Raw genomic sequence first — 217,537 nt, 5'->3', positions numbered from 1 at the left:
TCCTGGGGCTGAAGCCGGTCCCAAGGGTATGGCTGTTCGCCATTTAAAGTGGTACGCGTGCTGGGTTTAGAACGTCGTGAGACAGTTCGGTCCCTATCTGCCGTGGACGTTGGAGATTTGAGGAAAGCTGCTCCTAGTACGAGAGGACCGGAGTGGACGAACCGCTGGTGTTCCAGTTGTCTCGCCAGAGGCATTGCTGGGTAGCTACGTTCGGACAGGATAACCGCTGAAAGCATCTAAGCGGGAAGCCCCTTCCAAGATGAGATCTCCCTGAGGCCTTGAGCCTCCTGAAGAGCCGTTCAAGACCAGGACGTTGATAGGTCGGGTGTGTAAGCGCTGCGAGGCGTTGAGCTAACCGATACTAATTGCTCGTGCGGCTTGACTATATAACACCCAAGACAATTGCGGATTTCGCAACGAAAAAATCAATATTGCTGTTCTTTCTCATCCCCCAGTGATCGACCGTTTTGTCTGACGACCATAGCGGCCTGGTACCACCTGATCCCATCCCGAACTCAGAAGTGAAACAGGCCTGCGCCGATGGTAGTGTGGCATTGCCCATGTGAGAGTAGGTCATCGTCAGACTCTTAATACCAAAAACCCCCTGCGGAACACCGCAGGGGGTTTTTTTTGTCTGAAAATTACGCCTCATGTCCGGGCAACGCTGCTCCCTTATACGTCCCGGTGATATACTGCCGTTATAACGCCAAATTCGATATGGAGCACCTCAATGTCTGGCAACGATCATCTGGTTATATTTGATACGACTCTCCGTGATGGTGAGCAAAGCCCCGGCGCCACTATGAACAAGACGGAGAAGCTTCGGATCGCCAAGGCTCTCGAGAAGTTAAGAGTGGATGTGATCGAAGCTGGTTTTGCTATTGCCAGTCAGGGTGACTTCGAAGCGGTCAAGTCGATCGCAGAGACTATAAAAGAATCAACAGTCTGTAGCCTTGCGCGAGCCCTGGATGTGGATATTGATCGTGCGGCTGAGGCTATTCGCCCCGCAGAGAGAGGGCGAATCCATACGTTTATTGCGACCTCTCCTATTCACATGAAGTACAAGCTGCAAATACAGCCAGATGAGGTGATTGAGCAGGCCGTCCGGGCAGTAAAACGTGCCCGGGGTCATGTCGATGATGTTGAGTTCTCCTGCGAAGATGCTGGCCGCTCGGAACTGGATTTTCTTTGCCGCATCATTGAGGCGGCCATTGATGCCGGCGCTAACACTATCAACATTCCGGACACCGTCGGTTATGCAATTCCTGAGCAATTCGCGGAAACCATTCATCAATTGCTCAATCGCATTCCCAACGCGGACAAGGCGGTTTTTTCAGTGCATTGCCACAATGACCTTGGGCTTGCAGTTGCAAACTCCCTCGCTGCAGTAACCCGGGGAGCCCGACAGGTAGAGTGCACAATCAATGGTCTGGGTGAGCGTGCAGGTAACGCCTCCCTGGAAGAGATCGTTATGGCCGTTCGTACCCGTCAGGATTTTTTCAATCTGGATACCCGGATAAATGCTCAGCATATAGTGCCGGCTTCACGCCTGGTCTCCACTATTACCGGGTTTCCTGTACAGCCAAACAAAGCCATAGTCGGAGCTAACGCATTTGCCCATGAGTCGGGTATTCACCAGGATGGTGTGCTCAAACATCGCGAAACATACGAGATCATGCGGGCAGAGGATGTCGGCTGGCACACCAATAGTCTTGTGCTGGGCAAGCATTCTGGTCGTAACGCATTCCGTACGCGATTGCTGGAGCTTGGCATTCAGTTTGAAACTGAAACAGAGCTTAATGAGGCGTTCACCCGCTTTAAGGCGCTGGCTGATCTGAAGCATGAAATCTTTGACGAAGATCTGCAAGCTATCGCAAGTGATACCAGGCAGAAAGATGAAGACGGCCGTTATGGTTTGGTCTGTCTTCAGGTTTGCTCTGAAACGGGCGTTGTTCCCAAGGCCATTATGACACTGACGATGGACGGAGAAGAGCACCGGGTCGAAGCTGAAGGTAGTGGCCCGGTAGACGCAACATTCAAGGCCATTGAGTCGCTTGTTGACTCTGGTTGTAATCTCCAGCTCTACTCAGTGAATAACATTACCAGCGGCACCGATGCTCAAGGGGAGGTTACTGTCCGCTTGGGGCGTGGTGGCCGGATTGTTAACGGGGTTGGTGCGGATACAGATATTATTATTGCCTCCGCCAAGGCCTATATCGAAGCTCTTAACCTGATCAGTCGTGGTGGTATCAGGCAGCATCCCCAGGTGGCAGATGTTTGAAGTTACGCTATGCCTATTGGTTCATGCAGATTCAGAACATCAGCCGGTTGCTTGAATGACCCCGACAGAAGTTCATAGGCAGTTCTATCTCGGCGCTGCAGGTATCCGTTTGTGGTATGCCCGAGAGCCGTTGCCGGGTGCGGCACCGAGCCTGGAGTTTGAGATCCCTGAACCAGACATGCCTGTCTGGCCTCAGCTCACGGCTCCGGGAAGCTCGCTGAGTAAAGGGTCGGGCACAGCCAATCGCGTGCCCGGCTCTGTTCCTCTTCCGTCCGCCGGGCCTGATCAGCGTGGGGGCCAGCGGATCGCAGGTCTTCAGGCCTTGATGGAGCAAAAGGAAGGTGCAGATGGCAAAGAACCCTCAGCACAAAAAAGTCCGGTAAAAGCGGGTTTGCCGTCAGGTGATGAGCAGGGCGCTGCCGGACCAATGCCAGTGCCTCAGGTTCCTTTAGCTCAAATGCCAAACCTGAATATCCGCGTGTTTTCGGGAGAGGGGCACGTTCTGATAGCGGATATCTCCAAGGACGCGAGCCTTGGTCTGCAGGAGGCTCTTGCAGAAAATATATTGAAGAGTCTTGGAGATGTGCAGTTGGGGTCAGCTAAATGGGTTCAGTGGCCGGTCTTCAATAATCGTCTGGTGGCAGGGCGGGGGCATGCTGATCTGGTATCCATAATTAAGAATATTCTGTCTGATTCCACCAGCAAGAAGTTGATTGTTCTTGGCTCTGGTGTCATGGGAGGCAGTGATGGCTGGTTGGCCGAAGCCCTTGAGCGTGCTCCCGATATTGAGTCTGAGTATTCTCTCGCAGAGCTTGCCAGCAATTCGGGCTTCAAGCGATCCTTGTGGCAAAAGCTGAAATCGGTGGTCAGAGTATGATGCAAGCCATAGGCGATTCATGTTCTGCTGTTTCGGAGCCGGAACTGGAGATACGGCCGCTGGAGTCCGGAGATCTCCCCGAGGTGATGAATATTGAGCTTCAGGGATACTCTCATCCCTGGACTGAAGGGATCTTTCAGGATTGCTTCAAACCGGGCTATCGTTTGTGGGGGGTAGACGAAGATGGGGTGCTGGCCGGATATGCGGTGGTATCCTATGTGCTTGATGAGGTCCATCTCCTGAACCTTTGTGTTCACCCTGGATTTCGTGGGCGGGGAGTCGGGCGGCTTTTGCTGCGCCATCTTGTGAAAGAAGCAAGCCGGGAGGACATGAACCAGATTATTCTGGAAGTCAGACTGAGTAACAACATTGCGAGCAAGCTCTATCGTAGCGAAGGGTTTGAGGAAATCGGCCGTCGCCGCCGCTACTATCCCGCCGCTTCGGGGTGGGAGGACGCCCGGGTAATGGCGCTGTTATTGCAGCCCTGATGGTTGTTGCTTCTGTTCGCGTAATCACTTCTTAGCCCCTATAATGGCTGCCTTTTCCGAACATCTGATGCAGGTTGCTTTTCAACAATGTCTCACCTTTCCCAGGAAGTGGCTAAACGTCGTACCTTTGCGATCATCTCTCACCCGGACGCAGGTAAAACTACGATTACCGAAAAGGTCCTTTTATTCGGACACGCTATACAGAGAGCTGGCACGGTCAAAGGTAAAAAGTCCGGTCAGCATGCGAAATCTGACTGGATGGAGATGGAAAAGGAACGTGGGATCTCTGTAACGACATCCGTGATGCAGTTTCCGTACGGTGGCAAACTTGTGAACCTGCTGGATACCCCGGGTCACGAGGACTTCTCGGAGGATACTTACCGCACCCTCACAGCTGTAGATTCCTGCCTGATGGTAATAGACAGCGCTAAAGGTGTTGAGGAACGTACCATCAAGCTTATGGAGGTAACGCGTCTCCGGGATACGCCGATTTTGACCTTCATGAACAAACTGGATCGTGATACCCGCGATCCGGTTGAGCTTATGGATGAAGTAGAAGATGTTCTGAAGATAGCCTGTGCGCCGATTACCTGGCCCATTGGAATGGGAAAGAATTTCAAGGGTGTATATCACCTTCTTCGTGACGAGGTGATCCTGTATCAAAGTGGACATGGCCATGCGATTCAGGATGTGCGGGTGATCAGCGGGCTGGATAATCCGGAACTCGATACGGCAATTGGCGATTATGCTCGGGATTTGCGGGATGAGGTCGAGCTGGTGAAGGGGGCCTCTCATGAGTTTGATCTGGACGCATTTCTGGCGGGTGAGCTCACTCCGGTGTTTTTTGGTACCGCGTTAGGAAATTTTGGTGTGGATCATATGCTGGATGGACTCGTCGACTGGGCTCCCACGCCTCAGCCCCGGGAGACGGATCAGAGGCTGGTCCAGCCCGATGATGAAGCATTCACAGGTTTTGTCTTCAAGATTCAGGCTAATATGGATCCTCAGCATCGGGACAGGGTCGCATTTATGCGCATTGTATCTGGTCAATACAGCCAGGGTATGAAAGCTCGTCACGTGAGGATTGCTAAAGATGTACGCTTTTCTGATGCTTTGACTTTTATGGCGGGAGATCGTGAGCATGCCGAAGAGGCTTATGCCGGCGATATTATCGGCCTGCATAACCATGGCACGATCCAGCTGGGGGACACCTTTACCGCCGGCGAAGACATGAAGTTTACTGGTATTCCGAATTTCGCACCGGAATTGTTCCGTCGAATTCGCCTGAAGGACCCGCTGAAGGCGAAGCAGCTTCAGAAGGGCTTGATTCAGCTCTCCGAAGAAGGAGCTGTTCAGGTTTTCCGGCCCTTGCGTAACAACGATCTGATCGTCGGTGCAGTTGGTGTACTCCAGTTTGATGTGGTTGTCAGTCGCCTGAAAACAGAATACAAGGTTGAAGCTGTCTATGAGCCGATTAACGTAGCTACCGCACGCTGGGTGACCTGCTCGGACGATCGCAAACTGGATGAATTCCAGCGCAAGAGCAATGACAATCTTGCACTCGATGGTGGGGACCGGTTAGCGTATATCGCTCCTACCATGGTAAACCTGAATCTTGCTCAGGAGCGTTTTCCGGACATTGAGTTCCACAAAACCCGGGAGCACTGACGAGCCTGCGGTGAAATCGATTTTGAAGTTAGTTGACGCTCATTGCCACTTTGATTTTCCACAGTTTGATGGGCGTCGGGCCGAGGAGCTTCGGGCTGCGTCATTGGCTGGTGTTGTCGGGTTGGTTATTCCTGGTGTGCGCCGTCCTGACTGGAGCCGTGTTCGCGGCACGGCCCGGGCTCACGCTGGTCTGTTTTACTGTCTTGGAATCCATCCGTGGTTCGTCAGTGAGCACTCTGCCGAAGATCTTGAGGCGTTGGATGGCCTTCTGGGAGCGAAACCTGACCGATGCGTAGCTGTCGGCGAATGTGGGCTGGACAAACTGCATGGTGATCTGGCAGTGCAGCAACCCTGGTTTGAAGCCCAGGTGGGAATGGCCTCAAAGTTTGATTTTCCGCTGATTATCCATTCGGTTAAAACTCACGATGAGGTTTGCGCCACTCTGAGGCGTCTCAACTGGAGCGGCAAGGCTCTGCTACATGGTTTCTCCGGTAGCTATCAGCAGGCAGTAAAGTTGATTGGCCAAGGATGCTGCATTGGAGTGGGAGGGATAATTACGCATCCTCGATCACACAAAACCCGGGATACAGTTGCCCGCCTGCCTCTGGAATCTCTGGTGCTTGAAACTGATGCGCCGGATATGGCCCCACATGGTGTTGTTGCAGGTGAGAACTCACCTGTTTATCTGCACAGGATTCTGGAGTGTCTTGCCGAAATTCGAGGTGAGCGACCGGAATATCTGGCTTCTGTATTGCTCTCAAATACAGAGGCACTATATGGTAAATCGTTGTGGCAATAGCTGAATTATAAAACAGTGCATTTCAGGGTTGGATTTAAATAATCGTTCGAGTATACTTCGCGCCCTGGCTTTTCAAGGTGATGTCACTATCTCAGCCCCGAATAGTGTCACTGCCGATCAAATTACAGGTACAGAACCTCTTCCGGGTGTAATACACTTTCGGTGGTGGTTTTTAACGTTTCTTTTTATAGCGTTCAAGGCGGAATCAATGAAGACTCTGAGTGCGAAACCAGAAACCGTAAAACGTGACTGGTACGTTGTAGACGCAGCCGGCAAGACGCTGGGTCGTCTGTCAACCGAAATCGCCCGTCGTCTGCGGGGCAAGCATAAGCCTGAGTATACCCCTCATGTAGACACTGGCGATTACATTGTTGTGATCAATGCGGGCCAGGTGCGGGTTACCGGCAAAAAGTCATCTGATAAGATGTACTACAGTCATACCGGCTTTCCGGGTGGAATCAAATCCATCAGCTTCGAGAAGCTGGTCGACAAGGCGCCTGAGCAGGTTATTCAGAAGTCTGTAAAAGGCATGCTTCCGAAGGGCCCGCTTGGTCGTGCCATGTTCAAGAAGCTGAAAATCTATGCAGGCGCTGAGCATCCTCATACAGCCCAGCAGCCCAAAGAACTCGACATTTAACGGAAGGCGGATATGTCTGTAGCACAAAATTACGGTACTGGTCGCCGCAAAACGTCCACGGCTCGGGTGTTTATCAAGCCGGGAAGCGGTAACATTTCTATCAATGGTCGCACTATCGAAGATTTTTTCGGTCGTGAGACTCTGCGTATGATCGTGCGTCAACCTCTGGTTGTAGCAGAATCTGCAGATCGCTTTGATATCAACATCACTGTCAAAGGTGGCGGTATCAGTGGTCAGGCGGGTGCTATTCGCCACGGTCTGACTCGTGCTCTGATGGATTACGATGAAACTCTGCGTCCGGCAATGCGTAAAGCGGGTTATGTAACCCGTGATGCTCGCGAAGTTGAGCGTAAGAAAGTTGGTCTGCGTAAGGCGCGTAAGCGTCCTCAGTACTCCAAGCGTTAAGTCTCGCTGGAGCAGATCTCAGGAAAACCCGGCTATTTTGGTCGGGTTTTTTTGTTTCAGGGTCAATGGTTGTCAAATTGATCTGGAGCAGAGAAGAGGCTCTGTCAGCGGCTTTCTCACTTGTAAGGACATGGTAATTTCATTACCATTTGAGCGCTTATATTTTTGGATTGTGAAGTTCTTTTCGATGCACACTGTCGGCTGTCTTGCGGGCTGTGACATCGCCTGATGGGAGAAAACCATAATGAATAATGGCGACGTGAGCCAAGGTCGGCGCCGATTTCTTATCGGCGCTACGGCTGCGGTAGGTGGAGTCGGCGTCGTCGGTGCGGCAGTCCCTTTCGTGGCATCCTGGAATCCCAGTGCCAAGGCAGAGGCGGCTGGTGCGCCGGTAACCGTCAATATCAGTAAGATTGAACCGGGTCAACAGGTCACCGTTGAGTGGCGGGGTATGCCAGTCTGGCTTATCCGTCGTACAGACGAAATGGTGAGCAACATAGAAAAGCTTGATGGCAAGGTGAAGGATCCTCAGTCTGAATCCCCGCAACAGCCAGAATATATTGGCGGGGTCCTGCGGTCTCTCAAGCCTGAGATGGCAGTTCTTGTCGGTCTTTGTACCCATCTGGGTTGTGTGCCGTCCTATCGTCCGGAGATTGCTCCTGCAGACCTGGGAGATGAGTGGCTTGGAGGATTGTTCTGTCCTTGTCACGGCTCCCGCTATGATCTGGCAGGGCGGGTCTATACGGCTCAGCCTGCACCCCTGAATTTGCAGGTTCCGCCTCATCGGTATGACGATGACGTGACTCTTACGATTGGTCTTGATCCGGAGGCAGCGTAATGCAGAAACTTCTTAATTGGGTAGACGAGCGTCTGCCGGTTGTCGATGCCTGGAATAATCATCTGGCAAAATATTACGCGCCGAAAAACTTCAACTTCTGGTATTTTTTCGGTTCTCTGGCAATGCTGGTGCTGGTCAATCAGTTGGTAACCGGTATCTGGCTTACCATGAGCTACAACCCGACAGGTGAGGGTGCGTTCGCTTCTGTTGAGTACATCATGCGTGATGTCCAGTGGGGATGGCTCTTGCGGTACCTGCACTCCACGGGGGCGTCGGCGTTCTTTATTGTGGTTTATCTCCACATGTTCCGTGGCCTGATGTACGGTTCCTATCAGAAGCCTCGCGAGCTGATCTGGCTGTTTGGTATGCTGATTTATCTGGTCCTGATGGCAGAAGCTTTCATGGGCTATCTGCTGCCTTGGGGGCAGATGTCCTACTGGGGCGCGCAGGTAATTGTAAATCTGTTTGGCGCTATTCCTGTTATCGGTGAAGATCTCTCTTTGTGGATCCGTGGTGATTACCTGATTTCCGGTATTACCCTGAACCGCTTCTTTGCCTTGCATGTGGTGGCGCTGCCGATCGTTCTGCTTGGCCTGGTTGTTCTTCACATTCTTGCTTTGCATGAAGTGGGTTCCAACAACCCCGACGGTATCGATATCAAGAAGAACAAGGATGAAAATGGTATACCCAAAGACGGTATTCCGTTCCATCCCTATTACTCTGTGCACGATCTCGTGGGTGTGGCAGTTTTCTTCTTTATCTTCTTTATCGTAGTGTTCTTCTTCCCGGAGATGGGTGGTCTCTTTATCGAGAAGCCTAACTTTGAACCTGCGAACGCGCTGAAAACGCCTGCGCACATTGCGCCTGTCTGGTACTTCACACCCTTCTACGCCATGTTGCGTGCGGTTACGGTTGATCTGTTCGGCCTGTCTGCGAAATTCTGGGGTGTTGTAGTCATGGGTGGGGCGATTGCGATTCTGTTTGTGCTGCCCTGGCTGGACAGAAGTCCGGTGCGCTCTATCCGTTATAAGGGGTGGCTGAGCAAGATCGCGCTGGCGCTGTTTACAGTAAGCTTCGTTGTTCTGGGTTACCTGGGTCTTGTACCTGCAACTGAAGGTCGTACCACTGTGGCCCAGATTCTGACGGTCGTGTACTTCCTATACTTCATTCTGATGCCGTTCTACACGCGCATGGAGAACACCAAGCCAGTACCAGAGAGGGTGACAGGATAATGAGAAAGCTGATTTTTGGTCTTTTCATCGCAATCCTGCCGGTTCTCGGGCTGGCAGCCGGTGATGGTGTCCCGCTTGATCACATTGAAACGGACCACACCGATAAGGCATCTCTTCAGCGTGGTGCCGCTATGTTCACGAACTATTGCATGGGGTGTCACTCCATGGAATATGCTCGTTACAAGCGGGTTGCCGAAGATCTTGAGATTCCTATCGACTTGTATGAAGAGAATCTCATCTTCACCGGCGCCCAGATTGGCGAGCTGATGAAGAACTCCATGAACAAGGACATGGCTGCCGACTGGTTTGGTGCTCCCCCGCCAGATCTTTCTCTGGAAAGCCGTCTGCGCGGTGAATCCTGGGTCTACTCCTATCTGAGGGGTTTCTATAAAGACGAAACCCGGCCGTTGGGGGTAAACAACGTGGTGTTCGACAAAGTTGGCATGCCCCATGTCCTGGTCGACCTTCAGGGGCTCTGTGCGGTTAAGCCTAATATTGGTCATGCGCCCAGCGTTGAGCCACTGAGTGGTAACATCAAGAATGCAAGTGCTTGCCCTGAGTATGCCATTGAAGGGAGTATGTCTGGAGTAGAGTTCGACCGTGCCATGTACGATCTGACGAACTTCATGTCCTACATGGCGGATCCGATCAAAGTTGAGCGTGAGCGTCTTGGGATTTTCGTTTTAATCTTTGTAGCTATTTTCTTTGTATTCGCCTACCTGCTCAATCGTGAGTACTGGAAGGACGTACACTAAGAAATAGGGTATAATCCTGTTCCCTGAGTTCCAGTGGGCGTTAACCGGCCCGCTGGAATTTTTGCGTTTTTCAGGATCATTTCGGTTTGTTTACTCGTGAGGTAGTTCTATGGGCGTTGTGACTAAGCGGTCATCGATGACGTTTTTCTCGGATCCAGCCAGCCACTATAGCCACAGGGTGCGCATTGTATTGGCGGAGAAGGGTGTTACCGTTGATGTCGTTGATGTTGATCCGGACAATCCGCCAGCCGAACTGGCTGATCTGAATCCGTATAATGCCCTGCCGACTCTGGTGGATCGTGATCTGGTTCTGTATGAGCCTAATATCATGATGGAATACCTTGATGAGCGTTTCCCGCATCCTCCCTTGTTGCCGGTCTATCCGGTTGCCCGTGCCAATAGCCGGTTGATGATCCATCGGATTCAGAAGGACTGGTGTGGTTTGGTGGATCAGATTCTGGGTCAGCCAAATGTCAAAGCTTCGGAAGTTGCCCGTAAAGAGCTTCGTGAAAGCCTTCTTGCCACAGCGCCATTATTCGGTGAAATGCCATTTTTCCTCTCCGAGGAGTTCACCATTGTTGATTGCTGTATTGCTCCTATCCTCTGGCGTTTGCCGTCATTGGGTATAGAGCTTAATGACAAGCAAGCCAAGCCGGTGCATAAATATATGGAGAGCATATTTGGCCGTGAAGGTTTCAAGGCGAGCCTCTCTGATCTTGAAGAAGACATCCGTAGCTGATTTGGCGGGTATCCCGCTATACGGAACAGGAGGCAAGCAGTGTCTGATAACAGGATCACCATGACATCCAGTCGTCCGTATCTGGTGAGGGCATTTAATGAGTGGATACTGGATAACGACTGCACACCCTATATAGTGGTGGACGCAGGGGTTCAGGGTGTTCAGGTGCCCACTGAGCACGTAGCGAACGGACAGATTGTTTTGAATGTCAGTCCTGGCGCTGTGCGTGGATTGGTAGTGGGTAATGGAGCGTTGGAGTTCAGTGCCCGCTTCGGCGGTGTGCCTATGCAAGTATTTATCCCGCTTCAGGCAGTGATGGCTATTTACGCCAAGGAAAACGGTGAAGGTATGGTGTTCGGCAGCGAACCCGGCTCTCCGGATCCTGACGGCACTAATGACAGGGAAGGAGCGGGGCAGTCTGGAGGTCAGGAAGAGCGTCCATCGGGTAGGCCCACTCTGAAGGTTGTTAAGTAGGTAGAGGGCCATAACTGTTTACATAAAAAGCCGGCAAATGCCGGCTTTTTTGTCAGCCTCCGAACAGTTTCCCATCTACCAGTGAGCACAGGGCATTGATCGATAGCAGCAGTAAGGGCGCGGCCTCTGTTGGTGAGAGATCGTTCAGCGCGATTTCATGGTCTTCAGCATGCATAAGTGAGGTGATGTCGGACTTTTCTCTCGCGCTCAGTACCACTACGTTCATTTCCCGGTCGTGAGCAGCCTGTATGGCCTGGATGAGGTTCGCTTTGTGACCGTCGTCAACAATCACGAATAGGAGGTCGCCGGGCTTGCCGATGGCTTTGACCTGGCGTGAAAATGTGTCGTTGAAACGGTTGTCCCGACAAATGGCGGAGTAGGTGGTTGCGTCGGCCCCCAGGTTGATCGCTGGCAGCGCCGGTCGGTCTTGCTCAAAACGATTGAGAAATGCTGTACAGAAATACTGTGCGATTACGTTGGCGTTGCCGTTGGCGCAGGTGATAATTTTCCCGTCATTGAGAAGGGCGCTTACAAAAGCGTCTGCAGCCTGCTCAATAGCAGATCCCACGGTGCTGGCAGCCTGTGCCGTGTGTTCCATATGGCTTGCAAACAATTGGTTGATCAGGTTTCCCGTTTCACTCATCAGAATCTATATGTCCGCCTGGATTGCATTTTTGATCCATTGTACCCGGTATTTTCTAACGGTTCCCGGGCTGATTGCCACTACGTCTATACGGGTCAGGGTATTCCAAAGATTGTGTCTGTGCAGGTAAAAGGCAGCGGCTTTTAGCAGGCGCTGCTGCTTTGGGTAAGAAATTGAGCTTACCGGGTCTACGAGGCTGCCGCTGCCCCGGTAGCGAACTTCAAAAAATACCAGAGTATCCTTGTCCAGCCCTATCAGATCGATTTCGCCACCGCGGTTGTACACGTTGCGTTCCCGGATATCTACGCCGCGAGTCGTGAGGTATCGTGCGGCCACTCCTTCAAAATGGGTCCCGATAGCCTTGCTGCCTTCCATGGCATGACCTGTCCTTTTGTAATGTGGGGTCAGTTTGTCTGGACTTGCTCGTCCACTTCATCAGCGGCATCTGTTTTTTTGAGCAGAAGGTTAGGGGTGCCGCTGCGAATTTGTGCCCAAAGTTGATTTCGATGGATACTACCTTCAGATGTCATGGTGAGTTGCCCTGTCTGGCCATCGACAGTGGCAGTTTGTACCTGGCGTAGCAGGGGCAGACGTTTGCTTAGTTGCCATGCGTCAGCGCCCATCGCAAATAGCCTGCCGAGCTGGCCGCGAGTGCCTGGTAAAACCTTGGCTGCCTCGTCGCGTAATGGATTTTTGCTGTCAAGAATCCATGGGATGTCTGTAAATATCACCTCATTGAGGTCGCGGTCCCGGGCAGGATCTGGTACCCCTTCGTAGATAATGGAAGGTGAGTAAACCGGAAGGTCGCCTCCGAAGTAAAACGCGAAGAGGGGCTTGAGCTGGCGTGCAATCGCAGGTTCAGCCACCATAACGATCGCCTCCGCATCCTGGCGCCGCCTGGGTTCGAATTCTATGTTGAGGCCAATGGTTTGTTCCACTTGAATAGCTCTGTCTCTGGATACCGTAATACCCAGGAGGTCTGCCGTAATTGCGCGCAGGTTATCTTCACGAGAGAATCGTTCGATATCCAGCGCAACTGCGCCATTGAGCTCCATTCGCTTCAGCAAGGCTGTTTCTACCCGATCCCCCCATTCGCCCTGGGGAATGAGTACGAGAACCTGGTTGATATCCTGTTCCTGAAGCCTGTCTGCGATCTGTCGGGCTTCGTCTTCAGCGGAAAGGCCGAACTGGTAGAGCCCTTCCGGTGCCTTTTTGCCTGTAGCCAGGTAGTTGAGGCCGAGAACTGGAACTGGCAGAGTTCTCATGCTTGTAAGGCTCGCCAGCGCTTCTTTCTCAAGAGGGCCTATAATCAGGTCGATACCCTGAGTGGCCAGCTCCTTGTATAACTCATCAAATGGTTGATCCGAGGTATTTATAACACGAATATCGGTCTTGCTGCGGTCTGCGGAATCATCCTGGTAGTAGGCAGCCAGGAAGCCGTCGCGGATGGCCTTGCCGGCGCTGGCCAGGGTTCCCTGGAGGGGCAGGGCCAGTACAATCTTTTCAGGCCGGTTTTCTGCCATGCTTGCAATTAGTTGCAGTTCGGTTGGTAGTATTTGTGCAGCCGGGTGCCCGGGCCAGCTATTCTGCCAGCGACGTATAGCGCGTCCCTGGTCGTCAATGCTCAGTTCGGAGGAGCGTAGGCTGGCAGCGAGTTCAAACCACCCTTCGGTCTCAAAACCGATGGTGTCCTCGCTCCCGGTTACGAGTTTCTGATCCGGAACAGCTTTCAGGAATGCCCAGATCTGGTCGTGAATTTCCTGAGGGTTAACCTTGCCATCTGTTTGTGAAAGAAGCATTAACGTCATGGCGGCGGAAAGACGATCTCCAACCAGCGCATAGGTTTCAGCCTGAAGGCTGGCGGCACGGTTAATAAGGTCTGAGTTGTAACTTTTGAAGTTGTCCGGTGAAAGTGACCTGGTGATTTGGCTGGCCCACTCCCGGTCTTCAAGTGCGACAGCGCTCGCCATGGCAAGTAGCTGCTTTTGTGCCTGCATTGCTGCAACTGGTTGCGCCAGTTGATCGCTCTGCAGTAATGTGCGGGCAGCCTGGTGTTCGCCGCGCTTCTGGAACTGGCTTGCAACCTTCAGCAGGTATTGCTGCGCTGTTTCGGCGTTGCGTTCTTTTGCTGCGAGCTCAAGAGCCTGGGCAGGTGATTGAGCTACGTGCGACTCCAGGTCGACACTGGCGCAACCGGTAAATAACAGGCTTATGGCAAATATTACTGCCAGAGCAGCGTGGCTAATAGGGGTCTTAGTCATGGCAATCTCTATAGATTCCGGAGTTTTGGGCTTGTGGCGCCGATCTGATGGTGGCAAGTTTAACAGCTCCCGGGCCAATTCACATGACGCAGGTGTCATGCTGACGACGTCCCTGCGCGCGAGGCACATATTTTGAAATCTGAATCAGATCAGTTGGCCAGGCAGGCGATAAAAACGGGCGATAATCGAGGCACGCTCTATATCGTCGCGACCCCTATTGGCAATCTTGATGACCTTTCTCCACGTGCTGTCAAAGTGCTTTCGGAGGTAGCTGTCATTGCAGCGGAAGATACCCGTCATAGCGGACGCCTGCTTCAGCACCTTGGTGTTAATAAGCCTTTGCTTGCATTGCATGATCATAATGAGCGCGGAAGGGTTCAGAGTGTGTTGGAGCGGTTGTCTGAAGGGTCGGATGTCGCGTTGATATCAGATGCGGGTACGCCGTTGATCTCAGACCCGGGTTATGTGTTGGTGCGTGAAGCAAGAAGTGAAGGTATCCGGGTGAGCCCGATTCCCGGACCCTGTGCGTTGGTCGCTGCCTTGAGTGCGGCGGGTCTGCCTACCGACCGCTTTCTGTTTGTCGGTTTTTTACCTGCAAAGCGCGCTGGCCGACGTTCAGCGCTGGAAGAACTTCGGAAGGATACGGCAACGCTGGTCTTCTATGAGTCTCCTCACAGGATACTGGATGCAGTGGCGGATATGGCTGAAATCCTGGGGCCGGGCCGCGAAATCGTGCTGGGCCGGGAAATTACAAAAGCTTTCGAGACCTTTTATTCAGGTGAAGCTGCCAAGGTGCTTGTGGAGTTGACAGCGGATCCTCATGGCAGCCGTGGTGAGTTTGTTGTTATGGTTCGTGGCGCCGAAAAGGCCGAAAGCGGTCTGATGGCTGGGGCCCTTGATGTAGAGCGGTTGCTGAGCCTGTTGATGGCGGAAATGCCGCTTAAGAAAGCTGCAAAGATTGCTTCCGAGTTGACCGGTCTGGGTAAAAATGAACTTTACCAGCGGGCGCTTGAGCTCAAGGATAACTGAATCTCTGGAAAGGCGCTTTTTCTTGCATGGGGCTTAGTGCAGGAGTATTGTCTCGCCCGAGCTCGCCAGACAGTCGCCGCCGGTTTATCCGGGGGAGGAAAGTCCGGGCTCCGCAGGGCAAGGTGCCAGGTAACTCCTGGGCGGCGTGAGCCGACGGAAAGTGCAACAGAAAGTAGACCGCCTAAGTGCTCGTGACCAGTTCACGGGTGCCGGTAAGGGTGAAACGGTGCGGTAAGAGCGCACCGCGTGGCTGGCAACAGTCCACGGCGATGGTAAACCCCACCTGGAGCAAGACCAAATAGGAGTCCTATGGCGTGGCCCGCGCTGGACTCGGGTAGGTTGCTTGAGGCCTGTGGTGACGCAGGCCCTAGATGAATGACTGTCCACGACAGAACCCGGCTTATCGGCGAGCTCGCCTTTTTCCTCTTAATTAATGAAGCGTGCCCGCTCTTGTGGCGCGCTTCTTATAGCTAAAAAATCTTAAACCTCTCTTGTCTTCTTCAGACTCTTTTGCAGGTATTTGATTTTCCTTCTTTTCTTTTCCGTAATGTCACCTATTTCTTGCATCAAAGCCCGTAACCTATTGTCATAAAAGGAACTTTTCAAAGAGGGCCGTCGTTTGCGGCGCTTGCATTGTGAATTGCGTGTTTCTATAGTGTGCACAAGTGGAGAAAAGTGGTTTCTAGTGGTTATTTGTGGTTTTCAAGTCTTCAGAGACGGCGTAAATGGGTAATTTTCTCGGCAGTCATGCCATCAATATGGATGCAAAGGGTCGCTTGGCGATCCCCACCAAGGTGCGTGAAAGCCTCGCGCAGGCTTGCGGTGGCCGCATTGTATTGACAGCAAATGCCGATGAAGAGCGGTGTCTGCTGCTTTACCCGGAGCCGGAGTGGGAAATCCTTCGCCCTGAAATCGAGGCTCTCCCCAACATGAATAAAGCTGTGCGGCGACTCCAGAGGCTGCTGCTTGGTAACGCAGCCCCCATGGAAATGGATTCGGCTGGGCGCATTCTTGTGCCGCCTACGTTGCGCAATTATGCCCACCTTGAGAAAAAACTGATGCTGATCGGGCAGGGTAAAAAATTGGAGCTATGGAGTGAGGAGCGTTGGTTTGCGTGGCTTGATGAATCTTCCGGTGATGAGGATATGCCGCCTGAGATGGAGGCGCTTTCTTTATGACCTCTGATCGCAATCAGGAGGCGGGCGCGGAGTTTTCGCATCGCTCGGTTCTTCTGGATTCGGCGGTCGACTATCTGGTCAGCGATTCCGATGGCAAGTATGTGGATGGCACATTCGGTCGTGGTGGCCACAGCCAGCTTATTCTCGGGCGCCTGGGACCGTCAGGTCAGTTGTTGGGTATCGATAAGGATCCTGAAGCGATTCGTGTGGCTGAAGTGTTGGCAGATAACGATTCCCGGTTTGGATATTTCCATGGCTCATTTGCTGAGTTGGGTCGTGCAGTCTCCGACGCTGGCTGGAATGAGGTTGATGGCGTGCTGATGGATTTGGGTGTGTCTTCGCCACAGTTGGATGATGCTTCGAGAGGCTTCAGCTTTATGCGTGAAGGCCCGCTTGATATGCGAATGAATCCGTTGCAGTCGCCAAGTGCGGCCCAGTGGCTGGCGCATGCAGAAGAACGTGAGATTGCTGATGTTATCTGGCGCTACGGGGAGGAGCGGTTTTCCCGCCGTATTGCTCGCCTGATAGTTGAGCGTCGTAAAGAGGCTCCTATCGAAACCACGCTTCAGCTGGCCGCATTGGTGAGCGAGGCGGTAGTGAAAAAAGAGAAGCACAAACACCCGGCAACCCGCACGTTTCAGGCCGTTCGCATTTTTATTAACCGTGAGCTTGAAGATCTGGAGGCTGGGTTGCAGGCGGCGGTAGATAAACTGGCGCCCGGCGGACGGCTGGTTGTTATCAGTTTTCACTCGCTGGAAGACAGGCTGGTAAAGCGCTTTATGCGAGATCTTGCCCGTGGCCCCAGGTTGCCTAAAGGCATACCGGTTACGGCTGAGCAGGAGGCTTCGGACTTCAGGTTGATTGGCAAGGCCAACAAGGCCGGTGCCGGTGAGGTCAGTGAGAACGTTCGTGCCCGTAGCGCTGTTATGCGGGTTCTGGAACGCATCGATAATAGACAGAAATTCCAAGGGAGCGCGTAGTTATGGGCGCGGTAGCCATAGAGCCGGCGGTAAAGCCGGTTAAGCTGAATAAAGAAAAGGTTCGGGAAGGCGTTGTTGCGGCTGTCCGGATTTCGCGGCGTGTTTTCGATGCCACACGGCAGAAAAATGTTTTGGTATCGCTTGTTCTTGCGTTGTTGCTGGTAGGTTCATCTATTGGCGTTGTTGTCAGCGCTCACGAGAATCGTGGGTTGTTTAATACCCTGTCTCAGCTTCAGGCTGAGCGTGATCGTTTTCAGGCGGAATGGAGTCAGTTGCTTCTGGAGCAGAGTGCTTTAGGGGCCCACGGTCGTGTGGAAAAACTTGCGGCAGAGCGTTTCAGTATGGTGGTTCCGGGGCGTCAGGATATTGTCCTGGTGCCTCTGATGTCGCCGTCAGTATCCCGATAATCATGATAACAAACAGTCCCAGGGTGATCTGATTGTCCAATCAGGAGTCGGCAAGAACATTGAGCCATAAAATTGCGGCAGGCCTGAAAGCCTGGCGCTTTGGTTCCGTGCTGGGTTTGTTTCTGATGGTTGTGCTGGCACTTGGGTGGCGTCTGGTTGATTTGCAGGTTGTGGACAATGATTTTCTGCGTAAGCAGGGTGATGTCCGGACGATCCGTGTAGAGGCTATTGATGCTCACCGTGGCGTAGTTACTGACCGCTATGGTGAACCCCTGGCTGTAAGTACTCCGGTGCAGACCCTTTGGGCAAACCCTTCCGAAACCGATCCGGATGAGCCTCGCCTGACAAACCTTGCACGGGTTCTGGATATCAGTGAGGCGAGGCTGCGTGAGCGTCTTGAAACTTACGCTGGCCGCGAATTTATTTATCTTCGCCGAAAGATACAGCCGGCGTTGGCCGCAAAGGCTATGGAGCTGGATATCCCCGGTGTATACACACGCCAGGAGTATCGGCGGTATTATCCGGCGGGCGAAGTCACAGCCCATGTTGTCGGGTTTACCAATATTGATGAACGTGGCCAGGAAGGTTTGGAGCTGGCTTATAACGATTGGCTGTCTGGTGAGCCTGGCCGCAAGCGTGTTTTAAAGGATAATCGCGGGCGGATCATCAAAGACCTGGCGCTCATTCGCGATGCGGCTCCCGGTCACAATCTCGAACTCAGCATAGATCTGCGCCTGCAGTATCTCGCATATCGTGAACTGAAGGCCGTTGTCAGTGCCCATGATGCGCGTGGCGGCACCCTCGTAATGCTTGATGTTGAGACGGGGGAGGTGCTCGCCATGGTCAATCAGGGATCTTATAACCCCAACGATCGCAGCCAGTTCGCATCGGAAAATCTCCGCAACAAAGCTATCACCGATCTTTTTGAGCCTGGCTCAACCATGAAGCCCATATCGATGGCTGCTGCCCTCGAATCCGGGCAGTACTCCGCAAATGAAACGATTGATACGTCACCCGGCTATCGGCGGTTTGGCAGGTTTACAATTCGCGACTATCGGAATTACGGCGTTATCAGTCTTACTGACATTATCGTCAAATCGAGCAACGTAGGCATCAGCAGAATCGCCTCGGAACTGGGTGGTGACACGATTCGCAACCTATACGCGCGTCTCGGTTTTGGTCAGCCAACAGGCATCGGATTTCCCGGGGAAGCTGTGGGTGTATTGCCAGCACCACCGAAATGGCGTCCCTCGGAAGAGGCAACGCTCTCATACGGTTACGGGATGAGTGTGAATGCACTTCAGTTGGCCCAGGCATACATGGTTATTGCCAATGGTGGTGTGCGCTACCCGCTAAGCCTGATGAAACTGAATGAAAAGCCTATTGGCAAGAGGGTGCTTTCGGAGCGGGTAACAAATGATGTGCGGACAATGCTGGGAGAGGTAGTTTCCAGAGGGTCTGGTAAGCGTGCTCAACCCGGCTTCTATAGCGCTGGAGGCAAAACCGGAACCGTTCATCTGGTCGGTGCTCAAGGCTACGAAGACAGTCAGTACAAGGCGATTTTCGCCGGTATGGCTCCCATAGATAACCCAAGAATTGTCACGGTTGTGGCGGTGGATGCACCTCAGTCCGGCGAATACTATGGCGGTGAAGTGGCTGCGCCTGTGTTTTCACGGGTAATGAGCGATGCGCTGCGACTGCTGAATGTTAAGCCGGAACTGGAGGTTGGCACCACAGGCCTGCAGGCAGGAAAAACAGGTAAAACAGGGGAAAGGGGGTGAGCTTATGAGCATGACATCTCTCAGTACCCTGCTGCAGGGCATAGTTTCTGTACCCTCCGTGTTTGACGTTACCATTCACGGTCTGCAAACCGATAGTCGTGAAGTCGGTTCCGGTGATGCATTTGTTGCACTGTCAGGCAAGGGTACGCCGGCAGACCATTATATGGACAAGGCCATTGCCTCCGGTGCGACGGTTGTACTTCTGGAGTCGGACGAAGAAACCGAGTGTTCAGAGCACCATGGAGCACTGATTGTTCCGGTTGCCGGACTCAGAGAGCTGACGGGTAAAATCGCGGCCCGGTTTTATGAGCACCCTTCCCGCAGGCTCCGGTTGATCGGTGTTACCGGCACCAATGGAAAAACTTCTGTAAGTCATTATGTGGCCCAGTTGCTAAGTCAGGCCGGAACGCCGTGTGGTGTTCTGGGAACGCTGGGTTACGGCATGCCCGGGGCTCTGCGGAAGACAACTCATACTACGCCGGATGTTGTTCAGATAAACAGGGCTTTGTCTGGCCTCATTACAAAAGGCGCGCGTGCAGCCGCGATGGAGGTCTCTTCTCACGGGTTGGATCAGGGCCGGGTGGATGGCTTGACCATAACTGCGGCTGTTTTTACCAATCTGACACGGGATCATCTTGACTATCACGGTTCCATGGAAGCCTACGGTGCGACCAAAGCCAGGCTGTTTGAGCGTGAGGATGTGCACTTCTCGGTGATCAACTTTGATGACCCTTTCGGGCGTCAGTTGTACAAAAATCTTGAAGGCAAATGCGACCGGATTCGCTACAGCCTGCACGAATCAGAGACAGAGCTTTGGTTGAAAGAGTTTCACCCGACCGACGATGGCTTTGATGCAGTAGTTGATGGTGAATGGGGAGCTTTCAGCCTTTCGGCACCTCTCATGGGCAGTTTTAATGCCAGTAATGTGCTGGCTGCAGTCGCAACGGTTATGACGTTGGGTGTGTCCGTAGATCAGGTTCAGCAGGCGGTAAGTCAGCTCACCCCACCGCCTGGGCGGCTGGAAGGTTTCTGCAGTGAGGATGGTCTTCGTGTTGTTGTGGATTACGCTCACACCCCGGACGCTTTGGCAAATGCGTTGGCCGCTTTAAGGCCGCACGTAACGGGCAGACTGATTTGTGTGTTTGGTTGCGGCGGAGACAGGGATAGCGGAAAACGTCCGGAAATGGCGAAGGAAGCGGAAAAGTGCGCGGATGTCATTGTTGTAACAGATGATAACCCTCGGACAGAAAGTCCGGAGCGAATTGTGCAGGGTATTCTGGAGGGGTTCTCCGACGCTGAGTCTGTAACGGTCATTCATGACCGGGCTGCGGCAATTCGTTTTGCGCTCAATATGGCTGAACCAGAAGATCTCGTTCTTGTAGCCGGCAAAGGTCATGAGTCCTGGCAGGAGATTGCCGGGCAGAAGATACCATTCAGCGACGTCGCCCAGGTACGTCAGCTTCTGATGCTTGAAGGGGGTGTCGCATGATGCGCCCATTCTCACTGGCTGATGCAGTGCGGTTTGCCGGTGGCGCTTGCTCATCTCACCGGTTGAGTGATGTCTTTTATAAAGACGTGTCTACAGATACGCGCGCTTTGAAACCTGGTGATCTGTTTGTGGCGCTCCGCGGTGACAATTTTGATGGTCACAGGTTTTTGCCGGCTGCGGAAAAGCTCGGGGCTTGCGCAGCAGTTGTCGACACTCTTGATAGCAATGTGGACCTGCCTCAGGTGGTTGTGGATGACACAGTTAAGGCATTGGCAGCGTTAGCAGCCGGCAATCGTGGCGAAAGCAATGCGAAATTGATTGCAGTCACCGGCAGTAGTGGCAAAACCACAGTTAAAGAGCTGAGTGCTGCCATTCTGGGCCGCATGGGCGACACCCTCGCGACCCGCGGCAACCTGAATAATCACATTGGTGTTCCTTTGACCTTATTAGGTCTGGAACCTGTGCAGCGGTATGGCGTTATCGAGTTGGGTGCCAGCGGGATTGGTGAGATCGCACATACGGTGGCGATCACCCGGCCCCAGGTAGTGATTGTCACAAACGCAGGCCAGGCACACCTTGAAGGTTTTGGCAGCTACGAAAATATCGTCCGGGCCAAGGGCGAAATTATCGAAGGTGTTACCGACGGAGGCCTGGTAGTACTGAATCGTGATGACCCTGCATTTGGCCAATGGTATGAGCGTGCAGGGGCGCGTCGGGTCGCAAGTGTCAGTTGCTGTGGTAACCCCGGGGCAGACTACAGCGCCGTCATACAGAAAACGAAAAGCCTTAAGCCGGAAATTGTCGTTACCGGGCCCGACGGTTGGTCTTGCCCGCTTACTTTGCCTTTGGAAGGTGATCACAACGTAACCAATACTCTGCTTGCTATAGCGGCAACCCGCGAATTGGGTGCTACGGATGCGGCCATCATCGAAGGCCTGGCCGGGATGCAGCCGGTGCGCGGGCGACTGCAGGTTATCAACTTGCCGGGAGAGTTGTCGGTTATTGATGACAGTTACAACGCTAATCCGGCTTCCATGAAAGCGGCGCTGCGTGTCCTTGTTAGTCGGGACGGACAGCGCCTTGCCGTATTGGGCGCCATGGGTGAGCTCGGGCCCACCGCCCTTGAACTGCACCGTGAAGTCGGAGCTTTTGCTGCCGAGATTGGAATTGATCGTTTGCTGACAGTCGGGGCCGGCTGTGACGGCTACGCAGACGGGTTTGGCGAAATGACCGAAATGTACCAGACACACAGGGAGGCCGCGCAGACCATCGTTTGCACAAATGCACGGCCGATGACCGTGCTGGTAAAAGGGTCCAGAAGTGCTGCAATGGATATCGTGGTAGAGGAGATCAAAAACAAGGTGAATAGCACATGCTGCTCTGGCTGACAGGGGTTTTATCAGAATATTTTTCGGCACTGACAGTGTTTCAGTACCTGACCCTGCGCGGGATCCTGGGGATACTGACAGCGTTGCTGATCTCACTGTTTATCGGTCCGCTCATGATCCGCAAACTGAGCCAGTATCAGATTGGTCAGGCGATTCGGGATGACGGCCCGCAGACACACCTTAGCAAGGCTGGCACGCCCACCATGGGCGGTGCGCTGATTTTGGTGGCCATTGGAATCAGTACACTATTGTGGGCAGATCTGTCGAATCGCTATGTATGGGTTACCTTGCTGGTCACCATGCTGTTTGGTGCAGTTGGCTGGGTTGACGACTACCGCAAAGTTGTCGAACGTAACCCCCGCGGCCTGCCTGCGCGCTGGAAGTATTTCTGGCAGTCGCTTATTGGTGCTGTCGCCGCCATCGTGCTTTATTTCAGTTCTGTATTACCCCAGGAAACGTCTCTGTATCTGCCGTTCGTCAAGAATGTGTCTCTGACTCTCGGCCCGGTGCTCTTTATTCTGCTGACGTACTTCGTGATCGTTGGCAGCAGTAACGCGGTGAATCTGACGGACGGCCTGGATGGACTGGCTATCATGCCTACGGTGATGGTCGCCGGTGCTCTTGGCATCTTCGCATACGTATCCGGCAATGTTCAGTTTGCAAACTACCTGTTGATCCCATACCTGCCGGGAACCGGAGAACTCATTGTGTTTTGTGGTGCCCTGGTGGGCGCCGGACTCGGTTTTCTCTGGTTTAACACCTACCCGGCTCAGGTCTTTATGGGCGATGTAGGCGCGCTTGCCCTCGGTGCGGCTTTGGGTGTTGTTGCCGTGATCGTGCGCCAGGAAATCATTCTTTTCATCATGGGTGGTGTATTCGTGATGGAAACGGTGTCTGTGATTTTGCAGGTGGCTTCGTTCCGGCTGACAGGTCGTCGGATTTTCCGGATGGCGCCATTGCATCACCATTTCGAACTCAAGGGTTGGCCAGAGCCGCGTGTCATTGTGCGTTTCTGGGTAATCACAGTGGTTCTCGTCCTGATTGGCCTTGCCAGTCTGAAGATACGTTAGGAAACCGGATCGATTATGAGTGTCATCACGTCAGACCGTCGCACATTGGTAGTAGGACTCGGTAAAACCGGGCTCTCCTGCGTGCGTTATCTGTCTGCAAAGGGCCGGGAGATCGCCGTGGCTGATAGTCGCGAAGCACCCCCTGGTCTGGATGAACTGCGTGCCGGGTGGCCGGATATTCCTGTTTACCTTGGGCGGTTCGATAAAGAGCTGTTTGCCGGCTTCAACGAACTGATCGTAAGCCCGGGTATCAGTATCGCTGATCCTGCCATTGCCTGTGCTGCCGAACAGGGAGTGCGTATCCGGGGTGATATTGATTTGTTTGCCGAGGCTGCCGATGCCCCTGTACTTGCCATTACCGGCTCCAATGGCAAAACCACCGTCACTACGTTAGTGGGTGAGATGGCTAAGGCAGCTGGTCGCCGGGTTGAAGTTGGCGGGAATATCGGAACTCCCGCGCTGGATCTTCTGGGCCTTGGTGCCGACCTGTATGTGCTTGAACTTTCCAGCTTTCAGCTGGAAACCACAGCAGAGCTGAATGCTCTGGCAGCGACAATACTGAACGTCAGTGATGACCATCTCGACCGCTATCCGGACAAGATGGCGTATTTTCAGGCAAAGCAAAGAATATATCGTGGTTGCAAGAACGCGATCGTTAATCTGGACGATGCCCTGAGCACGCCCATGGCGCGAGATAACCTGCGGTTTATCTGCTTCGGCTTCCATCGTGTTAATCCGGAAACTTTCAGTACCCGGGAAGATGATCAGGGGCTCTGGGTGACGTTCGGGTTCGATAGTATTCTGAATTCCCGTGAGCTCCAGCTGATGGGTCAGCATAATCTAAGTAATGTGATGGCGGCTCTGGCTCTGGGTTATGCGGCCGGGCTTCCTATGGAGGTCATGCTTGATGTTGCCCGGAATTTCAGTGGTTTGCCTCACAGGTGTGAGTTTGTCCGCCGGCTTTCTGGTGTTGATTACATTAATGATTCAAAGGGGACAAATGTCGGAGCTACCGTCGCAGCCATAAAAAGCCTGGCTCCTGAAGGCGAAGGTAAAATAGTACTGATTACTGGTGGCGAGGGCAAAGGTGCTGAGTTTTCCGATCTGGCAGAACCGGTGAGAACCTGTTGCCGGGCAGTTGTATTGATTGGGCATGACGCCGACCGTATTGCGGCGGTTCTGGGCTCCGGTCTTCCAGTTTTCCGTGCAGAAACTCTGGCGGAGGCAGTAGAAAAATCTTCGGAGCTTGCTCTGGATGGAGATCGTGTTCTGTTTTCGCCCGCTTGCGCGAGCTTTGACATGTTCAGGGATTACATCGACCGCGGTGATCAGTTCAGGACCCTCGTCCAGTCCCGGAAGGAGCTGCTGTGATGCAGGCTGAATTATCTGCAGCACCCGTGAGGACACAGTGGCTGGGCGAAATTCAGCCCCTGTCGGCTCTGATTCTCAGCTCGGTTGCTCTGTTGCTCATAGGGGTTGTGATGATTTCTTCTGCCTCCATGGATATGGCGCTGGAAACTGTGGGCAACAGCTATCACTACGTGATTCGGCAGCTTATGTTTGCTGTCATGGGCTGCATGCTGGCACTGGTGGCTGTGAATGTGCCTGTGGCCTGGTGGGAACGCAGTGGCTGGTTGTTGCTGGGTATAGGTTTGCTGGTCCTGGTTCTTGTTCTCACGCCTTTGGGCCGCACGGTCAACGGTTCAACGCGCTGGATCCCGTTTGGCCTGTTCAACGTTCAGGTCTCAGAGGTGGCAAAGTTATGCCTGATCGCCTATCTGGCGGGATACGTGGTCCGTCGGCGCGATGAACTGCTGAATACCTGGCCGGGATTTCTCAAGCCACTTGGGGTTCTGGGTGTGGCATCTGCATTGTTGGTTATTCAGCCCGACTTCGGGGCAACCGTTGTTTTGGTTACAGCAGCTGCAGGAATGATTTTTCTGAGCGGCGTGCGTCTCAGCCGGTTTGTCCCGCTGATCGCTACTCTGGTGGTCATCGGCGTCGTTTTGATACTGACTCAGCCCTATCGCCTGAAGCGTGTGGTGAGCTATCTCGATCCCTGGAAAGATCAGTTTGATACGGGTTATCAGTTAACCCAGTCGCTGATTGCCTTCGGGCGTGGTGAGTGGAGCGGTGTCGGCCTGGGTAACTCGATACAAAAGCTGTTCTTTTTGCCGGAAGCCCATACAGACTTCATCTTCGCAATAATCGCCGAAGAATTTGGCTTGTTAGGTTCATTGCTTGTGCTTGGGCTGTTTACGGTCCTTGTTGTAACTGGTTTTGTGATAGCCCGTCGTGCCGAGAAGGCTGCCATGCCATTTGGAGCCTGCTTTGCATACGGCATTACCCTGCTGATTGGCCTTCAGGCGGGGATCAATATGGCGGTGAGCACAGGATTATTGCCCACTAAGGGGCTGACATTGCCTTTAGTGAGCTACGGCGGTTCCAGTCTGCTGATTAGCTGTGTCTGTATCGGGATTCTGGCCAGGGTTGAAATGGAAAGGCTGGACAAGGAAAAGCAGGCCACGGAGAAGGTTGGTCCCCGTAAGCAGGGAGGGGCGCGTTATGAGTGAGCCGCGCAGATTTCTGATGATGGCCGGAGGTACCGGAGGACACGTGTTTCCGGCGCTGGCTACTGCCCGGGCGCTGGAAGCCCGAGGGCATGAAGTGCACTGGCTGGGCGCTATTGGCGGAATGGAAGAGCGGTTGATCACCGGCACAGGTATTCCTCTGTCATTAATCCATATCTCCGGGCTCAGGGGAAAAGGCAAGCTGGCGCTGGTTATGGCGCCGTTTCGTCTGATGCGTGCATTAGGTGAAGCTTTCACGATCATGCGTCGTATACGCCCTGATTGTGTGGTGGGTATGGGCGGTTTTGTGACTGGCCCTGGTGGCGTAGCCGCATATCTAACGCGAACGCCGCTGGTTATTCACGAACAGAACGCGATCGCCGGAATGACCAACCGTATTCTTGTACGGATTGCGAAAACAGTACTGGAGGCGTTTCCAGGCAGTTTTGGCGCTGATGTTATTACACGTTGTACCGGTAACCCGGTGCGGGAAGATCTGGCGAACTTGCCGGCCCCGGAGCAGAGATTAGCGGGGCGTTTGACTGATCAGGACGAGCAGGGCCGTCCCCTGCACATTCTGGTGATTGGTGGCAGTCTCGGTGCTCAGGTATTCAATCAGCAGGTACCGGAAGCCCTGGCAATGATGCCCGAAATGAAGAGGCCACTGGTACGTCATCAGTGTGGAGAAAAACATCTTGATGCTGCGCGTGCTGCTTATGAGCAGTACGGAGTTGAGGCTGAGGTTGAACCGTTTATAAAGAACATGGCGGAAGCTTATGGTTGGGCCGACCTTGTGCTGTGCCGGTCGGGTGCCCTGACGGTATCTGAGCTTTGTGCAGCAGGCATAGGTGCAGTGCTGGTGCCATTCCCCCATGCGGTGGATGACCACCAGACGAAAAACGGTCAGCAAATGGTGAATGCCAGGGCGGCGGTACTCATACCTCAGTCGCGGCTCACGCCTGCCGTGCTGGCTGAAACATTAGGCGATCTCGCTGGAGATCGTGCCCGGGTCATGGATATGGCAATGGCTGCACGTACACTGGCTCGCCCCGATGCAACGGAGAGAGTCGTGAATTACTGTCTGGAGGCCGCTAATGGCTGATATAACCAATCCGCCGCTCGTTTTTCAGGTGCCGGAAATGCGCCGGATTCGCCACATCCACTTTGTGGGCATCGGTGGAGCCGGCATGAGCGGCATTGCGGAAGTGCTGAAAAACCAGGGGTATGACATCTCCGGTTCAGACCTGAAAGAAGGTGTGGTTACAGGCCGGCTCAAGGCCATGGGTATTGAGGTTCAGATCGGTCACCGGGAAGAAAACAGTGCCAGGGCTGATGTGGTTGTTGTGTCTTCGGCTGTAGGCGCCGATAACCCTGAAGTGGTTTCGGCACGTAGCCGGCGGGTCCCGATTGTTCCCCGTGCAGAGATGCTGGCGGAAATCATGCGTTACCGTCATGGCATTGCTGTCGCCGGAACTCACGGGAAGACCACCACCACCAGCCTGATTGCCTCCGTATTTGGTGAGGCTGGGCTTGATCCTACCTTTGTCATCGGAGGCAAGCTGAACAGTGCGGGTACCAATGCCAAACTAGGCGGTTCCCGTTATCTGGTGGCAGAAGCTGATGAGAGTGATGCCTCTTTTCTGCATCTGACTCCGGTTATTTCTGTGGTCACGAACATCGAAGCTGACCACATGGATACATACGACGGCGACGTTGAAAAGCTTAAGCGGACCTTTGTGGATTTTCTCCACAACCTGCCGTTCTACGGCGTTGCGGTGATGTGTGCGGATGATGACTATGTTCAGGAAATAATCCCGAGAATATCCCGCGCGATCATTACTTATGGCATCAGTAATCCGGACGCAGATTATCGCGCAGAGAACATCGTAACAGACGGTCTGAAAACCCATTTTCTGGTAAAACGGCCCGGCGGGCGCAGCGACCTGACAGTAGAGCTGAAAATGCCCGGACGCCATAACGTGCTGAATGCGCTTGCAGTGATTGCAGTCGCAACCGACGAGGGTGTTGCGGACGAAGCTATCTGTCGGGGGTTGGCAGCTTTTGCAGGGGTTGGTCGTCGTTTTCAGGTCAATGGTGATTATAAAACCTCCAAGGGTGGCACGGTAACCCTGGTAGACGATTATGGGCACCACCCAACTGAAGTTGAAGCTGTGATCCGCGCGGCCCACGATGCCTGGCCGGGGCGCAGGCTGGTGATGTTGTATCAGCCGCACCGGTTCACAAGGACCCGCGACCTGTACGAAGACTTTGTAAGGGTATTGTCGGAAGTTGATGGCCTGCTGCTGATGGATGTCTATTCCGCTGGCGAGCCAGCCATTCCTGGTGCGGATGGTCGTGCCTTGTGCCGAAGCATTCGGCAGCGCGGCAAAGTGGAGCCGGTATTCGTAGAGGATAACCGGAAAATCGAGAGCTTGCTGGACAGTGTGCTTCAGGACGGTGACCTCCTTATTACACAGGGTGCAGGCGACATTGGTGGCGTGGCGATCCGGTTAGCAGAAGCAGGAGTACTTGCAGGTGAGTGATATACAGCATCCCGGAATACCAGCGTATCAGGTCGAGCCGGAAGTGGTTCGGGCGTTGGGACGTGTGGCTGTGTTTATGGGTGGAAACTCTGCAGAGCGGGATGTCTCTCTGAAGAGTGGTAAGGCTGTTCTTGCAGCCCTGGTCTCTGCGGGAGTGGATGCTTTCGCACTGGATGTTCAGGGCTGTCTGCTGAAAACAGTGGAGAACCCGGAGTTCGACAGGGTTTTCATTGCTTTGCACGGACGCGGAGGGGAAGACGGAACGCTGCAGGCCATTCTGGCGCAAGCGGGTATCCCCTACACAGGTAGTGAAGTGATGGCTTCCGCTTTGGCAATGGACAAGTTGCGGACCAAATACGTATTTGCAGGCTGCGGTCTGCCGACGCCGAAATTCAGAACCATGTCCGCTGCAGATGAAGCGGAGCGGATTGTTCGGGAATTGCGTGCGCCCTTGAGCGTAAAACCTTCTCACGAAGGTTCCAGTATCGGGATTCGCAAAGTGAATACCGCCGCTGAACTGGCACAAGCCTATGAGGCTGCCGCTGCGCTGGACAATCTGGTGTTTGTTGAGGAGTGGATCGAAGGCCCGGAGTTTACGGTGAGTCTGCTGCAGGATAGCGCTCTCCCGGCCATTGGTCTGAGCACAGATCATGTGTTCTACGACTATGACGCGAAGTATCTGGCAGATGACACCCGCTACAGAATCCCCTGCGGCTTGTCACCTGAAGATGAAGTCAGGTTGCAGAATCTTGCACTGGAGGCTTTCCGGGTCGTGGGCTGCCGCACATGGGGGCGGGTAGACATTATGCAGGATAAGGACGGCGAATTCTGGTTGCTGGAAGTCAATACCGTGCCGGGTATGACTGACCATAGCCTGGTGCCTATGTCTGCGAGAGCGGCAGGAATCAGCTTTGAGGAGCTGGTTGTGAGGATTCTTCGCGACACCCTGGAGGATACGAATGCTTGAAGCGCTGCTGATCCGGAGCCGGGCGATTCCGTCCGACCCTCCCCGACGCCGGGGAGCAACCTCCCTCGGCCCGGAAAAGGACCGGTTTGGTGTGTTGAAAGCCGTGCTGGCAGCGGTGCCCTGGCTGCAGGCAGGTTTAGGTATTGTTGTGTTGCTGCTGGCAGGGCTGGTGCCTTGGGGTACGGGGAAGGTTCTGGGTGCTATGGATCAGCAGTTCCTGGCCATTGATGTGAATGGCGATTTTACGGGCGACAGCCGGGTTGCCATTGAGCGTCAGGCAGGAAACTGGATCGGCAAGAGTTATTTCTCGACAGACCTTTCAGAAATCAAGGCTGACCTCGAGAGGCGCCCGTGGATTGAGACAGTAGCGGTGCGCCGGGTTTGGCCAGACCGCCTGGAAATCAACATCAGGGAGAAAAAGCCCTTGGCTTACTGGACAGATGGTCGTCTGGTCAGCCGCACCGGCGAGTTGTTCAAGCCGCCCAATCCAGAAGTAGCTGGGCGGTTGCCGCAGCTTGCCGGTCCGGATGAGCGGGTGCGTGATGTGATCAGCATGGCCCGGAGCATGAGCGACAAGCTGGTAGGTCACGGTCTGGGATTTTCCGGCCTGTCGTTGGAGCCGCGGGGGGCCTGGACTCTTCGCCTCTCAAACGGAATTGAAGTGGTACTTGGTCGGGATCAGGTTGCGAAACGCTTTGAGCGTTTTATCACAGTGTACGAAAACCGGCTGATATCGCGGTCGGACGAAGTCAGCCGGGTAGATGCCCGCTACACAAACGGTGTCGCGGTTCAATGGAAGCCAGCCCAGGCTGCTTCCGGCCCGAAAACATAGAAACAGTAAATTCAGACCTACGGTTTGGTGGAACACATGTCATCGGTTGAAACGGAAAACATGATTGTCGGCCTCGATATCGGAACCTCGAAAGTGGTTGCGATCGTCGGCAAGCGCAAGATGGACGGAACCATTGAGGTTGTGGGTATTGGCTCACATCCGTCCCGGGGACTGAAGCGGGGCGTCGTGGTCAATATCGAAACCACGGTTCTGGCGATCCAGCGTGCGGTTGAGGAAGCCGAGCTGATGGCAGGTTGTCGCATTCACTCCGTGTATGCGGGGATTGCTGGCAGCCACATTAAAAGCCTCAACTCTCACGGGATTGTCGCTATCCGGGACAGGGAAGTAACCCAGGCGGATATTGACCGGGTCATCGATGCAGCCCAGGCCGTTGCCATCCCGGCAGATCAGAAAATCCTGCACATTCTTCCGCAGGAATTTGTGATCGATAGCCAGGAAGGCATCAAAGAGCCCATGGGCATGTCCGGTGTACGTCTTGAAGCGAAGGTGCATCTGGTGACCTGTGCTGTCAATGCAGCGCAGAACATTGAGAAATGTATCCGTCGATGCGGTCTTGAGGCCGACGACATCATTCTGGAACAGCTGGCCTCCAGCCACGCGATTCTCACCGAGGATGAAAAGGAACTCGGTGTCTGTGTAGTGGATATGGGAGGTGGTACCACTGATATCGCAGTGTTTACCGGTGGTGCCATTCGTCATACCGCAGTGATTCCCATTGCCGGCGATCAGGTTACGAATGACATTGCGATGGCGCTCCGCACGCCTACACAGAATGCTGAAGAGATCAAAATCAAATACGCCTGTGCTCTGACGCAGCTGGCGGGTGCTGATGAAACCATTAAAGTGCCCAGCGTTGGTGATCGCGCACCCCGTGATCTTTCGCGTCAGGCGCTGGCAGAAGTTGTTGAGCCGCGTTACGAGGAGTTGTTTACTCTCGTGCAATCCGAACTGCGTCGTTCCGGGTTCGAAGATCTGGTTCCGGCGGGCATAGTGATTACGGGTGGCTCTTCCACCATGGAGGGTGTGGTAGAGCTGGCTGAAGAAATCTTCCATATGCCGGTACGTCTGGCGTGTCCGCACGCAGTGTCCGGTATGACAGAAGTTGTTAATAACCCCATCTACGCCACTGGCGTCGGGTTATTGATTCATGGTTTCCGGCAGATGGATCTTGGCCGGGCACCGGTGCTCAAGGGTGAAGATGCGCCCTCGCTGTTTGAGCGCATGAAAGCCTGGTTTACCGGTCATTTCTGACGGTTCCGGGCAGGCAGTAAACGAAGGTATCTCGAAAATACAATTTTGAATTAACAGCCTGGAACAAGGCTGAAAACAGCACGAAGGAGAAGGGGAATGTTTGAACTTGTCGATAATGTCCAACAAAACGCAGTCATTAAAGTAGTTGGTGTTGGCGGCGGCGGCGGTAACGCTGTGCGCCACATGCTGAACAGTGATATTGAAGGTGTTGAGTTTATCTGTGCCAACACAGATGCTCAGGCACTGACTGATATGGACGCGCGCCAGATCATTCAGCTGGGCGGCAACATCACCAAAGGACTGGGTGCAGGCGCTAACCCTGAGGTAGGGCGTCAGTCAGCTCTGGAAGATCGTGACCGTATTGCTGAAGCTATAAAAGGCGCCGATATGGTGTTTATCACTGCTGGTATGGGGGGCGGTACGGGTACGGGTGCAGCACCCGTAGTTGCCGAAGTTGCCCGGGAGCTGGGCATACTGACCGTTGCCGTGGTGACCAAACCTTTCAATTTCGAAGGTGGCAAGCGGATGAGTATTGCGGAATCGGGGCTCAAGGAGCTGGAGGAGAGTGTTGACTCCCTGATTACGATTCCAAACGAAAAACTGCTCGCTGTTCTGGGAAAGAAAACCAGTCTGCTGGATGCCTTCGCTGCGGCAAACGATGTTCTGCTAGGGGCAGTTCAGGGTATCGCTGATCTGATTACCCGTAACGGTATGATCAACGTCGACTTTGCTGATGTGAAGACGGTCATGTCTGAAATGGGTATGGCAATGATGGGTACAGCTCGCGCCACAGGCGAGAACCGTGCGCGAGAAGCTGCAGAAGCTGCTATCCGCAGTCCTCTGCTGGAAGATGTAAACCTGCAGGGTGCCAAGGGGATTCTGGTCAACATTACCGCTGGCATGGATCTGAACCTGGGCGAATTCTCCGAAGTTGGCGATATTGTGCGTGAGTTCGCATCTGATTCTGCCACGGTTGTTGTTGGTACCGTCATCGATCCGGAAATGACCGACGAACTGAAGGTGACTGTTGTTGCTACAGGGCTTGGCGGTGATCGGGAAAAGCCGACCAAAGTGGTCGATAACACCCGTACTCTGGATGGCACAACGGATTACAATCAGCTGGATCGTCCGGCAATCCTGCGTCGTCGTGCAGTATCTCACGGCAACGTGGCGGTTGATCAGAGTAAGGAAAGCGAAGAGCAGGGAGTCGACTATCTCGATATTCCCGCATTCCTTCGCAGGCAGGCTGACTGATAATATATTGCAAATACAATCCGGTGCGGGTAGGTATATTTAAACCTGGATTACGGAACCGGATACTGAAGTACTCACAACCAATGGCTGTTATTGCATAAATTTCAGGCAATATAAGGTTGGGCAAATAGTAATCAGTCGTGTTTTTTGATACTCTGCGCCCAGATTTTTGCTTTGAATATCGCCATTTTTTACGGAATAACGAACCGATGATCAGACAACGGACACTAAAAAACACGATCCGTGCTACCGGGATCGGGCTGCACTCAGGGGAAAAGGTATACCTTACCCTCAAGCCAGCTCCGGTAGATTCGGGAATCATTTTCCGGCGCACAGATCTTGATCCTGCAGTTGAGATCCTTGCTTGCGCTGAAAATGTGGGTGAGACCATGCTGTCCACGACGCTGGTAAAAGACGGTGTCCGTGTAGCAACAGTTGAGCATCTGCTGTCGGCTATGGCTGGTCTCGGTATCGATAACTGCTATGTTGAACTGAGCGCTCCGGAAGTGCCGATTATGGACGGCTCTGCCGGCCCGTTCGTCTTCCTGCTTCAATCTGCCGGTATTGCCGAGCAGGATGCTGCCAAGCGGTTTATTCGCATCAAGCGTGAAGTAACGCTTGAAGAAGGCGATAAAAAAGCTACGTTCCTGCCGTTCGAAGGCTTCAAAGTGAGCTTTGGTATCGACTTTGATCACCCTGTGTTCAAAGGGCGTGCTCAAACGGCGACTGTTGATTTTTCAAGCACATCTTTTGTGAAAGAAGTGAGTCGTGCACGAACCTTCGGGTTCATGCGTGATATTGAAAAGCTGCGGGCGATGAATCTGGCATTGGGTGGTAGTGTAGACAACGCTATTGTGGTCGACGACTACAAGATTCTGAACGAAGACGGTCTTCGTTACGAGGACGAGTTCGTCAAGCACAAAGTACTGGATGCGATCGGGGATCTGTACCTTCTGGGTAACAGTCTGATTGGCGAATTCCGTGGCATCAAGTCCGGGCACGATCTGAATAATAAGCTGCTGCGCAAGCTCAAGGCGGAAGAGGACGCATGGGAAGTGGTTACCTTCGTTAACGAAGAAACCGCACCTATTTCCTACATGAAGCCTGTGCTGGCGGTTCCTGCTTAAGGCTGGATGCCTTAATCGCGGACGTGGCTTGCGAGTTTTTCGAGAACCTCGCGTAGTTTTTTATCCTTCGTGTGCCCGGCTTCCTCTTTGAGGAGCCGGGCATTTTCTTTGCTCAAAGGTATTTTTTTTGCCGGCGGCTTTTCGTTAAACCGCGGCGGGGCTACTTTCACTTTTAGTTTCCATACAAACCGGAACAACTCGTTCTCACGAAGTTTTTCCATGATCTCATGCTGGCGGAAGCGAATCTGGCTGGCTTTCCCGGCACTATCCGCCGAGATCGTCAATTCCCCGTCAAGGCAACAGATAAACCGGGTACCCGAAACCAGCGTTGGCGGTAAAGACGCCATTACCTGCTCTTCCGCCAGGCGGTGAGTATGGGCCTTTGCCACAAGTTCGCGCAAAACAGGGGTTCCGCGCAGGTTGTCAAAGGTTATTTTTTGTTCACTTTTCCGTTTCATGACGTGTTTTCTTCTCGACGGCTGTGATAACGATTGGTTACACTTCTGTACGTTTTTCGCGTGGAGCCAGCCCTGCTCTTGTTTTACCTTGTTATGAAAGAGTATGTCTACTGGGCGCTGCGATTTGTCAGTACGTAGTTGTTGCTATGGATGGCAGACCCACTCTGAACACTTCAGGCTGCAATACTACAGGACGCAGTTGCAGCTCATCGATGAAACCAGAAGACAATATGAATATCATTCTAGTTGGCAAGAGCCACGGAGCTTCTCGTGTGCTCGCCCTGAACGGCACAGTTGCTTTTTTTCTGGCAGCTTTTGTAGTTGCTCTGCTTATTGCCACAGCCTGGGTTGGGTACAGCGTCGCCCTTGAGCAGGCGGAAGCCAGGGAACCTTCTGATTCCGAGCTGGTAGCTGAATGGCAACGCAGGCTTGGCGAACAGAAAGAAGAACTGGCCGGGCTACAGCAAAATGTACAGTTCCAGGTAGATGCACTGACACTGCGGCTCGGTGAAATTCAGGGCAGGTTGTTGCGTCTTGATGCGCTGGGTCAGCGTTTTGTGGAATCCGGTCTGGTTGCGAGTGACGAATTCGATTTCAATCAGCCGGCCGCTGTTGGTGGCCCAGAGGACGCCCTTTCTGCTGATTCCTTTTCGACACCCGACCTGACCCGGATGATCGATGAGCTTGAGCGCAAAATGCAGGATCGTGAACAGCAGCTGCGGCTTCTGGATCAGGTTTCCTCGCGTCAGAAGCTGGAAGATGAGCTCTATCTCGAAGGCCGCCCTATAACCTGGGGCTGGCTATCTTCACGTTATGGTTACCGTTCCGACCCGTTTACCGGGAAGCGTACATGGCATGCGGGTGTTGATCTTGCGGGCAAGGAAGGCAGTGATATTATTTCTGTAGCCGGTGGGGTTGTATCATACGCAGGTGAACGCCATGGTTATGGTAATCTGGTAGAGGTTGATCATGGTGATGGCCTGGTAACCCGCTACGCTCACTGCAAAATGATCAAGGTGAGCGTTGGGGATGTAATCCAGAAAGGGCAAGTACTGGCTTTAATGGGTAGCACCGGTCGCTCTACAGGGCCTCACGTCCATTTTGAAGTTATTCGTAATGGAAAAAGTGAGAATCCGGAAACCTATATCAAGAGAGCCAGTCGTTAGAATTTCGGGCTTCCCCCGACGTTCACCTTGTTCCCGCCTGCCCATCACGTTTGTCAGTCCGCGGTATTTCATATTGGATAGCCGCATTACCTCTGGCTATGTGAGCCCTGCCTTTTGTACTGTTACAAAATAAGGTTAGAATGCCGGCTTCCTCCGATTAATTAAAGAAGTAGTGGTCTATGTTCTCAAAGTTTGCAACCAAGATGTTCGGCAGTAAAAATGCCCGAGAAATCAAGAGAATGCGCAAGATCGCCATGCGCGTTAACGAGCTTGAAGAGCAGTTTGGCAATCTGACGGACTCCGAGTTGCAGGGCAAAACGGCAGAGTTTCGTCGTCGACTCGATGAAGGTGAAAGCCTTGATGCGTTGCTTCCCGAGGCTTTTGCGACAGTTCGCGAAGCAGGGCGTCGCGTTATGGGCATGCGCCACTACGATGTTCAGTTGATTGGTGGTATTACCCTGCACGAGGGTCGGATTGCGGAGATGAAGACTGGTGAAGGTAAGACGCTGGTCGCTACCGCTGCCGTTTATCTCAATGCCCTGCCGGGTAAAGGCGTTCACGTAGTAACCGTGAATGATTATCTGGCGAGTCGTGATGCGGAGTGGATGGGTAAATTATACCGCTTCCTTGGCATGCAGGTAGGTGTGGTGGTTGCAGGTCAGGCTCCGGAGGAGAAGCGTGCGGCTTATCAGGCGGATATCACCTACGGTACCAACAACGAATTCGGCTTCGATTACCTGCGGGATAATATGGCCTTTAGCACCGCTGACAAGGTGCAGCGCGGTCTAAACTACGCGATCGTTGACGAAGTTGACTCCATTCTGATCGACGAAGCGCGGACGCCTCTGATCATTTCCGGTGCCGCAGAGGACAGCTCAAAGGCATACCTGGCTATTAATGAGCTGATTCCAAATCTGGTACAAGGTGAGGAAAGTGAAGAGGGTGAGCCCTCTGGTGACTTCACCATTGATGAAAAGTCCCGTCAGGTTGAGCTGACGGAGGCTGGCCATGAGCGGGTTGAAGAACTGCTGCTTGGCCGTCAGTTGCTGGAAGAGGGCGAAAGTCTGTATTCCGCTGCCAACCTCAGCTTGCTGCACCATGTACATTCAGCGTTGCGTGCGCACCACCTTTTCCAGAAAGATGTAGACTATATCGTTCAGGGTGGACAGGTTGTCATTGTTGATGAGCACACGGGCCGTACCATGCCGGGGCGGCGCTGGAGTGAAGGTCTGCATCAGGCGATTGAGGCCAAAGAAGGGCTCAAAATTCAGGCCGAGAGCCAGACCCTGGCCTCAACTACTTTCCAGAACTATTTCCGGTTATACGACAAACTTGCCGGCATGACTGGTACTGCTGATACCGAAGCTTTTGAGTTCCGTCAGATTTATGCACTTGACGTGGTGGTGATTCCGCCGAACAAGGCAATTCAGCGCATCGATTACAACGACCTCGTTTACCTGACTCAGGAAGAAAAGTTCCACGCCATCATTGATGAAATCAAGGATGTGACAGGTGAGGGGCGCCCCATTCTGGTGGGCACGGCCTCTATTGAAGCTTCGGAGCTGCTTTCGATGCTGCTGAAAAAGGCGCGTATCGAACACAAGATACTCAACGCCAAGCAGCACGAATCAGAAGCCCAGATTATTGCTCAGGCGGGTCGTCCCGGAGCCGTTACCATTGCCACCAATATGGCTGGCCGGGGTACGGATATCGTGCTGGGCGGTAACTGGGAGCATGAAGTTGCCCTTCTGGAGAATCCTTCAGAGGAAGAGGTCGCTCGCATCAAGGCTGAATGGACGGAGCGCCATAATCAGGTGCTTGAAGCGGGTGGCTTGCATATTGTTGGTACCGAACGCCATGAATCCCGTCGTATAGATAACCAGTTGCGCGGCCGTGCTGGCCGTCAGGGTGATCCGGGTTCTTCCCGTTTCTTCCTGTCGCTGGAAGACAATCTTATGCGCATCTTCGCGCCAGATCGGGTCAAGAGCCTGATGCAGGCCATGGGCATGAAGAAGGGAGAGGCGATTGAGCACCGTATGGTCACCAACGCCATTGAGAAATCCCAGCGCAAGGTTGAAGGTCGCAACTTCGATATGCGTAAAACGCTTCTTGAATACGACGATGTAGCGAATGACCAGCGTACGGTTATCTATGAGCAGCGTAATGAGGTGATGTCATCTGATGATGTCTCGGAGATGGTTGATACCATTCGTGAGGACGTTGTTGATGTACTGATCAGCGAGCATATTCCGCCTCAGAGCATGCCTGAACAGTGGGACGTGGCTGGTCTTGAAGCCCAGTTGCAGTCGGAAATGGGAGTCGACCTGCCAATCCAGGCCTGGCTGGAAGAAGACAAGAAGCTTTTCGAAGACAACCTGCGCCAGAAAATCCTGGACGAAATTGTTACTGCTTACCGTGCCAAGGAAGAAGTGGCTGGCGCAGAATCCATGCGCAAATTTGAGAAGCAGGTGTTTCTGCAGGTTCTGGATACCTTGTGGAAAGAACACCTTTCCAACATGGATCACCTGCGTCGCGGTATCCACCTGCGCGGTTACGCTCAGAAAAACCCCAAACAGGAGTACAAGAGGGAAGCGTTTAACCTGTTTGAGAGCATGCTTGAAAACATGAAACGTGATGTAACTCGTGTGCTTTGCCACGTTCGGGTCCAGAGCCGTGAGGAAATGGAAGAGGTTGAGCGCCGCCGCAAGGAAGAGCTGGAGCTGGAGTTGGCTAAAGCACGCTTGCGCCACGATGAGACCAGTGCTGCAGCACAGGGTGATGCTGAGCGAGGGGGCGCAGGTGACTCCGTGCAGACGACGCCTGACACCTTCGTGCGACAGGAGCGCAAGGTGGGGCGTAACGAGCCCTGCCCATGCGGATCTGGCAAAAAGTACAAGCAGTGTTGTGGAAAGGTGAACTGACCAACTCTCACTGGAAAGACTAAAGTACGGAGCCCGCAATCGACCAGTTGACTGGAAGACTGCGGGTTTTTCGTTTTCAGGCATATTCAATTCAGAGCAAGTTTCAGAAGGAGTCGCAAGATGGCGGTTGGACCAGGAACCTTACCCGAATTCTTTTCGGTAGCAGGTGTCAGGCTGGGTATAGCCAGCGCCGGTATCAAAACTCCCGGGCGCAAAGACATAGTAGTGTTTGAGCTGGCACCGGGAAGTCGCGTATCAGGGCTGTTTACCACTAACCAGTTCTGCGCTGCTCCAGTGACCCTTAGTCGGAAACATATGGCAGAGACGGCGCCGCGTTATTTGCTGATCAATACGGGTAATGCCAATGCAGGCACAGGCGAGCGAGGCATGAGAGATGCACTGGCGTGTTGTGAGGAGTTGGGTCAGCATGCAGGTGTCAGTGCCGCCGAGGTACTGCCGTTTTCGACCGGTGTAATAGGAGAGCCTTTACCGGTCCGGAAAATTCTGGATGCGCTGCCCGGGGCTCTGGCCAGCATGGCAGATAACCGCTGGGCTGAAGCGGCCTCCGGAATAATGACGACCGACACACGCCCTAAGGGCGAGTCGGTTCAGGTTGATCTGGATGGCCATATTGTCACCATTTCCGGTATCAGTAAGGGGGCTGGCATGATCCGCCCTAATATGGCCACTATGCTGGGCTTTATTGCCACCGACGCCCAGATTGCGCAAGACGCATTGCAGGCGCTGGCACTGGAGCTTGGGGAGCAGTCATTCAACCGCATCACTATTGATGGGGACACATCTACTAACGACGCCTGTATGCTGATAGCCAGCGGCCGGTACGGTGGCCCGGAGATTACTCTGGATAGTCCACTGTTGCCGACGCTACGGGATGCGTTGAAGAGGGTCTACCTGAACCTTGCCCATGCCATCGTGCGTGATGGAGAAGGCGCAACCAAATTTGTCACTATTCGCGTGAGCGGCGCTGCCACCGGGAAAGAAGCACTGGATGTAGCCTATACCGTAGCCCATTCACCGCTGGTGAAAACGGCACTGTTTGCTTCGGATCCCAACTGGGGGAGAATTCTGGCGGCTGTTGGGCGGGCAGGGGTTGACGGCCTGGACGTTAATGCGCTGGAAATCTATCTCGGAGACGTATGTCTAGTGAGGGGTGGAGGCCGTGCGGAGGATTACTCTGAAGAGCGGGGGCAGGCAGTTATGGATCAGGAAGAAATCACTATCGCGATCGATCTCAAGCGGGGAGATATCAGCGAGACGGTCTGGACTTGTGATTTCTCTCACGATTATGTCTCCATAAATGCTGACTACCGTAGTTAAGTATGTCAGGTACAGGCACAGCCATCCGTGAAGTTCACGTAGCAGTTGGCGTCATCGCCCGGGCAGGGCGTATATTGATTGCTCGCCGGCCGGACCATGTCCATCAGGGTGGCCTGCTGGAGTTTCCAGGGGGTAAGGTTGAGGCGGGCGAAACGGTACAGGCCGCGCTTGTCCGGGAAATTTTTGAGGAGACCGGATTAAAGATACCGCCGGATACACTCCAGCCTGTGATTGGTATCCGTCATGATTACGGCGATAAGCGTGTTTTTCTTGATGTCTGGAGGACAGACCGGGCTGAGGGTGAGGCCTTTGGCCGTGAGGGGCAGCCTGTGAACTGGATGCGCCCTGAAGACCTGAAAGATCACGACTTTCCAGTGGCTAACCGGCCGATTATCCGTGCATTGAGACTGCCTTCCCTGCTTGCTGTAACCGGAGATATTGATACCGGTGATACTGGAATCCGGCAGCTTCGCAGGGCACTGGGTGAGCCGCTGAAGGGCGCGAGCCCCCGACTGGTATTATTGCGTGCTCCCTGTATGGCGGTGGAAGATTATCGCCTCCTTGCAGGGGCAGCTTCAGACGCTTGTGAGTCTGCTGGTGCCGGCCTCGTTCTGCATGGGTCGCCAGCAGTATTTGATGATAGTTTGGGGGCGGCGGGGCTGCATCTGCCCTGGCGCGAAGCGGAAAAGCTTGACGTCAGGCCCGTGCCCGATGGCGTGTGGCTTGGAGTTTCCTGTCATGATGCCGTTCAGATAGACCATGCGGTTGCTATCGGCGCCGATTATGTGACCCTGGGGCCGGTAAAACCTACAGCAACTCACCCAGGTACACCGGCCATAGGCTGGGCCCGGTTTCGTGAACTGGTTTCCCGTGCGACGATCCCGGTTTTTGGTCTGGGTGGTCTTGATCTGTCGGATCTTGATCAGGCAAGGCAGGCGGGAGGGCAGGGTATCGCCGGAATCCGCTATTGGTGGTCACAAAACTGAGGAGGCCCCGGCCTTGGTTAAGCGTATTTCTGATATGCTCGCCGGCTGAGCTTTCCTTTATATCGCTGGTTATACGGCGATTTATTCAAATCTGTATCCCGGGAGGCGTTGTGAGTAAATTGACCCATCTTGATGACAAAGGTGAGGCCCGTATGGTGGACGTTACGGATAAAGCCGTAACGGAACGTGAAGCCCGCGCCGAAGCAACGATTCACATGGCGGATGAAACGCTGCGAATGATCACCGAAGGGGAACATCCAAAAGGGGATGTGCTGGCTGTCGCACGTATTGCCGGGATTATGGCAGCGAAGAGAACACACGATCTGATTCCACTATGCCATGCTCTGAATCTCACCTCGGTTAAGGTTGAACTCACTCCTGGCGCAGATGGTGCGTCCGTTCACATACTCACCCGCTGCAAGCTGTCAGGCCGGACCGGTGTAGAGATGGAAGCGCTGACCGCTGCCAGCGTGGCAGCATTGACTCTCTATGACATGTGCAAGGCAGTGGATAAAGGAATGGAAATAGGATCAGTACGCCTGCTTGAGAAAAAAGGCGGGCGTAGCGGACACTGGACTGCCGACAGCCGCTGATTTCAGATCCGCGTGCTGGCCTTGCTCGCAAGCTCCGCCGGTTTCAACGCTTTGATCGTATTCAGTGCCATTTTTATTGCGACAGGTACACGGGAATTACGCCTTGTGGTCGCCTCATGGTAGAATGCGCGCCCCGATTTACTGAACCACGAGGAAAGACTGTGGCTGTTCGTTACATCCAGACCTGCCGGTTGCCGACCCCATTTGGGGTTTTCGATATGCACGGTTTTGAAGAGCTGGACACGGGAAAAGAACACATTGCTCTGACTTTGGGTCCTCTGGATGCCGACGGCCCCATGCTGGCCCGCACGCATTCGGAATGCCTTACGGGCGATGCCCTCTACAGTATGCGCTGTGACTGCGGTTACCAGCTTGAAGAGGCTTTGCGCAGCATTGCCCGGGAGGGCCGCGGTATTCTTATGTATCTGCGCCAGGAAGGCAGGGGTATTGGCCTTCTTAACAAGATTCGTGCTTACCACCTTCAGGATCAGGGTGCGGACACCGTGGAGGCGAATGAGCGCCTTGGATTTGCGGCAGACCTGCGCGACTACGGTATGTGCAAGGACATGTTGGAGCACCTGGGTATTAAAAGCCTGCGCCTGATGACCAACAATCCGCGCAAGGTGAAGGCGCTGACCTCTTATGGTATTGAGATTACGGAACGCGTTCCTCTGCAAGTGGGCCGCAACCCCCATAATGAGCATTACCTGAATACTAAACAGAGTAAACTCGGGCACTGGCTGGAAACCCATCAGGATGATGACCCTCAGGTGTAAATACCGCCTGTCTGCCGGATAGGAAGATATGAAAAAGCCCGCAGAAGCGGGCTTTTTACATCAGGGCTGTTTTCAGGTCAGAGCATCGGGGCGTGTTTCTATTTGACTGCTTTGAGCCTCTGATGTTGCAGCCGCTCCATGCGGGCATTTATGGCAGAGAAGATGCCCTGGGCGTCCAGTCCGCAGTCCTTGAGTAATTCTTCGTGTTTACCGTGATCAATAAAGGTGTCTGGTAATCCAAGCTGAAGCACCGGCATGGAAATTTCCTGGCTGTTCAGGAACTCGGTGACAGCGCTTCCTGCGCCGCCGGCGATGGTGTTCTCTTCCAGGGTAACCAGCAGATCATGCTGTTCTGCAAGCTCGAGAATCAATGTCGTGTCCAGGGGTTTTACGAAGCGCATGTCGGCCACCGTCGCCCCCAGTTTTTCTGCAGCCTCCAGAGCTTGTGTGAGCAGTGTGCCAAAGTTGAGAATGGCGATGCTGCTGCCTTCCCGAACCTTGTGCCCCTTGCCGATTTCCAGGGGGGTAAGCTCTTTCCGGATTTCTGCTCCCGGCCCGTTTCCTCTTGGATACCGCACGGCCGCCGGCCCTTCAAACAGCAAGCCGGTATGCAGCAGCTGACGGGTTTCGTTTTCATCGGACGGTGTCATCAGCACCATGTTCGGAATGCAGCGGAGGTAGCTGATATCAAAGGCCCCGGCATGGGTAGGGCCATCCTCGCCAACCAGCCCCGCCCTGTCGATGGCGAACAGCACATCCAGATTCTGTATGGCTACGTCGTGTATCAACTGATCGTATGCCCGTTGCAAAAACGTGGAGTAAATCGCTACTACGGGCTTCGCGCCGTCGCAGGCCATACCCGCCGCAAGCGTTACTGCATGCTGCTCGGCAATGGCCACGTCAAAGTAGCGATCCGGGAAACGCTCTGAGAATGCCAGCAGGTCTGAGCCTTCGCACATAGCGGGCGTAATGCCGTTTACCCGCTCATCCAGCTCTGCGGCATCACAAAGCCATTGTCCGAACACATTGGCGTATTTCTGTCTGGTTGGTGCGGGGTTAAGTGGTTCCGGTTTACTGGGTGGCACCGGCTCAATTTTATTGATGGCGTGGTAGCCGATGGGATCCGCTTCAGCCGGAGCAAAGCCTTTGCCTTTGGTTGTGACGACATGCAAAAACTGTGGGCCTTCCAGCTCGCGGATATTTTCCAGGGTCTCGACCAGCAAGGGCAGGTCATGGCCATCAATGGGACCGATGTAATTGAATCCCAGCTCCTCAAACAGAGTGCCTGGGGCAATCATGCCCTTGAAGTGCTCTTCGGTTTTCTTTGCGAGCGCCATCAGATTGGGTGCGCCCTGAAGTACCTTCTTGCTGCTGTCGCGAACCTGGTTATAGGTGCGGCTTGAAAGCAGCTTGGCGAAATAGTTGGACAGGCCGCCGACATTACGGGATATCGACATGTCGTTATCATTAAGTATCACCAGCATATCTGCGTGCAGGTGGCCGGCGTGGTTGAGTGCTTCAAAGGCCATGCCCGCCGTCATGGCACCATCACCGATCACTGCAATACTTTTGCGGCCCGTGTTCTGCTCACGGGCAGCTACAGCCATGCCCAGCGCTGCACTGATGGAGGTGCTGGAGTGACCTACGCCGAAGGTGTCGTATTCGCTTTCAGCGCGTTTCGGAAAGCCGGCCAGTCCGTTTTTCCGGCGTATACTGCCCATTTGTTCACGGCGGCCAGTGAGAATCTTGTGTGGATAGGCCTGATGGCCAACATCCCACACGAGGCGGTCTTCGGGTGTATTAAAGGTGTAGTGCAGCGCCACAGTAAGTTCCAGCACTCCAAGTCCGGCTCCGAAATGTCCGCCGGTCTGACCGACAGTCCATAACAAAAACGCCCTCAACTCTCTGGCAAGCTGGACAAGCTGGTCAGACGGAAGCTCCCGTAACCGGGCGGGTACGTCAACCCTGTCCAGTAGCGGTGTGTTTGGCCGCTGTGACGGGATTTCCTTGAAAATATAAGTGTCCTGCATCTACTCGAGTCTTTTCCGGGATGTTCGGTAACTGGCCATCATTATAGGGGAACAGGGGTGCCTGTTTCACACATGTCGGGCCATATGTTACGAAATTGTACTTGGCCAGTGTGCGCTTTCGCGGCACCCGGGTTCAATGGTGAACTTAGTGAAAGCGTCAGGTGAAAGCTCAATGAGTTCTTTCTACCACGTAACCTGCCATGGCTCTCAGGGGATCGGCTTCCGGCCCGAAGTCCTGAAGGCTTTCCAGGGCGTTGCTGAGCAGTGAGGCAAGGTGCTCCCTTGCGCCCGCAAGCCCAAGCAGGGCAGGGTAAGTCGGTTTGGAGCGGGCAATATCGGAACCCTGGGGTTTGCCGATGATTTCTGTATCGCCTTCGATGTCGAGGAGGTCATCCTGAACCTGAAACGCCAGTCCGAGGGCTTTGGCATAGCTTGTCAGTGCGTTCAGTGAATGTTCACTGACTCCGGGAGTGGCCAGTGCTCCGATCCGGACGCTGGCTTCAATCAGGGCTCCGGTCTTATGCCTGTGCATGTTTTCGAGCTGGGCGAGGGTCAGGCTTTTGCCAACGGACTCCAGGTCAATCGCCTGGCCGCCCACCATGCCGTGATGTCCACTCGCCCGGGCAAGTTCCTTGATCATTGCAAGCCGGGCGGATGCTTCGATGCCGGGGGCGTCTGCCAGCCATTCAAACGCCAGTGCCTGCAGGGCATCGCCAGCCAGAATTGCGGTAGCTTCATCAAAGGCGATATGTGCTGTTGGCCGGCCCCGGCGCAACTCGTCGTTATCCATAGCCGGGAGGTCGTCATGCACAAGAGAATAAGCGTGGATCAGTTCCACGGCGCAGGCCGGAACCAGTGCGGTATCATCACTCAGCCCCAAAGCATTCGCAGCAGCGAGGCTCAAGGCTGGCCGAATACGTTTGCCGCCACCCAGAACGCTGTAACGCATAGCCTCCTGGAGCCGTTCAGATGCGGAGCTGGATTCAATGCGATGAGACAGTTCCGCGTCCACGCGGGTACGACAGGTTTCCAGGAAATCCACTTTAGGAGAGCTTCCGTTGTGCATCAGTCGGCGTCATCCGGCAAAAATGGGCGGGTTTCCAGGGTTCCGTCGTCGTTCTGCACCAGTTGCTCAACCCGTTGTTCGGCACTTTTCAGCGCCTGCTGGCATGCCCTGGTCAGTTTTACGCCACGTTCGAAGGCTGTCAGCGACTGTTCGAGGGACAAGTCCCCCTGCTCCAGATTACGTACCAGCATTTCCAGCTCATCAAGAGATTTTTCAAAATCGGCAATGGATGTGGTGTCTTGTTGACCAGCCATCGGCTGCCCTCCGATCGGGTGAACGAATTTCGCGGATTATATCAGAGGCTGAGCTCTATCGCTGCCAGTGGAACTCCCGGTATTCTTCAGGGCTGCCTTCGGGAGCCCAGCTCTGTTCAGTAACCCTGACTTCACCTGTGTCCGAGACGCTGACGATCGTTGTTGCACGGGTGCCATATTCGGCTCCGGTGATAAACGGTGATGAAAGAAAGCGTTCGGTATCACGATTTACGCCGGTATCCGGCAGCAGGTGGTCTGGTGCTGGCGTCGTGTCCTGTAGCAGCAGGGCGAGATCTCTGTGCAGATCACCGGAACTGCTTCCTGCCGACTTTACGGTGCGGTCTACAGCTTCTCTGAGGCGCACCAGTTTTGGCCAGGGCGTCTGAAGTAAATGGTTGCTAAGGCCATATATCCCACGATGAATAGCGCGGCCCGGGTGTGCATCGCGATTACTGAAATACCATCCTGCGGTGTCATCCAGGCTGACGAGGTTGAATCCGGCATACCGCGTGGCCGTATTCGTCAGGCTGGTCTGAAGCTGTGCCTCAGGCTCCGTAAGCGCCCGCAGGGGGAGTTCGCCGCGGCTTATCTGACCGGCTTCGGGAGTGCCTTCCCTTACGTTGGTTACGGCAGCAACCCTGCCGTTGGGAGAAACTGCGAGCCAGGTTCCACCGGATTTCAGATCCCTGCCGGAAAGCACCCGGTTCCCGGAGTCTGTTGTCCACCAGTCGAGAGGAGCAGTGGGCCGACGGAAAAACTCATCCCGATTGGCGGCGACGACCAGCGGAAAACGGGCGCTCTGGCCAAGAGAAAATGCGATCAGGCACATGCAGGGCTGTTCTCCCGGGTAAAGGGGTATTTGAAGTTGTTGCTGGTGTGTATCATACCAGCCTTGTTTTCCCGGATGTGTGAGCAGCTATGTCCCTGTTGTCCGTATTTTCTGTTTATCTGGCGCTTGGCGCCTTTGCCGGAACCCTGGCTGGACTGTTTGGTATCGGCGGTGGCCTGATAATTGTTCCGGTGCTGATATTCAGTTTCGGGCTGCAGGGTTTCAGCCCGGAAATAGCGGCTCATATGGCTGTTGGTACGTCGCTGGCAACCATTGTTTTCACCTCCGTAAGCTCTATCCGTTCGCATCATAAACACGGGGCGATACGTTGGGATATTTTTCGTCCGATGATCTTTGGAATTGTCGCTGGCGCTTTTATTGGTGCCTGGACAGCTTCGTTACTTAGTGGGTCAGCACTGGAACTGATCATCGGCATATTTGTCATCCTTGTGGGTTTCAAAATGCTGCTCGATGTAAACCCCTCACCCGGCAGGAAGTTGCCAGGCAAGGCGAGCCTTGGTGCGGCGGGGGCTGGGATAGGCTGGGCCTCGGCTATTTTCGGAATTGGCGGTGGCACTCTCACCGTACCCTACCTGAGCTGGTGCAACGTCCGCATGCAGCAGGCGGTTGGTACTTCTGCTGCGTGTGGGTTACCTATTGCTGTGGCCGGCGCCATGGGTAATGCCTGGACAGGGTGGCACGAGCCTGCATTGCCGGAATACAGTCTTGGCTTTATTTATTTGCCTGCGCTGATCGGGATTATTATGACCAGCGTGGTATTTGCACGAGTAGGGGCGAATCTGGCGCACCGGCTTAATGCCAGGGTGCTGAAGCGTATATTTGCCCTTATGCTTTTATTGATTGGCCTTCGTTTTCTTCTGAGCTGAGAGGTTTTTGATGCTTCAGCATCCACAGATAGACCCGGTAGCTATTGCTATCGGGCCATTAAAGATTCACTGGTATGGACTGACTTACCTGGTGGGTTTTGTTGCTGGCTGGTGGCTGGGCCGCCTGCGCGCCCGCAAACCGGGCTCCCCGATAACAGAAGAACAGATGGGCGATCTTCTTTTCTATCTGGCGCTTGGGGTTATCCTGGGGGGGCGCTTTGGTTACGTTATCTTCTACAACTTTGATGTTTTTCTTGCGGACCCCTTATGGCTCCTGCGTGTATGGGAAGGTGGAATGTCCTTCCATGGCGGGCTGCTTGGCGTCATGTTTGCCATGTGGTTGTACGGCCGCAAAATCGGCACAGGGTTCTGGCGCCTTGCTGATTTTGTTGCGCCACTGGTGCCGGTAGGTCTTGGGGCCGGACGAATTGGTAACTTTATTAACGGAGAGCTTTGGGGCAAGCCCACGGACCTGCCTTGGGGTATGGTGTTCCGGCAGGCTCCGGACGCCTTGGCACGACACCCGTCCCAGCTATATCAATTTGCCCTTGAGGGCGTACTGTTTTTTATTATCCTCTGGTGGTTTTCCTCCAGGCCGCGTCCAAGAATGGCAGTGTCAGGATTGTTCCTGATTTGCTATGGAATCTTCCGTTTTCTGGTGGAGTTTGTGCGCCAACCGGATGCTCAACTGGGCTACCTGGCGTTTGACTGGCTAACCATGGGGCAAGTACTTTCTTTCCCGATGCTTCTGGCCGGAGTTGTTTTGATGTTTATTGCTTACCGGAGAAATGCGGAATGAAGGCCTATCTCGATCTTATGCAGGATGTAGTCGATAACGGATTCGATAAAGGCGACCGCACTGGTGTTGGTACCCGCTCTGTTTTCGGGCGTCAGATCCGCTTTGATCTTCAGAATGGCTTCCCGTTGGTGACCACCAAGAAAGTGCACCTGCGCAGCATTATTTACGAGTTACTCTGGTTTCTGAATGGCTCTACGGATAATAGCTGGCTGAGAGAGCGAAAGGTTTCCATCTGGAATGAGTGGGCATTGGAGAATGGTGACCTGGGGCCTATTTACGGGAAGCAATGGCGTAGCTGGCAGTGCCCGGACGGCCGGGTGGTAGATCAGATCAGCGAGGTTATTGACCAGATTCGCAACAAGCCAAACTCCCGTCGTCTGATTGTCTCTGCCTGGAATCCGGCGGAACTTCCGGACGAATCAGTCGGTCCCCAGGACAACGTTCGTGAAGGGCGTATGGCCCTGGCTCCCTGCCACTGCCTTTTCCAGTTTTATGTACTTGATGGCAGGCTTTCCTGCCAGTTGTACCAGCGTAGTGCCGACCTGTTTCTGGGAGTGCCGTTCAACATTGCATCCTATGCGTTGCTGACCCACATGATCGCCCAGCAGTGTGACCTTGAAGTCGGTGAGTTTGTGCATACCTTTGGCGACTGCCATCTGTATCAGAACCACCTGACAGAGGACATTGTATTTGAACAGTTAAAGCGTGAACCAAAAGCTTTGCCGAAACTGGTTATCCAGCGTAAGCCAGACTCAATATTTGATTACGAACTGGAAGACTTCGAATTCGAGGGCTACGACCCTTATCCAGGCATTAAAGCACCCATAGCAATATAAACCTGGCAAGCTTCGCGCGACGTTTGATCGCAAGCGTACACGGACGTATTCACAGCGGTTTTTGGAGAGCCGTTTTGCATCCTTGCAGCCGCGAAGCCCAAAGCAAAAAGCCCCGAGTCAAAGGAACCAGCATGCGTAAAGCCCTCATAGTAGCCATGTCCCGAAACCGGGTAATCGGCAAAAATAACAAACTGCCCTGGTATCTGCCGGGCGACCTGAAGTACTTCAAACAAGCCACCATGGGCAAGCCCATCATAATGGGCAGGAAAACCTGGGATTCCATTGGCAGGCCACTGCCGGGCCGGATGAACGTGGTGATTTCCCGGGATGCCGGGCGTGAAGCGCCGACAGGAACGGTTACCGCCAAATCTCTGGAAGAGGCGCTGATAAAAGCAGAAGCACAGGCTGAACTGGATGGCGGCGATGAAGTGATGATTATCGGGGGAGGGCAAATCTATACAGAAGCGCTACCCATGGTAGATCGCATTTACATCACGCAGGTGCATGCCGAAGTGGATGGTGATGCGTATTTTCCGGAAGTGAACTGGGATGAGTGGAAAGAAATCGGACGGGAGGATTTCTCCGCGTCCGATAACAATCCTTACGACTACAGCTTCGTCGTATATCAGCGCTTGGCGTCTGACTGACGGGGAGGGCGCTTGCCACCTTTGGCGGGTGGTTTGCCGCGAGCACCGGCGCCGCCAGGGCCACCACGTCCTTTATATCCACCTTTTGGCGGTCCCTTACGGAACTCACCCGGGCGTCCGCCCTTGCGATCACGGCGGGGAGGAGCCGAAGATACTACCGGAAGGGCTTCCGGCTGCTCCAGTGGCAGTGAGCCGGGTTGCATTGCTTCCATCCAGCAGGCAAGAGCACCGGCAACCATGGCAATATCCATTTCGTTGCGTTCGGCGATTTCGTCGAGCAATGCCATGGACTTAGCGAGCTTCTTGTCTTCGGCGTAGCTCAGAAGCTGGGACTCAAACTGCTCTTCACGCATTTTTTTCAGTTCAACCGGTGAAGGCAATTCGTAGGCTACCATGGGCGAGTTGGTAGCGCGCTCAAGGGTGCGCAGCCAGCTTCGCTCACGAGGAGTTACCAGCAGAATGGCTTTTCCTGTTCGCCCGGCTCGACCGGTACGACCAACCCGGTGGATGTAGGCTTCAGTGTCGTAGGGCACATCGTAGTTGATAACGTGTGTAATTCTGGGTACATCCAGACCACGGGCCGCAACGTCGGTCGCAACAATAATGTCTTTCTTGCCGCGCTTCAGATCTTCAACGGTCTGCTCGCGCTGCCGTTGGTTCAGATCTCCATTCAGAGGTGCCACGGCGTGACCGCGGGCGCTGAGCTTCTCGGCCAGCAGAGTGGTTTCTGCCTTGGTGCGCACAAAGATAATCGCGCCTTCGATCGGCTCTACTTCCAGAATGCGGGTCAGTGCGTCCAGTTTGCGCTCTGCATAAACCGGCAGAACAAACTGGGCAATACGGTCAACCGTGCGGGTTTCGCTTTCGATTTTCACTTCAACCGCATCGTTCAGATAGGTTTGAGCTACCTTCTTGATTTGCGGTGGCATGGTGGCAGAGAAGAGTGCACGCTGACAGTTTTCTGGCGTTTTGGAGAGAATGGCTTCTACGTCATCAATAAAGCCCATGCGCAGCATTTCATCAGCTTCGTCCAGTACCAGAGCCTTCAGGTTACCCAGCCTCAGAGTGCCTTTGCGAAGATGGTCGAGCATGCGGCCAGGGGTGCCAACGATAACCTGGGCGCCGCGCTTGAGGCCTTTGATCTGAGGATAAAAGTCCTGGCCGCCATAGATAGGCAAAACATGAAAGTTACGGAATTTCGCAGCATAAGAGGTAAAGGCTTCAGCAACCTGGATAGCCAGCTCTCGCGTGGGTGCCAGAACCAGAATCTGAGGTTCTGTCACAGATGCATCTACCCGGCTTAACAGCGGTAGTGCAAAGGCAGCGGTTTTACCCGTGCCGGTCTGGGCAACGCCCAGTAGATGTTTGCCAGCGAGCAGTGCTGGAATGCACTGGGCCTGGATGGGCGTTGGGGTTTCATAGCCGATAGCAGATACAGCTTCAAGTACGGCTGGATCAAGCCCCAGTTCAGCAAAAGACAATTCAGACATTGATTTACTCGGAATTCGGGAGGTAGAGCATTGCCGGGCAACGCATTATGTGACGATATTATAACCGCTTTTTGTCAGTTTTAATACGTAAAATCGCGCGTAGTTTGTAGGTAGTTGCCGGGGCGCCAATATTGCGTTGCGCTCGTATTTTGGGCAACCTTCTGTTTTCTCCGATAGGTTGCTAACAGGAAAGCGCTATGACCTTTGATGAAATTATTGCCGCCGGTCGCACAGGTAAAGAGTTGGAAATGCCTGCGACCTGGTCTCAGGGGCGCGCAACGTTTGGCGGTCTTGTAACCGGTCTGCTTTTTGATCGTATGGAGCGTATGGTTGCTGAAAACAGGCCTGTGCGTTCCATGCATGTGTCTTTTGTGGGGCCGGTAGAGCCTGGAGTCCCGGCTGTTTTTGATGCAGAGATTCTGCGTGAAGGCAGGTCGGTGAGCCAGGTGGAGGGCAGGATCGTCCAGAACGGAGAGCCCCGGCTCGTTTGTCTGGCGGGTTTTGCCGGTGACAGGGAGTCCGCTGTGCGTATTGACGGAGTGTCTGCTCCTGAGGCGAAATCAGTGGATCAGTGCCAGGGATTGCCCTATATCGAGGGTGTGACTCCGGGGTTTATCAGGTACATCGAGATGCGCCTGGCATACGGTAGCTTGCCGTTCACGGGTGGAAGTGGGCGTGAGATGGGCGGATGGATGCGGTTCCGTGAAGTGCCTGAGGCTATGACCGACGCTCACATCGTGGCATTGATTGATGCATGGCCTGCGCCGGTTCTTCAGCACTTCAAGTCTCGTGTGCCAGCCAGTTCGTTATCCTGGACGCTGGATATCATTCATCCCAGGCCGCCAGTCGAAGCTGGTGACTGGTTGTTGTATAAGGCAAAAATTGATCAGGCCGGTAATGGCTACTGCCATTACGATGCCGAGATCTGGACGCATCGAGGTGAGTTGCTGGCCATCAGTCGCCAGACTGTAACTGTATTCGGGTAGTGGTTTCAGGCAGCGGTTCAGGCTGCCATTTCGGCCCTTAGCGCATCAATTATAATCCGTGCGAAATCTTCGGGAGAATCTTCCTGCAGGAAGTGCCCCCCGCGCAGCGTTATGTGGGGTTGCCCGAGTGCGCCCGGGACGCGGCGCTGCATGTAGCGGTCTCCTCCACGGGTTATGGGGTCGCCGCTGCTGAAGCAGGTAATGAAGGGTTTCCTCCAGGTGTCCAGAACTTTCCATGCAGCCTTGTTGGCGTTACTTGCAGGGTCGCTCGGAGAAATGGGTACAAGCTTGGGGAAGGCGCGTGCGCCTGCTTTGTACTCTGTTGACGGGAAGGGCGCCTCATAGGCCGCAAGTTCATGTTTGTTCAATGTACGTTCGGTTCCGAGCTGCACAATCCGGCTGACCGGAAACCAGGGGCTGTGGGTCGCGAAAGCCTTCCATATAGTGAACGCTGCAGGCGCCCGGGTGTCGCCGGTTGGAAGCATGCCATTGGCAACGATGATGCGCTGGAACCGGTTTGGCAGTTCCGCTGCAAGTCGCAAACCCAGGAGTGAACCCCAATTCTGGCAAACCAGTGTTATGTTTCTGAGATCCAGGGCTTCGAGCCAGTTTTTAAGCCATTCCATGTGACGGCTGTAACTGTAGTCGTTTATCGAAGCGGGCTTGTCTGACTTGCCAAAACCTACAAGGTCTGGCGCCAGTACCCTGTGGCCTGCATCAACCACCAGTGGAATCATGTGGCGGTAGAGGTAAGACCAGGAAGGCTCTCCATGGAGCATAAGCACGGGCGATGCACCTGCTGGACCTTCGTCAACATAATGCATCCGCAGGCCGGGTTCGACCTCCCGGTAGTGAGGGACAAAAGGGTAATCCAAGAGACCCGTAAAGCGGTCCTCATCGGTTCTCAGAATACGCATGCCATCGACTGTCCTGACTGATTGGTTGCGTGATTGTCAGGGTTTCCAGTTTCCGGAACCGCTACAACACTCTTCAGGACAAAAGGATAAATCAGTTGGAGATTTTATGTGTTTGAGTTGCGTAACAGAGCGTTGTGGCTTTGAATCAGACGCCGTCCGGGTCAACATCCGGGCGGCGGTTGGAGCGTTTGTCGTCCCAGTTCAGGCTTTTAGGGTCGTACCAGCCGATAGCATTGAGTACTTTTTCACGCGTGGTAGCTGAAAGAGTTGGCCACAGCTCATGGAAATCGTCCAGCCCCTGATCGCGAAAGCGCTGCTGTTTGCTCTGGAGACGGTTTATAATCCGCGGCAGTTGCAGAGCCTCTCCCAACTGTCCCGGCACCAGAACCTCCTGCCCCAGAATCTTTCGGCGATGAGTTCTTGCGGCCAGCACCCGCCGCAGTTCCGCAGCGGCGTCCAGGGCTGTTTCTGTGGTAAAGGTTTCCAGTTCCAACGCCATGACCTGTTTAATAGCTGATCAACAACCTTTAACTATAACCTGAAGCGTGCGCCAGTGGCCATGTGGGCATGTTAGGCTAATATGCGTCTGAACCATATCTGGGATAAACGGAATTATGTACGAGAAACTTGAGACACGGACTTTTCTTGCCATGCTGGTTGGCGTATCTCTCGCTTTCGTGTTTCTTATGAAACCTTTTGTTGGGCCTATCTTCTGGGCAATCGCGATTGCACTGATTTTTTATCCTTTCCAGGTGTTTCTGGTAAGCCGGCTTGGCGAACGCCCAAATGTAAACGCCTTGATCACTTTAACGGTCTGCATGCTGATCGTGGTGATTCCGGTACTGGTGCTGGTGACATCTCTCGTAGCTGAGGGATTGGGGATATATCAGCAGATTCAGGACGGAGAGATAAGGCCGGGCGAGTATATTGATCAGGTGAACAACTCCTTCCCGGCTATCCAGTCACTATTGGCTCAGTTTGATATCAACTTTAGCGAAATCCGCGACCGGGTCGTCAATCTGTTTGTAGGCGGCAGTCAGTTTCTTGCCAAGCAGGCGTTGGGTGTTGGTCAGAACACCTTCCAGTTCTTCCTTGGGCTGGCTCTTATGGTGTATCTGGCATTCTTCCTGTTGCGCGATGGCAGCAAACTGGTTGATTTGCTGATTCGTGCACTTCCCTTGGGGGATGAGCGTGAACGCCTGTTATTTGCCAAATTTGCTGAAGTAACCCGCGCGACGGTTAAGGGCAACCTGCTGATTGCTATCATTCAGGGGGCTCTGGGGGGCATTATTTTCTGGGTCCTCGGGATTGGCGGGGCGCTCCTGTGGGGCGTGGTTATGGCTATGTTCTCATTATTGCCGGCGGTGGGCGCGGCGCTGGTGTGGGTACCTGCAGCGATCTATCTGGCTGCTGTGGGTGATGTTGTTCAGGCAGTGGTGCTCACTATATTTGGCGTAGTCGTAATAGGGCTTGCTGATAATATTCTGCGACCGATACTGGTTGGCCGGGATACCAAATTACCTGATTACATCGTGCTGCTTTCCACCCTGGGTGGCATCGCAATGTTCGGTATCAACGGTTTTGTAATGGGCCCGCTGGTTGCCGCATTATTTATGGCCTTCTGGGGCATTTTTATCCGGGAGTTCAGCGAAGAGGCTCAAAGATCAGGATGGTAGTGTCGACTAAGGCGACATGAGATGAAAGTGTGCTAGTCTTTTATCTGTTCGCCCTAGCCTGTGGAGATCGGCACCACGCGACAGGAAAAAACGGATATCACTGAGATATCAGGAGTACAACAGGTGAGGATCATGAAAAACACGGTCACCCGTATGGGTTATTTTGCGCTCGCAGCCGGCACGGCAATGGTGTTGGGTTATACGCCTGCAGTGTTCGCCGATGAGACGGTTGCGCTCAAGAATGCTCTGTACGGAGCAGGATATAATATCGTGAATGTGGATTCCGGAATGGATGACGCAACCCGGTCCGAACTATCTCGTTTCCAGAAAGATAATGGTCTTCAGGCAAACGGGATTCTGGATGAGGCAACAAAAAAAGCGCTGGGCATGATTAATGTTCAGGTTGCAGCAGTTGCTCCTTCTCGCCAGCCTGAAAATGTTCAGTCAGCAGCTGGTAAGTCAAAACCTGCCGAGGAAGGCGCGGTTAAGGAAAAAGAGGGTGGTGGCTGGTCGTTATTCTGACCGGCAGCCATGTTTTTAAGGGGTGGATGCCCTGCGATATTCTGAAGTATAAAAAAACCGCGCAGGTGGCCTGCGCGGTTTTTTTTATATAAGAATCCGGATTAATCGAGCTTTTCCAGATCTCTTACAGCTCCTTTGTCAGCACTTGTAGCCAGCAGTGCATAGGCTTTCAGTGCTGCTGATACTGCACGCTTTCTGGGTAGCTCCGGCTTCCAGCCCTTCGCATCCCGCGCTGCACGGCGACGATCAAGCTCCTTCTGGTCCAGCTGAACATTGATAGACCTCTGGGGAATATCGATAAGGATCCGGTCGCCGTTTTCAATCAGCCCGATAGCCCCGCCAGCCGCAGCTTCCGGAGAAGCATGGCCGATGGAAAGTCCTGATGTGCCGCCCGAGAATCGTCCGTCGGTCAGCAGAGCACACTCTTTGCCCAGCCCTTTGGACTTGAGGTAGCTGGTCGGGTATAGCATTTCCTGCATGCCCGGACCGCCTTTAGGACCTTCGTAGCGGATAATGACCACTTCGCCGGATTTGACTTCGTCAGCCAGTATGCCCGCAACGGCGGAGTCCTGGCTCTCAAAGACCCGGGCTACGCCTTCAAATACGTAGATGCTCTCGTCTACACCTGCGGTTTTTACTACGCAGCCGTCAACGGCGATGTTTCCGTACAGAACGGCCAGACCGCCCTCGGAACTGTATGCATGCTCGACGGACCGGATACAGCCTGTCTCACGATCACCGTCCAGGCTTGGCCAGCGGGTGTTCTGGCTAAAGGCCGTCTGGGTTGGAATGCCAGCGGGTCCGGCTTTATAGAACTCAACAACCTCTGGAGGTGGGGTGCGCATGATGTCCCAGGTTTCCAGAGCTTCTTTCATGGTTTTGCTATGAACTGTGGGCAGATCGGTATTGATCAGGCCTCCGCGTTCCAGTTCTCCGATAATCCCCATAATGCCACCGGCCCGGTGCACGTCCTCCATGTGGTATTTGGGGGAGTTCGGTGCCACTTTGCATAACTGAGGCACTCGCCGGGAAAGTTGATCAATCTCATTCAGGGTGAATGGCACCCCGCCTTCCTGTGCGGCAGCCAGCAGGTGCAGAATGGTGTTGGTGGATCCGCCCATGGCGATATCCATAATCATGGCGTTCTCGAATGCTCCCATGGAGGCAATGTTTCTCGGCAGAACGCTGTCATCATCCTGTTCGTAGTAGCGCTTCGCGTTCTCTACAATCTGGCGGCCGGCTTTCAGGAATAGCTGCTCCCGGTCGGCATGGGTGGCCAGCATAGAGCCATTGCCGGGCAGGGCCAGGCCAATGGCTTCGGCCAGGCAGTTCATGGAGTTTGCAGTAAACATGCCCGAGCAAGAGCCGCAAGTGGGGCAGGCGCTGCGCTCATACTCTGCAACTGTTTCATCATCGGCGGTGGGGTCTGCGGCAATAACCATCGCGTCGACCAGGTCCAGTTTGTGCTCGGATAGCTTGGTCTTGCCAGCCTCCATAGGGCCGCCGGAAACGAAGATGGTCGGAATGTTCAGGCGCATGGCGGCCATCAGCATACCCGGTGTTATTTTATCGCAGTTGGAAATGCACACCAGCGCGTCTGCGCAATGGGCATTTACCATATATTCAACAGAGTCAGCGATTATTTCGCGGGATGGCAGGGAATAGAGCATGCCGTCGTGACCCATGGCGATGCCATCATCTACTGCGATGGTGTTGAACTCTTTGGCTACACCACCTGAGGCCTCGATTTCGCGGCACACGAGCTGTCCCAGATCTTTGAGGTGGACGTGTCCAGGCACAAACTGGGTAAAGGAGTTGGCAACGGCAATAATTGGTTTGCCGAAATCGTTATCTTTCATGCCGGTTGCGCGCCAGAGGGCGCGCGCGCCGGCCATGTTGCGACCTGCGGTGGATGTCCGCGAACGATACTGAGGCATGGTGCTCTGATCTCTCTGTATAAATACGTGATGAGGACTGATTAGACCGTAAAGGATACCAGATTAGCTCCCGTGCGCATGGTTGTTTTCCCGCATGCTGGTTACAATAGGTAACAGATATCACAAATTAACGCCCTGCTTTGATCTCATTAAGGAGATTGTTTATGGCGAGCCAGGAAAGCCTGCCGCTACGTCGTCTGAAAGAGTTTCAGCCGCTAAACCGGTTGACCGATGATCAGCTGGTTTTACTGGCGAGTCGCGCTGAACGCAGAACTCATGGCCCTGGTCAACGAGTACTGGAACGCGGCGTGCGGGATGGTCTGGACTATTTTCTGGTAACCGGGAAAGTAGAACTGGAATCTGTAGATGGTCGCAGAACTCTTGTTGAAGCCGAAACCGAGAAGGCCCTGAACCCTATTGCCAGACTGCAACCAAGGATGTACGAAGGTACCGCTGTAACTTCGTGTGAATTTCTTGTTGTAGAGCAGGATGTTCTCAACCAACTGTTGCGGGCTGCTCCAGTTGCCCAGGTTGAGATGGATTCGGGTGAAGGCAGTGATGGCGGAGAAAGTGAAGAACACCATCTTTTGATGGAATTCTACGCGGAGCTTCGGTCCAATCAGCTTAAGCTGCCCAGTGTCCCTGATGTTGCCTGGAAAGTGCGGCGCATGGTGGACAGGGAGGATTCAACAGCAGATCAGGTGGCCACAGCTGTGTCAGCTGACCCCTCCATAGCGGCCAAGCTGGTTCGGGCCTGTAATAGCCCGCTTTACCGTGGGTTCAGTGATGTCCGTAATGTCCGGGAGTCGGTCATTCGCCTGGGAATGAGAACGACGCGACAGCTTGTGACTGTGTTTTCCATGAGGGAGGTGTTCAAGAGTCGCCAGCCATCGCTACAGAAAGAGATGGAAAGGCTTTGGCGGCATTCCCGTGAAGTGGCGGCGCTGTGCTGGGTGCTGGCCGACCATGCTACCCGGCTTAACCCGGAGGAGGCGCTGCTGGCAGGCCTCCTTCATGACATAGGTATAGTGCCGGTTCTGGTACAGGCGGAGCATCATGTAAACCTGTTTGCCGACGACGCAAATCTGCAGAATGCCATCAGTGAGCTTCGGGCAGATGTCGGGACAGCGGTTCTGGAGAGCTGGTCTTTCCCTCGTGCATTTATAGATGCTGTTCGGCATGCGGAAGACTGGGGATATGAAAGCCGGGAGACAGAGCCGCAGTTGGTGGATGTGGTGATCGTTGCGCAGCTCCATGCCATGATTGGTTCGAATCAGAGCAAAGGTCTGCCTCCGTTTGATCAGGTGCCAGCATACCGCAGGCTCGGCGATCTTGAATTGAACGCATCTCGTAGTCTTGAGCTTCTGACTGAAGCGCGGGCAAGGGTTGATGAGGTTCAGCAATTGTTATCCATTCGATGAAAGCCCCGATTTTTCCTCTTGGCTCAATTGTGCTGCCTGGTGGCAGGATTCCATTGCAGCTGTTTGAGCCGCGCTACATTGATATGCTGGCCCGCTGTCTGAAGGATGATCAGGGGTTTGTTATATCTCTGCTGCGTGATGGCGCAGAAACTGGCCGTGTTGCGTCTTTCTGTGAAATTGGCACCTATGTGCGGATTATCGATTTTCAGCAACTGGATAACGGTTTGTTGGGGATTACCGTAGAAGGCGAAGCTAAAGTTGCGATCGCGCAAAGCTGGCAGCAGAGTGATGGGCTAAACCTTGGCGAGGTCGCGCTTCTGCCTGAAGAAGCTTGTGAAAATGTCCCCGCGGCTTTTCATGAACTGCCATCTGTGTTGCGTGCACTTTTTCAGCACCCGGTTATTGATGGGCTGGGTATGCGAGTCGATTATGGGGATGCCCGTGATGTCAGCTGGCGGTTGACCGAGTTGCTGCCGCTGGATATGAAGGAAAAGCAGAGCCTGCTGGAAATGCAGGATCCCCTTGCGCGCCTGGAGCGTCTGCAGGGGCTGCTTGAGGCTCTGGACGAGGGTTAATGGTTTTACAGAGCCGGCGCATATTTCTGGATGGCGTCAGGCCACAATAGCCAGATGTAGCTCCCGCAGAAAATCAGCCAGGCCAGTGCTGCCGAAACAGTCACTACATCCGGAGCGATAGGAACTCTGTCAAACCGGCTGAAACTGGCCCTTGTCGCGCCGGTAATTGCCAGCCCAAGTAATAGCCCCCCCACAATATCGCTGAACCAGTGAACGCCCAGATAGAGCCGGCTCAGGGCTACAGGAATCAGTGGTAACGAGATCAGTATGTAGGTTTGCCAGCGTCTGCGCTTGCGGGTTTCTGCAGCGACGAAGCTGGCCAGCAGCGTAACAAGGACGGTGATGCCAGTAGTATGTCCGCTGGGAAAAGAACCGGATGAAGGCGGGCTTACAACCTGGTCCGGGCGCTCTATGCCGATCGCAGATTTCAGGCCCCAGACGAGCACAGTGGTCATAACTCCGGCTAGCAGGATATGAGCGGCGGCCGCGTAGTGGCCCCGGAACGCCAGTGCCAGGCATACAAGTACTGCCGCTGCCGCAAGAACCGGCGGGTCGCCCATAAGTGTGGCAGCTATGGCGGGTGCATCAAGTAATGGCCTGCGTAAATCACTGAACCATTGCAGGGTCAGTTGATCGAAAGGCTCGATTATGTCTGTCATGACAGTAAGCTGGCTCCAGAAAACAAACAGGGCAAAGGAGCCGAAAGCCAGCATCAGCGAGGCTAGAGGGAACTCTCCCTCATGTGCCGGGCGCTTATTGGTGTAAAGGCGCCAGAAGCGGTGGGTGGCGTCATACTGGGCCATCTTCCGCTGCAGCCAGAGATAAAGCCGGCTATTTTCAGCGAGGCCAAGCTGGAAGCGAAAAAGAATGACGTAGATTGCCGCCAGAGTCGCGAGACTGATGCCGGTAACCAGGTAAAAGTGAGGTGGCGGCTGCACCTCGCTCGCGAGAGCGCTACCCACCAGAAAACCTGGCAAAATGTAAACCGGTGCCCAGCCAATGGCTGACCCAATGTTGAAGGCCAGAAAACGGCGCCAGGGCATCAGAAGGGCACCGGCTATCAGCGGGATCACCGGCCGGATCGGTCCTACAAAGCGCCCGATAATGACACTTTTGCCTCCGTGGCTATGGAAGAAGTGTTCGCCTTTGGCAATCAGTTCAGGATGACGGCTCAGCGGCCACACACTTGCCAGCCGGCCCTGAAAAAGTCTGCCAATCGCAAAGCTTACCGTGTCTCCCGCAATTGCCCCGAGCCCGGCCCAAATCAGTACCGCTATCAGCGGCATGCCAGTCTGGGAAGCCAGAGCGGCAATGGCGAACAGGACTGCAACGCCTGGCACGATAATGCCTGCAACCGCGAGAGATTCAACAAAAGCAGTACTGAACAGCGCGAGCGATAACCATCCCGGGTTGGCACTAAGCCACGCGGCCAGATCCGTAAGCCAGACGCTGTTCATGTACGGAGTGTCTCTCCCGGGCTGAACCAGGCAGAGTCAGCTCCGCGACGGCGGGCTTCAAGCATCGCCTGATACGCGCGGTTTCGAAGTGTGTCGGCGCGGGTGTCACTACTGCTGCGTGTTGTGCAGCCCAGGCTTACCGTAGCTTTCCCGATTAACGGCCAGTGGGTCTCGGAGATGGTGCGCCTTATGCGCTCGGCAATGACGCGTGCGCCTTCTTCTGGAGTAAACGGCAGGATCAGGAAGAACTCTGAGTCGTTCAGGGTGTACAGCGTGTCGCCTGCACGTATTACTCCGAACAGATGCTGGGTCATGTTGTAAAATAACCCCTGCATACCCGGTTTGCCGTGGAGATCGGTCGCCTCGTCAGCGTAGTCTATGGTCAGGTTGATCACTGAAAGACTGTGGCCGGTGGCGATTGCCCTGCTGATTTCTTTTTGCAGTGTTTCGTCGAGAAAGCGGGCGTTGTGGGCGCCTGTAACCGGGTCAGTAATGGCAAGGTCCTCTGCGGACTGTGCCATATGGTCGTAGTTCCAGATGTAAAGTGCCGCGACCGTCAGGACAATGAGCAGGCCGCTGATAGCAGTGAGAGCGTCTGCGGGTGGCTGCTTCACAAAGAGCAGAATGCTCATAGGGGTAAGCAGGAGCAGGGACAGCGCCAGCGCCTGGCGGAGTGGCAGTATCAACAGGTTAAGCACCAGCAGAGGCATGGCCCAGTGGGTAATGCCTGTACTGTTCATTGTCAGCATGGCCGCCAGAAGGCCGCTGTTCAGGCCGGAGAGAATAATCAGGTGGCCGGGGGCAGAGAGTTGATGCCGGCGGCTGATGAACGTATAGGCAACACCCGCAAGCGTAAGGGTAGCCATGCCGGCGGCCAGGTAGAAAAGCTCGTAAAAACCATAGCGAAGGTTTTGCAGTGCCAAAGTGGAAATGAACAGTGTGGCCAGGCCATAGCCAACACTGTGCGTCCAGGTTCTCAGCCGCGTTTCTGTCATGGCGCAGATCCTTCAGCATTTGGTTGGGCTCTGGTGGTGGGAGTCCGGGAGCTATAGGCCTGAGTGCGGTTGCCACCCTGTTGCTGTGCGCGTCTCAGCGCGTTAGCTGCACTCTGATGCAAACTGTTTGCGTCATCTCCGATGTTTAATCCGGCGATACCTGTGCTGACAGTCAGGTTCATACCATGGGCTTCCAGCAGGGAGCCAAGCCCTTTGCGGATTGTTTCAGCCTGAGTGATGGCCTCCTGGGTGGCTATACCTGGCAAAATCACCAGAAACTGCAGATCTGCTGCCCGGTAATAAGTATCGAAATCCCGTATTTGAGAGTGCAGGAAGCGCCCGATCCGTGGAAGAATTGAGCGGATGTCTTCGTCCGGGTCGTTGTCACTGGCATGGGCGTCGAGACCGACCATGATGATGGACATGTCAGTTCCCTCGCGCTCGCTGCGCTGGATTTCCTTATGCAGGTCTGCAGAAAGATATTCGCGGCTGGCAGCCTGGGTGAGCTCGTCTGTACGCCTGAGAGGGGCCAACTGGCGGGTTTTATAGTCCCGCAGGAATATCAGCACGGCAGAAAGCATAATGGTCAGCAGAAACGCACTGATCATTTGGTGGCGGTCAGCAATACCCTCTGCCCAGTGTGCCGCAGCCATTGCAAGGACGACTATGACCACAGTGATCAGGGTTGCGATTCCTCGTGAAACCAGCGCAAAAGCAACCAGCACCAGGCCATAAAGCCAGTGGCTGAGCGCCCATGGGCCTGTCCAGAAGCTTGTCATAAGCAGTAATATCAGTGCCGCAAAAAACAGTTTTTGAATTGTTGGCCACGGGCTGACCTCGCGCCCGGACTGAAAACTGCGCCCGCTGATAATGATGCCGGCTGCAGCAGCGGCACTTGCAGCAGTGAGCAGCTCTCCAAATATTGCGCATAACACGGCCACGACCACGAAAAATGCAAGGCTGGCGTGTGATAACCGGTTCAGCAAAAACTTTTCGGCCGTCTGGGCCATGGTATTCGTCCTTTTTCGGGGTTCCCGTTGTACCGTAGCGGTATAATATCCGTTTGGGGTGCGTACTTGAAACGGGAAAGGTAAAGTTAGGCGCTTATTCATGAATTCTGGCAGCAAACACATAAGGTAAAGGGATGGATATTGCAGCTTATATGACCGAAGTGGGGCAGCGGGCCCGGGCAGCGGCGACGCTTGTTGCCCGTTCAACGACCGAGGTGCGGAATCGTGCGCTTCTGGCCACCGCCGATGCTCTGGACGCCGCCCGTAGTGAGATGGCTGAAGCAAATGCCCGCGATCTTGCGAACGGGAAAGAGAGTGGCCTGGATGCTGCCATGCTTGACCGGCTTGAGCTCACGCCGGCGCGTGTTGATGCCATGATAGAGGGGCTTCGTCAGGTGGCTTCTCTACCCGACCCTATTGGTGCAATTACCGACATGACCTATCGCCCCTCCGGGATTCAGGTCGGGAAAATGCGTGTGCCATTAGGTGTCATCGGTATTATCTATGAGTCCCGTCCCAATGTGACTGTTGAGGCTGCAAGTCTTTGTCTGAAGTCCGGGAATGCCAGTATTTTGCGGGGTGGGTCAGAATCCATTCATTCCAATCAGGCCATTGCCGTGTGCCTGGCCCGGGGGCTTGCTGAGGCCGGGTTGCCGGAATCCGCAGTGCAGGTTATCAAAACTACCGACAGAGCTGCTGTTGGCGAACTCATTACCATGCCTGAGTACGTTGATGTGATTGTGCCCAGAGGTGGGAAGGGGCTGATCGAGCGCATAAGCCGGGATGCACGTGTGCCTGTAATCAAGCACCTCGATGGTGTGTGTCACGTTTACATAGACAGCCATGCTGATCCGGAAAAGGCATTGCGTGTAGCTGTTAATGCAAAAACCCACCGCTATGGTACCTGCAATACCATGGAAACCCTGCTGGTAGACGAGGAAGTCGCTGCCGACATGCTGCCGCTTCTGGGCTCAGCGTTTATTGAAAAGGGTGTTGAGTTGCGAGGGTGTGAGCAGACCCTGGAGATACTTGCAGATATAAAGCCTGCTACAGAAGCCGACTGGGAGGCGGAATATCTGGCTCCGGTGCTCGCCATCCGCGTAGTGGATGGGCTGGATGGAGCCATTGATCACATTAATCGATACAGCTCCCAGCATACCGACAGCATAATCACAGAGAACTACACCCGTGCCCGGCGATTTATCACGGAAGTTGATTCAAGCTCGGTGATGGTCAACGCATCAACGCGTTTTGCCGATGGTTTCGAGTACGGTCTGGGTGCCGAGATTGGTATCTCCACAGACAAAATACACGCCCGCGGCCCTGTTGGTCTGGAGGGTCTGACCTCGCAAAAATACGTTGTGTTTGGCGATGGCCACATCCGGGCCTGATGGCGATGCATGTGATTTACGGCGGTACCTTCGACCCGGTGCATCATGGCCATTTGCGTCTTGCGCTGGAGGTCGGTGAGCGACTTGGCAGCGTGCCTGTCAGTTTTGTGCCCTGTCATATTCCCCCTCACAGGGGAGAAACAGGTGCAACGGCTGCGCAGCGTCTGCAGCTGCTGGAGGTAGCGATAGCTGATGAACCCCTTCTGCGCATTGATGACCGTGAACTGCGCAGAGAAGGTGCGTCCTATACGGCGGATACCCTGCGACAGCTGCGCAGCGAGCTGGGTGCAGATGTGCCACTGGCTATGGTGGTAGGCACGGATGCATTTGCCGGGTTTGACCGGTGGAAAGAGTGGCAGCAGATTATCCGACTGGCCCATATTATTGTGGTGCGGCGTCCCGGTTCAGAACTGGACCCGGCAGGTGAGCCAGCCCGGCTATTGGCAGCACGGGGTGTTGATAGCGCGGGAGCTCTTGAAACCCGGGCGTCGGGTTGTATCCTGGAGATGGATCCACCATGGCTGGATATCTCCGCAACCGGGATCCGTGAACGTATTTGCAGTGGTCGGTCACCCCGTTATCTCTTACCCGATGCGGTTTGGGCAGATATTCAGTGTATGGGGCTTTATGGAGCATGCCCTGTGAAGAAGTTTTAGTGTTACAATCGCAGTTGATTATGACTTTTCGGGAGGCCATTCCGGCCGGCACCCGGACAACAAGGTGATTATGCAGGCAGAGCAACTAAAAGATCTGATAGTGAATGCACTAGAAGATGTAAAAGCAAAGGACATCAGTGTTATTGATGTGCGGGATCGCACCAGCGTTACCGACTTCATGGTTCTGGCATCCGGGACATCCAACCGCCATGTGAGATCCCTTGCGGATTCCGTTGTCGTTGACGCCAAAGAGAAAGGCGTTCGTGTTGGCAGTGTAGAAGGCGGCGGTGGCAGCGACTGGATTCTGGTGGACATGGGGGACGTTGTTGTTCACGTGATGCTACCCGCTACCCGCGAGTTTTATGATCTGGAGCGCTTCTGGCGCGATGCGCCGGATGTCGGTGCTGCGGGCAGCGAGTAGTCATGCGGTTGCGTCTGATCTGTGTGGGGCAGAAGATGCCCGACTGGGTCAGTAAAGGCTACGAAGATTACGCACGTCGTATGCCCCCGGAGTTGCCACTTGAGCTGGTTGAAATTGCCATGCCTCATCGTGGCAAAAACCCTGACATCCCCAGGCTGATGCAGCGCGAGAGCGAGGCAGTGCTTGCGGCAACCGGGCGCAAGGACAGAGTCGTTGCCCTGGAAGTGACAGGGCGTCCCTGGTCTACTGAAAAACTGGCCAGTCAGCTTGAGAGCTGGCAGCAGGACGGCCGGGACGTGAGTTTTCTCGTAGGCGGTCCGGACGGTCTGGCAGAGCCCTGCCGCCAGCGCGCCGATCAGCAGTGGTCTCTCTCTCCTCTCACCTTGCCTCATCCTCTGGTGCGAATTCTGCTGGCAGAACAGCTGTACAGAGCATGGTCGATTACCCGTAACCACCCGTACCACCGGGCCTAGGAAGCATCTATGCCGTGGGGTGAATTCAAGGACACTGCCGCAGAGCGCAGGCTTTTCCAGCGCCGCGCATTCGTCATGCTGTTGATGGTGTTTCTGCTTCTGGCCGGGCTTGTTGCCCGCATGTATCAGCTCCAGATAGTCGAGCACGATATATACACCACTCTCTCCGATAAAAACCGCGTTCAGGTTCAGTCTGTACCGCCTCCGCGTGGGCTCGTTTACGACCGGAACGGGATACTTTTAGCTGAAAATCGCCCGGTATTCAGTGTGACAGTAGTGCCTGAACGGGTTGGTGGCATGGATGCTACACTGGATCAGCTGGTCAGGATTCTTGATATTTCTGATGAGGACCTTGAGCGGTTCCAGCGCCGTCTGCGAGAGCCTCGACGGCCGTTTCAGGAAATTCCTCTGCGTTATGATCTGACTGAAGACGAGATCGCCCGCCTGGCGGTGCACCGGCATGAACTGCCTGGCGTGGAAGTAGAGGCAGAACTGGTTCGGTACTATCCACACAGTGAGCTTACCGCCCATGCACTGGGTTTTGTCGGCCGCATTAACCGTGATGAGTTGCAGCGGATTGATCCGGTCAACTATGCGGGCACCAACTACATAGGTAAATCCGGTGTCGAACGGTTTTATGAAGAGCTTCTTCACGGAAAGGTTGGTTACCAGCATGTGGAAACCAACGCACGGGGCCGTACTTTGCGAGTCCTGGAGCGGGAAAACCCTGTGCCTGGTGAGGATCTGGAGCTCCATATCGACCTCCGGCTGCAGAACCGTGCGCATGAGCTTCTTGACGGCCGCCGGGGCGCCATTGTTGCCATTGAGCCCGCAACCGGCGGGATACTGGCGCTTGCCAGCGTGCCGGGGTTTGATGCAAACAAGTTTGTCACCGGTATCAGTGTGGCGGATTACGGTGAGCTGAGGGACAGCAAGGACAAACCCCTGTTCAACAGGGCCTTGCGCGGGCAATACCCTCCCGGCTCTACGCTCAAACCCATGTTAGCCATTGCGGCTCTTGATAGTGGGGCTGTAACGCGAGATCACACCATTTGGGATCCTGGGTACTTCCAGTTTAATTCTTCGGGCCGTCGTTACAGAGACTGGAAGCGAGGCGGCCACGGCTGGGTTGACCTGACTTATGCAATGGCTCAGTCCTGTGATGTCTATTTCTATGAAGCTGCTGTGGAGATGGGCGTGGACACCATGCACAGCTATCTGTCTCGCTTTGGTTTTGGCGAAGATGCAACTCTTGATGTATCAGGAGCCCTTAGCGGCCTGCTGCCATCAAGGGACTGGAAGAGGGCAATGCGTAATGAACCCTGGTATCCGGGGGACTCTGTCAATCTGGGTATAGGTCAGGGTTTTATGCTTGCTACCCCTTTGCAGCTCGCCACAGCAACAGCGCTGATTGCCAACCGCGGGGAATGGGTTGAGCCGCGGCTGCTCAAGGATATCCAGGGGGACAGATCGGTCGACGAGTTCCTGCCAAGTGAGACCCACGAGCCCCTGAAGCTTAAAGACCCGAGTGACTGGGATTTTATCGCGGATGCTATGGCGGAGGTTATGCATGGCACCAAGGGAACCGCGCGTTCAGCGGCCAGGGGAGCGTCTTACCGGATGGCTGGAAAAACCGGCACGGCGCAGGTATTCAGTCTGGCAGAAGATGAAGAGTACGAGGCTGAAGAGGTTAGGGAGCGGCTGCGTGATCATGCCCTGTTTGTTGGCTTTGCGCCGTTAGATAATCCCCAGATCGCTGTTGCCGTGATTGTTGAGAATGGCGGCGGTGGCAGCAGTACCGCTGCACCTGTTGCCCGAGCCCTGTTCGATGCCTGGTTACTTGAATTTTCTGCGGCCGGTGACGACGCCGCGCTGATCAGCAAAACCGATGCCGAAAGCGGGGTGCATTGATGGCTACGCGGGAAGTGCTTGGCTCAACTGCCAGCAATCCACTTGGGCGCCCCAGAGGGATCTGGTCTGTCCTGCATGTGGATCCGATTCTGCTTTTGTTGCTCATTGCGCTGGTTTCGGGTGGGCTTTTCGTGCTTTACAGCGGAGCAGATCGTAATTTTGAAGTGGTTAAGGCTCAAGGTATACGTTTTGGTATTGCCTTCGCTGTGATGCTGGTGTTTGCCCAGCTTGACCCCTCAGTATTCCGGCGCTGGGCACCCTGGCTCTATGGTCTTGGTCTGATCGGGTTGGTTGCTGTAATTTTTGTGGGTGTCGGAGCTAAAGGCGCACAGCGCTGGCTGGCGCTGCCGGGGCTGCCCAGGTTTCAGCCATCAGAACTGATGAAGCTGGTCGTGCCCATGATGGCAGCCTGGTATTTGTCCCGGCATTTTTTGCCGCCAAAATTATCCCGTATTGGTGTGGGCCTGGTGATTGTGCTGCTACCCATGGTGCTGATCATGAAGCAGCCGGATCTCGGAACCTCGCTTCTCGTCGGTATGGCAGGGTTGTTTGTAGTGTTTTTTGCCGGTATGAGCTGGAAGCTGATCAGTGCCTTTGTGGTGATGGTTTCTGTGGCGGCACCTGTGATGTGGTTTTTTGGAATGCGCGACTATCAGAAGCAGCGCGTACTGACATTGCTCGATCCCCAGAGTGATCCATTGGGGGCTGGCTGGAATATTATCCAGTCCAAAACCGCTATTGGCTCCGGCGGCCTCGATGGTAAAGGATGGCTTCAGGGGACTCAGTCGCACCTTGAATTTCTTCCGGAAAGCCACACTGATTTTATCGTGGCCGTGCTCGCGGAGGAGTTTGGCTTCATCGGGATGCTGATACTGATCAGCGTGTACTTTCTGATTATTCTGCGCTGCCTCTATATATCGGTTACCGCTCAGGATTCTTTCAGCCGCCTGGTTGCGGGTGCTCTGACGATGACCTTTTTTATCTATGTGTTTGTAAATGTTGGCATGGTGAGTGGCCTGCTCCCGGTGGTAGGGGTGCCTCTGCCGCTGGTTTCCTACGGCGGTACCTCCACCGTCACCCTGATGGCTGCGTTTGGTATTCTGATGTCAATACACACTCACCGCAGAATGATAACGGCCTGATGTCAGGCCGGTAATGGTTATACGTGCAGGGAACCCGTTACAATGGTAAGTGCTGCGGCCTGTTGCATATCCGGCGGCACGTATTTCAGAGGATTTCCTGACAGTGATATCAAATCGTTTATGTTTATGGCTGGTGACATCGACAGTGCTGGCACTGGCTGGATGTGCTTCAGCACCCGGGCCAGCACCAGCCGGCACAGATAATTCATCACGCTATACAATCAATCAGGACAGGGCACCTTCCGGAAACTTTGATGTCTCTGGTTTGTCAGACGCTGTGCCTGTATATCAGGCGCCGGTCAACGCCGGAAATAAATCGCCCTATACGGTCTGGGGCAAGCACTATACTGTGATGGATAGCAATAACGGATATGTCGCTCGCGGTACGGCAAGCTGGTATGGCGAAAAGTTTCATGGCCACAAGACGTCCAATGGCGAAACTTTTGACATGTACCAGATGTCAGCAGCCCACAAATCCCTGAGGATTCCGGGTTATGCAAGGGTTACCAATCTGGATAATGGTCGTTCGGTGATCGTCCGGGTTAATGACAGGGGGCCGTTTCACGGAGACCGCCTGATTGATTTGTCATACGCAGCCGCCAAAAAGCTGGGTTACCAGTCACACGGAACCGCCAGGGTAGAAGTGGCAGCTATTACGGTCATGCCGGATGGCAGCATGTTCATTGCCGGTCAGCCTTTCTCCCTGGATGGTCAGTCCATTGCTCAGTCGCCAGCTCCCGCCGGGGGAAATGCGGTAGCGATAAACGAAAGCATGGCTGGCGAAGGGCTGTTTGTTCAGCTTGGTTCGTTCAGTAGCCGTGACCCTGCTGAAAAACTGCAGGTTCGTGCCGAGAGCATACTCGGCGATCCCGTCAGGGTGCGGGCTGTAGACACAGAGTCCGGGCGCTTTCACCGCGTACAGGTCGGCCCTTTCCAGGACGAAGGTAGCGCGAGAAAGACTCAGAGCCTGCTGGAAGCCCGAGGGTTTTCGCAGTCAATTGTACTGACCGATTCTCACTGAGCGTCAGATCACACATAAAACACACTTAACGACGAATGAATGGACCCATGGCACTAAAATCAGTTTTTCGCTCGCTCTCTTTTATCTCTGCGTCACTCGCCTTTGTGTTGATGCTTTCGGTATCAGCCAAAGCCATGTCCCAGACTGTGCTGATTCCGTCTCCGCCACAGATTGCTGGCAGCTCCTACGTTCTTATGGACCCGAAAAGCGGTCGCGTCATTATGGAGCAGAACAGTAATGAGCGGCTGCCGCCGGCCAGCCTGACCAAAATGATGACAGCCTATATTGTTGAGCGTGAACTGGATGAGGGTCGGATCAGTATGTCCGACATGGTTCCTATCAGCGTAAAGGCCTGGAAAACAGAGGGTTCCCGTACCTTTGTTAAAGAAGGCACCAGTGTGTCCGTGGAGGATCTTCTCAAGGGTGTCATCATTCAGTCGGGTAATGATGCTTCTGTTGCGCTGGCGGAATTTATTGCCGGCAGTGAAGGAGCCTTCGTTGATATTATGAATCAGCAGGCTCAGTTGCTGGGAATGAAGGATACGCACTTCCAGAATGCCACAGGCCTGCCGGCTTCTGATCACTTCTCCACCGCGTATGACCTGGCCGTTCTGGCACGTGCCATCATAAACGACTACCCGGAGAACTATCCTATCTACGCGGAGAAGCACTTTACTTATAACAATATCCGGCAGCCTAACCGCAACAGCCTGTTGTGGCGTGATGACAGTGTTGACGGCCTGAAAACCGGCCATACCGAAGAGGCAGGGTATTGCCTTGTTGCTTCTGCCAAGCGCAATGACACCCGCTTCATTGCAACGGTAATGGGTACCAGCAGTTCGCAGGCACGTTCACAGGAAATCCAGAAAATGCTGAATTACGGCTTCCGCTATTATCAGAGCGATCGCTTGTTCAGCGCCGGCCAGGAACTGATTGAAGCCAGGGTATGGGGCGGCCAGTCCGATAAACTCTCCGTGGGAGTGCTTGAAGACGCTTATGTCACCATTCCTCGTGGATCCCGTGACAGTCTTGAGTCGAGCGTGGATCTTGATTCGGTGATCAAGGCGCCGGTCAGTGCTGGCGATGAGCTGGGACGAGTGAAGGTATCGCTCAATGGTGAGGTGCTGATAGATCAGCCGGTACTGGCATTAACAGATGTTCCTGATGGCGGCTTGTTCAAGCGTCTCTGGGATTCCATCAAGTTGTTTTTTATCCAGCTATTTTAGTAAGGGCGAACTGAGCCCGGGAGTACAACGGCATGAGTGAGCCGAAAGCGCCAAAAATTGAGTTTCCCTGTGACTATGCTATCAAGGTGATCGGCGATTCCGCCCCTGACTTTACGGAGTTTGTGGTGGGGGTTGTTGAGCAGCACGCTCCGGGGATCTGTGAGACGGATGTCTTCGTAAAAGACAGTAGCAAAGGGCGGTTCTGCTCAGTTCAGCTGACCATAGTTGCGACGGGAGAGTCGCAACTGTCCGCTTTGTTCAAAGACCTCAAGGCCAGTGGCCGCGTACACATGGTGTTATAAACCCAATGCCTGAGCTGATTGTCAGATCATTGGGCCAGCAGCCTTATCTGGAAACCTGGGAGGCCATGAAAAGCTTCACGGCGGACAGAGGCGATGACACCAAAGATGAGCTCTGGTGTCTTGAACATCCGCGGGTCTATACGCAGGGGCAGGCGGGCAAGGCCGAACACATCCTGGCCCCTGGCGACATCCCGGTTATTCCTGTAGATCGGGGCGGACAGGTTACCTACCACGGTCCGGGTCAGTTGGTGGTCTATCTGATGCTCAACCTGTCTCGTCGAAAGATGGGGGTGAGAGCATTGGTTGATGTTATTGAACAGGCGATTGTGCACACGTTGGGGGAACTGGGTATTACCGCCGAACCACGGCCAGATGCGCCAGGTGTGTATGTTGGTGACGCAAAAATAGCGTCTCTGGGGCTGCGGGTGCGCCGTGGATGTTCGTTTCATGGCCTGGCGCTGAATGTCCGGATGGATATGGAGCCATTCAGGAGAATCAACCCCTGCGGTTATGCCGGGTTGGCCATGTGCCAGGTCAGCGACTTTGTTGCTTCAGTCTCCATTGATGATATTGAAAAGCGGCTGACGGCTCAGTTGGTAAGCGGCCTCGGCGGTCCGGCAGTGGATTATCGTAAGGGCTGGTAAGGTCTGGCCGGCGCCCCTTCTGATACGGGCTCACATCGTAGAGGTTATACATGTCATCCAGGCGCCCAGGTAAATCAGTCTCCCGCATCAAGACAGGCAGCTTCGAACGCCGGCTGAGCCTTACTCGCGCAGGGCTTTTTGCTGGAACACGTATGGCTTCGCATATGGCCACCAACTGGTTCAGTAGCAAGGACAAGCGGGAGGAGCGTCACCGCACCATGTTATCCAGTCAGGCACGTTTTCTGGTAAATGAACTCGGGAAACTGAAGGGTAGTGTGGTCAAAATCGGCCAGGTGATGGCGTTGTACGGCGAACATTTTCTGCCGGAAGAGGTTACCGAAGCGCTGCACACCCTGGAAGACCAGACGACTTCTCTGGAGTGGCCAGCCATAGAGCGTGTACTCAAGGCGGAGCTGGGGGCGGAGCAGCTTGCGGAGCTGGATATAGATCCGGAGCCGATCGGGGCTGCTTCTCTCGGTCAGGTTCACCGGGCGCGCCGACGCAGAGACGGTCTGGAGCTTGTGCTCAAGGTTCAGTACCCCGGCGTCGCAGATGCAGTCGATAGCGATCTGAATGCTGTTGCTCAGATGCTCCGGGTTGCTCGGCTGGTGAATTTCGGGCCTGAGTTTGAAGACTGGCTGGAAGAAGTCCGGCAGATGATGCACCGGGAGGTCGATTACCGGCTGGAGGCCAGCACCACGGAGAAGTTTCGCCAGATACTTGCCGATGACCCGCGCTTTGTTGTCCCCCGGGTATTGCCGGAGTATTCCTCTGCACAGGTAATTGCCTCGACATACGAGCACGGCCATTCAGTGAACTCCGATTCAGTGCGGAACCTGTCGCTTGCGCGCCGTAGTGATCTGGGCAAAGCAGCTCTGGAGCTTTTCTTCCGTGAGTTATTCGTTTGGGGCGAAATTCAGACGGACCCCAATTTCGGAAACTATCGTATTCGCATCGCAGGAGAAGACGGAGAAAGTGCGGAGTTCGATCGCATCGTGCTGCTGGACTTTGGCGCTGTGCAGTCATACTCAAGGGAGTTTCTTGATCCGGTCATCCAGATGATCCAGGCCTCATACGAAGACAACCTTGATGCAGTGATCGACGGCGGCGTCAAACTGAACTTCATGAGCACAGACTGGCCCAGGGAAGTGCTGGAGAAGTTTGGCGAGGTGTGTATGTCGGTTCTGGAACCTTTGTCCAGTGACCACGAAAGCTGGCCGGATGACGCTATTAACAGCAAAGGCCAATACCGCTGGAAACAGAGCGACCTGCCATCGAGAGTCGCCCGGCAGGCGGCACGATCGGCTATAAACCGCTACTTTCGTGTGCCCCCGAGTGAGTTCGTGTTTCTTAACCGCAAACTGATCGGTGTGTATACCTTTATTGCCGTGCTGCACTCAGAGTTCAATGGTGAGCCCTTGTTACGCAAATACCTTTACGGTTGTGGCGAGGATACGCCGGATGCTTCGGCGACCAGCCAGATAACAAAGGCGTAGCGCAGGCCTTTGCCAATACCCACGAGAATAATAAAATTGAGCCAGGGTACGCGCATGATGCCACCGACCAGAGTCAGCGCATCCCCTCCCAGCGGGAGCCAGCCCAGAAGCAGGGACCACTGTCCATAACGATTAAAACTGTTTCTGGCTTTGTGTAACTGTGCTTCGCTCAGAGGAAACCAGCGCTTGTTTTTGAAGCGGTCGACCTGTCTTCCAATGGCGCCGTTAACCACAGATCCCAGAGTGTTGCCAGCTGTAGCCCAGAACCATAGCCACCACATGGAATATCCTTGCACCACCAGCGTTCCTGTCAGTATTTCCGAGTAGGCTGGCAACAATGTGGCTGCAGCGAATGAGGTCAGAAACAGCGTCAGGTAGACCACAGAATTCTCCTTATGATGTAGGGCATACCTCTCCGTTCATCAGGCAAAAGCATTTCAGGTATCATCAGGCACTATCACGGCCATTCAAAGCATCAATTTTTAATTTCCTGTGTTCATGTCATCATGAACTCACGATTTTGCAAAGCCCCGGGGTGATTCCGGGAAAACTGTTCTGGAGGTTTTTTATGGATCAGGTGACTATTTACGGTCGTTCAAGCTGTGGCTTTTGTGTGCGGGCAAAGAGCCTGTGCGAGTCCCGTGATATGCCGTATACCTGGGTCGACATGATTGAGCATGACATGACCAAAGCCGATATCGCTGACAAGATTGGGCACCCTGTTTACACGGTTCCGCAGATTCTTGTGGGTGACCGGTACATCGGTGGTTTTGATCAGTTTGCTGCTTACGTTCGTGAGCTGGAAGCGAATCAGGCCCACTGAGTTACGCATTGACGTTAAGGTGTGGTGAAGAAAAATAACATTGAAAAAAGGCCCTGCAGAATCGCTGCAGGGCCTTTTTTGATAACCCGGTTTAAATGGGGCGGTCAGAGTTGAAAGCTGGTTTTCAGTTTCTTCTCTGCCAGTGTGTTTTTAAGCTTCGCGACGCGGGGTAAACCATTGTCAAATGGAGGGAAACTCTCGCCAGCGATCAGTGGCTCAAGATACTCCCGGCAGTCCCGTGTGATACCAAAACCATCATCAGTGATGTAATGGATTGGCATTTTCTTTTCCTGATTGGCAACTTCGCTGAGCGGAGCCTCTCCAATCTTCCAGATGTACGGTTTTGCCTGCTCCCGCACGATGGTCGGCATAAGGGCCTGTTTACCGTCGAGTGCCATTTCTACTGCTGCCTTGCCTACTGCATAGGCCTGCTCCACATCCGTTGCGGACGCAATATGGCGAGCGCTGCGCTGAAGATAATCGGCGACGGCCCAATGGTATTTGTGCCCCAGCGCCTGCTTGACCATATTCGCCAGTGCCGGTGCTACGCCCCCAAGCTGGGTGTGACCGAAAGCGTCTTTGGCGCCGGCATCTGCGAGAAAACGGCCATCTTCATACTGAGCGCCCTCGGAGGCGACGACTACGCAGTAGCCGTATTCCTTAACGCAGAAATCAACTCGTGCCAGGAAAGCGTCTCGGTTAAACGGAATTTCCGGGAACAGAATAATATGGGGTGGCTCGCCTTCTTCCTGCCCGGCAAGGCCACCAGAGGCCGCAATCCAACCAGCGTGGCGCCCCATCACTTCCAGAATAAATACCTTGGTGGAGGTTTCGCACATGGATTTGATATCCAGGCTGGCTTCCAGGGTTGAAGTGGCTATGTATTTGGCAACAGAACCAAAGCCCGGGCAGCAGTCTGTAAACGGAAGGTCGTTATCGACGGTTTTGGGAACACCGATGCAGGTAATGGGATAACCCATTTTCTCGCCCATCTGCGAGACCTTGTAAGCTGTATCCTGGGAGTCGCCGCCACCATTATAAAAGAAATAGCCGATATCATGGGCGCGGAATACTTCGATAAGACGTTCGTATTCGCGGCGGTTTTCCGAAAAGTTTTTCAGCTTGTGCCGACAGGAACCGAAAGCTCCACCTGGTGTGTGGATAAGCGCCTGAATGGCATCATCACTTTCAAGGCTGGTATCAATCAGTTCTTCGTTCAGCGCACCCAGAATGCCGTTGCGCCCGGCAAAGACTTTGCCGATCTTGTCCGGGTGCTTGCGGGCGGTCTGAATGACCCCGCAGGCGCTGGCATTAATGACGGCGGTAACACCGCCAGACTGAGCGTAGAATGCGTTCTTGATGGCCATCTCGGGGTGGAGCCTCCTGCGGTTTCAATAATGGCGCAGATGATACGCCAAACGCAGACGATTTTCATGGCAAGAAGTGCCGATAGACGCACTCTTGACGGAGTCGGGCGGATACGGGAGGCTTGTCGGGTTTCAATGGAGAGGACAGTCGGCGAATGCATATTCATATTCTGGGAATTTGTGGCACATTTATGGGCAGCCTGGCTGTTCTGGCAAGGGAGCTTGGCCATACAGTGACCGGTTCCGATCAGGGCGTATATCCGCCCATGAGCACCCAGTTAGAGGCGCAGGGTATCAGCCTGATGGAGGGCTTCAGCCCGGAGCACCTTGAGCCAAAGCCAGATCTGGTACTGATAGGCAACGCCATGTCCCGGGGCAACCCCGAGGTGGAGGCGGTACTTAACCGTAATATCGATTATATGTCCGGCCCGGAATGGCTGGCCCGGGAAGTGTTGCGGCATCGCTGGGTTATGGCGGTCGCAGGCACCCACGGCAAAACCACTACCACGGCTATGCTGCTCTGGATTCTGGAGCAGGCAGGGCTAGCGCCCGGTTACCTGGTGGGCGGTGTGCCCAAAGATTTCCCGGTTTCGGCAAGCCTTGGGGGCAGTGATTTTTTTGTTATTGAGGCGGACGAGTATGACAGCGCCTTCTTCGACAAACGCTCCAAATTCGTTCATTACCGCCCCCACACCCTGATACTGAACAACCTTGAATTCGATCATGCAGATATCTTCGACAACGTTGAAGCAATTGAACGTCAGTTCCACCATCTGGTGCGCACGGTTCCGTCCCAGGGGTTGATCGTCCGCCCAAGCCTGGATGTTCACCTGGACAAGGCGCTGGCTATGGGATGCTGGAGCCCGGTGCAGGATATGGCCATCGGCAGCGAGGTTGCAGAGTCTTCGGACTGGCGCGCTGAGCTCTTATCTGAAGATGGCAGCCGGTTTATGGTTATCCACCATGAACAACCGGTTGCTGTAGTGAAGTGGAGCCAGACGGGCACCCATAACGTCCGTAATGCCCTGGCCGCTATCGCGGCCGCCAGGCATGTGGGTGTTACACCAGATCATGCAGTGGCTGCCCTGTGCCGGTTTTCCGGTGTGAAACGCCGTATGGAATTGTTGGCAGATGTTGGCGGAATCAAGGTCTATGACGACTTTGCCCATCACCCGACAGCAATAGCGACTACGCTGGAGGGCCTGCGCAATCAAGTGGGTGATGAGCCGGTGATAGCGCTTATTGAACCTCGCTCCAATACCATGAAACAGGGTGTTCACCAGCATACGTTGCTGCCCAGTGCGGCTTTGGCCGACAGGGTTTATTGGGCGAATCTCAACGACATGGACTGGTTGCCTGAGCTGGTGTCAGCATGGCAAAAGGAGAATCCTGCGTCGGGACAGCACAGTGTCGAGTCGACCGTAGAGGCTCTCATTGAGCGTGTGCTGACAGACCTGCCCACCCCTTGTCAGATTGTCATTATGAGCAACGGCGGTTTTGGTGGTATCCACGGAAAGCTCATAGCGGAACTTGAGCGTATCCATGGCTGATTCGACGCTCGGGGAGCCACTACAATGACAGAAATCATCACCAGAAGTTTTTCTGAAGCACGAACGGTTAATCTGGCGTTCACCGGCGCTTCCGGTGCCCAGTACGGCCTGCGTCTTCTGCAGTGTCTGGCAGCGGCAGGTTGCAGGGTTAATGTAATGGTCAGTAAGGCTGCACAGCTCGTGATTGCTACAGAAACTGATCTTAAGCTGCCTGGAACGCCGTCGGCGGCGCAGAAAGTTCTGTCGGAATACGCCAGCGCCGTCCCTGGTCAGGTGCGGGTGTTTGGCCGTGAGGACTGGTTTGCTCCACCCGCTTCAGGGTCTGGCGAAAAAGCACCTCTGGTAGTTTGCCCCTGCAGCACCGGAACCTTGTCTGCGCTGGCTACCGGTGCCAGCAACAACCTGATTGAACGCGCCGGCGATGTTGCGCTGAAAGAGCGGCGCCAGCTGATTCTGGTGCCCCGGGAGGCGCCTTATTCAGAGGTGCACCTGGAAAATATGCTGAAACTTACGCGCATGGGCGCCGTTATCATGCCGGCCAGTCCGGGGTTTTATCACCAGCCTGCGTCAATACAGGACCTTGTGGACTTCATTGTGGCCCGGATTCTGGACCATCTGGGCCTGCCTCAAGATCTTATGCCCCGCTGGGGAGAGGAGCGTATCAAAGCCGGAACGGAGAGTAGCGATGGTTTTGGCCAGCATGATTGATGGTTTTAATCATTGAGCAAACGCACTGGCCGGCAGAGACTTGGTGAACGCTAATAACAACATTGTTCACTGACTGAGGTTCGCCATGATTCCACGTACGCTCTTCGATGCTGATCTTGATGGCTTTAGGGATTCTGTTCGGAAGTTCCTCGAACAGGAAGCAGCGCCCTACCATGAGCAGTGGGAGAAAGATGGACAGGTCAGCCGCGAGTTGTGGCAGAAAGCCGGTGAGCTGGGTTTTTTATGTCCGACCATGCCAGAGGAGTACGGCGGTGCTGGCGCTGACTTCCGTTACAGCGCCGTTGTTATGGAAGAGGTTTCGCGGGCAGGGCTTTCCGGCATTGGCTGGACTCTTCATTCCGATATTGTTGCGCCTTATATTCTGAACTATGGGTCGGACGAGCAGAAAAAGCATTACCTGCCCAAAATGGCTGCTGGTGAAATAATTACGGCCATCGCCATGAGTGAACCGGGCGCCGGCTCCGACCTGCAAGGTATCAAAACCACAGCGCTGAAAGATGGTGGCCACTATATCCTGAACGGCTCCAAAACGTTTATCACTAACGGCCAGATGGCCGATCTGGTCATTGTGGTTGCAAAAACAGACCCGAAAGAAGGGGCGAAAGGCATCAGCCTGTTGCTGGTTGAAACCGCATGGGAAGGCTTTGAAAAGGGCCAGAACCTGAATAAAGTGGGCATGAAAGCCCAGGATACGTCTGAGCTGTTTTTTCAGGATGTGAAAGTTCCGGTTACCCACTTATTGGGCGCGATGGAAGGGCAGGGCTTCTTTCAGTTGATGCAGGAGCTTCCGGCTGAACGTCTGCAGATCGGGCTCACGGCTATCGCTGCGGCGGAAGCCGCATGGCAGTGGACGCTCGACTACGTTAAAGAGCGCAAGGCCTTTGGAAAGCCGGTTATCAAGTTCCAGAACACCCGCTTCAAAATGGCTGAGATGAAAGCAGAGATCACTGCGGCCCGAGTGTTCACCGACCGTTGCCTGGAGCTCCATCTGGAGAAGAAGCTCGATATACCAACCGCTGCGATGCTGAAACAGTACACGACTGACCTGCAATGCAGGGTGATGGATGAGTGTGTTCAGTTACATGGTGGGTATGGCTATATGTGGGAGTATCCGATTGCCAGGGCCTGGGCAGACTCACGTGTTCAGCGCATCTACGGTGGAACCAATGAAATCATGAAAGAGATTGTTGCGCGGGCATTCTGAGGGCCGGGTCGGCTGACTCGGGTTAAAGCCTGTCAGGAGTCGTCTGGGAATTTCGGGTAATTCATACGACCATTTCCTGGGAGAGGAAATGGTGCCGAGGAGAGGACTTGAACCTCCACGCCCTTGCGAGCACTAGCACCTGAAGCTAGCGTGTCTACCAATTTCACCACCTCGGCAGGTGATTTGCAGATTTGCCTTTAGTTTGTTGAAAACTGGGCACTTCTGCCAAAGATGACTTGTTGCCTCATCTGTTGGCGCGTACTTTAATAATTCCCGCCGGGGCTGTCAAATACTTTTTCAGAAAATGGACTGGAGGTGTTTGTACGTATAATAAGAAGTAGTGGGTTGTTAGGTAGTCGATCCCTACCAACGTATACTATTATTGTAAATGAATGTGAACAGCGCCGCTGTGGCGCAGTATTGAACAAGGATCCGAATGGTTTCCAGGAATAAAAAACACAAAGATCCTCACGCTGGTCGTGAGGCTCAGAATTATGAGAACCCGATTCAGAGTCGGGAATTTATCCTCGCGCATCTTAAAGAGCGGGGGGCTCCGGCGACACACGAAACATTGTGTTCAGAGCTTGGCCAAACCTCTCCGGAAGGCATTGAGGCGCTGAGGCGCCGTTTGATTGCCATGTGCCGGGATGGTCAGCTTGTCTGTAACCGTCGTGACGCTTACCTGCCAATCGAGGAAGCCGACCTGGTAAGTGGTCGGGTTATCGGTCATAAAGATGGTTTCGGCTTTCTGGTGCCGGATGATGGCGGGTCTGACCTGTTTCTCACCGCCCGCCAGATGCGCCAGGTGTTCCACGGCGACCGGGTGGTTGCGCGGGTAGACCGGGTTGATGACCGTGGCCGGCGCGAAGGCGTTATCGTTGATGTTACCGAGCATAATACCCAGCAGACTGTCGGCCGTTTTTTCAAGGAAAGCGGTATTGCTTTTGTCGTGCCGGAGAATGCGCGAATCAACCACGAAGTGCTGATACCTGAAGAGCACGCAGGTGGGGCGCAGCACGGTCAGTATGTTGTTGTGGATATTCTGCGCCAGCCTACCGTCCGTACTCAGCCTACCGGCAAGATCGTCGAGATTCTGGGTGAGCACATGGCTCCCGGGATGGAAATTGATGTGGCTATCCGCTCTTACGACATTCCTCATGAGTGGCCCACGGAAGTAGGCGTTCAGGCTGCGGCGATTCCGGCCGAGGTTGAAGAAAAGGACAAGAAAAACCGGGTGGATATCCGCAATATGCGGCTGGTCACGATTGATGGCGAGACTGCCCGGGATTTCGATGACGCTATTTATTGTGAGCCCCGCGGTCGCGGTGCCTATCGTCTGGTTGTGGCAATAGCCGACGTATCCCATTATGTGCGCGCGGACTCCCCCCTTGATGAAGAGGCGTTGCGTCGCGGCAATTCCGTGTATTTCCCGGATCACGTAGTGCCCATGCTTCCCGAGAAGCTGTCCAATGGCCTCTGTTCCCTGAACCCGGATGTTGATCGCTTGTGCATGGTGGCCGATATGACCATCAGTGCAGCGGGTAATATCAGTGGATACACCTTTTATCAGGCGGTAATGCGTAGCCATGCTCGGCTGACTTACAACAAGGTCAGCGACATGCTGGAACGGCCGGACTCTGAGCCTGGTAGCCCGCTGTCTGCCCAATACGCCGATGTGCTGCCACACCTGCATAATCTGTATGACCTGTACAAACTGTTGCGCAAGGCCCGGACCGAGCGTGGCGCCATTGATTTTGAAACTACCGAAACGCGCATAATCTTCGATGCTGAACGCAAGATAGAAGAAATTGTGCCGGTGCATCGTAATGATGCCCACAAGATTGTTGAAGAAAGCATGTTGTGCGCCAACGTGGCCGCTGCACGTTTCCTCAAAAAACATAAGATACCGGCGCTTTACCGGGTACACGACGGACCCTCTGAAGAGCGGCTCAATTCGGTACGGCTGTTCCTGGGTGAGCTTGGGTTGCAGTTGGGTGGCGGCGACGAGCCGACATCTGCAGACTACCAGGAGCTGTTGTCCCAGATAGCAGACAGACCTGATGCCAATGTAATTCAGACTGTTATGCTGCGCTCGCTGAGTCAGGCTGTGTACAGCCCGGAAGAGAGTGGTCACTTTGGTCTCGGTTTTCCGAGCTATGCCCACTTTACGTCGCCGATTCGCCGTTACCCGGATCTGATTGTGCATCGGGCTATCAAGTCCAGGATTCACGGTCCCGAGGCAGCGAAAGATGTCGTGGCCCCCGCTGTAACCGATCCGGAATTGGCAGTGTATCCCTACGACTATGCCCGGATGCAGAAGTTCGGCGAGCACGTTTCCATGACTGAGCGGCGAGCTGATGACGCTACCCGTGATGTGATGGCATGGCTCAAGTGTGAGTTCCTGAGTGATCATGTCGGGGAAGAGTATGACGGGGTGATTGCCGCGGTTGTGCCCTTCGGGTTCTTTGTAGAGCTGGCTGATGTCTATATTGAAGGCCTGGTCCACATTTCTGCGCTCAGTGGTGATTACTTCCACCACGACTCAGCGAAGCACCGTCTGATTGGCGAGCGAACGGCTGTGAGCTTCCGTTTGGGTGATGAAGTGCGCGTCCGAGTGATGCGGGTTGGCATGGAAGATCGCAAGATAGATCTGGAGCTGATCAGTACGCCTAAACGCCGTCAGGCTGACCGGGATGCACTTGATGTGCCCAAGCGAGAAGGTCGCGGCAAGAATGACAAGCGCGCTGATAAAGGGCGTGGCCGTGGGGGTTCGCCGGGTGGGGACAAGTCCGCAAAAGCGAAGAAGCCTCGCAAGACAGGTAAGCCGGCAAGTGCGAAAGCCCAGCTGGTAGCCGAAGCCGCTCAGGGGGCTGGTAAAAAGCCGAAGAAAAGTCCGGGTAAGCCCGCTGGTGCCAGCAGGCCGCGGAAAGCTCGCAAGACAGACAAATAACAGGAAGTCGAACCAGTGTCCGGAGAATTTGTATTTGGCTGGCATGCGGTTGAGGCCGTTCTCAAGCGTGAGCCCGGAAGGCTGCAGCAGGTCTGGATTCAGACCGGCCGGCAGGACAGGCGAGTAAAAACCATTACAGACACTCTGGATGAGCTTGGAGTCCGGTGGGCTGTTGTTCACCGGCGGGAACTCGATGAGCGTGTTGCCGGGGTCCATCAGGGCGTTGTTGCTGCGGTCAGTGAGAGCCAGGAGTGGACAGAAGATGATCTTCTGAACCATCTTGCGGCGAGCGACAAGCCGCCCTTTCTGTTGGTACTTGATGGTGTAACTGATCCCCATAACCTCGGAGCCTGTATGCGCACCTGCGATGCGGTCGGAGTTCAGGCTGTTATCGCGCCCAAAGACAAGTCGGCTTCGTTGACGGCTGTGGCCCGGAAAGTTGCCTGTGGTGCGGCTGAAACGGTTCCGTTTGTACGCGTGACCAACCTGGCGCGTTTTCTGCGTACCATCAAGGATCAGGGTGTGTGGCTGATTGGTACCGCGGGTGAGGCGGATACGACGCTGTATCAGGCTGATTTCAAAGGCCCGATCGCTCTGGTAATGGGGGCTGAGGGCGCAGGTATGCGCCGGCTGACGCGGGAGCACTGTGATCAGCTCATTAATATTCCTATGCTGGGCGATGTAGACAGTCTTAACGTTTCTGTTGCTACCGGGGTCTGTTTGTACGAAGCCTTGCGGCAGCGCCTTGGTTAACTCTTGCACAGAAGCCTCTGTGCGCCTAGAATACGTCACCCCTTTTGTAGGGGGAGGTTTTGTATTGCCTTTAATCAGGTCAGCAACGCCTCGCTTTTGATTGAGCCTTTCCAGTAAAGCCTTATCAATAGAGCAAAAAAAGCGGCGGCTTTCAGCTGCCACCTCCTTGCTTTCATGCTTCTCGGACAGTCCGGGAAAAAAGGAAGCTGTTTAAACCGTAGGGAGAACTCATGCGTCACTACGAAATCGTATTTATGGTACACCCGGATCAGAGCGAGCAGGTGCCCGCGATGATCGAGCGTTATACCGGCGTCATCACTGAAGATGGCGGCAAGGTACATCGCCTGGAAGATTGGGGCCGTCGTCATATGGCTTACCCGATCAACAAGATTCACAAAGCTCACTATGTGCTGATGAACGTTGAATGTTCACAGGCAGCAATGGACGAGCTGACTCACAACTTCCGGTTCAACGATGCCATCATCCGCGACCTGATTCTGCGTCGCGATGAAGCTGTTGCTGATATCTCTCCGATGAAAGCCGCTGAGTCCCGTGAGGACCGTCGCACTGGCGGAGATGATCGCCCGCGTCGTTCAGCTGAATCTTCTGATGACCGTCAAGACGAACGTCAAGACGACAGCCAGAAAGCTGAAACCCAGGACGAAGAAGAGTAATTAACCGGAGTTGAGGAGTTACGTTATGGCTCGTTTTTTCAGACGTCGTAAGTTCTGTCGTTTCACGGCAGAAGGTGTTAAAGAGATCGATTACAAGGATCTGGACACCCTGAAAGGCTACATCACTGAAACTGGCAAAATCGTGCCCAGCCGTATCACCGGCACTAAAGCACGTTATCAGCGTCAGCTGGCAACCGCTATCAAGCGTGCCCGCTACCTGGCACTGCTGCCGTACTCGGACAGCCACGATAACTAAGTAACAGATATACAGGGTTTGGGACCATGCGTGCACTGGCACAATTTGTAATGCGCGGTCCCCTGCAGGCCAGCGGGGTAGCAGCAGTCACAACTGCCGTACCCTTGTTGTTCTGGATTGGCGCAGCGGTTGTCGGCCTGGTTATTCTCAGGCTCGGCATCAGCCAGGGGCTTGCAGTTGGCCTCTGGGCGTTGCTGCCGGCGCTTGGCTGGGGGGTGTTGGGAGGTGATCCGACAGCCCTCGCGGTGCTGGTGCAGGTGATGCTTATGTCATCACTGCTCAGAACAACGTTGTCCTGGGAAAGGGCCCTTCTTGGAGGGAGCTTTCTGGCGATAGTTACGGGGCTGGTTTTGCCCGTGATTTATCCCGGTTTGCTGGACGAACTCGTTCGCGCCGGGGTCAGTTTTTACGAACAGTACAATGCTGAAGTGGCCCGTTCGCTGGGGGGAGACCTCGAAACGGTTATACGGGACACAATGAACGCCAGTATGGCGGGCAGTTATCTGACAGCAGGCATAGGTATGACAATGCTGGCAAGGTCGTGGCAGGCGGGGTTGTATAACCCCGGCGGATTCCGCTCGGAATTCCACGCTCTGAGGTTGTCACCTGCTATTGCTGTGGTCTTTGCCGCCACAATGGTTGTAGGTCCTTTTCTGGGGCTGAACTCCATGTTGCTGGTATGGGTAGCTGGAACCCCGCTGTTTTTGGCGGGCCTTGCGCTGATTCATGGCATTGTCGGACGTAAAAAACTGAGCGCGCAGTGGCTGGTAATGTTTTACATTGCCCTGGTGCTTCTGGGCCCAAGCCTGATGATTCTGTTAGTGGTTCTGGCTTTTGTTGATAGCTGGCTGGATATCCGGGGGCGAATAAAGCCTGCCGGGCCGGCTGAATAAAGCACGAAGAGGTTAACGAGATGGAAGTTATTCTGCTCGAGAAAGTTGCAAACCTTGGCTCCTTGGGTGACAAGGTAAATGTTAAGTCCGGTTACGGCCGTAATTACCTGCTTCCGTATGGCAAGGCTGCGCCTGCCACCGAAGCAAACGTGAAAGCATTCGAAGAGCGTCGCGCAGAGCTTGAGAAAGCTGCAGCAGAGAAGCTTGCAACAGCTCAGTCCCGCGCTGAGGCTCTGGAAGGTTCGTCCTTCACAGTTACCTCTAAAGCTGGTGACGAAGGCAAGCTGTTCGGCTCTATCGGTGTTCGCGATATCGCAGACGTAATTACGGCTGCCGGTACCGACGTTGAGAAGAGTGAAGTTCGTCTGCCAGAAGGCCCGCTGCGGGCGACTGGTGAGTATGAAATCGAGCTTCACCTGCACACTGATGTTGAAGTGACTGTCAAGCTGGCGGTTGTTGCTGAGTAATCTGCTTTCCCTGAAAGCAGAGCCGGGCGTGCCCGGTTCTCTGTAACGCGCTGGTGGCTTGCGGTGAGCTCCCCGGAATTCACCGCAAGCCAAAACAACAGGCCCGAACCGTTTATACGGCTTTCGGGCCTGTTGCTTTCTGGTATGCTGTCAGCATAAAACCCCCTCCCATTGCTGCGACATTCCACATACACTGTCGTGGTTATGATGCTTAACTGAAGATGTTTTCATGGCCAAGCCTAACCTGAAGCCCGCGAGTACTGATCCCGAAACCAGCCGAATAAAGGTGCCTCCTCATTCCGTTGAAGCGGAACAGGCGGTTCTGGGCGGCCTTATGCTGGATAACCGGCGGTTTGATGAAATCACCGAGATAATCACTTCTGTTGATTTCTATCGCCAGGATCACCGGTTGATTTTCGGTGCTGTTGAGCGTCTGGCCAGTGAGAACGAGCCACTCGACGTAGTCACTCTGGCCGAGTTTCTGGAGCGGGCCGGTGATATCGAAGATGCTGGCGGGTTGTCCTATCTGGCGGAGCTGGCCGAGAAAACGCCAGGTGCAGCCAATATCCGTGCTTATGCAGAGATTGTGCGCGAGCGGTCGATTCTGAGGCAGCTCGTTGAAGTTTCTGGCAAGATTTCAGATTCGGCGTTTAACCCTCTGGGGCGTAACAGCAACGAAATTCTCGACGAAGCCGAACGCAACGTATTCCAGATTGCCGAGTCCAGGGTCAAAGAAGGTTCCGGCCCCCAGTCGATTAATCCTATTCTGACCAAAACCCTGAGCCGTATAGAAGAGCTGTTCGAATCCGGAGAGCAGACAACGGGCCTGACTACAGGGTTCAGGGATCTGGATGAACAGACTTCCGGTATGCAGCCGGCAGATCTCATCATTGTGGCGGGCAGGCCCTCCATGGGTAAAACCACCTTTGCCATGAATATCGTCGAGAATGCGCTTATAAGTACTGGCACACCGGTTCTGGTATTCAGTATGGAAATGCCCGCAGATGCTCTTGCCATGCGTATGCTTTCATCTCTTGGGCGTATCGATCAGAGCAAGGTTCGTGGCGGCAAGCTGGAAGAAGACGACTGGCCCCGACTGACTTCTGCAGTGAGCCTGCTTAAAGACAAGCCCTTGTATATTGATGACACTCCCGGCCTCAGTCCAACGGAATTGCGCTCCCGCGCCCGTCGTATTGCCCGTGAAAATGACGGAAAAATCGGGCTGATCATGGTGGATTACCTGCAGTTGATGCGGGTGCCAGGCAACACAGAAGGCCGGACGGCGGAAATCTCGGAAATCTCCCGTTCATTGAAGGGCATCGCCAAAGAGCTCAGCTGCCCTGTAGTTGCTCTTTCCCAGCTTAACCGGAGTCTGGAGCAGCGTCCCAACAAACGCCCGATCAACTCGGATCTGCGTGAATCTGGAGCGATCGAGCAGGATGCGGATGTCATCATGTTTGTATACCGCGATGAGGTCTATAACGAGGATACCCAGGATAAAGGTATTGCTGAAATCATCATCGGTAAACAGCGTAATGGTCCCATTGGTACGATTCGCCTAGCGTTTATCGGGAAATACACCAAATTTGAAGACCTGGCTCACGGTGATTATGGCGACTATGGTGGTGAGTACTGATGCCACGTAGTACGGCTGCCAGTATTGATCTGGAGGCGCTAAAGCGCAATTACCGTACGGCAGCCGATCGGGCTGGTAGCGCGAAAGCTATGGCTGTTGTAAAGGCTGACGGTTATGGTCACGGTATTGCGCAGGTTGCATCGGCCCTGGCGGATGTTGCGCCCAGGTATGCTGTGGCCTGCATTGAAGAGGCTCTGGCTATCCGTGCCGCAGGGTTGGTGCAGCCAGTGGTACTGCTTCAGGGTGTGCATGCCCGTGGTGATCTTGCCGACTGTGAATGCAGTAACTTTGAGCCAGTACTGCACAACGAGAAGCAGCTGGAGTGGCTGGAACAGGGTGATGACATGCCCTGGTTCTGGCTGAAAGTTAACACGGGTATGAATCGCCTGGGGTTCTGGCCAGATGATCTGCAGGCTGTGATGGCTCGTGTGGAAAAGGCAGGCGCTGGCAGCCGGCTTCTGGGTTTTGTCAGCCATTTTGCCTGCGCTGATGATACCAGCAGTACAATGACCGCCGCTCAGACGGCCGTTTTTGAAACCGCAACGTCGGCCTGGCCTGGAGTGATGAAAAGCCTGGGTAATTCTGCGGCCCACTTTATCTCCGGTCAGCCACTGTTTGACTGGAGTCGCCCGGGGATCATGCTTTATGGTGGATCGCCAGTGGTCGGCAAGACAGGCCCGGAGCTGGGGCTTGAGCCTGTAATGAGCCTTGAGGCGCCTCTCATCACCACAAGGGTGGTCAGAGCCGGTGAAGCCGTGGGTTATGGACGGGCCTGGGTGGCCGAGCGCGATACCCGTATGGGTATGGTGGCTATTGGCTACGCGGATGGCTATCCCCGCCATGCCGGAACCGGTACGCCTGCAGCCATCGACAGCCAGAGAATCCGGCTGATTGGCCGGGTCTCCATGGATATGCTGGCGGTGGATCTGAGTAACGCGCCGGACGCCAGTGAAGGCGATAGAGTTGAACTTTGGGGTAAAACCGTTGGTGTGGATGAGGTTGCTGCCTGTGCAGGTACGATCTCTTATGAGCTGCTGACAGGGATTACCAACAGAGTGCCTCGCATCTATATTTAACGTACGGGAATCCACTGCTCTGAAGGAATCCCGAAGCATCTCATATCAGTAATATCCGGAGGCATTGAACTCTAGTGCATGTACTTGTTGTTCACGATTACGGTCCCTTGGGGAAAATTCTGCTTGAGTTGCTTCGGGAGACTTCCCTGCATGTCAGCCCCTTGCTGATCAGCGATCCTGCAGGTGTCAATCTGAGTGCGCTCGAAAGCTGGATTCCGAAGGACACCGACCTTATCGTCAATGCGCTATGGCTGGCGGACCCCGAAGCTGCTGAGCGCGATCCTGAGGGCACACAAAAAGCAGCTTTTTCGTTACCCCTGGCTATCGCCGAGTTTGCTCGTGACAGGAATATGGCTTTGTTTCAGCTATCTTCCTGTTACGTATTTGATGGCCGCAAACAGAGTGGCTACATATCCTCAAACCCGGGACAGCCGGTTAATCAGCTGGGCAACTGGCAGTGGGAGTGCGAACAGGCATTGCGTACCCTTCTGCCTCGGCACATCATTCTACGTTCCGGCTGGAGCCTGAGTCGTTTTATCCGGAAGGTTAGGGTGAGTACGGCATCTGATGAACCTTTATTGCTGCCGGGGCGCTGTGTGGGCCAGCCGGTTGCGGTGAGAGATCTTGCCAGGGTAATGGCGGCCGTTATACAGCAGCTGGATTGCGGAGCAGAAGCATGGGGAACATTTCAGCATGCGGGCGCTGAGGTCATCAGTATGTATGAGCTGGGGCTTGCGATTGCGGGGTTACCTGGTATTCCCGAGGATCTTCATGTAATCGATGACATGCCGGCATGGGGTGCTCTGGAGCCGCCAAACACTGCGCTGATCTGTACTAAGCTCCGCAATACCTTTGGTATCAAGCAGGTTCCCTGGCGTTCCGGGCTGTTCGATGAACTGGCAATGCTGAGGGACGAGGAAAAGCACATCTCTGCTGTAACACCGGCCGAATAAATCCGGCCGGTTTCAGTAAGGCAGTTTATTGCTGGCAGCCCTGGCGGGAAAACTCCCGGGTTACCATCTGCAGCGCTTCAACATCCAGCAGTTCCACTTCACGGCCCCGTGCCTTGATGATGCCCTGGTTCTGGAAACGTGTGAAAACACGGCTGACGGTTTCAACCGCAAGACCCAGGAAGTTGGCGATGTCGTTCCTGGCCATTGGGAGGCTGAAGTTTGTGGGTGACATGCGCCGACGCTGGAAGCGACTGGACAGGGACAGAAGCAAAGATGCAATGCGTTCCTCGGCCGTATTTTTGCTTAACAGCATCGCGAGCTGGTGACCATTCTGGATCTCCTGACTCATCAGGTGATACATGTGGTGCTGTAATTCCGGCAGTTTTACGGTGAGCTCTTCCAGCTTGTCTACAGGGAACTCGCATACGCTGGTGCGTTCAAGAGCTTTTGCTGTGCAAGCGTAGGATTCACCACTCATGCTGTCCAGCCCAACAAGTTCGCCGGGCATAAAGAACCCCGTGACCTGTTCTTCACCGCTTTCAGTAATAATCGATGTTTTGATGGAACCGCTTTTTACTGCAAAGCAGGAGCGAAAGGGCGTGCTCTGATCAAATATATGTTCACCGCGGTTGTAAATGCGGCCCTGCTGAACGATATCTTCCAGTCTTTCCAGGTCGTTATCTTCAATGGCGAGAGGCAAGCACAGGTTGCTCAGGCTGCATTGGTGGCAGGACGCTTTTAGCGGTGCAGGGACTTGGCGGAAATTAATTGCTCGTGCCATCGCTTATGAACCGTCCAAATTGATGCAAGTCAAGTTGCTACTTTAATACGCGGGAGCCCGTTTGCCAATGACCAAACTTAAGGATATTTCCATATAGCTGAAATAAAAGGCGGGGCCGTGGAACCGGACCCGCCTGGATTGCCTTCAGGCTGGCAGTTTCTCAAATACCAGAGAGGCGTTTGTTCCACCAAAGCCGAAGCTGTTGGACATAACTGTTTCAAGTGCTGCTTCCCGGCCCTGAGGCCCCACCAGAGGCATGTTCCCAATGGCCTCATCTACCGAAGCAAGGTTGGCGGTACCGGCAATAAAACCATGCTGTAGCATCAGCAGGGAGTATATGGCTTCGTGAACGCCAGCGGCCCCGAGAGAGTGGCCGGAGAGGGATTTTGTTGATGAAATGGCGGGAATATCGGCGCCGAAGGTTTTCTGCACGGCGCCCATTTCGGCCAGATCACCTACAGGGGTGCTGGTCCCGTGGGCATTGATGTAATCAATCTTGCCGCGAATGGTAGCCATCGCCTGCTTCATGCAGCGCTGGGCGCCTTCACCCGAGGGCGCTACCATATCGTAACCGTCAGAGGTGGCTCCGTATCCGGTAAGCTCTGCGATAATATTGGCTCCGCGCTTTTGCGCGTGTTCAAGTTCTTCCAGTACCACCATGCCGCCGCCGCCGGCGATCACGAAACCATCGCGCCCGGAATCGAAGGGGCGAGATGCAGTTTCCGGAGCATCGTTGTACTTGGTAGAAAGTGCGCCCATGGCATCAAACATCATTGTGAGGCTCCAGTCTTCTTCCTCACCACCTCCGGCAAATACGATATCCTGCTTGCCGTTCTGAATCTGCTCCATGGCATGGCCGATGCAGTGGGCACTGGTGGCACAGGCAGAAGACATTGAGTAGTTCACTCCGCGAATCTTGTATGCAGTGGCCAGACAGGCAGAAACTGTACTGGTCATGATGCGGGGTACCATGTAGGGCCCGATTCGTTTGACGCCTTTTGCACGCATGATGTCGGTTGCTTCAACCTGGCTTGAGCAGGATGAGCCGCCAGAGCCCGCAATCAGCCCTGTGCGATCGTTGGAAACCTGCTCGTCGCTCAGGCCCGCCTGGGCAATTGCCTGCTCCATGGCGAGATAGCTGTACATGGCCGACGGCCCCATGAAGCGCCGCATTTTGCGGTCAATAACGGTGGTATCAACCATTGGGGATCCGGAAACCAGGCTTCGAAATCCCATCTCTTTGTAGGTTTCATTGAAGCGGATGCCTGAGGTTCCGTTTTTGAGGCTTGCGTAAACCTCATCAAGAGAGTTTCCGAGGCAGGAAACGATGCCCATGCCGGTGACGACGACTCGTCTCATGCTGTTCTCCTTATGAGCGGCGGCCAGAGCGGGATGCTTTGGCCGCGGCTTTCTTTTCTGCAAGTTTAGACTCATTTTCAGCTTCGGCAGCAGCGGCTTCCTGTATTTCCCGCTCTACCATGTCTGGAGTCTCCAGGGAAATTCGCCCGAGAGTGCCTGCGCGGAACTCATTGAGCAGTACTTCAGAGACCTTGTTAAGGTCGGGTACGCCACCACGGCCGAGAAAGCGGCGTTTGGCAGCAATTCCGTCCATTATGGCCAGGCCGTCTGCAGGCAGTTCGTCAAAGCCATAGCGGGCTTTCACCAGCTCCGGATAGGCTTGATGTAAATAATCGGCCTCAAACAGAGCGATATCTTCGAAATCCAGAACCGAACTGCGAATGGCGCCGGTGATTGCCAGCCTGTAGCCGCATGCTTCAGGTGAAAGCTTCGGCCACAGGAAGCCCGGTGTATCGTAAAGCAGAATATTGTCCGGCAACTTAATGGTTTGCTGCGACTTGGTTACCGCTGGCTCATTGCCTGTTTTTGCCGCCGGGCGTCCCGCCAGAGTGTTGATCAGGGTAGATTTTCCCACATTGGGTATCCCCAGAATCATAACCCGCAGAGCACTTTTCTGGCGGTCATGGTTCGGTGTCATTTCGCTGGCAAGGCGCAGTATATCCAGTGCTTCACCACGCTGATTGCGGGTGAGGGTGATGGTTCTTACGCCGCGCTCTTTTTCCAGCCAGGTCTGCCACAGGGAGGTGATTTCCGGATCTGCCAGGTCGCGTTTGTTAAGGACTCTGATCAGAGGTGTTTCGCCACGCAGAGCTGGCACCAGCGGGTTTTCGCTGCTGAAAGGAATGCGCGCGTCCAGTACCTCAATGATGAGATCCATCTGAGGCATGATCTTTTTGATTTCCTTGCGGGCTTTATGCATATGCCCTGGAAACCAGTTAATAGCCATCTTGATACTCTCTTGATACTCGGGCGGTGTTTGAATCGCGTCATTATGAAGGGGAATGACCAAACTTTCACATTTGTTTCAATGCCCATCACTGGCGGGCTCAGAGTGGGCACAGTTCTCAACATGTACAAATTGAAGGGATATCGGGGTGAAAGTCAGGGCCGGGATGCTTTAGGGTGTCACCCCAGTGAATTATCCAAAATCAAATCGTTAACGGAGATTTTTATGAAGCTCGCTAAACTGTTCGGTATAGCTCTTGTTGTATTGAGCCTTGCTGCACCGGCACTGGCTCAGCAAGCAGCGGGAGGTCAGCCGGATCAGATTGCCCAGCTGGCTGAGATGGTAGGGCTTTCGGAGGATCAGCAGAAAGAGATCCGCAGTATTCTTGATTCAATGCAGGGTGAGATTGGTACGCTGCGCGAAGAAGCTCGCGCCTTGCAAGAGCAGATGCAGAAAGAAATCAAAGCAGAATATGACGAAGACGCTATCCGCGGATATGGTGATGATCTGGGTGATGTGACCGGCGAAATCGCCACGCTTTCAGCGTTGATGCAGGCCAGGGTAGACAGTGTGTTCACTCAGGAACAGCGCGACGAGCTGGAGAAGAGAATGCAGAAGATGCGTCAGCAGATGCAGCAACAGAGCCAGTAAATGTATCTGGTGCCCTGATCTTTCTGACGCCGCCTTACAGCAGACCTGTGAGGCGGCACTCCTGACTGAGCCCTGCTAATCGATCGCTTTTACCGGGATCTGCATAGCGTTAGATGTGGGGACATCGGGTACCGAAAGCCCCAGATTGTTTTTGTCGAACACCCTGTCTGCCCGGTAGCTGGAGCGCACCATGGGGCCTGAGGGCACTTCCATAAAGCCTTTCTCAAGGCCAATCTCGCGATACCTGTTGAAGTCTTCCGGAGTTACATATTTCTCTACAGGCAGGTGATTCGGAGTGGGGCGCAGATACTGGCCGAGAGTCAGAATATCCACACCGATTGCGCGAAGGTCGTCCATCGTGGCCAGGATTTCCTCTTCGGTCTCGCCCAGACCCAGCATCAGGCTGGTTTTGGTAAGTACGTCGGGGCGGTATTGTTTGGCATACTCCAGAACGCTGAGAGTCTTCTTATACCCTGCGCGTGGATCACGTACGCGGCGTGTCAGGCGTTCCACGGTTTCCACGTTCTGGGCAAACACCTCAAGGCCAGAATCAAGCACCTTCTCCACATCGGACATAACTGCATCAAAGTCCGGGGTCAGAGCTTCAACAGCGACTTCAGGTGTACGTTGTTTGATTGCTGAGACGCAGGCCGCGTAGTGGGCGGCTCCGCCATCCTCCAGATCATCCCGGTCAACGGAGGTAAGCACGATATAGCGCAGCCCCATGAGCTCGACGGATTTTGCGGTATTTTCTGGCTCATCTTTGTCCAGCCAGCCATTGGGGTTGCCTGTATCCACCGCACAGAACCGACAGGCGCGAGTGCATACGGAACCCATAACCATGATGGTTGCGGTGCCGGCAGCCCAGCACTCACCTATATTGGGACAATGGGACTCCTGGCATACAGTGCTCACCCTGTGCTCGCTGACGTTCTTGCGCACAGCTTCATAGCGCTCGCCGCCGGGCATCCGCGCCCTCAGCCATTTGGGCTTGCGCTCGTCCGACACGGGTTCCTGATTTGCCGAGCGTTTGACGCCATCCTTGATAGCCGAAAAACCATGCTCATTGCGGAATTTGGAACCACTGGTGACGCGGGGCTTTGCGCTTTCGCTCATTGCAGCCAGACTCTCATTAAGAATAAGGGGAACCCTAGAGAATAATCGGCTGGGGAGGCAGTTACAAGGCGGGTAAGGGCAATCACGGGGTATTAACAGGGGGCAGAAAGGATACCGGGTACGACGTTCGTCGTACCCGGTTGAGAACAATCAAGCCTGGGCTTTTTCCAGAGCCTGAGTGATATCGGCCAGTATGTCATCTACGTGTTCAATGCCGATCGATAGCCGTACCAGATCTTCGCTGACGCCCGCGCTCTTGAGCTCTTCCGGGTTCAGTTGGCGGTGAGTTGTGGTTGCCGGGTGGCAGGCGAGGGACTTGGCATCGCCAATGTTCACCAGGCGGTAGATCAGATTCAGCGCATCAATGAATTTGGCGCCGGCCTCAAGGCCACCTTTGATGCCGAAGCTCAGGATGCCGGAGGCTTTGCCTCCACAAATCTTCTCACAGGTGGCCTTGTAAGGGCTGTTCGCCAGGGCTGCGTAGTTCACCCATTCCACTGCCGGGTGGTTCTGCAGGAAGTTGGCAACTTTCTCGGCGTTCTCGCAGTGGCGCTCCATGCGTAACCCCAGAGTTTCCAGGCCTTGCATGATCAGGAATGAATTGAACGGTGAGAGTGCGGCACCGGTGTTGCGCAGCGGCACAACGCGGCAGCGGCCGATAAACGCGGCGGCGCCCAGCGCTTCTGTATAAACCACGCCGTGATAGGACGGGTCCGGCTCATTCATCATAGGGAACCTGGCGCCGTTGGCTTTCCAGTCAAACTTGCCCGAATCAACAATGCAGCCTGCTACGGTGGTGCCGTGGCCGCCGATGTACTTGGTCAGCGAGTGCACGACAATATCTGCACCATGCTCGAAGGGGCGGCACAGGTAGGGTGTAGCGACGGTGTTGTCCACAATCAGCGGGATACCATGCTTATGGGCAATCTCTGCCCAGCGTGCAATATCGACAACATTGCCAGCGGGGTTGCCAATAGACTCGCAGAACAGCGCGCGGGTCTGGTCGTCAATGGCCTTGTCGATAGCATCGAAATCATCGTGGCGAACCATCCTGCACTCAATGCCCTGATTTGGCAGAGAGTGAGCGAACAGGTTGTAGGTGCCGCCATACAACTGGCTGGTGCTGATAATGTTGTTGCCAACCCGACAGATAGCTTGAAGGGCATAGGTAATGGCTGACATGCCCGAGGCAACAGCAAGCGCGCCCACGCCGCCTTCAAGTGCTGCCATGCGCTCTTCGAGCACAGAGTTGGTCGGGTTCATGATTCGGGTATAAATGTTGCCGGCAACCTTCAGATCAAACAGGTCTGCACCATGCTGGGTGTCGTCAAACGTGTAGGATGTGGTCTGGTAGATTGGAGTTGTGGCCGCCTTGGTGGTCGGGTCGCCGTTGAAACCGGCGTGGAGGGCGAGCGTCTCGAATTTCATGTTAACTTCCTTGCGAGTGGAGAGTTGGCGTTATTGGTTTCGGGCATCAGTATGCCATATAGATCTGAAGGGGTTTATAACGGTATGCAATCGACACATACCGGAAAATCATATGCTTTCGGGGAAGGAGACCTGTATCGAAAAGCCTCCCGGCCCCGGTGAATTACTTGGGGGGCTGAGACGCCGGGGATGAACTGTTCGCTGGTTCGTCTGTGTCCGGGAATATAGTGTCGTAACCCCAGGTGAATACGAAGGTGTACGCCAGATAAAACAGCGCAAACGAAACATCGACCAAAAGTGCTTCCAGCAACCCGATATCCATCCACCAGGCAATAATCGGCAGGAAGGCCATTAGCAGGCCCAGCTCAAAGCTGAACGCGTGGAGTAGGCGGTGCTTCAGCGCTTTTCGTGTTGACCCGGTTTGCCGCTTCAGCACGTGATCGAAACCCAGATTGAATATGTAGTTCCATGTAGTGGCTAGCGTGGCCCCTATCAGACCAAGCACGCCTGTTTTTTCAAGAGAGAAGCCGAACGCAAAAGCTGCAAGAGGAACGGAAGTGAGTAATCCGATTACTTCAAAGGAAACTGCTTGCCGGATTCTGTCACCGGTGGATCTCATGAAGCTTCTCCGCATGGGGGCGTTGGGAGAATTCCGTGCCCGAAAATAAAAAAAGGCCGCGACGTGAATCGCGGCCTTTTTCAGATGTTGGTAGCAAGGGGCGGAGTTAAACCGCCGACCCCAGCATTGTGAGACCTGTGTGAGCCGCACACTATTGGTCACAAGTGTTCAATATCAGTTACTTGCGTATTCTATCTGGCCGTTAAAGGCCACAATAGTACACAGCGGTAGACAAAGGGACAACACCCCGTTTCGTGATTGCTGAGCGGTTTGAGTTTTGGCAGTTTCTTGCGGGTGGTGAACCTCTATACAGTGTTATTGGTAGAGCGAAATGTAGACGTCAAGCGAACACATGGAAAGGTTGTCAGTATTGGGCTAAGCTGTTGTTTTATAGGTTTTGGTAAGAGTTTTTTGGGCAGTTGAAGCCAGTAATAACGAAGCTGTCAGAAATTCGCAATACTGCAGACTTCGATCTAACCGCTGTTAAGCATTTAAGGATCAGCATGTCAGAAGATACATACTTACGTAGCATTCTGCAGAAATATGACGTAAATATTTCTGGTGCCGAAGCAGCAGGGAATTCCATTTACCCCGTAATTCAAAGATGGGGTAATAGCTATCTAGTAAAAGCTGAGTTTTCAGGGTCTCTTGCGAAGGGAACCGGCATTAATATTGGTACAGATGCGGACATATTCATATCAGTGTCATCAAATACGCCAGGTACTCTAGCTGATTTGTATGGGACATTATTTGACGCTGTTACTCAGGCGGGATACACAGCAAGAAAACAGAATGTTTCGATTGGCACTACTGTAAATGGCTATAATATTGATTTGGTTCCAGGTAGACGACAGTCACAGTATGGAAATGATCACAGTCTGTATAAAAGTAAATCTGGAAGTTGGACTCAAACCAATATAAATACCCACATTAACCACGTGAAAAACAGCAATAGAATAGAAGAGATTAGATTGTCAAAGATCTGGAGGCAGCTTCACAATCTCGAATTTCCATCATTCTACTTGGAGTTGGCTGTAATAGACTCCCTAAAATACTCAACTGCTGGAAATTTATCTGCTAATTTTTTGAAGGTTCTTGAATTCTTCAGGGATAGTTTGCCGTCTACTCGGTATGTAGACCCAGCGAATACCAACAATATTATTTCAGATGACTTAACTGCGGCACAAAAAATAGCAATATCCAGTCGGGCAAGGCTATCTCGAAATCAGCAGAATTGGGGAGGCATAGTTTGGTGACATGAATAAAGCAAAAGAAAATTCAAAAGTAGATGGAAAGGATTTTCTCCGATCAGCATTCGCTGCAGAGCAGGAAGTATTGAGTGTACAACTAAAGTTGTCATCTGAATCAATTACTCACGATGGGGTCATGGGTGATGTTAATGAGCAGCACTTCATATCCGTGCTTAGAAAGTATCTTCCAAATCGCTATTCAGTGGATAGCGCAATTGTCATTGACTCCAATGGCGGAACTAGCGACCAGATAGATATTGTTATCTATGACCGCCAATATACTCCAACCCTACTTGATCAACACAATCATCGTTTTATTCCTGCAGAGTCCGTGTACGCTGTTTTTGAAGTGAAACCAACCATAAATAAGGGCTATCTTGAGTATGCAGCTAAGAAGGCCGAATCGGTTAGGGCTTTGGAGCGTACTAGCGTCCCTATTACGCATGTTGGTGGTGATCCAGTCATTAAAAATTTATTTCCAATTGTGGCTGGTATCGTCGCCACCACAATAGATTGGGCTGAGGGATTCTCGAGTGGGGCATTTATGCAGAATAACAATGCCTTAGTCGAGTTACAGAGGCTTGATTGCGGGTTGTCTGTGACAGGTGGTTGCTTTGATTTATTTGGCGAAGAACTTAAAGTCGGACCTAACAAAAATTCATTAGCCTATTTTATTTTCCGACTCTTGCAAAAACTAAATAGCCTTGGAACTGTGCCAGCAGTAGATTGGAATAAATACGCAATGGTAATGAGTGAGCAAGATGCCTAACAAGGAGCTTCTGTCGGACAAATTTTCCGCTGTGCTCCAAGTTTGCCGCAGAGCGCGGCGTTGAGGCTGTAGATAAAGGTCAGGAGACTTTCCCGACGCGCAACTGATCAATAAACGAACTAAAAATGGCGCCTATTCTTAAAATCTGGAGCACTGATCACCGAAAATACATCCAGATTTTACGTAGGAGCACCGTCGACAAAAGGGGTGAGGGTTTTTCTACAGCCTCGTTATGTCTATTAGAGACCGAATCAGTAGCAATAGGAATCGAATGGAGGTCTAGGTTTGAGATTAGGATGGTTCAAAGGAGATCAACTGGTAAGCATCGTGAACTGGGTTGGAACCCCTCTAGTTATCTTCTACGTCTACGGGATGACAATCCATCCTTTGTTTAACGGAGCTGGAGGCTGGTCTAATTTACATAAGGTTTGGATGGACTGGCAGACTTTAAATGTCGGGGTCCTAGCCTTCATATCAAGTTTAATTGCGTTTAATATTTCGAAACACCATGCCAATCAGCAAAGGGAAAGAGAGTTTATCGCTGCAAAGTCATTTCTGCCCGAGGCGCTCAGCGAACTAGTAGCGTATTTTAAATCAAGTGCAATTGTTTTGAATGAGGCTTGGTGGAAAGCAAAGGATGATTCCAGTCGCAAAAAAGGCCCATTGCAAAGCGATACGCCTCAGCTTCCTGAAAATTATAAGGAGATTTTTAGTAGGTGTATCTCTCTCGCTCCACCAGACGTTTCAGTCTACCTTTCATATATCTTGATGCGCCTTCAAGTTCATAATGCTCGAATTACAGGGTTGTTTGAAGATTTTCAGCCGAATAGCACAATGTCTGTGCTCCCCGTCAATGTCATAAGCTACATTTATAGTTTGGGCGAGTTGCAGGCGCTGGCTAATAAAATATTTGACTATGCAAGGGGTATTGATGACTTTCGTGATGAAGCCTTGAATTGGGAAGATTTCAGAAATGCATACAGGAGCCTCAATATCAGTATTGGACAGGTAGACGACCTTGAACCGTCTACCAAGCTAGCCGTCGGACGGGGTTCGACTCATGGCTGGAAGACATAACCAGTGAATGAAGCCGACCAATTTTCCGCTGCCGCTCCAAATTGGCGGCTTATTCAGGGCGTTAGTCTCCCATTGGAATGAGTGAGAATGAACAAAAGTAATAAAAGCCAAAGCTTGTCGAATGATCTCGCATTAACGATAGCGAAGTCTGGCGGAGTAGAGCTTCCAGCGGAACTCTTAGAGTTCACAATCGATCAAGTTGTCGACGAGAGCATTCTTAAAGATATTCCTGTGGTTGGTTGGCTCGCTAAAGGTTTTTCTGTAACTCGTTCAATTTCAGACAGGATTTTCCACCATAAAGTTCTTAGGTTTCTTATAGAACTGGAAGAAGTCAGTAAGAGTGAGCGACAAGCATTCCTCGCCAGAGTTGAGAGTGATACGGGCTATAGGCGTAAAGTCGGGGAGCATTTGCTTGTTATTCTCAACAAAATTGATGCATTTGAAAAAACTTCATTGCTGGCGAAATGCTTTGACCATTTTTTAACCGGCGACATTAATTTTGAGTACTTTGTAGACCTGTCCAATATTATTGAAAGAACTCCCCTTTCAGATCTAAATGCGTTGTGTGTGCCATCTAATCAGAGGATTGAATTTAGCAGCGTGGGTATCGCTGTCGCATGCGGGATACTCGAATTTGGCATAGCTTCTACGAATTTTGGAGAGGATCAACCAGAGTTAGGCACAAAAATGTCAAAATATGGGAAAGACCTCAGAGACATTTTCCTTGGCCACCTCCGTGAACGGCTTGCCAATGAAAAAGCACAAAGAGAGGCTCTCTTCGGGGAAGAAAAGTAGTATTCCGGCGACGATGGCTAACAAATGGCTGTTGTCGGATGCACCTCGGCTGGCGCTCCAGTGCGCCGCAAAGCCAAGGGGTTATACTCATGAAGAAGTGGAGTGAAAAGGATTGAGTCGATTTCGGGAAATATATAATTAAATAAAAACAGATGGTTACAAGTCTCTTTTTTTCTTTGAGTCCTGTTCTATCATTTCTTGGTGTCAAATCAACCAGAGAAGGCGATTGTTATGAGTTTCCAAGACAAAGATAGAGCATTTCAAACGAAAGTGGTCAATGCGTTGTTCCAGCGCCACATGATTAATCAGAACAAAGAGGTAGGTACAGCCTACCTTCAACCTGAGTGTGAGGACCGAATTAATCCTCGGGTAACGATCTCACCACAGGATATAAAGACTGCAACGGGTAGAGAAAAATTACGCAACATCGTTGTGCGCGAATATGTTAAAGCTTTCAACCTATACCCTGGGGTGATTGCGCGGAATGTTACCGAGACCGATATCGAGGTAGCCATCGAGCCGGTGCGAAGCAGATCTAATGAATTCGATTCCGTTTCGGCTCTCTGTAAGTCGAACGCAAAGGACTTGAATACTAATCCAGAGCTAGGCGAAAGCACCGAATGGTAGCTTGTGTTGAGAGAAGCCAGTATAACAAGGCCAGTCACGGCGACGTCTACTACATTGCGGCTTCGCCTTCATTTCGTAGCCGCGCGTGCTGAGCGGCGTTACGAATATAGGGGATTCCGGTGACCTTCAGGAGTTTTCTTGAGTTATTCTCTATCGACTTTGATCAATTAGCGATGGGTCAAGATGGAGGATCGTTTGTTTTAACAGAAATGGAGATAGCGCCTCTTGATTTCCTTATGCAAGCTGAAAGTGATCTGTCGACGGGTGGAGCCTCAGCTTTACTAAATTCGGTAACAAATGCAAAGAGGGCAATAACTTGCCAAGCGGATCAACTACTGCTTTCGTTCGGCTATCCAGCATATTCATGGAACATACCCAGAAAATTAGAAAAGCTCCAAGAGCTCGGTCTGTTAACCCCAGCGATTCTGAGAAAGGTTTCAAAAGTGAGAAACCTTTTAGAACATGAATATATTAAACCGACACAATGTGAAGTTAAGGAAAGTCTAGATATAGCAACATTATTCGTCATGGCGAACGTAGCTTTATTTCATCCTTTTGGTGACGGGCTTGAAGGTGGAGTTTCTGAAAGCTGGAATGAAAAATCTAAAACCTACGCAAAAAGAGTGTGTTTTGGGCTCAATACTGACAGGGGCGAAGTGGCCTACCGCGCTGTAGCAAGAGAAGATGATTGTCATCTTGGAAGCTATCTTATTAGAAACAAAGACCCTATGTTTGCGGCCTTGGTGAGATTAGCGGTATCGTTTGAACTCAGGTATAAAACAGATGAAGCTTTCCAGCATATCAATAACGTGTACAAAAGTTCGTAACAAGTGCAGGCACAGCGACACCCTTTACATTTTGCCTTCGGCTCTATTTCAAGGCTGCACATACTGCAAGCGTTATTCGAAATCTGAAAAGGGGTCAGTAGAGTGAAAGGGATAGGAATGTCAGCTTTAGTGTTGTCAGTTATTGCTGTTTTCATACCATTTGGCGGAGTTTTTATTTCTGGTTTGTCTGGCCTCCTAGTTTGCTTTTCGGCTTTTAAATCTAATAAGTATAGTGTTGCGGCTCTAATCATTAACTTAGCCAACCTGTTTTTCCTTTCTCCAATGTTTTTTATAGCTGCAATGGGTGAAGGTGAGTCAGGTGTCAAGTTGCCGGGGCCAAGTTTAGGGGTGGTGTTTTGGTCACTCGTTGGCGTCCAATTGCTGGCAGTAATAATATTTTTGGCAAGCAGTATTGTTAGGCCGCGTAGCAATGAATAACATGCCAATCGCACGCGGATAAATTGCTCACTACGCCCCCAATTTACCGGTGAGCAAGGCGTTCACCAATCCCCACTAACCACAATATTCCTGAACCTTCGATGCAGCCTTTTCACTTTCTTTCTGTTGCCGCCAAAACTCACACATTTGTCGATTCATCTTGTGTTCCTGGGCCGCGCGTTTTCCCTGTTCCTTCGCAACATCAGTGGCGCTTTTATATTCCCTCTGAGGCCTGATCTTCTCCTGGATCGCAATAGGTTTCCATTTCTCACGCTCTACCACAGTCATTCTCCATAGAGGGACTCCTTCGGGGTTTACGTAGCAATTGGCGTACAGCCTTAGTGCTTCTGCTCGTGCACAACGATTTGTCCACATGTTTATGGTCATTTGATCTCTGATTGTTGTTGAAAGGCCGGTGACCACTTCGTTGAGTGTGTCTGCGTGGGCATTGCCCAGGAGTAAAACGGAGAGGGTAAAAGCTAAAAATCTCTTCATGACCATATCCTTCAGTCTGGCCGATTCTGGAACCATTTTTCCATAACTAATTTGGTGATTGCTATCCCTCGGCGGGACTGTCTAACTTTTAAGCACGTCTCACAGATACCGAATCTTCGGTTCAATAACAGACAGAAAGGAGCATCAGATATGATTCACGATTTTGAACGTTTCAATGTCCTGACCGGTGAGGTCGGGAAAGGGGGGCTTTTCATCGGCCCTGACGCGCGCCAGATTGATCTCAGCCATGTGAATGTCCTTTGGGCTGGGGTTGTACCGTCCGACAACTGTTTCAGGGAAGATTGAAGCCTGAGGTCCTCTCAGAGGTAGCTCTGGAATACGAAGCAGGCTATGACGATACTGATTCAGAACTTCTACGCTGAAGCCGATGCTCTGGGCACTCACGTAAAGATCGAAACTTCCCCAGGATTTACCCCAGCACTTCGTCACCCGCGCAAAAACCGTCAGCGTCCACAACGGCATGAGTGACCTTCACTTCCTCTTCCAGCTCGTCCAGGACGGACTCACAAGGCGACGATTATTGACTAAGGTAGCGGCGTGATTTCAAAAAATGACCACGGCTGGAAAGTCGATTTCTATCCGGAAGGCAGAGAAGGGCCCAGGGTAAGAAATGGTACGACTATCACGGCCATACGTTGAAGGATGCCAAGTATCGTTTGTCTGGTCGGTTGCTATGATTTGTCTCGCGACGGGTGCGCGCTGGATTGAAGCGGAAACTCTTACCAATTCGGGTTTTGTCACTGGTAAAGTCATCTTCCGGGATACAAAGAACGGAAAGAGCAGGGCAGTACCCATCGATCCCAAGATCCAGGAACAGATCCGGGAACATGCTTTACCTGGACCAGGGCGGTTATTCGGTCCTTGCCGATCGGCATTTCGGGCAGCGTATAAGCGGTGTGGATTTTCGACGCCACAGCAGCTCACCCACATCCTCACGCTTCAGCGCATTCTTGGCCATGGGAACATCACGATGACCATGAAGTATGCGCATCTGTCACCGGGTCATCTTGAGTCGGCCAGAAGGCTATCGCCGGTCTCTCAACTTTGATTCTGGAAAAGGTTAGAACCTGGAATCGTTTTCACAGGGGATGCCGTCACGGTCACCGTCCATCTTCGTGTTTGGGCAGTTCCGGATGAAGAACACTGCCTCTGCCCTCGAATTCATCTGACTGCAGTGCTGCCGACCGTCACAATTAAAGCTCGTCACCCGCTTAGATTCCTCAATCAATGCTTGATGTCCCGCCATTGGATTAGCTACTGGGGTGGGTTGGCTTTCGGGTTGCTTCGACTGATAGAACTGCCATGCTCCAAAGGCGACCAGAGCAATCAGAATGAGGTTCTTCAATGTCACTTCCTTATGGTTATCTTGCTTGCGATAAAAGCGGTGGGTGAGATATTAGCACCGCCTGGGGCAGCGGGGGACAAAAAGGGGGCAACCATAAAAAAAAGGGCCACGACTTGCGTCGTAACCCTTTGAATTTGGTAGCAAGGGGCGGAGTTGAACCGCCGACCCCAGCATTATGAGTGCTGTGCTCTAACCAACTGAGCTACCTTGCCATCGCTTCACCAAAGGAAGCGGCGCGTATATTATGTACGGAGAGCCGAAGTGTCAATAGCTTTCTTAATTTCTCTGAGCTTCGACCCAGGGCAAAGCTCCTGATTCTCAGCGCGACCGGACATCAGACATCGGTGTAAGCGGATTTCCGACATCTACATGACAGGAGCAGGATTTACTATGGTTAAAAGCAGAACCGACAACCCCTTGACCTTCAAACTGGGGCATGAAGAGCTGATCATTCGCCGCCGCTACGAGGTGATCAGCATCATTAATGATTTCTTTATCGCCATCTGGTTTCTTTTTGGCAGCATTCTGTTCCTGTACCCCGAATATGAAAGGGTGGCCGTCTGGATGTTCATCATTGGCAGTTTCCAGTTCCTTATTCGCCCCACCGTCCGGCTTATCAGCCATATTCATGTGAAACGGATACCGGCGAGTAACTGGGAAAGTTAAAAACCATCGTCCACAGGGCTGCGTACGCCAAAACCACCTTTGCGAACTACATGAGTATAAATTTCGGTTGTACGCACATCAGCATGACCAAGTAGCTTCTGAATAGTGCGGATATCGTAGCCGGCTTCCAGTAGCCGGGTAGCAAAGCTGTGGCGCAGGGTGTGGCTGTTTGCCTGTTTATATATACCTGCTTCACGGATGGCTGCACTGATGGCCCGTTGAACGCCGCGATCCAACTGTGGGCAAGCGCTGCGGTTTTCTTGCCATTTCAAATGACAACTCATCCAGCGGCAGTATGTTTGCTCCGTTCTGTAGGCCATATACCGGCTGCGAATCAACGCCCTGAGCTGATCCATGAAGCGGGTGGGATTATCTGGAAGTTTCGGTGGTATATCCATGATCATAAGCTGAGCCTCCATACTGTTTTTATATACAGTATTTTGGGTGCTGATTGCCGTAATTGCACGGTGAAAAACGGAGATATACGACAACTGTCGCAAAACGCTTGGTTTTGAAGGAGGTATCCTTACAACCCTATGAAAAATATGAAATAGTTACTGATGAGTGATTGGAGATAAGCGAACAGATATGTTGGGGAAACCCGATAATTGACGCTCATTTCCAGCCAGACTATCTTTCAGGGTAGGTATTTTTTTGATAACAAAGAAAAATTTGATGAGTGGCATGTGCAACGTTGGGAAATATACGCGTTTGGATAGATGTCATTTGTCGTTGAATTAGCTGTTAGGCAAGAGGAACATATGAGCGACTGGGACTTTCTGCACGACATGCATAATGAGGGCTATAGCCCAGAGCAGATAGCGGATGCTGCTGCTTGTGGATATAACCCTTGGGAGCATGGCGATTGGGATAACATCGAAGAGTTTATTGACGATGAAGCGGGCTGGGATTCTGATAGTGGGCCAAAGAACCCAACAACTCTAGAGCTTTGGGAGTTGCTAGGTGAATTGATTGAAAGCGCCCGAAATTACTTCGAAGTAACAGGTCGGCATCTGCCAATTTATGGAGAGCTTGGCGAGCTATATGGTGAAGCGAAATACGGAATCAAAAGACATAAACCGTATACACAAGGCTCCGACGGCAAATTAGGAAATGATTTTGTCGAAATAAAAACAATTAGCCCATTTAAGACCGGCAATTCTGTGCTAGTTAAGCGGGCCGGTAATTTCAGCAAACTTCTAATTGTGAAAATCAGCAAAGACTTCGAGTTTAAAGCCAAAATGCTCGATCGAAAGAGCTTTGGAAAAGGCTCGGGAAAACACATTAAGGCCAAGTGGAGTGAATGAAATTGCCTAACAAGTACATGTTGGCGGACTGGTTTTCCGCTGCGCTCCAAACCAGCCGCAAATGTAGGCGTTACGTTTCGTCGTCGACAAAGCATCGAGTATTTGAATGAATGTAGAAATCATCGGTGATCGCGAATTTATCGCCTCTGTTCAGGAGCAAGACGGTGTTTGGGTGTTAACGGCCGGCCAATCGCTTTACGCACTACAAGCGGAGGGTGGCAGGGGGCTTCCTGTCTGGTCTTCAGCAGAAAAAGCAGAAGTGTTCGCCGAGAATTTGAGCCAAAAAGGGTTGTCCCCGGTATTCGTGCCGATGAGCAATTTCCTGGGTGCTGCCTGGTTGGGTTCATCGAGCCTACAAATCGTCGATGTTTTGGCTTCACCCCGCTATGGGCAAGAGTCCCTCACCTACACAACGGAGGACCTCCATGCCAGACTCAAAACGTAACAAGGCAATCAAATTCGTTCCGGCCCGATGGGCCTCCACCGGACGCCCTTGTCAGGGCGCCGTTTATTGGTGGCGTTATACGGAAATAGGTCCGAGACGAAGTGCTTAAAGTTCGAAAGGCAATTGCAGCATTAATTCTTGCCGGCTCAGTTGGTCTGGCTTTGTTTGGTTTGTTTAGCGAACAGGTGGAGATATTCTTTCTTGTTGGCTTTGTGGGGCTTATTTTATTTTCGGGCATTTGGCCGTGGGCAAGCAGCGAGGGTGGGAAACAAAAGCTCGATTCCGGAAGTTCGGTTTTGGATCTCCCAAACGGTGATTGCCGATCACGCATGAATCGAGGCTCATCCGCTTCATCAAATGATGGCACGGGTATCGACATTGAGTAGCGTATAACCAGTGCATTAAATACGTTCCGGCCCTAAAGGGCCTCCACCGGACGGCTTTTTCTTCGCTTCGCTACGCAAAAGCCGCCGTTTATGCAGGCGTTGTGCGGTACCGATACATGGAACAAAACAATAGGAAGGAGCCTTTCGGGTGTTGCGAATTACACTGCCATTATTCATTGTTTGCTTGTTTTACCTCCCGTTAGCTTTGGGGTCGGTAGACAATATGGACTTGAGGGTATGCCTCGCCTACTCAGACCGAACGAGCCAAATTAGCTGCTGTGAAGAGTTCGACATCAGCCAAGCTGAATGTACTAGTGAGAACCCAAGTAACCCCGGGGCTGCCGAGTCACAATCTGATGAAGGCTCATACTTTTATTGTAAATTCAGAAATTTGGATGGATCGGGGGAAGATATTGCACGTTGGGGCAAAGGCACCGACTTTACCTTTGTGCCTACTAAAAATATGTGGGAGTGGCGCACCGAGTACACGATTCAGTCAATTGATTCGAGTGGCGGCTATTATCAGACAGCGTTGAATCCCATTTTCGAAGATCAGGTAGGTAGGTGCGGCCCGGATATCGAGATAGAGTATAAGGAGAGGTTGAGGAAAATCACGGAGGAGTATGGCGAATGACGCACAACAAGGCGGTCAACGGGACGCCAACTGCGCTCCGCTCCGTTGCCGCCCATTACCGCTGGCGTTATATTTCTTAAGCCTCAATCAAGGAAGAGCATGAGAGTATCCACGTTACCCCTAGTCGTTCTTTGCCTTTTCATGGGCTTCACCTTTTGGGTTATGGCAGGCGCAGACCAGTCACTTCTGGCTTTCGGTGCCCAGCTCATGTCCCGCCCAGACACCGCCCAGGTTGTCATTGATCTCTACATTCTAGCAGCGCTGTCTTGTGTCTGGATGTACCAGGATGCCAAAAGCCGTGGCAAAGGTTTGGGCTATCTCATTCCGTTTTTCGTCGTAACAGCGGTGTTTGTATCTGCTGGACCGCTGCTATATTTGGTGCTGCGTGGCGAGCGAGAGTCGGATGCCGAAGTTGGAAAAATATAACCAGTGCATTAAATTCGTTCCGGCCCGGAGGGCCTCCACCGGACGCCCTAGTCTGGCGCCGTTTATGCAAGCGTTAGCACCAAAGAGCCATGACTCAAAAATATGTCACTAGCATTCAAGGCGGGATCCTAAAAACAGCTGACGTCCCTGAACGAGAAATTCCGTTCCAGGACATCGCCAGGTTAGTTGTGCTGGTAAAGCAGTTGTCGGCACAAGGGTATGCCTTTGTAGACGCTCCGAGTGGGTGGCCACCCGCAGCGGTGCTTCAGCAACTTCAGGAGCAAGGGCAGATGGATTTCTCATTCACCGCGATAACTTGGTCTGGGCCGCGTGACTATCGCATTTATCAGGTTCCGGAGTGCTAACCAGTCATTCAAGTTCGTTCCCGGCCTGTGGCCGTCCACCGGACGCCCCTGTCGGGTCGCCGCTTAATTTAGGCGTTATGTGGGTATAGCCAATGCCGCTATCTGATTTGACAGAAGCTGAATTGAAGATGGTTCAGCAATGCTTGGATGCTGCCGCTGACGGTAAATTCTTCGAGGATTGGGAGTTTCACACACTTTTCGGTGTTGATCGTGAAGTTGTTCGTCAGGTAGCAAAACAGTTCCCCCTCGTTGATGAGTTTGATGAAAGTGAGGGTGGTAATGATGACTCTTGGTTGGTAATCAACAATACCTTTGCCAACCTCCTTGGCTATCCGCATCGCAAAGATGCAGAGCTTGCCCAGTGGGTTTCAGCTTCAAAGGGCCAAGTGGAGGAGGTTTTCAGAAAATGGCGGGGATGAGTCCACATAACCAGTGCAGGCACGGCGACGCCTACTACATTGCGCCTTCGGCTCCATTCCGCAGTCGCGCATACTGCAAGCGTTATGTTTTCTGAGGAAGTATGGACGACTATCTTCTAACATTTGAAACTGACGAGGAAGGTGAACAGGTTTTTGTTCATGGAGATCCAGCGGGTCTAGAGTATTTTGCAAAGCAGCTACTCGAAATAGCTGAACAAGCGAAAGCTGGCGAGTTTCCTCATGATCACTATTTCACCGGGGAATGGGGTGGCAATGAATTGTCATCTGAACAGCAGTCCAAAAAAGGCAGGCTGGTAAATCACGTTAAGGTATATGGTTGGCCTACCGTAAAAGGTGGCAAACCGTATTCAAAAACATAACCAGTCATTCCAGTTCGTTACGGCCCTGAAGGGCCTCCACCGGACGCCCTTTTCTCCGCTTCGCTGCGTAAAGGTCGCCGCTGAATATTGGCGTTATGACAACCAAGGAGAGGTAAATTGGGTTTAGTTCTGAAGTTAGCAATACTGATCTACTGCATTCGCCACGTGATGAATACGGGTCGTCCTGGGCAGACTGCCGCAATTTATGCGGGTTCGTTCTTGGTTGTCGGTTTGGTCCTTGCCGCCATAAATGGATTTTCTGCCCTTGTCGGCGCAAGTCTCGGACTCACTCTCGTCTACGATCTGTTGACTGGCTTCATCTTTTTCTGGCTCATTGACCGGTATCACGGTAATTCGTTCGCGTTCTATATCATCATTATTTTGGGCATCGTAGCCAGCATTGGGATTAAATTTCTGATCGTCTTCGGGCTACAGTCATAACCAGTCAATTAAGTTCGTTCCCGGCCCGGCGGCCGTCCACCGGACGCCCCTGTCGGGCCGCCGCTTATTTCAGCTACATGGACTCCCCCTGCGGTCAAGCAACGCCACTTGAATCTGAATCGGTTTGAGACTGCAGCTCTACATTCGGCCTCTGTGTGGGCGCTTTTGCCCGGGCCAGGATGATGATGCGTGTGAGTGATGGCCTCATTCGTTAGTCGGCTTGTTATAGCCGCTGAGCTAAACAGGCTCTATCACTCTTGGTCTGACCGTTCCGTCATCGCTTGCCGTTGCAAGACTCGGTTGGCAGGCGTGCTCTGCCTGTCGTCGTTGCTCGGTTATCAGCCCTCCANAGGCTGCGTTTTAAACTCTGTCTGATTCATGAGCAGTGCCCATATAATCCGGGCATTCTTCGCTGCCAACGCGACGGCTGCCCGCTTGTACCCACGTCGCTCTACCAACTCTTTGGCCCAACTGCTTAGCCGGTCATTCTTATCGGATAATTTCGCTATGACTGCCCGGGTGCCATGAATTAACAGCGTTCGAAGATATTTGTCTCCGCGCTTGGTGATTCTGCCCAATCGGGGTTTGCCACCCGTCGAATATTGCCGGGGCACCAGACCCAGCCAGGCGGCAAAATGTCGTCCGCTTTTGAATTGTCTGGGATCAGGAGCGCTGGCGAGTATGGCTGTCGCGGTTTGTGGTCCAATGCCAGGGATAGCCATCAGGCGCTTGGCTTGCTCATCACGCCGGGCCATGGCTTCGATTTCCCGGTCATAAGCCAGGATCTCTTCATCAAGTTGTAGGATGCGCTGGTTGATGTTGTTGAGTAATCGCCTTGCCAGCATGGGTAAGCCGTTTTCGGCATCCTCCAGGATTTCTGGAATCCGGTGTCGAGCGTGATAGCGCCCTTGAGGGATGATCAGCCCGAACTCAGCCAGCAGTCCACGGATCTGGTTGATCTGGGCCGTGCGTTCTTTGATCAGCCCACGNCGAATGCGGTGTAGGCAAAGTACCGCTTGTTGATCCTCGGTCTTGATCGNNACNAAACGCATATTGGGTCGACCGACAGCTTCGCAGATGGCCTCGGCATCGTTGTCGTCGTTCTTGCTGCTCTTGCGATAGGGGGCAACAAAGCGGGGGGCAATGATCCGGGCATCGTGGCCGAGCCTGGTCATCTCCCGTGCCCAGTAGTGGGCACCAGAACAGGCTTCCATACCGATCAGGCACGGTGGCAGCTGTGCAAAGAACGCCAGCAGTTTAGGGCGATTAAGCCGTTTGCGAACCACGACCTTGCCGTATTGATTGGTGCCATGAATACTGAACACAGTTTTCGCCAGATCGATGCCAATAGTTGTAACATTCATGAGGACTCCCCCTCTTCTGATTGAAGTCTGACTACACCTTCAATGTGGCACATGATTGATGCCATGGGAGCAGGGGGAGTCCATATCATTCGTTATATTAATACCAATTAAGGGTTAGATGTTATTGATAACGTAGTATCAATTGACCTTCAGTCTGCTCTAGCGGGATTTGAGAGTGCCGCAGCAAATTTCAGTGTTTGCTTTATACCGGATGCTAGGGTAAGGGCTGAATATAACCATCAAGAAAAAGCTCTTTCAAAAGAGCTCTTGTCAGAAGTTTCAAGTAATAAAATAACGCCTGCTCAAGCAGCAGCGAAAGCTTCTGAGATGAGCAATACTTTAATGGATTCAATGCGAGGAAAAACCTCTGAAATCGCAAAAGCGTATGCGTTCAATGTTAAAGCACAGGGTAAGTCGCTACCGTATTTAGAGTCTAAATATTCAAAGCAGATGTTCAATAATTCCTTTGAAAGCTTAAATAGCACCAAACAAAATAGAATATGGAAAGAAATTGTATTTTCATCGGGAAGGGCGCAATTAAAGGCGAATAATCTAGCAAAACCATGGGTAGAGCTGGTAAGAGTTTTATAGCTCTTACCATTGCTCTTGCTGTTTATAATATTGCGACAGCTGAGGATAAGCTGCTTGCATCTGCAAAAGAAAGCGCCGTTATTGGCGGAGGCTTGCTGGGATCTGTTGCAGGAGGAGCTGCTGCAGGCTTGGCGTGTGGGCCAGGTGCTCCAGTATGTGTTGGAATAGGGGTTTTTGTTGGTGGTGTAATGTTTGCCATTGGCGCTGAGATTACGTTTGACTCTTTTTGGAACTAAAATGAACATTAGGTCGATTATTGTAAGTTCTATAATGGTTACTGTCTTTGGAGTATTTCTATTGTGGCTTCATAGCGTAGGTAAGATAACTACTTTAGGTATTTGTGCGCTAATAGCGACGGCAGTTTTTTTTGTCGGATTAAGTCATTACTTTTACAGAAAATTTTGGTCTGATCAAGAGTAAAGATATAACAAGGGCATTAAATTCGTTCCGGCCCGGCGGGCCTCCACCGGACGCCCTAGTCGGGCGCCGTTTATGCAAGCGTTAGCCCGGGAGAGATAGCACCATCCACCACGTTGCCTAACCTTAAAGAAAACGGTGTTCTGGTGTAGTATCAATCCGTTGATGTCAATTGTTAATCAAAATATGTGAAAGGAGTCACAATATGTCTGAGTGTTACAAGTCCGGACATTTTCAAAAGTATTTTAATGAGAATATGGATGCGCTTGGCTTACCGTATCCTACTTCCTTCTTTGATAGCTATAATGCAACAGTGGCTCACCTCACGGTAATGGTTGATGCCATCAAAACTTTAGGAAAAGGTGCGACTGTTGCAGAGTTGATCGGCGCTACCACTGGTTTAGAGAGGCTTAAAATTGCTGCTGCTTTTGGCGCATCGGCTTATGTGGGGGCTGTTATCGGTAGTTTGGCCGTGGCAACTGGTAGGTCGCTTGGCTGTGGATCCAGGATATCAGATTTATTTGTTATTGTTGAAAAAAATAAACTTCCACTAGAAAGCATTCATGGGTTTTATGCGCGCAATCCGCAAATTCTTGATCTGAACCATCCGTTTCGAAGCTCTTTTGGGGTAAGGGTTAAAACAACACCTGAAAGCTTCGAGTACGCCTAATGATTAAAAATATTTATATAATTGTTTCCTGTGCGTTGATAGTGGCCATTTCATGGGCTTTTTACCATTATTTTGGTAAGTGGTTGGTTTCATTATTTCTAACCATAATATTTCTATCCGTGCTATTTAGCCCGATAAAAAGCAAGTTCTCAAGCAAAGTTAAGGCTAACAAGTAGCGTCAGTCGGACCTGGACTTCCCCCGATTCAGTAGACACGCATTGATAACTCTTCAACAGGAGAAGAGCAATGCCGAAGATGATCACGGGGAAGAAAACCCAACAGTACAGCACTGAGTTCAAAGTCAAAGCGGTGGAGTGGAGTCACCAGGCCCACCGCAGCGTCAAAAGCGTTGCCGAAGCACTGGATATTCACCCCTTCATGCTGTCACGCTGGCGCAAGGAATATCGTGAAGGAAAATTCGCCATGAAACGGGTCAAGAAAGCGCCTGCAGACGCCAAGAAGAAAATACAGGAGCAGGATGAGGTTGCCCGCCTGAAACGCCGCGTATCGGAGCTTCAGGAGGAGAATGACATTCTAAAAAAGTTTCAACGCTTTCAGGCAGAGGAACGGCAGAAGCGTTCCGGTTCGTCTGGAAGCACCGACGGGAACACAGCGTAAAAGCTTTGTGTCGGCACCTCAAGGTATCTCGCTCCGGTTACTACGCTTGGGCCAGCAGGCGGCCCAGTCAGAGAGCCGCGGAGAATGCGGAGCTGTTACTAAAGATCCGTCGCATCTACGACAGTAGCAAAGGTCGCTACGGCAGCCCCAGGGTCTATCAGGCACTGCGTCGGGAAGGCGAACAGGTTGGTGAGAATCGTGTGGCGCACCTGATGCAGGAATGGGGTATGAAAGCGCGTGTGATGCGAGTGTATCGTCGAATGGCTAAACGCCGTGAAGAACTCAAAGCCCTCCCTAATCATCGTTTGAGCGTTGAAAAGCCCGTTGCGGTGAATCAGCAATGGAGCAGCGACGTCACCTACATCAAGCTTGGCAGAAAGCACGTGTTCCTGGCTGTCGTTCTGGATCTGTTCTCGCGCCGGATCGTGAGCTGGCGCTTGGATGAAAGTTTGAATGCGGCACTTGCCAAAGGCGCGCTGCGGGAAGCATTTGCAGTGAGGCAACCGGGAGCCGGATTGCTGTTCCACACGGATCGAGGCACGGAATACCGAGCTCATAAAACTCAGCTATTTCTGAACCAGAACCGCGTGCGCCATAGCATGAACCGGCCGGGTCAGTGTACGGATAACGCAGAGGTGGAATCCTTCTTCAAAACCCTCAAGGGAGAATTGCTGCATGCGACGAGTTTTGTGACGATGCGGCAGTTACGGAAACATATAAAAGACTATATTGATGGCTTTTATAACAGCCTACGGCTGCACAGTAGCCTTGGTTACCGGACTCCGATAGAGTTCGAGGGAATTAACTGATGGGGCGTGTCCATTTTATTGGGGGAAGTCCAATAAATTACTCGCTGCGCTCCCAATTTACCGGTGAGCGCGGCGTTAGGCATAAAAATCAGGGAAGAATATATGATAAAGAAAGCAATATTTTTCATGATGCTCGTTTCGGTAATTCATCCAATCAGCGCTTCAGCTGTGGGCCCGGAACAAGTTGCTCTCGAATTTATGCAAAGGTATTACGAGACCAAGAGCATTCATCGCGTAAAAAGCCATCTTCATCCGACGTTATTGGCTACTCTCAATTCAGAGCAGAAATTTCACAAAGAAATGTGGGCGTCTTCAGAAGAGTTGGTCGGCAGGTGGGAAGATGCAAAAATCACCCACCTCACTACGACTGAACGCGGCGAAGAGACGATAGTGAAATTCAGGATCGAAGGCGTTCGTTTCAATAAACGAGACGCTATGGACCAAAGCGTATACCTTCGTTTACATGAGGGGTCGTGGAAAATTTGGGCGTTGGCGTAGTGCCTAACAAGGCCAGGCACGCGACGCCTAATGCATTGCGGCTTCGCCTCCATTCCGTAGCCGCGCATGCTGGCGGGCGTTAGCAATTAGTAAGTTCATCACACAAGGAGAATGAAATGGAATTTGAATGGGATGAAAACAAACGGATTAAGACGTTGAGGGAAAGAAAGATTGACTTCGTGGACATGATTGACCTTTGGGATGACCCCAGAAGGCAGGAGGCAAAGGATCTCAGAAAGGCTTATGGGGAAGCAAGGTATCAAACCATTGGTAAGGTCAAGTTCAACATTTTCTTCGTTGTTTATACGGAGAGGGTGTATGAAGATGGGGTTGAAGTTGTTCGAATAATATCTGCTCGCCGTGCAAACAAAAAAGAGAGGGAGCTTTACGAAAAAGGCTTGTTTTCACAGAGGGTAATAGCATGAAAGAGAAGATTGTAAGATACACAAAGGAAGAGCTCAAGAAGTTAAAAGGGAAAACGGATCACTCACGCGTTCAGAATACAACTGATGAAGAAATTGAAGAGCAAGTAAAAAATGATCCGGACAGCTATATTCCCACTGAAGAAGAGTTAGAAAAGTTTGAAAAAGTTAATAAGGATGGAAGTCATGAGTAATTATTTAAAGTCTCACGGAACAAAAACGAGAGTATCAAAAGAAGACAAAAAGGATATTAAAGGAAAAACCAATTGGGCTGCGTTGATTGCTGAAGAAAAGAAAGAGGGCGTAAGAAAGCAGTAAAATTGCTAACCAGGGGCTGCAGCGGACCGCTTTTCCGGCGCGGTGCGTCTCCAAACCGACCGCTGAGCCCAGGCGTTACGTGTCACTAATCCGGAGGCTGCGTGAAGCCTGAAATAGAATCTAAATTTGCCTCCTACCCGATAGAGGCTTATAGACAGCTTGAAAACGTTCGCCGCCTAATTCTTACCGTCGCCGAAGAAAACGGTTTAGGTGCAGTTGAAGAAACTCTCAAGTGGGGTGAAGCCAGCTACCTTGTGAAAGGCGGTAGCACGATTCGAATGGACTGGAAGCCAAAAGATCCAGATGTCATTAAGGTATATTTTCATTGCCAGACTATCTTGATCGAGACCTTCAAGGAGATTTACCCAGATGAATTCGAGTATGAGGGGAAAAGAGCTATTGTTGTTCCCTTAAGTGCATCTACCGGTGGCGGGCCATTAAGCCACTGCCTGGAAATGGCGCTGCTGTATCATAGTTTAAAACACCTCCCCTTACTCGGAGCTTGAGGTAGTGGGAACACGTAACAAAGCCATTAAATTCGCTCCCTACGGTCGCCGGACGCTCGTTCCTCGCGCCGTTTATGGCGGGCGTTAGACGCGCGAACAAGGTTCCTGGTGTTGACCGCTAAGCCGTTGGGAGGATCGAGACTTGACCAGGGTGTATGAGAGGGCCAGAGCGCTGGCCGTCAAGGTCGGAGTGTTTGGCTTCCCGCTCGTATACCTCGGCTGGGCATACCTGTTCTGGTCACCCATCTTTGCATCAGGCGAGTCGGTGTGGTCCTTCCCCAAGATCATCCTGTTCCTTGCTGGGGGAGCAAGTCCGCTTATCGCAGGCGTGGTGCTGGCGGGTCTCACCGGCGGCAGGCGACGCCTCAGAGACATCGGTTCTCGACTCGTCGACATCCGCCGCATCAATGTGCGCTGGCTCACCGTCATCCTTCTGTTCTGGCTCGTCTTCGACTTGCTCATGGCGGGAGCAGCGCTCGTCTTTGGCATCACGGACCGCCCCCTGGGAATCGCTTGGGACGCGGTCTCGTCGCCTCAAGCCCTCGCGTTCGTGCTACTGCTCTCGTTCGTCTTTCCGGCCGTCGAGGAGATCGGGCTTCGCGGCTACTGGCTCGACGAGCTTCAGGAGCGGTTCAACCCGGTGGTTGCCGGCCTTATCAACGGGGCCACGTGGGCTGTCTGGCACGCGCCTTTCGTGTGGTTCCCGGGCTACTACGCGAACACCTCGTTCAACCCAGAGCTGTGGTGGTGGCTGCCTTCCATAGTCCTGCAAACTCTGCTAATCGTGTGGGTGTACAATGGCTCGAACCGTAGCATTTTGGCGGTGCTTCTGTTCCACGGCATGATGAACTTCACCGGCGAGTTCCTGGGCCTGGCACCGGAGATCTTCCCGTTCACGCTCATCGGCAACATCCTTGTAGCGGCTGCAGTTGTTGCTGGGTCACACGTCATGCGGCCGGGGCGCGTGTCGGCGTCTAATCCGGGCGTCAACCCGACTACGCCGCATGAGGAAGACTCAGGCAAGGAGCGGGTGTAGGCGTTGCTGGTTACGCCCAAAGACATTATCTGTACCAAGAACTCACCACATGGAGGTATCTATGCACATTGGACTAATCGGTGGTATCGGACCAGCCGCAACCGAGTTCTATTATCGTAACTTAGTGAAAGCCGATCAGGCATCAGATGGTGATAGCCGTATGGAGCTGACGATTTGCCATGCCCAAGCGAGCGATTTGATACGCAACATTCAGGCTGGCAATGTTGATGCGCAGGTCAGAATTTTTGAAGTAATGGCTAATCGTTTGAGCGCGGCTGGTGCCGAAGCATTGGCAGTGACGTCAATAGCTGGACATTTTTGTATTTCCGAACTGAAGAGAGTGTCACCCATTCCCATCATCGATGCGTTGTCTGGACTCGAAAGCTCGTTAATTCGAAACGGCTACACAAGGGTGGGTGTTTTGGGTAACAAGGTGGTCATGGAGACGCGGCTGTTCGATAGTTTTTGAGAGACCGAAGTTGTTGTTCCGCCCGGCAATAGCCTAAACAAAGTTCATGAAGCCTACATGAGCATTGCTGTTTCTGGCGCTGCAAACGAAGACCAAAGAGAGACTATATTCCAGGCTGGCAGGAAGATGTGTGACGAACAAGGTGCTCAAGCTGTTGTTCTTGCTGGCACAGATCTCTTCGTGGCCTTCGATGGGTATGAATGCGGGTTCAAATACGTTGACAGTGCTTTGGTCCACATTGATGCCATTCACCGAGCCTCAATGGAAACCTCAGATAACAAGTCACGGAAGGCGGACGCGTGAGACGCGCCGCTTCGTTCAGCGTTATACGGCATCGCACGAGGTCGGACCATCTTCTGGAGGACAGTCACCGCCACCAATTGCTTTTGCTCCTTCGATAGGGGCTACTTCAAGTCCACTGTCGCTTTCGCCAACCAAACAGTAGATTTGCTCTTTGGCGGTGTGTGTCCTTGGCTTCTTGCCTGAATTCAATGTCCCGGTTTCCCCATAGTTTGGCAACGAGAAATAGCTGCGTGTAAACTGGACTGCACTACATCAGTTGGCTCAACCATAGATGTACAAGGATGGACAGAGAAAACATTACAAGGAACAGTGATATGCAATCACCTCTTTATCATTCCCTTTTCCCCAATCAAACCTCTTTTGCGGAAGAACGGCTCCGGACTCGCCTGAATCTTGTTATGGATCAAGAGAAGATCTTTAAAGCCATTGATGATGATCCCTCGTTGATCGGAGCTGGTGTCGTATACATCGATAGTCGCGGGACGGCCATTACTCTTCGTGAATTCGAGCCAATCTGCTTTACTAAGCCTGTCAAAGTCATTCTTCGTGAACCGCCGCGCGAAGTGGCTGCTACCGAGTATGTGAGTGAGGTCAAAGCGAACCAGCGTGAGAGTGAAATGGTGCTGGAGGCCGCTGGGGCTGCATTGTCATGCGGAGCGATAGTTCTGGGGTTGCTCGAACGGCCATTGAGGTGAATAACCCCGAATGGAACGACATGCTAGATAGTCAAGAGTGGTACCAGAATGCCACATTGGCTATTGATGTGGTGTCCATTGGTGGAGCAGGCGCTGCAGGGCTGATGACGATTCGAGGCATTAAATTGCTGAATGTTCAGGGAATTACGGTCAGAGAGGCACTAAATGGTCTGAATCGGCAGCAAAGGAAGCGACTGTCCAAAGAGATTGCACGGTCTAATGCCCCTGGCATTTCCAATACTATGATCAAGTTTTTCGAACGGGCCGGCCAGATTGAGAAACGCTGGTCCAATCAGGCCATACGAACCACAACATTGCGTCAACTTAAAGACGCAATCGGAGCCGGCCTTACGTTTGCCGGCAGCGCACTGGGTGGATCAATCCGATCGATTGCCGTAGCGGTCGTAGCGGAGGAATGACCTGTGTCGACAAGAGATCCTGATGGACTTGATGACGAGGCAGTCGAAATCCAGATATTCCCCCGAGGAATGTGGCATGTCATCGGTGCAGTAGTGTGTATGGCCATCTCGCTAGCCATTGTGTTGGTGCTGATAGCCCTGTTGACCTCTCAGTGGTTCAGTACCCAGACGGTGCTTGTTGTTGGGCTTTGTCTCTTTGTGCTGGCCGTTTTTTCACTGGTGACACCCACCTTTCTGCTCACCAGAGGCAGCGCCAAATGGCACAGCTTCCTGAAGCGGTTCAACCTTTTCGTCGTAGGAATACTTCTCGTCGCTGGCGCCATACCCCTGATTGTCGGCAACTCTAACCTGGCCACGACGTGTGCCTCCGGTCTTTTCTTCTCGTTAGTCGCCTACTGGTTGTATAGAACCAGTGCCCACGCTGAATGCGTGGAGTACTACCGCAAAATATGGGAATACCGTCGTCACCATGTGGCTCAGGATAGGTGATGCGGGGCTACGTTTTATCGGCCAAAGCGGTCGAAGCCGGGGCAGAAGTCTCGAGCCCTCCTCTTGGAAAACGGTGCTATGTGCCTTGAGAGAAGCAATAGCGGCTAATCGGGACACTCACTCCATCAACGTGAAAATCCAGAGCGCCTATACCTCTGACGAACAGCTCGAAGCCTTCATAGATGCGATCCAGAGAATCGATGATCAACAGGGCAGCATTGAGCTCCACGAAGGCGAAAGCCGGGGAGAGCTCTATCGGCGGGTGTTCGGCGAAGGGCGCTCTCAGAGCCTTCCGACCCGGAGTGCTGCCGCCCTACGTCAAATTTTTCGGTTACTCTCGTTTTTCTTAACTTGTGCCCAAGAATGACAATTGAGGGAAGTTATTGACTGGCTGATGTTTTCTGCCTAGTTTGTGGAGAAAAGTTCAGGAAGTTTGCAGAGGAAACGACGGCCCTGCTTCTATGGAGAAAATATATCTGCCCCGTAAGCGTCCGGTAATCCCATCTTGAGCCTGGCGCTGCCGCCGTCAGGATAGTGTCCACTTGTTTTTTAGTGGACACTTACCATGAACGACTTAAGCGTAACCAAGCCCTACCAGCGTCGTCGCCGGTTTTCCCGGGAATTCAAGGCCCGGATTGTTGCCCAATGCCTGGAACCCGGTGCCTCCGTTTCCCGGATCGCTCTGGATAACGGGCTTAACGCCAACATGGTTCGGCGCTGGATCAGTGAAGCGCGTCGAGCACCGAAATCACCAGCAACAACACCGGGATTTGTACCGGTCAATCTGGGCACAGCAACCTCTGTACCGGCGCTCCCGGCGGCCTCGGATAAGCGTAGCATCATTCGCATTGAGATTCCCCGAGTCGGCGGTGCCGTGGTGGTGGAGTGGCCTGCGGAGCAAGCTCATCAGTGTGCCGCGCTGCTGCGGGACCTGTTGGGATGATCCGCATCGACGAGATCTGGCTGGCCACCGAACCACTGGATATGCGGGCCGGCCCCGACAAGGCCCTGGCGCGGGTTATTCAGGTATTCGGTTCGGCCAAACCCCATTGCGCCTACCTGTTCGCCAACAAGCGAGGCAATCGGATGAAGGTGCTGATCCATGATGGGCTCGGCATCTGGTTGTGTGCCCGCCGGCTGAACCGGGGCAAGTTCCACTGGGGCGAAGCCTGGCGCGGTGACCAACTGCGCCTGACCGAAGAGCAGTTATCCGCCCTGGTTCAGGGTCTGCCCTGGCAGCGCATCGGCGCTGAAGGTGTCATCTCTATCCTGTAACCACAAGCCCTGCGCTATCACCATAACCAGAATCGCGAATCGCACACTGTAGCCGGGCTTGGCATACTGCCGGGCATGACTCAGCGCCCCGATCTCGACCAACTCTCTGCCGATCAGCTCCGTGCCCTGGCGACGGAACTGTTCGATCGTGTCGAGAATAAGGAGCGTGCCCTGGTGCACCGTGATGCGATCATCGAGAAGCTGACCCACGAGCTGGCCATTCTCAAGCGTCACAAGTACGCCCGGCGCAGCGAACAACTCGATGCGGTTCAGGGCAAGTTGTTGGACGAACTGATCGACAGTGACCTGGCGGCGATCGAGGCCGAGCTTGAACAGGCAATGAGCGAAGAACAGAAGGCCGCTCGCCCCAAGCAGAAACCCAAACGCACATCACTGCCTCCAGAACTGCCTCCAGAACTGCCTCGCACCCTGATCCACCATGAACCGGACAATACCCGGTGCCAGTGCGGCTGCCAGCTCAAGCGTATTGGCGAGGACGTCAGTGAAAAGCTGGATTACGTCCCGGGCGAGTTCACGGTGGAGCGCCACGTCCGGGGCAAATGGGCCTGCGACAAATGCGAAACCCTGATCCAGGCACCGGTGCCACCGCAGGTGATCGACAAGGGCATCCCCACCGCCGGCCTGCTGGCTCAGGTGCTGGTCGCCAAGTACGCCGATCATCTTCCACTGTGTCGCCAGGAACGCATCTTCGGCCGTGCCGGCCTCAAAATCCCGCGCTCGACCCTGGCCGAATGGGTCGGTGCCTGCGGTGTGCAGTTGCAACCTCTGGTAGATGCGCTGAGAAACACCTTGCTGGAACACAACGTCCTGCATGCCGATGAAACTCCGGTTGGCATGCTGGCCCCGGGCAAGAAAAAGACTCACCAAAGACCTGGCACCGGATAAGCGCCGGGAAATTCGACAAACCAAAGCCAAACCACTGGCCGATGCACTGCATCAGTGGATGCTGGCGCATCGCCAGAAGGTGCCGGATGGCTCCGGCACCGCCAAAGCCCAGGATTACAGCCTCAAACGCTGGGAAGCGTTGACGCGCTACCTGGACGATGGCGCGGCGCCCATCGACAACAACCGGGTGAAAAACCAGATCCGACCCTGGGCGCTGGGCCGTTCCAACTGGCTGTTCGCGGGGTCCCTGCGCAGTGGCCAGCGTGCTGCGGCGATCATGACCTTGATCCAGTCAGCCAAGCTGAACGGGCATGATCCCTATGCCTATCTGAAGGATGTGCTGACCCGCTTGCCGATGCAGAAAAACAACGCTATCGACAAGCTATTGCCCCACAACTGGAAGCCGGCTATACCTGACAAGGTGTGATGCCCGGACGCTTACGCCGAGAGGCCTGCGCAGCCACACGTAATTGTTCGGGTCGCCACTCTGGACGATGATCCCGGGTTGAAGCCAGAGGCCCATATCTGGGTGTCGCACGATGTGCCATGGCTTGAGTACGATAGGGTGTGTAAGCATAGCGAATGGCGCGACGACTGAATCGCCCCTAGTTTAAGAGCTTGTACAAGAGTTCGAGGCAGACCTTAGCAAGGACAAGTATCGCCTTCGAGTCAGTGATGCTGGCCCATTGATTCGAGTGTTAAGGTGCAAAAATGGTGGCTTGGGCTCAGTATTATTTAGATATATAAGATACTTTAAAATGGTTATGAATGAACAAGAGCAAGCTTTTTTTAAAAACATTACAAGCAAGTTATCGGAAATCCGCCGTCACGCGCTTAAGCAGGCGATCGACACCTATAATTATGAAGAACACGAATCTTTCATAGATGCACTATTTGCCGCTTTGACTTCACTGGATCCCGAGGAGCACTGGCTGTTGATGCAGCTGGACTGGAAAGGCCTGGAGGAGCTGACCTGGCAGGCCAACGCCATGGCCCGCACGCACGGGCTGGCGCCGGAATTCGCCCTGGATGGTGAAGAGGGCGTTGAGGAGGGGTTACAGGCTTTTAACGACTGGTTGTCTTTAAAGGGGTTTGTCTTCCTGCAATATTCTGACGGCAGTGATTCTTTTCACGGCTTTATCTCTCGAAAAAATCAGTCTAAACGGATTGTGGAATCTGCTGCAAGCGCAGGCATTACGCTGACAGTCATGCCTGGCAGACCCAAGCCTGGTGGTGACTTCTTTTTTACTCGAGTGAAACCCCCGGCAGGAAATCGGGACGTCATTACCAGGGATGCCATGATCAGAAAGGTGGTAGATCGGGCAAGGAAAAAAGGCTATCGGCCGATTATGTATATCGCCGACGCCTACTGTAAGTCTTGCCCGGCATTTGAGCAGTTTTTAGCTCATCCCATGCTGAATGATGCATTGAAAAATACTGGCATCTTCAGGTTGGACTATATTAGCTGGATTCATTATTTAAAGCAGAAAGGCATTTTCACAGAGATTGCCCCCACTTTTGTCGCTTTCACAAAAGAAGGGGAGATATCTGAAAACATGTCACATCAAGGTCTGCTATGGGAAGAAGACACCGCCCGGCAGATGGCGATTTTTTTTAAAGAGTTTCTTGCGGATGAGCGCAATGATGTACCCCTGAGGCTATCCCGTGATGAACGCTGCAAAACCCTTGTATATGCAGTAATGAACCAGGACCTTTCCGCGGTTCGCCGCTTGATCGAGGAAGATCGGTGTGATTGCAATATTCAGAGCCAGGGGTACACCTTGCTTCATTATGCCGCTGATCTGGAACCATCAGAGAATAATTTAAAGATACTGACGTTGCTGCTGGATCATTGCAGCCTGCTGGATGAGCAGAATAATACCTATGGGTACACCGCTCTCCATCGTGCCATAAGCAAACACAATCAGCAGGCCGCTATTCAGTTGATTAATAGAGGGGCCAATGTGCAACTGCCAGACACGAGTGGAAAGACTCCGCTTCACAAGTCTGTTCGTTCTGCAAACCGATTTACTGACGAGTTATTTGAGCTATTAGTGGCAAAAGGAGCCGATGTGAACGCGCAGGATGCAAAGGGTTCCACCGCTTTGCATGAGGTATCTTCTTTCGGACAGCGGCTCGCACCCTTCCTGCTGGCCAATGGCGCGGATCCGAACTTGCAGGATAATGAGGGTGACAGCCCCTTACACCGGGCCGCCAGAGTTGTTAAACGTGATAAAGCACATGCAGTTATACGACACTGTCTTCAGTATGGCGGCGATCTGAACCTGGAAAATGCAAAAGGCCAGAGTGTACGTCAATTGATTATAGACAAGGACGGCCCCGAAGGGCTGGAGAAGTTGCTCTCCGGGAATGCATAAGACTATACAGTGATCACTAGCGCCAGACTTATTATTTGCACTCTGCGCTGAAATGATCAGGCATCCAGCTTTCCCTTCGCTGAGAGTTTATACCCCCGCTCGCGGGTGAGGGGGCCCGGCAGTGCGAAATATCCCAACATTTGGCGTGATTCAGCCATTTGCGAACTACGACCTTGCCGTATTGATTGGTGCCATGAATACTGCACACTGTTTTCGTCTGATCGATACAGTGGGTGCAACGTTTATGGTAGTTCTCCCGGCTCCGGTTTGAAGACGTCAGGCCCTTCAATGGACGTGTTAATGCAGCGTCGCTGCTTTTGGGTGTTGAGGCCGTAGGAAAAAGGTCAGACGCTTTTCTCGGCCTACAAAAAGGGTGGAGGGTTTTTCTATAGCCTCGTTAGTTGCCCGTTAGACATAGAGACCAATCATGGAAGTAACCAAGAAGAAATTAGAAGATGCGGCTGCTGAAAATGTAATTTCACTTCAGCAAGCAGATGCGCTCTACGAATTTTTGATTGCTCAATCTCAAGATGTTCCGCGATTTACTTTTACTCATGTGCTTTATTATCTTGGTGGGCTTATCGCTATAGGAGCCATGACACTCTTCATGAACCTTGGCTGGGAGGCTTTTGGAGGAGCTGGAATATTTTTTATATCTCTTCTTTATGCAGGGGTTGGTTTGAAGTTTAGTAATTCGTTTTCAGGGAATGGTTTGACTATTCCAGCGGGTATTTGTGCAACTTTTGTGGTCTGTTTAACGCCGTTGACAATCTATGGCGTGCAGCAATGGATGGGGGTCTGGCCTGATGAAAGTGCATATCGAGATTACCACAGATACATAAAGTGGCATTGGCTATACATGGAGTTTGGCACCTTGGCTATCGGGGCGTTGATAGCCTGGAAGTACAAGTATCCTTTTTTGATTATGCCTATCGCTGTAACACTTTGGTATATGACAATGGATATTGCGGCGATGATTTCCGGCGGAGACTATACCTGGGAACTAAGGAAATTAGTTTCGCTATATTCAGGGTTGTTGCTGATCGGTCTGGCTTTTTGGATTGATATTCGCTCGCATAAAAAAGCCGACTATGCTTTTTGGGTTTATATTTTTGGTGTGATTGCCTTCTGGGGCGGCTTATCCTCCCAGCACTCAGATAGCGAACTTTCAAAATTCATATACCTTTGTATTAATCTTATAATGATCGGTGTGGGTGTAATGTTGGTTCGCAGGGTATTCGTTGTATTTGGTGCTCTTGGATGTTGTGGTTATCTGGGCTATCTGGCTTCTGACGTTTTTAGGGATAGCTGGTTATTTCCAGCTGCTTTAACTGCTATGGGATTAGGCATTGTTTATCTCGGAGTGCTTTGGCAAAAGCATGAGAAAGCTATTACTCAAAAGTCACGGTTATTTCTTCCAGTATCACTGAGAGAACTCCTGGAGGCAAAGTCGTGAGAAGGGTCGATACAAGCGGTGGGCCAGCATGGGTTTGATGAGGGATTTTTCAGCGCCACTCATCTTATTGCCTGTATTATTGTATTTTCTGTGATTGCGTTGCTGCTCCCGAAGCTATTTCCCTCTATCCTTGGTGGTATTTGGCGGGGCGTGCTCAAAGTCTAGCGTTGGTGGGGCTGGTAAGTCTTGTGCTATTCCCTGTAGTGGGCAGATACAAAGCTCCGTTTTAGAATGTAATAAGGAAGAACAATGAAGTGTCCAAAATGTCGGAATGTAGACCTGAAACCTACTAAATTAGAAGACGGCCTTCCGGTTATGGGTTGCCCCGAGTGTTCAGGTTCCTTGTTGTCTCTGCTTTACTATCGAGACTGGGCTGAAAGAAATGTGCCGGTTGAAAAAGTTGATGAAACTGAAGGCGAGGTGTTGGTAGATAATGACACGGCGACGGCTCTTTCATGCCCTAAATGCAGCAAGTTGATGACAAAATATTCAATTGCAAGCCAGCACAAAAACAGAATTGATCTGTGTGGTTTTTGTGATGAGTCCTGGCTGGACGGAAGTGAATGGAAGCTTCTGAAGTCGCTTGAACTTGCGCATCGCCTACCAAAAGTGTTTACCGACCAATGGCAGAGAAATGTGCGTGCAGAGAAAATGGAAGCGATGAAGATTGAGCGGCTAAGACGGGTTGTAGGCCAAAGTGACTCTGACAAAGCCGTTGAAATAAAAAGCTGGCTTAAAGACCATGACAATAAGGCTGCGATAATTCAGTTCATCGGATCGGATTGATTCTGGGCCAGTACTAATAATTCCAGGTTGACGATGAGCGTCCATGGTATTTAAACGAGAGCTCTGGGCCCAAAGCCGGGGCGGGTTCAACTGCATTCACGAGGTTTAAGTCCATTTTGGTGCGTTCTGCTTTTCAGTGACGACTCTTTCATTCTGTTTTTTTCCTTAACCTGAAGTTTTCAGAAGCGTTCAATGCTCTGGCAAGCTCTGTCCTGAGTGGGCTACAGGGTAGTCGCGATTGTTGTCAGCGTTTTCTCTTGAAATTGTATGCGCAGGTCATCATGGCCCGTAATTTGCCCTTGCTTATATCTGTTCAGTAGACCAATTTTCGTTTCATGGTTTTATTCGCTGCTTTGCATCTCAATGCAGTCGTAAGATCGTTAAACAGCGGATTGGCATGCTGAGATTAACATGAAGGGTTGATAACAGATCATCATAGGAGCCTGGCATGCAAACTAACAGTGACGCGGTAATCAGCGACGAAGACAGCGCTCTGCGGCCCATAACCAGGAAGGAAAAAACCTGGGGCTCGTTCGCAATATTCAACGTGTGGGCCAACGATATTCAGTCTTTGTTTGGCTACACCCTGGTGGCATCTCTGTTTATTTCATTTGGTGTAAGCGGGTGGACTGCATTCATTGCTTTGATCGCGGCAGGCCTGTTCGTCATGTGCATGGTCAACCTGTCCGGCGCGGCAGGCGAACGTTATGGCATTTCCTATCCCGTATTTGCTCGCGCCAGTATGGGTACGGCAGGCGCCAAGTTGCCTGCGATTTTGCGTGCAGTTGTTGCAGTGTTCTGGTTTGGGGCGCAAGTCTACTTTGTCTCAACTGCTCTGGCATTGTTGATCAAGTCCGTAACAGGCGCTCAGTATGAAGCCATGTTCCTGGGTTTGAGCGGCGTCGACTGGGTGGCCTTCCTGTTCGTATGGGGTTTTCACATCTTTATCTTCTGGCGCGGTATGAACTGGGTTGAAGGCTTTTTGAACCTGGCGGGTCCGTTTGTGTATGCCGTGATGATTGCCTTGTTGATCGTGCTTTGGAATAAGTCAGACGGAAAGCTGCTTTCAGCGGCACAAACTATTTTTGCTAACCTCAATGCTACGTGGAAAACCGAGATGTCTGGTTTTGTTGCCATCTTTGGCACCATGGTGGCCTATTTTGCAGCGGTGATGATTAACTTCAGTGATTTTTCACGCTTTGCAAAAGACAAGCAGGCTATGGTCGTCGGCAACCTCTGGGGTTTGCCTATGAACATGATCCTATTCTCTGCCCTGGCTTTGCTCACCACTGCAGGCGCAGCGGTGGTCTATGGTGAGGCCATCATCAACCCCACTGAAATTGTGGAGCGTTCCGACAGTGTATTCCTGGGCATAATCGCAGCTATTACCTTCTTTGCCGCAACTGTTGGTATCAACCTGGTCGCCAACTTCATTCCTGCGGTTAACGGTATTGCCAATTTGTCTCCATCGACCATCAGTTTTCGTAAGGCTGGTCTGATTACATCGGGGTTTGCGCTGGTGATTGGGGGGCTGTGGACTGCGGTGATCAGCCAGATAGGTATTGCTGGTTTTGTAAATACGCTGGGCGCGACCCTGGCTCCGCTGTTCGGTATTTTGGTTGTTGATTACTACGTAGTACGTAAACAAGAACTTAGCAGTGTGGACCTCTACAGCATGGAAGCTGGCCAGTACCACTACCGGAAAGGCTGACATGACAACGCAGTCATTGCATTTTTGATCGCAGGCGTATTTTCAGTGGCTACAGTGTGGGTGCCTGTACTGGCCGATTTGTCTGGCTATGCCTGGATTATTGGCGCCGCATTGGGAGGGTTTATTTACTATGTGCGCACAAAAAACTATGAAGCTATCTTGATTCAGCCTGGCTCCCTGTAGAACCGAACACATTCAGTGATCCCGAGCCACCTTCCGGAGGCCGGCAGCAATGCGCTGGTCAGGCGAGGCAAAGAAAGGGGGGGCGCCACGTCGTTGATGGTGTCGCTTATGGCCTGAATGGTGCTTGGGATGGTTCCCGGTTAAGTATTGCAATGACCTGTACGGAGGTTTGTACACAAAATATTGGGTTTGTTGTATACAATTGATTTTGGCAAAAGCTGACAATAGAGTCTTGATTCGCTGTTGATGGCCCTAAGTCACAGCATCTCGTCTTTCTTCACATCCATAAAAGGTAATGCAGTTATGAGCATCAGCGACAATTATCCGCGGGATCTTGTCGGTTACGGCAGGGACGTGCCACACGCAAAATGGCCGGGCCCGCATTGCTGTTCAGTTTGTGCTCAATTATGAAGAAGGCGGGGAGAGCTGTACCCTCCATGGGGATAGTCACTCAGAGCGATTCCTCTCTGAGATTGTCGGTGCTGAAGCGTTTCCGGACCGGCACATGAGTATGGAGTCCATATATGAATACGGCTCCAGGGTCGGGGTGTGGCGGATCCTTAAAGAATTCGAAAAACGCGATCTGCCGCTTACGGTTTTTGGCGTGGCCATGGCATTGGAACGGCATCCTGACGTGGCCATGGCGTTTAAAGAGCTGGGGCACGAAGTTGCATGTCACGGCTGGCGCTGGCTTCATTACCAGGGTATGCCCGAGGCGATGGAACGGGAGCATATGAAACGTGCTATAGAGATTTTCCAGCGACTTTACGGAGAAAAGCCGCTGGGCTGGTACACCGGCCGTGATAGCCCAAATACCCGGCGTCTGGTGTTGGATGAAGGAAGCTTTGCCTATGACAGCGATTATTATGGCGACGATCTGCCATTCTGGACCCGGGCAGCTGATAGCCAGGGGGAGTATCACAATCATCTTGTGGTGCCTTATACCCTGGATACCAACGACATGCGTTTTGCCTCGCCACAAGGTTTCAATACCAGCGACCACTTCTTCAGCTACCTGAAGGATGCTTTCGATGTGCTATATGACGAAGGCAGAGAACTGCCCAAAATGCTCTCGGTGGGCCTGCATTGTCGTTTGATTGGCCGTCCGGGACGTTTCCGGGCGTTGCAGCGTTTTCTTGATTATATAGAAGCTCATGATCATGTCTGGGTAACTCGTCGTATCGATATCGCCCGCCATTGGATCGAACATCATCCTGTATAAGTTTTCCTCTGTTAAGGAGCCGTTATGGCCCTGTGCCCGAGCGAACCGAAGACTTACTATGCGCCTACCGGCGGTCACCCACCGCAAACTCAGCTGCTGACAGACCGTGCGGTGTTCACCGAGGCCTACGCAGTGATCCCCAAAGGCGTCATGCGCGACATTGTTACCAGTCATCTGCCCTTCTGGACCGGTACTCGTTTGTGGGTGTTGTCGCGCCCGCTGACTGGCTTTGCGGAGACCTTCTCACAGTACATCATGGAAGTGCAGCCGGGTGGTGGCAGTGATAGGCCGGAAACGGAGCCGGGCGCTGAAGCGGTGCTGTTCATTGTTGAGGGTGAACTGACACTGACTCTGAGTGGAGAGGAGCACAGTATGCAACCGGGCGGCTACGCGTTTATTCCTCCGGGCAGTGAGTGGACATTGCGCAATAGCTCAGGCGAGATAGTACGCTTTCACTGGATTCGCAAAGCCTATGAGAAAGTAGAGGGTATTGATGTGCCCGAGGCCTTTGTAACCAACGAAACCCTGATCGATCCGGTTGTAATGCCTGATACCAATGGCTGCTGGAGTACTACCCGGTTTGTTGATAATCAGGATATGCGCCACGATATGCAGGTGAATATCGTTAATTTTATGCCCGGTGGTGTAATCCCCTTTGCTGAACCCCATGTAATGGAGCATGGTTTGTATGTACTGGAAGGCAAGGCTGTGTATCTGTTAAATAAGGACTGGGTCGAGGTGGAAGCTGGCGATTACATGTGGTTACGTGCATTCTGCCCGCAGGCCTGTTACGCCGGAGGGCCGGGCCCGTTCCGTTATTTGTTATACAAGGATGTTAACCGGCACATGAAACTTCCAACTTACGGCCGTTGATCGCGTCCGTAAGAAGTTCAGGAGAAAGCCGATAAAATACTTATGGACCAGCATTTTCATGGCTGCTCTTGTGTGGTCAGGAATCAATCCGAAAGATCAGATAACCTGGTTTTTGGAGGTGCTTCCGGCACTGATTGGAGTTGCTGTTCTGGTGGCTACCTATCGCAGCTTTGAGCTGACCCCCGTTTTGTATCTGCTGATTCTGATGCACTGTGTGATTTTGATGATTGGCGGTCATTACACCTATGCCGAGGTTCCGTTTTTTGATGGGTTGTTTGGAGCGGAAAGGAATAACTACGACAAACTTGGCCACTTCTTCCAGGGCTTTGTGCCTGCGGTTATCGCAAGAGAAATTCTGATCAGAAAGCATGTAGTGAACGGGCGGCGGTGGCTGAATCTGTTTGTTATCTGTGTAGCCTTGTCATTCAGTGCGTTTTACGAGCTGATTGAATGGTGGGTTGCGGTGATATCAGGTGAGGGCGCTAAGGCTTTCCTGGGAACTCAGGGTTATATCTGGGACACGCAGTCCGATATGGCCTTTGCGTTGGTCGGGGCGATTACTTCGCTGGTTTTGCTTTCCAGGTACCACGATCGTCAGATCAGGGTCGTAACAGGCACTTGATTGCCGGAATCAGATTCAAAGGGGTGCCCCTCCTTTTGCAGAAGGAGGGGCTGGTATCCACTAAACGTTAAACCGGAAGTGGATAACGTCGCCGTCTTTTACGATGTATTCCTTACCTTCCAGGCGCCACTTGCCGGCATCTTTGGCACCTGCTTCGCCGCGATACTGTATAAAGTCTTCGTAGGCGATAACCTCGGCGCGGATAAACCCGCGTTCAAAGTCTGTGTGGATCACAGCGGCTGCCTGGGGAGCTGTAGCGCCAATTTTGACGGTCCAGGCTCTTACTTCTTTAACGCCGGCTGTAAAATAGGTCTGCAGGCCCAGCAGGCTGTAGCCGGCCCGTATAACGCGGTCGAGGCCGGCTTCTTCCATGCCCATTTCTTCAAGGAACATGCTTTTCTCGTCGTCTTCCAGTTCCGAGATTTCTGCTTCAATTTTGTTGCAGATAGGCACTACCACTGCATTTTCTTCTGCAGCAATTTTGCGCACTGTGTCCAGGTAGGGATTGTTCTCAAAACCATCTTCTGAGACGTTGGCAATGAACATCGTAGGCTTGATGGTGAGCAGGCACAGTTCGCGGATCAGTAGCAGTTCGTCTTTATCCAGCCCCATGCTGCGAACGGGTTTGCCTTCGTTAAGTACGGGCAAAAGACGTTCGAAAATTTCCAGTTGGGCCTTGGCTTCTTTATCGCCCCCTTTGGCGATGCGCTGCACCCGCTTGATGGCTTTTTCGACAGTGTCCATATCAGCCAGAGCAAGCTCGGTGTTGATGATCTCAATATCCGCAGCCGGATCTATTTTGTTGGCAACGTGGATTACATTGTTGTCGTCAAAGCAGCGGACAACATGGGCAATGGCTTCGGTCTGGCGGATATTGGCAAGGAACTGGTTGCCCAGGCCTTCACCTTTGGATGCACCGGCTACAAGGCCTGCAATGTCCACAAATTCCATTGTGGTGGGAACCACTCTTTCCGGCTTTACGATTTCTGCGAGTTTGGTAAGCCGGGGGTCGGGCATGGCGACCACACCTGCGTTAGGCTCGATGGTGCAGAACGGGAAGTTTTCCGCGCCAATGCCTGCTTTGGTCAGTGCGTTGAACAGGGTGGATTTGCCGACGTTTGGTAGGCCGACGATGCCGCAGTTAAAACCCATGGAGTGCCTCTGCTGGTACAGGAAAATTTGGCCGGATTATACCGGTGTAGGGCAGCGGGTGCGAGTGTGAGATGCCTGGAGTGGCACAATCGCCCGCAGTATGGTTTGCGCAGGTTCAGGCGCTGACAGGCTTGAAACTGTGCAAGTGGTTCATTGCCGCAGCAAGGTTGCCGGAAGCAGCCTCGGGCAGAACCCGCATGACTTGGCTGAATACAGCGTTCAGGTCTTCGGTTTCCCGCTTGCCAAGACGGCCCAGTACGTAGCCGGTCACTTTTCGGCTGTCGCCGGGATGGCCGATGCCAATACGGAGTCTCTGGAACTCGTTTGTGCCAAGGTGGGCTATGGTGTCTCTCAGGCCGTTGTGTCCGCCGTGGCCTCCACCTTTTTTAAGCTTGGCTGTGCCGGGGGGGAGATCAAGCTCATCGTGAGCGATCAGTATCTGGCCGGGGGGAATCTTGAAAAAGTCTGCAAGGGCTTTTACAGATAAGCCACTGCGGTTCATGAAAGTAGCGGGATTCAGCAGGTGAAGTTCAAGGCCTTGCCACTGAATACGGGCATAGTGTCCATGATACTTTTTTTCGGGGCGGAGCGACTGGCCCGCATCGCGAGCCAGTGCTTCGACGAAGAGGGCGCCAGCATTATGGCGGGTATTCTCGTAGTCAGGACCGGGGTTTCCCAGCCCAACCACCATGACAATATCCTGTGCCATATGCCAGCGCCTCCGGAGTGATTACTCCTTGCTTTCGCCTTCTTCGCCTTCGGCTTCGTCTTCAGCGTCGTCAGCTTTGATGCCTTTCGGCTTGCTGATAGACACAACAGCCTGGTCGTGTTCGTTGCCGTGTTGCAGGGCAGGAATACGAACGCCTTTCGGAAGTTTCAGGTCGCTCATGTGAACGATCTGATCCATCTCAACTTCAGCCATGTCGATTTCGATGTATTCAGGCAGATTCTGTGGCAGACATGCTACCTCAACCTCTGTCATCAATCGGAATGCAACGCCGCCAAGAGTCTTGATTGCCGGAGCTGTCTCTTCGTTCAGCAGGTGCAGCGGAACGTGAACAAAGATTTCCTGATCTTTTTCAACGCGCTGGAAATCGGCGTGAGTCAGCAGCAGTTTGTACGGGTGCCGCTGAAGATCTTTCATGATCACGCTCTCTTTCTTGCCATTCAGATCAATGGTAAGAATGTGAGAGAAGAAGGCTTCGTTTTCCAGAGCTTTTTTCAGCTCGTTGTGCCAGATGGAAATCGGAGTAGCTTCTTTACCGGCGCCATAGATGATGGCCGGGATTTTACGTTCTTCGCGACGCAGGCGGCGGCTCGCACCTCTCCCCTTGTCGTCACGAGGAAATGCTTCAATAACAAAGTCCTGAGACATGGTTTGTACCTCAATCGTCACCTGAACTGCCCGCGACCAGGCGTTGGGACAGGTGATGTTTTCGAAAAGCCGGATTTTTCCGGCTGACTAAAAGAGTCGGGAGCCTGTTTAGGCTCCCGACTCGGCAACTTTTATGTGACCGCTATAACGTCCTGTTTCCCAAGTATTATGGCTGTCTGCCTACTCAGATATTCTCAAACAGGGCGCTGATGGACTCTTCGTTACTGACGCGACGAATAGATTCTGCGAGCAGTCCGGCCATACTGAGGGGGCGGATTCTATCACAGTTCCTGGCTTTGTCACTCAGTGGAATAGTGTCACATACCACGAGCTCGTCCAGATCCGATTCTTCGATGTTTTCGATAGCCGGGCCGGAGAGAACAGGGTGAGTGATATAAGCCACTACCCGGGAAGCGCCACGCTCTTTGAGTGCGTTCGCTGCTTTGCACAAGGTGCCTGCGGTATCGACGATATCGTCAACCAGAATGCAGGTTTTGTTCTGCACGTCACCAATAATGTGCATTACCTGCGAAACGTTTGCTTTCGGGCGACGCTTGTCGATGATTGCCAGATCGGCATCATCCAGTCGCTTGGCAACGGCACGGGCGCGAACAACGCCGCCAACATCCGGTGACACAACAACGAAGTTCTCGAACCGCTGTTTTTCGATGTCTTCAAGCAGTACGGGCGTTGCGTAGATGTTGTCTACAGGTACGTCGAAAAAGCCCTGAATCTGGTCGGCATGAAGGTCTACGGTCAGTACGCGGTCAACGCCGATGCTGGAGATCATGTCGGCAACGACTTTGGCGCTGATGGCAACGCGGCTTGAGCGCACGCGGCGATCCTGGCGAGCGTAACCATAATACGGAATGACTGCTGTGATGCGTGATGCGGAAGCGCGGCGCAGGGCGTCGGCCATCACGATCAGTTCCATCAGGTTGTCATTAGTGGGATAGCACGTGGGCTGGATGATAAATACATCGTGGCCACGGACATTTTCATTGATTTCGACGGTGGTTTCGCCATCGCTGAACCGGCCTACAGTGGCCTCTCCCATAGGGATGTGGAGTTTTTTAGCGATAGCGTGGGCAAGCTCTGGATTGGCATTGCCTGAGAAAATCATCAGTTTGGACACGATGGCACCCTTCTCGTTTTCGGCGGTTGAGTCAGAAGAAGCGGGAGAAAGTTGGCTGGGGTGGCAGGATTCGAACCTGCGCATGACGGGATCAAAACCCGTTGCCTTACCACTTGGCGACACCCCAGTATCGTGCTCTTTTGGCATCATTCCAGCTCTGTCAGCTTTTGGTGAAGAGGCGATACGTTCACCCCTTTAGCTACGAACCCGGTGATGCCGGAGGGTTTGCTTTCCCAGATAATCCGGGCTGCGGATTCTGTAGGGAAACGTCCAAATATGCAAGCCCCGGTTCCGGTTAATCTTGCAGGTCCGAATTTGGTGAGCCATTCCATGCTCTGGTTGACGTCAGGATACAGTCTTCTGACTACATCTTCACAGTCGTTTCGGTACCTCGAGGCGTCTCCCTCAAAAGCGGGCGCTATTGTGATTCTAGGGGTGTTTCTTGTCAACCCTTGAAATGAAAATATCTTTCCTGTGTTGATATTGCAGGCAGGTTTCAGCACCAGAAACCAGTCTTCTGGCGGGAAAGCAGGCGTCAGTTTTTCGCCTATGCCTTCGCCGAAAGCAGCATGGCCACGTACAAAAACCGGTACATCTGCGCCGAGTGTGAGCCCTGTCTGCGCCAGCTCATCAAGGTTCAGGCCGAGCTTCCACAGGTGGTTGAGACCAAGCAGTGTAGTGGCTGCGTTTGAGCTTCCCCCGCCAAGCCCTCCACCCATAGGCAGGCGTTTGGTAATGGCTATGGATACGCCCGGAAGCTCCCCAGGCGCTTTTTTTGCGAGGGCGCGTGCTGCTCTGACTATCAGGTTGTCTTCGTCGGGCACCCCGCTCAAGGAGGTCTCAAGATGGATGCCCGGCTGCCCCGGGGTCAGGCTCAGAGTGATGTCGTCGCCATAATTGAGGAACTGGAACAGTGTCTGAAGTTCGTGGTAACCATCCGGGCGCCTGCCCACAATATGCAGGAAAAGGTTCAGTTTGGCAGGCGAGGGCAGGGTTATGGTTGTTGTCACGGCTTGAGGTCCTGCCAGTTGCTTACAACAACGCGTACACGTTTATCTTCTTTCAGTGCTGTTATCCGGGCAGGCAGAGCTGGTGTGTTGTCTTGTAGCTCGTGCCATCTGTCATAGCGGATTTCCCAGCCAGCCTGCCGGATCATGGCCAGTTCGCCACGGTCGCCAAACAGCAGGCGGAAATCTCCACCTGGGGCTGGCAGGCCTCGTATCCACCATGTCAGGCTTTCCAGGGGGAGTTGCCAGCCGGTGGCGGCTTCCATAAGTGCATCAGGGTCCCCGGAGCGATAGGTCTCGCCGTTCGAGAGAGTCAGCTCAATGAAACCCGGCACGCCTTTTAGGTTTGTGCTGCCCATTCCGAGAAAGGATGACGATAAGGCAAGGTCGAAGGCCTCGCCCTCCTGTATCCAGTGATTGATAATGGCGGTGCCACTGTCTGAAGGCTGGCGCACTGCCAGCTTTCCGGAAAGTTGCCAGTGATCAAAGTTGCTCAGTTTTGCTGAACGCTCCTGCCAGTCGGCTGGAGGCTGATCTGTCATGCCCTCCGGCAGTGGTTCAAGCTGGATCGTGGTACAGGCGCTGAGGCCCGCTATCAGCAGCATGGTTGTCCATACGCGAATGCATGAGCGCATCACTGGCCACCGTTGCCGGTCAGTCGCCTGATGGTTTCCCTTAACACGCTGTGATCCGCATCCTGCTCAAGCCCTTTCTTCCAGATAATCTGGGCCTGCTCTTCGGCACCGTTCATCCACAAGGCTTCGCCGTAGTGAGCAGCGACTTCCGGATCAGGGTAGGTTGCCCACGCGCGGGAAAGGTAGTTCAGAGCTGAATTGATCTGGCCTTCCTGGAACAGAACCCATCCCATGCTGTCGAGAATTGCCGGATTTTCAGGGTCCAGCGTTAAAGCCTGCTCGATGTAGCCGCGGGCTTCTCTCAGCCGGTCAGTGCGGGTTGTGAGTATGTATCCCAGGGCGTTCAGTGCTACTGCGTTTTCCGGGTCGCTCTCGACAATCACCCGGAGATCTTCCTCAGCTTTCCCTGGTTGATCCATGGCATCGAACAGCATTGCCCGGGCATAACGGACCTGCACATTCTCTGGGTGGTCTTCAAGCGCTTTGGAGCCAGCTTCCAGGGCTTCCTGCTGCAGTTTCTGGTCGAGCAGCAGGTTGATCTCAAGCAGCCAGAAACTTTCTGCCCGCTCGGGGTTTTCTCTGCGCAGGGAACGGATATTCTCCAGTGCGTCTTCGAGCCTGCCTTCTGAAGCCAGCAGGGTGCTGGCCCGGGCGAGGGACGGGAGGTAGTAGTTACCCTCTTCAACGCTCTGATAATAGCCTATAGCCTGCTCTGTGTTGCCGGCTTCATCTTCGATCCGGCCAAGGTAGTAGCTGGCCTCACTGGTGTGGTGGCCCTGCTCCGTCAGTTTTGTAAGCTCGTCTTTTGCGAGTTCGGGTTGCCCGTTTTCCAGGGCAACCAGCGCGTGAGAAAGGCGCAGACCGGGATTGTCAGGGTAGCGTGCTACAAGGCGTTTGAACTCGTCCTGAGCGGTCTGTAATTCACCTTCGCTGATCAGCATGCGCCCGTAAAGCGTGCCCATCTGGCGGTTTGCCGGGAAGCGCCGGGTATTTACCAGCAGGTGCTCCAGGGCGTCATTCTCTCTGTCGAGCTGGTACAGAAGATCGCCTTTGAGGATGATGGCAGGCTGGAAATTGGGGTTCTTGGTTATCAGGGGATCGAGCCGGCTAAGGCCGGCCTGGGGGTTGCCGGTGATCTTCAGAAGCAGGGCTATGCTGTATTCCAGCTCCGGAGTATCTGGGTGACGGCTTGCCATCTCTTCGTATAGTGCCAGCAATTCCTGCTGTTGTTCTGGAGGCAGGTTCCCGGCCATGGCTGCAAGGCTGTCGAAATCTGCGTCCCCGCCCTGGTCCAGAATCTGCTCCATGTATCCCAGCGCAGCTTCAAGCTCACTCCGTTTGACTGCCTGAATAGCTGAAACCCGAAGCGCCTGGAGGTTGCCCGGATCGACATCAAGCCATAATTCTGCCAGTTGCTTCTGGGCGTTGTCGCCATTTAACGATTGGGCAATGCGCATGGCCCGCTCGATAACCTTTTTATCCCGGGATTGCTGTGCGGCTCTGAGATAATTAACCAGGGTTACGTCATACCGGCCGCGCTGTGCTGCGATTTCTGCCGAAAGGAGCAGAAAAAGAGTTTCCGGCTCGAAATCCGCGTATTCGATAGCGGGCTCGTTGTCTGTTTGCCCGATATTTTCCTGTTTTTCTGTGTCGTCGACGGCCGATGTGTCCCCCGAACCGGTTATACTGGCGCAACCTGCCAGTGAGAGGCCGAACAGGCAGGTAACCAAAAACGGTGCGGATTTGTGCATGCAACTTCCCATGATTTGTCGACTACGCATCTTGAGTAACCCGGATTCCCTCTTTTTTTTGAGCTGAGTCGGGCTCCGGCAGCGGCCGGTTCCCTATAATGGCATAAGCTCCTGTTCTTGCCCAACCTGTCCGCACTTCCCGAAGCTCAGGTGGTTGGGGGTGGCAGCTGAGGGCCCGGGCCGCTAAAATGCCTGCATAATAGCGCTCGTTTACACCGCACACCGGTATAGGATTGTATAACCAAGAGATGGCACTGCTAACGCTGGGAATCAATCATCGCACGGCCCCTGTCGAGTTACGGGAGCGAGTCGCGTTCACGCCTGAGCGCATGTCAGAGGCGTTTGCGGAGTTACGGGCGGCGTCTGGCGCCAGTGAGGCCGCCATTCTTTCTACCTGCAACCGCACTGAGCTGTACCTCGCAGGTGACGATGACTGCGCGCCTTTAGTACTTCGCTGGCTGGCAGGTTTTCACGATCTGGATGCCTCCGAGCTTGAAGAAGTGCTTTACATACACCGCGATGCAGATGCTGTGCGGCACATGATGCGTGTGGCTGCAGGGCTGGATTCTATGGTTCTGGGTGAGCCCCAGATTCTCGGGCAGTTAAAGGATGCCTATGCGCTGGCGCGGGAACACGGGGGAAGCGGGTCTTTCCTTTCTCGTATGTTTGAGCACACATTTTCTGTTGCCAAGCGGGTCCGTACGCAGACGGCTATTGGCGAGAACCCGGTTTCTGTCGCCTACGCTGCGGTCAGCATGGCGAACCGTATTTTCGCCGACATGTCACACAATAAGGCTTTGCTGATCGGGGCGGGTAAAACCATCGAACTGGTTGCCCGCCATCTTGCGGATGCCGGAGTGAAGGATTTCGTTGTTGCTAACCGCACGCTGGAAAGAGCTCAGGCTCTGGCAGAATCGAGAGGGGGGCAGGGCATTCTGCTTTCGGAGATTCCTGATTATCTGGCCGATGTCGATATTATTATTTCATCCACTGCCAGCCCTCTGCCGATCCTTGGCAAGGGTGCGGTTGAGCGTTCCCTGAAAAAACGCAAGCACCGGCCGTTTTTTATGGTGGATATTGCGGTGCCCCGGGATATTGAAGCGGAAGTGGCTTCCCTGGCGGATGTGTATCTTTATACCGTTGATGATCTGCGCCAGGTAATCGAAGAAAATATCCGTACCCGTGAGGGGGCCGCCCGTGAAGCGGAAAATCTCATAGCTGCGGGTGTACAGGATTTTCTCAGTCAGCTGCGCGCACTGGATGCTGTTTCCACGCTGAAGCAGTTCCGGCAACGTGCCGAAGTGCTGCGTGATATAGAAACCGAAAAAGCCCTGCGCGCCCTGCGCAATGGTGGAGATCCAGAGACAGCCTTGCGCAGTCTTGCCCGGGGCCTTACAAACAAACTCCTGCACGAGCCCTCCATACAGGTTCGTAAAGCCACCACCGAAGGGCGCACCGAGGTGACCGAATGGCTGAGAGAATTACACCAGCTTGATGTGTTGGACGCAGACGCGACGACCACCCCGGAAAAAATATGAAACCATCAATACAGTCCCGCCTCGAGCAGCTCGTTGAGCGTTTCGAAGAGGTGAGTGCTTTGCTTAGTGATTCAGCCACCATTGCTCGCCAGGACAGGTTCCGGGAATTATCCCGGGAATTTGCCGAAATTGAGCCTGTCGTACAGTGCTTTCAGGCCTGGACGCAGTCGCTGGATGATATCCGGGAGGCAAAAGAGCTGGCAAAAGATGGTGATGCTGATATGCGGGAAATGGCCGCAGAAGAGCTTGAGATTGCTGAGAAGAAAACCGCAGAACTTGATGAGGAACTGCAGCGGTTAATGCTGCCCAAAGATCCGAACGATGGCAAAAACGTGTTCCTGGAAGTCCGTGCTGGAACCGGCGGTGATGAGGCTGCGATTTTTGCCGGAGATCTGTTCCGGATGTACAGCCGCTACGCCGAGCGTCGGCGCTGGCAGATAGAAGTGTTGAGCGAGAATGAAGGCGAGCACGGTGGTTATAAGGAAATTATTGCCCGGGTTGCGGGTGATGGCGTATACGGTGCGCTGAAATTTGAATCCGGTGCGCATCGGGTGCAGCGGGTTCCCGAAACGGAGTCCCAGGGGCGAATTCATACGTCTGCCTGTACAGTTGCAATTATGCCGGAGGCGGATGAAGCCGAGGCTATTGAAATTAACAAGGCAGATCTGCGTGTTGACACCTTCCGCTCCTCTGGTGCGGGCGGCCAGCACGTTAACAAAACCGATTCTGCCATCCGGATTACACACATCCCAACCGGTATTGTGGTGGAGTGTCAGGAAGAGCGCTCACAGCATAAAAACCGCGCCAAGGCTATGAGCTTTCTTGCCTCACGTTTGCAGAACGCTGAAACCGAACGGCAGCAGAAATCCATGGCGGAAACCCGTAAAAGCCTGGTGGGCAGCGGCGATCGCTCTGAACGAATCCGCACGTATAACTTCCCTCAGGGTCGTGTAACTGATCATCGGATCAACCTTACGCTTTATAAGCTTGATGATGTGATCGCCGGCGACCTGGATTCTGTGGTTGTGCCTCTTCAGCAAGAGCACCAGGCGGAGCTTCTGGCCTCGCTTTCCGATGACGAGTAAACCTTTACTGACCTGTGAGGCCTTGCTGGGTGAGGCGGTTTGCCGGATAACCAGTGACACATCAAGGCTGGATGCAGAGTTGCTTCTTGCCCATGTAAGCGGCCTGAGCCGGACCAGTTTCCGGGCGTTTCCGGAACGGGAAGTGAGCGCCGCAGTGGCTGCGGAGTTCGTGAGTCTCGTGACGCAGCGAGTGCAGGGAATGCCTGTTGCCTACCTGTTGGGGCATCAGGAATTCTGGTCCCTTCCGCTCAAAGTAAGCAGCAGTACCCTGATTCCAAGACCTGATACCGAGTGCCTGGTAGAACAGGCGCTGGAGTTGGCCCTGCCAGATGCTGCCCGGGTTCTCGACCTGGGAACCGGCACTGGAGCCATCGCTCTGGCACTGTCCAGTGAGCGGCGGGGCTGGATAATCAGTGCCTCCGACCTTATGGCGGAAGCTGTCGCTCTGGCCCAGGAAAATGCCAGCCGGTTACAGTTACCGGTGAATGTTTTCCAGAGCAATTGGTTTGCAGGTATACCGGCTGACAGCTTTGATCTGATTATTTCTAATCCCCCTTATGTGGCTTCAGACGATCACCACCTTGGTGAAGGTGACGTTCGCTTTGAGCCGGCCTCGGCGCTGGTATCCGGAGCTGATGGGCTCGATGATATCCGCCTGATTGTGAATGATGCCCCTGCATGGCTGAACCCTGAAGGCTGGCTGCTTCTGGAGCACGGCTTTGATCAGGCTGAGGCTGTTCAGGAACTGCTGACTGCCCGTGAGTTTGTTAATGTGAAAAGCTGCAAGGACTACGGCGGTAATGACCGCATGACACTGGGGCAATGGCCCGGAAAAGGAGCTCCCGATGCTCAGTGATGACGAACTCCTGCGCTTCAGTCGCCAGATTCTGATGCCTCGTTTTGATATTGCCGGTCAGGAGGCATTGCTATCTGCCCGTGTACTGGTGATCGGCGCTGGTGGTCTGGGCTGTCCGGTTGCGCTGTATCTTGGCGCTGCAGGTGTGGGCCACTTAACGCTGGTCGATGATGATGTAATCGAACTTGCTAACCTGCAACGCCAGATCGCGTTCGAAACCAGCCAGATCGGCGAGCCCAAAGCAGAAGTTCTGGCTGCCCGGGTGCGCAGTATCAATCCGGCGGCGTCTATAAATGTGGTAAACCGACGCCTGGCACCGGATGATTTTGCCCATGAAGTAGCCGAAGCTACGCTGGTTCTGGACTGCTCGGACAACTTCAGCACCCGGTTTGCCCTGAATCGCGCCTGTGTGGCTGCCGGTGTTCCGCTGATCTCTGGTGCCGCTATCCGGGGCGAAGGCCAGCTCAGTGTTTATGACAGCCGGCTACCGGAATCCCCTTGTTACCACTGCCTCTATCCGGAGCAGGGCAATGAAGACCTGACCTGTTCCGAAGCCGGAGTGATTGCGCCACTCGTTGGTATGATTGGCTCTGCCCAGGCCATGGAGGCCATCAAGGTTATTTCCGGCGTTGGCCGACCGCTTGTTGGTCGCTTGCTGATACTGGATGCCTGGGAAATGCAGTGGCGGGAAATGAAGCTTTTGAAAGATCCTGACTGTCCTGTTTGTGGCTCGAAATAGTACGGGGCAGGCCGAAGCTGTTGCGGGCCGGGCTCTCCAAAACACGCTGTGAATACGTCCGTGTACGCTCGGCTCCGCCCTTTAGCGCTAATGCTCCTGCGTCGCGCTAAAGATCCTGGGCAAGCCGTCCATGGCTTGCCCGTGAAGTGCTTCGCACTTCACCCATGGCTCCGCACGGTTTTGGAGAGCCCGGCCCACACCAGCTTCTACATTTTTCATCAGTCTAGTCTTTTAGCGCCTGAAACCTCGCGATTGCTTCCTTCCTGCTTTCCTTCAAATCAACGATCGGCCGGGGATACCCGCCGGGAATAACGCCTCCTTTTGATGGATCGTGAATGCGCTTGTTATCCAGCTTCGCCAGCTCAGGCACCCACTCGCGGATAAACTCACCTTTTGGGTCAAAACGCTCACTCTGGGTAACCGGGTTGAATACGCGGAAATAGGGTGCGGCGTCTGTGCCGGTGGATGCACTCCATTGCCAGCCGCCGTTATTGGACGCAAGGAAGCCATCCACGAGTTTTGACATGAAATAAGCCTCTCCCAACCGCCAGTCGATAAACAGGTTTTTGGTCAGAAACATGGCTGTCACCATACGCAGCCGGTTGTGCATCCAGCCTGTTTCGTTGAGCTGGCGCATGGCTGCGTCGACCAGGGGAATGCCGGTTTGGCCTGATTTCCAGGCTTCGAAACGCTGGCCCGGGTCGTTCCATTGCAGTCGTTCGGTTTCCGGCTTGTAAGCGCGGTGCATGCTCACCCGTGGGTAGTGATACAGGGTGTTTATGTAAAAATCCCGCCAGGCTATTTCATTTATCCAGGTCACCAGGCCTTCCTGATTTCCGCCCATGCCTTGTGCCTGCCGGGCTGCAATCATGCACTGGCGCCCGGAAAGCACGCCATTGGCGAGGTAAGGGGAGAGCTGGCTGGTGCCATCCAGGGCGGGGAAGTCTCTTTCTTCCTTGTAGGCGCCTCCGTGTTCACTGAGGAAAGTTTCCAGCCGGGAGTGTGCTGCATCTTCTCCGGTTTCTGTAAAGGCTGGCGGAGCATCTTTGAAGTTTTCAGGAATTTTCGTAATACGCTCCGGTTTGATGGCATCGCCCTGGGCTTTCGGAAGGGGATAGAGCGATGGCTGGTTTTCATCTATCCAGCTGCGCCAGCGTCGGGAGAAGGGCGTGAATACAGAGTAGGGTTCGCTCTGGCCCGTGAGTATTGCACCGACTGGAGCGACGGTCTGGTCACGGTACTTGCGTGTCACAATGTCCATTTCATCAAAGCGGTGCTTCACAGCTTTGTCGCGTTTGCGTTCGTTGACGCCATATTCTTCATTAAAGTGGAGATATCGAATGCCGTGCTCCCTGCAATGGGATTCAAGCATTGTGATGCTGTCGCTGAAGCGTTCAGCCGTTATAAATGACAGCGGTATGCCGAGCCTGGCCAGTTCTCCGGAGAGTGCGTTCGCATGGGCGATAACAAACTGGACTCGTGCCGGCGACCAGTCATGCTCTTGCCACTGTTCCGGAGTGAGGATGAAACAGGCACGAACGCCTGCGCCGCCGACGGCCAGACTGGACTCTTTGCAGGCTGCGGCAAGGGCGGCATTGTCGGCGATGCGCAGATCGTTTCTGAACCATACCAGGTGCGTCATTGTGTATTCCGTGTCGGTTAGCGGCGTTGAATGTAAGGGTAATTACATCGCTCTGAGGTAATAAAATCACATAGTTGGTTATTCGCCCGTGGTGACTGATTGGATTATAGTTGACTCAACTTTAGCAGCCGTAATCGTAGGGGTTCGCAGCGTTCATGGATAATGAAACCGACAGCCGGCGCGACGGCAATTGGGCTCAGCCATACGAGCTTGTCTCCGGTCAGACCCAGCACCACAGGCTTGGGCATGTGCGGCTGTGGGTTACTTTATTGGACAAAGAGTGGCAGGTGCGCTCTGAAACCCGTGCGCCTGAGACCGATCCTGTGGGCTGGACGGAATCCATAGGGCACCAACTGCCACATGAAAACGTGTCCCTGCAACGGTTTATCCGGGAAGGGGACTCCTCAACGATAACCTTCATCCCTGCGGTCGCCAACCTTCCAACGGTGATTCGTCCTTATCATCCGCTGACCATTCCCGGAGGCGCGCGTTGCACGATCTACGTAGGAACAGTTGTCTGGATGAAAGTCTGTGCGGGGAAAAATCAGACCCTCCTTACCGAGGTTCCTCTGGCAGTTCCATCGCTTACCTGGGTGGGGCGAAATACCATGGAAGGCGAACTGTGTTACTCGTCGTCGAGCTTTGGCCGGTTATTGCTTGAGGCGGTGCCGAAGAGGCCTTGGCGTGCAGTGACTCCGGTCACGATTATTAATCGCCAGGCTGAGCCTTTGTTACTTGAGCGTTTCAGTCTGCCTACTCCGATTCTGTCACTGCATCAGAATGAGCGCGGGCAGTTGTGGACACCGGGCGTAGTTGTTGAGGTCGCGACCGATATGAATTCAGCAAGCCTGCATGTGGATGAAGGTTTGCTCACCGCTGCCGGCCCCTGCACGCAAGTGGCGCCAGCACGGGAAAAAGTTGCCAGAGGGCGTCTTGTGCGGGCCTTTGATCGGGTGTTTGGCTAATGCACATTCTGCGGAGTAATGATTGTGGCTGATGAGCTGAAAACAGGTGCAATGAATGTATTTTCCGACATAGCCTGGGGGCAGTGGATCAGCTCTGGTTTTCTGCTGGTGCTTGGCATTGTTCTCGGGTCGCTGGCAGCACGCAGCGTGTCGAAGGTAATGGCAAAGCGCAGTTCCCGGCACCATACCGTGATGGTCCGGCGGCTGGTGTTTTATGTCATCTTCCTGCTGTTTGGTGTGGCGGCGCTTCGGGAAGCCGGGTTTTCGCTGGATGTTGTGCTGGGTGCGGCGGGCATTCTTACTGTGGCCATTGGTTTTGCCTCGCAGACTTCTGCCTCGAATATGATCAGCGGTTTGTTCCTGCTGGTTGAAAAACCCTTTGAAATCGGTGATTTCATCGAGGTAGAAGCCATCATGGGCGAAGTGGTGGGTATTGATATGCTCAGCGTAAAGCTTCGTACAAGGGATAATCTCTACGTGCGCATTCCCAATGAAACCCTGATCAAGACACCGGTCATTAACCGTTCCCGGTTTCCTATCCGCCGGATCGACCTTAGCGTGGGGATTGCCTATGCTGAAGATGTGGAGAAAGTAGAAAATCTGTTGATGGAGCTGGCAGAAAAGAACCCCGTTTGCCTGGAAGAGCCAAAAGCGTTCGTACTCGTATCTGCATTTGGCCCATCCTCGGTAGACCTGCAGTTTTCTTTCTGGGTGCCAAAGGACAAAGTGCTTGAGGGCAAGAGTGGAATGCTCGTTGCCGTCAAGAATGCTCTGGATAAAGAAGGTATAGAAATACCCTTCCCGCACTCCAGCATATACGCCGGTAGTCATTCCGAGCCCTTCCGTGTGCAACTGCTGGGCCTGGAAAAAAACATTGAAAAGGAAGTTTTGGATGCCGACAAAGAAAGTTGAGTCCCTGAAAACCGTTGCAGTTACACCTTCGGAAAACAAAATCAGCCTGGGCTGGCGGGAATGGGTGGCGTTACCGGATCTGGGTATAAATCGTATAAAGGCTAAAGTTGATACAGGTGCACGTACCTCATGCCTGCATACGTTCCGGACGGAGCCTTACACACAGGACGGTGAGCGTAGGGTCCGGTTCTGGGTTCATCCGGTGCAGAATGACATGCATCAGGTGGTGGAGTGTGATGCTCGTGTTCTGGATGAGCGTGATGTGTCGGATTCTGGCGGCCATAAGGAGTTGCGGCTGGTGATTGAGACTAAGCTGGTAGTAGGCGGCGAGAGCTGGCCTGTTGAAATGACGCTGACTAACCGGGATTCCATGCGTTTTCGTATGTTGCTCGGGCGTACCGCGATGGCGGGGCGCTCGATGATTTATCCGGAAGCTTCCTATCTCGCCGGGGAACCGGCTTCAAGGTCTGAAAAATGAAAATTGCAGTTCTGTCCCGTAACCGACACCTTTACTCAACCCGTCGACTGGTGGAAGAGGGTATCAATCGTGGCCATGAGGTAAGGGTTATTGACTGCCTGCACTGTTCCATGAATATCACGTCTGCCAATCCCCGGATTCACTATCACGAAGAAGTGCTGGAAAACTTTGACGTGATTATTCCCCGTATCGGGGCGTCCGTTACTTTTTATGGCACCGCGGTTCTGCGGCAGTTTGAAATGATGGGAACCTTCCCGGTGAATGAGTCTGTTGCCATCACCCGTTCCCGGGACAAGCTGCGCTCTTTACAACTGCTCGCCCGTAAAGGTGTTGGTATGCCCGTAACCGGCTTTGCCAACAAGCCGGATAACGTGCCGGAACTGCTTAAAATGGTGGGCGGTGCGCCAGTGGTTATCAAGCTTCTCCAGGGTACCCAGGGTATTGGAGTGGTACTGGCAGAAACCCGCACAGCGGCGGAAAGTGTGATTGAGGCCTTTATGGGCCTCAAGGCTGACATACTTGTACAGGAGTTCATCAAGGAAGCAGGTGGTGCTGATATTCGTTGTTTTGTGATCGGTGACAAAGTGATCGCCGCCATGAAACGGCAGGGAGCGGAAGGAGAGTTCCGCTCTAACCTGCATCGTGGTGGCAGTGCGTCTCTGGTTCGCATTACGCCGGAAGAGCGGAAAACAGCCATTACCGCAGCCAAGGCCATGGGCCTGAATGTGGCCGGTGTTGACCTGTTACGCTCAAGCCGCGGCCCTCTGGTGATGGAAGTAAATTCATCGCCTGGACTGGAAGGTATTGAAAACGCTACCGGAAAAAACGTAGCGGGCATGATTGTGAACTGGATAGAAAAAAATCAGGCGCCCCAGCGCACCAAAACCAAAGGCAGAGGTTAATCGATGGCGCGCGCGCCCTTTGAGATGGCCGGGGTTCAGGTTAAGCCTGGAACCCGACAAACCATAGAAATACCGGTAGCAAAGTTATATACCCACACGCCGCTGAACCTGCCGGTGGAAATCGTGCATGGGCGCAGGGACGGCCCGGTATTGATGGTGTGCGGCGCTATACACGGTGATGAGATTGCCGGTGTGGAAATTGTGCGCCGTGTACTTACCAACTCAGCTCTTCGCTATTTGCGCGGGACGCTGATTGCGGTGCCTATCGTTAATATCTTCGGATTTGTACACCGCACTCGCTACCTGCCAGACAGGCGTGACCTTAACCGTTGCTTCCCCGGTAGCGAAACCGGCTCCCTCGGGGGGCGCATTGCTTATCTTTTGCGTACCATCATCATGGAGCAGGTAACGCACATAATTGATTTGCACACCGGAGCCATTCACCGCTTCAACCTGCCGCAAATCCGGGCCGAACTTAAAAATCCGGAAACCGCGCGTATGGCCGAGGCGTTTGCCGCTCCTGTCATTATTAATGCAGGCCTGCGGGAGGGGAGTCTGCGTGCTTATGCAGATTCTCTGGACATCCCTGTTATCACCTATGAAGGTGGTGAAGCACTGCGGTTTGACGATGTGGTTATCGGCAGCGGAGTAAAAGGCGTGATGCGTGTGATGCGGGAGCTGGAAATGGTTCCCCCGCGCAAGGGCCGCGCTACGTCGAAAAAACGCTCGGAAATTGCCGCCAACTCCCAATGGGTAAGGGCAGATATTGATGGCATCATGCGCCCGGTAGCCAAGCTTGGCCAGAAGGTGCGCAAAGGCCAGAAGCTGGCAATGGTTGCCGATCCGTTTGGTGAATCCGAAACGGCGGTTATCTCTCCCTGCTCAGGCATAGTGATTTGTGTGAACAATCTGCCACTGGTGAATGAAGGTGAGGCTATCTATCACATTGCCCGGTTTGATGAGCTGAACGAAGCAGAGAAAGCCATGGATTATTTCCGTAGCTCCTTTGAGGCAGAAGTGAGCGAAGCAGTTGTGCCCATGCATCCCTGGGATGAACTTCAGAAATAAACGATAGGAGCTGCCATGATCTGGGATCAGAAGTTTATTGATCTCGCGCCGCTACCGCGGGGATTCCATCTTGTTACCAATGAAATCCTGGCCCAGGCGCCGGATATGACCAACTGCGAAGTGGGGTTGCTGCACCTGTTTATCCAGCACACATCTGCCTCGCTGGCGGTGAGCGAAAATGCCGATCCGGATGTGCGTGGTGATCTTGAGCGCCACTTCAATGTGATGGTGCCTGAGAGGGCACCCCATTATGAGCACGTTCTGGAAGGGCCGGATGACATGCCGGCTCACATCAAGAGTGTTCTCATAGGGCCCTCGCTCACGTTACCCGTGAACCATGGTCGCCTGGCGCTCGGGACCTGGCAGGGTATTTATCTTTGCGAGCACAGAGACCGCGCTGATGGTCGCCGGATTGTTGCAACTCTGCAGGGGCGTTGGTGAACATGAGTCGTTTAGGTCAGCTAGCTAGAAACTGACCTGATTCACTGGATAATGGTGAATAGATAGCTACTCTTCTTTATGTTTGTTTTGAACTGTCAGGGAAGGTGGTTGCTTGAGTCGGCTTAACCGTCGCGCCCCACGCGGGCGCGTGGATTGAAACTATTTGCCTTGATGATCATTACGTATTTCCCGGGCTTCACGCTGTTCTTCGTCAATTTGCTAACTTAACCAGGCTATGCTTTTGATGAAGTGATTGAGTATGTGTGAGACTGCCCCCGTTAAGGCATCAGACTCAGAAACTAAAAATGAGATATGGATACGAGCAGGCAGGGATGCTTTAACTTTGACGAGCGAATTGAATTTGACCTGGAAGCCGTCAGGCCTTGGAATATTGTCTGGGGTTAGCTGATCGTTGCAATGAACTGCGTCCTTTCAGGTTGGCGGAATTTAACCCATAGCCTTCTCGTAATGGGTGGAAATACACCCATTTATTACCCCTTCGTTTTCTCGCTTTTATAAAACCCCTTGATTTGTGGACAGTTTTTAATCTGGCCTGCTCCTTGCTAATCCTTTGTACCGCGGCCCTCTCGGGCTCCGTTGAGCACCCAATAAACAAAATGAACCAGGGAGCATTCTCTATGAAGACCCAAGCCATTATGGCAGTGGCATTCGCCTCTACTCTTGTTGCTAGTCCCGCTTTTTCCCAGGATCGGGCTGGATGGCCGGATAACTTTACTGTGGGAACAGCCAGTCAGGGCGGTACCTACTTCGCTTATGGCTCCGGTTGGGCCAACTTTGTTGCAGAAAGTCTGGGTGTTTCCGGCGGTGCTGAAATCACTGGCGGGCCTATGCAGAACATGGCACTGGTTCATACCGGAGATCTCAAATTTGGTCTGACCACCATGGGGCCGGCCCGGGAATCAATGGATGGCAACAGCCCGCTGGCGCCAGGCATGAAGATGGACAACGTTTGTGCCATGTTCCCAATGTATGAAACGCCTTTCTCGGTTACTGCGCTCAGCAGCTCCGGTATCACCTCTATTTCTGATATTCCGGACGGCGCCACTATCGGTTTTGGCCCTGCGGGCTCAACCTCTGATACCTATTTCCCGCGCATGATGGAAACCCTGGGAGTGGACTTCGAGCGCCGCAATGGCAGCTGGTCTGACCTGGGCGGTCAGCTTCAGGATGGTCTGATTGATGTTGTGGCCTTTGCCGCTGGTATTCCGATTCCTGCGGTAAGCCAGTTGGAAGTTCAGACTGATGTAAACATCATCAACATGACGGATGAGGAAGCGAAGACGATTACGGATAACTTCCCGGTATCCGAGTTTATTATTCCTGCCAGCACCTACCAGTCGCTGGATGAGCCGTCGCGTGTGGTTTCCATGTGGAACTTTGCCATGGTGAACTGCGATGTGCCGGAAAGCTTTGTGTACGAAATTACTAAGCTGACCATGGAGCAGAACGAAAGAATGGTTTCCATTCATAAAGCTGCCCGCAACTCGATTCCCGAGAACTACAGCAAGAACAATGTGCTGCCCTGGCATCCGGGTGCTGCTCGCTGGTTCAACGAGAACGGCTATACCATCGAAGAAAGCATGATCAAGTAATTCTGTTGATTTGAGCGCTTGACCAAAAGGGGCCGGCAAGGCCCCTGAACAATAGCCGGCAAATTCTGCCGGCACCGATTTGCCTGCAGGCAGGATCCCCAATGACACTTGAACGACACCCTAAAGACTTTTCTGATGTGGAGGTGGGCGAAGACCATGTGCTTGCCCACGACGTGGATAAAGAGCCTGTAGAGGCAAACCGAAGGCTGTTTGAAGGCGGCATGCTGAAGTTTGTTACTTTGCTGGCGATTGTATACTCATCGTTCCATCTTTATTCGCTGAACATTGCGCCGCTGGAAACCTGGTCGTTCAGGATTGTGCACATTGCCGGGGCCCTTATTCTGGGGTTTGTACTGTTTGCCGGTGCTCGTTTTGTTTCTTCAGAAGAAGGCTCAGCACGCCACCGCTGGACAACATGGGTTGGCGCGGTAGCGCTGCTTCCTGCATTTTACGTGCTGTACCAGACATTTTCGTTCTGGCAGATGGTTCAGAACGGAGCCATGCGTATCCCTGCGGATCTGGAAACCTGGCACTTTGGCTGGCCCCTGTTGGCGGCAACGGGTGTGGGAATTATCATGAGCTGGTTTCATCAGCGTGAACGCTCACGCTTCAGTGTGCCGGACCTGGTTCTGATTGTATGTTCGATCGCTGTCGCCGCTTATTTTCTTGTGGCGTATAACTCCTCAATGCGTATGTCTACGGGCACCTCTTTCGCACCTGTGGGTATCTCGTTTGCAGCGGTAGCTGGCACAGCGTTGATTATGGAGCTTACCCGCAGGGTAGCTGGTCTGGCGCTGGTGATTATCGGGCTGGTGTTTCTTGTATATGTGTTTGCCGGCCCATATCTGCCTGGCTTCCTTGGCTATCCGGGGCTGTCGGTACAGCGCTTTTTCAGCCAGGTTTATACCGATGCCGGTATTCTTGGGCCCACCACAGCGGTGTCGTCTACTTACATTATTCTTTTCATAATCTTTGCCGCGTTTCTGCAATCATCAAAAGTAGGTGACTACTTTGTAAACTTCGCGTTTGCGGCTGCCGGACGTTCCAGAGGCGGCCCTGCCAAGGTGTCCATTTTCGCCTCCGGCCTTATGGGTATGATCAACGGCACCAGTGCCGGTAACGTGGTATCTACCGGATCACTGACTATCCCGCTGATGAAGAAAGTGGGATACAGCAAAAAATCTGCGGGCGCTGTGGAAGCAGCGGCATCGACCGGTGGCCAGATCATGCCTCCGATTATGGGGGCGGGCGCCTTCATCATGGCCGAAATTACCGGTATTCCTTACACCGAAATTGCCATTGCTGCCATTATCCCTGCGATTCTGTACTTCGCGTCCGTTTACTTCATGGTTGATTTCGAAGCGGCAAAAACCGGCATGCGTGGTATGCGGGAAGATGAGCTGCCCAAGCTTCGTACCATGGTTAAACAGTGTTATCTGTTCCTGCCAATCATCATTCTGGTGGTGGCTCTGTTTATTGGTTATTCAGTGATACGTGCCGGTACTCTGGCCATGGTATCCGCGGCGGTTGTCAGCTGGTTCTCGCCTAACAAGATGGGCATCCGGCAGATTCTGCATGCGCTGGAAACCGCATCTTATATGGCTATTCAGATTATCGTGGTGTGCGCGGCGGCAGGCGTGATCGTGGGGGTTATTTCCCTGACCGGCGTTGGCGCCCGTTTCTCGGTACTGCTGCTTGACGTGGCAGAGGCCAGCCAGCTGCTGGCGCTGATCTTCGCTATGTTTATCTCTATCCTTCTGGGTATGGGCATGCCCACAACGGCCGCTTATGCTGTTGCAGCGTCAGTGGTGGCTCCAGGCCTGGTGCAGCTGGGCATTGAGCCGTTGACGGCCCACTTCTTCGTATTTTACTTTGCGGTTGTTTCTGCCATTACTCCGCCGGTTGCGCTGGCGTCCTATGCGGCGGCAGGAATTTCCGGTGCAAACGCTATGGAAACTTCAGTGGCGTCTTTCCGGATTGGTATTGCAGCATTTATCGTACCTTTCATGTTTTTCTACAACGGCGCGCTGTTGATGGAAGCGGGCTGGTTCGATATTGCCCGTGCGCTGGTTACCGCACTCTTTGGTGTGTACCTGCTGTCTGGTGGTGTGTTGGGCTGGTTTGGCAATGTTTCAGCACCCTGGCTAGCCCGCCTGCTGTTGATCGGGGCAGCACTGTTGATGATTGAGGGCGGTATGATATCTGACATTGCCGGCATAGGGCTCGCTGCAGTGGCGTTCCTGATGCAACGTCAGCGCAAGGTTCGTATGGCTGCTGCCTGAGGCCCTGCCCTTTTCGCCCGTACCCTTGTCCTTCAGGGGGGCGGGCGATACTCTGGCGTCCTTGAACGGTATTGCAGGAACCGGGCTATGTCCTACCGGATAGGCGCTTTTATTGTATTTATGTTTACTCTTTTGGTGTCCTGGGTGCTGGGTGGCTGGGTTGGCTACCGGCAGGTTGAACAGGACAGTATCGAAGAGTCTTTCCGCTACCGCCAGCTTGTCGGGAACGAGCTGAACCGGTACTTACCTATTCCTGAACTGATGGCTGAGCACCCGTTACTGGTAGAGGCTCTGAGCTCTCCGGGTAACAGGGCGGTGATACATCAGGCCAATGAGCAGATGCAGCGTATGGCAACCATTGCGGGCAGCTCTGATGTTTATCTGATGGATACGTCGGGTCTGACGATTGCTGCCAATAACTATCAGCAGGCAGATAGCTTTGTGGGCCGGAATTTTGCGTTCAGGCCGTATTTTTACGAAGCCATGGAGGGCGGTCATTCCGCTGTCTATTTTGCTCTGGGGCTTATGTCCGGGGTGCGAGGCCTGTACTTTTCCCATCCGGTACGGGGTGAGGATTCCAGGATTCTGGGCATTGTCACCGTGAAAGTACTGGTTCACGAGCTTGAGTCTCAGTGGCACAGGCCAGATTCCACCCGTGAGGCGGAGATGGTAGTGCTGGATGAAGCCGGCGTGAGTTTTCTGGCCAGCAAACCTGAATGGTTGTATCGGGACTTTACCGGTAATACGGAAGGGGCACCGGGAGAGGCTTCTCGCCAGCGTTACCCTGAGCGTGATCTGGAGCCTGTGTCTCTGCAGTATCTTGGAAAACCCTCGGGATTGTCTGGACTGTCCGGCACCTTGCGTATCCGGGAAGATGGCGGAGGCCGTGAGTACCTGAGTGTTCGCACCCCCTTGCCGAGACTGGACTGGACCCTGCAGGTTATGGTGAGCACCCGCTCGGTAGTCTGGACGCGGCTCGGGTTTGTGGCAGGTGGGATCGCGATTTATTTTGGCGTGTTGCTGGCGTGGCTCTATTTGCGCGAGCGCTACCGCCGGGAAGCGGAACTGGCCTTGAGAGGAGAGCAGCTTGAACGCAGTGTAGCCGAGCGAACGGCTGACCTGGAACGTTCTAATTACAAGTTGCTGGGAGAGATACGGGAGCGTGAACGCACTCAGGACGAGTTGCGGGAAACTCAGCAGGAGCTGATTCAGGCGGCAAAGCTGGCGGTGCTGGGACAGATGTCAGCCGGGCTTAATCATGAGATGAGTCAGCCTATTACCGCCATTCAGACCTACGCCAGAAACAGCCGGCGATTCCTGGAGAAAGGCGCAGCCGATATGGTGGACGCCAACCTCAGTGAAATTGTGCTTTTGTGCGACAAAATGGCTGAGCTTACCCGTCAGTTCAAGGTGTTCTCCCGTAAGTCTGAAGGGCCGCCGACGATTGTGGATTTTCGCCTGTCGGTGGATGCGTCCCTGAAAATCATTGCAGCCCAGAAAAACAGTGCAGGCATCAATATAAGCTGGAATAGCCCTTCGCAGCCGGTTTATTGCCATGGTGACCTGATTCGTATTGAACAGGTGATGGTTAACCTGCTTGCGAATGCGGTGCAGGCGGTTGAAGGCATGGAGCACCCAAAAATCACCATAGACGTTGAAGAAAAAGAAGGGAGCTGGCGCTGTTTCGTACGGGATAATGGGCCTGGGCTGCCAGCGAATACTGAACAGATTTTTGAACCTTTCTTCACTACGAAGTCAGTCAAACAGGGGCTAGGGTTAGGGTTGTCTATCTCAAGGCAGATTGCTGATGCTTTGGGCGGGCGGCTCACTGGTTGCAATCGCACCGACGCACCGGGTGCGGAATTTGAATTTACCCTGAAGAAACGTGAGGCCATGGAATGACAGAACCCTCGGTAATTTTTGTGGATGATGATCCCCACATTCGCCAGGCCATTGCTCAGGCGCTGACCCTGGAAGATCTGTCTGTGCGCTGTTTTGAGGATGCGGAGTCGGGCTTTGAGGCTGTTTCGCCGGAATACAGCGGCGTTGTGCTATGTGATTACAATATGCCGGGGATGGATGGGCTTGAGATGCTGAGTGCCGTCCAGGCTATGGACAAGACTATCCCGGTTATTATTCTGACCGGCCAGGGCGACATAAGTACCGCCGTCTCTGCCATGCAGCAAGGCGCCTACGATTTTATTGAGAAGCCGTTCAAGCATGACGAACTGATTGAACTGCTCCGGCATGCGCTGGAGAAGCGGCATCTGGCTTTGGAAAACCGTCGTCTCAAAGCCCAGTTGCGACATTTGGCAAGGCCTGGCCCCAGGATTCTGGGTGACACGCCAAGCATGCAAAAAGTGATGGATACCATTACTCCGATTCTGGATATAACGGCCAATATCCTGCTGTCTGGTGAAACCGGATCCGGTAAGGATGCTCTGGCCCGTTACATTCATGAAAATAGTCCCCGGGCTTCCCATAACTTTGTTGCGATCAACTGTGGTGCGGTACCGGAAAACCTGATTGAGAGTGAGCTTTTTGGCCATGAGGCCGGGGCGTTTACCGGAGCTGATAAACGGCGCATTGGTAAGATCGAGCATGCACATCGAGGTACGCTGTTCCTGGATGAAGTCGAAAGCATGCCCATGCCGCTCCAGATCAAACTGCTCCGCGTGCTTGAAGAGCAAAAGGTGGAACGTCTGGGCAGTAATCAGGTTCAGGAGCTGGACGTGCGTATTGTTGCTGCCACCAAAGCCGATCTCAAAATGCTCAGTGATGAAGGCAGTTTCCGTGCGGATCTTTATTACCGCCTGAATGTGGTGAAGGTGGATATCCCACCCTTGCGTGAGCGCAAAGAGGATATCCCGATGCTGTTTCACCACTTTGTTCTGATTGCTGCCGCACGTTATGACCGCGAGAGTATTCCGCTGGATGCAAGCCAGGCTGCAGGGTTAATGCATCATAGCTGGCCGGGGAATGTCCGGGAGTTACGTAATCTGGCAGAACGCTATGTACTGCTTGGCCCTGCTGCACTGGATGATAGTGAGCCGGTAGCCAAAGCTGATGTGAGTGGACGGCGCACGCTTACAGAGATGATGGACAGCTTTGAGCATTCGATATTGACCAGTGCTCTCAATGCCTGCCATGGAAGTATCAAGGACACCATGGTGCAGTTGGGTGTCGCCCGCAAAACCCTCTACGACAAAATGAAAAAGCACGGTCTGGACAAGGCCCAGTTCAAAGACTGAGCCTTGTATCGGATACGCAAAGGCACGTGTTTTTACATGCGTTATACAAAATACGCAGTACCCTCAATGATAATTTCTCCCCCTGTTCTGTAGTATCGCGACTCCTTACTACGGGCGGGAGTTTCCGCCTATTCCCTGCAATAAAATGAAGCATCTGCGGAGCTGAACCAGATAATGGGAGAGGCCGAGCAAGGTGTAGAGCGTCAAAAATCTGAAAGTGATCAAGTGGCAACAGCCATGCATGAGATGACCGCTGCGGCCCAGGAAGTGGCTAATAACGCCAGTGAGGCCTCCGATGCTGCGGACCATGCCAGTGTTCAGGTATCTGATGCTCAGGGGCTGGTGCATCAGACCATCGAAGTGATCGGTGGCTTGTCTGAGCAGGTTGAAGAAGGCGTGAGCGTTATTGAGATGCTTGGTTCTGATTCCCGCAAGATTGACAGCGTTCTGGAGGTGATCCGTGAAATAGCCGACCAGACTAACCTGCTTGCCCTGAATGCAGCCATCGAAGCTGCACGTGCCGGCGAAGCTGGCCGAGGCTTTGCGGTTGTAGCAGATGAAGTTCGCACGCTGGCGAGCAGGACGCAAAAGAGCACTCAGGAAATTCAGGAAACCATTGAGCGGCTGCAGTCCGGCGCAGGGAATGCAGTGAAGCTGATTGGCTCGATCAGTGAGCGCAGTGAGGCCACGGTTGCAGAAACCTGCAAGGTGAGCGACGCGCTGCAGAGAATCAATCAGGCGGTTGGCACCATCAATGATATGAATGCCCAGATTGCCAGTGCCGCCGAGGAGCAGACCAGCGTTTCCGAGACCATCAACCAGAATGTTCATGAGATTGTTGCGATCACTGAGCAGACGGCTCAGGGCACGCATCGGGCTGGCGTGGCAACACAGCGGCTTAAGGCGCTGGCGGCAGATATGTCAGATCAGGTCAGTCGTTATCGGGTGTGAGCAATTGAAAAATGGAAAACCTGGGTTGTGTGGCCCAGGTTTTTTTTGCCCGGTATCAGAGGTTGGCTTCTGCAAACTCTGCCAGTACTGAGCGCGGTACTCCTTGCAGGTGAATGTGTCCGCCATGGCTGAAGGTTTTGAAGCGTTCTGTCATGTAGGTCAGGCCGGAGCTGAGAGCGCTCAGGTATGGTGTGTCGATCTGCGCCAGGTTGCCCAGACAGATCACCTTGGAGCCGTTACCCGCACGGGTAATAATGGTCTTGATCTGGTGTGGTGTCAGGTTCTGGGATTCATCAATAATAATCAGGCTGTGCTGGAAGCTGCGACCACGAATGTAGTTCATGGATTTGAAGTGCAGGGGCACCTTGCTGAGAATGTAGTCCACGCTGGCGGTCATATTCTCATCGTCTTCGTGCAGTGCTTCCAGGTTGTCTACGATGGCGCCCAGCCAGGGCTCCATTTTCTCTGCCTCTGTGCCGGGAAGGAAACCAATATCCTCATCCAGCCCCTGGGTTGAGCGCGTGGCAATAATCCGCTTGTAGAGTTTGCTGGCGACGGTCATCTCAATACAGGCAGCCAGCGCCAGAATGGTTTTACCTGAGCCTGCCGAGCCGGTGAGATTAACCAGGTGGATATCCGGGTTCAGCAGCAGATTCAGGGCCATGGCCTGATAGATATCCCGTGGAACCAGACCCCAGACCTCTTCGTTCATCAGGTCGTGCTGGTGCAGGTCCCGGATAACCACCTGAGTATCCGTAATCTTGACAGCCCGGCCAATAAACCCCTGCTCATCAAGAACGAACTCATTGATATTGAGCCTGGCGAGTTCGCCTTCGCGCTTGAGAATGTGTTCGGTTATGCCATCCCGTTGTACAGTTTCCACTTTTGAGATGGTGTCCCAAAACGAGTTCGGGAACTCTCGGTAACCCTTGGGCAGCAGATCAATGTCATCCAGCAGTTGATCGTTGTGATAGTCCTGGGCCTCAACGCCAAAACCGCGGGCTTTAAGCCGCATATTGATGTCTTTGCTGACCAGTATGATATCCCGGGACTTGTGCCGCTTCTGAAGCGCTGCCAGCGTGTTGATGATCTTGTTATCGTTGAGATGCTGGGGCAGTGAGTGGTCACTCACATGCTCCGTGCTCATCAGAATGGAGAGGGTGCCCAGAGGCTTTGCCATCTTGGCCCGCACGATGGGTACGCCTTTTTCAATGTCTTTGGGACTGGCATCGCCAAGCAGCCTGTCTATGGTACGGATTGCCTGGCGACAATCGGCGGCGACGCTCTGCTTGCCGGACTTGAGGCCGTCGAGTTCTTCCAGGACCGTCATCGGGATGATGACATCGTGTTCTTCAAAGTTGAGGAGGGCGTTTGGATCGTGAATCAGGACATTGGTGTCGAGGACATACATTTTTCTTGGCGCTTGCGGTGCCTTTTCGGGGGTTCTGGGCATAGGGGTCGCTACCTCTGTGGTGGTTCAGTCGTTGCGGGCGCAGCGTTTCGTAAGGTCCTCATCCGAGACGATTTTCAGCATGTCGTATGTGGTCACGATACCGGTGATTTTTGACCCTCGGGTTACAAAGATCCGGTGTAAGTGCTCTCTCATCATAATATTGGCAATGTCGCGCACAGGCGTGGTTTCGTCAACCGATAAAACAATGGGCGTCATGATATCCCTGACCTCAACCGGCACTTTGCCCATTTCTTCAAAAAGTATCATGCGTAATCGCCGCGCCTCCTGCTGGTCTTCTGCAGTGAGCTCTTTGTCGGCATCGGGCCTGCTGGCATTCCAGCGGAATTCTGTGATGTCTTTGAGTGTGACTATGCCGACAATCTCGCCTGACTCATCGGTAACCGGGCTGCCGGTAATTTCATTGTCGGTGAGAAACCGGGCCAGACGGTCCATTGTCCAGGATTGCGGTACGGCCTTGATGTTGGGCGTCATTATCTCGTAAGCGAGCACGGTCATCGAGTTTACCCTGGCTTGTGAAGTCCCTGTTCCAAAGCTTATCGTTTCGCGCTTTCTCCGTCACCTGATAGTTGCCGGAAGGTTTTTGCACACTCATACGCCAGTGGGGTGGAGCCCTTACCACTTTCGTAAGCTACACTTTCCTGATTAACCGGGGGCAGACCTGACAGCGACCATGAGCAAAGAAAAACTGATAGACGCAAAAGGGCATATCCTGCCCGGTGTACTGAGCACACCGGTAGACGAAATAAACTACCTGGATTACGACCTGCGAACAGTGATGGATCGCCCGCGCTCCGGTCTGGCCCGGCGTTTGCGTTTTAACCAGTTCCAGTTCATTGGTGCGGCTGGTCCGGGCTGGGTGTTTGGCCTGGCAATTGTGGATCTGAAACTGGTGGGGAGTGGTTTTTTCTATCTTTATGATTTTGCATCCGGGCAAATGCTGGAGCGCAGTTTCATGCGCCCCCTTGCGCTGGGAACCCGGATAGAACCATATCCCGAGCTGGGCTCGGCTTCATTCACCAAGGGGGATGTTTCCATGCGGGTTCTGCCCTTTGCCGGCGGGCGAAATGTTTCTGTATCTGCGCCCGGTGGGGTTCGGGTGGAACTCACGCTGAGAGATGACCATGACCCGCTGCGGCTTGTATGTCCGGCGGGTTACAACGGTTGGGTGTTTACGCGCAAATCAGCAGGCCTGCCTGTCGAAGGTGAGATTCGCTGGAACCAGTGCATCTGGCGCTGTGATGAAGCTACCCGTGGGGCTATCGACTGGAGTTGTGGTTTTATGCGCCGTGAAACCGCCTGGAACTGGGCCAGCCTGGCCAGTCTTCTGCCGGACGGCCGTTCCATAGGGCTTAATCTGGCTGCCGGTGTTAATGAAACCGGCATGACAGAGAATGCACTCTGGCTGGATGGGCAGTGCCATAAACTTGGATCTGCCCGGTTCCATTTTGATCGTTATTATCCCGGAGGCGAGTGGCACGTGACCACTGAGGACGGACGGGTTGACCTGCACTTTGTACCTGCAGCGGCGCGTAAGGAAAAACTCAATGTGGGTATTCTTGCATCCAATTTCCGGCAGTATGTTGGCAGTTTTGATGGAACCATCATCGACGAAGGTGGAAAAAAAGTCGCTATCAGGAATTTAAAGGGGTTGGTTGAGGATCATTTTGCAAGGTGGTAATAAAAATGCCCGCCCGCTTTCAACGGGAGGGCATTTTTGTGCCTGCAGTTGGACTGACTTATAGCTGCTTCAGCGTTCGGGCAGGGTTACGTTCAGTTCCAGAACAGAGCAACTGTCGTTGCGGTCCACTTCTACCTGAACCATATCATCACTGATCTGGACATATTTCCGGATCACCGCCAGCAGTTCCTGCTGTAATTGCGGCAGATAGTCTGGCTGGTCGCGCTGACCGCGCTCGTGCGCCACGATAATCTGCAACCGCTCTTTAGCTACGTTGGCAGTACCGCTTTTCTTGCCTCTGAAATAATCGAGGATACTCATCGGTCAGCCCCCTTTGAACATCCGTGAGAAGAAGCCCTTTTTCTGGGAGGTCATGAAGCGTTGTTCCCGCTCCTCACCCAGAAGGCGTGCAACTGCGTCATCGTAAGCCTGGCCAGCATCGCTTTCCATTTCGAGAATAACCGGCAACCCCTGGTTTGAAGAGTTGAGAACAATCTGGCTTTCCGGAATAACACCCAGTAAAGGAATGGCGAGAATTTCTTCGACATCTGCCACAGAAAGCATCTCGCCCCTGTCAACCCGTTCAGGGTTGTAACGGGTCAGCAGCAGATGCTCTTTGACTGCCTCCTGGCCGGTTTCGGCGCGCCGGGATTTGCTTTGCAGGATGCCGAGAATGCGGTCGGAGTCCCGCACAGATGAAACCTCGGGGTTGGTTACTACAATGGCTTCATCTGCATAGTACAGAGCCATCATAGCACCGTGCTCGATGCCAGCGGGTGAATCGCAGATGATGTAGTCGAACGTTTCAGAGAGTTCGTTGATAACTTTTTCAACGCCCTCTTTGGTAAGAGCCTCTTTCTCCCGGGTCTGGGAGGTGGGAAGGATATAGAGGGTATCGACCCGCTTGTCCCGGATCAGAGCCTGGTTCAGCGTTGCTTCGCCCTGTATGACGTTGACAAAGTCATACACGACCCGGCGCTCGCAGTTCATGATCAGGTCCAGATTGCGCAGGCCCACGTCGAAGTCAATCACGACGGTTTTGTGCCCGCGTTTGGCAATGCCGGTGCTGATGGAGGCGCTGGTGGTTGTTTTACCAACGCCGCCCTTTCCTGAGGTAACGACAATGATTCTAGCCAAGGTTTATTTCCTGTTTCTCGGTGGATTCGTCGTGTCTGCCGGATAAACCGGTCACATTATTTTGTCGGATTCCAGTATCAGGCTTTTTCCAGCGGTGTTACCACCAGCAGGTCGTCCCTGAGCTGGATTTGCGCAGCGCTTTTCCAGCCATTGTTCTGAAGATCTTCGGAGATTTTATAGTGTCCGGCGATGGACACAAGCTCTGCCTCAAGTGATTGGCAGAAGATTCTTGCGGACTCGGCTCCATGAATGCCTGCCAGGGCACGGCCCCGCAGCGGCCCGTAGATGTGTATGTTGCCTGCCGCCAGCACTTCGGCGCCCGCCTGAACCGGTGCCAGAATAACCAGATCACCATCTGGAGCATGAACCTGCTGGCCGGAGCGGACCGGCTGGCTGATGATCCTGGTCGGTGCTGCCTGGGGTGTTGGTGCAGCGGGAGATTCCGCAACTTCTGTTGTTTTATCAGGCGTTGCGTCGGTTTCATGGGCCCGGTCTCTCTGGCCGGTTCCGGGCATCAGTGCTAACGAGGCTCCCCTGGCCAGTCTGCGCTGGTCGTCATTGCCGCCTCGAACACCAATAACGTGGATGTTATTGCGCCGGCAGGTGCCGATGATCTTGAAAAAATCCAGCTCACTGTCGAGGCCTTCATATTTTTCGAGGCTGATAATGAGGGGGATATCCCGGAAGAAGCCAGGCGCCTGGCTGATTTTTTCTTTCAGTGTTTCTTCAAACTCATCGTTATCGAAATAGTAGAGCTCCAGTGCTGTCATGGAAACGCTGGCACTTTTCAGCTGGAATCCGTGTTTTACCCCGGAGGTGGCGGTGTCACTCATGAGTGGGTCTCTTCCCTGGTATCTGGCTCAGATGGAGTTTGGCGCAGGCGCAGTGGCACATTTTCAAAATGGATGCCCGACCAGCCGGTGCTTATGAACTGACGGATGTTGCCGTGGCTGTCTTCGGTTGGAGTGTCCAGAACCTGTTGATAATGCTGCGCAAATAGCTTCAGGGTGTCTGCCTCATTCAGGTTGCAGTACTGAGCAATACCAAATACCTGGCAGGACCCTGTGTTTTCATCAGCAGAATTGAATAATGGACCGTTGTGAAATCCCGTAGGCTGAAAATCAAAGTAGTGCCTGATCAGTTCCAGTGTGTCATCAAAATCGGCATGGCCGCCATCCAGTGATGCCAGGTGGATACGCAGTGCATTGTTTACGTTCATTACTTATGGTCCTGCCTGGGGCCGGTCTGGTGAAGTGATTTCCACTCTTCATAAGGCATTCCGTAGATCTCTTCTCTGGCGGCGGGGTCAGAAATCTCTAGCCCGCGTTCTCCAGCCTCCGCACGGTACCACTTGGAAAGGCAGTTGCGGCAGAAACCGGCCAGATTCATCAGGTCAATGTTCTGAACCTCAGGGTTGTCCTGTAAATGTCTGACAAGGCGACGAAACGCCGCTGCTTCAACTTCGGTGCGCTGAGGGTCTGGAATGGGGTTTGTCATGGAGCCTCGTGATGGTGTCCGGTGGTTATCATTGGGGTTCCTGACATTCTCAGCATCTTACTTTAAGATACAAGGCTGTATAAATGTACAGAAACCCGACGCGAGTGCAGTGATTATGCCTCAACGCAAGATCATCCATGTGGATTGTGACTGTTTTTATGCGGCAGTCGAGATGCGTGATGATCCGACATTGAGAAATGTTCCTTTGGCAGTGGGTGGTGCTGGTGGACGAGGGGTCGTTGCTACCTGCAATTATAAGGCCCGGGCTTTCGGCGTACGTTCTGCCATGCCTGGCGCGGAAGCCCGGCGGTTATGCCCTGATCTGGTGACAGTGCCGCCGGATATGGCCCGTTATCGGACTGCCTCGAAACAGGTCATGAATATCCTGCGGGAACTGACGGACCTGGTTGAGCCTTTATCTCTGGATGAGGCATTTCTGGACGTATCCGATATTACCGATCATCGGGGCAGTGCCACCTTGATGGCCCGTTACCTTCGGGAGAGAGTAAAGAACGAAGTTGGGATCACCATTTCCGCTGGAGTGGCGCCCAACAAATTTTTAGCCAAAATTGCCAGCGACTGGCAAAAACCCGATGGGTTGTTTGTGGTAAAGCCTGACGATGTTGACGACTTTATCCGGGAGTTAAAAGTCGAGAAACTGTTCGGAGTGGGGCAGGTGACTGCGTCCCGGCTGCACGCGCTGGGCGTGCAGACCTGCGGTGACGTTCAGGCGCTGGGTGTGGATGTACTGATCGAGCGGTTTGGCAAGCAGGGGTACCGGCTGCATGAAATGGCCCACGGTCGGGACGAGCGGTCTGTGGTGGTTTCGCGGATAGCCAAATCTGTAAGTGTGGAACGTACATTCTCTCAGGACCTTCCGGATATGGCTGCCTGTGAAACAGTTCTTGCATCGCTGGTTGCGGATTTGAACCTGAGGCTTTCCCGCAAGGGGCTTGGTAAGCCCATTCATAAATTATTTGTCAAAATACGGTACAGCGATTTTTCTACCCACTCGCTGGAGCGTGTAAGGGAGAACATAAAGGATCCTGCCTTTGAAGATTATCTGCCCCTTCTTGGGGAGTTGGTAACCAATCGCGAGAGGCCGGTTCGCCTGTTAGGTCTGGGGGTGCGTTTTCGTAATGACGATGCGCCTGTTACTCAGCTCCGGCTGTTTGATTGAGCTCAGCCAGGGAACAGAACGAGAAAGTCGGCGATAAAATAATGTGTTGATAAATATCCCATGAACCCTCCAATCAGGGCTCCCGCTGCCACGTCGGTGGGGTAGTGCAGGCCCAGTACAACCCGGGATGCGGCAACACTCAGGGTAAACGGGAGGGTGGCCAGGGCCAGTGTGGGCTCGGTCATGAACAGCATCGCCTGAAAACAGGAGGCATGCATAGTATGCCCGGAGGGGAAGCTGTATCTGTCCAGTGGTGGCGTGCCGCAATTGATGGAGGGGAAGGATATAAAAGGTCGCTCACGGATCAGCCGGCGTTTGAGGAGTTTGTACGTCAGCGTGCACGCAAGCCCTGTCAGCGTCATCAGTAACGCGATACCTGGCCCGGCTCCGGGCCTCATAAAGGGAATGGCAAGGATGAGTGCGTACCAGAACCAGCCGTCGCCCATTCGGCTCATGAGCTGGAAATAACGCAGCACCAGCCGGAACCGGACCATCTGATTAATGAACTGACAACAAGCGTATTCGCGTTGATCCGCTAATTCAAAGAAGCGGGCGGCTGTGCTTACTGGGCGCATAGTATTGGACCTTTGGGCTTTGGCTTAACACCAGTTGTTCAAATTGTCTGACCTGAGAATCCCAGCGCAGCTGAAGAGCATCCAGGCGTGCCTGGGTACGGATGCGGTTAAGCAGGCTGGGCTGGTTCGTCAGCCGGAGGGCTCCGTCGACAAACCTTTCATCCATGGTAAGTGGTGCCTTCATCCCGTTTTCTGAGTGACGGATGTGCTCGCTGGCGGCAGCATCGTCGTAGGCAACGACGGCAAGGCCGCTGGCCATTGCTTCCAGAACAACGTTGCCGAATGTGTCGGTTTTGCTGGGGAACAGGAAAATGTCTCCGGAGGCGTAGTGGCGAGCGAGATCCTCGCCTTGCCGGGTACCACAGAAGATATAATCCGGGTGCTTTTCGGATAGCAGCTTGCGCATGGGGCCATCACCCACCAGCACAAACCTGGTCCGGGGATACAGTTTGCGGATGCGTTCGAAGCAGGATACGGCCATGCGAAGATTTTTTTCTGCGGCCAATCGGCCCACATAAAGTACTGCCCGGTCGTTTTCCCTGAGTCCCCAGGTCGCGCGCAGGGATTCGTCCCGCTTGTATGGTGCAAAACGGGAACAATCAACTCCACGGCTCCAGATGCCGGTCGGCGTGATGCCCATGTCTGAGGCGACCAGTTGCATTTTCTTCGTGGGTACCAGGGTGATTGCTGTCCGGTTGTGGAACCACCGGCCGTAGGCACAGAGCGGCTTTGCCAGAAATCCGGCACCGTAGTATTGACTGTATTGGTGAAAGTTGGTGTGGAAGCCTGAGCTGACAGGCAATCCTATTTTTTTCGCAGCCGATACGGCGGCTACACCCAGGGGGCCCTGAGTCGCTACGTAGATTGCATCAGGGCGATCGGTTTGCCACAGCCGCCGGAGGTCACGGCTGCTAACCAGGCCGAAACGCAAGTCTGCATATCCGGGCAGAGGCACGCCGGTCACTACGTATTCGTGGCTGAATAAGGAGTGGTTTGCATCTGACTCTGTGTTTTTGCTTTCATGGCGCTGTCTTGGGCGTACAACTGTGACCTTATGTCCGTTTTTTGTCAGGCCCTGGCACAGATGCCTGAGCGTGTTGGCCACCCCATTGACTTCCGGCGGAAATGTTTCGGAAACGATGGTAATGTGCTGTATTCGCCGGCTGGCCTGACTGGTCCTGGTCACAACGTTTCCTGTGGTTCCTTTGACATGACTCCACTATGGGGGCGCAGCGTGACCGTAATGCGACACTCCTGTGACATTCTCTTTACGTGTTAAACCAACTGAAGCGGAGATGCTATGCAAACCCGAAAGCTTGGCAATACCGACATTGACGTCAGCCTGATTTGCCTGGGAACCATGACCTGGGGCGAGCAGAACACTGAGCAGGATGCTTTTGAACAACTGGATTACGCTACCTCTGAGGGTGTGAATTTTATTGATGCCGCGGAGATGTATCCGGTGCCGCCACGACCGGAAACCCAGGGGCTGACTGAAACCTGTCTGGGTAACTGGCTTGCTAAGCGCAACCGGCGCGATGACCTCGTGATCGCCTCGAAAGTCGCAGGACCGGGCAACGGATTGAGTTATCTGCGTAATGGCCCGCGTCTGACTCGTGAGCACATTATTGAAGCCTGTGATGCCAGCCTGAAGCGCCTGCAGACCGATTATATTGACCTGTACCAGGTACACTGGCCGGATCGCAATACCAACTTTTTCGGTAAGCTCGGTTATGAGCATGATCCGCAAGAGAAGTTTACGCCGATAGAGGAAACACTGGCGGCTCTCGGTGAGCTGGTGGATGCGGGGAAAGTCCGGCATATCGGTGTTTCTAATGAGACGCCCTGGGGTGTGATGGAATATCTGCGCCTGGCCGGGGAAAAAGGCTTGCCGAGGATTGTCAGTATTCAGAACCCATACAATTTGCTGAACCGGTCTTTTGAAGTTGGTACAGCCGAGATTGCACACAGGGAGCAGACCGGCTTACTGGCGTATTCACCTTTGGCATTCGGTATGCTGTCTGGCAAATACATGGGTGGAAAATGGCCTGAAAAAGCCCGCCTGACGCTTTATGAGCGGTTCAGTCGCTACACCAATGAGCGCAGTGCGGATGCAACCCGCGCATATGTCGAGCTTGCCCGGCAGAATAATCTGTCTCCGGTTCAAATGGCTTTGGCCTACGTGAATAGCCGGGGCTTTGTTACCAGTAATATTATTGGTGCCACTACCATGGAGCAGTTGCAGGAAAACATAGGTTCGCACAGTGTGGATCTCAGCCCCGATACGCTGGAAGCGATTGAGGCGATTCACCAGGAATTCACCTATCCCTGTCCTTGATATCCTGCATAGCTGAATATTTACGTAAGGCATTGAGCCATAAGGAATTGGCTGTGCCTTGCGGTGATGATAGTTACATTCTGAAATGTTACGGATCATCTTTTGACAAAAAACGAGTGATCCAGTGACAAAAAAACGACTCAAATGTGTGCGTTTTCACAGCTTTTTGCCTTCCGGGGATTAGACTTTAGCCTAAGGTATAAGTAAGATTCTTATCCGGTTAAAAGGTCAGCGTAAGTATCATGATTATTCGCATTTTTGTCGCATTATTTGTTCTCAACGCCGCCGCGTTCGTGGTTCGCGCAGAAGCGGCTGAGCGCGGTTTTAATGAGTTGAGCGAAACCATGACCATAGAAGATGTCTATGAACTGGAGCAGCGCATGGCCGGCGATTCTGACGATGAGGCTGATGCGGTTGCAGAGATCGGGTCCCGCTTGCTGAGCCTTTCGCTGGTGCGCATAGTCCATACGGGTAAGCAGTATGCCTCTCAGTCTGCCCAGGCCGATCACGGGATTGCGCTGTTGAACGAAGGCGCCTGCCTGAACCTGAAGTGGAATTTCTGACCCCTCTACTGTAACCGGCAGGTTTCTGTTCGTTGTTTTCCTGAGTCTGCAATTCTCTTCCCCTCGTTCTGTGTCTCACTTTTTCGACTGTACTTTCTGTTTCTTGTGATCAGGGCTGGCGAACAACCTGATTCATGATCTCGTGCATTGTCTGTCCACATATGTCATGTGATGATCCCCTATGGATAAAAGCTGATTGATCAAAGAGGATCCTGGTATGGCGACAAGCAACGGGCAGCGTATAGATGACACGGAGCGTTGCGTGGATGAAGTGATTCGCCGGGTTGGCAAGACTATCAAGTTGGGTCTGCCCCTGGGGATCGGGAAGCCACTCCGCTTCGTGAACGCGCTTTATCAGAGAGCAAAGGATGACCCGGAGATAGATCTTCAGATATTCACCGCGCTCTCACTGCTGGCACCTTCAGGTAGTTCTTCACTGGAAAAGCGGTTTATGGGGCCGTTTGCGGAAAGTCTCTATGGAGATATCCCGGATTTGCAGTATGCCCGGGACGTCAGCAACAATCAGTTGCCCCCGAATGTTCAGGTTTCAGAGTTTTTTTTCAAGGCTGGTAGCGCTCTGAAAAATAAAAGCCAGCAGCGCCATTACATATCCACTAACTACACGCATGCGGCCCGTGACCTTATGAATCGGGGAATCAATGTGGTCGCCCAGATGGTGTCGCCGGGAGAGTTGCATGGTGCCCCGGGCATGGTGAGTCTGAGCTGTAACCCTGATCTGACTCTGGATTTGCTGCTGATGTTAAGAGAGCAGGCGGCGGCTGGCACTCCAGTGGCGGTTGTGGGCGAAATCAATCGCCAGTTACCCTGGTTTGGTCGCGACGCTGCTATCGCAGAAGACCAGTTTGATATGGTGTTTGAGCATGAGCCTTCGGAATACCCCTTGTTTTCCGCTCCCCAGATGGCAATAAGTCCGGCAGATCATCTGATTGGCTTTTATGCCAGTACCTTGCTGAAAGATGGTGGCACCTTGCAGGTGGGTATAGGTTCGCTTGGCGCGGCGCTGGTTCATAGCGCTCTTCTGCGTCATAAGAATAATGATGCCTGGAAGGCTGTTTTCGATTATCTCGAGGTTGCCGGGCATTTCCCTCTGGTGGAACAGGAAGGCGGAACCGGGCCGTTCAGAAAAGGCCTCTACGGTTGCAGTGAGATGATGGTGGATGGCTTTTTGTATCTCATGCAGGAGGGCGTCCTCCGGCGTGAAGTATATGACCATGCAGATATTCAAATACTTGTTAACAATGGTGATATTGATAGCAAAGTGTCCCTGGCTACACTGGATGTGCTGCGCCGGGAAGGACTTGTTGATTCACCGTTGCGAGCGCGCGATGTTGCCTGGCTGACACGCTACGGAATTCTTCGCAGTGAGGTTGAGTTCAGGGATGGCCGGCTGCGAGTAGGTGAGCATTTACTGGACGGCGATCTGGATAAGACTGAAGCCAGGGATGCCATTGCGGCTCTGGCACTCGGGGAGCGATTGAGCGGTGGTGTTGTCATGCATGGCGGCTTTTACCTGGGGCCCCGGAAGTTTTATCAGCTCCTGCGTGAACTCACGGATGCGGATCGTGACCGTATCTGTATGACCAGCGTTAACTTTATCAATCACCTGTATGATCATCACTTCGGCAATCAGCGTCTTAAGGCTGCGCAGCGTATACATAGCCGTTTTATTAATACTGCAATGATGTACACACTTAGTGGTGCTGCTGTTTCGGACGGGCTTGAAGATGGCCGGGTTATAAGCGGTGTGGGTGGACAGTACAACTTTGTATCCATGGCCCATGAACTCCCGGGGGCACGCTCCATCATCGCGCTGCGCAGTACCCGCAAGGCTGGGGGGGCAGTTGTCTCGAACATTGTATTCAATTACGGTCATTGTACTATCCCCCGCCATCTTCGGGACGTCGTTGTCACCGAATACGGCATTGCCGACCTGCGGGGGCAGCCAGATGAGCAAGTCTATCTGCGCCTGATTCGTATCGCAGATTCGCGCTTTCAACAGGAACTGCTCAGTCGGGCGCAGAAAGCCGGTAAGGTCAGTGCAGATTTCCGGCTGCCGGCCAGTTGGAAAAACAACACGCCAGAGGCTATTGCGAAGCTGTTTTCAGAAACCGGGTGCAGTGAATGGTTTCCGGCGTTTCCCTTTGGTCGGGATTTTACCGATCAGGAGCTGGTGCTGGGCAAGGCGCTCAAGAAACTCAAGTCTGAAACGGCCACTGGCCGTGGTAAACTGTCGACCCTCCTGCAGGCTTTTCGAGCCAGAGATGAGGCGGGTCGTTATACCGAATTGTTACAACGTATGGGTCTGAGCCAGCCTTCCGGGCTGCGTGAGAAACTGGAGCAGCGTCTCGTGATCCATGGCCTGAAATTGACTGAAACTACACCGGATACAGGAAACCCAAAACCCTGATGCAAGCTTCCTCAAAAAAACCTGACGTTTTTACTGTTCATTACGTGCTGAAGAACAAAGTCGGCGAGTTGGTTGATACTTCAGAGGGCAGTGAGCCTCTGCACTTCCTTTACGGCAGCCCGGATATTATCAAAGGTATCCAGGAGGCTGTGAAAGATCGTAATGCAGGAGACTGTCTTGAGGTAACCGTTCCACCCTCTATGGCTTATGGTGAGCATAGGGCAGATCTGGTCCGGAAAATTCCCCGGTCAATGTTTGAGGGTGTTGAAAATCTGCAGGTTGGCATGAAGTTCCAGACCAACACCGGCGACAACGCCCAGATTGTTCAGGTCAAGGGAATTGACGGTAATCTGATACGGGTAGATGCCAATCATCCGTTGGCGGGATTTACCCTTTATTTTGATCTGGAAATCATTGAGCGGCGTGAAGCGACCGACGAAGAAATCACTCAGGGTCGGCCACTTTTTTGAGTGGTTCTGCTGATCTGAATCTGAGGTGAGCGCGGGTCAGTATTTGTCACCGGGTGTAACAGCAGGCTAGTTCCATGTATATTTCTGAATAGCATGTATAATTGCTGTTACATCAGGTTGTCTGTATTGTCGGATGCAGGCAAGACACTGAACTCGGAAAAATAAAATCAGAGATGGATCGCGTGGAACAGACAAACGAAAGTTGGCGAATTCTTATTGTCGAAGATGATGAGCGGCTGGCCGAGCTGACCCGAGAGTACCTTGAGAGCAACGGCCTGTCTGTCTCACTTGAAACTCATGGGGGCTCCGCCGTCGAGCGCATCCGCAATGAGCAGCCAGATCTTGTTGTTCTGGACTTGATGCTGCCGGGTGAAGACGGCCTTTCCATCTGCCGCCGTGTACGACCAGTTTATTCTGGTCCCATCATTATGCTCACAGCACGTACTGATGACCTTGACCAGGTGCTTGGTCTTGAGATGGGGGCAGATGATTACATCGGCAAGCCTGTCAAGCCCCGGGTACTTCTCGCCCGTATCCGAGCCATGCTTCGCCGCGTTGCGGAAAATGCCCAGAATAATCTGGACGAAGCAAATGGTGAAGAGCCTACCCGTATGCAGTTCAATGACCTGGTTGTTGACAGGTCCATGCGTGAAGCCTGGCTTAGTGATGAAAGTATCGACCTCACCAGTGCCGAGTTCGATCTGCTCTGGTTGCTGGCGAGTAATGCTGGCCGGGTGCTGAGCCGGGAAGAAATTTTCACCGCGTTGCGGGGCATCGAATACGATGGTCAGGACCGGTCGATTGATGTTCGGGTCTCCCGGATTCGCCCGAAAATCGGTGACGATCCCATACACCCCCGCAGGATTAAGACCGTCCGGAGTAAAGGCTATCTGTTTGTGAAAGAAGCCTGACGATTCAGTCTTTGGTGTCGGCACGGATTTTCTGGCCGACGCTTCCCTGCCAGGGTTTTTTGACATGCCCCTGAAGTTTTTTCTTAATCTTTATGCCCGTCTTGCCGGCCTCACCGCTCTGGTGATACTGCTCTGTATTGCCCTGTTTGTAGGGATCAATTCCGTGCGTTCACAATTCTGGCATGAGCGCTTCTCTGAGCCGCTCATGCGCTGGCTGGCGTCTTCTCCCGCACCCGAACATCAGTATCCCTGGCTGGCTTCTCTGCATGACTTCCGGGTTGCAGATACCGGAGACCTGTCGCTTTCTCCTGTCATTCGGGAGCGCCTGGGGTATGGCCAGGTGATCGCGGTTGAAGACAGTCTTGGCTACCGGTTTCTGGTCACAGGGCTTCAGGGTGATGTCATACAGTTCCGGGCGTCCCACCCCTACAGGGATATCGCTGTTGCCTCTGCGCAGGTTCTCCGGGTGCACCTGGATGCCGCCGGCCCGGATGATCGTGATGAGGTTATGGAACGTTTGAGAGAAGGCTTGGACATTGGTGTGTCCAGAGTCCAGGGTTCGGCAGTTCTGCCGGGTGATGAGGTGCTGGAGCGGGTATACAGCAGCGGTTTCGCCTTTTACCACGAAAACGGTGAAGGGCAGGTGCTTGTGCAGTTGACCGATGGTGAACTGATTCAGATGACCTTGCCTGGTGGTGCCTTCAATCCATGGGCATGGCCTGTTACTTTGCTGTTGCTGGCAGTCTCAGGAAGTGCTCTGGCGCTGTGGTTGATTTTTGTGCTTCGTGCTCTGGATAGCAATTTGCGCAAAGTGGAGTCCGTTGCAGTACGAATCGCGCGTGGAGAAATGAGTGCCCGCGTAGAGGCAGGTGAGGGCACTATCGTCTCTCGGTTGGCCGCGGCATTTAACGGTATGGCAGAGCATATACAGCGCCTTGTGGACGTTCAGCGGGAAATGATTCATGCGGTTTCCCACGAATTGAGAACGCCGGTTGCCCGTATCCGGTTTGGTGTGCAGATGATTGAGGATTGTCAGGGACAGGAGGCGCTTCAGAAGCAACTCGATGGTATCGATGGCGATATTCAGGAACTGGATGAATTGATTGACGAGATTCTGACCTATGCCCGTCTTGAACAGGGCGGTCCGGTTTTCAAGCTTGAGGAAGCGTCTGTCACCGATATTGTGAGGCAGGTTGTGGCGGAGCAGCAGCGAGTCCGGCCTGCGCTGAGCATTACAGGTGAGGTCGATGAAGTGACAGAGAGTCTGGCAACCGCTGATGTTGAGCCGCGTTATATCCACCGGGCTATCCAGAATCTTGTAGGTAATGCCGGACGTTATGCGGCTGGCAGAGTGCTTGTGCGCTGCCATATTGATGAAGATCACTGCCGGGTTGATGTAGAAGACGATGGTCCTGGCATTCCGGAAGAAGAGTGGGAGAAGGTGTTTACAGCCTTTGCCCGGCTTGATGACAGCCGAACCCGCACATCGGGCGGGTATGGGCTTGGCCTCTCTATTGTGCGCCGTATTTTGTACTGGCATAACGGGCAGGCATTTGTAAGCCGGAGTGACAGCCTTGGAGGTGCGCGTTTCAGTCTGGTCTGGCCGCGCAATAAGCCGCTGGAACCGGATCTGTAATCGGGGGAGCGCAGCTCTGGTCTTTCACCTGATGTAACAAACTGACAACACAAGAACCACTGAAACTATCTTCGCCGGTACCGATAATCGAAAACGTAAGGGATGACTTTTAACTTAGTGGTTCTTACGAAATTTCCTTGTTTCATTCGTCATTTGAGGGTCGGTTTTCCGGCCCTTTTTTTTCTTTTCTGTTTGTATCTCCCGCCCTTGTTTATGGTCTGTTTTTCTTCCGGATAAGCACCCATGTGCTTCTGCCTTGGAACCACCTGCTGGTAGACTCCTGTAAACAGCCAGATTACAGGATCCATGATGACCCGATACCTGCTTGCTATTGATCAGGGCACCACCAGCTCCCGAGCTATCGTTTTTGACCAGAGCGGCGCCAGCATTGCTGCAGATCAGCGGGAATTCTGTCAGCACTTTCCAAGTGACGGACGGGTAGAGCACGATGCCACAGAAATCTGGGAGACTACGCTTACAGTCTGTCGTGGAGCGCTGAGTAAAGCTGCCATCGATGCCTCTGAACTGTCTGGAATCGGTATTGCCAATCAGCGTGAAACCACCGTAATTTGGGATCGGGTGACGGGGAAACCGATCCACCACGCAATCGTCTGGCAGGACAGGCGAACAGCATCGCTGTGCACCAAGCTTAAAACCGATGGTCATGAGGGGGCAGTGGTTGAACGTACCGGCCTGCTGATCGATCCCTACTTTTCCGCCACCAAGATTGCCTGGATACTGGACAACGTAGAAGGTGCCCGGGCTCGGGCTGAGGCCGGTGAACTGGCGTTTGGAACCATAGATAGCTGGCTTCTCTGGAACCTGACCGGCGGGCGTTCGCATTTTACTGATGCTACAAACGCCTCCAGGACTGCATTGTTCAATATCCATGAGCAGACATGGGATGACGGTCTGCTTTCGTTGTTTCGTGTGCCAAAGGCGTTATTGCCTGATGTTCTTGATAGCGCAGCGGATTATGGCTTGACCGATGCCAAATGGCTTGGCGCGCCGGTTATGGTCGCGGGCGTGGCGGGTGATCAGCAGGCAGCACTGATTGGTCAGGCCTGTTTCAGGCCGGGCATGGCAAAGAGTACCTATGGTACAGGCTGTTTCCTGGTGGTGAATACCGGAGCTAAAGCCCTGCGATCGGAGAATCGCTTACTGACGACAGTAGCCTACCGCCTTGATGGCAAGCCTTGCTATGCGGTTGAAGGCAGCATTTTTGTGGCGGGCGCTGCCATGCAGTGGTTGCGGGACGGATTGAAACTTATTAGCCATGCCAACGAATCTGCCTTGCATGCTGAAGCTGTTGGTGTGGATAACCAGGTGTATCTGGTGCCAGCGTTTACCGGACTGGGTGCGCCACATTGGGATCCTCATGCCCGAGGGGCTATCCTGGGATTGACCCGGGATACAGGTATTGGTGAGATTGTTACCGCAGGACTGCAGTCTGTGTGCTATCAGACCAAGGATCTGGTGCGGGCTATTCAGAATGATGGTGCTGCCCTGGCGTCACTGCGAGTGGATGGCGGTATGGTGGTCAACGATTGGCTGATGCAGTTTCTGGCAGACATTCTGAACGTTACGGTTGATCGTCCCCGGATAACTGAAACGACTGCTTTGGGTGTGGCCTATCTGGCTGGCCTGCAAACCGGGGTTTATGACAGTCTGGAGCAGATCTCGGAACTCTGGGAGTGCGAACGGCAGTTCCAGGCAGAAATGAGTCCGGCGCTACGGGAGTCGCTGTATTCGGGTTGGCTTGACGCAATCGACAGGGTTTGCAACAACTGAGATGATGGCTCAGTTGTTGCGTTCGAAAGCAATCAGGTGGTCTGCTTCTACCCGCACCGGGACTGTCTCGCCCAGATTGAAATCCAGGTGACTGCGGAAAAGTGCCTCAAACTCTGTATCTTCAGAGCAGCGGAACCTGTAGAGCGTAGAGGTACCTGCAAAGGTTTTTTCGACCACTTTTGGACGCAGGTCTGACTCGGCATCGTAGACGATGTCATCAGGGCGGATAAGCACATCTACCAGCGTACCGCTGGGCCATTTATAGGCCCGGTTTCCGTGAATGGTGCCTAGCTCCGATTCAATTGTGTCTGGCCCCACAGCTTTGCCTGGTATAAATCCACCCTGGCCTATGAAACTTGCCACAAAGCGGTTTGCGGGTTCATGGTAGAGGTTGTAGGGCACATCCCACTGCTGGATTTTCCCGTTCTGAAGCACAGCTACCTGATCACACATCGCAAAGGCTTCCTGCTGATCGTGAGTCACCAGAATGGCACTTATGCCGAGTGTTTTGAGTATCTCCCGGACATCGAGGCTGAGCCTGCGGCGCAGATCCGCATCAAGGTTGGAGAAGGGTTCGTCGAGCAGAATCAGTGTCGGTTCCGGAGCCAGAGCCCGTGCCAGTGCAACCCGCTGCTGTTGCCCTCCCGAAAGTTCGTGTGGATAGTTATCCGCCAGATCCTGCAGGTGAACGACGTGAAGCAGTTCCATGACTTTGCTGCGCTTCTGGGCTTTATCCAGACCCTGTAATCCAAAGCCCACGTTGTCGGCAATGCTCAGGTGAGGAAATAGCGCATAGTCCTGAAAAACCATACCGATGCGGCGCTTCTCTGGCGCGAGAGTGCGACCGGGGAGACTGATCTGCCGGGACTCCAGGCATATTTCACCACCGGTTAACTGAAGGAATCCCGCCAGAGCCCTCAGGATAGTGCTTTTCCCGCAACCGCTGGGCCCGAGCAGGCAGCCGATATCTCCGTGGCTGAGCGCGAAGCTGATACCTTTCACAACGGCATCCCCGCCGTAGCCACAAGTCAGGTCATTTACTTCCAGCAACCAGTTGTGATTGGCAGTTTCGTGCGTGCTCATAAAATCTCAGTCCAGGCGGTTCAGGATCAGGAACTCCAGCAGAGCTTTCTGGGCGTGGAGCCGGTTTTCTGCCTCGTCCCAGATTACTGAAGCCGGATGCTCCATCATGTCGGCAGAAATTTCTTCGCCACGGTGAGCCGGCAGACAGTGCATGAGTAATGCGTCTTTTGCAGCTATATCCATCAGCGTGGGGTTGATCTGGTAGTTGCTGAAGGCTTTTTCGCGGGCTTTCTGCTCGTCTTCCTGGCCCATTGAGGCCCATACGTCGGTTACCAGAAGATTCGCATTGCGAGCAGCTTCAGCCGGCTCCCGCATGAGCGTTATACGAGAGCCGTGGGCCTTTACCAGCTCCGGATCTGGTTCATAACCCTGAGGTGTCGCTATGTTCAGGTGAAAGTCGAACTGCGTGGCGGCGTTGATGTAGGAATGGCACATGTTGTTTCCATCACCGATCCAGGCCACTGTGGCGCCCTGTATGCTGCCGCGATGCTCCCGATAGGTTTGCATGTCTGCCAGTAACTGGCAGGGATGGAAATCATCCGTAAGCGCATTGATAACAGGTGCCCGCGAAGCCTTTGCAAACTTCTCTACCGTTTCATGGGCAAAGGTACGGATCATCACTGCATCGACCATGCTGGATATGACAATAGCGGAGTCTTCGATGGGCTCTCCGCGACCTAGCTGTGTATCCCTTGGAGAAAGGAACATGGCGGAGCCGCCCAGTTGGGTCATGCCTGCTTCGAAGGAGACCCGGGTGCGGGTTGAGGACTTCTCAAAAATCATTGCCAGTACGCGATTTTTCAGTGAGTCCCTGACCTTGCCCTGCCGCCATTCGTTCCGGAGTCTGGTGCCATGATCCACCAGATTTTCCAGCTCAGTCGTGGTCATGTCATTCAGTGTCAGAAAATGCCTTGCTGCCATGGGATGGCCCTTACCTTGATGAAGCCCTGGATGAGTGAAAAATACTGGTAAAAAAAGGGCATCAAGTCTAGCCCTTCACGTCAGTGATGACAACGCCGCCGGCAGGGCTTGTCCTGCATCAAATTGTAGTGTTTGTTGAGGGGCTCGCCCGGCGTGTACAATGGAGGCCATACAAATTCGGTGTGACGGCGCGAAAAAGCGCAACAAACTGTTCCGTTTTCAACCAGAGGTGCATGTTCATGGACATTAACGAAACAATTAAGACTCAACTCTCGGAAAATCCGATTATCCTTTACATGAAAGGCTCTCCCCAGGCTCCACAATGTGGCTTTTCTGCCAAGACCTCGCAGGCCCTGATGGCATGCGGAGAGCGTTTTGCCTTCGTGAATATTCTCGATAACCAGGAGTTGCGCGAGGGTCTGAAGGTTTATTCAAGCTGGCCGACATACCCTCAGCTCTATGTTAATGGTGAGCTGGTAGGTGGTTGCGACATTATTATGGAAATGTCCGAGAACGGCGAATTGGCAAAACTGGTTAAAGAGGCTGCCAAGCAAGCTGAAGCCTGAGTGCCCCGGTACTCACTCCGGATTGCTTAACTGTTACCGGGTGATCCTTGCGCCAGTCTTCCTGTCCCGGGTCCGCAGGCTTTACTGCGGTCCCGGGGCCGGGCTCAGGCTGTTTTGCTGCGCAGGGAGCCGACCACGGCATCAAGAGCCCGGTCAATAAATGCTCCCTGTTCAAGGAGAGTCATCCGTCCTCGCCGCATTTCGTGGGCAAGCTCGGTACGGGTCTTTTCAATGACTTTCAGCCCCATGCGGTTAACAAAGACAAAGCAGTCTGCTTCTTCAATGATCGCTGAAAGTTTGCATCGGAAGCTCGCGCCATTTACAAGGCGGAACTCGACCCAGTTGCCTATCTCTATGCCGTCTATCTGGGCCATAAACTCAGCAATAGCTGCATCCTCGGGCTGAGCCTGGTGCTTGAAGCTGCTTTGCTCGTTTTCTTCCTCGGATGGTTCTTCAGCGAGCTCTATGTTGGAACTTGCACGGAAAGCTTCCGCCAGTTCGTGTTTGAGCTGACTCATGGTTTCATCAAGCTTCGAAGCGTTGTATGAAACCTCTTCCAGGCCAGCGCGTAGCGATTTGAGTAGGCCGGGAACAACCCGAACCCACTGATCCCGTTCTGAATCTTCCTGATGAGGATGCAGACACCAGATAAGGTCATCGACAACCTTCACGCTTTCCTGCCAGCGATGCTCCACATCGTCCCGGAGGTAGGCCAGAAACATAACCCGGCTCCAGCCATTGATCAGCAGGTTGTAGGTAGGCTCTGGCAGCCGGTAGCGGGCTACACGTTCCTTGATTACCCGATCAACCAGTTCCTGAGCTTTCTGGGATTTGATGCGGCCGCGCTCGGATTCACGAGTACGTTGCTCTACCAGAGATGCTTTGCGGTTTTCCCTGGCGAGAAACTCTTCAAACTCATCGTTAAGTGTCTCGAACAAGGTAACGTCGCCGTCGAATTCACACAGGATTCTCTGCACAATGCCGTGAATCTTTTCGTACAGCTTGTCTCTGGCTTTTTCGTCGCTGTTACTCCAGCCAATCCCTGCCCGGGCAAGCGCGTTGAGCAGCTTTCTGGCGGGGTGAGTGGTCTTGCTAAAAAAGCTCTTGTCTTTAATGACAACTTTCAGGATGGGTATCTGTAGTCGGCTTATCAGAACCTGAACCGGCGCGGACAGGTTGTAGTCATCCAGAATGAATTCAAAGAGCATGGACACAAGGTTAATCAGGTCCTCGTCCATTTCCTTGAGTGCGGGCTTTTTGCCATCAGCGGTGTTGGTCTGGGCCAGAATCTGTTGAACGGCATCGCGAAGATCGATGGTAAGCGGTTCGCCTTCGCTGAGATTGTGTTCAGCTCCGGTTTGTGCCGTAAAGGGCAGGGATGCCAGAAGATTTACCAGTTCATTGCCCCCGATGATCCGTATGTCCGGATCGTGCTGACGGGTTGGAATGCCGGCATTGGCCCTTTGGCGTGCCAGTAACTGATGAATCTGTTCGAATACGGCGTTGTTTCCGGCGCCGGTATCCAGCCAGTTTTCACCGGATGTGGATGCACCCTCATGGCTGCCGGCTGCAGGTTGGGACTCTGGAACGCCGTGTTGGTGGCCGGTTTTCCCGTGATAGCGGAAGTTGGGAATAACGCCTGCCTGGACAAGGATTCTGTTTGCTTCGTCCAGAAGCATCCCCAGATTAGACACGACATAGCGATCAAACTGCTTAAGCAGAATCAATCGTTCGCGAATCTGTATCTCCAGAGCCTGAATTGCCTCTGTAAAAGCGCTGCAAAGGTGCTCGGGCGCCATGGGGTTAACCGGATTTTCGTCCGAAGCACCGTCGTAAACCTGGCTGAAGCGGGCCTGGAGCTGTATGAGAGGCCCCTGAAAATGAGCCTTGGCTTTAGTGATCATGGCATTCAGAGCTACCTGCTCTTCCAGATCATCATCGCCAACGAGTGCAAGGTTGTCTGCATTCGCCTGCCTGGCCAGCGTGTCGTCCTGCTGCTGGCCGGTGTGGGGAGGGTTTGCAAAAAACTGAGCAACTGTATTCTGAAAGTGGCGCTCCACACCTTTTCGCTTGATGCGGATTTCCCGCATGGCTTCAAAATAGCGATTCTGCTCGTTGTTGCTGCGGGCATTATTTGCCAGTTCAAACAGCGAATCATCAACGGCATCAAAAGCGCCCTGCAGCAGATCGCCAAGCCCGGCGACAAGGGTGTCGCGGATGCGGGTAACCTCCGCAGGAACCGGTTTGTTGTTTCCCGCTTCTCTGTGCTCTCGGAGGTAATGTATGCCGGACTGCTTGTTCATGGCCGACTCCTGTTTACGGCTCAACCGGGGTACATGACCGAGCTAAAATGTCTGTTTTTGATTATACGTTAAATTTACCGCATTTTTGACTGGGTTAACATGAAATAAAACTAAGGTAGATGTTAACCCGAAAAACAAAGGGTGCTCTCTCAGAGCACCCTTTGCTGGTTCGCTAACATGAATGCCTGGGACGGGGCTTCATGATACATAAATGGGGCCGACCCCCATGCTCCAGATCACCACGCTCATGGCAAGAAGGGCGACAAACATGACCAGCCCGACGGTTAGCACTGCTGTAGCAAACATGAACCCGCGCTCTTCGGGGATTTTCATCAGAATGGGTAAGCCCTCATAAAGCAGGTACACCGCGTAAGCAATGGCGACCAGCCCTGCGAGCATGTTCACCCAGATATTGGGGTAAACCGCGATAACTCCGATCAGGAAAATAGGGGTGGCAGTGTAGGCTGCCATCGTAACGCCCCGCGGAGTTCGTTCGACTGCATCATAGGTAGCCGCAAAGAAATCAATGAACTTGCCCAGAATGAATATGCCAGCAAGCATGGCTCCGTAAAACAATACCGACAGGCTTAGTGCGCTGCTTACGGAAAGGCGTGTGACCTGGCCGTCACCAATTTGCCAGCCCACCTGGCTGGTTCCAATGAATCCGGCCAGGGCGGGAATCAGGGCGAGAAGTAATACGTGTCCTGTGTAAAGACGGGTAACCGATTCGGATTCTTTCCGGATGGCCTCCCATTGTTGATCGGGATGGGTCAGAAGGCCAAAGGTATGTGTCAGGCTCATGGGTAAACTCCTTGCGATTATTATTGTTTCGCACTCTACTCAAGTGTTGGTGGTAGATTGATATGCGTCAAGGAGCTGGTTAAATTTTGATCTTCCAAGAGGGGGTTCCGCTATAACCGTAGCGTCTATCAAAAAACATGGAACGGGAGGGTCAGGAGATGGTAAGAGTTCGTTTTTTCCGCTTTTTCGGGTGCACAATCGCTGCTTTTACCACGTTGTCCTTGATCTGGAGAACCTCGACCCTGTGACCGTCCACCTTCAGGCAAACGTTGGTGTCGGGGATGTTTTCAAGGGTTTCGGTGATCAGTCCGTTTAGTGTTTTCGGCCCGTCTGTAGGCAGTTTCCAGCCCAGGGTTTTGTTGATGGTGCGAACGGAGGTTGTACCGTCGATAATAAAGGTGTTGTCGTCCTGTGGAATGATGTCTGGGCTGGTGGCGGCATAATCCGTTGTAAACTCTCCGACAATTTCCTCAAGAATATCCTCCAGGGTGGCGAGTCCCAGCACGTCGCCATATTCGTCTACTACAATCCCGAAGCGGCGTTTGCCTTTCTGGAAGTTGATAAGCTGGGTGTTCAGAGGAGTGCTTTCTGGAACAAAATAAGGTTCCTGGCAAAGCTGTAGAATCATGCTTTTGTTGATTTCCTCGTGTTGCAACAGCTTGGTTGCGCTGCGCAGGTGGAGAATTCCCTGAATATTGTTGATGTCGCCTTTGAATACAGGAAGGCGTGTATGCTGGCTGTTTCTCAGTTGGCGCAAAATAGTATCAGTGTCATCGTCCAGATCTATGCCTGAGACTTCGTTTCGCGGCACCATGATGTCGTTTACTGTTACTTTTTCCAGATCCAGGATGCTGACGAGCATATCTTTGTGCTTTGTCGGGATCAGGGCGCCGGCTTCGTTTACCAGGGTCCTGAGTTCTTCGCGGCTGAGGTGCTCATTGGCTGCATCGTTTGGCGAGATTCTCAGAATCTTGAGGATGGCCCCGGTAAACAGGTTTACAGCCCAGACAATGGGGTAAAGGATCTTTAGCAGAGGCCCGAGAATGTAGCTGGCAGGGAATGCGATTTTTTCCGGGAAGAGGGCTGCCAGAGTCTTGGGTGTGACTTCGGCAAAAATCAGGATGACGATCGTCAGCAGAAGTGTTGCAACGGCAATGCCGGCATCACCCCATATACGGATCGCAATAACCGTGGCGATAGAGGATGCCAGGATGTTGACGAAGTTATTGCCGATGAGAATGATGCCGATCAGCTGATCGGTGCGCTGCAGCAGCCCCTGGGCTCGTTTGGCGCCTTTGTGGCCGGTTTTCGCCATGTGTTTGAGGCGATACCGGTTGAGTGACATCATTCCGGTTTCAGAGCTGGAGAAAAATGCCGAAAGCATAATCAGCCCGACGAGAATAATCGACAGCGCTGTAAGCGATGTACCGTCCAAACCAGAAGTGTCCTTATGTTGCTGACAAGTAGCGAAAATAGGTTGTGATTGTATCCGGTGTCAAGAGGTTATAGGCGGCGGGTCAGCCGCCTTTCCGGAATACCAGCTCAAGAGCGAACTTGCTGCCGTAAAATGCCACCATAAGAAGAGCGCAGCCGGCCAGCGTCCAGCGGCTTGCAGTGATGCCGCGCCAGCCTTTTGTATAGCGCCCGACGAGCAGGCCGACGAAAACCAGCAGTGAGAGCAGGGAGAACAGGGTTTTGTGGGCGAGGTTCTGTGCAAACAGGTTTTCTATGAAAATGGCGCCCGTCACAATGGCCAGAATCAGCATGACAACGCCAGCCCATACCATTTCGAAAAGCAGGGATTCCATTGTCTGTAGTGGCGGTAGGTTGCGCACAAGAGGGCTGTTGTAGTTTTGCTTTAGCTGACGGTTTTGCAAATAAAGCAGGGTTGCTTGTATGGCGGCAAGCGAAAACAGGCTGTAGGCTGTAACCGAGAGCGCGATATGAGAAAGTAAGCCGTAGCTTTCGCCAGATACCAGACGTGATGGTGTATGGGCAATCAGTGCCATGATTATGGTGAACGCCGCCAATGGGTAGGCGCCCAGAAAAAGGCTTTGAACCGGTTTTTTGAGGTTCAGGCCCAGTAGTAGGAAAACGATCAGCCAGGAAATCAGGACTGTGCTTTTGAACAGACTGAAATCAATACCACCATCGTGTTGAATGGTTTGGGTGATCAGCAGTCCGTGCGCAGTAAGCGCCAGCATGCCGATAAGGGTGGTGATCGCAATGTTACTGTGCACTCGTCCACGAAAGTGGAGTGCTTGTAGAGCGGTGCCGACGCTGTACAGAAAAAGAGAGGTGACCGCGAGAATCAGCGTTCCCATGACTTCCTTATTAACCACTTAGCTGGGTGGGGATCGGCAGGCATGGCTGCCGATTTGACCGGGCTGGTCGTTTCACGACGATAGTCTGGTTATAATGTCGCGATTATGCAACAGGAATCAAGGAGCCAGAGTCGGCTCTATGATTTGTGCACTCAATTTATCCGGGGTACGGAAGAGCAACATGTTTGAAAACCTCCAAGACCGACTTTCCGGTAGCCTGCGCAAGATTTCCGGTCAGGCGCGGCTAACCGATGACAATATCAAGGACACTCTCCGTGAAGTGCGTATGGCGCTACTGGAGGCAGACGTTGCCCTACCGGTGGTAAAAGACTTTGTTGAAGGTGTCCGTCAGCGGGCTATCGGCCAGGAAGTCCAGCGCAGCCTTACCCCCGGCCAGGTGTTTGTAAAGGTTGTTCAGCAGGAGCTGGAACGGGTGATGGGGGAGGGGAATGAAACCCTCAATCTCGCTGTTCAGCCACCTGCCGTTATTATGATGGCGGGTCTTCAGGGTGCAGGTAAAACGACTACGGTCGCAAAGCTGTCGCGTTTTCTGAAAGAACGGCAGAAAAAGACTGTTCTGGTGGTCAGTGCCGATATATACCGGCCGGCAGCGATCAAGCAGCTGGAGACTCTGGCGGCAGAAGTTGGCGTTGAGTTTTTTCCCAGTACTGCTGATCAGGACCCGGTTGCCATCGCTGAAGGTGCGGTAGCGGCTGCCCGCAAGAAACATATTGATGTTGTGATTCTCGATACCGCGGGCCGCTTGCACGTTGATGAGCAGATGATGGGTGAGATCGGTCGGCTGCATAAGGCGGTTAACCCGGTTGAGACCCTCTTCGTTGTGGATGCCATGACGGGGCAGGATGCGGCGAATACCGCCAAGGCATTTAACGATGCCTTGCCTCTGACAGGTGTGGTGCTGACAAAAACAGATGGTGACGCCCGTGGTGGTGCGGCGCTTTCTGTGCGGCATATTACGGGTAAGCCCATCAAGTTCCTCGGGGTTGGCGAAAAAACCGATGCTCTTGAGCCGTTTCACCCGGATCGGGTTGCATCCCGTATTCTCGGTATGGGAGATGTGCTGTCTCTCATTGAGGAGGCGGAGCGCAAGCTGGATCAGAAAAAGGCCGAGAAGCTCACCAGGAAAATCAAAAAGGGCAAGAGCTTTGATCTTGAGGACTTCCGTGATCAGCTTCAGCAAATGAAGAACATGGGGGGGATTGGCGGTCTGATGGACAAGCTGCCAGGGATGGGGCAGATGGCCCAGGTGGCGCAGCAGCAGGTTAATGACAAGTCGATGGGGCAGTTGGAAGCTATCATTTGTTCGATGACCTCAAAAGAGCGCCGTTATCCGGATGTTATCAATAATTCCCGCAAGCGCCGCATTGCTGCCGGTTCAGGGACTCAGATACAGGATGTGAACCGTCTGCTTAAGCAGCATAAGCAAATGCAGAAGATGATGAAGAAATTCAGCAAAAAAGGCGGAATGGCGAATATGATGCGCGGCTTGGGTGGTATGATGCCGCCAGGCGGTGGCGGCGGTGGAATGCCTCCATTTGGGCGTATGTAAAATGCCTTATGCCGAAAACCTGGAAACAGTACGTTTCCCTGTTTTCATTGGCGCATTTTTAGCATAGAATAGCGCCCCTTTCGAGTATGGGTCTCCGCGTCAGCCACCATTGTGGCAAGCGTGAAACGTACAAAGTTCGTATAACAGAACAGGATATTGGTTAAATGGTAACAATCCGTTTGGCTCGTGGCGGTTCCAAGAAGCGCCCGTTCTATCACTTGACAGTAACTGACAGTCGCAGAGCACGTGACGGCGCCTTCATTGAGCGCGTCGGTTTTTTCAACCCGATCGCCCGCGGTCAGGAAGAGCGCCTTCGCGTTGATCGCGATCGTGTGAATTTCTGGATCGGCCAGGGTGCACAAACCAGCGATCGCGTTGCGCAATTGCTCAAGGCTGCAGTGTAAGTTTGCTGACCACCGGGGTTGTTGTATGACGCAGAATTCGCAGGAAACTGTGATCGGTCGGATTACCTCGGTATTTGGGGTTAAAGGGTGGCTTAAGGTTTTTTCGTTCACCGACCCCAAAGAAGGAATACTTAACTATACCGACTGGATTCTCGATCTGGACGGTAAGCGTATTCCAGCGAAGCTTGAGGAAGGTCGTCGCCAGGGGCAGGCGATCGTTGTCAGGCTTAAAGGTATTAGTGATCGTGAGTTGGCCCGCACTTATTGTGGGGCTGAAGTCAGGGTTCCGACTGCTGAGTTGCCGGTGCTCCCCGAAGGGGAATATTACTGGCGTCAGTTGCAGGGGCTTGATGTCTTCACGGTTGAAGGTGAGTGCTTTGGTCGAGTGGATCACCTGATTGAAACCGGCTCCAATGATGTTCTGGTGGTGCATGCGACGACAGGCTCCATTGATCAGCGCGAGCGTCTGATTCCTTATCTCCCTGACCAGGTTGTCCGGGAGGTTAATCTGGCGGAGCATAAGCTGATTGTCGACTGGGATCCGGAGTTCTGACGGGTGTGGATTGGCGCAGTCAGTCTGTTCCCGGAGATGTTTCAGGCGGTAACGGATTACGGGATAACGAGCAGGGCTGTGCGTGATGGTCTTTTGACCTTTCGCAGTTGGAACCCTCGCGAGTTTACCCATGATCGTCATCGTACCGTCGATGACCGGCCCTACGGTGGTGGCCCCGGAATGCTGATGAAGATTCAGCCGCTCAGGGATGCCATTCATGCAGCGAGAGAAGCTGCGCCCGGAAAAGCTTGCGTGGTATATCTTTCGCCTCAGGGTGAAACTCTGAATCAGGCTGTTGTTGAGTCACTTGCTGCAGAAGAGCGTTTGATTCTGGTAGCAGGACGCTATGAGGGTGTTGATGAGCGCCTGATAGCTACAGAGGTCGACCGGGAAATATCACTGGGAGACTTTGTGCTCTCCGGTGGTGAACTGGCGGCTATGGCTGTCATTGATTCGGTTACGCGCCTTATCCCCGGAGCGTTGGGGCATGCGCAGTCGGCAGAACAGGATTCTTTTGCTGACGGCTTGCTGGATTGTCCGCACTACACCCGGCCCGAAGTATACGAAGGTCAGGCGGTGCCGGATATTTTGTTGGGCGGTCACCATGATCAGATCCGGCGTTGGCGGCTTAAACAGTCGCTGAGGCGAACCCGGGAGCGACGCCCCGACCTGCTGGAAAAGCGGGTGCTTACGGATGAAGAGCGTAAGCTGCTGGGAGAGATTTTAAACGAACCGTGTGCCTCTGAATCATCAGGGCATTAAAAGATTGGGTATCAGGAGCATTACGATGAGCGGCAAGAACAACATCATCAATCAACTCGAAACAGAACAGATGGCCAAGGAAATCCCCGCGTTTGCGCCGGGTGATACCGTGGTTATTCAGGTTCGTGTAACTGAAGGCAACCGTGAGCGTCTGCAGGCGTTCGAAGGCGTTGTTATCGGCAAGCGTAACCGTGGCATGAACTCTTCTTTCACCGTACGGAAAATTTCTTACGGTGTGGGCGTTGAGCGTACTTTCCAGACCTTCTCCAAGCTGATCGACAGCATTGCTGTGAAGCGTCGTGGTGACGTGCGTCAAGCCAAGCTTTACTACTTGCGTGACCTTTCTGGTAAGGCAGCACGTATTAAAGAAAAGCTGGGCTGATCAGCCGTGTGCTGAGCGACCTCGCAGTGAAAAAGGCAGCCTAAGGGCTGCCTTTTTTATTTCTGGAGGGCCAGAATGCAATGTTGCGTATGGTGTATCAGGAGGGCAGCGGTGTGAGGCCACAAGATGAAGCGGTAGTTGTCCGGTTTGTTGATGCTGTCTGGCTGGAGGATGGTCTGGGTGAGAAAACGCGCCAGGCATATCGCAGTGACTTGCAACGTTTCGCTGGCTGGCTGGAGAATCAGCCAGGGCAGCCGTTACTGACAGACGTGCGCAGGACAGATCTGCTGGCCTGGATGGCCAGTGGCCTTGCTGAGGGTATAAAGACATCTACGGCGGCTCGTCGACTTTCGGGTGTCCGCCGGTTTTACCGGTTCCTTCTTCGGGAGCGGCTGATTGCTGAAGATCCTACTTTGCGCATAGATAGTCCACGCTTACCCCGTCGGTTGCCGGACTCCCTGACCGAAGATGAAGTCGAATCTCTTCTGGCGGAGCCGGATCCCGGCTTGCCGATTGAGCTCAGGGACAAGGCTATGCTGGAAATCCTGTATGGCTGTGGTTTGCGGGTATCTGAACTGACGGGCTTGCGGGTTGATCAGGTCAATTTGCGTCAGGGTGTTATACGCGTTACTGGCAAAGGTGATAAGGAGCGTCTGGTTCCGCTGGGCGAGGAAGCTGTGGATTGGCTTCTTCGGTATATGAAGGAGGGACGCCCTGAACTCCTCAAGGGGCGGGCGTGTGATGCGTTGTTTCCGGGTAACCGGCCGGCAGCCATGACCCGACAGACCTTCTGGTACCGGGTGCGGCACTACGCTACACGTACGGGTATTCGCAAACACCTTTCCCCCCACACGCTCCGCCATGCCTTTGCAACCCATTTGCTGAATCATGGTGCGGATCTTCGGGTTGTTCAGATGCTGCTGGGGCACTCCGACCTTTCGACAACCCAGATATACACCCATGTCGCGCGTCAGCGCCTGCAGTCGTTGCATCAGGCTCATCATCCACGTGGTTGAATCCATGATTTTTAGGTAAGGTAGCGCTTTGAACTTTTGCGACGGGAAGGTGTCGCACGGTTTGATCTGTTTTGTCATTTATGGGTTGTGTGAGTGTGTCCGCAAATCTGAAAAGTCTCTCGCTGAAAAGGTGTGTTTGCCAGAATGAATGTAAAACGTTTTTTTGTGGTTACAGTTATGGCTGCTGGTGTTCTGGGCTCGCCCTTCAGCGTTGCGGGCGATATAGAAGACGCTATCAGTGACCGTCTATCAAGTGCTGTGCCGGGGCTGAAAGTTTCGTCTGTACGAGAGTCCGAAGCTCCGGGGCTTTATGAGGTTCAGAGTAATAATGGAGATACAATTTATACGACGCCTGATGGTCAGTACCTGCTGACGGGCGATTTGCTCAAAATCACCGACACTGGCATCGCCAATGTGACAGAAGAAGCCCGGGCCGGAGACCGCCATGAGGTCATGGACAGTTATGGCGATGATGGAGTTATCAGCTACAAGGCCAGTAACGAGAAAGCTGTGGTCAGCGTGTTCACTGACATTGATTGCCCATATTGCCGGAAACTTCATGATGAAGTGCCGGAGCTCAATGACTATGGAATTACGGTGAATTACTACGCGTACCCGCGTTCAGGCCCGGGTACGCCGTCGTTCATCAAGTACACTTCTGTCTGGTGTGCTGAGGATCAGCAATCTGCAATGGATGCGGCCAAATCCGGGGCGGGCATTGATGCCGCCACCTGCGAAAACCCTGTCAGGAAACAGTTTGATCTTGGTCGCCGTATCGGTGTGACAGGTACCCCTGCGATTGTGCTGGAGGATGGCAACATCGTTCGCGGCTATGTGCCAGCGAAAACTCTGGCTGAGGGGCTGGGTCTGCTCTGACAGATCTGCGAGTCGGGGAGCACCCCGGCTTATGTGACAAGCTTTTGGTTCAGGGCTTATTCAGTGGGCTCTGAACCGGTATACTATCCGGCCTTTCAGCGTCGCAATATAGCAATGCTGCATACCAAAATTTATCAGCACCCTTCGGGATCAGAGGTGAGAGCTTGAAAGACGTTAGTGTCGGAATCTGCGGACTGGGAACTGTTGGCAGCGGTACATTCAATGTATTGACTCGTAACGCCGCGCTTATTGCTGGACGAGCGGGCTGTAATATCCGGATTGCCCGGGTTGCCAGCCGCCGCAGCCGTGACGATATGGATCTTGGCAGTGTCGCCTTCAGCACCGAGATATTCGATGTGGTGAACGATCCTGAGATTGATGTGGTGGTAGAGCTGATTGGCGGTTATGAAACCGCACGGGAACTCGTGCTTGCCGCCATACGTAATGGCAAGCATGTGGTTACTGCCAATAAAGCCCTGATCGCTGTTCACGGTAATGAAATCTTTGCGGCTGCAGAAAAGGCCGGTGTTGTGGTTGCCTATGAAGCGGGTGTCGCTGGCGGCATTCCTGTTATGAAGGCTATTCGTGAAGGCCTGGCGGCTAACCGCATTGACTGGATTGCAGGCATTATCAACGGCACTGGCAACTACATTCTCACAGAGATGCGTGCAGGCAGGCCATTCGCTGAGGTTCTTAAAGAAGCCCAGGACCTCGGTTATGCAGAAGCTGATCCCACATTTGATGTTGAAGGTATTGATGCTGCTCATAAACTGACCATTCTTGCGTCGGCCGGTTTTGGTGTTCCTTTGCAGTTCGAAAAAGCATTTACCGAAGGGATCTCAAAGATAACGCCTTATGATATTGCCCATGCGGAACAGCTCGGTTACCGCATCAAACATCTTGGTATCGCACGTCGCCGGGAAGAGGGTATTGAGCTTCGGGTACATCCGACGCTGGTTCCCCAGAATCATCTTATCGCTCAGGTTGACGGTGTTCTGAACGCTGTGCTTGTGGACGGGGATGCTGTTGGTCAGACCATGTATTACGGGCCAGGTGCCGGTGATGAAGCAACGGCTTCGGCGGTAATTGCCGATATTGTCGATGTGGCCCGGATTGTTGCGAGCGGGAGTTCGTTGCGAGTACCTTATCTCGGGTTTGTACCTGATGCCCTGGACAACCTGAATGTGCTTCCTATGGAAGATATCCAGTCGGCATATTTTCTGCGCATAACCGCGCTGGATCGACCGGGAGTGCTGGCAAAGATAGCCTCGATTCTGAGCGAGCATGGCATTAACATCGAGTCGATCATGCAGAAAGAATCCGAAGTGAAGGATGGCCGGATTCCCATTATCATTCTGACTCACACAGTGCAGGAACGACAGATCAACCAGGCGATCGAAGAGCTGGAATCGCTCTCTGATACTGATGGCCCGGTTGTTCGCATCCGCGCAGAAAACTTTAACTGAGAAAATTAAAACTGACAGGTGCGCACGTGAGATACATCAGTACGCGGGGAGAAGCTCCCGCACTGGGTTTTGAAGACGTTCTGCTCACCGGGCTGGCGCCCGATGGTGGCCTTTATGTGCCGGAGTCGCTCCCGCACTTCAATCTGGAAGAGATCCGTAGCTGGCGCGGGCTGTCTTATGCAGAGCTTGCGTTCAACATTATGTACCCGTTTGTGGAAGAGGCCATTCCCGAGGCTGATTTCCGGCAGATGCTTGATGAAACCTACGGTGTTTTCGCGCACAAGGCTGTTGCTCCCCTGGTCCAGCTTGATACCAACGAGTGGGTGCTGGAGCTGTTCCGTGGCCCAACGCTGGCATTCAAGGATTTTGCGCTTCAGTTATTGGGGCGTCTTCTGGATTACGTTCTCGGCAAGCGCCAAGAGCACGCTGTCATCATGGGTGCCACTTCCGGGGATACGGGTTCCGCGGCTATTGAAGGCTGCCGTCGCTGTGAGCATGTAGATATCTTTATCCTGCACCCATACCAGAGGGTATCGGAAGTGCAGCGTCGTCAGATGACTACGGTTCAGGGCGATAACATTCACAATATTGCTGTTCGCGGTAATTTTGATGATTGTCAGCGCATGGTAAAAGAAAGCTTTGGCGACCAGTCTTTCCTGGGTGGCAAGGCAAGACTGGCAGCAGTTAACTCGATCAACTGGGCCCGGATCATGGCTCAGATCGTTTATTACTTTCATGCTTCGCTGGCTCTTGGTGGTCCGGACCGCAGCATGGCATTTTCTGTACCTACCGGTAACTTCGGGGATATTTTTGCCGGTTATCTGGCGAAGAAGATGGGCCTGCCAGTTTCCCAGTTGGTTATTGCAACCAACAAAAACGATATTCTTCACCGCTTCATGAGTGGTAACAAATACGAGCAGCACCAGCTTGAGCATACGCTTTCGCCAAGTATGGACATTATGGTGTCCAGCAACTTTGAGCGTTTGCTGTTTGATCTTCACGGCCGCGACGGCCAGGCAGTTAAACAACTGCTCGAAAATGCGGCCAAAGGCCCGGTAAGTATTGAAGACTACCGCTGGAAGTCTGCCCGCAAGCTTTTTGACAGTGCGGCGGTTGATGACAAAACCACGTGCGACACTATTCGTGAAGTCTACGAGCAGAATGAATACCTGCTGGATCCGCATACGGCTATTGGCGTTCACGCCGCCAGAGCCTGCCGCCGGGACGTGCAGGTGCCGATGATCACCCTTGGAACTGCCCATCCTGCCAAGTTCCCGGATGCTATTACCGATTCCGGTCTGACTATAAAGCCAGAACTACCGGCACATATGGCGGATCTTTTTGAGCGCGAAGAGCGTTATACCGTGCTTGATAATGACAGGGCGAGTGTGCAGGCGTTCATAGCTGAGCACTGGAAGAATGCCTGATCCGGTATGACACCAAAAAAAATCCTGCGTCGCCCCCAGCCGGTCACTGATCCGGCTTGGGGGCAAGACCTCCCGCCTTTGCTTCACCGCTTGTACGCTGCTCGTGGCGTGACCTCTGATGAACAGCTCAAATATACCCTCAAGGATCTGGCCTCGCCCTTCCAGTTACGGGGAATTGGCCTTGCTGTTGAACTGCTTGCGGAGGCCATAGCCCGGAATCAGAGAGTGCTTGTGCTTGGAGACTTCGATGCTGATGGTGCGACCAGCACAGCTGTGGCCATACTGGGGCTTTCGATGCTTGGGCTGAAGAGCATTGATTTTCGGGTGCCCAGCCGTTTTTCGGATGGTTACGGGTTGACCCCCGGGATTATCGAGCGTCTGCAGGACGAGGGTGATTTGCCAGATCTTATGGTGACAGTGGATAACGGAATCTCCGCTATCGAAGGTGTAAAGGCAGCGCGGGAACTGGGTATCAAGGTGGTTGTGACGGATCACCATTTGGCCGGTGAAGTGCTGCCGGACGCCGATGCAATAGTGAATCCGAATCAGCCCGGCTGTGAGTTTCTGAGCAAAAACGCTGCAGGCGTGGGTGTAATGTTTTACGTGTTAATTGCGCTGCGCAAAAAGCTTCGGGACGCTGGCCGTCTGCCGCAACCGGAGCCTAATCTGGGCAAACTTCTGGATCTGGTGGCGTTGGGAACCGTTGCCGATGTCGTTCCTCTGGATCACAACAACCGCATATTTGTTGAACAGGGGCTCCGGCGTATTCGCCAGGGCGAAGCCCGCCCTGGAATTCTTGCATTGCTGGAAGTTGCTGGCCGGGAATACGCAAATATCAGCTCGACTGATCTGGGGTTTGTAGTTGGCCCGCGCCTTAATGCCGCTGGCCGGTTGGATGATATGAGTGTGGGCATAGCCTGCCTGCTGGCTGATAGTCCTGATGAGGCTGCGCGGCTTGCCCGAGAGCTGGATACATTCAACCGGGAAAGACGCACCATTGAGAAAGATATGAAGGCTCAGGCGCAGGACCTGCTTGCCTCTATGTCTCTGGATCTGGATGGGTTGCCATGGGGGCTGGCGCTGTTTGACGAGGATTGGCACCAGGGAGTGATCGGCATTCTCGCGGCCCGCATCCGGGAGCAGACCCATAGGCCAACGATTGCCTTTGCGCCAGATGAAAACGGAGTGGATGTAAAGGGTTCCGCCCGTTCGATTCCCGGGCTTCATATTCGTGATGTGCTGGCGGTTGTGGATTCCCGGCATCCCGGGGTTATGAAGAAGTACGGTGGTCACGCGATGGCGGCCGGTATGACCCTTGCCCGGAGTGATTTTGATGTGTTTTCACAGGCCTTTGACCGGGCTGTGAGGGATGCTCTGACAGCAGCTGATCTTGAGGCTGCAATCACCACCGACGGGCCTCTGAGTTCTGATGAGTTATCCCTCGAAACTGCCGCTTTACTGAAGCGGGCAGGTCCCTGGGGGCAGCATTTTCCGGAACCTGTGTTTGACGGTGAGTTTCGGGTAGTCAGCCAGCGTATTGTTGGTGAAAATCACCTGAAACTGGTTTTGCAACCGGTTGATGGTAGCGGAATTATCGATGCCATTGCGTTCAATACAGGGCCAGAGGTTCCTGACTACACGCGCACGGGAGCTCGGGTCGTTTACAAGCCTGACGCCAATACGTTTCGGGGGCGGACTAATCTTCAGCTTTTGGTGGATTATCTGGAGCCTCTTTCCTGATTTGCTTTTCAGGCTGGTTTCTGAGAGTAGGTCAGGGGGTGGGTGCTCTTTTCTGCCGGAAAAAGATGTCTGAGCGCAGCGAGTTGCTTTTTCCAGAAGAAAAGAGCACCCGCCTCCTGACCGATAAGGCAGCACCAAACCAGCGGACAACGGCTGATTTGTCATCAGAATTCCGGTAGAATCCCGCCACGGTTTTACTCACCATTTTCCAACACGAGTAAGGTTTTCATGGAAATTAATCCCATTGTGACGAAGATTAAAGAACTTCGTGAGCGTACTGAAGCGCTCAGGGGGTATCTTTGACTACGATCAACGTAGTGAACGGCTGGTCGAAGTAGAGCGAGAGCTGGAGTTACCCACAGTGTGGGATGATCCTGAGCGCGCTCAGGCCCTGGGTAAAGAGCGCTCTGATCTTGATCTGATTGTCCGCACAATAGATAACCTCACAACAGGTCTGGCCGACGCAGAAAGTTTGCTTGAGATGGCTGTTGAGGAAGATGACGAGGCCACTGTAGGCGATATTGTCTCGGATCTTGAGGCTCTTGATGCCGAGCTTGAGAAGCTCGAATTCCGCCGTATGTTTTCCGGCGAGATGGATGCGAACAGTGCTTATCTGGATATCCAGGCTGGCTCTGGTGGCACCGAAGCTCAGGACTGGGCAGATATGCTTTTGCGCATGTATTTGCGCTGGGCTGAGCGTCGTGGTTTCAAAGCTGAAATTGTGGAGTTGCAGGATGGCGATGTGGCCGGCATCAAAAGTGCCACCATTCACATCCAGGGCGAGTACGCGTTCGGTTGGCTACGCACCGAGACTGGCGTTCATCGTCTGGTTCGAAAATCGCCGTTTGACTCTGGCAACCGTCGCCACACATCTTTTTCTTCGGTGTTTGTGGCGCCGGAGGTGGATGACAGTTTCGAGATTGAGATCAACCCCGCGGATTTGCGGGTGGATGTTTATCGTGCTTCCGGTGCAGGTGGTCAGCACGTTAACCGGACGGAATCTGCGGTACGTCTGACTCACAACCCGACAGGGGTTGTTGTGGCCTGTCAGGCCGGACGAAGCCAGCATCAGAACAAAGATCAGGCCATGAAGCAGCTGAAAGCCAAGCTTTATGAGCGGGAGATGCTGGAGCGCAACGCCGAGAAGCAGAAGGCTGAAGACGCGAAATCCGATATTGGCTGGGGCAGCCAGATTCGCTCCTATGTACTGGATGACAGCCGGATCAAGGATTTGCGTACAAAAGTCGAAACCAGCAACACTCAGTCGGTGTTGGATGGTGATATTGATAAGTTCATTGAAGCCAGCCTGAAGATGGCGCTGTAACCAGCGCCTTAATCAAGCCAATCTGAACCGAACCCCCTGATTTCTAGCGAGCCAACATGACTGAACACACTAAGAATGCACCGCAAGAGGACAACAAGCTGATAGCCGAGCGCCGTGCCAAACTGGCAGAGTTGCGTGAGAGTGGCAACCCTTTCCCCAATGATTTCCGACGCGACACCACCGCTGCTGAACTGCAGGAAAAATACGGTGACAAGAGCAAGGAAGAGCTGGAGTCTATGGGGCTGAAGGTTGCGATCGCCGGGCGTATGATGCTTGACCGTAAAGCGTTCAAAGTGGTCCAGGACATGACTGGCCGTATGCAGATCTATGCAACAAAAGATGTGCAGAAGGATACGAAGCACTGGGATCTGGGGGATATTGTCGGGGTGCGGGGCACCTTGTGTAAAAGCGGTAAGGGCGATCTCTATGTTGCCATGGATGAGTACTTGTTACTCACCAAGTCCCTGCGCCCGTTGCCAGAGAAGCATAAAGGGCTGACCGATACCGAATCCCGTTATCGTCACCGCTATGTGGATCTGATGGTGAATGAAGACAGTCGTCGGGTATTTCTCGCGCGTTCGAAAATCATTACTGCCATGCGCCAGTTTTTTGCCGATAGAGATTTCATGGAGGTGGAAACCCCCATGCTGCAGGTTATTCCCGGTGGTGCCACTGCGCGGCCGTTTATGACCCATCATAACGCTCTGGGTATTGATATGTACCTGCGCATTGCGCCGGAACTGTACCTGAAGCGCCTTGTAGTAGGCGGCTTTGAGCGAGTGTTCGAAATTAACCGTAATTTCCGGAATGAGGGGCTATCCACCCGTCATAACCCGGAATTTACTATGGTGGAATTCTATCAGGCGTATGCTGATTACAACGACCTGATGGATCTTACCGAAGATATGTTGCGCGCTATCGCTGAGCAGGTGCTGGGCACTACCACAGTTGTGAATACCCGTATTCTTGCAGATGGTTCGGAAGAGTCGATTGAGTACGACTTCGGCAAGCCCTTTGAGCGCCTGACAGTTGTGGACGCTATTCTGCGTTTCTCTCCGGATGTAACCGCCGGGCAGCTTGCGGATGAAGCGTCGGCGCGGCAAGTGGCCAGGGATCTGGGCATTCACGTCAAGGACGGTTGGGGTCTGGGCAAAATCCAGATTGAGATCTTTGAGGCGACGGCCGAGCATCGCCTGATGCAGCCAACGTTTATTACTGAATATCCGAAAGAAGTATCACCTCTTGCCCGTTGCAAAGACAGCAATCCATTCGTTACCGAGCGTTTTGAGTTCTTTGTGGGTGGACGCGAAATTGCGAACGGGTTCTCGGAGCTCAACGACGCGGAAGACCAGGCTGAACGCTTTCAGGCTCAGGTCGCGGAAAAAGATGCCGGTGATGACGAAGCCATGTTCTACGATGATGATTATGTGATGGCTCTGGAATATGGTCTTCCTCCCACGGCAGGCGAAGGTATTGGTATTGACCGGCTGGCTATGCTCCTGACCAATTCGCCATCCATTCGCGACGTCATTCTGTTCCCGGCGATGCGCCCCGAGCACAAGGCCGAGAACGCGAAAAACGATCAGCCGAAAGACTAAAAAGCTGAGCGCAGGGAGCAGGTATGCATCCGGTTGAGGTTCTGGCAAGCCATCTCAGGCCCGACCGGGGCTGGAAAGAACACCTTGCGGATGAGTTCCGTCAGCCCTATATGCAGGCGCTGGCGGAGTTTCTGGCTGCAGAAGAAAGCACCGGGAAGATACTCTTCCCGGCCTGTGCCCACCGTTTCAATGCCCTTAACAGCACACCGCTGGATCAGGTAGGTGTTGTCATTCTCGGGCAGGACCCTTACCACGGTCCCGGGCAGGCCCATGGTCTGTGTTTTTCAGTAAGGCCTGACGTCCCTCCACCCCCTTCACTCGTTAATATGTTCAAGGAAATTCAGAGTGATCTGGGTATTGCTCCGCCGGACCATGGCTGCCTGCAGCCATGGGCTGAGCAGGGTGTTTTGTTATTGAACAGTGTGCTCACTGTTGTTCAGGGGCAGGCGGGAGCACATCAGGGAAGAGGCTGGGAGACGTTTACCGATCGTGTGATTGAAGTCGTCAATCGTGAGCGTGAAGGAGTTGTGTTTCTGCTATGGGGCAGTTATGCCAGGAAGAGGGGGCAGCACATCGATCGTAGCCGGCATCTGGTGCTGGAAGGGCCGCATCCGTCTCCGCTCAGTGCTTATCGTGGATTCTTTGGTTGTAAGCATTTCTCCCGGGCCAATGAATGGCTCCGGGAGCAAGGGCGGGTACCAGTAAACTGGGAGCTGCCACCCAAAGCTGACCTGATTGCCAGCTGTAAGGGTGCCTGAACCTATTGCAGCAAGGCCATAGCGGCTTCCATTTGGGCGTTCAGGTCTTCCTCTTCACTCATGTCAAGATTCGGGTCCAGGCCAAGGCGATCAAAAGCCGAGATTGCAGACCAGTCCATCTCTGTCCATGGATGCTGGGATCCGGCAACCAACTGAAGGTTGGCCAGCATGACCAAATCTGCGTAGTCGGCTGAAGGTACCTCTCTCTGGAAGTTGGCGTAGTCCATAGGCACGTTCTGAAGATCTTTAGGAAAATCCCATTTCTTGAGAATGGCCGTACCGATTCGCGGGTGGAGATCTTCAATGATCTGGTCCAGCATTGTACTGCTGATCTGCACATCTTCATCTTCTACATAACGTAGTATGGGCAGTACGCCAATCAGGTGTACCAGACCGGCCAGAGTAGCCTGGTCAGGCTTCAGCTTTGTGTAATGCTGGGCGAGTACATGACATACGCCGGCCACTTCGGTACTGGTTTGCCATGTCGCGCGCAGGCGTTGGTCAATCATGTCGGAGGTTGCCTGGAACATTTGCTGCATTGCCAGGCCCATGGCCAGGTTGCTGGTGTAAGCCATACCGAGGCGGCTTACTGCCATGTTCAGGTTCTCAATTGCACGGTTCCCGCGGAAAAGCGGGCTATTGCAAACGCGAATAATCCGGGCAGAAAGTGCTGTATCGTTGCTGATAACTTTAACCAGGTCGCCTATGGCTGAGTCTTCCGACTCGGCAATATCGCGCACCTGAAGCGCAGCTTCCGGCAGTGTAGGGAGTATCAGTTTGTCGTTTTCGATCGCAGCAGTGAGATCTGCTCTGATGGTTTCAGCAATGTTCGACATAGTTCGGTACGGATCCGCTTGTCAGTTCGGGGCGTTGCGTTATTGCGCGAGCCTGGCACCCCGAAGGTCATAATTATGAACGCTATTTATAGCAAATTCTGGCAGCTTTGGATGTCAACTTATGTATCATTGTTTGCGCTGCTTTCTCGCTCGGTAACACTGTAAGGCAACGGCTTCAGCTGTAAAAGGGACCCCGGGTGGCCTTCCGGAGCCAGCTCGCCATCCGCAGCGTCATGCCGGACAACCGCAAGCAGTTCGCAGGAACCGTTGCTGAAACCAACCGCGTTGACGACTTCTCCCACTGAGCGCTCTCCCGCTACTATCGGTGTTCCCGGTGCCGGTACGAAGCCGATGTTGTCGGCATGAAAACGGAACAGGCTCTTTTTGAGCTGCCCGAGAAAGTGCATTCGGGCAATCACTTCCTGACCAGTGTAGCAGCCTTTTTTGAAGTGTATTCCTCCCAGATGTTGCCAGTTGAGCATTTGTGGTACGTAGGATTCACTGGTCGTCGTGCTCAGCATGGTAACTCCTGCCGCAATTTCGGATGCCTGCCAGTCGGCGAGGGTTTTCTCCGGGATGCCTTTCAGTTCAGGGGACCCTGCGTCAGTTTGCCACAGCTCATAACGGGACAATCCATTAGCTGTGCTTTCTGTCCGGATCAGGAAGCCTGAGTCCAGTTCAATTGTGTCTCCGGGTGATTCCAGTCTGTTCAGTGCCTCTCCGCCAACCCTTGATGCAGCTTCGTCGCCTAGCAGCCCTGTGATATGGCTTTCCGTTTGCAGCGCCATGGAAGTGCCACGGAACAGCATGATGTATTTGCGTAAGTGGGTCATGACGGGCTCTGCCAGCTCAGCGGGCAGGTCCATCAGGACGTCGTCCCCATCGCGCACCAGGCGCGTGAGGCAGTACGCCCGCCCTTTTGGTGTCGCTCCGGCTGCACGGGGAGATGAGCCTGCTTTGACGTCATCAAGGCTCTGACTAAGCTGACCTTGCAGGAACTTGTCAGTGCCCGGGCCCGAGATTCGGACCAGAACGCGGTTGGTTAGCAGAATACTGCCCGAAGCCGGCGGCGGAAACTCGGCGGATGTGTAAGCAGGCGTGGCTGAAACGGGTGTTTCTATGCCAGTCATGGGAAAAACTCCGGGCAGAAGGCTATTCAAATGATTGCTGAGTGCGGCCCAGTCGGAACCACATTCTCAGCCGGCGAAACTGATCTTCGGATACGTTACCGGTAATCCCTTTGCAGGAGAGTAACACAACCGGATATGTGGAATATCTGGAGGTGGTTGGGTGCAGTTTCAAGAGTGCGGCTTTTGAGCAAATACGGCTTGAAGGACTGGCGTTCACCGCCACGGTCTGGCCATTGCCAAGGCGTGCATAGAGGGTGCCCTGATCCTGGCGCAGTCCCAGAACGGCGGACGGGCCTGCCAGTAATCCATTAAGCCGGAACTGGAATCCCGCGCCGATTAAAGCTGGCAGGGCCAGTACGTACATCCATTTGTGACCGGCGGCGCCAGCAATCAACACGAAGGCGCTGGCTGCTAACCACGGGGTAGCTGCCAGGCAGCCGGCCCCGACACAGCGCGACAGTTCAATATCAATCCGGCTGGACACGGGCAAGAATGATGTCCACGATGCGCTGGAGATCAGGGTCATCGGGGCGGCTGCGCTGCATGAACCACTCGAACATGTCAGTATCTTCGCAGACCAGAAGCTTTTCGTAGCGATCCTGGTCTTCCTTGTCCAAATCCCGGTAGGCTTTTTCCAGAAACGGAATCAGCAGGACGTCGAGTTCCAGCATGCCGCGGCGGCTATGCCACCAGAGACGGTTGAAATCCGAGTTATCCGCTAGGGGTTGGGTGTCTTGCATAGTTTCTCTCTTGGTTACTCTTTTGGCCCCTTTCTTTACGGAGAGGGGGTTCTGTAGGTTGTGGGTACCAGTACAGTATCACGGGCTTCAGGAAGCAGTCCCGGATAATCCAGGGTGTAGTGAAGGCCTCTGCTTTCCTTGCGCTGCATCGCGGCGCAGATAATAAGGTCGGATACGGTTACCAGGTTCCTGAGTTCCAGAAGGTCGTTGGTTACTCTGTAGTTGCTGTAAAACTCCCCGATTTCCCGGGAGAGCAGGTCTACCCGGTGTTTGGCTCTCTGCAGGCGTTTTGTAGTGCGGACTATGCCAACATAGTCCCACATGAAGTGACGTAGCTCGTCCCAGTTGTGAGAAATTACAACGTCTTCATCAGAGTCTCTTACCTTACTTTCGTCCCATGGAGGAGCTTCAGGTGGAGGGGGGATGTCTGCTTCCCTGCGTGTAATGTCGGCGGCGGCAGCCCGGCCGTATACCAGGCACTCCAGTAACGAGTTGCTGGCCATGCGGTTGGCGCCATGAAGCCCGGTAAATCCGGCTTCGCCTACAACATAAAGCTGATTAATGTCTGTTCGTGCCCGTTCATCGCTGACAATGCCGCCGCAGGTGTAATGTGCGGCTGGCACCACTGGAATGGGATCCCGGGTAATGTCGATGCCAAATTCAAGGCACTTCTCGTAAATGGTCGGGAAATGATGCCGAATGAAATCCACTGGTTTGTGGCTTATGTCCAGATACAGGTGATCTGCGCCCAGCCGTTTCATCTCGTGGTCTATGGCTCGGGCCACTATATCCCGCGGCGCCAGTTCTCCACGCTTGTCAAAGTTGTCCATGAAGCGGGAGCCGTCCGGCAGTTTCAGCAGCCCGCCTTCCCCCCGGACGGCTTCGGAAATCAGGAATGATTTTGCGTGAGGGTGATACAGGCACGTGGGGTGGAACTGGTTGAACTCCATGTTGGCAACACGACAGCCAGCTCGCCAGGCCATGGCGATTCCATCCCCGGATGCTCCGTCGGGATTGGTAGTGTAGCGGTATGCCTTGGAGGCTCCGCCGGTGGCAATTACCGTGAAGCGTGCCCGGAACAGCTCTACATGATTATCTTCGAGGTTCAGTATGTAAGCGCCGACGCATCGGTTGCCTGGAAGTGCGAGCTTGCGGTTGGTAATCAGATCCACAGCAACTCTTCCCGACATGAGTTCGATGTTGGGGCGGGCCTGTGCCTGAGCAGTCAGGGTTGTGGACACTGCATGCCCGGTTGCATCAGCTGCATGAATAATGCGCCGGTGGCTGTGGCCGCCTTCGCGGGTAAGGTGGAGTTGAGCGTCTGTGTCCCGGGTAAAATCAACCCCGGTGCCAATAAGCCACTCAATGCTCTCCTTGCTGTGTTCCACAGTAAAGCGCACGGCGTCTTCATTGCACAGACCACCGCCCGCCGCAAGGGTATCCTGCACATGGTTTTCGGTGGAATCCTTGTCATCCAGAACTGCAGCGATACCGCCTTGAGCCCAGAGGGTCGCTCCGCTGCTGATGGCTGCTTTGCTGACAACGCACACCTTCAGGTGCCCAGGAAGGTTGAGCGCAACGGTCAGGCCGGCAGCGCCGCTGCCGATAATGAGAACATCATATTCATAGGACTGTGGCATCGGGTCGTTATCGCGGGCCATAATGTAGAGGTGTATTGAACTAAACTTTACGCTTGCTGTCTATTTTCGCTGATGGATGACTCGCCTTGCAGGTGGAGTCGTCGTTTCCATAAACGGGCGCCGGACAGTGAGTATGAACCATCAGAAACTCGTATCGGCCGGTAAACTGGCCATGAAACCAGAGCGTACCGGCATATCGTCCATGGCACCCGATAACGACCAGAAACAGGCTGAGCAGCCAGATAGCCAGACAGATCTGCAACTTGTTCGCAAGGTCCGGAACGGGGATCGCGCAGCGTTTGACCTTCTGGTGGTTAAATATCAGTCAAGAGTCGCTTCGATCATCAGTCGGTACGTCTACGATAGCCAGGAGGTCATGGACCTGACCCAGGAAACGTTTATCAAGGCCTATCGCGCCATAGATCGCTTTCGTGGTGATAGCGCCTTTTATACCTGGCTTTATCGTATTGCGGTAAATACCGCAAAAAATCATCTGGAGTCCCGTAATCGCAGGCCCCAGGGCAGTGCAGATTCTGCGGAAGCCGAGAATTTTGATGATGGTCGGCGGTTGCGTGATATCGCTTCGCCGGAGAGTCTGCTTCAGCGCGACCAGTTGAAGGCCGAGTTAAGCAATGCCATCGCCAGTCTGCCAGAGGAGCTGCGGTCAGCATTTCTGCTGCGGGAATATGACGGGCTCAGCTATGAAGATATTGCACGGATTCTGGAATGTCCCATCGGGACTGTGCGCTCGCGTATTTTTCGGGCCAGAGATGCCGTTGACCGGCACCTTGGGCCTCTGCTTAATCATTCCGTGACGTAATTGAAGGTGCATCCTATGGATGATCGTCTCAGAGAAACATTGTCTGCCATGATGGACGATGAAGCCGACGAACTTTCGGTCCGACGCCTGTTGTCCCATGAGGATCAGGCAGAAATACGCGATCAGTGGCAAAGGTGGCAGGGTATTCATGACCTGATGCACCGTGGTCAGTCACCGGCAGATGGCGTTGATGTGAGTACGGCTGTTCGCGCGGAACTGGATGGTCGCGCAAGGTCGCAGGCGCCGGATAAATCGCCGATTCATGAGGCATCGCGGCGCTGGCAATGGCCGGCAGTGGCCATGGTCGCCGTCGCGTTGGTTGTAGGGTTTGGTGCTGGCGCAGGCTGGGAGAGTGGCGAAGTGTCCCCCGATGCTTTGGCCTCCGCACCTGCAGCGGAACTGCCGGGTGCTGAAGCTGTCAGTTCTGTTGCTGCCGGAGAGGATGCGCCGGTTCAGGAAGTTGCCCTGCAGGGGCTTGATGAAGAGCAGTGGGAGTATATGAGCCGCTATCTGCTGGAGCATGCTCAACATAACAGTGTGGGTGCCGGGCAGGGATCGATGGGCTATGCCCGCCTGGTCAGCGCCAATGGCAGCTACTGATATCAAGAAATGAGGGTGTTCATGAGCAAAGCCCGGTATTTCGGCCTGAGCCCGACAGATCTGTCGTTGCGTTGGCTCCTTGCATTTTTGCTGTTGATGATTATGTCGGCATCTGCGGCTGCTGGCGATAAAACTGCAGTCTACTGGCTTGAAAGGCTGGGGCCCGCCCTTAATATGACGTCCTATAGAGGTGTGTTTGTATATGCCCGGGGCTCCAGTGTGCACTCGATGCAGATTGCTCATCGCTATCGTAATGGCATCGTAGAAGAGCGCCTGGTTTTGCAGGACGGAGGCAGTGGGGAGATTGTTCGCCGGGGGATGAAGGTGGTCTGCGTGCTCCCGGAGCAAGGCAGGGTAAACCTTGAGCAGGTTATTCCTTCTGGCACTTTTGCAGAAGCATTTAGCAGCCAGCTGACGCCCCTGAGCCGCTGGTATCGTGCAGAGCTTAAAGGCGAAGACCGGATTGCTGGCTATGATGTGGTTGCGGTAGCACTGACTGCGAAAGACCAGAGCCGTTACAGTCACCGCTTGTGGCTGGAAAAGTCTACCGGGCTTTTGATAAAAAGCCATGTGCGTTCATCTGGTGGCGAAGTGCTGGAGCATTTTCAGTTCACCAGTCTCGAGATTACAGAAGATATTGCTGACAGTGAGTTTGAAATCCGAACCGAGGGTCGTGAAATCTCCCGCACCCTGAATGAGCATGGTCGGGCCTCTGGTTCACAGGATGAATTTTCAAAAGTACCGCGGATGCAAGGGTGGAGCCTAGGCTGGCGCCCGGAAGGTTTTGAGCCTGCTGCGGCACCTGTTTCAGGAAAAGGGCAGGTGGTCGCTTTTTCCGACGGGTTGGCAGCCTTCTCTGTATTTGTCGAGCCTGCAGGCCGAGTCAATATGCCCATAGGGGCCTCCCGTGTGGGTGCGACAACCATCTACATGCGTAACCTGCAAAGCGAAAATGGCGTATTCCGGGTAACTGTTGTGGGTGAGATACCGCCAGTGGCGGCCCGCCAGGTTGCTGACTCGGTACAGATAAATAAGGCTTTTGCGCTGGGTGCGGGTGACATGTGATTACCGAGACAGGAAAAGTCGTTGCCGTTACGGGTGAGCACGCCTGGGTCCAGACCATTCGCGCCAGTGCCTGCCAGAGCTGTACTGCACGTCATGGCTGCGGGCAGAAAGTACTGGCTTCGGCTTCAGGTGGCCGGGCTAATCAGGTGCGGGTCGTTAATTCCACGAATGCCAGTGTTGGCGAAGAAGTGACACTCGGCATCGACGAAAGTGCACTACTTGGCGCTTCGTTACTGGTATATGCGCTTCCTTTACTGCTCATGGTGGTTGCCAGTGTGTTCGGGCACTACCTGTCGGGTGGTAGTGATCTTGCGGCTATGTCGGGAGCTGTTGCAGGTCTTGCTTCAGGCTTTTTGATAAGCCGGCAATTGCAGTGCCGGAACATCGGCAACTATGAACCGATTCTACTCCGGGTTAACCGTATTCCGGCCGGGGTGGTTTCTCCTTCAGACTCGCTAACATGATATTCAGGGGATTCTGACATGCTGAGAACGACAACAGCGATTACCCGGTTTTCCCCGGCATCACTCATTCAGAGGGTGCCGGCTTATTTGCTGCTGCTGCTGGCCGCTATACTGATGACTGCCTGGAGTCAGGCAGGCTTCGCCCGGGGGCTGCCTGATTTTACCGATCTGGTTGAGGAAAATGCGGACGCGGTTGTGAATATAAGCACCACCAGTACTCCCAGTACTGGTAATGCCCGTTTTCAGGGGCTGCCTTTTGATGAACGCCAGCTCGAGCAGTTGCCGGAATTTTTCCAGGAGTTTTTCCGTGGTCACCAGTCGCCCTTTGGCGGGTCACCAGGCGGGGCTCAGCCGCGACGCTCCATGGGGTCAGGTTTTATCGTGTCTGCTGATGGCTATGTATTGACCAATAATCATGTGGTCGAAGGCGCCGATGAGATTATCGTCCGGCTTAACGATCGCCGTGAATTGCCGGCAACTCTGGTTGGTACCGATCCGCGATCGGATATGGCCGTTTTGAAAATAGAGAATGGAGATGATCTGCCGGTTGTAAAAACAGGCAGTTCCAAAAATCTCAAGGTTGGTGAGTGGGTGTTCGCGATAGGCTCGCCTTTTGGTTTTGATTACACGGTTACGGCAGGCATTGTCAGTGCCCTGGGCCGTTCACTGCCTTCAGAAAACTATGTGCCGTTTATTCAGACCGATGTTGCTATTAATCCCGGGAATTCTGGTGGCCCGCTGTTTAATCTTGACGGTGAAGTCATTGGTATCAACTCGCAGATCTATACCCGTTCTGGCGGTTTTATGGGGGTTTCGTTTGCAATCCCCATTGATGATGCCATGAGTGTATTTCGCCAGATCCGCGATAAGGGTGTTGTTTCCCGCGGCTGGCTGGGTGTTCTGATCCAGGAAGTAAATCGTGATCTGGCGGAGTCGTTCGGGCTGAAGCGCCCGAGAGGTGCGTTGATTGCCGAGGTTATGACTGGCTCGCCGGCGGAGGACGGAGGTCTGCAGTCCGGCGATATCGTTCTTGAATACGATGGAGATGATATCCAGCTCTCGTCGGACCTGCCTCCGATGGTAGGTCGCACTCCGGTAGGTGAGACGGCTCGCCTTACCGTTCTCCGGGGTGGAAAAGAAATCACGCTGGACGTAAAAATTGGCCAGTTGCCAGACGAAGGCGGGGCTCAGCAAGCACCTTCCACTAGTGGCGAATCATCATCAGCGCCGCTGGGCCTGTCGGTTGAGCCTCTTCCTGCGGATCTGGCTGACTCTATTGGCGTAACCGATGGCGTAGTTGTGACTAGTGTTGGCAGAGGGCCTGCCTATAATGCAGGCATACGTGAGCGGGACGTTATCACCGAAATTAACAGGAAGGCAGTGTCGTCGGTCGAGGACTTCCGGGCGGCAGTCAAAGCCTTGCCAGAGGGGCGTGTTGTCTCGGTTCGCATAGTGCGTCAAGGCAGAGCGATCTATCTTGTGATGAAACCCTGATCGTAGCTGCCTGAAAAGGCGGCGAATTGTTGTAAAAGCCCCCGAATCTGATGTTAAAAACGACAGACTTGGGGGCTTTTGCTATACTGCTCCGCCCAGAAAGAATAAGAGCTGCCAAGGACCGGATCAGGCCAGATTATGAATAGAAAGGATCTTCCTCTCCCGCAACTTCTGAAGCTTCGTAACTCCTGGCTGGCATGGCTGCTTCTGGCCGTGGCTATCGCCGTGACTGTCCTGTCCTGGCAGTTTTCTATCCGGATGGTAGAAGACCGCACCGAAGCCCGGTTTCGAACCCAGTCGCTGCAGCTGAAAACTGCTATTGAGGAGCGGCTGCTTAACTATGAACAGGTTCTGGCAGGCAGCGCGGGGCTCTTCGCGGTTGCGGGTGAGGTTTCCCGTGATCAGTGGCAGGAATACGTTCATAAAGTCGACATTAACCGTTATTACCCGGGCATCCAGGGCATCGGATATGTAGAACGTATCGGTGTTCGTGACATGGCCGGTCACATTGCTTCTGTGCGTGCTGAAGGTGTTCACAATTACAAGGTGAAACCGCTGGGAAGCGGTCCTTTCTATTACCCCATGGTGTATCTGGAGCCTGGAACCGAAAGCAACCGGAAGGCATTGGGTTACGACGCTTTTAGTGATCCCGTTCACCGCAAGGCGATGGAGCGCTCGCGTGACGATGCGATTCCTACAGTAACGGCGAAAGTGGTGCTGGTTCAGGAAGTACTGGAAGAGGGGCAGGCCAGCTTTCTTATGTATTACCCTGTTTTTCAGGGTGGGGTGGTACCTGATATTCGGGCTGAGCGCCGCATGATGCTGGCGGGCTTCGTGTTCAGTGCGTTTCGTATGAACAACCTCCTGGACGGCATAGTAGGCCTGATTTCACCGTTTCTGGATGTCCGCATCTATGACAATGGAACGGTTGCCCGCGAAAACCTGATGTATGGGTCGAACCTCGGTTCGCTGGATAACGAGTTCAGTTTCGAAATGAGCCAGACCGTCAGTCATGGCGGGCGCGACTGGCTGTTACAGACACGCTCCACTCCGGCCTTCGACTATCTGTCATCTGATCCTCGTCCGTCGATTGTGCTGGGAAGTGGCTTTGTAATAAGCCTTTTGCTTTTTGTTGTTGCCCTGGTGCTGATTCATTCCCGCCTTATGGCTCAGATTGGTGCCGGGCGATATCGCGCTATTACGGAGGGTGCAGCTAACGTTACGCTGGTTATGGATGAAAAGGGTACGCCGCTTTATGCCAGCCCTTCCAGCTTTGATATTCTCGGGTTTGATCCCGACGAAGTTCAGACGCTTGCGTTGGAGAAGGTTGTACATGAAGACGACTGGCCCATGCTGCGACAGGGTTTTGATGCAGCCATGGATGCACCGGGTAAGCAGATGCCGGTAATCCGGGCGCGCATCTGTGATGCAACCGATAAATGGCGGGATATGGAAGGCACCTATACGTCCATGCTGACAGTGCCAGGGGTGCATGGCGTGGTGCTGAGTCTGCGTGACCTGACCCAATTGAAAGCGGCCCAGTCAGAGTTGCATCGCCTTGCGTTTTACGATCCGCTAACCGGGCTGGCAAACCGCCAGTTATTTCGTGATCGGCTGGATAATGTGGTGCGCCGGAGTCGCAGAAGCGGAGAGCCGGCTGCTTTGATGTTTCTGGACCTTGATGGGTTCAAGCGTATTAACGATACACTTGGTCATGACGCGGGCGACGAGCTTTTGTGTCAGGTGGCGCAGTGGCTTGAGGCCTGTGTAAGGGAAGAAGACTCTGTAGCAAGGCTGGGCGGTGATGAGTTCGTTGTGTTGCTGTCGCAGGTCAGTGGTACAGACGCAGCTTCCAAGGTTGCGGAAACAATTCTGCGCAGATTGTGTCAGCGGGTTCGCCTTGGTGATCACGAGGTGGGTATTACCGTCAGTATCGGTATAACCATGATTCCTCACGATAGCGAAGACCCCGGAGCCTTGATGAAATATGCGGATCTGGCGATGTATCGGGCCAAAGAGATGGGGCGCAACACATACCAGTTCTTTACCCCCGCCATGAATATCAAAGCCGCACGCCGCCTTCTGCAGCAGGAAGAACTTGCGAGCGCCCTTGATGACGAGCGCTTTGTACTGCATTACCAGCCCAAGGTGGATTTGATCAGTGAGCGGGTGATTGGTGTTGAAGCCTTTCTCCGTTGGCACCATCCCGAGAAGGGTCTGGTATCAGCGCAGCAGTTTATCGGTCTGGCTGAAGAAACCGGGCTGATTGTGCGCCTCGGTGAAATGGCGTTGCGCCAGGCATGTATTCAGGTTCAGGCTCTGGAAAGAGCTGGCTTTGAAACTCTGAAAATGGCAGTTAACCTGTCGGTAAGACAAATCGTTGATTCCCACTTTCTTGATATGGTCCGGCAGGTAATTACCGAGACAGGCGTTTCGCCAGAGAAACTGGAGCTGGAAATGCCGGTTGAGTTGCTGAATGAAGATCCGCGCATGTTGCGTGAGCTTCTTGTATCGCTCAATGATCTTGGCGTCTGTCTGATTCTGGATGATTTTGGAGCTGGCTCCTGTTCTCTGGTTGCTTTGCAGCAACTCCCTCTCGACGTTATAAAAATTGATCATCAGTTTATCCGGGACATTCCATACAATGTCAGCGCAACTGATGTGGCTTCTGCGGTAATTGCGCTGGCGCAGAAACTCCATCTGACTGTTGTAGCTGAGGGAGTAGAAACCCCGCAACAACTGAGCTTCCTGAAGTCGGCCGGGTGTACCCAGTGCCAGGGTAATCTTTTCAGCTACGCATTGGACGAAGATGCGCTGATTGGCTTTCTTGTCCGGCAGTACGAGCGCTCGCTTATTTTCTGATCATGGCAATGGCGGCCGGTTACCGGTAAAATCACGCCGTTCCCGGATCCCGGCAGTTTGTATTGGCATCTCCGGGCTCAATCCTTCGTATTATTATGAGTATTCATTGTCTGTGACTGAACTGAGCCGAATCCGTAACTTCTCGATTATCGCCCACATCGACCATGGAAAATCCACACTGGCAGACCGCTTTATTCAGGTTTGCGGAGGCCTGACCAAAAGAGAAATGGCCGAGCAGGTTCTGGATTCGATGGATCTGGAGCGGGAGCGGGGCATCACCATCAAAGCCCAGAGCGTTACCCTTCACTACACTGCCCGGGATGGTCAGGTATACAAACTGAATTTTATTGACACGCCTGGCCACGTGGATTTCTCCTATGAAGTGTCGCGCTCACTCTATGCCTGTGAAGGTGCGCTTCTGGTTGTAGATGCCGGTCAGGGTGTGGAGGCCCAGTCTGTCGCAAATTGCTATACCGCGATTGAGCAGGGCCTGGAAGTGGTCCCGGTTCTGAACAAAATGGATTTGCCTCAGGCGGAACCTGAGCGGGTTGCTGCAGAAATCGAAGACATTATTGGTATTGATGCCACGGATGCAGTGCGATGCTCAGCCAAGAGCGGTTTGGGTGTTGAAGATGTTCTGGAAGACCTCATTCAGAAAATACCACCACCCCAGGGTGACCGCTCCGCTCCGCTGCAGGCGCTGATTATTGATTCGTGGTTCGATAATTATCTGGGTGTTGTCTCTCTTGTCCGGGTTACTCAGGGCATCATGAAAAAAGGCGACAAGATTGTTATCAAGTCCACGGGTAAAGCCTGGAATGCAGATAAAGTGGGTATTTTTAATCCCAAACCCTACGATACCGACATACTGGAAGCCGGTGATGTCGGTTTTGTAGTTGCCGGCATAAAAGACATACACGGTGCCCCTGTCGGTGACACTATCGTGCACCATAAATTTGCTGCAGAAACACCGATGCTGCCGGGATTCAAGAAGGTGCAGCCACAGGTTTATGCTGGCCTGTTTCCTGTCAGTGCTGACGACTACAACGATTTCCGCGATGCGTTGGAAAAGCTGACGCTGAACGATGCGTCACTGTTTTATGAGCCGGAAAGTTCCGACGCACTGGGCTTTGGGTTTCGCTGTGGTTTCCTGGGCATGCTTCATATGGAGATCATTCAGGAGCGGCTGGAGCGTGAGTACGATATTAATCTGATTACCACCGCCCCGACGGTTATATACGAAGTATTGAATCGTCAGGGCGAGACTTTGTCGGTGGACAGCCCTTCAAAGTTGCCGGATATTGGCTCGATTGAGGAAATGCGCGAGCCGATTGTTGAAGCAAATATTCTGGTTCCCCAGGAACACCTGGGAAATGTAATTGCTTTGTGTGAAGAGAAGCGCGGGATTCAGAAAAATATGCACTTTACGACCAATCAGGTTCAGCTAACCTATGAGCTGCCGATGGCAGAGGTGGTGCTGGACTTCTTTGATCGTATCAAGTCTGCCAGTCGCGGGTTTGCTTCACTGGACTACCACTTTATTCGTTTTCAGCAAGCGAATCTTGTGCGCCTAGATGTGCTTATCAATGGTGAACGTGTAGATGCGCTGGCGTTGATCGTGCATAAAGAGCAGGCGATGTACAAAGGTCGCCAGCTCGTAGAGAAGATGAAAGAACTGATTCCCCGGCAGATGTTTGATATTGCAATCCAGGCGGCGATAGGAAGCCAGATTGTGGCGAGGGTCAGTGTGAAGGCACTGCGCAAAAACGTAACCGCAAAATGTTACGGCGGAGATGTCAGTCGTAAGAAGAAGCTGCTCCAGAAGCAGAAGGAAGGTAAGAAACGCATGAAGCAGCTGGGTAATGTTGAGGTGCCTCAGGAAGCGTTCCTTGCCGTATTGAAAGTCGATAATTAAAAGGCACCTGGATGGATATTGATTTTCCCCTGGTTCTGGTGGTCCTGACCTTTGTGTCAGGGCTTATCTGGCTGGCAGATATACTGTTTTGGCGTAAGCGGCGCCATGCTGAGTCCACCGAGAATACGGCTCAAAATGAAGACGAGCCGAAAGAGCCCTATCTGGTTGATCTCAGTCGTTCCTTTTTCCCTGTGCTGGCCATTGTTCTGGTGCTCCGGTCGTTCCTTGTGGAACCCTTCCAGATTCCCTCTGGCTCCATGCTGCCAACTCTGGAAGTCGGCGACTTTATTCTGGTCAACAAGTATGCCTATGGCCTGCGTTTACCGGTTGCCGGAACCAAGGTGCTGGATATCGGGGATCCGGCACGGGGGGATGTGATGGTGTTTCGTTATCCCAAGGACGGCGAAACCAACTACATCAAACGCGTGATTGGCCTGCCCGGGGATACAGTACGCTATCGCGACAAGCAGCTTTTCATCAACGGCGAGCAAATTGAAAGCGAGTTTGTTGTGCGGTTGCCTCCTGTAGAGGTACGAAAGGAAGATCTTGGCGAGGTGGAACATGACATTTTCCTGACCATGGGCCGCCCTGGCGCTGCCGGTGAAGGCGAGTGGCAGGTGCCGGAAGGGCATTATTTCGTAATGGGTGACAACCGTGATAACAGCAATGACAGCCGGTACTGGGGTACGGTTCCGGATGATCTTGTTGTGGGTAAGGCCTTTGCGATCTGGATGCACTGGGAATCCTTTACCAGTCTGCCATCCTTCAAGCGTGTGGGCAGTATTGAATAATTCTGACTATTCTGGAGTTCAGTTGTAATGAAAAAAAATAATCTATCCGCCATGGGCCGTCAGGATGGTGCTTCGGCACTTGTAATGATGGTTATGGTGCTGTTTTTCGGTAGCTTGCTGACGCTGGTTATCAAAGTCGGGCCAGCATACATGGACGATCTTACCATTCAGGAAGCCCTGGAAAGCCTGGATGGTACAGAGGGTTTGTCCCGTATGGGGCCGGCCCAAATCCGTACCTTGATAAACAAGCGGCTGGGAGTAAATAATATCCGGAATTTTGATGCCAAGGATATTACGATTGAAAACGACGGTGAGCTTGTCCTGATCAATGTGGATTATGAAGTGCGCAATAACATCTTTCGCAATATAGATACGGTTGTTCACTTCCAGCACAGATATGAGATGAAGGGCAAGTGAGTTCGCAGCCGGATCTTGATCAGTTACAGCGGTGCATTGGCTATCAGTTCAGGTCGCCTGAGCGGCTTATGCTGGCGCTTACGCACAGGAGTTATGGTAACCAGAATAACGAACGGCTGGAGTTCCTCGGCGATTCCATTGTCAATATGGTTATTGCAGAGTATCTGTTCCTGAACTTTGAGAAGGCCCGGGAGGGCCAGCTGAGCCGTTTGCGGGCCAGAATGGTCAAGGGTGTTACGCTGGCCGAGATTGGCCGCGAGTTCGAGTTAGGCAGCTATTTGCGCCTGGGTTCAGGAGAGCTGAAAAGCGGTGGTTTTCGTCGCGAATCCATTCTTGCAGACGCGGTGGAATCCATTATCGGCGCCATTTATCTCGACAGTGATTTCCACACCTGCCGCGAGCAGATACTGCGCTGGTTTGATGGCAGGCTGAAGCAGCTGGATCTCCAGGATACTCAGAAAGATCCCAAGACCCGTTTGCAGGAGTACCTCCAGTCCCGGCAGTTTCCCTTGCCCAGGTACGATGTCATTTCTGTGGACGGAGAAGCTCATAACCAGACGTTTCACGTGTCCTGTGTATTATCTTCGCTGGGCCGGACAACCAATGGCGTCGGCAGCAGTCGCCGCGTGGCGGAGCAGGAAGCGGCACGCAGTGCGCTGAAACAACTCGGCGTGGAGACACCCTGATGAACGATATTACCCGTCCTGAAAACCCCGACAGCCGTTGTGGCTTTGTGGCTATTGTTGGTCGCCCCAATGTCGGCAAGTCGACGTTACTGAATCATATTCTGGGGCAGAAACTGAGCATTACATCCCGGAAGCCACAAACCACGCGCCACCAGGTTCTGGGAATCAAAACCATGGGCCCGGTGCAGGCGGTTTATGTGGACACACCAGGCATGCACCAGGAAGAGCCCAGAGCCATAAACCGGTATATGAACAAAGCCGCCACTTCGGCTCTGATTGATGTGGATGTGGTGGTGTTTGTGGTTGACCAGACTGCCTGGACTACCGCTGATGAAATGGTGCTGGAAAAGCTGAGTAAGCTTACTTGTCCGGTCATTCTGGCGGTAAACAAGGTAGACCGGATTGAAAAAAGGGAAAACCTGCTGCCGCATCTGGATATGCTTTCCAGAAAACGCGAGTTTGCCGAAATTATTCCTGTCTCTGCGTTGAAAGAAACCAACCTGAAGCCGTTGGAAGAAGCGGTTGGCCGTTTTCTGCCTGAAAGCGTCCACTTCTACCCCGACGATCAGATAACAGACCGGAGCGAGCGTTTTCTGGCATCAGAAATGGTGCGGGAGAAAATCACCCGCCAGCTCGGGGCCGAGTTGCCATACTCCGTTGCGGTAGAAATTGAAGAATTCAAGCGTGACGGTAAAACGTTGCATATATCTGCGCTGATCCTTGTGGAACGTGAGGGGCAGAAAAAAATCATGATTGGCGATAAGGGTGAGAGGCTGCGTAGCATTGGCCAGGATGCCAGAGCTGATATGGAACGTATGTTTGATACGAAAGTCATGCTGAAACTGTGGGTGAAGGTGAAACGCGGTTGGGCAGATAGTGATCGTGCGCTGAAAAGCCTGGGCATGAACGACCTCTGAGGCTCCTGTCTGCCCACCCTGAGGCACTATGAGTAGAGACGCGCTGCAGCAAGAGCCCGCTTATGTGATACATCGACGGCCTTGGCGGGAAACCAGCCTGATGGTCGATCTTTTTACTCTCAATCACGGCCGTATGAGTGTGATTGCCAAAGGTGCCAGCAGTAGCAGGAGTCCGCTAAAAGCCCAGCTCCAGCCTTTTCAGCCCCTGTTGTTGGGCTGGGTTGGGCGCGGCGACCTGAAAACCCTGACCCAGGCAGATGTCCGGGATGGCCCGGCATTGCGCCGCACCGTATCTCTGTACAGTGGTTTGTATCTGAATGAGTTGATACAGCGGATATTGCCCCAGGCAGACCCTTGCCCAACGTTGTTTGCTGCTTATATCGAGACTCTTGCCTTGCTTGCTGAAACGTCTGACGTGGAACCGGTGCTACGGAGATTCGAGCAGGCTTTTGCTGCGGCTCTGGGTTACGATTTTGCCTGGGATCTGGCGACGGATACTGGTCAGACCATCCGCGCAAGCCACACCTATTGTTATGATCCCGAGCAGGGTATTGTCGCTTCTGCCTCTGCAGGTGTGCGCTTGCAGAACCTGCCTGGCGACGCGTTGCTGGCGCTTGCCGGGGGGGATTATGACGCGCCTGCAAGCCGGAGGGCCTCAAAGCGGGTCATGCGTGTACTGACAGATTATCTGTTGCAGGGGCGCCCATTGAACAGTCGCAGTCTTTTCAGCCATCCCAAGGGTAAAACCACATGAATCCCAGAGTATTATTTGGTGTCAATATTGACCACATTGCCACTTTGCGTGAGGCCAGGGGAACCCGTTATCCCGATCCTGTTCAGGCTGCCCTTATGGCAGAAGAAGCGGGCGCTGACGGTATAACAATTCACCCCAGAGAAGACCGGCGTCATATCCAGGATCGTGATGTGTTGCTGCTGAAGGAAGTGCTTCAGACGAAAATGAATCTCGAAATGGCAGTCACTGAGTCCATGCTCGATTTCGCTGCGAGAGTCCGGCCTGAGTGTGTTTGCCTGGTTCCGGAAAAGCGGGAAGAGCTGACCACCGAGGGCGGACTGGATGTGGAGGGCCAGGAAGAACGCGTGGCCAGCGCCTGTGAACGATTGGCCAGGCTTGGTGCGGAAGTTTCCCTGTTTATTGACCCGGATCGGGCCCAGATTGATGCTGCGGTGCGCTGTGGTGCCCCGGTTATTGAGCTCCATACAGGAGAGTATGCTGAGGCTGTTGGTGCAGCGGCGGAAGACGCGGCATTCGAGGTTCTTGCCGACGCAGTAGCTTATGCGCGCAAAAAAGGACTGATTGTGAACGCGGGCCACGGTCTGCATTATCACAATACTGAGCGGGTCGCCGCCATCCCTGGCATTAATGAACTGAATATTGGCCACGCTATTATTGCCAGAGCAGTATTTTGCGGACTGAAAGAAGCTGTCCGGGATATGAAAACGATTATCGAGCGCGCGCGCGGCAGAGTCTGACCAACTCTGACAGGGGTATACGGGGCAGCCTCAGTTGGTTTCAGCCTGCTGCTGATGCTCCCGGAACATCTGTTGCCAGTCAGTCTGTTCGCTCCAGATCTGCAACCGCTCGATAGCGGAAACTAACTGGCTCTTCTGTAGTTCCATATCCGGCGCCGAGCGTTTCAGGGCTGTTTCCAGGCGGTTTGCAGCAGAGCGCAGCTCCGGGACCCCGCAGTAACGGGTTGCGCCGTGAAGCTTATGTACGCACTCCAGCAGGTTCTCCAGGCTACGCTTACTCCAGAACCGTTCAATTTTGTCGAGGTCAGCCGGGAGCTGCTCCAGCAGCATGCTGAACAACTCTTCCGCCAGATCTGTCTTGCCAGCTGCAAGCTGGATACCTTCAGCCACGCTCACACAGTCCCGCTGCATCTTTCGTGTGGAAGGCCTAAGCGTGCGTCTTGTGTCCCGGACTTCCTGTACAGGATACAGGTGGGCCTGTTCGGTACTTTGGCATTGATAACCTGTGCACTCTTGTATGCTTTCTGCCAGCTGTCCGCTACTGATAGGCTTGGGAAGATAGCCATCGAACCCTTGTCTGGTCAGCCGCTCCTGCTCATCGGCCAATGCATGTGCGGTGAGAGCAATGATCGTTGTTCTGTGGCTGCTGTTGTCTAGCTCACGGAGCCGGGAGGTTGTTTCCACGCCATCCATGCCGGGCATCTGGAGATCCATGAAGACCAGGTCAAAAGATTTCTGCCGGGCTTTGCTCAAAGCTTCAAAACCGCTTGATGCGCCTTCTACGTCTATCTGATGATCCTGCAGCAGGGTCATAACCAGCTTCAGGTTGGCTTCGTTGTCATCGACGGCCAGCACTTTAGGTATATTGGCAGGAGCGGGCAGGGGGGCGGCATGTTCCTGGCGCGAAATGCCTTGTCCGAACGTACTGATGCCATGTACGAGAAGAAGCAGTTCGTCGTAAAGAGCCTCCCGGCATACGGGCTTGGTCAGATGGCCACTGGCCAGCCCCGACAGCGATGAGTCATGGGTTTCAAGGGTTGGGGTCAGTAACAGAGTGCGACAGTCACGCTCGATCTCCAGCGTCCGCACCAGCCCACAGTACTGGCTGGAGTTAAGAAGATGCCGGGTGATTCCGATAATGGCTGCCGCATACCCCGACTGGCTCTTCTGGGCTTCTGCAATTTTCTCCTGCATGGCGCCAGGAGACGCAACGCGATCAACCGTCAGGCCCCAGTTTCGCAGTAAATGTTCCACGGCAAGGCCACAGGTTTTCTGGTGTTCCAGGTAGATGACCCGCTCACCCCGCAGGGAGTCCCTGGGCGCAATCGCTTCGCCGCCGGACGAGAGCTCAGTTGTAAGGGTAAACCAGAAGGTAGACCCTTTTCCCAGTTCACTCTGCAGGCCAATGTTGCCGCCCATTTCTTCGACCAGACGCTTGGAAATCGCGAGTCCAAGCCCGGTGCCTCCATACTGTCTGGCGGTTGAGGCATCAGCCTGGCTAAACGCGTTGAATAGCGACTGTTGCTGTGCCCTGGACAGCCCAACACCGGAATCTGTAATGCTCAAACGCAAGGTGACCTGATTGTTTTCCTTGTTCTCGTCTTCAAGGCTCGCCCGCAGGACTACCTCACCGGTCTGGGTAAATTTGATAGCGTTGTTTACCAGGTTGGTAATCACCTGCTTGACCCGAAGGGGGTCGCCCATGATGTTGTCTGGCACATCGTCATACACTATGGGCACCAGATCCAGATTTTTGCTATGGGCAGCAGGTGCCAGCATCACCATCACTTCTTCCACTATGTCCCTGAGCTGGAAGGGAACGCGATCAAGGATCAGTTTGCCGGCCTCAATCTTCGAGAAATCCAGTATGTCGTTGATAATGGTCAGAAGAATTTCCGAGGATTTGCGTATCGTGCTCAGGTGATCTCTCTGCTGGCGGGGCAGGGGACTTTTCAGCAGCAGCTCTGTGAAACCGATAATACCGTTGAGCGGAGTCCGGATTTCATGAGACATGTTGGCCAGAAATTCAGATTTTATGCGACTGGCTTCCAGTGCTTCCTTGCGTGCGAAATCCAGCTCAATATTCTGGATTTCAATGGTCTCCAGGGTTTCGCGCAGGTCTTCCGTTGCCTGATCAATGTTCTGCTGCATTTCGGCCTGAGCTTTGCTCAGTTCTTCCGCCATGGCGTTCAGACCGGACTCCAGTTGCTCGAACTCGGGGCCTGCCCCGGTGTGAACCCGGGTATTGAGCTTTCCTTCCTTGAGCCTTGCCACTGCTTCGTTCAGTTCAAATACAGGTCCGGTAAAGGCACGGCTCAGGCGAAGGGCAATCAGGAGGCTGAAAACTACACCGCCAAGGACCAGCAAAAGAGAAATCAGCAATGCCTTGTATGTCTCTTTTTCGGTTCGGGTGTGAGACATTTCCACAGCTACCCATCCCAAAGGTTCGCGTTGTTGCGACGCAGCCTGTCGGGCGTCCGGGTCGAGCATGGACTGGATCATCAGATCCTGAAGAAAAACCGGGGTGACAAAACGCGTGCTGGCTGTGCGGGCGATGCTGCTCGCCTGTTCGCTGGCCAGTTCTTTGCTATCAAGATTGTCAGAGCTGCCGGGGCCAGTGTGCAGCAAACGGCGGCGGTCAGCGTCGAAGAATGTAATTGAACGCACATCCTGTTCTTCGAGCAAGGCGTTGGAAAGGCTGGCCAGCAGGCTGCGGTTTGCAGTGAAAAGGCCGTATTCCGAGCCGGTAGCAAGCTGGCGAGACAAAGACTCGCCACGATCCCGTAGCAGGGTTTCAATGTTGGCAACCCAGCTATAGGTAAAAAACAGCCCCAGAATCAGGGTGGTGAGCAGGGTGGGTACCAGTGTTACCACCAGCACCTTTTTGCGAATGCCCCAACGTCGCATATTATATTCCTGAAAAAAATAGCTTAACGCGCCTGTCGAAGCGGGTTACGTCCGTGTAATAGTAGGCCATCCGGGCAAAGATAACCCTGCTGTCAGTGTCATCCAGGCTGAAAAATACATTTTTTTATAGCATTCGGTCATGGTTTTAGCGAGAAGCTGTATTGGGCGGCCGGGGCTATAACGCGTATCATGCCAACCCAAAAGTGTATCACAGGGTTCTCATATGCATTTCCCCACGATTGAAGATTATGTCGGGCATACGCCTCTGGTTCGGTTGCAGCGTCTTCCGGGCGATACCAGCAACGTAATTATGGCAAAGCTTGAGGGTAATAATCCCGCAGGCTCCGTAAAAGATCGGCCTGCTATAGGGATGATTCAGGAAGCCGAGCGTCGTGGTGAAATTCAGCCAGGTGATACGCTGATTGAAGCGACCAGCGGTAATACGGGTATTGCTCTGGCAATGGCTGCAGCGATCAAGGGTTACCGCATGGTGCTCATTATGCCGGCTAACATGAGCGAGGAGCGCCGGGCATCCATGAGAGCCTACGGTGCCGAAATCATTACGGTCAGTAGTGATGAAGGCATGGAAGTTGCCAGGGATATGGCACTGAAAATGCAAGCTGAAGGCAAGGGCAAGGTGCTTGATCAGTTCAGTAATCAGGATAACCCGTTGTCCCATTACCGAACTACCGGGCCTGAAATCTGGGAACAGACGGGCGGCCGGGTAACCCATTTTGTCAGCTCCATGGGTACCACAGGCACCATAATGGGAGTTTCCAGGTATCTCAAGGAGCGCAACCCCGATATCCGGATCATTGGCCTGCAGCCCAAAGAAGGTGCGTCGATACCAGGTATCCGCCGCTGGCCTGAAGAGTACCTGCCCAGTATCTTCGATGCGACCCGGGTGGATCAGGTGCTTGATATCGGCCAGCAAGAAGCTGAGGAAACCATGCGGGCGCTGGCAGAGCGGGAAGGTATCTTTTGTGGCGTTTCATCCGGTGGTGCCATTGCCGCGGCACTTCAGCTGTCAAAGCAGGTTGAAAATGCAATTATCGTGGCCATTATTTGCGACCGTGGCGACCGTTATTTATCGACCGGTGTGTTTCCCGGCGCCTGAATCTGACGATATCAAGAGAACATACTATGAGCAGACGACGCAGGAAGGTGCTTCCTACGGAACCCGTGCGCTGTGAAGTGGAAAAACTTAGCCATGATGGCCGCGGTATCGCTCGCCAGGACGGCAAGATTATGTTTGTGGATGGAGCATTGCCGGGCGAAACGGTGATGGCCAAGGTTGTATCGACCCGAAGCAAATTTGATGAACTGCGGACGCTTGAGGTGCTTACAGCTGCGCCTGACCGGCAGACGCCTCCTTGCGAGTTCGCGGACCTGTGCGGTGGTTGCAGCCTTCAGCATATGAGCAGCGATGCCCAGATCGGGTTCAAGGAAGACACTTTGCGTGAGCAGTTTGCCCACTTTGGTGGCATAGAGCCTGAAGAGTGGATTGAGCCGATGCGCCCCGAAAGCACGCTTGGATACCGTCGCAAGGCGCGTATGGGCGTGCGTTATGTCAAGGCACGGGAGTCAGTGTTGGTAGGATTTCGTGAAAAGCGTAACAGTTTCCTTACGGATATTGACCGCTGCGTTGTGCTGGATCCTCGCATTGGCGAGCGGGTACTTCCTCTGCGTGCCCTGCTGCACAGCATGGATGCCTATGCCCGTATCCCCCAGGTTGAGGTTGCCTGTGGTGATGATACTGCGGCGATGGTGTTCCGTAACATGGATGAGCTGAGCAGCAGCGACCGGGACAAGC

216 protein-coding genes, 3 tRNA genes, 2 rRNA genes, 1 other RNA gene and 6 pseudogenes (1 of these 228 cut by a window edge) are annotated in these 217,537 nt (G+C 53.4%); 167 read left to right on the top strand and 61 right to left on the bottom strand.

Annotation, left to right across the window (positions count from 1 at the left end; translation table 11 throughout):
- The 14 genes from CPA50_RS16050 to CPA50_RS15985 all read left to right on the top strand — a co-directional run.
- Positions 1 to 386, top strand: a 23S ribosomal RNA gene (locus CPA50_RS16050); the annotation flags it as partial.
- An 84-nt stretch (positions 387 to 470) separates the two neighbouring features.
- A 5S ribosomal RNA gene (gene rrf, locus CPA50_RS16045) occupies positions 471 to 585 on the top strand.
- 145 nt (positions 586 to 730) lie between these two features.
- Entirely contained in the window at positions 731 to 2,281 is a 1,551-nt protein-coding gene (locus CPA50_RS16040) for a 2-isopropylmalate synthase (protein WP_096783521.1), read from the top strand.
- 55 nt (positions 2,282 to 2,336) lie between these two features.
- Positions 2,337 to 3,158, top strand: coding sequence for a hypothetical protein (locus CPA50_RS16035; protein WP_096783520.1), 822 nt, complete (start codon positions 2,337 to 2,339; stop codon positions 3,156 to 3,158).
- The gene (rimI, locus tag CPA50_RS16030) at positions 3,125 to 3,646 is read left to right on the top strand and encodes a ribosomal protein S18-alanine N-acetyltransferase (RefSeq protein WP_227519679.1); all 522 of its coding nucleotides are present in this window, start codon (positions 3,125 to 3,127) and stop codon (positions 3,644 to 3,646) included. The genes CPA50_RS16035 and rimI overlap by 34 nt, the downstream gene beginning before the upstream one ends.
- Positions 3,647 to 3,733: 87 nt before the next feature.
- Positions 3,734 to 5,314 carry a peptide chain release factor 3 gene (prfC, locus tag CPA50_RS16025; RefSeq protein WP_096783519.1) on the top strand — a complete coding sequence of 527 codons (1,581 nt, stop codon included), beginning with the start codon at positions 3,734 to 3,736 and terminating at the stop codon, positions 5,312 to 5,314.
- Positions 5,315 to 5,336: 22 nt separating this feature from the next.
- Positions 5,337 to 6,113: a TatD family hydrolase gene (locus CPA50_RS16020; RefSeq protein ID WP_096783558.1), complete on the top strand. Its 777-nt coding sequence runs from the start codon at positions 5,337 to 5,339 to the stop codon at positions 6,111 to 6,113.
- Positions 6,114 to 6,321: 208 nt separating this feature from the next.
- Positions 6,322 to 6,750, top strand: coding sequence for a 50S ribosomal protein L13 (gene rplM / locus CPA50_RS16015; protein WP_096783518.1), 429 nt, complete (start codon positions 6,322 to 6,324; stop codon positions 6,748 to 6,750).
- A gap of 12 nt (positions 6,751 to 6,762) precedes the next feature.
- Positions 6,763 to 7,155 carry a 30S ribosomal protein S9 gene (gene rpsI, locus CPA50_RS16010; RefSeq protein ID WP_096783517.1) on the top strand — a complete coding sequence of 131 codons (393 nt, stop codon included), beginning with the start codon at positions 6,763 to 6,765 and terminating at the stop codon, positions 7,153 to 7,155.
- A gap of 244 nt (positions 7,156 to 7,399) precedes the next feature.
- Complete coding sequence (gene petA, locus CPA50_RS16005) at positions 7,400 to 7,993, top strand: ubiquinol-cytochrome c reductase iron-sulfur subunit (RefSeq protein ID WP_096783516.1); 594 nt, start codon at positions 7,400 to 7,402, stop codon at positions 7,991 to 7,993.
- On the top strand, positions 7,993 to 9,225 hold the full coding sequence (locus CPA50_RS16000) for a cytochrome b (protein WP_096783515.1): 1,233 nt from the start codon (positions 7,993 to 7,995) through the stop codon (positions 9,223 to 9,225). Before petA ends, CPA50_RS16000 begins: the two co-directional genes overlap by 1 nt.
- Entirely contained in the window at positions 9,225 to 9,980 is a 756-nt protein-coding gene (locus CPA50_RS15995) for a cytochrome c1 (RefSeq protein ID WP_096783514.1), read from the top strand. Before CPA50_RS16000 ends, CPA50_RS15995 begins: the two co-directional genes overlap by 1 nt.
- A gap of 109 nt (positions 9,981 to 10,089) precedes the next feature.
- Positions 10,090 to 10,719, top strand: a complete 630-nt coding sequence (locus tag CPA50_RS15990; protein WP_096783513.1) for a glutathione S-transferase N-terminal domain-containing protein — start codon at positions 10,090 to 10,092, stop codon at positions 10,717 to 10,719.
- Between the two features lie 60 nt (positions 10,720 to 10,779).
- Positions 10,780 to 11,193, top strand: a complete 414-nt coding sequence (locus CPA50_RS15985; RefSeq protein WP_227519693.1) for a ClpXP protease specificity-enhancing factor — start codon at positions 10,780 to 10,782, stop codon at positions 11,191 to 11,193.
- A gap of 52 nt (positions 11,194 to 11,245) precedes the next feature.
- On the opposite strand, the gene CPA50_RS15980 is transcribed toward CPA50_RS15985, so the two are convergent.
- Genes CPA50_RS15980 through CPA50_RS15970 form a run of 3 tightly spaced genes read right to left on the bottom strand, consistent with a single transcriptional unit; the run spans position 11,246 to position 14,097 of the window.
- A complete protein-coding gene (locus tag CPA50_RS15980; RefSeq protein ID WP_096783511.1) occupies positions 11,246 to 11,836 on the bottom strand; it encodes an SIS domain-containing protein in 591 nt (196 codons plus the stop codon).
- Between the two features lie 6 nt (positions 11,837 to 11,842).
- Positions 11,843 to 12,211 (bottom strand): YraN family protein, encoded by a 369-nt coding sequence (locus CPA50_RS15975; protein WP_096783510.1) that lies wholly within the window; start codon positions 12,209 to 12,211, stop codon positions 11,843 to 11,845.
- A gap of 29 nt (positions 12,212 to 12,240) precedes the next feature.
- Positions 12,241 to 14,097 carry a penicillin-binding protein activator gene (locus CPA50_RS15970; protein ID WP_096783557.1) on the bottom strand — a complete coding sequence of 619 codons (1,857 nt, stop codon included), beginning with the start codon at positions 14,095 to 14,097 and terminating at the stop codon, positions 12,241 to 12,243.
- A gap of 132 nt (positions 14,098 to 14,229) precedes the next feature.
- Here CPA50_RS15970 and rsmI point away from each other — a divergent pair, with 132 nt between their 5' ends.
- The 18 genes and pseudogenes from rsmI (at position 14,230) to lpxC (ending at position 33,984) form a co-directional block, all read left to right on the top strand.
- Positions 14,230 to 15,126 carry a 16S rRNA (cytidine(1402)-2'-O)-methyltransferase gene (gene rsmI / locus CPA50_RS15965; protein WP_227519678.1) on the top strand — a complete coding sequence of 299 codons (897 nt, stop codon included), beginning with the start codon at positions 14,230 to 14,232 and terminating at the stop codon, positions 15,124 to 15,126.
- 57 nt (positions 15,127 to 15,183) lie between these two features.
- Positions 15,184 to 15,545, top strand: an RNA gene (gene rnpB / locus CPA50_RS15960) — RNase P RNA component class A.
- A gap of 306 nt (positions 15,546 to 15,851) precedes the next feature.
- Positions 15,852 to 16,304 (top strand): division/cell wall cluster transcriptional repressor MraZ, encoded by a 453-nt coding sequence (gene mraZ, locus CPA50_RS15955; RefSeq protein ID WP_096783509.1) that lies wholly within the window; start codon positions 15,852 to 15,854, stop codon positions 16,302 to 16,304.
- On the top strand, positions 16,301 to 17,284 hold the full coding sequence (rsmH, locus tag CPA50_RS15950) for a 16S rRNA (cytosine(1402)-N(4))-methyltransferase RsmH (protein WP_096783508.1): 984 nt from the start codon (positions 16,301 to 16,303) through the stop codon (positions 17,282 to 17,284). Before mraZ ends, rsmH begins: the two co-directional genes overlap by 4 nt.
- Before the next feature lie 2 nt (positions 17,285 to 17,286).
- Positions 17,287 to 17,691 (top strand): cell division protein FtsL, encoded by a 405-nt coding sequence (gene ftsL, locus CPA50_RS15945; protein WP_096783507.1) that lies wholly within the window; start codon positions 17,287 to 17,289, stop codon positions 17,689 to 17,691.
- 32 nt (positions 17,692 to 17,723) lie between these two features.
- Complete coding sequence (locus tag CPA50_RS15940) at positions 17,724 to 19,472, top strand: peptidoglycan D,D-transpeptidase FtsI family protein (protein ID WP_096783506.1); 1,749 nt, start codon at positions 17,724 to 17,726, stop codon at positions 19,470 to 19,472.
- Positions 19,473 to 19,476: 4 nt separating this feature from the next.
- A complete protein-coding gene (locus CPA50_RS15935; protein WP_096783505.1) occupies positions 19,477 to 20,961 on the top strand; it encodes a UDP-N-acetylmuramoyl-L-alanyl-D-glutamate--2,6-diaminopimelate ligase in 1,485 nt (494 codons plus the stop codon).
- Entirely contained in the window at positions 20,958 to 22,349 is a 1,392-nt protein-coding gene (locus CPA50_RS15930; protein ID WP_096783504.1) for a UDP-N-acetylmuramoyl-tripeptide--D-alanyl-D-alanine ligase, read from the top strand. The genes CPA50_RS15935 and CPA50_RS15930 overlap by 4 nt, the downstream gene beginning before the upstream one ends.
- Entirely contained in the window at positions 22,334 to 23,419 is a 1,086-nt protein-coding gene (gene mraY / locus CPA50_RS15925) for a phospho-N-acetylmuramoyl-pentapeptide-transferase (RefSeq protein WP_096783503.1), read from the top strand. The genes CPA50_RS15930 and mraY overlap by 16 nt, the downstream gene beginning before the upstream one ends.
- Positions 23,420 to 23,434: 15 nt before the next feature.
- Positions 23,435 to 24,790 (top strand): UDP-N-acetylmuramoyl-L-alanine--D-glutamate ligase, encoded by a 1,356-nt coding sequence (gene murD / locus CPA50_RS15920; protein ID WP_096783502.1) that lies wholly within the window; start codon positions 23,435 to 23,437, stop codon positions 24,788 to 24,790.
- Positions 24,790 to 25,992, top strand: a complete 1,203-nt coding sequence (gene ftsW / locus CPA50_RS15915) for a putative lipid II flippase FtsW (protein WP_096783501.1) — start codon at positions 24,790 to 24,792, stop codon at positions 25,990 to 25,992. The genes murD and ftsW overlap by 1 nt, the downstream gene beginning before the upstream one ends.
- Complete coding sequence (gene murG / locus CPA50_RS15910; protein ID WP_096783500.1) at positions 25,985 to 27,091, top strand: undecaprenyldiphospho-muramoylpentapeptide beta-N-acetylglucosaminyltransferase; 1,107 nt, start codon at positions 25,985 to 25,987, stop codon at positions 27,089 to 27,091. Before ftsW ends, murG begins: the two co-directional genes overlap by 8 nt.
- Positions 27,084 to 28,532: a UDP-N-acetylmuramate--L-alanine ligase gene (murC, locus tag CPA50_RS15905; protein ID WP_096783499.1), complete on the top strand. Its 1,449-nt coding sequence runs from the start codon at positions 27,084 to 27,086 to the stop codon at positions 28,530 to 28,532. Before murG ends, murC begins: the two co-directional genes overlap by 8 nt.
- Positions 28,525 to 29,499 carry a D-alanine--D-alanine ligase gene (locus CPA50_RS15900; RefSeq protein ID WP_096783498.1) on the top strand — a complete coding sequence of 325 codons (975 nt, stop codon included), beginning with the start codon at positions 28,525 to 28,527 and terminating at the stop codon, positions 29,497 to 29,499. Before murC ends, CPA50_RS15900 begins: the two co-directional genes overlap by 8 nt.
- The gene (locus CPA50_RS15895) at positions 29,492 to 30,331 is read left to right on the top strand and encodes a cell division protein FtsQ/DivIB (protein WP_096783497.1); all 840 of its coding nucleotides are present in this window, start codon (positions 29,492 to 29,494) and stop codon (positions 30,329 to 30,331) included. Before CPA50_RS15900 ends, CPA50_RS15895 begins: the two co-directional genes overlap by 8 nt.
- Before the next feature lie 36 nt (positions 30,332 to 30,367).
- Complete coding sequence (ftsA, locus tag CPA50_RS15890) at positions 30,368 to 31,603, top strand: cell division protein FtsA (protein WP_096783496.1); 1,236 nt, start codon at positions 30,368 to 30,370, stop codon at positions 31,601 to 31,603.
- Between the two features lie 96 nt (positions 31,604 to 31,699).
- Positions 31,700 to 32,741: pseudogene (ftsZ, locus tag CPA50_RS15885) on the top strand (cell division protein FtsZ); the annotation flags it as partial.
- A gap of 325 nt (positions 32,742 to 33,066) precedes the next feature.
- Positions 33,067 to 33,984 carry a UDP-3-O-acyl-N-acetylglucosamine deacetylase gene (gene lpxC, locus CPA50_RS15880; RefSeq protein ID WP_096783494.1) on the top strand — a complete coding sequence of 306 codons (918 nt, stop codon included), beginning with the start codon at positions 33,067 to 33,069 and terminating at the stop codon, positions 33,982 to 33,984.
- 11 nt (positions 33,985 to 33,995) lie between these two features.
- Here the strand turns inward: lpxC and CPA50_RS15875 are convergent, their stop codons facing one another.
- On the bottom strand, positions 33,996 to 34,442 hold the full coding sequence (locus CPA50_RS15875; RefSeq protein WP_096783493.1) for a DciA family protein: 447 nt from the start codon (positions 34,440 to 34,442) through the stop codon (positions 33,996 to 33,998).
- A gap of 212 nt (positions 34,443 to 34,654) precedes the next feature.
- On the opposite strand from CPA50_RS15875, the gene CPA50_RS15870 reads away from it, so the two are divergent.
- The 6 genes from CPA50_RS15870 (at position 34,655) to ribA (ending at position 42,222) form a co-directional block, all read left to right on the top strand.
- Positions 34,655 to 35,608, top strand: a complete 954-nt coding sequence (locus CPA50_RS15870; RefSeq protein WP_096783492.1) for a M23 family metallopeptidase — start codon at positions 34,655 to 34,657, stop codon at positions 35,606 to 35,608.
- A gap of 179 nt (positions 35,609 to 35,787) precedes the next feature.
- The gene (secA, locus tag CPA50_RS15865; protein ID WP_096783491.1) at positions 35,788 to 38,529 is read left to right on the top strand and encodes a preprotein translocase subunit SecA; all 2,742 of its coding nucleotides are present in this window, start codon (positions 35,788 to 35,790) and stop codon (positions 38,527 to 38,529) included.
- Positions 38,530 to 38,649: 120 nt separating this feature from the next.
- Positions 38,650 to 39,867, top strand: coding sequence for a bifunctional glutamate N-acetyltransferase/amino-acid acetyltransferase ArgJ (gene argJ, locus CPA50_RS15860; RefSeq protein ID WP_096783490.1), 1,218 nt, complete (start codon positions 38,650 to 38,652; stop codon positions 39,865 to 39,867).
- Positions 39,868 to 39,869: 2 nt separating this feature from the next.
- Positions 39,870 to 40,853, top strand: coding sequence for a Nudix family hydrolase (locus CPA50_RS15855; RefSeq protein WP_096783489.1), 984 nt, complete (start codon positions 39,870 to 39,872; stop codon positions 40,851 to 40,853).
- Positions 40,854 to 40,963: 110 nt separating this feature from the next.
- The gene (gene moaC / locus CPA50_RS15850) at positions 40,964 to 41,446 is read left to right on the top strand and encodes a cyclic pyranopterin monophosphate synthase MoaC (protein WP_096783488.1); all 483 of its coding nucleotides are present in this window, start codon (positions 40,964 to 40,966) and stop codon (positions 41,444 to 41,446) included.
- Positions 41,447 to 41,607: 161 nt separating this feature from the next.
- On the top strand, positions 41,608 to 42,222 hold the full coding sequence (gene ribA, locus CPA50_RS15845) for a GTP cyclohydrolase II (protein WP_096783487.1): 615 nt from the start codon (positions 41,608 to 41,610) through the stop codon (positions 42,220 to 42,222).
- 98 nt (positions 42,223 to 42,320) lie between these two features.
- Here the strand turns inward: ribA and dxs are convergent, their stop codons facing one another.
- The 4 genes from dxs to CPA50_RS15825 form a co-directional block, all read right to left on the bottom strand.
- A complete protein-coding gene (gene dxs, locus CPA50_RS15840) occupies positions 42,321 to 44,252 on the bottom strand; it encodes a 1-deoxy-D-xylulose-5-phosphate synthase (protein ID WP_096783486.1) in 1,932 nt (643 codons plus the stop codon).
- A 169-nt stretch (positions 44,253 to 44,421) separates the two neighbouring features.
- On the bottom strand, positions 44,422 to 45,318 hold the full coding sequence (gene ispA, locus CPA50_RS15835; protein ID WP_096783485.1) for a (2E,6E)-farnesyl diphosphate synthase: 897 nt from the start codon (positions 45,316 to 45,318) through the stop codon (positions 44,422 to 44,424).
- Entirely contained in the window at positions 45,318 to 45,572 is a 255-nt protein-coding gene (locus CPA50_RS15830; RefSeq protein ID WP_096783484.1) for an exodeoxyribonuclease VII small subunit, read from the bottom strand. The genes ispA and CPA50_RS15830 overlap by 1 nt, the downstream gene beginning before the upstream one ends.
- A 55-nt stretch (positions 45,573 to 45,627) precedes the next feature.
- Positions 45,628 to 46,401 (bottom strand): NRDE family protein, encoded by a 774-nt coding sequence (locus CPA50_RS15825; RefSeq protein WP_096783483.1) that lies wholly within the window; start codon positions 46,399 to 46,401, stop codon positions 45,628 to 45,630.
- An 89-nt stretch (positions 46,402 to 46,490) separates the two neighbouring features.
- Here CPA50_RS15825 and CPA50_RS15820 point away from each other — a divergent pair, with 89 nt between their 5' ends.
- From CPA50_RS15820 to CPA50_RS15805, 4 genes are all read left to right on the top strand, one after another.
- Positions 46,491 to 47,288, top strand: a complete 798-nt coding sequence (locus tag CPA50_RS15820; protein ID WP_096783482.1) for a sulfite exporter TauE/SafE family protein — start codon at positions 46,491 to 46,493, stop codon at positions 47,286 to 47,288.
- A 10-nt stretch (positions 47,289 to 47,298) separates the two neighbouring features.
- On the top strand, positions 47,299 to 48,087 hold the full coding sequence (gene lgt, locus CPA50_RS15815) for a prolipoprotein diacylglyceryl transferase (RefSeq protein ID WP_096783481.1): 789 nt from the start codon (positions 47,299 to 47,301) through the stop codon (positions 48,085 to 48,087).
- Positions 48,084 to 48,923, top strand: coding sequence for a thymidylate synthase (locus CPA50_RS15810; protein WP_096783480.1), 840 nt, complete (start codon positions 48,084 to 48,086; stop codon positions 48,921 to 48,923). Before lgt ends, CPA50_RS15810 begins: the two co-directional genes overlap by 4 nt.
- Positions 48,924 to 49,054: 131 nt before the next feature.
- Complete coding sequence (locus tag CPA50_RS15805; protein ID WP_096783479.1) at positions 49,055 to 49,570, top strand: dihydrofolate reductase; 516 nt, start codon at positions 49,055 to 49,057, stop codon at positions 49,568 to 49,570.
- Here the strand turns inward: CPA50_RS15805 and CPA50_RS15800 are convergent.
- Complete coding sequence (locus CPA50_RS15800) at positions 49,549 to 51,060, bottom strand: DEAD/DEAH box helicase (protein ID WP_096783478.1); 1,512 nt, start codon at positions 51,058 to 51,060, stop codon at positions 49,549 to 49,551. The genes CPA50_RS15805 and CPA50_RS15800 overlap by 22 nt on opposite strands.
- A 197-nt stretch (positions 51,061 to 51,257) precedes the next feature.
- Here CPA50_RS15800 and CPA50_RS15795 point away from each other — a divergent pair, with 197 nt between their 5' ends.
- Positions 51,258 to 52,046, top strand: coding sequence for an acyl-CoA thioesterase (locus CPA50_RS15795; protein WP_096783477.1), 789 nt, complete (start codon positions 51,258 to 51,260; stop codon positions 52,044 to 52,046).
- A 17-nt stretch (positions 52,047 to 52,063) separates the two neighbouring features.
- On the opposite strand, the gene CPA50_RS15790 is transcribed toward CPA50_RS15795, so the two are convergent.
- The gene (locus CPA50_RS15790) at positions 52,064 to 52,963 is read right to left on the bottom strand and encodes a haloalkane dehalogenase (protein ID WP_096783476.1); all 900 of its coding nucleotides are present in this window, start codon (positions 52,961 to 52,963) and stop codon (positions 52,064 to 52,066) included.
- 145 nt (positions 52,964 to 53,108) lie between these two features.
- On the bottom strand, positions 53,109 to 53,462 hold the full coding sequence (locus CPA50_RS15785; protein WP_096783475.1) for a hypothetical protein: 354 nt from the start codon (positions 53,460 to 53,462) through the stop codon (positions 53,109 to 53,111).
- 115 nt (positions 53,463 to 53,577) lie between these two features.
- On the opposite strand from CPA50_RS15785, the gene CPA50_RS15780 reads away from it, so the two are divergent.
- Complete coding sequence (locus CPA50_RS15780; RefSeq protein ID WP_096783474.1) at positions 53,578 to 54,639, top strand: AI-2E family transporter; 1,062 nt, start codon at positions 53,578 to 53,580, stop codon at positions 54,637 to 54,639.
- Positions 54,640 to 54,771: 132 nt separating this feature from the next.
- On the top strand, positions 54,772 to 55,161 hold the full coding sequence (locus CPA50_RS15775; RefSeq protein WP_096783473.1) for a peptidoglycan-binding domain-containing protein: 390 nt from the start codon (positions 54,772 to 54,774) through the stop codon (positions 55,159 to 55,161).
- Between the two features lie 101 nt (positions 55,162 to 55,262).
- Here the strand turns inward: CPA50_RS15775 and ilvD are convergent, their stop codons facing one another.
- The gene (gene ilvD, locus CPA50_RS15770) at positions 55,263 to 57,098 is read right to left on the bottom strand and encodes a dihydroxy-acid dehydratase (protein WP_096783472.1); all 1,836 of its coding nucleotides are present in this window, start codon (positions 57,096 to 57,098) and stop codon (positions 55,263 to 55,265) included.
- A 164-nt stretch (positions 57,099 to 57,262) separates the two neighbouring features.
- Between ilvD and CPA50_RS15765 the strand changes: the two genes are divergently transcribed.
- Positions 57,263 to 58,519, top strand: coding sequence for an HDOD domain-containing protein (locus CPA50_RS15765; RefSeq protein WP_096783471.1), 1,257 nt, complete (start codon positions 57,263 to 57,265; stop codon positions 58,517 to 58,519).
- Positions 58,516 to 59,094 (top strand): LON peptidase substrate-binding domain-containing protein, encoded by a 579-nt coding sequence (locus tag CPA50_RS15760; RefSeq protein WP_096783470.1) that lies wholly within the window; start codon positions 58,516 to 58,518, stop codon positions 59,092 to 59,094. Before CPA50_RS15765 ends, CPA50_RS15760 begins: the two co-directional genes overlap by 4 nt.
- Before the next feature lie 5 nt (positions 59,095 to 59,099).
- Here CPA50_RS15760 and CPA50_RS15755 read toward each other — a convergent pair whose 3' ends face one another.
- The 3 genes from CPA50_RS15755 to CPA50_RS15745 are packed head-to-tail and all read right to left on the bottom strand — an operon-like array spanning position 59,100 to position 62,556.
- The gene (locus CPA50_RS15755; protein ID WP_096783469.1) at positions 59,100 to 60,551 is read right to left on the bottom strand and encodes a phosphatase PAP2 family protein; all 1,452 of its coding nucleotides are present in this window, start codon (positions 60,549 to 60,551) and stop codon (positions 59,100 to 59,102) included.
- Positions 60,548 to 61,546 carry a GGDEF domain-containing protein gene (locus tag CPA50_RS15750; RefSeq protein ID WP_096783468.1) on the bottom strand — a complete coding sequence of 333 codons (999 nt, stop codon included), beginning with the start codon at positions 61,544 to 61,546 and terminating at the stop codon, positions 60,548 to 60,550. Before CPA50_RS15750 ends, CPA50_RS15755 begins: the two co-directional genes overlap by 4 nt.
- Positions 61,543 to 62,556, bottom strand: coding sequence for a GGDEF domain-containing protein (locus CPA50_RS15745; protein WP_096783467.1), 1,014 nt, complete (start codon positions 62,554 to 62,556; stop codon positions 61,543 to 61,545). The genes CPA50_RS15750 and CPA50_RS15745 overlap by 4 nt, the downstream gene beginning before the upstream one ends.
- 134 nt (positions 62,557 to 62,690) lie before the next feature.
- On the opposite strand from CPA50_RS15745, the gene CPA50_RS15740 reads away from it, so the two are divergent.
- The 11 genes from CPA50_RS15740 to CPA50_RS15690 all read left to right on the top strand — a co-directional run bounded on the left by CPA50_RS15740 (position 62,691) and on the right by CPA50_RS15690 (position 73,239).
- Positions 62,691 to 63,947, top strand: a complete 1,257-nt coding sequence (locus CPA50_RS15740) for a glutamate-5-semialdehyde dehydrogenase (protein WP_096783466.1) — start codon at positions 62,691 to 62,693, stop codon at positions 63,945 to 63,947.
- A gap of 5 nt (positions 63,948 to 63,952) precedes the next feature.
- Positions 63,953 to 64,603 carry a nicotinate-nucleotide adenylyltransferase gene (gene nadD / locus CPA50_RS15735; RefSeq protein WP_096783465.1) on the top strand — a complete coding sequence of 217 codons (651 nt, stop codon included), beginning with the start codon at positions 63,953 to 63,955 and terminating at the stop codon, positions 64,601 to 64,603.
- A 70-nt stretch (positions 64,604 to 64,673) separates the two neighbouring features.
- On the top strand, positions 64,674 to 65,024 hold the full coding sequence (gene rsfS / locus CPA50_RS15730; protein WP_096783555.1) for a ribosome silencing factor: 351 nt from the start codon (positions 64,674 to 64,676) through the stop codon (positions 65,022 to 65,024).
- A gap of 2 nt (positions 65,025 to 65,026) precedes the next feature.
- Positions 65,027 to 65,497, top strand: a complete 471-nt coding sequence (gene rlmH, locus CPA50_RS15725; protein ID WP_096783464.1) for a 23S rRNA (pseudouridine(1915)-N(3))-methyltransferase RlmH — start codon at positions 65,027 to 65,029, stop codon at positions 65,495 to 65,497.
- A 9-nt stretch (positions 65,498 to 65,506) separates the two neighbouring features.
- Positions 65,507 to 67,408, top strand: a complete 1,902-nt coding sequence (gene mrdA, locus CPA50_RS15720; protein WP_096783463.1) for a penicillin-binding protein 2 — start codon at positions 65,507 to 65,509, stop codon at positions 67,406 to 67,408.
- Positions 67,408 to 68,550: a rod shape-determining protein RodA gene (gene rodA, locus CPA50_RS15715; protein WP_096783462.1), complete on the top strand. Its 1,143-nt coding sequence runs from the start codon at positions 67,408 to 67,410 to the stop codon at positions 68,548 to 68,550. The genes mrdA and rodA overlap by 1 nt, the downstream gene beginning before the upstream one ends.
- Before the next feature lie 103 nt (positions 68,551 to 68,653).
- A complete protein-coding gene (locus CPA50_RS15710; RefSeq protein WP_227519674.1) occupies positions 68,654 to 69,571 on the top strand; it encodes a septal ring lytic transglycosylase RlpA family protein in 918 nt (305 codons plus the stop codon).
- A 47-nt stretch (positions 69,572 to 69,618) separates the two neighbouring features.
- A complete protein-coding gene (locus CPA50_RS15705; RefSeq protein ID WP_096783461.1) occupies positions 69,619 to 70,797 on the top strand; it encodes a D-alanyl-D-alanine carboxypeptidase family protein in 1,179 nt (392 codons plus the stop codon).
- Between the two features lie 32 nt (positions 70,798 to 70,829).
- The gene (locus CPA50_RS15700) at positions 70,830 to 71,099 is read left to right on the top strand and encodes a YbeD family protein (RefSeq protein WP_096783460.1); all 270 of its coding nucleotides are present in this window, start codon (positions 70,830 to 70,832) and stop codon (positions 71,097 to 71,099) included.
- 5 nt (positions 71,100 to 71,104) lie between these two features.
- Positions 71,105 to 71,743 carry a lipoyl(octanoyl) transferase LipB gene (lipB, locus tag CPA50_RS15695; RefSeq protein WP_096783459.1) on the top strand — a complete coding sequence of 213 codons (639 nt, stop codon included), beginning with the start codon at positions 71,105 to 71,107 and terminating at the stop codon, positions 71,741 to 71,743.
- A gap of 50 nt (positions 71,744 to 71,793) precedes the next feature.
- A complete protein-coding gene (locus CPA50_RS15690) occupies positions 71,794 to 73,239 on the top strand; it encodes an ABC1 kinase family protein (RefSeq protein ID WP_096783458.1) in 1,446 nt (481 codons plus the stop codon).
- Here the strand turns inward: CPA50_RS15690 and CPA50_RS15685 are convergent.
- A complete protein-coding gene (locus CPA50_RS15685) occupies positions 73,179 to 73,622 on the bottom strand; it encodes a YqaA family protein (RefSeq protein ID WP_096783457.1) in 444 nt (147 codons plus the stop codon). The genes CPA50_RS15690 and CPA50_RS15685 overlap by 61 nt on opposite strands.
- Before the next feature lie 185 nt (positions 73,623 to 73,807).
- Between CPA50_RS15685 and CPA50_RS15680 the strand changes: the two genes are divergently transcribed.
- On the top strand, positions 73,808 to 74,062 hold the full coding sequence (locus CPA50_RS15680) for a GrxA family glutaredoxin (RefSeq protein WP_096783456.1): 255 nt from the start codon (positions 73,808 to 73,810) through the stop codon (positions 74,060 to 74,062).
- 104 nt (positions 74,063 to 74,166) lie between these two features.
- On the opposite strand, the gene CPA50_RS15675 is transcribed toward CPA50_RS15680, so the two are convergent.
- Positions 74,167 to 75,429: a 6-phosphofructokinase gene (locus tag CPA50_RS15675; protein ID WP_096783455.1), complete on the bottom strand. Its 1,263-nt coding sequence runs from the start codon at positions 75,427 to 75,429 to the stop codon at positions 74,167 to 74,169.
- A 155-nt stretch (positions 75,430 to 75,584) separates the two neighbouring features.
- Between CPA50_RS15675 and mpl the strand changes: the two genes are divergently transcribed.
- The 3 genes from mpl to CPA50_RS15660 all read left to right on the top strand — a co-directional run bounded on the left by mpl (position 75,585) and on the right by CPA50_RS15660 (position 78,912).
- Positions 75,585 to 76,979, top strand: a complete 1,395-nt coding sequence (gene mpl, locus CPA50_RS15670) for a UDP-N-acetylmuramate:L-alanyl-gamma-D-glutamyl-meso-diaminopimelate ligase (RefSeq protein ID WP_096783454.1) — start codon at positions 75,585 to 75,587, stop codon at positions 76,977 to 76,979.
- 24 nt (positions 76,980 to 77,003) lie between these two features.
- Entirely contained in the window at positions 77,004 to 77,687 is a 684-nt protein-coding gene (locus tag CPA50_RS15665; RefSeq protein ID WP_096783453.1) for a flavin prenyltransferase UbiX, read from the top strand.
- An 85-nt stretch (positions 77,688 to 77,772) separates the two neighbouring features.
- Positions 77,773 to 78,912: an acyl-CoA dehydrogenase family protein gene (locus CPA50_RS15660; RefSeq protein WP_096783452.1), complete on the top strand. Its 1,140-nt coding sequence runs from the start codon at positions 77,773 to 77,775 to the stop codon at positions 78,910 to 78,912.
- An 89-nt stretch (positions 78,913 to 79,001) separates the two neighbouring features.
- Here the strand turns inward: CPA50_RS15660 and CPA50_RS15655 are convergent.
- A tRNA-Leu gene (locus tag CPA50_RS15655) sits at positions 79,002 to 79,088 on the bottom strand.
- Between the two features lie 260 nt (positions 79,089 to 79,348).
- Here CPA50_RS15655 and rnr point away from each other — a divergent pair.
- The 9 genes from rnr (at position 79,349) to CPA50_RS15610 (ending at position 88,570) form a co-directional block, all read left to right on the top strand.
- Positions 79,349 to 81,862, top strand: coding sequence for a ribonuclease R (rnr, locus tag CPA50_RS15650; RefSeq protein ID WP_096783451.1), 2,514 nt, complete (start codon positions 79,349 to 79,351; stop codon positions 81,860 to 81,862).
- 15 nt (positions 81,863 to 81,877) lie between these two features.
- A complete protein-coding gene (rlmB, locus tag CPA50_RS15645; protein ID WP_096783450.1) occupies positions 81,878 to 82,615 on the top strand; it encodes a 23S rRNA (guanosine(2251)-2'-O)-methyltransferase RlmB in 738 nt (245 codons plus the stop codon).
- A gap of 230 nt (positions 82,616 to 82,845) precedes the next feature.
- Entirely contained in the window at positions 82,846 to 83,289 is a 444-nt protein-coding gene (rpsF, locus tag CPA50_RS15640) for a 30S ribosomal protein S6 (protein ID WP_096783449.1), read from the top strand.
- A 25-nt stretch (positions 83,290 to 83,314) separates the two neighbouring features.
- Complete coding sequence (gene rpsR / locus CPA50_RS15635; protein WP_007154918.1) at positions 83,315 to 83,545, top strand: 30S ribosomal protein S18; 231 nt, start codon at positions 83,315 to 83,317, stop codon at positions 83,543 to 83,545.
- Positions 83,546 to 83,571: 26 nt separating this feature from the next.
- The gene (locus tag CPA50_RS15630) at positions 83,572 to 84,438 is read left to right on the top strand and encodes a hypothetical protein (protein WP_096783448.1); all 867 of its coding nucleotides are present in this window, start codon (positions 83,572 to 83,574) and stop codon (positions 84,436 to 84,438) included.
- A gap of 20 nt (positions 84,439 to 84,458) precedes the next feature.
- Positions 84,459 to 84,905, top strand: coding sequence for a 50S ribosomal protein L9 (gene rplI / locus CPA50_RS15625; RefSeq protein WP_096783447.1), 447 nt, complete (start codon positions 84,459 to 84,461; stop codon positions 84,903 to 84,905).
- A 229-nt stretch (positions 84,906 to 85,134) separates the two neighbouring features.
- Positions 85,135 to 86,541 (top strand): replicative DNA helicase, encoded by a 1,407-nt coding sequence (gene dnaB / locus CPA50_RS15620; RefSeq protein ID WP_096783446.1) that lies wholly within the window; start codon positions 85,135 to 85,137, stop codon positions 86,539 to 86,541.
- Positions 86,541 to 87,617: an alanine racemase gene (alr, locus tag CPA50_RS15615; RefSeq protein ID WP_096783445.1), complete on the top strand. Its 1,077-nt coding sequence runs from the start codon at positions 86,541 to 86,543 to the stop codon at positions 87,615 to 87,617. The genes dnaB and alr overlap by 1 nt, the downstream gene beginning before the upstream one ends.
- A gap of 74 nt (positions 87,618 to 87,691) precedes the next feature.
- The gene (locus CPA50_RS15610) at positions 87,692 to 88,570 is read left to right on the top strand and encodes an SDR family oxidoreductase (RefSeq protein WP_096783444.1); all 879 of its coding nucleotides are present in this window, start codon (positions 87,692 to 87,694) and stop codon (positions 88,568 to 88,570) included.
- Between the two features lie 25 nt (positions 88,571 to 88,595).
- Here CPA50_RS15610 and fnr read toward each other — a convergent pair whose 3' ends face one another.
- From fnr to ylqF, 3 genes are all read right to left on the bottom strand, one after another.
- Positions 88,596 to 89,351, bottom strand: a complete 756-nt coding sequence (fnr, locus tag CPA50_RS15605) for a fumarate/nitrate reduction transcriptional regulator Fnr (RefSeq protein ID WP_096783443.1) — start codon at positions 89,349 to 89,351, stop codon at positions 88,596 to 88,598.
- 144 nt (positions 89,352 to 89,495) lie between these two features.
- Positions 89,496 to 90,710 carry a beta-ketoacyl-ACP synthase I gene (gene fabB / locus CPA50_RS15600; RefSeq protein WP_096783442.1) on the bottom strand — a complete coding sequence of 405 codons (1,215 nt, stop codon included), beginning with the start codon at positions 90,708 to 90,710 and terminating at the stop codon, positions 89,496 to 89,498.
- Between the two features lie 10 nt (positions 90,711 to 90,720).
- Positions 90,721 to 91,656 (bottom strand): ribosome biogenesis GTPase YlqF, encoded by a 936-nt coding sequence (ylqF, locus tag CPA50_RS15595; RefSeq protein WP_096783441.1) that lies wholly within the window; start codon positions 91,654 to 91,656, stop codon positions 90,721 to 90,723.
- A gap of 225 nt (positions 91,657 to 91,881) precedes the next feature.
- Here ylqF and CPA50_RS15590 point away from each other — a divergent pair, with 225 nt between their 5' ends.
- On the top strand, positions 91,882 to 92,307 hold the full coding sequence (locus tag CPA50_RS15590; protein ID WP_096783440.1) for a Spy/CpxP family protein refolding chaperone: 426 nt from the start codon (positions 91,882 to 91,884) through the stop codon (positions 92,305 to 92,307).
- 75 nt (positions 92,308 to 92,382) lie between these two features.
- Here the strand turns inward: CPA50_RS15590 and lipA are convergent, their stop codons facing one another.
- The 3 genes from lipA to CPA50_RS15575 form a co-directional block, all read right to left on the bottom strand.
- On the bottom strand, positions 92,383 to 93,423 hold the full coding sequence (gene lipA / locus CPA50_RS15585; RefSeq protein ID WP_096783439.1) for a lipoyl synthase: 1,041 nt from the start codon (positions 93,421 to 93,423) through the stop codon (positions 92,383 to 92,385).
- Between the two features lie 150 nt (positions 93,424 to 93,573).
- Positions 93,574 to 94,851, bottom strand: a complete 1,278-nt coding sequence (locus CPA50_RS15580; protein WP_096783438.1) for an O-acetylhomoserine aminocarboxypropyltransferase/cysteine synthase family protein — start codon at positions 94,849 to 94,851, stop codon at positions 93,574 to 93,576.
- Positions 94,852 to 95,014: 163 nt separating this feature from the next.
- Positions 95,015 to 95,470: a PACE efflux transporter gene (locus tag CPA50_RS15575; protein WP_096783437.1), complete on the bottom strand. Its 456-nt coding sequence runs from the start codon at positions 95,468 to 95,470 to the stop codon at positions 95,015 to 95,017.
- 503 nt (positions 95,471 to 95,973) lie between these two features.
- Between CPA50_RS15575 and CPA50_RS15570 the strand changes: the two genes are divergently transcribed.
- The 7 genes from CPA50_RS15570 (at position 95,974) to CPA50_RS15540 (ending at position 101,253) form a co-directional block, all read left to right on the top strand.
- Positions 95,974 to 96,726 (top strand): nucleotidyltransferase, encoded by a 753-nt coding sequence (locus tag CPA50_RS15570; RefSeq protein WP_096783436.1) that lies wholly within the window; start codon positions 95,974 to 95,976, stop codon positions 96,724 to 96,726.
- A gap of 1 nt (position 96,727) precedes the next feature.
- Entirely contained in the window at positions 96,728 to 97,489 is a 762-nt protein-coding gene (locus tag CPA50_RS15565) for a DUF6602 domain-containing protein (RefSeq protein WP_096783435.1), read from the top strand.
- 327 nt (positions 97,490 to 97,816) lie between these two features.
- Positions 97,817 to 98,566: a hypothetical protein gene (locus tag CPA50_RS15560; RefSeq protein ID WP_143750757.1), complete on the top strand. Its 750-nt coding sequence runs from the start codon at positions 97,817 to 97,819 to the stop codon at positions 98,564 to 98,566.
- Positions 98,567 to 98,653: 87 nt separating this feature from the next.
- The gene (locus CPA50_RS15555; protein ID WP_096783433.1) at positions 98,654 to 99,361 is read left to right on the top strand and encodes a hypothetical protein; all 708 of its coding nucleotides are present in this window, start codon (positions 98,654 to 98,656) and stop codon (positions 99,359 to 99,361) included.
- Positions 99,362 to 99,592: 231 nt separating this feature from the next.
- Positions 99,593 to 99,988, top strand: coding sequence for a hypothetical protein (locus CPA50_RS15550; protein WP_096783432.1), 396 nt, complete (start codon positions 99,593 to 99,595; stop codon positions 99,986 to 99,988).
- Between the two features lie 119 nt (positions 99,989 to 100,107).
- Positions 100,108 to 100,815, top strand: a complete 708-nt coding sequence (locus CPA50_RS15545) for a hypothetical protein (RefSeq protein ID WP_096783431.1) — start codon at positions 100,108 to 100,110, stop codon at positions 100,813 to 100,815.
- 102 nt (positions 100,816 to 100,917) lie between these two features.
- On the top strand, positions 100,918 to 101,253 hold the full coding sequence (locus tag CPA50_RS15540) for a hypothetical protein (RefSeq protein ID WP_143750756.1): 336 nt from the start codon (positions 100,918 to 100,920) through the stop codon (positions 101,251 to 101,253).
- 75 nt (positions 101,254 to 101,328) lie between these two features.
- On the opposite strand, the gene CPA50_RS15535 is transcribed toward CPA50_RS15540, so the two are convergent.
- On the bottom strand, positions 101,329 to 101,748 hold the full coding sequence (locus CPA50_RS15535; protein WP_096783429.1) for a hypothetical protein: 420 nt from the start codon (positions 101,746 to 101,748) through the stop codon (positions 101,329 to 101,331).
- 144 nt (positions 101,749 to 101,892) lie between these two features.
- On the bottom strand, positions 101,893 to 102,231 hold the full coding sequence (locus tag CPA50_RS19365) for a hypothetical protein (RefSeq protein ID WP_143750755.1): 339 nt from the start codon (positions 102,229 to 102,231) through the stop codon (positions 101,893 to 101,895).
- A gap of 199 nt (positions 102,232 to 102,430) precedes the next feature.
- Between CPA50_RS19365 and CPA50_RS19725 the strand changes: the two are divergent.
- Positions 102,431 to 102,817, top strand: a pseudogene (locus CPA50_RS19725) (integrase); the annotation flags it as partial.
- A 12-nt stretch (positions 102,818 to 102,829) separates the two neighbouring features.
- Here the strand turns inward: CPA50_RS19725 and CPA50_RS19720 are convergent.
- A complete protein-coding gene (locus CPA50_RS19720; RefSeq protein ID WP_264754014.1) occupies positions 102,830 to 103,015 on the bottom strand; it encodes an excalibur calcium-binding domain-containing protein in 186 nt (61 codons plus the stop codon).
- 234 nt (positions 103,016 to 103,249) lie between these two features.
- Positions 103,250 to 103,326 (bottom strand) — tRNA-Met (locus CPA50_RS15520).
- A gap of 178 nt (positions 103,327 to 103,504) precedes the next feature.
- On the opposite strand from CPA50_RS15520, the gene CPA50_RS15515 reads away from it, so the two are divergent.
- Positions 103,505 to 103,780, top strand: coding sequence for a YrhK family protein (locus tag CPA50_RS15515; protein WP_096783426.1), 276 nt, complete (start codon positions 103,505 to 103,507; stop codon positions 103,778 to 103,780).
- Here CPA50_RS15515 and CPA50_RS15510 read toward each other — a convergent pair.
- Positions 103,777 to 104,013 (bottom strand): annotated as a pseudogene (locus tag CPA50_RS15510) (tyrosine-type recombinase/integrase); the annotation flags it as partial. The gene CPA50_RS15515 and the pseudogene CPA50_RS15510 sit on opposite strands and share 4 nt — an antisense overlap.
- Before the next feature lie 528 nt (positions 104,014 to 104,541).
- Here CPA50_RS15510 and CPA50_RS15505 point away from each other — a divergent pair.
- From CPA50_RS15505 to CPA50_RS15465, 7 genes are all read left to right on the top strand, one after another.
- Positions 104,542 to 105,087, top strand: a complete 546-nt coding sequence (locus CPA50_RS15505) for a hypothetical protein (RefSeq protein WP_096783425.1) — start codon at positions 104,542 to 104,544, stop codon at positions 105,085 to 105,087.
- Between the two features lie 106 nt (positions 105,088 to 105,193).
- Positions 105,194 to 105,532 carry a DUF2750 domain-containing protein gene (locus CPA50_RS15500; protein ID WP_096783424.1) on the top strand — a complete coding sequence of 113 codons (339 nt, stop codon included), beginning with the start codon at positions 105,194 to 105,196 and terminating at the stop codon, positions 105,530 to 105,532.
- Between the two features lie 101 nt (positions 105,533 to 105,633).
- Positions 105,634 to 105,918, top strand: coding sequence for a hypothetical protein (locus CPA50_RS15495; RefSeq protein WP_096783423.1), 285 nt, complete (start codon positions 105,634 to 105,636; stop codon positions 105,916 to 105,918).
- A 733-nt stretch (positions 105,919 to 106,651) separates the two neighbouring features.
- Positions 106,652 to 106,978, top strand: a complete 327-nt coding sequence (locus CPA50_RS15485; RefSeq protein ID WP_096783421.1) for a DUF2834 domain-containing protein — start codon at positions 106,652 to 106,654, stop codon at positions 106,976 to 106,978.
- Between the two features lie 457 nt (positions 106,979 to 107,435).
- Positions 107,436 to 107,762: a hypothetical protein gene (locus CPA50_RS15475; protein ID WP_096783419.1), complete on the top strand. Its 327-nt coding sequence runs from the start codon at positions 107,436 to 107,438 to the stop codon at positions 107,760 to 107,762.
- Positions 107,763 to 107,863: 101 nt separating this feature from the next.
- On the top strand, positions 107,864 to 108,142 hold the full coding sequence (locus CPA50_RS15470; RefSeq protein WP_096783418.1) for an Imm32 family immunity protein: 279 nt from the start codon (positions 107,864 to 107,866) through the stop codon (positions 108,140 to 108,142).
- A 117-nt stretch (positions 108,143 to 108,259) separates the two neighbouring features.
- Positions 108,260 to 108,583 (top strand): hypothetical protein, encoded by a 324-nt coding sequence (locus CPA50_RS15465; protein ID WP_096783417.1) that lies wholly within the window; start codon positions 108,260 to 108,262, stop codon positions 108,581 to 108,583.
- Between the two features lie 338 nt (positions 108,584 to 108,921).
- Here CPA50_RS15465 and CPA50_RS15460 read toward each other — a convergent pair whose 3' ends face one another.
- Positions 108,922 to 109,947: an IS110 family transposase gene (locus CPA50_RS15460; protein ID WP_096783416.1), complete on the bottom strand. Its 1,026-nt coding sequence runs from the start codon at positions 109,945 to 109,947 to the stop codon at positions 108,922 to 108,924.
- A 267-nt stretch (positions 109,948 to 110,214) separates the two neighbouring features.
- Between CPA50_RS15460 and CPA50_RS19360 the strand changes: the two genes are divergently transcribed.
- The 13 genes from CPA50_RS19360 to CPA50_RS15395 all read left to right on the top strand — a co-directional run bounded on the left by CPA50_RS19360 (position 110,215) and on the right by CPA50_RS15395 (position 118,207).
- On the top strand, positions 110,215 to 110,538 hold the full coding sequence (locus CPA50_RS19360) for a hypothetical protein (RefSeq protein ID WP_143750754.1): 324 nt from the start codon (positions 110,215 to 110,217) through the stop codon (positions 110,536 to 110,538).
- A 622-nt stretch (positions 110,539 to 111,160) separates the two neighbouring features.
- The gene (locus CPA50_RS15450) at positions 111,161 to 111,625 is read left to right on the top strand and encodes a hypothetical protein (protein WP_096783414.1); all 465 of its coding nucleotides are present in this window, start codon (positions 111,161 to 111,163) and stop codon (positions 111,623 to 111,625) included.
- Positions 111,626 to 111,871: 246 nt separating this feature from the next.
- A protein-coding gene (locus CPA50_RS15445) for an IS3 family transposase (RefSeq protein ID WP_096783413.1) occupies positions 111,872 to 113,052 on the top strand; the annotation gives its coding sequence in 2 pieces (ribosomal slippage) (positions 111,872 to 112,168 and positions 112,171 to 113,052; 1,179 coding nt in all).
- A gap of 102 nt (positions 113,053 to 113,154) precedes the next feature.
- The gene (locus tag CPA50_RS15440; protein WP_096783412.1) at positions 113,155 to 113,550 is read left to right on the top strand and encodes a hypothetical protein; all 396 of its coding nucleotides are present in this window, start codon (positions 113,155 to 113,157) and stop codon (positions 113,548 to 113,550) included.
- Between the two features lie 116 nt (positions 113,551 to 113,666).
- Positions 113,667 to 113,975, top strand: coding sequence for a BrnT family toxin (locus tag CPA50_RS15435; protein WP_096783411.1), 309 nt, complete (start codon positions 113,667 to 113,669; stop codon positions 113,973 to 113,975).
- Positions 113,972 to 114,166 (top strand): hypothetical protein, encoded by a 195-nt coding sequence (locus CPA50_RS15430; RefSeq protein WP_096783410.1) that lies wholly within the window; start codon positions 113,972 to 113,974, stop codon positions 114,164 to 114,166. The genes CPA50_RS15435 and CPA50_RS15430 overlap by 4 nt, the downstream gene beginning before the upstream one ends.
- The gene (locus CPA50_RS19820; RefSeq protein ID WP_264754006.1) at positions 114,159 to 114,290 is read left to right on the top strand and encodes a hypothetical protein; all 132 of its coding nucleotides are present in this window, start codon (positions 114,159 to 114,161) and stop codon (positions 114,288 to 114,290) included. The genes CPA50_RS15430 and CPA50_RS19820 overlap by 8 nt, the downstream gene beginning before the upstream one ends.
- A 101-nt stretch (positions 114,291 to 114,391) precedes the next feature.
- The gene (locus tag CPA50_RS15425; RefSeq protein ID WP_096783409.1) at positions 114,392 to 114,796 is read left to right on the top strand and encodes a DUF1801 domain-containing protein; all 405 of its coding nucleotides are present in this window, start codon (positions 114,392 to 114,394) and stop codon (positions 114,794 to 114,796) included.
- A gap of 151 nt (positions 114,797 to 114,947) precedes the next feature.
- Positions 114,948 to 115,832, top strand: a complete 885-nt coding sequence (locus CPA50_RS15420; protein ID WP_096783553.1) for a CPBP family intramembrane glutamic endopeptidase — start codon at positions 114,948 to 114,950, stop codon at positions 115,830 to 115,832.
- 61 nt (positions 115,833 to 115,893) lie between these two features.
- On the top strand, positions 115,894 to 116,301 hold the full coding sequence (locus tag CPA50_RS15415; RefSeq protein ID WP_179397245.1) for an aspartate/glutamate racemase family protein: 408 nt from the start codon (positions 115,894 to 115,896) through the stop codon (positions 116,299 to 116,301).
- Positions 116,302 to 116,918: 617 nt separating this feature from the next.
- Positions 116,919 to 117,299 (top strand): hypothetical protein, encoded by a 381-nt coding sequence (locus tag CPA50_RS15405; RefSeq protein WP_096783406.1) that lies wholly within the window; start codon positions 116,919 to 116,921, stop codon positions 117,297 to 117,299.
- A gap of 20 nt (positions 117,300 to 117,319) precedes the next feature.
- A complete protein-coding gene (locus tag CPA50_RS15400; RefSeq protein ID WP_096783405.1) occupies positions 117,320 to 117,718 on the top strand; it encodes a hypothetical protein in 399 nt (132 codons plus the stop codon).
- A 3-nt stretch (positions 117,719 to 117,721) separates the two neighbouring features.
- Positions 117,722 to 118,207 (top strand): hypothetical protein, encoded by a 486-nt coding sequence (locus CPA50_RS15395; RefSeq protein ID WP_096783404.1) that lies wholly within the window; start codon positions 117,722 to 117,724, stop codon positions 118,205 to 118,207.
- A 76-nt stretch (positions 118,208 to 118,283) separates the two neighbouring features.
- Here CPA50_RS15395 and CPA50_RS19485 read toward each other — a convergent pair whose 3' ends face one another.
- Positions 118,284 to 118,436: a hypothetical protein gene (locus CPA50_RS19485; RefSeq protein ID WP_179397244.1), complete on the bottom strand. Its 153-nt coding sequence runs from the start codon at positions 118,434 to 118,436 to the stop codon at positions 118,284 to 118,286.
- 336 nt (positions 118,437 to 118,772) lie between these two features.
- Between CPA50_RS19485 and tnpA the strand changes: the two genes are divergently transcribed.
- From tnpA to CPA50_RS15335, 13 genes and pseudogenes are all read left to right on the top strand, one after another.
- Positions 118,773 to 119,150 carry an IS66-like element accessory protein TnpA gene (tnpA, locus tag CPA50_RS15385; RefSeq protein ID WP_096783402.1) on the top strand — a complete coding sequence of 126 codons (378 nt, stop codon included), beginning with the start codon at positions 118,773 to 118,775 and terminating at the stop codon, positions 119,148 to 119,150.
- Positions 119,147 to 119,482, top strand: a complete 336-nt coding sequence (tnpB, locus tag CPA50_RS15380; protein WP_061333258.1) for an IS66 family insertion sequence element accessory protein TnpB — start codon at positions 119,147 to 119,149, stop codon at positions 119,480 to 119,482. Before tnpA ends, tnpB begins: the two co-directional genes overlap by 4 nt.
- A gap of 75 nt (positions 119,483 to 119,557) precedes the next feature.
- Positions 119,558 to 120,815: pseudogene (gene tnpC / locus CPA50_RS15375) on the top strand (IS66 family transposase).
- Positions 120,816 to 120,830: 15 nt separating this feature from the next.
- Positions 120,831 to 120,986 (top strand): annotated as a pseudogene (locus CPA50_RS19955) (aldehyde-activating protein); the annotation flags it as partial.
- 160 nt (positions 120,987 to 121,146) lie between these two features.
- Positions 121,147 to 122,766: an ankyrin repeat domain-containing protein gene (locus tag CPA50_RS15365; protein ID WP_096783401.1), complete on the top strand. Its 1,620-nt coding sequence runs from the start codon at positions 121,147 to 121,149 to the stop codon at positions 122,764 to 122,766.
- A gap of 121 nt (positions 122,767 to 122,887) precedes the next feature.
- Positions 122,888 to 123,037 carry a hypothetical protein gene (locus CPA50_RS19480; RefSeq protein WP_179397243.1) on the top strand — a complete coding sequence of 50 codons (150 nt, stop codon included), beginning with the start codon at positions 122,888 to 122,890 and terminating at the stop codon, positions 123,035 to 123,037.
- A 156-nt stretch (positions 123,038 to 123,193) separates the two neighbouring features.
- Entirely contained in the window at positions 123,194 to 124,222 is a 1,029-nt protein-coding gene (locus CPA50_RS15360; protein WP_096783400.1) for a DUF2157 domain-containing protein, read from the top strand.
- 249 nt (positions 124,223 to 124,471) lie between these two features.
- Positions 124,472 to 125,008, top strand: coding sequence for a zf-TFIIB domain-containing protein (locus tag CPA50_RS15355; RefSeq protein ID WP_096783399.1), 537 nt, complete (start codon positions 124,472 to 124,474; stop codon positions 125,006 to 125,008).
- A gap of 448 nt (positions 125,009 to 125,456) precedes the next feature.
- Positions 125,457 to 126,719, top strand: a complete 1,263-nt coding sequence (locus CPA50_RS15350) for a cytosine permease (RefSeq protein WP_202971774.1) — start codon at positions 125,457 to 125,459, stop codon at positions 126,717 to 126,719.
- 45 nt (positions 126,720 to 126,764) lie between these two features.
- On the top strand, positions 126,765 to 126,902 hold the full coding sequence (locus CPA50_RS19550) for a hypothetical protein (protein ID WP_202971773.1): 138 nt from the start codon (positions 126,765 to 126,767) through the stop codon (positions 126,900 to 126,902).
- 309 nt (positions 126,903 to 127,211) lie between these two features.
- Positions 127,212 to 128,124, top strand: a pseudogene (gene puuE, locus CPA50_RS15345) (allantoinase PuuE).
- 24 nt (positions 128,125 to 128,148) lie between these two features.
- Complete coding sequence (locus CPA50_RS15340) at positions 128,149 to 128,997, top strand: bifunctional allantoicase/(S)-ureidoglycine aminohydrolase (RefSeq protein ID WP_096783398.1); 849 nt, start codon at positions 128,149 to 128,151, stop codon at positions 128,995 to 128,997.
- 58 nt (positions 128,998 to 129,055) lie between these two features.
- Positions 129,056 to 129,619, top strand: coding sequence for a DUF2238 domain-containing protein (locus CPA50_RS15335; protein WP_227519673.1), 564 nt, complete (start codon positions 129,056 to 129,058; stop codon positions 129,617 to 129,619).
- 60 nt (positions 129,620 to 129,679) lie between these two features.
- On the opposite strand, the gene ychF is transcribed toward CPA50_RS15335, so the two are convergent.
- The 8 genes from ychF to CPA50_RS15295 all read right to left on the bottom strand — a co-directional run bounded on the left by ychF (position 129,680) and on the right by CPA50_RS15295 (position 136,674).
- Complete coding sequence (gene ychF, locus CPA50_RS15330) at positions 129,680 to 130,771, bottom strand: redox-regulated ATPase YchF (protein ID WP_096783396.1); 1,092 nt, start codon at positions 130,769 to 130,771, stop codon at positions 129,680 to 129,682.
- A 115-nt stretch (positions 130,772 to 130,886) separates the two neighbouring features.
- Positions 130,887 to 131,480, bottom strand: coding sequence for an aminoacyl-tRNA hydrolase (gene pth / locus CPA50_RS15325; protein ID WP_096783395.1), 594 nt, complete (start codon positions 131,478 to 131,480; stop codon positions 130,887 to 130,889).
- Between the two features lie 21 nt (positions 131,481 to 131,501).
- Positions 131,502 to 132,146 (bottom strand): 50S ribosomal protein L25/general stress protein Ctc, encoded by a 645-nt coding sequence (locus CPA50_RS15320; RefSeq protein WP_096783394.1) that lies wholly within the window; start codon positions 132,144 to 132,146, stop codon positions 131,502 to 131,504.
- A gap of 184 nt (positions 132,147 to 132,330) precedes the next feature.
- On the bottom strand, positions 132,331 to 133,281 hold the full coding sequence (locus CPA50_RS15315; RefSeq protein WP_096783552.1) for a ribose-phosphate diphosphokinase: 951 nt from the start codon (positions 133,279 to 133,281) through the stop codon (positions 132,331 to 132,333).
- Between the two features lie 52 nt (positions 133,282 to 133,333).
- A tRNA-Gln gene (locus tag CPA50_RS15310) sits at positions 133,334 to 133,408 on the bottom strand.
- A gap of 19 nt (positions 133,409 to 133,427) precedes the next feature.
- Positions 133,428 to 134,291 (bottom strand): 4-(cytidine 5'-diphospho)-2-C-methyl-D-erythritol kinase, encoded by an 864-nt coding sequence (gene ispE, locus CPA50_RS15305; RefSeq protein WP_096783393.1) that lies wholly within the window; start codon positions 134,289 to 134,291, stop codon positions 133,428 to 133,430.
- Positions 134,288 to 134,923, bottom strand: coding sequence for a lipoprotein insertase outer membrane protein LolB (gene lolB / locus CPA50_RS15300; protein WP_096783392.1), 636 nt, complete (start codon positions 134,921 to 134,923; stop codon positions 134,288 to 134,290). Before lolB ends, ispE begins: the two co-directional genes overlap by 4 nt.
- Complete coding sequence (locus tag CPA50_RS15295; RefSeq protein WP_096783391.1) at positions 134,923 to 136,674, bottom strand: tetratricopeptide repeat protein; 1,752 nt, start codon at positions 136,672 to 136,674, stop codon at positions 134,923 to 134,925. The genes lolB and CPA50_RS15295 overlap by 1 nt, the downstream gene beginning before the upstream one ends.
- A gap of 248 nt (positions 136,675 to 136,922) precedes the next feature.
- Between CPA50_RS15295 and hemA the strand changes: the two genes are divergently transcribed.
- Genes hemA through CPA50_RS15275 form a run of 4 tightly spaced genes read left to right on the top strand, consistent with a single transcriptional unit; the run spans position 136,923 to position 140,892 of the window.
- A complete protein-coding gene (hemA, locus tag CPA50_RS15290; RefSeq protein WP_096783390.1) occupies positions 136,923 to 138,212 on the top strand; it encodes a glutamyl-tRNA reductase in 1,290 nt (429 codons plus the stop codon).
- Positions 138,209 to 139,297 (top strand): peptide chain release factor 1, encoded by a 1,089-nt coding sequence (gene prfA / locus CPA50_RS15285; RefSeq protein WP_096783389.1) that lies wholly within the window; start codon positions 138,209 to 138,211, stop codon positions 139,295 to 139,297. The genes hemA and prfA overlap by 4 nt, the downstream gene beginning before the upstream one ends.
- Complete coding sequence (gene prmC / locus CPA50_RS15280) at positions 139,287 to 140,153, top strand: peptide chain release factor N(5)-glutamine methyltransferase (protein WP_096783388.1); 867 nt, start codon at positions 139,287 to 139,289, stop codon at positions 140,151 to 140,153. Before prfA ends, prmC begins: the two co-directional genes overlap by 11 nt.
- Entirely contained in the window at positions 140,143 to 140,892 is a 750-nt protein-coding gene (locus CPA50_RS15275; RefSeq protein ID WP_096783387.1) for a HesA/MoeB/ThiF family protein, read from the top strand. Before prmC ends, CPA50_RS15275 begins: the two co-directional genes overlap by 11 nt.
- Positions 140,893 to 141,115: 223 nt before the next feature.
- Here CPA50_RS15275 and phrB read toward each other — a convergent pair whose 3' ends face one another.
- Complete coding sequence (gene phrB, locus CPA50_RS15270; protein WP_096783386.1) at positions 141,116 to 142,534, bottom strand: deoxyribodipyrimidine photo-lyase; 1,419 nt, start codon at positions 142,532 to 142,534, stop codon at positions 141,116 to 141,118.
- 155 nt (positions 142,535 to 142,689) lie between these two features.
- Here phrB and CPA50_RS15265 point away from each other — a divergent pair, with 155 nt between their 5' ends.
- From CPA50_RS15265 to CPA50_RS15215, 11 genes are all read left to right on the top strand, one after another.
- Positions 142,690 to 143,499 (top strand): hypothetical protein, encoded by an 810-nt coding sequence (locus CPA50_RS15265; protein WP_096783385.1) that lies wholly within the window; start codon positions 142,690 to 142,692, stop codon positions 143,497 to 143,499.
- A gap of 51 nt (positions 143,500 to 143,550) precedes the next feature.
- Positions 143,551 to 144,411, top strand: coding sequence for a mechanosensitive ion channel family protein (locus CPA50_RS15260; protein WP_096783551.1), 861 nt, complete (start codon positions 143,551 to 143,553; stop codon positions 144,409 to 144,411).
- Between the two features lie 40 nt (positions 144,412 to 144,451).
- Positions 144,452 to 144,889, top strand: coding sequence for an ATP-dependent zinc protease (locus tag CPA50_RS15255; protein ID WP_413772167.1), 438 nt, complete (start codon positions 144,452 to 144,454; stop codon positions 144,887 to 144,889).
- Positions 144,886 to 145,791 carry a 30S ribosomal protein S6--L-glutamate ligase gene (gene rimK / locus CPA50_RS15250; protein WP_096783383.1) on the top strand — a complete coding sequence of 302 codons (906 nt, stop codon included), beginning with the start codon at positions 144,886 to 144,888 and terminating at the stop codon, positions 145,789 to 145,791. The genes CPA50_RS15255 and rimK overlap by 4 nt, the downstream gene beginning before the upstream one ends.
- A gap of 3 nt (positions 145,792 to 145,794) precedes the next feature.
- A complete protein-coding gene (locus CPA50_RS15245) occupies positions 145,795 to 146,859 on the top strand; it encodes a succinylglutamate desuccinylase/aspartoacylase family protein (protein WP_096783382.1) in 1,065 nt (354 codons plus the stop codon).
- 15 nt (positions 146,860 to 146,874) lie between these two features.
- Positions 146,875 to 147,300 (top strand): secondary thiamine-phosphate synthase enzyme YjbQ, encoded by a 426-nt coding sequence (locus tag CPA50_RS15240; RefSeq protein WP_096783381.1) that lies wholly within the window; start codon positions 146,875 to 146,877, stop codon positions 147,298 to 147,300.
- Positions 147,301 to 147,938: 638 nt separating this feature from the next.
- Positions 147,939 to 148,913: a TAXI family TRAP transporter solute-binding subunit gene (locus tag CPA50_RS15235; protein WP_096783380.1), complete on the top strand. Its 975-nt coding sequence runs from the start codon at positions 147,939 to 147,941 to the stop codon at positions 148,911 to 148,913.
- Between the two features lie 101 nt (positions 148,914 to 149,014).
- The gene (locus tag CPA50_RS15230; RefSeq protein WP_096783379.1) at positions 149,015 to 151,195 is read left to right on the top strand and encodes a TRAP transporter permease; all 2,181 of its coding nucleotides are present in this window, start codon (positions 149,015 to 149,017) and stop codon (positions 151,193 to 151,195) included.
- An 87-nt stretch (positions 151,196 to 151,282) separates the two neighbouring features.
- Complete coding sequence (locus CPA50_RS15225) at positions 151,283 to 153,097, top strand: sensor histidine kinase (RefSeq protein ID WP_096783378.1); 1,815 nt, start codon at positions 151,283 to 151,285, stop codon at positions 153,095 to 153,097.
- A complete protein-coding gene (locus CPA50_RS15220) occupies positions 153,094 to 154,446 on the top strand; it encodes a sigma-54-dependent transcriptional regulator (protein WP_096783377.1) in 1,353 nt (450 codons plus the stop codon). The genes CPA50_RS15225 and CPA50_RS15220 overlap by 4 nt, the downstream gene beginning before the upstream one ends.
- A gap of 237 nt (positions 154,447 to 154,683) precedes the next feature.
- A complete protein-coding gene (locus CPA50_RS15215; protein ID WP_227519671.1) occupies positions 154,684 to 155,397 on the top strand; it encodes a methyl-accepting chemotaxis protein in 714 nt (237 codons plus the stop codon).
- Between the two features lie 55 nt (positions 155,398 to 155,452).
- On the opposite strand, the gene CPA50_RS15210 is transcribed toward CPA50_RS15215, so the two are convergent.
- Together CPA50_RS15210 and CPA50_RS15205 are read right to left on the bottom strand one after the other, a co-directional pair.
- On the bottom strand, positions 155,453 to 156,808 hold the full coding sequence (locus CPA50_RS15210; RefSeq protein ID WP_096783376.1) for a PhoH family protein: 1,356 nt from the start codon (positions 156,806 to 156,808) through the stop codon (positions 155,453 to 155,455).
- 66 nt (positions 156,809 to 156,874) lie between these two features.
- The gene (locus CPA50_RS15205) at positions 156,875 to 157,366 is read right to left on the bottom strand and encodes an HPP family protein (protein WP_096783375.1); all 492 of its coding nucleotides are present in this window, start codon (positions 157,364 to 157,366) and stop codon (positions 156,875 to 156,877) included.
- Positions 157,367 to 157,541: 175 nt separating this feature from the next.
- Between CPA50_RS15205 and CPA50_RS15200 the strand changes: the two genes are divergently transcribed.
- The gene (locus CPA50_RS15200) at positions 157,542 to 158,549 is read left to right on the top strand and encodes a DUF2804 domain-containing protein (protein ID WP_096783374.1); all 1,008 of its coding nucleotides are present in this window, start codon (positions 157,542 to 157,544) and stop codon (positions 158,547 to 158,549) included.
- 69 nt (positions 158,550 to 158,618) lie between these two features.
- Here CPA50_RS15200 and minE read toward each other — a convergent pair whose 3' ends face one another.
- From minE to CPA50_RS15175, 5 genes are all read right to left on the bottom strand, one after another.
- On the bottom strand, positions 158,619 to 158,870 hold the full coding sequence (gene minE / locus CPA50_RS15195) for a cell division topological specificity factor MinE (RefSeq protein ID WP_096783373.1): 252 nt from the start codon (positions 158,868 to 158,870) through the stop codon (positions 158,619 to 158,621).
- 3 nt (positions 158,871 to 158,873) lie between these two features.
- Positions 158,874 to 159,686 carry a septum site-determining protein MinD gene (gene minD / locus CPA50_RS15190; protein ID WP_096783372.1) on the bottom strand — a complete coding sequence of 271 codons (813 nt, stop codon included), beginning with the start codon at positions 159,684 to 159,686 and terminating at the stop codon, positions 158,874 to 158,876.
- Positions 159,687 to 159,763: 77 nt separating this feature from the next.
- The gene (gene minC, locus CPA50_RS15185) at positions 159,764 to 160,519 is read right to left on the bottom strand and encodes a septum site-determining protein MinC (protein WP_096783371.1); all 756 of its coding nucleotides are present in this window, start codon (positions 160,517 to 160,519) and stop codon (positions 159,764 to 159,766) included.
- On the bottom strand, positions 160,516 to 160,905 hold the full coding sequence (locus CPA50_RS15180) for a HopJ type III effector protein (protein ID WP_096783370.1): 390 nt from the start codon (positions 160,903 to 160,905) through the stop codon (positions 160,516 to 160,518). Before CPA50_RS15180 ends, minC begins: the two co-directional genes overlap by 4 nt.
- A complete protein-coding gene (locus CPA50_RS15175) occupies positions 160,905 to 161,183 on the bottom strand; it encodes a DUF1244 domain-containing protein (protein ID WP_096783369.1) in 279 nt (92 codons plus the stop codon). Before CPA50_RS15175 ends, CPA50_RS15180 begins: the two co-directional genes overlap by 1 nt.
- Before the next feature lie 115 nt (positions 161,184 to 161,298).
- Between CPA50_RS15175 and dinB the strand changes: the two genes are divergently transcribed.
- On the top strand, positions 161,299 to 162,363 hold the full coding sequence (gene dinB / locus CPA50_RS15170) for a DNA polymerase IV (protein WP_096783550.1): 1,065 nt from the start codon (positions 161,299 to 161,301) through the stop codon (positions 162,361 to 162,363).
- A 2-nt stretch (positions 162,364 to 162,365) separates the two neighbouring features.
- On the opposite strand, the gene CPA50_RS15165 is transcribed toward dinB, so the two are convergent.
- Both CPA50_RS15165 and CPA50_RS15160 read right to left on the bottom strand, forming a co-directional pair.
- A complete protein-coding gene (locus CPA50_RS15165) occupies positions 162,366 to 162,938 on the bottom strand; it encodes a phosphatase PAP2 family protein (protein ID WP_096783368.1) in 573 nt (190 codons plus the stop codon).
- Positions 162,904 to 164,124 (bottom strand): glycosyltransferase family 4 protein, encoded by a 1,221-nt coding sequence (locus tag CPA50_RS15160; protein ID WP_096783367.1) that lies wholly within the window; start codon positions 164,122 to 164,124, stop codon positions 162,904 to 162,906. Before CPA50_RS15160 ends, CPA50_RS15165 begins: the two co-directional genes overlap by 35 nt.
- Before the next feature lie 114 nt (positions 164,125 to 164,238).
- Between CPA50_RS15160 and CPA50_RS15155 the strand changes: the two genes are divergently transcribed.
- The 7 genes from CPA50_RS15155 to glpK all read left to right on the top strand — a co-directional run bounded on the left by CPA50_RS15155 (position 164,239) and on the right by glpK (position 173,075).
- Complete coding sequence (locus CPA50_RS15155; RefSeq protein ID WP_096783366.1) at positions 164,239 to 165,276, top strand: NADP(H)-dependent aldo-keto reductase; 1,038 nt, start codon at positions 164,239 to 164,241, stop codon at positions 165,274 to 165,276.
- A gap of 242 nt (positions 165,277 to 165,518) precedes the next feature.
- A complete protein-coding gene (locus CPA50_RS15150; protein WP_096783365.1) occupies positions 165,519 to 165,839 on the top strand; it encodes a hypothetical protein in 321 nt (106 codons plus the stop codon).
- Positions 165,840 to 166,056: 217 nt separating this feature from the next.
- Positions 166,057 to 168,267, top strand: a complete 2,211-nt coding sequence (locus CPA50_RS15145; RefSeq protein WP_096783364.1) for an acetyl-CoA hydrolase/transferase C-terminal domain-containing protein — start codon at positions 166,057 to 166,059, stop codon at positions 168,265 to 168,267.
- The gene (locus tag CPA50_RS15140) at positions 168,267 to 168,737 is read left to right on the top strand and encodes an FKBP-type peptidyl-prolyl cis-trans isomerase (RefSeq protein ID WP_096783363.1); all 471 of its coding nucleotides are present in this window, start codon (positions 168,267 to 168,269) and stop codon (positions 168,735 to 168,737) included. The genes CPA50_RS15145 and CPA50_RS15140 overlap by 1 nt, the downstream gene beginning before the upstream one ends.
- Positions 168,738 to 168,910: 173 nt before the next feature.
- Positions 168,911 to 169,648, top strand: coding sequence for a response regulator (locus tag CPA50_RS15135; protein WP_096783362.1), 738 nt, complete (start codon positions 168,911 to 168,913; stop codon positions 169,646 to 169,648).
- 64 nt (positions 169,649 to 169,712) lie between these two features.
- Positions 169,713 to 171,284 carry an ATP-binding protein gene (locus tag CPA50_RS15130; RefSeq protein WP_096783361.1) on the top strand — a complete coding sequence of 524 codons (1,572 nt, stop codon included), beginning with the start codon at positions 169,713 to 169,715 and terminating at the stop codon, positions 171,282 to 171,284.
- Positions 171,285 to 171,593: 309 nt separating this feature from the next.
- Positions 171,594 to 173,075, top strand: coding sequence for a glycerol kinase GlpK (gene glpK, locus CPA50_RS15125; protein ID WP_096783360.1), 1,482 nt, complete (start codon positions 171,594 to 171,596; stop codon positions 173,073 to 173,075).
- A gap of 9 nt (positions 173,076 to 173,084) precedes the next feature.
- On the opposite strand, the gene CPA50_RS15120 is transcribed toward glpK, so the two are convergent.
- Together CPA50_RS15120 and argF are read right to left on the bottom strand one after the other, a co-directional pair.
- Positions 173,085 to 174,158, bottom strand: coding sequence for an ABC transporter ATP-binding protein (locus tag CPA50_RS15120; protein ID WP_096783359.1), 1,074 nt, complete (start codon positions 174,156 to 174,158; stop codon positions 173,085 to 173,087).
- A 6-nt stretch (positions 174,159 to 174,164) separates the two neighbouring features.
- Positions 174,165 to 175,079 carry an ornithine carbamoyltransferase gene (argF, locus tag CPA50_RS15115; protein WP_096783358.1) on the bottom strand — a complete coding sequence of 305 codons (915 nt, stop codon included), beginning with the start codon at positions 175,077 to 175,079 and terminating at the stop codon, positions 174,165 to 174,167.
- Between the two features lie 239 nt (positions 175,080 to 175,318).
- Between argF and grxD the strand changes: the two genes are divergently transcribed.
- The gene (gene grxD / locus CPA50_RS15110; RefSeq protein ID WP_096783549.1) at positions 175,319 to 175,645 is read left to right on the top strand and encodes a Grx4 family monothiol glutaredoxin; all 327 of its coding nucleotides are present in this window, start codon (positions 175,319 to 175,321) and stop codon (positions 175,643 to 175,645) included.
- 104 nt (positions 175,646 to 175,749) lie between these two features.
- Here the strand turns inward: grxD and CPA50_RS15105 are convergent, their stop codons facing one another.
- The 4 genes from CPA50_RS15105 to CPA50_RS15090 all read right to left on the bottom strand — a co-directional run bounded on the left by CPA50_RS15105 (position 175,750) and on the right by CPA50_RS15090 (position 181,073).
- Positions 175,750 to 177,948, bottom strand: coding sequence for a DUF1631 domain-containing protein (locus CPA50_RS15105; protein WP_096783357.1), 2,199 nt, complete (start codon positions 177,946 to 177,948; stop codon positions 175,750 to 175,752).
- 198 nt (positions 177,949 to 178,146) lie between these two features.
- Positions 178,147 to 178,749 (bottom strand): Yip1 family protein, encoded by a 603-nt coding sequence (locus tag CPA50_RS15100; RefSeq protein ID WP_096783356.1) that lies wholly within the window; start codon positions 178,747 to 178,749, stop codon positions 178,147 to 178,149.
- A 151-nt stretch (positions 178,750 to 178,900) separates the two neighbouring features.
- On the bottom strand, positions 178,901 to 180,184 hold the full coding sequence (locus CPA50_RS15095) for an HlyC/CorC family transporter (protein ID WP_096783355.1): 1,284 nt from the start codon (positions 180,182 to 180,184) through the stop codon (positions 178,901 to 178,903).
- Between the two features lie 82 nt (positions 180,185 to 180,266).
- Positions 180,267 to 181,073, bottom strand: coding sequence for an inner membrane protein YpjD (locus CPA50_RS15090; RefSeq protein ID WP_096783354.1), 807 nt, complete (start codon positions 181,071 to 181,073; stop codon positions 180,267 to 180,269).
- A 181-nt stretch (positions 181,074 to 181,254) separates the two neighbouring features.
- Here CPA50_RS15090 and ffh point away from each other — a divergent pair, with 181 nt between their 5' ends.
- From ffh to ung, 13 genes are all read left to right on the top strand, one after another.
- Positions 181,255 to 182,643, top strand: coding sequence for a signal recognition particle protein (gene ffh / locus CPA50_RS15085; RefSeq protein ID WP_096783353.1), 1,389 nt, complete (start codon positions 181,255 to 181,257; stop codon positions 182,641 to 182,643).
- A gap of 164 nt (positions 182,644 to 182,807) precedes the next feature.
- Entirely contained in the window at positions 182,808 to 183,047 is a 240-nt protein-coding gene (gene rpsP, locus CPA50_RS15080; RefSeq protein ID WP_096783352.1) for a 30S ribosomal protein S16, read from the top strand.
- A 25-nt stretch (positions 183,048 to 183,072) separates the two neighbouring features.
- Positions 183,073 to 183,600: a ribosome maturation factor RimM gene (gene rimM / locus CPA50_RS15075; RefSeq protein ID WP_096783351.1), complete on the top strand. Its 528-nt coding sequence runs from the start codon at positions 183,073 to 183,075 to the stop codon at positions 183,598 to 183,600.
- 3 nt (positions 183,601 to 183,603) lie between these two features.
- Positions 183,604 to 184,362, top strand: a complete 759-nt coding sequence (gene trmD / locus CPA50_RS15070) for a tRNA (guanosine(37)-N1)-methyltransferase TrmD (protein WP_096783350.1) — start codon at positions 183,604 to 183,606, stop codon at positions 184,360 to 184,362.
- 25 nt (positions 184,363 to 184,387) lie between these two features.
- Positions 184,388 to 184,744 carry a 50S ribosomal protein L19 gene (rplS, locus tag CPA50_RS15065; RefSeq protein ID WP_096783349.1) on the top strand — a complete coding sequence of 119 codons (357 nt, stop codon included), beginning with the start codon at positions 184,388 to 184,390 and terminating at the stop codon, positions 184,742 to 184,744.
- 113 nt (positions 184,745 to 184,857) lie between these two features.
- Positions 184,858 to 185,760 (top strand): site-specific tyrosine recombinase XerD, encoded by a 903-nt coding sequence (gene xerD, locus CPA50_RS15060; RefSeq protein WP_227519670.1) that lies wholly within the window; start codon positions 184,858 to 184,860, stop codon positions 185,758 to 185,760.
- Positions 185,761 to 185,904: 144 nt separating this feature from the next.
- Positions 185,905 to 186,636: a DsbC family protein gene (locus CPA50_RS15055; RefSeq protein ID WP_096783348.1), complete on the top strand. Its 732-nt coding sequence runs from the start codon at positions 185,905 to 185,907 to the stop codon at positions 186,634 to 186,636.
- Positions 186,637 to 186,800: 164 nt separating this feature from the next.
- On the top strand, positions 186,801 to 188,102 hold the full coding sequence (locus CPA50_RS15050) for a homoserine dehydrogenase (protein WP_096783347.1): 1,302 nt from the start codon (positions 186,801 to 186,803) through the stop codon (positions 188,100 to 188,102).
- A 26-nt stretch (positions 188,103 to 188,128) separates the two neighbouring features.
- The gene (gene thrC / locus CPA50_RS15045; RefSeq protein ID WP_096783346.1) at positions 188,129 to 189,529 is read left to right on the top strand and encodes a threonine synthase; all 1,401 of its coding nucleotides are present in this window, start codon (positions 188,129 to 188,131) and stop codon (positions 189,527 to 189,529) included.
- A 6-nt stretch (positions 189,530 to 189,535) separates the two neighbouring features.
- Complete coding sequence (gene recJ / locus CPA50_RS15040) at positions 189,536 to 191,269, top strand: single-stranded-DNA-specific exonuclease RecJ (RefSeq protein WP_096783345.1); 1,734 nt, start codon at positions 189,536 to 189,538, stop codon at positions 191,267 to 191,269.
- Positions 191,270 to 191,497: 228 nt separating this feature from the next.
- Positions 191,498 to 192,593, top strand: a protein-coding gene (prfB, locus tag CPA50_RS15035; protein ID WP_096783344.1) for a peptide chain release factor 2 whose coding sequence is annotated in 2 segments (ribosomal slippage) — positions 191,498 to 191,569 and positions 191,571 to 192,593 — 1,095 coding nt in all. Because the reading frame shifts where the segments join, the coding sequence is not laid out codon by codon here.
- Between the two features lie 56 nt (positions 192,594 to 192,649).
- A complete protein-coding gene (lysS, locus tag CPA50_RS15030; RefSeq protein WP_096783343.1) occupies positions 192,650 to 194,191 on the top strand; it encodes a lysine--tRNA ligase in 1,542 nt (513 codons plus the stop codon).
- 23 nt (positions 194,192 to 194,214) lie between these two features.
- The gene (ung, locus tag CPA50_RS15025) at positions 194,215 to 194,949 is read left to right on the top strand and encodes a uracil-DNA glycosylase (RefSeq protein WP_096783342.1); all 735 of its coding nucleotides are present in this window, start codon (positions 194,215 to 194,217) and stop codon (positions 194,947 to 194,949) included.
- A 2-nt stretch (positions 194,950 to 194,951) separates the two neighbouring features.
- Here the strand turns inward: ung and CPA50_RS15020 are convergent, their stop codons facing one another.
- The 5 genes from CPA50_RS15020 to nadB form a co-directional block, all read right to left on the bottom strand.
- Positions 194,952 to 195,785 carry an HDOD domain-containing protein gene (locus CPA50_RS15020; RefSeq protein WP_096783341.1) on the bottom strand — a complete coding sequence of 278 codons (834 nt, stop codon included), beginning with the start codon at positions 195,783 to 195,785 and terminating at the stop codon, positions 194,952 to 194,954.
- Between the two features lie 119 nt (positions 195,786 to 195,904).
- Complete coding sequence (locus CPA50_RS15015; protein ID WP_096783340.1) at positions 195,905 to 196,915, bottom strand: YgfZ/GcvT domain-containing protein; 1,011 nt, start codon at positions 196,913 to 196,915, stop codon at positions 195,905 to 195,907.
- Positions 196,916 to 196,937: 22 nt separating this feature from the next.
- Positions 196,938 to 197,399, bottom strand: a complete 462-nt coding sequence (locus CPA50_RS15010; protein WP_096783339.1) for a hypothetical protein — start codon at positions 197,397 to 197,399, stop codon at positions 196,938 to 196,940.
- Positions 197,383 to 197,655 carry a succinate dehydrogenase assembly factor 2 gene (locus CPA50_RS15005; RefSeq protein ID WP_096783338.1) on the bottom strand — a complete coding sequence of 91 codons (273 nt, stop codon included), beginning with the start codon at positions 197,653 to 197,655 and terminating at the stop codon, positions 197,383 to 197,385. The genes CPA50_RS15010 and CPA50_RS15005 overlap by 17 nt, the downstream gene beginning before the upstream one ends.
- 35 nt (positions 197,656 to 197,690) lie before the next feature.
- Positions 197,691 to 199,295: an L-aspartate oxidase gene (gene nadB, locus CPA50_RS15000; RefSeq protein ID WP_179397242.1), complete on the bottom strand. Its 1,605-nt coding sequence runs from the start codon at positions 199,293 to 199,295 to the stop codon at positions 197,691 to 197,693.
- A 133-nt stretch (positions 199,296 to 199,428) separates the two neighbouring features.
- Between nadB and rpoE the strand changes: the two genes are divergently transcribed.
- The 13 genes from rpoE (at position 199,429) to pdxJ (ending at position 212,817) form a co-directional block, all read left to right on the top strand.
- The gene (gene rpoE, locus CPA50_RS14995) at positions 199,429 to 200,115 is read left to right on the top strand and encodes an RNA polymerase sigma factor RpoE (RefSeq protein WP_096783336.1); all 687 of its coding nucleotides are present in this window, start codon (positions 199,429 to 199,431) and stop codon (positions 200,113 to 200,115) included.
- A gap of 15 nt (positions 200,116 to 200,130) precedes the next feature.
- Entirely contained in the window at positions 200,131 to 200,715 is a 585-nt protein-coding gene (locus tag CPA50_RS14990; protein ID WP_096783335.1) for a sigma-E factor negative regulatory protein, read from the top strand.
- A gap of 21 nt (positions 200,716 to 200,736) precedes the next feature.
- Entirely contained in the window at positions 200,737 to 201,780 is a 1,044-nt protein-coding gene (locus CPA50_RS14985) for a MucB/RseB C-terminal domain-containing protein (RefSeq protein WP_096783334.1), read from the top strand.
- Entirely contained in the window at positions 201,777 to 202,244 is a 468-nt protein-coding gene (locus CPA50_RS14980) for a SoxR reducing system RseC family protein (protein ID WP_096783333.1), read from the top strand. The genes CPA50_RS14985 and CPA50_RS14980 overlap by 4 nt, the downstream gene beginning before the upstream one ends.
- A 114-nt stretch (positions 202,245 to 202,358) precedes the next feature.
- Complete coding sequence (locus CPA50_RS14975) at positions 202,359 to 203,738, top strand: DegQ family serine endoprotease (protein ID WP_264754011.1); 1,380 nt, start codon at positions 202,359 to 202,361, stop codon at positions 203,736 to 203,738.
- Between the two features lie 138 nt (positions 203,739 to 203,876).
- Positions 203,877 to 206,600, top strand: a complete 2,724-nt coding sequence (locus CPA50_RS14970) for an EAL domain-containing protein (protein WP_227519669.1) — start codon at positions 203,877 to 203,879, stop codon at positions 206,598 to 206,600.
- 112 nt (positions 206,601 to 206,712) lie between these two features.
- Positions 206,713 to 208,515 (top strand): translation elongation factor 4, encoded by a 1,803-nt coding sequence (gene lepA, locus CPA50_RS14965; RefSeq protein WP_096783546.1) that lies wholly within the window; start codon positions 206,713 to 206,715, stop codon positions 208,513 to 208,515.
- A gap of 11 nt (positions 208,516 to 208,526) precedes the next feature.
- A complete protein-coding gene (gene lepB, locus CPA50_RS14960; protein ID WP_096783331.1) occupies positions 208,527 to 209,306 on the top strand; it encodes a signal peptidase I in 780 nt (259 codons plus the stop codon).
- Positions 209,307 to 209,333: 27 nt separating this feature from the next.
- Positions 209,334 to 209,723 carry a DUF4845 domain-containing protein gene (locus CPA50_RS14955; RefSeq protein WP_096783330.1) on the top strand — a complete coding sequence of 130 codons (390 nt, stop codon included), beginning with the start codon at positions 209,334 to 209,336 and terminating at the stop codon, positions 209,721 to 209,723.
- Complete coding sequence (gene rnc / locus CPA50_RS14950; protein ID WP_096783329.1) at positions 209,720 to 210,409, top strand: ribonuclease III; 690 nt, start codon at positions 209,720 to 209,722, stop codon at positions 210,407 to 210,409. The genes CPA50_RS14955 and rnc overlap by 4 nt, the downstream gene beginning before the upstream one ends.
- Positions 210,409 to 211,326 carry a GTPase Era gene (gene era, locus CPA50_RS14945; RefSeq protein ID WP_096783328.1) on the top strand — a complete coding sequence of 306 codons (918 nt, stop codon included), beginning with the start codon at positions 210,409 to 210,411 and terminating at the stop codon, positions 211,324 to 211,326. The genes rnc and era overlap by 1 nt, the downstream gene beginning before the upstream one ends.
- Before the next feature lie 28 nt (positions 211,327 to 211,354).
- The gene (gene recO, locus CPA50_RS14940; RefSeq protein WP_096783327.1) at positions 211,355 to 212,080 is read left to right on the top strand and encodes a DNA repair protein RecO; all 726 of its coding nucleotides are present in this window, start codon (positions 211,355 to 211,357) and stop codon (positions 212,078 to 212,080) included.
- Positions 212,077 to 212,817: a pyridoxine 5'-phosphate synthase gene (gene pdxJ / locus CPA50_RS14935; RefSeq protein ID WP_096783326.1), complete on the top strand. Its 741-nt coding sequence runs from the start codon at positions 212,077 to 212,079 to the stop codon at positions 212,815 to 212,817. Before recO ends, pdxJ begins: the two co-directional genes overlap by 4 nt.
- A 30-nt stretch (positions 212,818 to 212,847) precedes the next feature.
- Here pdxJ and CPA50_RS14930 read toward each other — a convergent pair whose 3' ends face one another.
- Positions 212,848 to 215,724, bottom strand: a complete 2,877-nt coding sequence (locus tag CPA50_RS14930) for an ATP-binding protein (protein WP_096783325.1) — start codon at positions 215,722 to 215,724, stop codon at positions 212,848 to 212,850.
- A 223-nt stretch (positions 215,725 to 215,947) separates the two neighbouring features.
- Here CPA50_RS14930 and cysM point away from each other — a divergent pair, with 223 nt between their 5' ends.
- Positions 215,948 to 216,841, top strand: coding sequence for a cysteine synthase CysM (gene cysM / locus CPA50_RS14925; protein WP_096783324.1), 894 nt, complete (start codon positions 215,948 to 215,950; stop codon positions 216,839 to 216,841).
- 26 nt (positions 216,842 to 216,867) lie between these two features.
- Positions 216,868 to 217,537: the 5' portion of a 23S rRNA (uracil(1939)-C(5))-methyltransferase RlmD gene (gene rlmD, locus CPA50_RS14920; RefSeq protein WP_096783323.1), read on the top strand. 680 nt of this gene lie beyond the right edge of the window; 670 of the gene's 1,350 nt are visible here — the first part of the coding sequence; the start codon lies at positions 216,868 to 216,870; its stop codon lies off the right edge, out of view.

The sequence above is a fragment of the Marinobacter sp. ANT_B65 genome (assembly GCF_002407605.1).
GTDB lineage: Bacteria > Pseudomonadota > Gammaproteobacteria > Pseudomonadales > Oleiphilaceae > Marinobacter.
The sequence above is the reverse complement of the archived record's forward strand: the minus strand, read 5'-3'. Positions and strand labels throughout refer to the sequence as shown.

Excerpts from the sequence above, each read along its gene's own strand:
- CPA50_RS16040 (WP_096783521.1), top strand. The coding sequence starts at position 731 with ATGTCTGGCAACGATCATCTGGTTATATTTGATACGACTCTCCGTGAT.
- CPA50_RS16035 (WP_096783520.1), top strand. The coding sequence starts at position 2,337 with ATGACCCCGACAGAAGTTCATAGGCAGTTCTATCTCGGCGCTGCAGGT.
- prfC (WP_096783519.1), top strand. The coding sequence starts at position 3,734 with ATGTCTCACCTTTCCCAGGAAGTGGCTAAACGTCGTACCTTTGCGATC.
- rplM (WP_096783518.1), top strand. The coding sequence starts at position 6,322 with ATGAAGACTCTGAGTGCGAAACCAGAAACCGTAAAACGTGACTGGTAC.
- rpsI (WP_096783517.1), top strand. The coding sequence starts at position 6,763 with ATGTCTGTAGCACAAAATTACGGTACTGGTCGCCGCAAAACGTCCACG.
- petA (WP_096783516.1), top strand. The coding sequence starts at position 7,400 with ATGAATAATGGCGACGTGAGCCAAGGTCGGCGCCGATTTCTTATCGGC.
- CPA50_RS16000 (WP_096783515.1), top strand. The coding sequence starts at position 7,993 with ATGCAGAAACTTCTTAATTGGGTAGACGAGCGTCTGCCGGTTGTCGAT.
- CPA50_RS15995 (WP_096783514.1), top strand. The coding sequence starts at position 9,225 with ATGAGAAAGCTGATTTTTGGTCTTTTCATCGCAATCCTGCCGGTTCTC.
- CPA50_RS15990 (WP_096783513.1), top strand. The coding sequence starts at position 10,090 with ATGGGCGTTGTGACTAAGCGGTCATCGATGACGTTTTTCTCGGATCCA.
- CPA50_RS15985 (WP_227519693.1), top strand. The coding sequence starts at position 10,780 with ATGACATCCAGTCGTCCGTATCTGGTGAGGGCATTTAATGAGTGGATA.
- CPA50_RS15980 (WP_096783511.1), bottom strand. The coding sequence starts at position 11,836 with ATGAGTGAAACGGGAAACCTGATCAACCAATTGTTTGCAAGCCATATG.
- CPA50_RS15975 (WP_096783510.1), bottom strand. The coding sequence starts at position 12,211 with ATGGAAGGCAGCAAGGCTATCGGGACCCATTTTGAAGGAGTGGCCGCA.
- CPA50_RS15970 (WP_096783557.1), bottom strand. The coding sequence starts at position 14,097 with ATGACTAAGACCCCTATTAGCCACGCTGCTCTGGCAGTAATATTTGCC.
- mraZ (WP_096783509.1), top strand. The coding sequence starts at position 15,852 with ATGGGTAATTTTCTCGGCAGTCATGCCATCAATATGGATGCAAAGGGT.
- rsmH (WP_096783508.1), top strand. The coding sequence starts at position 16,301 with ATGACCTCTGATCGCAATCAGGAGGCGGGCGCGGAGTTTTCGCATCGC.
- ftsL (WP_096783507.1), top strand. The coding sequence starts at position 17,287 with ATGGGCGCGGTAGCCATAGAGCCGGCGGTAAAGCCGGTTAAGCTGAAT.
- CPA50_RS15935 (WP_096783505.1), top strand. The coding sequence starts at position 19,477 with ATGAGCATGACATCTCTCAGTACCCTGCTGCAGGGCATAGTTTCTGTA.
- CPA50_RS15930 (WP_096783504.1), top strand. The coding sequence starts at position 20,958 with ATGATGCGCCCATTCTCACTGGCTGATGCAGTGCGGTTTGCCGGTGGC.
- mraY (WP_096783503.1), top strand. The coding sequence starts at position 22,334 with ATGCTGCTCTGGCTGACAGGGGTTTTATCAGAATATTTTTCGGCACTG.
- murD (WP_096783502.1), top strand. The coding sequence starts at position 23,435 with ATGAGTGTCATCACGTCAGACCGTCGCACATTGGTAGTAGGACTCGGT.
- ftsW (WP_096783501.1), top strand. The coding sequence starts at position 24,790 with ATGCAGGCTGAATTATCTGCAGCACCCGTGAGGACACAGTGGCTGGGC.
- murG (WP_096783500.1), top strand. The coding sequence starts at position 25,985 with ATGAGTGAGCCGCGCAGATTTCTGATGATGGCCGGAGGTACCGGAGGA.
- murC (WP_096783499.1), top strand. The coding sequence starts at position 27,084 with ATGGCTGATATAACCAATCCGCCGCTCGTTTTTCAGGTGCCGGAAATG.
- CPA50_RS15895 (WP_096783497.1), top strand. The coding sequence starts at position 29,492 with ATGCTTGAAGCGCTGCTGATCCGGAGCCGGGCGATTCCGTCCGACCCT.
- ftsA (WP_096783496.1), top strand. The coding sequence starts at position 30,368 with ATGTCATCGGTTGAAACGGAAAACATGATTGTCGGCCTCGATATCGGA.
- lpxC (WP_096783494.1), top strand. The coding sequence starts at position 33,067 with ATGATCAGACAACGGACACTAAAAAACACGATCCGTGCTACCGGGATC.
- CPA50_RS15875 (WP_096783493.1), bottom strand. The coding sequence starts at position 34,442 with ATGAAACGGAAAAGTGAACAAAAAATAACCTTTGACAACCTGCGCGGA.
- CPA50_RS15870 (WP_096783492.1), top strand. The coding sequence starts at position 34,655 with ATGAAACCAGAAGACAATATGAATATCATTCTAGTTGGCAAGAGCCAC.
- secA (WP_096783491.1), top strand. The coding sequence starts at position 35,788 with ATGTTCTCAAAGTTTGCAACCAAGATGTTCGGCAGTAAAAATGCCCGA.
- argJ (WP_096783490.1), top strand. The coding sequence starts at position 38,650 with ATGGCGGTTGGACCAGGAACCTTACCCGAATTCTTTTCGGTAGCAGGT.
- CPA50_RS15855 (WP_096783489.1), top strand. The coding sequence starts at position 39,870 with ATGTCAGGTACAGGCACAGCCATCCGTGAAGTTCACGTAGCAGTTGGC.
- dxs (WP_096783486.1), bottom strand. The coding sequence starts at position 44,252 with ATGCAGGACACTTATATTTTCAAGGAAATCCCGTCACAGCGGCCAAAC.
- ispA (WP_096783485.1), bottom strand. The coding sequence starts at position 45,318 with ATGCACAACGGAAGCTCTCCTAAAGTGGATTTCCTGGAAACCTGTCGT.
- CPA50_RS15830 (WP_096783484.1), bottom strand. The coding sequence starts at position 45,572 with ATGGCTGGTCAACAAGACACCACATCCATTGCCGATTTTGAAAAATCT.
- CPA50_RS15825 (WP_096783483.1), bottom strand. The coding sequence starts at position 46,401 with ATGTGCCTGATCGCATTTTCTCTTGGCCAGAGCGCCCGTTTTCCGCTG.
- CPA50_RS15820 (WP_096783482.1), top strand. The coding sequence starts at position 46,491 with ATGTCCCTGTTGTCCGTATTTTCTGTTTATCTGGCGCTTGGCGCCTTT.
- lgt (WP_096783481.1), top strand. The coding sequence starts at position 47,299 with ATGCTTCAGCATCCACAGATAGACCCGGTAGCTATTGCTATCGGGCCA.
- CPA50_RS15810 (WP_096783480.1), top strand. The coding sequence starts at position 48,084 with ATGAAGGCCTATCTCGATCTTATGCAGGATGTAGTCGATAACGGATTC.
- CPA50_RS15805 (WP_096783479.1), top strand. The coding sequence starts at position 49,055 with ATGCGTAAAGCCCTCATAGTAGCCATGTCCCGAAACCGGGTAATCGGC.
- CPA50_RS15800 (WP_096783478.1), bottom strand. The coding sequence starts at position 51,060 with ATGTCTGAATTGTCTTTTGCTGAACTGGGGCTTGATCCAGCCGTACTT.
- CPA50_RS15795 (WP_096783477.1), top strand. The coding sequence starts at position 51,258 with ATGACCTTTGATGAAATTATTGCCGCCGGTCGCACAGGTAAAGAGTTG.
- CPA50_RS15790 (WP_096783476.1), bottom strand. The coding sequence starts at position 52,963 with ATGCGTATTCTGAGAACCGATGAGGACCGCTTTACGGGTCTCTTGGAT.
- CPA50_RS15785 (WP_096783475.1), bottom strand. The coding sequence starts at position 53,462 with ATGGCGTTGGAACTGGAAACCTTTACCACAGAAACAGCCCTGGACGCC.
- CPA50_RS15780 (WP_096783474.1), top strand. The coding sequence starts at position 53,578 with ATGTACGAGAAACTTGAGACACGGACTTTTCTTGCCATGCTGGTTGGC.
- CPA50_RS15775 (WP_096783473.1), top strand. The coding sequence starts at position 54,772 with ATGAAAAACACGGTCACCCGTATGGGTTATTTTGCGCTCGCAGCCGGC.
- ilvD (WP_096783472.1), bottom strand. The coding sequence starts at position 57,098 with ATGCCTCAGTATCGTTCGCGGACATCCACCGCAGGTCGCAACATGGCC.
- CPA50_RS15765 (WP_096783471.1), top strand. The coding sequence starts at position 57,263 with ATGGCGAGCCAGGAAAGCCTGCCGCTACGTCGTCTGAAAGAGTTTCAG.
- CPA50_RS15760 (WP_096783470.1), top strand. The coding sequence starts at position 58,516 with ATGAAAGCCCCGATTTTTCCTCTTGGCTCAATTGTGCTGCCTGGTGGC.
- CPA50_RS15755 (WP_096783469.1), bottom strand. The coding sequence starts at position 60,551 with ATGAACAGCGTCTGGCTTACGGATCTGGCCGCGTGGCTTAGTGCCAAC.
- CPA50_RS15750 (WP_096783468.1), bottom strand. The coding sequence starts at position 61,546 with ATGACAGAAACGCGGCTGAGAACCTGGACGCACAGTGTTGGCTATGGC.
- CPA50_RS15745 (WP_096783467.1), bottom strand. The coding sequence starts at position 62,556 with ATGGCCCAGACGGCCGAAAAGTTTTTGCTGAACCGGTTATCACACGCC.
- CPA50_RS15740 (WP_096783466.1), top strand. The coding sequence starts at position 62,691 with ATGGATATTGCAGCTTATATGACCGAAGTGGGGCAGCGGGCCCGGGCA.
- nadD (WP_096783465.1), top strand. The coding sequence starts at position 63,953 with ATGCATGTGATTTACGGCGGTACCTTCGACCCGGTGCATCATGGCCAT.
- rsfS (WP_096783555.1), top strand. The coding sequence starts at position 64,674 with ATGCAGGCAGAGCAACTAAAAGATCTGATAGTGAATGCACTAGAAGAT.
- rlmH (WP_096783464.1), top strand. The coding sequence starts at position 65,027 with ATGCGGTTGCGTCTGATCTGTGTGGGGCAGAAGATGCCCGACTGGGTC.
- mrdA (WP_096783463.1), top strand. The coding sequence starts at position 65,507 with ATGCCGTGGGGTGAATTCAAGGACACTGCCGCAGAGCGCAGGCTTTTC.
- rodA (WP_096783462.1), top strand. The coding sequence starts at position 67,408 with ATGGCTACGCGGGAAGTGCTTGGCTCAACTGCCAGCAATCCACTTGGG.
- CPA50_RS15705 (WP_096783461.1), top strand. The coding sequence starts at position 69,619 with ATGGCACTAAAATCAGTTTTTCGCTCGCTCTCTTTTATCTCTGCGTCA.
- CPA50_RS15700 (WP_096783460.1), top strand. The coding sequence starts at position 70,830 with ATGAGTGAGCCGAAAGCGCCAAAAATTGAGTTTCCCTGTGACTATGCT.
- lipB (WP_096783459.1), top strand. The coding sequence starts at position 71,105 with ATGCCTGAGCTGATTGTCAGATCATTGGGCCAGCAGCCTTATCTGGAA.
- CPA50_RS15690 (WP_096783458.1), top strand. The coding sequence starts at position 71,794 with ATGTCATCCAGGCGCCCAGGTAAATCAGTCTCCCGCATCAAGACAGGC.
- CPA50_RS15680 (WP_096783456.1), top strand. The coding sequence starts at position 73,808 with ATGGATCAGGTGACTATTTACGGTCGTTCAAGCTGTGGCTTTTGTGTG.
- CPA50_RS15675 (WP_096783455.1), bottom strand. The coding sequence starts at position 75,429 with ATGGCCATCAAGAACGCATTCTACGCTCAGTCTGGCGGTGTTACCGCC.
- mpl (WP_096783454.1), top strand. The coding sequence starts at position 75,585 with ATGCATATTCATATTCTGGGAATTTGTGGCACATTTATGGGCAGCCTG.
- CPA50_RS15665 (WP_096783453.1), top strand. The coding sequence starts at position 77,004 with ATGACAGAAATCATCACCAGAAGTTTTTCTGAAGCACGAACGGTTAAT.
- CPA50_RS15660 (WP_096783452.1), top strand. The coding sequence starts at position 77,773 with ATGATTCCACGTACGCTCTTCGATGCTGATCTTGATGGCTTTAGGGAT.
- rnr (WP_096783451.1), top strand. The coding sequence starts at position 79,349 with ATGGTTTCCAGGAATAAAAAACACAAAGATCCTCACGCTGGTCGTGAG.
- rpsF (WP_096783449.1), top strand. The coding sequence starts at position 82,846 with ATGCGTCACTACGAAATCGTATTTATGGTACACCCGGATCAGAGCGAG.
- rpsR (WP_007154918.1), top strand. The coding sequence starts at position 83,315 with ATGGCTCGTTTTTTCAGACGTCGTAAGTTCTGTCGTTTCACGGCAGAA.
- CPA50_RS15630 (WP_096783448.1), top strand. The coding sequence starts at position 83,572 with ATGCGTGCACTGGCACAATTTGTAATGCGCGGTCCCCTGCAGGCCAGC.
- rplI (WP_096783447.1), top strand. The coding sequence starts at position 84,459 with ATGGAAGTTATTCTGCTCGAGAAAGTTGCAAACCTTGGCTCCTTGGGT.
- dnaB (WP_096783446.1), top strand. The coding sequence starts at position 85,135 with ATGGCCAAGCCTAACCTGAAGCCCGCGAGTACTGATCCCGAAACCAGC.
- alr (WP_096783445.1), top strand. The coding sequence starts at position 86,541 with ATGCCACGTAGTACGGCTGCCAGTATTGATCTGGAGGCGCTAAAGCGC.
- fnr (WP_096783443.1), bottom strand. The coding sequence starts at position 89,351 with ATGGCACGAGCAATTAATTTCCGCCAAGTCCCTGCACCGCTAAAAGCG.
- fabB (WP_096783442.1), bottom strand. The coding sequence starts at position 90,710 with ATGAGACGAGTCGTCGTCACCGGCATGGGCATCGTTTCCTGCCTCGGA.
- ylqF (WP_096783441.1), bottom strand. The coding sequence starts at position 91,656 with ATGGCTATTAACTGGTTTCCAGGGCATATGCATAAAGCCCGCAAGGAA.
- CPA50_RS15590 (WP_096783440.1), top strand. The coding sequence starts at position 91,882 with ATGAAGCTCGCTAAACTGTTCGGTATAGCTCTTGTTGTATTGAGCCTT.
- lipA (WP_096783439.1), bottom strand. The coding sequence starts at position 93,423 with ATGAGCGAAAGCGCAAAGCCCCGCGTCACCAGTGGTTCCAAATTCCGC.
- CPA50_RS15580 (WP_096783438.1), bottom strand. The coding sequence starts at position 94,851 with ATGAAATTCGAGACGCTCGCCCTCCACGCCGGTTTCAACGGCGACCCG.
- CPA50_RS15575 (WP_096783437.1), bottom strand. The coding sequence starts at position 95,470 with ATGAGATCCACCGGTGACAGAATCCGGCAAGCAGTTTCCTTTGAAGTA.
- CPA50_RS15570 (WP_096783436.1), top strand. The coding sequence starts at position 95,974 with ATGTCAGAAGATACATACTTACGTAGCATTCTGCAGAAATATGACGTA.
- CPA50_RS15565 (WP_096783435.1), top strand. The coding sequence starts at position 96,728 with ATGAATAAAGCAAAAGAAAATTCAAAAGTAGATGGAAAGGATTTTCTC.
- CPA50_RS15555 (WP_096783433.1), top strand. The coding sequence starts at position 98,654 with ATGAACAAAAGTAATAAAAGCCAAAGCTTGTCGAATGATCTCGCATTA.
- CPA50_RS15550 (WP_096783432.1), top strand. The coding sequence starts at position 99,593 with ATGAGTTTCCAAGACAAAGATAGAGCATTTCAAACGAAAGTGGTCAAT.
- CPA50_RS15535 (WP_096783429.1), bottom strand. The coding sequence starts at position 101,748 with ATGAAGAGATTTTTAGCTTTTACCCTCTCCGTTTTACTCCTGGGCAAT.
- CPA50_RS19365 (WP_143750755.1), bottom strand. The coding sequence starts at position 102,231 with ATGCCGTTGTGGACGCTGACGGTTTTTGCGCGGGTGACGAAGTGCTGG.
- CPA50_RS19720 (WP_264754014.1), bottom strand. The coding sequence starts at position 103,015 with ATGGCGGGACATCAAGCATTGATTGAGGAATCTAAGCGGGTGACGAGC.
- CPA50_RS15515 (WP_096783426.1), top strand. The coding sequence starts at position 103,505 with ATGGTTAAAAGCAGAACCGACAACCCCTTGACCTTCAAACTGGGGCAT.
- CPA50_RS15505 (WP_096783425.1), top strand. The coding sequence starts at position 104,542 with ATGAGCGACTGGGACTTTCTGCACGACATGCATAATGAGGGCTATAGC.
- CPA50_RS15500 (WP_096783424.1), top strand. The coding sequence starts at position 105,194 with ATGAATGTAGAAATCATCGGTGATCGCGAATTTATCGCCTCTGTTCAG.
- CPA50_RS15485 (WP_096783421.1), top strand. The coding sequence starts at position 106,652 with ATGAGAGTATCCACGTTACCCCTAGTCGTTCTTTGCCTTTTCATGGGC.
- CPA50_RS15475 (WP_096783419.1), top strand. The coding sequence starts at position 107,436 with ATGCCGCTATCTGATTTGACAGAAGCTGAATTGAAGATGGTTCAGCAA.
- CPA50_RS15470 (WP_096783418.1), top strand. The coding sequence starts at position 107,864 with ATGGACGACTATCTTCTAACATTTGAAACTGACGAGGAAGGTGAACAG.
- CPA50_RS15450 (WP_096783414.1), top strand. The coding sequence starts at position 111,161 with ATGTCTGAGTGTTACAAGTCCGGACATTTTCAAAAGTATTTTAATGAG.
- CPA50_RS15440 (WP_096783412.1), top strand. The coding sequence starts at position 113,155 with ATGATAAAGAAAGCAATATTTTTCATGATGCTCGTTTCGGTAATTCAT.
- CPA50_RS15435 (WP_096783411.1), top strand. The coding sequence starts at position 113,667 with ATGGAATTTGAATGGGATGAAAACAAACGGATTAAGACGTTGAGGGAA.
- CPA50_RS15430 (WP_096783410.1), top strand. The coding sequence starts at position 113,972 with ATGAAAGAGAAGATTGTAAGATACACAAAGGAAGAGCTCAAGAAGTTA.
- CPA50_RS19820 (WP_264754006.1), top strand. The coding sequence starts at position 114,159 with ATGAGTAATTATTTAAAGTCTCACGGAACAAAAACGAGAGTATCAAAA.
- CPA50_RS15415 (WP_179397245.1), top strand. The coding sequence starts at position 115,894 with ATGCACATTGGACTAATCGGTGGTATCGGACCAGCCGCAACCGAGTTC.
- CPA50_RS15405 (WP_096783406.1), top strand. The coding sequence starts at position 116,919 with ATGCAATCACCTCTTTATCATTCCCTTTTCCCCAATCAAACCTCTTTT.
- CPA50_RS15400 (WP_096783405.1), top strand. The coding sequence starts at position 117,320 with ATGCTAGATAGTCAAGAGTGGTACCAGAATGCCACATTGGCTATTGAT.
- tnpA (WP_096783402.1), top strand. The coding sequence starts at position 118,773 with ATGAACGACTTAAGCGTAACCAAGCCCTACCAGCGTCGTCGCCGGTTT.
- tnpB (WP_061333258.1), top strand. The coding sequence starts at position 119,147 with ATGATCCGCATCGACGAGATCTGGCTGGCCACCGAACCACTGGATATG.
- CPA50_RS15365 (WP_096783401.1), top strand. The coding sequence starts at position 121,147 with ATGGTTATGAATGAACAAGAGCAAGCTTTTTTTAAAAACATTACAAGC.
- CPA50_RS15360 (WP_096783400.1), top strand. The coding sequence starts at position 123,194 with ATGGAAGTAACCAAGAAGAAATTAGAAGATGCGGCTGCTGAAAATGTA.
- CPA50_RS15355 (WP_096783399.1), top strand. The coding sequence starts at position 124,472 with ATGAAGTGTCCAAAATGTCGGAATGTAGACCTGAAACCTACTAAATTA.
- CPA50_RS15350 (WP_202971774.1), top strand. The coding sequence starts at position 125,457 with ATGCAAACTAACAGTGACGCGGTAATCAGCGACGAAGACAGCGCTCTG.
- CPA50_RS15340 (WP_096783398.1), top strand. The coding sequence starts at position 128,149 with ATGGCCCTGTGCCCGAGCGAACCGAAGACTTACTATGCGCCTACCGGC.
- CPA50_RS15335 (WP_227519673.1), top strand. The coding sequence starts at position 129,056 with ATGGCTGCTCTTGTGTGGTCAGGAATCAATCCGAAAGATCAGATAACC.
- ychF (WP_096783396.1), bottom strand. The coding sequence starts at position 130,771 with ATGGGTTTTAACTGCGGCATCGTCGGCCTACCAAACGTCGGCAAATCC.
- pth (WP_096783395.1), bottom strand. The coding sequence starts at position 131,480 with ATGGCACAGGATATTGTCATGGTGGTTGGGCTGGGAAACCCCGGTCCT.
- CPA50_RS15320 (WP_096783394.1), bottom strand. The coding sequence starts at position 132,146 with ATGTCTCAGGACTTTGTTATTGAAGCATTTCCTCGTGACGACAAGGGG.
- lolB (WP_096783392.1), bottom strand. The coding sequence starts at position 134,923 with ATGCGCTCATGCATTCGCGTATGGACAACCATGCTGCTGATAGCGGGC.
- CPA50_RS15295 (WP_096783391.1), bottom strand. The coding sequence starts at position 136,674 with ATGCACAAATCCGCACCGTTTTTGGTTACCTGCCTGTTCGGCCTCTCA.
- hemA (WP_096783390.1), top strand. The coding sequence starts at position 136,923 with ATGGCACTGCTAACGCTGGGAATCAATCATCGCACGGCCCCTGTCGAG.
- prfA (WP_096783389.1), top strand. The coding sequence starts at position 138,209 with ATGAAACCATCAATACAGTCCCGCCTCGAGCAGCTCGTTGAGCGTTTC.
- prmC (WP_096783388.1), top strand. The coding sequence starts at position 139,287 with ATGACGAGTAAACCTTTACTGACCTGTGAGGCCTTGCTGGGTGAGGCG.
- CPA50_RS15275 (WP_096783387.1), top strand. The coding sequence starts at position 140,143 with ATGCTCAGTGATGACGAACTCCTGCGCTTCAGTCGCCAGATTCTGATG.
- phrB (WP_096783386.1), bottom strand. The coding sequence starts at position 142,534 with ATGACGCACCTGGTATGGTTCAGAAACGATCTGCGCATCGCCGACAAT.
- CPA50_RS15265 (WP_096783385.1), top strand. The coding sequence starts at position 142,690 with ATGGATAATGAAACCGACAGCCGGCGCGACGGCAATTGGGCTCAGCCA.
- CPA50_RS15260 (WP_096783551.1), top strand. The coding sequence starts at position 143,551 with ATGAATGTATTTTCCGACATAGCCTGGGGGCAGTGGATCAGCTCTGGT.
- rimK (WP_096783383.1), top strand. The coding sequence starts at position 144,886 with ATGAAAATTGCAGTTCTGTCCCGTAACCGACACCTTTACTCAACCCGT.
- CPA50_RS15245 (WP_096783382.1), top strand. The coding sequence starts at position 145,795 with ATGGCGCGCGCGCCCTTTGAGATGGCCGGGGTTCAGGTTAAGCCTGGA.
- CPA50_RS15240 (WP_096783381.1), top strand. The coding sequence starts at position 146,875 with ATGATCTGGGATCAGAAGTTTATTGATCTCGCGCCGCTACCGCGGGGA.
- CPA50_RS15235 (WP_096783380.1), top strand. The coding sequence starts at position 147,939 with ATGAAGACCCAAGCCATTATGGCAGTGGCATTCGCCTCTACTCTTGTT.
- CPA50_RS15230 (WP_096783379.1), top strand. The coding sequence starts at position 149,015 with ATGACACTTGAACGACACCCTAAAGACTTTTCTGATGTGGAGGTGGGC.
- CPA50_RS15225 (WP_096783378.1), top strand. The coding sequence starts at position 151,283 with ATGTCCTACCGGATAGGCGCTTTTATTGTATTTATGTTTACTCTTTTG.
- CPA50_RS15220 (WP_096783377.1), top strand. The coding sequence starts at position 153,094 with ATGACAGAACCCTCGGTAATTTTTGTGGATGATGATCCCCACATTCGC.
- CPA50_RS15215 (WP_227519671.1), top strand. The coding sequence starts at position 154,684 with ATGCATGAGATGACCGCTGCGGCCCAGGAAGTGGCTAATAACGCCAGT.
- CPA50_RS15210 (WP_096783376.1), bottom strand. The coding sequence starts at position 156,808 with ATGTATGTCCTCGACACCAATGTCCTGATTCACGATCCAAACGCCCTC.
- CPA50_RS15205 (WP_096783375.1), bottom strand. The coding sequence starts at position 157,366 with ATGACCGTGCTCGCTTACGAGATAATGACGCCCAACATCAAGGCCGTA.
- CPA50_RS15200 (WP_096783374.1), top strand. The coding sequence starts at position 157,542 with ATGAGCAAAGAAAAACTGATAGACGCAAAAGGGCATATCCTGCCCGGT.
- minE (WP_096783373.1), bottom strand. The coding sequence starts at position 158,870 with ATGAGTATCCTCGATTATTTCAGAGGCAAGAAAAGCGGTACTGCCAAC.
- minC (WP_096783371.1), bottom strand. The coding sequence starts at position 160,519 with ATGAGTGACACCGCCACCTCCGGGGTAAAACACGGATTCCAGCTGAAA.
- CPA50_RS15180 (WP_096783370.1), bottom strand. The coding sequence starts at position 160,905 with ATGAACGTAAACAATGCACTGCGTATCCACCTGGCATCACTGGATGGC.
- CPA50_RS15175 (WP_096783369.1), bottom strand. The coding sequence starts at position 161,183 with ATGACAAACCCCATTCCAGACCCTCAGCGCACCGAAGTTGAAGCAGCG.
- dinB (WP_096783550.1), top strand. The coding sequence starts at position 161,299 with ATGCCTCAACGCAAGATCATCCATGTGGATTGTGACTGTTTTTATGCG.
- CPA50_RS15165 (WP_096783368.1), bottom strand. The coding sequence starts at position 162,938 with ATGCGCCCAGTAAGCACAGCCGCCCGCTTCTTTGAATTAGCGGATCAA.
- CPA50_RS15155 (WP_096783366.1), top strand. The coding sequence starts at position 164,239 with ATGCAAACCCGAAAGCTTGGCAATACCGACATTGACGTCAGCCTGATT.
- CPA50_RS15150 (WP_096783365.1), top strand. The coding sequence starts at position 165,519 with ATGATTATTCGCATTTTTGTCGCATTATTTGTTCTCAACGCCGCCGCG.
- CPA50_RS15145 (WP_096783364.1), top strand. The coding sequence starts at position 166,057 with ATGGCGACAAGCAACGGGCAGCGTATAGATGACACGGAGCGTTGCGTG.
- CPA50_RS15140 (WP_096783363.1), top strand. The coding sequence starts at position 168,267 with ATGCAAGCTTCCTCAAAAAAACCTGACGTTTTTACTGTTCATTACGTG.
- CPA50_RS15135 (WP_096783362.1), top strand. The coding sequence starts at position 168,911 with ATGGATCGCGTGGAACAGACAAACGAAAGTTGGCGAATTCTTATTGTC.
- CPA50_RS15130 (WP_096783361.1), top strand. The coding sequence starts at position 169,713 with ATGCCCCTGAAGTTTTTTCTTAATCTTTATGCCCGTCTTGCCGGCCTC.
- glpK (WP_096783360.1), top strand. The coding sequence starts at position 171,594 with ATGACCCGATACCTGCTTGCTATTGATCAGGGCACCACCAGCTCCCGA.
- CPA50_RS15120 (WP_096783359.1), bottom strand. The coding sequence starts at position 174,158 with ATGAGCACGCACGAAACTGCCAATCACAACTGGTTGCTGGAAGTAAAT.
- argF (WP_096783358.1), bottom strand. The coding sequence starts at position 175,079 with ATGGCAGCAAGGCATTTTCTGACACTGAATGACATGACCACGACTGAG.
- grxD (WP_096783549.1), top strand. The coding sequence starts at position 175,319 with ATGGACATTAACGAAACAATTAAGACTCAACTCTCGGAAAATCCGATT.
- CPA50_RS15105 (WP_096783357.1), bottom strand. The coding sequence starts at position 177,948 with ATGAACAAGCAGTCCGGCATACATTACCTCCGAGAGCACAGAGAAGCG.
- CPA50_RS15100 (WP_096783356.1), bottom strand. The coding sequence starts at position 178,749 with ATGAGCCTGACACATACCTTTGGCCTTCTGACCCATCCCGATCAACAA.
- CPA50_RS15090 (WP_096783354.1), bottom strand. The coding sequence starts at position 181,073 with ATGGGAACGCTGATTCTCGCGGTCACCTCTCTTTTTCTGTACAGCGTC.
- ffh (WP_096783353.1), top strand. The coding sequence starts at position 181,255 with ATGTTTGAAAACCTCCAAGACCGACTTTCCGGTAGCCTGCGCAAGATT.
- rpsP (WP_096783352.1), top strand. The coding sequence starts at position 182,808 with ATGGTAACAATCCGTTTGGCTCGTGGCGGTTCCAAGAAGCGCCCGTTC.
- rimM (WP_096783351.1), top strand. The coding sequence starts at position 183,073 with ATGACGCAGAATTCGCAGGAAACTGTGATCGGTCGGATTACCTCGGTA.
- rplS (WP_096783349.1), top strand. The coding sequence starts at position 184,388 with ATGAGCGGCAAGAACAACATCATCAATCAACTCGAAACAGAACAGATG.
- CPA50_RS15055 (WP_096783348.1), top strand. The coding sequence starts at position 185,905 with ATGAATGTAAAACGTTTTTTTGTGGTTACAGTTATGGCTGCTGGTGTT.
- recJ (WP_096783345.1), top strand. The coding sequence starts at position 189,536 with ATGACACCAAAAAAAATCCTGCGTCGCCCCCAGCCGGTCACTGATCCG.
- lysS (WP_096783343.1), top strand. The coding sequence starts at position 192,650 with ATGACTGAACACACTAAGAATGCACCGCAAGAGGACAACAAGCTGATA.
- ung (WP_096783342.1), top strand. The coding sequence starts at position 194,215 with ATGCATCCGGTTGAGGTTCTGGCAAGCCATCTCAGGCCCGACCGGGGC.
- CPA50_RS15020 (WP_096783341.1), bottom strand. The coding sequence starts at position 195,785 with ATGTCGAACATTGCTGAAACCATCAGAGCAGATCTCACTGCTGCGATC.
- CPA50_RS15015 (WP_096783340.1), bottom strand. The coding sequence starts at position 196,915 with ATGACTGGCATAGAAACACCCGTTTCAGCCACGCCTGCTTACACATCC.
- CPA50_RS15005 (WP_096783338.1), bottom strand. The coding sequence starts at position 197,655 with ATGCAAGACACCCAACCCCTAGCGGATAACTCGGATTTCAACCGTCTC.
- nadB (WP_179397242.1), bottom strand. The coding sequence starts at position 199,295 with ATGCCACAGTCCTATGAATATGATGTTCTCATTATCGGCAGCGGCGCT.
- rpoE (WP_096783336.1), top strand. The coding sequence starts at position 199,429 with ATGAACCATCAGAAACTCGTATCGGCCGGTAAACTGGCCATGAAACCA.
- CPA50_RS14990 (WP_096783335.1), top strand. The coding sequence starts at position 200,131 with ATGGATGATCGTCTCAGAGAAACATTGTCTGCCATGATGGACGATGAA.
- CPA50_RS14985 (WP_096783334.1), top strand. The coding sequence starts at position 200,737 with ATGAGCAAAGCCCGGTATTTCGGCCTGAGCCCGACAGATCTGTCGTTG.
- CPA50_RS14975 (WP_264754011.1), top strand. The coding sequence starts at position 202,359 with ATGACTGCCTGGAGTCAGGCAGGCTTCGCCCGGGGGCTGCCTGATTTT.
- CPA50_RS14970 (WP_227519669.1), top strand. The coding sequence starts at position 203,877 with ATGAATAGAAAGGATCTTCCTCTCCCGCAACTTCTGAAGCTTCGTAAC.
- lepB (WP_096783331.1), top strand. The coding sequence starts at position 208,527 with ATGGATATTGATTTTCCCCTGGTTCTGGTGGTCCTGACCTTTGTGTCA.
- CPA50_RS14955 (WP_096783330.1), top strand. The coding sequence starts at position 209,334 with ATGAAAAAAAATAATCTATCCGCCATGGGCCGTCAGGATGGTGCTTCG.
- era (WP_096783328.1), top strand. The coding sequence starts at position 210,409 with ATGAACGATATTACCCGTCCTGAAAACCCCGACAGCCGTTGTGGCTTT.
- recO (WP_096783327.1), top strand. The coding sequence starts at position 211,355 with ATGAGTAGAGACGCGCTGCAGCAAGAGCCCGCTTATGTGATACATCGA.
- pdxJ (WP_096783326.1), top strand. The coding sequence starts at position 212,077 with ATGAATCCCAGAGTATTATTTGGTGTCAATATTGACCACATTGCCACT.
- CPA50_RS14930 (WP_096783325.1), bottom strand. The coding sequence starts at position 215,724 with ATGCGACGTTGGGGCATTCGCAAAAAGGTGCTGGTGGTAACACTGGTA.
- cysM (WP_096783324.1), top strand. The coding sequence starts at position 215,948 with ATGCATTTCCCCACGATTGAAGATTATGTCGGGCATACGCCTCTGGTT.